The 222,438-nt window shown below is 69.7% G+C and carries 219 protein-coding genes, 5 tRNA genes, 1 pseudogene and 1 riboswitch (2 of these 226 running past the window's edge); of the genes and pseudogenes, 143 read left to right on the top strand and 82 right to left on the bottom strand.

Annotation, left to right across the window (positions count from 1 at the left end):
• Both DJ021_RS14370 and DJ021_RS14375 read left to right on the top strand, forming a co-directional pair.
• Positions 1-222, top strand: the end of a protein-coding gene (locus DJ021_RS14370) for an energy transducer TonB (protein WP_111458203.1). The gene continues 489 nt to the left of window position 1, outside the view; the window shows 222 of its 711 coding nt (coding positions 490-711); its start codon lies beyond the left edge, outside the window; it ends in the stop codon at positions 220-222.
• A 132-nt stretch (positions 223-354) separates the two neighbouring features.
• A tRNA-His gene (locus DJ021_RS14375) sits at positions 355-431 on the top strand.
• Between the two features lie 67 nt (positions 432-498).
• Here the strand turns inward: DJ021_RS14375 and DJ021_RS14380 are convergent.
• Genes DJ021_RS14380 through DJ021_RS14395 form a run of 4 tightly spaced genes read right to left on the bottom strand, consistent with a single transcriptional unit; the run spans position 499 to position 9,893 of the window.
• Positions 499-1,956: an efflux transporter outer membrane subunit gene (locus DJ021_RS14380; RefSeq protein ID WP_243626039.1), complete on the bottom strand. Its 1,458-nt coding sequence runs from the start codon at positions 1,954-1,956 to the stop codon at positions 499-501.
• A complete protein-coding gene (locus DJ021_RS14385) occupies positions 1,953-5,243 on the bottom strand; it encodes an efflux RND transporter permease subunit (protein WP_111458204.1) in 3,291 nt (1,096 codons plus the stop codon). The genes DJ021_RS14380 and DJ021_RS14385 overlap by 4 nt, the downstream gene beginning before the upstream one ends.
• On the bottom strand, positions 5,240-8,314 hold the full coding sequence (locus DJ021_RS14390) for an efflux RND transporter permease subunit (RefSeq protein ID WP_424443937.1): 3,075 nt from the start codon (positions 8,312-8,314) through the stop codon (positions 5,240-5,242). The genes DJ021_RS14385 and DJ021_RS14390 overlap by 4 nt, the downstream gene beginning before the upstream one ends.
• Before the next feature lie 52 nt (positions 8,315-8,366).
• Entirely contained in the window at positions 8,367-9,893 is a 1,527-nt protein-coding gene (locus tag DJ021_RS14395; protein ID WP_243626040.1) for an efflux RND transporter periplasmic adaptor subunit, read from the bottom strand.
• 350 nt (positions 9,894-10,243) lie between these two features.
• On the opposite strand from DJ021_RS14395, the gene DJ021_RS14400 reads away from it, so the two are divergent.
• From DJ021_RS14400 to DJ021_RS14420, 5 genes are all read left to right on the top strand, one after another.
• Positions 10,244-10,945, top strand: a complete 702-nt coding sequence (locus tag DJ021_RS14400) for a TetR/AcrR family transcriptional regulator (RefSeq protein ID WP_424443939.1) — start codon at positions 10,244-10,246, stop codon at positions 10,943-10,945.
• Positions 10,946-11,136: 191 nt separating this feature from the next.
• A complete protein-coding gene (locus DJ021_RS14405; RefSeq protein WP_111458207.1) occupies positions 11,137-13,371 on the top strand; it encodes a TonB-dependent receptor in 2,235 nt (744 codons plus the stop codon).
• Positions 13,372-13,425: 54 nt separating this feature from the next.
• On the top strand, positions 13,426-14,715 hold the full coding sequence (locus DJ021_RS14410; RefSeq protein WP_111458208.1) for a spinster family MFS transporter: 1,290 nt from the start codon (positions 13,426-13,428) through the stop codon (positions 14,713-14,715).
• Between the two features lie 328 nt (positions 14,716-15,043).
• Positions 15,044-19,690, top strand: a complete 4,647-nt coding sequence (gene gltB / locus DJ021_RS14415) for a glutamate synthase large subunit (protein WP_111458209.1) — start codon at positions 15,044-15,046, stop codon at positions 19,688-19,690.
• A 24-nt stretch (positions 19,691-19,714) separates the two neighbouring features.
• The gene (locus tag DJ021_RS14420) at positions 19,715-21,166 is read left to right on the top strand and encodes a glutamate synthase subunit beta (protein ID WP_111458210.1); all 1,452 of its coding nucleotides are present in this window, start codon (positions 19,715-19,717) and stop codon (positions 21,164-21,166) included.
• Here the strand turns inward: DJ021_RS14420 and DJ021_RS14425 are convergent.
• Genes DJ021_RS14425 through DJ021_RS14455 form a run of 7 tightly spaced genes read right to left on the bottom strand, consistent with a single transcriptional unit; the run spans position 21,163 to position 28,038 of the window.
• Positions 21,163-22,335 (bottom strand): glycosyltransferase family protein, encoded by a 1,173-nt coding sequence (locus tag DJ021_RS14425; protein WP_111458211.1) that lies wholly within the window; start codon positions 22,333-22,335, stop codon positions 21,163-21,165. The genes DJ021_RS14420 and DJ021_RS14425 overlap by 4 nt on opposite strands.
• Positions 22,336-22,358: 23 nt before the next feature.
• Positions 22,359-24,092, bottom strand: a complete 1,734-nt coding sequence (locus DJ021_RS14430) for a hypothetical protein (RefSeq protein WP_111458212.1) — start codon at positions 24,090-24,092, stop codon at positions 22,359-22,361.
• Complete coding sequence (locus DJ021_RS14435) at positions 24,092-24,616, bottom strand: protein-tyrosine phosphatase family protein (protein ID WP_111458213.1); 525 nt, start codon at positions 24,614-24,616, stop codon at positions 24,092-24,094. The genes DJ021_RS14430 and DJ021_RS14435 overlap by 1 nt, the downstream gene beginning before the upstream one ends.
• A gap of 2 nt (positions 24,617-24,618) precedes the next feature.
• Entirely contained in the window at positions 24,619-25,542 is a 924-nt protein-coding gene (locus tag DJ021_RS14440) for a beta-xylosidase (protein ID WP_111458214.1), read from the bottom strand.
• Entirely contained in the window at positions 25,539-26,327 is a 789-nt protein-coding gene (locus DJ021_RS14445) for a TIGR04290 family methyltransferase (RefSeq protein ID WP_111458215.1), read from the bottom strand. Before DJ021_RS14445 ends, DJ021_RS14440 begins: the two co-directional genes overlap by 4 nt.
• Positions 26,324-26,920, bottom strand: coding sequence for a histidine phosphatase family protein (locus DJ021_RS14450; RefSeq protein WP_111458216.1), 597 nt, complete (start codon positions 26,918-26,920; stop codon positions 26,324-26,326). The genes DJ021_RS14445 and DJ021_RS14450 overlap by 4 nt, the downstream gene beginning before the upstream one ends.
• Positions 26,917-28,038, bottom strand: a complete 1,122-nt coding sequence (locus DJ021_RS14455) for an inositol-3-phosphate synthase (protein WP_111459119.1) — start codon at positions 28,036-28,038, stop codon at positions 26,917-26,919. The genes DJ021_RS14450 and DJ021_RS14455 overlap by 4 nt, the downstream gene beginning before the upstream one ends.
• 529 nt (positions 28,039-28,567) lie before the next feature.
• Between DJ021_RS14455 and DJ021_RS14460 the strand changes: the two genes are divergently transcribed.
• The 8 genes from DJ021_RS14460 (at position 28,568) to DJ021_RS14495 (ending at position 37,321) form a co-directional block, all read left to right on the top strand.
• On the top strand, positions 28,568-29,680 hold the full coding sequence (locus DJ021_RS14460; RefSeq protein WP_111458217.1) for an NAD-dependent epimerase/dehydratase family protein: 1,113 nt from the start codon (positions 28,568-28,570) through the stop codon (positions 29,678-29,680).
• On the top strand, positions 29,677-30,747 hold the full coding sequence (locus DJ021_RS14465) for an SDR family NAD(P)-dependent oxidoreductase (RefSeq protein ID WP_165837231.1): 1,071 nt from the start codon (positions 29,677-29,679) through the stop codon (positions 30,745-30,747). The genes DJ021_RS14460 and DJ021_RS14465 overlap by 4 nt, the downstream gene beginning before the upstream one ends.
• A 32-nt stretch (positions 30,748-30,779) precedes the next feature.
• Positions 30,780-31,868, top strand: a complete 1,089-nt coding sequence (locus tag DJ021_RS14470; RefSeq protein ID WP_111458219.1) for a glycosyltransferase family 4 protein — start codon at positions 30,780-30,782, stop codon at positions 31,866-31,868.
• Positions 31,865-32,983: a CgeB family protein gene (locus DJ021_RS14475; RefSeq protein ID WP_111458220.1), complete on the top strand. Its 1,119-nt coding sequence runs from the start codon at positions 31,865-31,867 to the stop codon at positions 32,981-32,983. Before DJ021_RS14470 ends, DJ021_RS14475 begins: the two co-directional genes overlap by 4 nt.
• Positions 32,980-34,074 carry a CgeB family protein gene (locus tag DJ021_RS14480; RefSeq protein WP_111458221.1) on the top strand — a complete coding sequence of 365 codons (1,095 nt, stop codon included), beginning with the start codon at positions 32,980-32,982 and terminating at the stop codon, positions 34,072-34,074. The genes DJ021_RS14475 and DJ021_RS14480 overlap by 4 nt, the downstream gene beginning before the upstream one ends.
• Positions 34,071-35,186, top strand: a complete 1,116-nt coding sequence (locus tag DJ021_RS14485; RefSeq protein ID WP_111458222.1) for a CgeB family protein — start codon at positions 34,071-34,073, stop codon at positions 35,184-35,186. Before DJ021_RS14480 ends, DJ021_RS14485 begins: the two co-directional genes overlap by 4 nt.
• A 78-nt stretch (positions 35,187-35,264) precedes the next feature.
• On the top strand, positions 35,265-36,701 hold the full coding sequence (locus DJ021_RS14490) for a phosphomannomutase/phosphoglucomutase (RefSeq protein WP_111458223.1): 1,437 nt from the start codon (positions 35,265-35,267) through the stop codon (positions 36,699-36,701).
• Between the two features lie 110 nt (positions 36,702-36,811).
• Positions 36,812-37,321, top strand: coding sequence for a DUF1003 domain-containing protein (locus DJ021_RS14495; RefSeq protein ID WP_165837287.1), 510 nt, complete (start codon positions 36,812-36,814; stop codon positions 37,319-37,321).
• A 9-nt stretch (positions 37,322-37,330) separates the two neighbouring features.
• On the opposite strand, the gene DJ021_RS14500 is transcribed toward DJ021_RS14495, so the two are convergent.
• The 3 genes from DJ021_RS14500 to DJ021_RS14510 all read right to left on the bottom strand — a co-directional run bounded on the left by DJ021_RS14500 (position 37,331) and on the right by DJ021_RS14510 (position 39,141).
• The gene (locus DJ021_RS14500) at positions 37,331-38,095 is read right to left on the bottom strand and encodes a metallophosphoesterase family protein (RefSeq protein WP_111458225.1); all 765 of its coding nucleotides are present in this window, start codon (positions 38,093-38,095) and stop codon (positions 37,331-37,333) included.
• Entirely contained in the window at positions 38,079-38,858 is a 780-nt protein-coding gene (locus tag DJ021_RS14505) for a nucleotidyltransferase family protein (RefSeq protein ID WP_111458226.1), read from the bottom strand. The genes DJ021_RS14500 and DJ021_RS14505 overlap by 17 nt, the downstream gene beginning before the upstream one ends.
• A 79-nt stretch (positions 38,859-38,937) precedes the next feature.
• Positions 38,938-39,141, bottom strand: coding sequence for a hypothetical protein (locus DJ021_RS14510; protein WP_111458227.1), 204 nt, complete (start codon positions 39,139-39,141; stop codon positions 38,938-38,940).
• 314 nt (positions 39,142-39,455) lie between these two features.
• On the opposite strand from DJ021_RS14510, the gene DJ021_RS14515 reads away from it, so the two are divergent.
• Positions 39,456-45,326, top strand: coding sequence for a HAMP domain-containing protein (locus tag DJ021_RS14515; RefSeq protein WP_207801854.1), 5,871 nt, complete (start codon positions 39,456-39,458; stop codon positions 45,324-45,326).
• A 19-nt stretch (positions 45,327-45,345) separates the two neighbouring features.
• Positions 45,346-47,409: a response regulator gene (locus DJ021_RS14520; protein ID WP_243626041.1), complete on the top strand. Its 2,064-nt coding sequence runs from the start codon at positions 45,346-45,348 to the stop codon at positions 47,407-47,409.
• Between the two features lie 3 nt (positions 47,410-47,412).
• On the opposite strand, the gene DJ021_RS14525 is transcribed toward DJ021_RS14520, so the two are convergent.
• From DJ021_RS14525 to DJ021_RS14540, 4 genes are all read right to left on the bottom strand, one after another.
• Entirely contained in the window at positions 47,413-47,688 is a 276-nt protein-coding gene (locus DJ021_RS14525) for a hypothetical protein (RefSeq protein WP_111458229.1), read from the bottom strand.
• Positions 47,689-47,710: 22 nt separating this feature from the next.
• Positions 47,711-48,799, bottom strand: coding sequence for an aldose 1-epimerase (locus DJ021_RS14530; protein WP_111458230.1), 1,089 nt, complete (start codon positions 48,797-48,799; stop codon positions 47,711-47,713).
• An 8-nt stretch (positions 48,800-48,807) separates the two neighbouring features.
• A complete protein-coding gene (locus tag DJ021_RS14535; RefSeq protein ID WP_111458231.1) occupies positions 48,808-50,094 on the bottom strand; it encodes a family 1 glycosylhydrolase in 1,287 nt (428 codons plus the stop codon).
• A 118-nt stretch (positions 50,095-50,212) separates the two neighbouring features.
• The gene (locus DJ021_RS14540) at positions 50,213-50,446 is read right to left on the bottom strand and encodes a hypothetical protein (RefSeq protein ID WP_133255035.1); all 234 of its coding nucleotides are present in this window, start codon (positions 50,444-50,446) and stop codon (positions 50,213-50,215) included.
• 169 nt (positions 50,447-50,615) lie between these two features.
• On the opposite strand from DJ021_RS14540, the gene DJ021_RS14545 reads away from it, so the two are divergent.
• From DJ021_RS14545 to DJ021_RS14570, 6 genes are all read left to right on the top strand, one after another.
• Positions 50,616-51,464: an SMP-30/gluconolactonase/LRE family protein gene (locus tag DJ021_RS14545; protein WP_243626149.1), complete on the top strand. Its 849-nt coding sequence runs from the start codon at positions 50,616-50,618 to the stop codon at positions 51,462-51,464.
• A 75-nt stretch (positions 51,465-51,539) separates the two neighbouring features.
• Complete coding sequence (locus DJ021_RS14550) at positions 51,540-53,264, top strand: IlvD/Edd family dehydratase (protein WP_111458234.1); 1,725 nt, start codon at positions 51,540-51,542, stop codon at positions 53,262-53,264.
• Complete coding sequence (locus tag DJ021_RS14555) at positions 53,264-54,013, top strand: SDR family NAD(P)-dependent oxidoreductase (protein ID WP_111458235.1); 750 nt, start codon at positions 53,264-53,266, stop codon at positions 54,011-54,013. Before DJ021_RS14550 ends, DJ021_RS14555 begins: the two co-directional genes overlap by 1 nt.
• On the top strand, positions 54,013-54,930 hold the full coding sequence (locus DJ021_RS14560) for a 2-dehydro-3-deoxygalactonokinase (RefSeq protein WP_111458236.1): 918 nt from the start codon (positions 54,013-54,015) through the stop codon (positions 54,928-54,930). Before DJ021_RS14555 ends, DJ021_RS14560 begins: the two co-directional genes overlap by 1 nt.
• Positions 54,927-55,550 (top strand): 2-dehydro-3-deoxy-6-phosphogalactonate aldolase, encoded by a 624-nt coding sequence (locus tag DJ021_RS14565; RefSeq protein ID WP_111458237.1) that lies wholly within the window; start codon positions 54,927-54,929, stop codon positions 55,548-55,550. Before DJ021_RS14560 ends, DJ021_RS14565 begins: the two co-directional genes overlap by 4 nt.
• A gap of 49 nt (positions 55,551-55,599) precedes the next feature.
• Positions 55,600-55,812 (top strand): hypothetical protein, encoded by a 213-nt coding sequence (locus tag DJ021_RS14570; protein ID WP_111458238.1) that lies wholly within the window; start codon positions 55,600-55,602, stop codon positions 55,810-55,812.
• 3 nt (positions 55,813-55,815) lie between these two features.
• Here DJ021_RS14570 and DJ021_RS14575 read toward each other — a convergent pair whose 3' ends face one another.
• Positions 55,816-58,074: a sugar nucleotide-binding protein gene (locus DJ021_RS14575; RefSeq protein ID WP_111458239.1), complete on the bottom strand. Its 2,259-nt coding sequence runs from the start codon at positions 58,072-58,074 to the stop codon at positions 55,816-55,818.
• Between the two features lie 113 nt (positions 58,075-58,187).
• Here DJ021_RS14575 and galE point away from each other — a divergent pair, with 113 nt between their 5' ends.
• The 4 genes from galE (at position 58,188) to DJ021_RS14595 (ending at position 62,596) form a co-directional block, all read left to right on the top strand.
• Positions 58,188-59,240 (top strand): UDP-glucose 4-epimerase GalE, encoded by a 1,053-nt coding sequence (gene galE / locus DJ021_RS14580; RefSeq protein ID WP_111458240.1) that lies wholly within the window; start codon positions 58,188-58,190, stop codon positions 59,238-59,240.
• 309 nt (positions 59,241-59,549) lie between these two features.
• Positions 59,550-61,820, top strand: coding sequence for a UDP-galactopyranose mutase (gene glf / locus DJ021_RS14585; protein WP_111458241.1), 2,271 nt, complete (start codon positions 59,550-59,552; stop codon positions 61,818-61,820).
• Between the two features lie 126 nt (positions 61,821-61,946).
• On the top strand, positions 61,947-62,180 hold the full coding sequence (locus tag DJ021_RS14590) for a hypothetical protein (protein WP_111458242.1): 234 nt from the start codon (positions 61,947-61,949) through the stop codon (positions 62,178-62,180).
• A gap of 26 nt (positions 62,181-62,206) precedes the next feature.
• Positions 62,207-62,596 (top strand): helix-turn-helix domain-containing protein, encoded by a 390-nt coding sequence (locus DJ021_RS14595; RefSeq protein WP_111458243.1) that lies wholly within the window; start codon positions 62,207-62,209, stop codon positions 62,594-62,596.
• 13 nt (positions 62,597-62,609) lie between these two features.
• Here the strand turns inward: DJ021_RS14595 and DJ021_RS14600 are convergent, their stop codons facing one another.
• Together DJ021_RS14600 and DJ021_RS14605 are read right to left on the bottom strand one after the other, a co-directional pair.
• The gene (locus DJ021_RS14600) at positions 62,610-64,244 is read right to left on the bottom strand and encodes an acyl-CoA synthetase (RefSeq protein ID WP_111458244.1); all 1,635 of its coding nucleotides are present in this window, start codon (positions 64,242-64,244) and stop codon (positions 62,610-62,612) included.
• 84 nt (positions 64,245-64,328) lie between these two features.
• Positions 64,329-64,790: an Lrp/AsnC family transcriptional regulator gene (locus DJ021_RS14605; RefSeq protein ID WP_111458245.1), complete on the bottom strand. Its 462-nt coding sequence runs from the start codon at positions 64,788-64,790 to the stop codon at positions 64,329-64,331.
• A 112-nt stretch (positions 64,791-64,902) separates the two neighbouring features.
• Between DJ021_RS14605 and DJ021_RS14610 the strand changes: the two genes are divergently transcribed.
• From DJ021_RS14610 to mepK, 4 genes are all read left to right on the top strand, one after another.
• The gene (locus DJ021_RS14610; protein ID WP_165837232.1) at positions 64,903-65,502 is read left to right on the top strand and encodes a TetR/AcrR family transcriptional regulator; all 600 of its coding nucleotides are present in this window, start codon (positions 64,903-64,905) and stop codon (positions 65,500-65,502) included.
• Positions 65,503-65,580: 78 nt separating this feature from the next.
• Positions 65,581-66,075: a hypothetical protein gene (locus DJ021_RS14615; protein ID WP_111458246.1), complete on the top strand. Its 495-nt coding sequence runs from the start codon at positions 65,581-65,583 to the stop codon at positions 66,073-66,075.
• A gap of 135 nt (positions 66,076-66,210) precedes the next feature.
• Complete coding sequence (locus DJ021_RS14620; protein WP_111458247.1) at positions 66,211-66,471, top strand: SWIB/MDM2 domain-containing protein; 261 nt, start codon at positions 66,211-66,213, stop codon at positions 66,469-66,471.
• 209 nt (positions 66,472-66,680) lie between these two features.
• On the top strand, positions 66,681-67,250 hold the full coding sequence (gene mepK, locus DJ021_RS14625) for a peptidoglycan L,D-endopeptidase MepK (protein WP_243626042.1): 570 nt from the start codon (positions 66,681-66,683) through the stop codon (positions 67,248-67,250).
• Here mepK and DJ021_RS14630 read toward each other — a convergent pair.
• The 3 genes from DJ021_RS14630 to DJ021_RS14640 all read right to left on the bottom strand — a co-directional run bounded on the left by DJ021_RS14630 (position 67,247) and on the right by DJ021_RS14640 (position 69,371).
• Positions 67,247-67,603, bottom strand: a complete 357-nt coding sequence (locus DJ021_RS14630) for a hypothetical protein (protein ID WP_111458248.1) — start codon at positions 67,601-67,603, stop codon at positions 67,247-67,249. The two genes, mepK and DJ021_RS14630, sit on opposite strands and share 4 nt — an antisense overlap.
• A gap of 15 nt (positions 67,604-67,618) precedes the next feature.
• Entirely contained in the window at positions 67,619-69,073 is a 1,455-nt protein-coding gene (locus DJ021_RS14635; RefSeq protein WP_243626043.1) for a L,D-transpeptidase family protein, read from the bottom strand.
• A 222-nt stretch (positions 69,074-69,295) separates the two neighbouring features.
• Positions 69,296-69,371, bottom strand: a tRNA-Lys gene (locus DJ021_RS14640).
• A gap of 137 nt (positions 69,372-69,508) precedes the next feature.
• Here DJ021_RS14640 and DJ021_RS14645 point away from each other — a divergent pair.
• A complete protein-coding gene (locus DJ021_RS14645; protein ID WP_243626044.1) occupies positions 69,509-69,793 on the top strand; it encodes an Hpt domain-containing protein in 285 nt (94 codons plus the stop codon).
• A gap of 7 nt (positions 69,794-69,800) precedes the next feature.
• On the opposite strand, the gene DJ021_RS14650 is transcribed toward DJ021_RS14645, so the two are convergent.
• Together DJ021_RS14650 and gcvA are read right to left on the bottom strand one after the other, a co-directional pair.
• Entirely contained in the window at positions 69,801-70,127 is a 327-nt protein-coding gene (locus DJ021_RS14650) for a chorismate mutase (protein ID WP_111458250.1), read from the bottom strand.
• A gap of 14 nt (positions 70,128-70,141) precedes the next feature.
• Positions 70,142-71,098: a transcriptional regulator GcvA gene (gene gcvA / locus DJ021_RS14655; RefSeq protein WP_111458251.1), complete on the bottom strand. Its 957-nt coding sequence runs from the start codon at positions 71,096-71,098 to the stop codon at positions 70,142-70,144.
• A 172-nt stretch (positions 71,099-71,270) separates the two neighbouring features.
• On the opposite strand from gcvA, the gene cobA reads away from it, so the two are divergent.
• Genes cobA through DJ021_RS14685 form a run of 6 tightly spaced genes read left to right on the top strand, consistent with a single transcriptional unit; the run spans position 71,271 to position 76,197 of the window.
• Positions 71,271-72,101: a uroporphyrinogen-III C-methyltransferase gene (cobA, locus tag DJ021_RS14660; RefSeq protein ID WP_111458252.1), complete on the top strand. Its 831-nt coding sequence runs from the start codon at positions 71,271-71,273 to the stop codon at positions 72,099-72,101.
• The gene (locus DJ021_RS14665; protein ID WP_111458253.1) at positions 72,098-72,463 is read left to right on the top strand and encodes a DUF2849 domain-containing protein; all 366 of its coding nucleotides are present in this window, start codon (positions 72,098-72,100) and stop codon (positions 72,461-72,463) included. The genes cobA and DJ021_RS14665 overlap by 4 nt, the downstream gene beginning before the upstream one ends.
• A 6-nt stretch (positions 72,464-72,469) precedes the next feature.
• Complete coding sequence (locus DJ021_RS14670) at positions 72,470-74,125, top strand: nitrite/sulfite reductase (protein WP_111458254.1); 1,656 nt, start codon at positions 72,470-72,472, stop codon at positions 74,123-74,125.
• Entirely contained in the window at positions 74,109-74,609 is a 501-nt protein-coding gene (locus DJ021_RS14675; protein WP_111458255.1) for a DUF934 domain-containing protein, read from the top strand. Before DJ021_RS14670 ends, DJ021_RS14675 begins: the two co-directional genes overlap by 17 nt.
• Positions 74,610-74,611: 2 nt before the next feature.
• Positions 74,612-75,352, top strand: a complete 741-nt coding sequence (locus DJ021_RS14680; protein WP_111458256.1) for a phosphoadenylyl-sulfate reductase — start codon at positions 74,612-74,614, stop codon at positions 75,350-75,352.
• A gap of 26 nt (positions 75,353-75,378) precedes the next feature.
• A complete protein-coding gene (locus DJ021_RS14685) occupies positions 75,379-76,197 on the top strand; it encodes a ferredoxin--NADP reductase (protein WP_111458257.1) in 819 nt (272 codons plus the stop codon).
• Here the strand turns inward: DJ021_RS14685 and DJ021_RS14690 are convergent.
• Both DJ021_RS14690 and DJ021_RS14695 read right to left on the bottom strand, forming a co-directional pair.
• Positions 76,194-76,736: an AAA family ATPase gene (locus DJ021_RS14690; protein WP_165837233.1), complete on the bottom strand. Its 543-nt coding sequence runs from the start codon at positions 76,734-76,736 to the stop codon at positions 76,194-76,196. The two genes, DJ021_RS14685 and DJ021_RS14690, sit on opposite strands and share 4 nt — an antisense overlap.
• An 86-nt stretch (positions 76,737-76,822) precedes the next feature.
• Positions 76,823-77,302, bottom strand: coding sequence for a 3D domain-containing protein (locus DJ021_RS14695; RefSeq protein WP_243626045.1), 480 nt, complete (start codon positions 77,300-77,302; stop codon positions 76,823-76,825).
• A 189-nt stretch (positions 77,303-77,491) separates the two neighbouring features.
• On the opposite strand from DJ021_RS14695, the gene DJ021_RS14700 reads away from it, so the two are divergent.
• From DJ021_RS14700 to DJ021_RS14710, 3 genes are all read left to right on the top strand, one after another.
• Entirely contained in the window at positions 77,492-78,076 is a 585-nt protein-coding gene (locus DJ021_RS14700; protein WP_111458259.1) for a glutathione S-transferase family protein, read from the top strand.
• Between the two features lie 74 nt (positions 78,077-78,150).
• Positions 78,151-79,158 carry a phospholipase C/P1 nuclease family protein gene (locus DJ021_RS14705; RefSeq protein WP_111458260.1) on the top strand — a complete coding sequence of 336 codons (1,008 nt, stop codon included), beginning with the start codon at positions 78,151-78,153 and terminating at the stop codon, positions 79,156-79,158.
• The gene (locus DJ021_RS14710; RefSeq protein ID WP_111458261.1) at positions 79,158-79,613 is read left to right on the top strand and encodes an NUDIX domain-containing protein; all 456 of its coding nucleotides are present in this window, start codon (positions 79,158-79,160) and stop codon (positions 79,611-79,613) included. The genes DJ021_RS14705 and DJ021_RS14710 overlap by 1 nt, the downstream gene beginning before the upstream one ends.
• Here the strand turns inward: DJ021_RS14710 and DJ021_RS14715 are convergent.
• The gene (locus DJ021_RS14715; protein WP_111459125.1) at positions 79,610-80,077 is read right to left on the bottom strand and encodes a low affinity iron permease family protein; all 468 of its coding nucleotides are present in this window, start codon (positions 80,075-80,077) and stop codon (positions 79,610-79,612) included. The genes DJ021_RS14710 and DJ021_RS14715 overlap by 4 nt on opposite strands.
• Positions 80,078-80,154: 77 nt before the next feature.
• Between DJ021_RS14715 and folD the strand changes: the two genes are divergently transcribed.
• The gene (folD, locus tag DJ021_RS14720) at positions 80,155-81,063 is read left to right on the top strand and encodes a bifunctional methylenetetrahydrofolate dehydrogenase/methenyltetrahydrofolate cyclohydrolase FolD (RefSeq protein ID WP_111458262.1); all 909 of its coding nucleotides are present in this window, start codon (positions 80,155-80,157) and stop codon (positions 81,061-81,063) included.
• On the opposite strand, the gene DJ021_RS14725 is transcribed toward folD, so the two are convergent.
• From DJ021_RS14725 to DJ021_RS14740, 4 genes are read right to left on the bottom strand one after another with little or no spacing between them, the layout of a single operon-like run.
• A complete protein-coding gene (locus DJ021_RS14725; protein WP_111458263.1) occupies positions 81,060-81,704 on the bottom strand; it encodes an ABC-type transport auxiliary lipoprotein family protein in 645 nt (214 codons plus the stop codon). The genes folD and DJ021_RS14725 overlap by 4 nt on opposite strands.
• A complete protein-coding gene (locus DJ021_RS14730; RefSeq protein WP_111458264.1) occupies positions 81,701-82,639 on the bottom strand; it encodes an MlaD family protein in 939 nt (312 codons plus the stop codon). The genes DJ021_RS14725 and DJ021_RS14730 overlap by 4 nt, the downstream gene beginning before the upstream one ends.
• Positions 82,639-83,424 (bottom strand): ABC transporter ATP-binding protein, encoded by a 786-nt coding sequence (locus DJ021_RS14735; RefSeq protein WP_424444204.1) that lies wholly within the window; start codon positions 83,422-83,424, stop codon positions 82,639-82,641. The genes DJ021_RS14730 and DJ021_RS14735 overlap by 1 nt, the downstream gene beginning before the upstream one ends.
• A gap of 38 nt (positions 83,425-83,462) precedes the next feature.
• A complete protein-coding gene (locus tag DJ021_RS14740; RefSeq protein ID WP_111458266.1) occupies positions 83,463-84,590 on the bottom strand; it encodes an ABC transporter permease in 1,128 nt (375 codons plus the stop codon).
• Positions 84,591-84,884: 294 nt separating this feature from the next.
• On the opposite strand from DJ021_RS14740, the gene DJ021_RS14745 reads away from it, so the two are divergent.
• The 3 genes from DJ021_RS14745 to DJ021_RS14755 are packed head-to-tail and all read left to right on the top strand — an operon-like array spanning position 84,885 to position 86,494.
• Positions 84,885-85,208: a hypothetical protein gene (locus tag DJ021_RS14745; protein ID WP_111458267.1), complete on the top strand. Its 324-nt coding sequence runs from the start codon at positions 84,885-84,887 to the stop codon at positions 85,206-85,208.
• A gap of 39 nt (positions 85,209-85,247) precedes the next feature.
• On the top strand, positions 85,248-85,772 hold the full coding sequence (locus DJ021_RS14750; RefSeq protein ID WP_111458268.1) for a YdcF family protein: 525 nt from the start codon (positions 85,248-85,250) through the stop codon (positions 85,770-85,772).
• The gene (locus DJ021_RS14755) at positions 85,769-86,494 is read left to right on the top strand and encodes a DUF72 domain-containing protein (RefSeq protein WP_111458269.1); all 726 of its coding nucleotides are present in this window, start codon (positions 85,769-85,771) and stop codon (positions 86,492-86,494) included. Before DJ021_RS14750 ends, DJ021_RS14755 begins: the two co-directional genes overlap by 4 nt.
• 10 nt (positions 86,495-86,504) lie before the next feature.
• Here the strand turns inward: DJ021_RS14755 and DJ021_RS14760 are convergent, their stop codons facing one another.
• The 4 genes from DJ021_RS14760 to DJ021_RS14775 are packed head-to-tail and all read right to left on the bottom strand — an operon-like array spanning position 86,505 to position 89,079.
• Positions 86,505-87,428, bottom strand: a complete 924-nt coding sequence (locus tag DJ021_RS14760) for a hypothetical protein (RefSeq protein WP_133255036.1) — start codon at positions 87,426-87,428, stop codon at positions 86,505-86,507.
• Positions 87,429-87,459: 31 nt separating this feature from the next.
• Positions 87,460-88,194 carry an MIP/aquaporin family protein gene (locus DJ021_RS14765; RefSeq protein ID WP_111458271.1) on the bottom strand — a complete coding sequence of 245 codons (735 nt, stop codon included), beginning with the start codon at positions 88,192-88,194 and terminating at the stop codon, positions 87,460-87,462.
• A complete protein-coding gene (locus DJ021_RS14770; protein WP_111458272.1) occupies positions 88,191-88,715 on the bottom strand; it encodes an arsenate reductase ArsC in 525 nt (174 codons plus the stop codon). The genes DJ021_RS14765 and DJ021_RS14770 overlap by 4 nt, the downstream gene beginning before the upstream one ends.
• Positions 88,716-88,725: 10 nt before the next feature.
• On the bottom strand, positions 88,726-89,079 hold the full coding sequence (locus DJ021_RS14775; RefSeq protein WP_111458273.1) for an ArsR/SmtB family transcription factor: 354 nt from the start codon (positions 89,077-89,079) through the stop codon (positions 88,726-88,728).
• A 69-nt stretch (positions 89,080-89,148) separates the two neighbouring features.
• Here DJ021_RS14775 and arsH point away from each other — a divergent pair, with 69 nt between their 5' ends.
• Positions 89,149-89,886 (top strand): arsenical resistance protein ArsH, encoded by a 738-nt coding sequence (gene arsH, locus DJ021_RS14780; protein ID WP_111458274.1) that lies wholly within the window; start codon positions 89,149-89,151, stop codon positions 89,884-89,886.
• Here arsH and csgH read toward each other — a convergent pair.
• From csgH to DJ021_RS18975, 9 genes are all read right to left on the bottom strand, one after another.
• Positions 89,883-90,182, bottom strand: a complete 300-nt coding sequence (gene csgH / locus DJ021_RS14785) for a curli-like amyloid fiber formation chaperone CsgH (protein ID WP_111458275.1) — start codon at positions 90,180-90,182, stop codon at positions 89,883-89,885. The two genes, arsH and csgH, sit on opposite strands and share 4 nt — an antisense overlap.
• Before the next feature lie 9 nt (positions 90,183-90,191).
• The gene (locus DJ021_RS14790; protein WP_111458276.1) at positions 90,192-90,869 is read right to left on the bottom strand and encodes a hypothetical protein; all 678 of its coding nucleotides are present in this window, start codon (positions 90,867-90,869) and stop codon (positions 90,192-90,194) included.
• Positions 90,866-91,495: a hypothetical protein gene (locus DJ021_RS14795; RefSeq protein ID WP_111458277.1), complete on the bottom strand. Its 630-nt coding sequence runs from the start codon at positions 91,493-91,495 to the stop codon at positions 90,866-90,868. The genes DJ021_RS14790 and DJ021_RS14795 overlap by 4 nt, the downstream gene beginning before the upstream one ends.
• 70 nt (positions 91,496-91,565) lie before the next feature.
• Positions 91,566-92,588 carry a hypothetical protein gene (locus tag DJ021_RS14800; protein ID WP_111458278.1) on the bottom strand — a complete coding sequence of 341 codons (1,023 nt, stop codon included), beginning with the start codon at positions 92,586-92,588 and terminating at the stop codon, positions 91,566-91,568.
• 178 nt (positions 92,589-92,766) lie between these two features.
• A complete protein-coding gene (locus DJ021_RS14805) occupies positions 92,767-93,789 on the bottom strand; it encodes a CsgG/HfaB family protein (protein WP_111458279.1) in 1,023 nt (340 codons plus the stop codon).
• A complete protein-coding gene (locus tag DJ021_RS14810; RefSeq protein ID WP_111458280.1) occupies positions 93,789-94,223 on the bottom strand; it encodes a curli assembly protein CsgF in 435 nt (144 codons plus the stop codon). The genes DJ021_RS14805 and DJ021_RS14810 overlap by 1 nt, the downstream gene beginning before the upstream one ends.
• A gap of 222 nt (positions 94,224-94,445) precedes the next feature.
• Positions 94,446-95,057, bottom strand: coding sequence for a helix-turn-helix transcriptional regulator (locus tag DJ021_RS14815; protein ID WP_111458281.1), 612 nt, complete (start codon positions 95,055-95,057; stop codon positions 94,446-94,448).
• A gap of 155 nt (positions 95,058-95,212) precedes the next feature.
• Positions 95,213-96,187 carry a S1C family serine protease gene (locus DJ021_RS14820; RefSeq protein ID WP_111458282.1) on the bottom strand — a complete coding sequence of 325 codons (975 nt, stop codon included), beginning with the start codon at positions 96,185-96,187 and terminating at the stop codon, positions 95,213-95,215.
• A gap of 363 nt (positions 96,188-96,550) precedes the next feature.
• Complete coding sequence (locus DJ021_RS18975; protein ID WP_165837234.1) at positions 96,551-96,718, bottom strand: hypothetical protein; 168 nt, start codon at positions 96,716-96,718, stop codon at positions 96,551-96,553.
• Positions 96,719-96,899: 181 nt separating this feature from the next.
• Here DJ021_RS18975 and DJ021_RS14825 point away from each other — a divergent pair, with 181 nt between their 5' ends.
• From DJ021_RS14825 to DJ021_RS14875, 11 genes are all read left to right on the top strand, one after another.
• Positions 96,900-98,816: a methyl-accepting chemotaxis protein gene (locus DJ021_RS14825; protein ID WP_111459126.1), complete on the top strand. Its 1,917-nt coding sequence runs from the start codon at positions 96,900-96,902 to the stop codon at positions 98,814-98,816.
• Complete coding sequence (locus tag DJ021_RS14830) at positions 98,809-100,323, top strand: chemotaxis protein CheW (RefSeq protein WP_111458283.1); 1,515 nt, start codon at positions 98,809-98,811, stop codon at positions 100,321-100,323. The genes DJ021_RS14825 and DJ021_RS14830 overlap by 8 nt, the downstream gene beginning before the upstream one ends.
• Entirely contained in the window at positions 100,320-101,393 is a 1,074-nt protein-coding gene (gene cheB / locus DJ021_RS14835; protein ID WP_111458284.1) for a chemotaxis-specific protein-glutamate methyltransferase CheB, read from the top strand. The genes DJ021_RS14830 and cheB overlap by 4 nt, the downstream gene beginning before the upstream one ends.
• 1 nt (position 101,394) lies before the next feature.
• Positions 101,395-102,012, top strand: a complete 618-nt coding sequence (locus tag DJ021_RS14840) for a HEAT repeat domain-containing protein (protein ID WP_111458285.1) — start codon at positions 101,395-101,397, stop codon at positions 102,010-102,012.
• Positions 102,005-102,856 (top strand): CheR family methyltransferase, encoded by an 852-nt coding sequence (locus tag DJ021_RS14845; RefSeq protein WP_243626047.1) that lies wholly within the window; start codon positions 102,005-102,007, stop codon positions 102,854-102,856. The genes DJ021_RS14840 and DJ021_RS14845 overlap by 8 nt, the downstream gene beginning before the upstream one ends.
• Positions 102,849-103,238, top strand: coding sequence for a response regulator (locus DJ021_RS14850; protein WP_111458286.1), 390 nt, complete (start codon positions 102,849-102,851; stop codon positions 103,236-103,238). Before DJ021_RS14845 ends, DJ021_RS14850 begins: the two co-directional genes overlap by 8 nt.
• Positions 103,235-105,118 carry a chemotaxis protein CheA gene (locus tag DJ021_RS14855; RefSeq protein WP_207801857.1) on the top strand — a complete coding sequence of 628 codons (1,884 nt, stop codon included), beginning with the start codon at positions 103,235-103,237 and terminating at the stop codon, positions 105,116-105,118. Before DJ021_RS14850 ends, DJ021_RS14855 begins: the two co-directional genes overlap by 4 nt.
• A 136-nt stretch (positions 105,119-105,254) precedes the next feature.
• Complete coding sequence (locus DJ021_RS14860) at positions 105,255-105,638, top strand: response regulator transcription factor (RefSeq protein WP_111458288.1); 384 nt, start codon at positions 105,255-105,257, stop codon at positions 105,636-105,638.
• A complete protein-coding gene (locus DJ021_RS14865) occupies positions 105,635-106,294 on the top strand; it encodes a chemotaxis protein CheX (RefSeq protein WP_111458289.1) in 660 nt (219 codons plus the stop codon). The genes DJ021_RS14860 and DJ021_RS14865 overlap by 4 nt, the downstream gene beginning before the upstream one ends.
• Positions 106,281-108,221: a hybrid sensor histidine kinase/response regulator gene (locus DJ021_RS14870; RefSeq protein WP_111458290.1), complete on the top strand. Its 1,941-nt coding sequence runs from the start codon at positions 106,281-106,283 to the stop codon at positions 108,219-108,221. Before DJ021_RS14865 ends, DJ021_RS14870 begins: the two co-directional genes overlap by 14 nt.
• Positions 108,222-108,420: 199 nt before the next feature.
• Positions 108,421-109,041 (top strand): chemotaxis protein CheX, encoded by a 621-nt coding sequence (locus DJ021_RS14875; RefSeq protein WP_111458291.1) that lies wholly within the window; start codon positions 108,421-108,423, stop codon positions 109,039-109,041.
• A gap of 295 nt (positions 109,042-109,336) precedes the next feature.
• Here the strand turns inward: DJ021_RS14875 and DJ021_RS14880 are convergent.
• The 3 genes from DJ021_RS14880 to DJ021_RS14890 form a co-directional block, all read right to left on the bottom strand.
• Positions 109,337-109,411 (bottom strand) — tRNA-Val (locus DJ021_RS14880).
• 58 nt (positions 109,412-109,469) lie between these two features.
• Positions 109,470-110,171 (bottom strand): phosphoglycolate phosphatase, encoded by a 702-nt coding sequence (gene gph, locus DJ021_RS14885; RefSeq protein ID WP_111458292.1) that lies wholly within the window; start codon positions 110,169-110,171, stop codon positions 109,470-109,472.
• On the bottom strand, positions 110,161-112,437 hold the full coding sequence (locus DJ021_RS14890) for a transferrin receptor-like dimerization domain-containing protein (RefSeq protein WP_111458293.1): 2,277 nt from the start codon (positions 112,435-112,437) through the stop codon (positions 110,161-110,163). The genes gph and DJ021_RS14890 overlap by 11 nt, the downstream gene beginning before the upstream one ends.
• Before the next feature lie 110 nt (positions 112,438-112,547).
• Here DJ021_RS14890 and glmU point away from each other — a divergent pair, with 110 nt between their 5' ends.
• From glmU to DJ021_RS14920, 6 genes are all read left to right on the top strand, one after another.
• Complete coding sequence (glmU, locus tag DJ021_RS14895; RefSeq protein WP_111458294.1) at positions 112,548-113,909, top strand: bifunctional UDP-N-acetylglucosamine diphosphorylase/glucosamine-1-phosphate N-acetyltransferase GlmU; 1,362 nt, start codon at positions 112,548-112,550, stop codon at positions 113,907-113,909.
• Positions 113,906-114,592, top strand: coding sequence for a ribose-5-phosphate isomerase RpiA (gene rpiA / locus DJ021_RS14900; RefSeq protein ID WP_279386492.1), 687 nt, complete (start codon positions 113,906-113,908; stop codon positions 114,590-114,592). The genes glmU and rpiA overlap by 4 nt, the downstream gene beginning before the upstream one ends.
• A 13-nt stretch (positions 114,593-114,605) precedes the next feature.
• Complete coding sequence (gene gor / locus DJ021_RS14905) at positions 114,606-115,988, top strand: glutathione-disulfide reductase (RefSeq protein ID WP_111458296.1); 1,383 nt, start codon at positions 114,606-114,608, stop codon at positions 115,986-115,988.
• Positions 115,985-117,199 carry an O-antigen ligase family protein gene (locus tag DJ021_RS14910; RefSeq protein ID WP_111458297.1) on the top strand — a complete coding sequence of 405 codons (1,215 nt, stop codon included), beginning with the start codon at positions 115,985-115,987 and terminating at the stop codon, positions 117,197-117,199. The genes gor and DJ021_RS14910 overlap by 4 nt, the downstream gene beginning before the upstream one ends.
• Before the next feature lie 61 nt (positions 117,200-117,260).
• Positions 117,261-118,643, top strand: a complete 1,383-nt coding sequence (locus DJ021_RS14915) for a class II 3-deoxy-7-phosphoheptulonate synthase (protein WP_111458298.1) — start codon at positions 117,261-117,263, stop codon at positions 118,641-118,643.
• A 146-nt stretch (positions 118,644-118,789) separates the two neighbouring features.
• Positions 118,790-120,166 carry an MATE family efflux transporter gene (locus DJ021_RS14920; RefSeq protein WP_111458299.1) on the top strand — a complete coding sequence of 459 codons (1,377 nt, stop codon included), beginning with the start codon at positions 118,790-118,792 and terminating at the stop codon, positions 120,164-120,166.
• Between the two features lie 4 nt (positions 120,167-120,170).
• On the opposite strand, the gene DJ021_RS14925 is transcribed toward DJ021_RS14920, so the two are convergent.
• Together DJ021_RS14925 and DJ021_RS14930 are read right to left on the bottom strand one after the other, a co-directional pair.
• Positions 120,171-121,073, bottom strand: coding sequence for a cobalamin biosynthesis protein CbiG (locus DJ021_RS14925; protein ID WP_111458300.1), 903 nt, complete (start codon positions 121,071-121,073; stop codon positions 120,171-120,173).
• 97 nt (positions 121,074-121,170) lie between these two features.
• Positions 121,171-122,172 carry an NADP-dependent oxidoreductase gene (locus DJ021_RS14930; RefSeq protein ID WP_111458301.1) on the bottom strand — a complete coding sequence of 334 codons (1,002 nt, stop codon included), beginning with the start codon at positions 122,170-122,172 and terminating at the stop codon, positions 121,171-121,173.
• Positions 122,173-122,286: 114 nt separating this feature from the next.
• On the opposite strand from DJ021_RS14930, the gene DJ021_RS14935 reads away from it, so the two are divergent.
• From DJ021_RS14935 to DJ021_RS14950, 4 genes are all read left to right on the top strand, one after another.
• Complete coding sequence (locus tag DJ021_RS14935) at positions 122,287-123,219, top strand: Gfo/Idh/MocA family protein (RefSeq protein ID WP_111459128.1); 933 nt, start codon at positions 122,287-122,289, stop codon at positions 123,217-123,219.
• A gap of 32 nt (positions 123,220-123,251) precedes the next feature.
• Positions 123,252-123,731 carry a glutathione peroxidase gene (locus tag DJ021_RS14940; RefSeq protein WP_111458302.1) on the top strand — a complete coding sequence of 160 codons (480 nt, stop codon included), beginning with the start codon at positions 123,252-123,254 and terminating at the stop codon, positions 123,729-123,731.
• 112 nt (positions 123,732-123,843) lie between these two features.
• Positions 123,844-125,583 (top strand): dihydroxy-acid dehydratase, encoded by a 1,740-nt coding sequence (gene ilvD / locus DJ021_RS14945; protein WP_111458303.1) that lies wholly within the window; start codon positions 123,844-123,846, stop codon positions 125,581-125,583.
• Positions 125,583-126,272, top strand: a complete 690-nt coding sequence (locus tag DJ021_RS14950) for an aspartate/glutamate racemase family protein (protein WP_111458304.1) — start codon at positions 125,583-125,585, stop codon at positions 126,270-126,272. The genes ilvD and DJ021_RS14950 overlap by 1 nt, the downstream gene beginning before the upstream one ends.
• Here DJ021_RS14950 and DJ021_RS14955 read toward each other — a convergent pair.
• The 3 genes from DJ021_RS14955 to xth are packed head-to-tail and all read right to left on the bottom strand — an operon-like array spanning position 126,269 to position 128,531.
• Complete coding sequence (locus DJ021_RS14955; RefSeq protein ID WP_111458305.1) at positions 126,269-126,958, bottom strand: NnrU family protein; 690 nt, start codon at positions 126,956-126,958, stop codon at positions 126,269-126,271. The genes DJ021_RS14950 and DJ021_RS14955 overlap by 4 nt on opposite strands.
• Positions 126,959-127,007: 49 nt before the next feature.
• On the bottom strand, positions 127,008-127,718 hold the full coding sequence (locus DJ021_RS14960) for a hypothetical protein (RefSeq protein WP_111458306.1): 711 nt from the start codon (positions 127,716-127,718) through the stop codon (positions 127,008-127,010).
• Between the two features lie 33 nt (positions 127,719-127,751).
• Complete coding sequence (gene xth, locus DJ021_RS14965; RefSeq protein ID WP_111458307.1) at positions 127,752-128,531, bottom strand: exodeoxyribonuclease III; 780 nt, start codon at positions 128,529-128,531, stop codon at positions 127,752-127,754.
• Positions 128,532-128,703: 172 nt separating this feature from the next.
• Here xth and DJ021_RS14970 point away from each other — a divergent pair, with 172 nt between their 5' ends.
• Together DJ021_RS14970 and DJ021_RS14975 are read left to right on the top strand one after the other, a co-directional pair.
• Entirely contained in the window at positions 128,704-129,093 is a 390-nt protein-coding gene (locus tag DJ021_RS14970; protein WP_243626048.1) for an ester cyclase, read from the top strand.
• A 1-nt stretch (position 129,094) separates the two neighbouring features.
• Positions 129,095-129,709, top strand: coding sequence for a TetR/AcrR family transcriptional regulator (locus tag DJ021_RS14975; RefSeq protein ID WP_111458309.1), 615 nt, complete (start codon positions 129,095-129,097; stop codon positions 129,707-129,709).
• Positions 129,710-129,728: 19 nt separating this feature from the next.
• Here DJ021_RS14975 and erpA read toward each other — a convergent pair whose 3' ends face one another.
• Positions 129,729-130,061 (bottom strand): iron-sulfur cluster insertion protein ErpA, encoded by a 333-nt coding sequence (gene erpA / locus DJ021_RS14980; protein WP_111458310.1) that lies wholly within the window; start codon positions 130,059-130,061, stop codon positions 129,729-129,731.
• Between the two features lie 81 nt (positions 130,062-130,142).
• On the opposite strand from erpA, the gene DJ021_RS14985 reads away from it, so the two are divergent.
• The 12 genes from DJ021_RS14985 (at position 130,143) to DJ021_RS15040 (ending at position 141,444) form a co-directional block, all read left to right on the top strand.
• Positions 130,143-131,321: a deoxyguanosinetriphosphate triphosphohydrolase gene (locus tag DJ021_RS14985; protein WP_111458311.1), complete on the top strand. Its 1,179-nt coding sequence runs from the start codon at positions 130,143-130,145 to the stop codon at positions 131,319-131,321.
• 147 nt (positions 131,322-131,468) lie between these two features.
• On the top strand, positions 131,469-132,308 hold the full coding sequence (gene ftsN / locus DJ021_RS14990; RefSeq protein ID WP_111458312.1) for a cell division protein FtsN: 840 nt from the start codon (positions 131,469-131,471) through the stop codon (positions 132,306-132,308).
• Positions 132,305-133,330, top strand: coding sequence for a beta-N-acetylhexosaminidase (gene nagZ, locus DJ021_RS14995; protein ID WP_111458313.1), 1,026 nt, complete (start codon positions 132,305-132,307; stop codon positions 133,328-133,330). The genes ftsN and nagZ overlap by 4 nt, the downstream gene beginning before the upstream one ends.
• Positions 133,327-134,130 (top strand): segregation and condensation protein A, encoded by an 804-nt coding sequence (locus DJ021_RS15000; RefSeq protein ID WP_111458314.1) that lies wholly within the window; start codon positions 133,327-133,329, stop codon positions 134,128-134,130. Before nagZ ends, DJ021_RS15000 begins: the two co-directional genes overlap by 4 nt.
• A complete protein-coding gene (gene scpB / locus DJ021_RS15005) occupies positions 134,127-134,777 on the top strand; it encodes an SMC-Scp complex subunit ScpB (protein WP_111458315.1) in 651 nt (216 codons plus the stop codon). The genes DJ021_RS15000 and scpB overlap by 4 nt, the downstream gene beginning before the upstream one ends.
• A gap of 109 nt (positions 134,778-134,886) precedes the next feature.
• Complete coding sequence (locus DJ021_RS15010) at positions 134,887-135,102, top strand: twin-arginine translocase TatA/TatE family subunit (RefSeq protein ID WP_111458316.1); 216 nt, start codon at positions 134,887-134,889, stop codon at positions 135,100-135,102.
• A gap of 65 nt (positions 135,103-135,167) precedes the next feature.
• Positions 135,168-135,695, top strand: a complete 528-nt coding sequence (gene tatB / locus DJ021_RS19310) for a Sec-independent protein translocase protein TatB (protein ID WP_111458317.1) — start codon at positions 135,168-135,170, stop codon at positions 135,693-135,695.
• Positions 135,692-136,618 carry a twin-arginine translocase subunit TatC gene (tatC, locus tag DJ021_RS15020; RefSeq protein WP_111458318.1) on the top strand — a complete coding sequence of 309 codons (927 nt, stop codon included), beginning with the start codon at positions 135,692-135,694 and terminating at the stop codon, positions 136,616-136,618. Before tatB ends, tatC begins: the two co-directional genes overlap by 4 nt.
• A 67-nt stretch (positions 136,619-136,685) precedes the next feature.
• Positions 136,686-138,011, top strand: a complete 1,326-nt coding sequence (gene serS, locus DJ021_RS15025; RefSeq protein ID WP_111458319.1) for a serine--tRNA ligase — start codon at positions 136,686-136,688, stop codon at positions 138,009-138,011.
• The gene (gene surE, locus DJ021_RS15030; RefSeq protein WP_111458320.1) at positions 138,008-138,784 is read left to right on the top strand and encodes a 5'/3'-nucleotidase SurE; all 777 of its coding nucleotides are present in this window, start codon (positions 138,008-138,010) and stop codon (positions 138,782-138,784) included. Before serS ends, surE begins: the two co-directional genes overlap by 4 nt.
• 1 nt (position 138,785) lies before the next feature.
• A complete protein-coding gene (locus DJ021_RS15035; protein WP_111458321.1) occupies positions 138,786-139,445 on the top strand; it encodes a protein-L-isoaspartate(D-aspartate) O-methyltransferase in 660 nt (219 codons plus the stop codon).
• 97 nt (positions 139,446-139,542) lie between these two features.
• Positions 139,543-141,444, top strand: coding sequence for a LysM peptidoglycan-binding domain-containing protein (locus tag DJ021_RS15040; RefSeq protein WP_111458322.1), 1,902 nt, complete (start codon positions 139,543-139,545; stop codon positions 141,442-141,444).
• 4 nt (positions 141,445-141,448) lie between these two features.
• On the opposite strand, the gene DJ021_RS15045 is transcribed toward DJ021_RS15040, so the two are convergent.
• The gene (locus DJ021_RS15045; protein ID WP_111458323.1) at positions 141,449-142,288 is read right to left on the bottom strand and encodes an ATP-binding protein; all 840 of its coding nucleotides are present in this window, start codon (positions 142,286-142,288) and stop codon (positions 141,449-141,451) included.
• A 120-nt stretch (positions 142,289-142,408) separates the two neighbouring features.
• Here DJ021_RS15045 and yajC point away from each other — a divergent pair, with 120 nt between their 5' ends.
• From yajC to DJ021_RS15075, 6 genes are all read left to right on the top strand, one after another.
• Positions 142,409-142,759 carry a preprotein translocase subunit YajC gene (gene yajC, locus DJ021_RS15050; protein ID WP_111458324.1) on the top strand — a complete coding sequence of 117 codons (351 nt, stop codon included), beginning with the start codon at positions 142,409-142,411 and terminating at the stop codon, positions 142,757-142,759.
• A gap of 15 nt (positions 142,760-142,774) precedes the next feature.
• Positions 142,775-144,379 carry a protein translocase subunit SecD gene (gene secD, locus DJ021_RS15055; protein WP_111458325.1) on the top strand — a complete coding sequence of 535 codons (1,605 nt, stop codon included), beginning with the start codon at positions 142,775-142,777 and terminating at the stop codon, positions 144,377-144,379.
• A gap of 11 nt (positions 144,380-144,390) precedes the next feature.
• The gene (secF, locus tag DJ021_RS15060; protein WP_111458326.1) at positions 144,391-145,395 is read left to right on the top strand and encodes a protein translocase subunit SecF; all 1,005 of its coding nucleotides are present in this window, start codon (positions 144,391-144,393) and stop codon (positions 145,393-145,395) included.
• Positions 145,396-145,407: 12 nt separating this feature from the next.
• Positions 145,408-145,767 (top strand): Mth938-like domain-containing protein, encoded by a 360-nt coding sequence (locus DJ021_RS15065; protein ID WP_111458327.1) that lies wholly within the window; start codon positions 145,408-145,410, stop codon positions 145,765-145,767.
• A gap of 89 nt (positions 145,768-145,856) precedes the next feature.
• Complete coding sequence (locus DJ021_RS15070; RefSeq protein WP_111458328.1) at positions 145,857-146,462, top strand: urate hydroxylase PuuD; 606 nt, start codon at positions 145,857-145,859, stop codon at positions 146,460-146,462.
• A 62-nt stretch (positions 146,463-146,524) separates the two neighbouring features.
• A complete protein-coding gene (locus DJ021_RS15075; RefSeq protein ID WP_133255037.1) occupies positions 146,525-147,211 on the top strand; it encodes a squalene/phytoene synthase family protein in 687 nt (228 codons plus the stop codon).
• An 18-nt stretch (positions 147,212-147,229) separates the two neighbouring features.
• Here DJ021_RS15075 and trmFO read toward each other — a convergent pair whose 3' ends face one another.
• A complete protein-coding gene (trmFO, locus tag DJ021_RS15080) occupies positions 147,230-148,633 on the bottom strand; it encodes a methylenetetrahydrofolate--tRNA-(uracil(54)-C(5))-methyltransferase (FADH(2)-oxidizing) TrmFO (protein WP_111458330.1) in 1,404 nt (467 codons plus the stop codon).
• Between the two features lie 129 nt (positions 148,634-148,762).
• Here trmFO and DJ021_RS15085 point away from each other — a divergent pair, with 129 nt between their 5' ends.
• Positions 148,763-149,650, top strand: a complete 888-nt coding sequence (locus DJ021_RS15085) for a hypothetical protein (RefSeq protein WP_133255038.1) — start codon at positions 148,763-148,765, stop codon at positions 149,648-149,650.
• Positions 149,651-149,679: 29 nt separating this feature from the next.
• Positions 149,680-150,516: a hypothetical protein gene (locus tag DJ021_RS15090; RefSeq protein WP_111458332.1), complete on the top strand. Its 837-nt coding sequence runs from the start codon at positions 149,680-149,682 to the stop codon at positions 150,514-150,516.
• Here the strand turns inward: DJ021_RS15090 and DJ021_RS15095 are convergent.
• From DJ021_RS15095 to DJ021_RS15125, 7 genes are all read right to left on the bottom strand, one after another.
• Positions 150,513-151,124, bottom strand: a complete 612-nt coding sequence (locus DJ021_RS15095) for a glutathione S-transferase family protein (protein ID WP_111458333.1) — start codon at positions 151,122-151,124, stop codon at positions 150,513-150,515. The genes DJ021_RS15090 and DJ021_RS15095 overlap by 4 nt on opposite strands.
• A 63-nt stretch (positions 151,125-151,187) precedes the next feature.
• Positions 151,188-154,085 carry an excinuclease ABC subunit UvrA gene (uvrA, locus tag DJ021_RS15100; RefSeq protein ID WP_111458334.1) on the bottom strand — a complete coding sequence of 966 codons (2,898 nt, stop codon included), beginning with the start codon at positions 154,083-154,085 and terminating at the stop codon, positions 151,188-151,190.
• A 161-nt stretch (positions 154,086-154,246) separates the two neighbouring features.
• A complete protein-coding gene (locus tag DJ021_RS15105; protein ID WP_111458335.1) occupies positions 154,247-156,235 on the bottom strand; it encodes an OPT family oligopeptide transporter in 1,989 nt (662 codons plus the stop codon).
• Between the two features lie 96 nt (positions 156,236-156,331).
• Positions 156,332-157,060, bottom strand: coding sequence for a 2OG-Fe(II) oxygenase (locus DJ021_RS15110; RefSeq protein ID WP_111458336.1), 729 nt, complete (start codon positions 157,058-157,060; stop codon positions 156,332-156,334).
• A gap of 107 nt (positions 157,061-157,167) precedes the next feature.
• Positions 157,168-157,617, bottom strand: a complete 450-nt coding sequence (locus DJ021_RS15115; protein ID WP_111458337.1) for a flagellar basal body protein — start codon at positions 157,615-157,617, stop codon at positions 157,168-157,170.
• An 8-nt stretch (positions 157,618-157,625) separates the two neighbouring features.
• The gene (locus DJ021_RS15120) at positions 157,626-157,949 is read right to left on the bottom strand and encodes a rod-binding protein (protein WP_111458338.1); all 324 of its coding nucleotides are present in this window, start codon (positions 157,947-157,949) and stop codon (positions 157,626-157,628) included.
• Positions 157,949-159,058 (bottom strand): flagellar basal body P-ring protein FlgI, encoded by a 1,110-nt coding sequence (locus DJ021_RS15125; RefSeq protein WP_111458339.1) that lies wholly within the window; start codon positions 159,056-159,058, stop codon positions 157,949-157,951. Before DJ021_RS15125 ends, DJ021_RS15120 begins: the two co-directional genes overlap by 1 nt.
• Before the next feature lie 205 nt (positions 159,059-159,263).
• On the opposite strand from DJ021_RS15125, the gene fliX reads away from it, so the two are divergent.
• The 3 genes from fliX (at position 159,264) to DJ021_RS15140 (ending at position 162,438) form a co-directional block, all read left to right on the top strand.
• On the top strand, positions 159,264-159,698 hold the full coding sequence (fliX, locus tag DJ021_RS15130; protein ID WP_111458340.1) for a flagellar assembly regulator FliX: 435 nt from the start codon (positions 159,264-159,266) through the stop codon (positions 159,696-159,698).
• A 93-nt stretch (positions 159,699-159,791) separates the two neighbouring features.
• The gene (gene dksA / locus DJ021_RS15135; RefSeq protein WP_111458341.1) at positions 159,792-160,220 is read left to right on the top strand and encodes an RNA polymerase-binding protein DksA; all 429 of its coding nucleotides are present in this window, start codon (positions 159,792-159,794) and stop codon (positions 160,218-160,220) included.
• Positions 160,221-160,392: 172 nt separating this feature from the next.
• The gene (locus DJ021_RS15140) at positions 160,393-162,438 is read left to right on the top strand and encodes an NAD(+) synthase (protein WP_111458342.1); all 2,046 of its coding nucleotides are present in this window, start codon (positions 160,393-160,395) and stop codon (positions 162,436-162,438) included.
• Positions 162,439-162,459: 21 nt separating this feature from the next.
• Here DJ021_RS15140 and DJ021_RS15145 read toward each other — a convergent pair whose 3' ends face one another.
• Positions 162,460-163,056 (bottom strand): LOG family protein, encoded by a 597-nt coding sequence (locus DJ021_RS15145; RefSeq protein ID WP_111458343.1) that lies wholly within the window; start codon positions 163,054-163,056, stop codon positions 162,460-162,462.
• Positions 163,057-163,147: 91 nt separating this feature from the next.
• On the opposite strand from DJ021_RS15145, the gene DJ021_RS15150 reads away from it, so the two are divergent.
• Together DJ021_RS15150 and DJ021_RS15155 are read left to right on the top strand one after the other, a co-directional pair.
• The gene (locus DJ021_RS15150) at positions 163,148-163,921 is read left to right on the top strand and encodes a hypothetical protein (RefSeq protein ID WP_111458344.1); all 774 of its coding nucleotides are present in this window, start codon (positions 163,148-163,150) and stop codon (positions 163,919-163,921) included.
• A 102-nt stretch (positions 163,922-164,023) separates the two neighbouring features.
• The gene (locus DJ021_RS15155; protein ID WP_165837288.1) at positions 164,024-165,781 is read left to right on the top strand and encodes an ABCB family ABC transporter ATP-binding protein/permease; all 1,758 of its coding nucleotides are present in this window, start codon (positions 164,024-164,026) and stop codon (positions 165,779-165,781) included.
• A gap of 33 nt (positions 165,782-165,814) precedes the next feature.
• Here the strand turns inward: DJ021_RS15155 and DJ021_RS15160 are convergent, their stop codons facing one another.
• A complete protein-coding gene (locus DJ021_RS15160; RefSeq protein WP_111458346.1) occupies positions 165,815-166,267 on the bottom strand; it encodes a PA2169 family four-helix-bundle protein in 453 nt (150 codons plus the stop codon).
• A 268-nt stretch (positions 166,268-166,535) separates the two neighbouring features.
• On the opposite strand from DJ021_RS15160, the gene DJ021_RS18980 reads away from it, so the two are divergent.
• Positions 166,536-166,688 (top strand): hypothetical protein, encoded by a 153-nt coding sequence (locus DJ021_RS18980; protein ID WP_165837235.1) that lies wholly within the window; start codon positions 166,536-166,538, stop codon positions 166,686-166,688.
• Positions 166,689-166,735: 47 nt separating this feature from the next.
• A complete protein-coding gene (locus DJ021_RS15165) occupies positions 166,736-166,924 on the top strand; it encodes a hypothetical protein (protein ID WP_111458347.1) in 189 nt (62 codons plus the stop codon).
• Here the strand turns inward: DJ021_RS15165 and DJ021_RS15170 are convergent.
• Together DJ021_RS15170 and DJ021_RS15175 are read right to left on the bottom strand one after the other, a co-directional pair.
• Positions 166,921-167,181: a hypothetical protein gene (locus DJ021_RS15170; RefSeq protein WP_111458348.1), complete on the bottom strand. Its 261-nt coding sequence runs from the start codon at positions 167,179-167,181 to the stop codon at positions 166,921-166,923. The two genes, DJ021_RS15165 and DJ021_RS15170, sit on opposite strands and share 4 nt — an antisense overlap.
• A 10-nt stretch (positions 167,182-167,191) precedes the next feature.
• Entirely contained in the window at positions 167,192-167,860 is a 669-nt protein-coding gene (locus tag DJ021_RS15175) for an HAD-IB family hydrolase (RefSeq protein WP_111458349.1), read from the bottom strand.
• A 219-nt stretch (positions 167,861-168,079) separates the two neighbouring features.
• Between DJ021_RS15175 and clpX the strand changes: the two genes are divergently transcribed.
• The 6 genes from clpX (at position 168,080) to DJ021_RS15205 (ending at position 175,309) form a co-directional block, all read left to right on the top strand.
• On the top strand, positions 168,080-169,342 hold the full coding sequence (gene clpX / locus DJ021_RS15180; protein WP_111458350.1) for an ATP-dependent Clp protease ATP-binding subunit ClpX: 1,263 nt from the start codon (positions 168,080-168,082) through the stop codon (positions 169,340-169,342).
• A gap of 39 nt (positions 169,343-169,381) precedes the next feature.
• The gene (locus DJ021_RS15185) at positions 169,382-170,809 is read left to right on the top strand and encodes an MFS transporter (protein WP_111458351.1); all 1,428 of its coding nucleotides are present in this window, start codon (positions 169,382-169,384) and stop codon (positions 170,807-170,809) included.
• Between the two features lie 22 nt (positions 170,810-170,831).
• Positions 170,832-171,557 carry an SDR family oxidoreductase gene (locus DJ021_RS15190; protein WP_111458352.1) on the top strand — a complete coding sequence of 242 codons (726 nt, stop codon included), beginning with the start codon at positions 170,832-170,834 and terminating at the stop codon, positions 171,555-171,557.
• A 2-nt stretch (positions 171,558-171,559) separates the two neighbouring features.
• Complete coding sequence (locus DJ021_RS15195) at positions 171,560-172,156, top strand: 2-hydroxychromene-2-carboxylate isomerase (protein ID WP_111458353.1); 597 nt, start codon at positions 171,560-171,562, stop codon at positions 172,154-172,156.
• 322 nt (positions 172,157-172,478) lie between these two features.
• Complete coding sequence (lon, locus tag DJ021_RS15200; RefSeq protein ID WP_111458354.1) at positions 172,479-174,875, top strand: endopeptidase La; 2,397 nt, start codon at positions 172,479-172,481, stop codon at positions 174,873-174,875.
• 158 nt (positions 174,876-175,033) lie between these two features.
• Positions 175,034-175,309: an HU family DNA-binding protein gene (locus DJ021_RS15205; RefSeq protein WP_111459129.1), complete on the top strand. Its 276-nt coding sequence runs from the start codon at positions 175,034-175,036 to the stop codon at positions 175,307-175,309.
• Between the two features lie 54 nt (positions 175,310-175,363).
• Here the strand turns inward: DJ021_RS15205 and DJ021_RS15210 are convergent, their stop codons facing one another.
• Positions 175,364-175,894 (bottom strand): YidB family protein, encoded by a 531-nt coding sequence (locus DJ021_RS15210; protein ID WP_207801858.1) that lies wholly within the window; start codon positions 175,892-175,894, stop codon positions 175,364-175,366.
• A 148-nt stretch (positions 175,895-176,042) separates the two neighbouring features.
• A complete protein-coding gene (locus tag DJ021_RS15215; protein WP_111458356.1) occupies positions 176,043-176,978 on the bottom strand; it encodes an MBL fold metallo-hydrolase in 936 nt (311 codons plus the stop codon).
• Between the two features lie 177 nt (positions 176,979-177,155).
• A riboswitch (yybP-ykoY riboswitch) is annotated at positions 177,156-177,247 on the top strand.
• A 96-nt stretch (positions 177,248-177,343) separates the two neighbouring features.
• Here DJ021_RS15215 and DJ021_RS15220 point away from each other — a divergent pair.
• The 12 genes from DJ021_RS15220 to DJ021_RS15275 all read left to right on the top strand — a co-directional run bounded on the left by DJ021_RS15220 (position 177,344) and on the right by DJ021_RS15275 (position 187,866).
• Positions 177,344-177,919, top strand: a complete 576-nt coding sequence (locus DJ021_RS15220; protein WP_111458357.1) for a TMEM165/GDT1 family protein — start codon at positions 177,344-177,346, stop codon at positions 177,917-177,919.
• A gap of 35 nt (positions 177,920-177,954) precedes the next feature.
• Positions 177,955-178,031: transfer RNA gene (locus DJ021_RS15225), tRNA-Val, on the top strand.
• Between the two features lie 57 nt (positions 178,032-178,088).
• On the top strand, positions 178,089-179,510 hold the full coding sequence (locus DJ021_RS15230) for a peptide MFS transporter (protein ID WP_111458358.1): 1,422 nt from the start codon (positions 178,089-178,091) through the stop codon (positions 179,508-179,510).
• Positions 179,511-179,518: 8 nt separating this feature from the next.
• Positions 179,519-180,439, top strand: coding sequence for an aldo/keto reductase (locus tag DJ021_RS15235; RefSeq protein ID WP_111458359.1), 921 nt, complete (start codon positions 179,519-179,521; stop codon positions 180,437-180,439).
• 76 nt (positions 180,440-180,515) lie between these two features.
• Positions 180,516-182,438, top strand: a complete 1,923-nt coding sequence (locus DJ021_RS15240) for a flavin-containing monooxygenase (RefSeq protein WP_111458360.1) — start codon at positions 180,516-180,518, stop codon at positions 182,436-182,438.
• Between the two features lie 44 nt (positions 182,439-182,482).
• Positions 182,483-183,049 carry an NADPH-dependent FMN reductase gene (locus DJ021_RS15245; RefSeq protein ID WP_111458361.1) on the top strand — a complete coding sequence of 189 codons (567 nt, stop codon included), beginning with the start codon at positions 182,483-182,485 and terminating at the stop codon, positions 183,047-183,049.
• Positions 183,046-183,852, top strand: a complete 807-nt coding sequence (locus DJ021_RS19115) for an MliC family protein (RefSeq protein ID WP_207801859.1) — start codon at positions 183,046-183,048, stop codon at positions 183,850-183,852. Before DJ021_RS15245 ends, DJ021_RS19115 begins: the two co-directional genes overlap by 4 nt.
• 88 nt (positions 183,853-183,940) lie before the next feature.
• The gene (locus DJ021_RS15255; RefSeq protein ID WP_111458362.1) at positions 183,941-184,981 is read left to right on the top strand and encodes an acetamidase/formamidase family protein; all 1,041 of its coding nucleotides are present in this window, start codon (positions 183,941-183,943) and stop codon (positions 184,979-184,981) included.
• A gap of 102 nt (positions 184,982-185,083) precedes the next feature.
• Positions 185,084-185,755 carry a type II toxin-antitoxin system HicB family antitoxin gene (locus tag DJ021_RS15260; RefSeq protein ID WP_111458363.1) on the top strand — a complete coding sequence of 224 codons (672 nt, stop codon included), beginning with the start codon at positions 185,084-185,086 and terminating at the stop codon, positions 185,753-185,755.
• A 7-nt stretch (positions 185,756-185,762) separates the two neighbouring features.
• Positions 185,763-187,037: a DUF445 domain-containing protein gene (locus DJ021_RS15265; RefSeq protein WP_111458364.1), complete on the top strand. Its 1,275-nt coding sequence runs from the start codon at positions 185,763-185,765 to the stop codon at positions 187,035-187,037.
• 145 nt (positions 187,038-187,182) lie between these two features.
• The gene (locus tag DJ021_RS15270; RefSeq protein ID WP_111458365.1) at positions 187,183-187,479 is read left to right on the top strand and encodes a CsbD family protein; all 297 of its coding nucleotides are present in this window, start codon (positions 187,183-187,185) and stop codon (positions 187,477-187,479) included.
• Between the two features lie 84 nt (positions 187,480-187,563).
• Positions 187,564-187,866, top strand: coding sequence for a hypothetical protein (locus DJ021_RS15275; RefSeq protein ID WP_111458366.1), 303 nt, complete (start codon positions 187,564-187,566; stop codon positions 187,864-187,866).
• Positions 187,867-187,927: 61 nt separating this feature from the next.
• Here DJ021_RS15275 and DJ021_RS15280 read toward each other — a convergent pair whose 3' ends face one another.
• Together DJ021_RS15280 and DJ021_RS15285 are read right to left on the bottom strand one after the other, a co-directional pair.
• Positions 187,928-188,779 carry a sterol desaturase family protein gene (locus DJ021_RS15280; RefSeq protein WP_111458367.1) on the bottom strand — a complete coding sequence of 284 codons (852 nt, stop codon included), beginning with the start codon at positions 188,777-188,779 and terminating at the stop codon, positions 187,928-187,930.
• A gap of 206 nt (positions 188,780-188,985) precedes the next feature.
• A tRNA-Asp gene (locus DJ021_RS15285) sits at positions 188,986-189,062 on the bottom strand.
• 281 nt (positions 189,063-189,343) lie between these two features.
• Between DJ021_RS15285 and DJ021_RS15290 the strand changes: the two genes are divergently transcribed.
• From DJ021_RS15290 to DJ021_RS15415, 26 genes are all read left to right on the top strand, one after another.
• Positions 189,344-189,721 (top strand): NADH-quinone oxidoreductase subunit A, encoded by a 378-nt coding sequence (locus tag DJ021_RS15290; protein ID WP_111458368.1) that lies wholly within the window; start codon positions 189,344-189,346, stop codon positions 189,719-189,721.
• A complete protein-coding gene (locus tag DJ021_RS15295) occupies positions 189,691-190,272 on the top strand; it encodes a NuoB/complex I 20 kDa subunit family protein (protein ID WP_111458369.1) in 582 nt (193 codons plus the stop codon). Before DJ021_RS15290 ends, DJ021_RS15295 begins: the two co-directional genes overlap by 31 nt.
• Positions 190,269-190,901 carry an NADH-quinone oxidoreductase subunit C gene (locus DJ021_RS15300; protein WP_111458370.1) on the top strand — a complete coding sequence of 211 codons (633 nt, stop codon included), beginning with the start codon at positions 190,269-190,271 and terminating at the stop codon, positions 190,899-190,901. Before DJ021_RS15295 ends, DJ021_RS15300 begins: the two co-directional genes overlap by 4 nt.
• Positions 190,901-192,130, top strand: a complete 1,230-nt coding sequence (locus DJ021_RS15305; protein ID WP_111458371.1) for an NADH-quinone oxidoreductase subunit D — start codon at positions 190,901-190,903, stop codon at positions 192,128-192,130. The genes DJ021_RS15300 and DJ021_RS15305 overlap by 1 nt, the downstream gene beginning before the upstream one ends.
• A complete protein-coding gene (locus DJ021_RS15310) occupies positions 192,127-192,477 on the top strand; it encodes a nuclear transport factor 2 family protein (protein WP_243626049.1) in 351 nt (116 codons plus the stop codon). Before DJ021_RS15305 ends, DJ021_RS15310 begins: the two co-directional genes overlap by 4 nt.
• A gap of 7 nt (positions 192,478-192,484) precedes the next feature.
• Positions 192,485-193,147: an NADH-quinone oxidoreductase subunit NuoE gene (gene nuoE, locus DJ021_RS15315; RefSeq protein ID WP_111458372.1), complete on the top strand. Its 663-nt coding sequence runs from the start codon at positions 192,485-192,487 to the stop codon at positions 193,145-193,147.
• Entirely contained in the window at positions 193,144-193,356 is a 213-nt protein-coding gene (locus DJ021_RS15320; protein WP_111458373.1) for a hypothetical protein, read from the top strand. Before nuoE ends, DJ021_RS15320 begins: the two co-directional genes overlap by 4 nt.
• A gap of 6 nt (positions 193,357-193,362) precedes the next feature.
• Positions 193,363-194,679 (top strand): NADH-quinone oxidoreductase subunit NuoF, encoded by a 1,317-nt coding sequence (nuoF, locus tag DJ021_RS15325; RefSeq protein WP_111458374.1) that lies wholly within the window; start codon positions 193,363-193,365, stop codon positions 194,677-194,679.
• Between the two features lie 4 nt (positions 194,680-194,683).
• Positions 194,684-196,729, top strand: coding sequence for an NADH-quinone oxidoreductase subunit NuoG (gene nuoG, locus DJ021_RS15330; protein WP_111458375.1), 2,046 nt, complete (start codon positions 194,684-194,686; stop codon positions 196,727-196,729).
• A gap of 3 nt (positions 196,730-196,732) precedes the next feature.
• Positions 196,733-197,821: an NADH-quinone oxidoreductase subunit NuoH gene (gene nuoH, locus DJ021_RS15335; RefSeq protein WP_111458376.1), complete on the top strand. Its 1,089-nt coding sequence runs from the start codon at positions 196,733-196,735 to the stop codon at positions 197,819-197,821.
• Positions 197,818-198,015 (top strand): hypothetical protein, encoded by a 198-nt coding sequence (locus tag DJ021_RS15340; protein WP_111458377.1) that lies wholly within the window; start codon positions 197,818-197,820, stop codon positions 198,013-198,015. The genes nuoH and DJ021_RS15340 overlap by 4 nt, the downstream gene beginning before the upstream one ends.
• Position 198,016: 1 nt before the next feature.
• On the top strand, positions 198,017-198,508 hold the full coding sequence (gene nuoI, locus DJ021_RS15345) for an NADH-quinone oxidoreductase subunit NuoI (protein WP_111458378.1): 492 nt from the start codon (positions 198,017-198,019) through the stop codon (positions 198,506-198,508).
• Between the two features lie 74 nt (positions 198,509-198,582).
• Entirely contained in the window at positions 198,583-199,212 is a 630-nt protein-coding gene (locus DJ021_RS15350; protein ID WP_111458379.1) for an NADH-quinone oxidoreductase subunit J, read from the top strand.
• Complete coding sequence (nuoK, locus tag DJ021_RS15355) at positions 199,209-199,517, top strand: NADH-quinone oxidoreductase subunit NuoK (protein ID WP_111458380.1); 309 nt, start codon at positions 199,209-199,211, stop codon at positions 199,515-199,517. Before DJ021_RS15350 ends, nuoK begins: the two co-directional genes overlap by 4 nt.
• 10 nt (positions 199,518-199,527) lie before the next feature.
• Entirely contained in the window at positions 199,528-201,630 is a 2,103-nt protein-coding gene (gene nuoL, locus DJ021_RS15360; protein WP_111458381.1) for an NADH-quinone oxidoreductase subunit L, read from the top strand.
• Between the two features lie 18 nt (positions 201,631-201,648).
• Positions 201,649-203,136 carry an NADH-quinone oxidoreductase subunit M gene (locus DJ021_RS15365; protein ID WP_111458382.1) on the top strand — a complete coding sequence of 496 codons (1,488 nt, stop codon included), beginning with the start codon at positions 201,649-201,651 and terminating at the stop codon, positions 203,134-203,136.
• Positions 203,137-203,149: 13 nt separating this feature from the next.
• Positions 203,150-204,580 (top strand): NADH-quinone oxidoreductase subunit NuoN, encoded by a 1,431-nt coding sequence (nuoN, locus tag DJ021_RS15370; RefSeq protein ID WP_111458383.1) that lies wholly within the window; start codon positions 203,150-203,152, stop codon positions 204,578-204,580.
• Complete coding sequence (locus DJ021_RS15375) at positions 204,581-205,324, top strand: biotin--[acetyl-CoA-carboxylase] ligase (RefSeq protein ID WP_111458384.1); 744 nt, start codon at positions 204,581-204,583, stop codon at positions 205,322-205,324.
• Positions 205,321-206,097 (top strand): type III pantothenate kinase, encoded by a 777-nt coding sequence (locus DJ021_RS15380; protein WP_111458385.1) that lies wholly within the window; start codon positions 205,321-205,323, stop codon positions 206,095-206,097. Before DJ021_RS15375 ends, DJ021_RS15380 begins: the two co-directional genes overlap by 4 nt.
• Positions 206,097-207,779, top strand: a complete 1,683-nt coding sequence (locus tag DJ021_RS15385) for a ribonuclease J (RefSeq protein ID WP_111458386.1) — start codon at positions 206,097-206,099, stop codon at positions 207,777-207,779. Before DJ021_RS15380 ends, DJ021_RS15385 begins: the two co-directional genes overlap by 1 nt.
• Positions 207,780-207,783: 4 nt before the next feature.
• Positions 207,784-207,963 carry a hypothetical protein gene (locus DJ021_RS15390; RefSeq protein WP_111458387.1) on the top strand — a complete coding sequence of 60 codons (180 nt, stop codon included), beginning with the start codon at positions 207,784-207,786 and terminating at the stop codon, positions 207,961-207,963.
• Between the two features lie 80 nt (positions 207,964-208,043).
• Positions 208,044-208,469 (top strand): methylmalonyl-CoA epimerase, encoded by a 426-nt coding sequence (gene mce / locus DJ021_RS15395; protein WP_111459131.1) that lies wholly within the window; start codon positions 208,044-208,046, stop codon positions 208,467-208,469.
• Positions 208,469-208,732 carry a DUF1467 family protein gene (locus DJ021_RS15400; protein WP_111458388.1) on the top strand — a complete coding sequence of 88 codons (264 nt, stop codon included), beginning with the start codon at positions 208,469-208,471 and terminating at the stop codon, positions 208,730-208,732. The genes mce and DJ021_RS15400 overlap by 1 nt, the downstream gene beginning before the upstream one ends.
• Before the next feature lie 99 nt (positions 208,733-208,831).
• On the top strand, positions 208,832-210,151 hold the full coding sequence (gene proS, locus DJ021_RS15405; protein WP_111458389.1) for a proline--tRNA ligase: 1,320 nt from the start codon (positions 208,832-208,834) through the stop codon (positions 210,149-210,151).
• A 59-nt stretch (positions 210,152-210,210) separates the two neighbouring features.
• Positions 210,211-211,446, top strand: a complete 1,236-nt coding sequence (locus DJ021_RS15410) for a lipoprotein-releasing ABC transporter permease subunit (RefSeq protein ID WP_111459132.1) — start codon at positions 210,211-210,213, stop codon at positions 211,444-211,446.
• Complete coding sequence (locus DJ021_RS15415) at positions 211,439-212,137, top strand: ABC transporter ATP-binding protein (RefSeq protein ID WP_111458390.1); 699 nt, start codon at positions 211,439-211,441, stop codon at positions 212,135-212,137. The genes DJ021_RS15410 and DJ021_RS15415 overlap by 8 nt, the downstream gene beginning before the upstream one ends.
• 13 nt (positions 212,138-212,150) lie before the next feature.
• Here the strand turns inward: DJ021_RS15415 and DJ021_RS15420 are convergent, their stop codons facing one another.
• Both DJ021_RS15420 and DJ021_RS15425 read right to left on the bottom strand, forming a co-directional pair.
• Positions 212,151-212,720: a DUF4337 domain-containing protein gene (locus DJ021_RS15420; RefSeq protein ID WP_111458391.1), complete on the bottom strand. Its 570-nt coding sequence runs from the start codon at positions 212,718-212,720 to the stop codon at positions 212,151-212,153.
• 65 nt (positions 212,721-212,785) lie between these two features.
• The gene (locus DJ021_RS15425) at positions 212,786-213,754 is read right to left on the bottom strand and encodes a lysylphosphatidylglycerol synthase domain-containing protein (protein ID WP_165837236.1); all 969 of its coding nucleotides are present in this window, start codon (positions 213,752-213,754) and stop codon (positions 212,786-212,788) included.
• Between the two features lie 236 nt (positions 213,755-213,990).
• On the opposite strand from DJ021_RS15425, the gene DJ021_RS15430 reads away from it, so the two are divergent.
• Entirely contained in the window at positions 213,991-214,557 is a 567-nt protein-coding gene (locus DJ021_RS15430; RefSeq protein WP_111458393.1) for a BON domain-containing protein, read from the top strand.
• On the opposite strand, the gene DJ021_RS15435 is transcribed toward DJ021_RS15430, so the two are convergent.
• On the bottom strand, positions 214,554-214,961 hold the full coding sequence (locus DJ021_RS15435; protein WP_111458394.1) for a hypothetical protein: 408 nt from the start codon (positions 214,959-214,961) through the stop codon (positions 214,554-214,556). The genes DJ021_RS15430 and DJ021_RS15435 overlap by 4 nt on opposite strands.
• A gap of 60 nt (positions 214,962-215,021) precedes the next feature.
• On the opposite strand from DJ021_RS15435, the gene DJ021_RS15440 reads away from it, so the two are divergent.
• Positions 215,022-215,333: a polyhydroxyalkanoic acid system family protein gene (locus tag DJ021_RS15440; protein ID WP_111458395.1), complete on the top strand. Its 312-nt coding sequence runs from the start codon at positions 215,022-215,024 to the stop codon at positions 215,331-215,333.
• Positions 215,334-215,366: 33 nt separating this feature from the next.
• Here the strand turns inward: DJ021_RS15440 and DJ021_RS15445 are convergent.
• The 3 genes and pseudogenes from DJ021_RS15445 to DJ021_RS15455 form a co-directional block, all read right to left on the bottom strand.
• Positions 215,367-216,401: pseudogene (locus tag DJ021_RS15445) on the bottom strand (DUF2891 domain-containing protein).
• A complete protein-coding gene (locus DJ021_RS15450; protein WP_111458396.1) occupies positions 216,379-217,335 on the bottom strand; it encodes a DUF979 domain-containing protein in 957 nt (318 codons plus the stop codon). Before DJ021_RS15450 ends, DJ021_RS15445 begins: the two are co-directional and overlap by 23 nt.
• Positions 217,332-218,006 (bottom strand): DUF969 domain-containing protein, encoded by a 675-nt coding sequence (locus DJ021_RS15455; protein WP_111458397.1) that lies wholly within the window; start codon positions 218,004-218,006, stop codon positions 217,332-217,334. Before DJ021_RS15455 ends, DJ021_RS15450 begins: the two co-directional genes overlap by 4 nt.
• Before the next feature lie 115 nt (positions 218,007-218,121).
• Between DJ021_RS15455 and DJ021_RS18985 the strand changes: the two genes are divergently transcribed.
• Positions 218,122-218,259 (top strand): hypothetical protein, encoded by a 138-nt coding sequence (locus DJ021_RS18985; protein WP_165837237.1) that lies wholly within the window; start codon positions 218,122-218,124, stop codon positions 218,257-218,259.
• Here the strand turns inward: DJ021_RS18985 and rsmA are convergent.
• The 4 genes in view from rsmA to DJ021_RS15475 are tightly spaced (at most 43 nt apart) and all read right to left on the bottom strand, a layout consistent with a single transcriptional unit that may run on beyond the window.
• Complete coding sequence (rsmA, locus tag DJ021_RS15460) at positions 218,256-219,086, bottom strand: 16S rRNA (adenine(1518)-N(6)/adenine(1519)-N(6))-dimethyltransferase RsmA (RefSeq protein ID WP_111458398.1); 831 nt, start codon at positions 219,084-219,086, stop codon at positions 218,256-218,258. The genes DJ021_RS18985 and rsmA overlap by 4 nt on opposite strands.
• The gene (pdxA, locus tag DJ021_RS15465; protein WP_111458399.1) at positions 219,086-220,093 is read right to left on the bottom strand and encodes a 4-hydroxythreonine-4-phosphate dehydrogenase PdxA; all 1,008 of its coding nucleotides are present in this window, start codon (positions 220,091-220,093) and stop codon (positions 219,086-219,088) included. The genes rsmA and pdxA overlap by 1 nt, the downstream gene beginning before the upstream one ends.
• A complete protein-coding gene (locus DJ021_RS15470) occupies positions 220,090-221,478 on the bottom strand; it encodes a peptidylprolyl isomerase (protein ID WP_111458400.1) in 1,389 nt (462 codons plus the stop codon). Before DJ021_RS15470 ends, pdxA begins: the two co-directional genes overlap by 4 nt.
• A gap of 43 nt (positions 221,479-221,521) precedes the next feature.
• Positions 221,522-222,438: the 3' end of an LPS-assembly protein LptD gene (locus DJ021_RS15475; protein WP_243626051.1), read on the bottom strand. 1,495 nt of this gene lie beyond the right edge of the window; only the last 917 of its 2,412 coding nucleotides appear in the window; its start codon lies off the right edge, out of view; it ends in the stop codon at positions 221,522-221,524.

Genomic DNA, 222,438 nt, shown 5'->3' on the forward strand with positions numbered 1-222,438 from the left:
ATGAACGTCGAAGGTACGGCGACGATCAGCTGCACGGTCAACGCTCGGGGTACGCTGGACAATTGTTCGGTGGTTTCCGAAACGCCGGCCGATCAGGACTTCGGGTCGTCCGCGATGCGGATGAGCAAGCTGTTCAAGATGCGGCCTCAGACCAAGGACGGCGCGCCCGTCGATGGTGGGACGGTGCGGATCCCGATCCGCTTCGCCCTTCCCAAAGGCTGACGCAGACTGACCAACGATCAAGCCCCGGCGGCGCAAGCCTCCGGGGCTTTTTCTTTTTCCGGGAGCCTTGGGCCGCGCTTCAACGGCTTGATCAGACCGGCTCGCCCGATTAGAACCGGGCGCTCGCGATAGGCCGCCTTAGCTCAGTTGGTTAGAGCGCTAGATTGTGGATCTAGAGGTCCTCCGTTCAAGCCGGAGAGGCGGTACCATCGCAGACCCCGAGGGAGCCCCGTTGCGGCGTCCCTCTCATCCCCACGACATTGTCGAAGCGAATAGCTAGGGCGCCGGACGCCAGCCACCGCCCAGCGACTGGATCAGGGCGACGGCGGTGTTCTGTCGCTGGGCCGTCGCCTGGGCCAGGGCCCGCCGCGCCGCGTACGCCGCAGCCTGCGCGGTGACCACGTCCACGAAGCTCACCTGGCCGGCCTGGTAGCGGTTGGTCACCATCTGCTCAGCGGCGTCGGCCGCGGCGGAGGCGTCGCGGCGCAGGTCGTACTGGGCGGCCAGCACCCGCGTCGCCACCAGCTGGTTCTCCACGTCCTGCAGGGCCGTCAGCACCGTCTGACGGTACTGGGCGACGGCCTGGTCATAGGCGGCGCGGGCCTCGGTCACGCGCGCGCGCCGGGCTCCGAAGTCGAGCAATGTTTCGGCCGCGGAGGCGCCCATGCTCCATAGGGCGTTCGGCGCACTGATCAGCGCGCCGAGCTCCGTGCTGGCGAAGCCGTAGGATCCGGTGAGCGACAGGCTCGGGAAATAGGCGGCGACCTGCACGCCCACCTGTGCGTTGGCGGCCGCCATCCGGCGCTCGGCGGCGGCGATGTCGGGGCGCCGCTGGAGCAGGGTCGAGGGGACGCCGGGCGGTGTCTCCGGCACGGTCGACGTCCAGGCGGCGGTGGCCAGGCTGAAGTTCCCCGGGGCCTCGCCGACCAGCATGGCGATGGCGTGCTCATAGGTGGCCCGCGTCTGCTGTGTGCCCGCCAGATCGGCCAGGGCGTTGTCCAGCTGGGTCTGGGCCTGGAGGAGGTTGCTGCGCGGCGCAATGCCGGCGTTGTACTGGTTCTGGGAGATCTGCACCGTGCGCCGGTAGGAGGCGACCGTCGCCTGGTCGAGGGCCATTTCGGCCTCGGCCTCGCGCAGGCTGAAGTAGTTGGCGGCGAGCTCGCCTTGGGCCGCGAGCCGGGCGGCCGCGAGATCGGCGGCGCTGGCCTGGGCGTTGGCGCGGCTCGCCTCGATGGTGCGCCGGATGCGGCCCCAGATATCGGGCGCCCAGCTGGCGCCGAGGGTGACGCGGTAGGTGTTGCGCGCCGTGCCGCCGCTCGATCCGCCGCTGGTCGATCCGTCGGGATTGACGATGATGGCGCTGCCGCCGGCTCCGCTGCCGGACCGGGTGGCGCTGCCGCTGGTGTTGACCGTCGGGAAGAGGGCGGCGCGCTGTTCGCTGACCAGGGCCCTCGCCTGACGATAGGCGGCCTCGGCGGCGATGATGTTCTGGTTCGAGACCTGCACCCGGGCCATCAGCCCGTTCAGGACCGGATCCCCGAACAAGGTCCACCAATCGCCACGCTCGAGGGCGTCCGCCGGGGCGGCGGGCGACCAGCCGGCGGCCTCCTTGAAGGTCGCGGACACCGGCGCGGAGGGACGCGCATAGTTCGGCCCCACTGCACAGCCGGCCACGGCGGCGCAGGTGAGGACGGTCAGGGGGGTTCGGGCGAGGCGCATCACGGCGTCCTTCATGCAGGCTGGACCTCTTCCTCGCCGCCGGCGCGGCTGAGGTAGCGCTCATCACGGTGACGGCGCAGGCGGTCGAGATAGACGTAGACGACAGGGGTGGTGAGAAGGGTGAGCAGCTGGCTGGCGATCAGCCCGCCGATGATGGCCACGCCCAGCGGCCGGCGCAGCTCGGAGCCTTCGCCGAAGCCGATCGCCAGGGGCAGGGCGCCCAGGCCCGCCGCCAGGGTGGTCATCAGGATCGGCCTGAACCGCAGCATGCAGGCCTCGCGGACCGCCTCGGCGGCGCCGATGTCGCGCGAGCGCTGCGCCTCCAGCGCGAAGTCGATGATCAGGATGGCGTTCTTCTTGACGATCCCGATCAGCAGGAAGACCCCGATCAGGGCGATGATCGAGAATTCCATCTTGAAGATCAGCAGGGCCAGCACCGCGCCGACGCCCGCGGAGGGCAGGGTGGAAAGCACGGTGATGGGATGCACCATGCTCTCGTAGAGCACGCCCAGGACGATGTAGATCGCCACCAGGGCCGCGGCGATCAGCGCCGGCTCCTGTTTCAGCTGGTCCTGGAAGCTGCGGGCGGTGCCCTGGAAGCTGCCGCGGACGTTGTTCGGCATGCCGATGTCGGCCTCCGCCTGGGCGATGGTCGCCTGGGCGTCGCTGAGGGAGGCGCCGGGCGCCAGGTTGAAGGAGACCGTTGTCGCAAGTTCGCCGTCCTGGTGGTTCACCGCCGCCGGCGTGGCGCGCTGGCTGAACTTGGCGATGGCGGTGAGCGGCACCATTCGCTGCACGGAGGTGTTGAGGGCGCTGCCGGTGGAGGGATCGCGTAGCGCCGGGTTGGCGACCGGCGCCGGGGTCGTGCTGGTGCTCGTCGTTGTGCTCGTGCTCGTGCCGGTGGCTGCGGCGGCCGTCGTCGTGCGGGTCGTGGCCGGCGCCGTCGTGGCCGCGATGGTCGGCGCAGTCGCGCCCACCGAGCCGCTGGCCGGCACATAGATCTGGCTCAGGGCGTCGGGGCTGCGCGTGAACGCGGGGGCCGCCTCCATGACCACGCTGTACTGGTTCAGGTCCTCGTAGATCGTGGCGGCCTGTCGCTGGCCGAAACTGTCGTAGAGGGCGTTGTCGACGTCACGGGCCGAGACGCCCAGGCGCGCGGCGCTGTCCCGGTTGACGTCGACGTAGGCCTCCACCCCATTGTCCTGCTGGTCGGTGTTGACGTCGGTCATGGTCGGGCGGCCGTCCAGGGAGTCGGCCAGCTTTTGGGCCCACACCTTCAGGTCGGCGGCGTTGTCGCTCTTCAGCGTGTACTGATAGGTGGCGTTGGCCTGCCGGCCGCCCATCCGCACGTCCTGCTGCGGATTGAGGAACAGGCTCACGCCGGTCACGCGGGCGAGTTGGGGCCGCAGGCGGGCGATCACCTGCTGGCCGCCGTCCTTGCGCTGGGAGCGCGGCTTCAGGTCGACCGACAGGAAGCCGCCGCCGGCCCGCCCGCCGCCGGTGAAGCCGACCACCGTCGCCACCGCCGGGTCGCGCCGGATGATGTTCACCAGGGTCCTCATCTTCCGGCCCATCTCCTCGGAGGAGATGCTCTGGTCGGCGCGCAGGCCGCCGTTCAGCCGCCCCGAGTCCTGTTGCGGGAAGAAGCCCTTGGGGATGGCCATGTAGAGGTAGACGTTCAGGCCCACGACGGCGATCAGGATCAGCATCACCAGCGGCTTGGCGGCGAGCGCCCAGTCGAGGCTGTGCCCATACATGCGCAGGATGCGGTCGAAACCGGCCTCGAAGAAGCGCGCGATCCGCCCGGGCTCGCGCTCGTCCGCCTTCGGACGCAGCAGGAGGGCGCACATCATCGGCGTGGTGGTCAGCGAGATCAGCAGCGAGATCAGCACCGCCGCCGACAGCGTCACCGCGAATTCCCGGAACAGCCGCCCGACCTGGCCCCCCATGAACAGCAGGGGAATGAACACCGCGACCAGGGAGATGCTGATCGACAGCACGGTAAAGCCGACTTCGCGGGCGCCCAACAGGGCCGCCTGGAAGCGATCCATGCCGTCCTCGAGATGGCGGCTGGTGTTCTCGAGCACCACGATGGCGTCGTCGACCACGAACCCCGCGCCGACCGTCAGCGCCATTAGGCTGAGGTTGTTGAGGCTGAAGCCGAGCAGGTACATGACCCCGAAGGTGCCCAGCAGGGACACCACCGTGGCGACGGCCGGGATGATCGTCGCCCGCCCGCTGCGCAGGAAGGCGCTCACCACCAGCACCACCAGCACGACCGAGATCAGCAGCGTCACCTCGATCTCGCGCAACGAGGCGCGGATGCTGGTGGTGGCGTCGGAGGCGACCTGCAGCTTGATGTCGGCCGGCAGCTGGGCAGCGAGTTCCGGCACGACGGCGCGGACGCTGTTCACGGTCTGGATGACGTTGGCGCCCGGCTGCTGCGTCACCAGGACGATGATCGACGGCTGGCCATTGAACAGGCCGAGCGTGCGGGTGTCGGCGACGCTGTCGATGACGCTGGCCACGTCCGCCAGGCGGATCGGCGCGCCGTTGCGGAAGGCCACCACCAGGTTGCGGTACTCGGCGGCCGTACGGCCTCCGGTGCTGGTGTAGATCTGGAAGCGCCGGCCGGCGTCCTCGACCGTGCCCTTCGGCCGGTTGGCGTTGGCCGACTGGATGGCGGCGCGGACGTCCTCCAGGCTGACGCCGTAGCGGTTCAGCGCGAAGGGGGCGAGTTCCACACGCACCGCCGGCAACGAGCCGCCGCCGATCTCCACCTCGCCGACGCCGTCCACCTGCGACAGGCGTTGCTGGATGATGTTGGAGACCGCGTCGTAGATCTGGCCGGGCGTCTTGGTGTCGGAGGTCAGCGCCAGGATCACCACCGGCTGATCGGCGGCGTTGCGCTTGCGGTAGGTGGGGTTGCTGTGCAGCGTCGTGGGCAGGTCGATCCGCGCGGCGTTGATCGCCGCCTGAACTTCCCGCGCCGCGCCGTCGATGTTGCGGTTCAGGTCGAACTGCAGGCTGATGCGCGTCGAGCCATTGGAGCTGGACGAGGTGATCTCGTTGAGCCCGGCGATGGTCGCCAGCCGGCGCTCCAGCGGCGTGGCCACACTGGTGGCCATGGTGTCCGGGCTCGCGCCCGGCAGGTTGGCCGACACCGAGATCGCCGGATAGTCGACCTGCGGCAACGGCGCGACCGGCAGGACGAAGAAGCCCCCGATCCCGGCGAGCGCGATGCCCACCGTCAGCAGGACGGTGGCGATCGGCCTGCGGATGAAGGGGGCGGACAGGTTCACGTCGCCGGCTCCGGGTCGGGCTCGCCCTCCGCCGCCCCGGTGCGGAGCTTGCGCGGCGCGAGCCGGTCGAAGGCCAGGTAGACCACCGGCGTGGTGAACATGGTCAGCAGCTGGCTGACGATCAGCCCGCCGAAGATGGCGATGCCGAGGGGCCGCCGGAGCTCCGCGCCCATGCCCATGCCCAGCATCAGCGGGATCGCCGCGAACAGCGCGGCCAGCGTGGTCATCAGGATCGGCCGGAAGCGCAGCAGGGCCGCCTGGTGGATCGCCTCGCGCGGGCTCTTTCCCTGCTCGCGCTCGGCGTCGATGGCGAAGTCGATCATCATGATCGCGTTCTTCTTCACGATCCCGATCAGCAGGATGATGCCGATGATGCCGATGACCCCGAGGTCATTGCCGGTGACCATCAAGGCCAGCAGCGCGCCGACGCCGGCCGAGGGCAGGGTGGAGAGGATCGTCAGCGGGTGGATGTAGCTCTCGTAGAGCACGCCCAGCACGATGTAGACGCAGACCACCGCCGCCAGGATCAGCCACAGCTGGTTGGTGAGCGAGCGCTGATAGGCGCCGGCCGCGCCCAGGAAGGTCATCGAGATCCCGTTCGGCTGGCCTATCTTCTGCGCCGCGGCGCGGACTTCCGTCACCGCCGCGCCCAGCGACACCCCCGGCTGGGTGTCGAAGCCGACGGTGGCGGCGGGGAACTGGGCCACGTGGCTCACCTGCAGCGGCGCGGTCTGCTCGCGGATCGTGGCGACCGCGCTCAGCGGCGTGGAGCCGCCGGTCGCCTGCAGTTGGACCGCGCCCAGCGTCTGCGGCGTGGCGTCTTCCCGCCGCGCCTCGAGGATCACCCGGTACTGGTTGGTCTCCGTGAAGATGGTCGAGACGATACGTTGCCCGAAGGCGCTGTAGAGGGCGTCGTCGATCGTCGACGGTGTGATCGACAGCCGCGCGGCGGTGTCGCGGTCGATGTCGACATAGGCCGCGAGGCCCCGGTCGCTGGCGCCTGAGACGACGTTGCGCACCTTGCGGCTGTTGGCGAGTTGCGCGGCCAGCTTGTCGGCCCAGGCGTTCACCTGGGCGGTGTTGGAGCCCTCGATCGAGACCCGGTACAGGGTGGGGCCGGACTCCGCGTCGACGGTCAGGTCCTGGGTGGGCTGCAGGTAGAGGTCGATGCCGGCCACCTTGGCGACCCGATCGCGCAGCCGCTGCATCAGCTTCTCCTGCGAGCCGTGGTGCGGCTTCAGGTTGATGAGCAGGTCGCCGGTGTGCAGCATCGCGTTGTTGGCGGCGTCGACGCCGACGAAGGAGCTCACGCTGTCGACGTCGGGATCGGCCAGCACGGCGTTGACCGCCGCCTGCTGCAGCTGCGCCATCCGCGCGTAGGAGACGGTCTGCGACGCCTGGGTGCGGCCTTGCAGCTGACCGGTGTCCTGGACCGGAAACAGCCCCTTGGGGATCACCACGTAGAGCAGCACGGTGAAGGCGAAGGTGGCGATCGCCACCAGCAGGGTCGCCGCCTGCCGGTCGAGCACCCAGTTGAGCGCTCGGTCGTAGCGGTCGATCAGCTTGTCGAACATCGCCTTGCTGCGGGCGCCGATGGTCCCGGGCCGCGCCAGATCCTCCCGCTTCAGCCAGCGGGCTGACATCATCGGCGTCAGCGTCAGCGAGACCACGGCGGAGATCAGGATGGTGATCGCCAGGGTGATGGCGAACTCGCGGAACAGCCGGCCCACCACGTCGCCCATGAACAGCAGCGGGATCAGCACCGCGATCAGCGAAACCGTCAGCGATATGATCGTGAAGCCGATCTGCCGGGCGCCCTTCAGCGCCGCCTCGAACGGCGCCTCCCCCTCCTCGATGTGGCGGGAGATGTTCTCGATCATGACGATGGCGTCGTCGACCACGAAGCCGGTGGCGATGGTCAGGGCCATCAGGCTCAGGTTGTTGAGGCTGAAGCCCAGCAGGTAGGTGATGCCGCAGGTGCCGATCAGCGAGATCGGCACGGCCAGGCCGGCGATGACCGTGGCGCGCAGGCTGTGCAGGAAGAAGAAGATCACCAGCACCACCAGGGCGACCGCCACCAGCAGCTCCACCTCCACGTCGCTGACCGAGGCGCGGATGCCGGTGGTGCGGTCGCTGAGCACCGTCACCTTCAGCTGCGGCGGCAGGGAGGCCATCAGGTCCGGCAGCTGCGCCTTGATGGCGTCGACCGTCTTGATGACGTTCGCGCCCGGCTGCCGCTGGACGTTGAGGATGATGGCCGGCGTGCGGTTGGCCCAGGCGCCGAGCTTCACGTTCTCCGCGCCCTGGACCACCGTGGCGATGTCCGACAGCCGGACGGAGCCGCCGTTGCGGCTGGCGACGATGAGGTTGCGGTAGTCGTCGGCGGTCAGCAGCTGGTCGTTGGCGTTGATCGTGTAGCTGCGCGTCGGGCCGTCGAAGCTGCCCTTGGCGGTGTTGGCGTTGGCTGCGCTGATGGCGTTGCGCACCGAGGTCAGGGTGAGGCCGAACGAGGCCAGGGAGCGGGTGTCCACCTGGATGCGCATGGCCGGCCGCTGGCCGCCGCTCAACGTCACCAGGCCGACGCCGGAGACCTGGCTGATCTTCTGGGCCATCCGGGTGTCGACGAGGTTCTGCACGTCGGTCAGCGGCATGGTGTCGGAGGTGATGGCGAGCGTGAGGACCGGGGCGTCGGCCGGATTCACCTTGGCGTAGACCGGCGGCGCCGGCAGGTCCGCAGGCAGCAGGTTGCCGCCGGCGTTGATCGCCGCCTGCACTTCCTGCTCGGCTACGTCGAGACTTTCCCCAAGATTGAACTGTAGCGTGACGATGGAAGCCCCGGCCGAGCTCACCGAGCTCATGCGGTCGAGGCCCGACATCTGTCCGAACTGCCGCTCCAGCGGCGCGGTGACGGTCTGGGCCATCACCTCGGGGCTGGCGCCCGGATAGAGCGTCTGCACCTGGATGGTGGGGTAGTCGACTTCCGGCAGGGCCGAGAGCGGCAGCAGGCGGAAGCCCACCAGGCCGCCCAGGACGATCGCCGCCATCAGGAGGGCGGTCGCCACCGGGCGCATAATGAAGGGACGCGACGGGTTCATGTGCGTGGACCGGCCAGGCCTCGGGGGCTCACGCGCCGGGCCCGGCGCCGCCGCCGCCGCCGCCGGCCGGCCCGCGGCGCGGCATCTTGGCCATGGCGTCCTTGCACGGCGCGCTCAGCTTGTCGGCGTTGGTGCGCAGGCACATGTTCAGCTCGCGCCCCTGCTGGCCGGCGCAGAGCGTCTTCGCGTCCGCCGCGCAGGCTTGCATCATGGCCTGCCGCGCCGCCTGCATCGCCGGGTTCGGAGCGCCGCCGCCCATCCCGCCGCCACCCTGGGCGGCCTGGGGCGCAGCGCCCGGCGCATTGGCTGCAGGCTGATCGCCGCCGCCAGCCGCAACGCCGCCACCGGCTCCGCCCGCGCCGCCGCCCTGGCCTGGCCGGCGGTGGCGGCCACGACCGCGGCCCCCGCCTTGCGGCATCGGCTTGTCGCCCGGCAGCATGACGCGGGCGCCTTCGGTGAGGCGGTCGCCGCCTTCGGTGATGACCCGCTCGCCGACCTGCAGTCCCTGGACGATGCTGACCGTGGTGGGGGTCCCGGGCCCGCGCACCACCTTGCGCATGGTCACCGTCTTGTCGGGGTTCAGTTTCCAGACGAAGTCGCCGTCCGCGCCCGTGCGCACGGCCGTCACCGGCACGACCACCGCGCCGCGCAGGTTCTGAAGGTTGACCCGCACGTTGACGAACTGGTTCGGGAACAGGCGGCCCGCGGCGTTGGGGAACCGCGCCTTGGCCCGGACCGTGCCGGTGGTGGTGTCGACCTGGTTGTCCAAGGTCGAGAAGACGCCCTGGTCGAGATTGATCGTCTTGGTGCGGTCGAAGGCGGTGACCGGCAGGGTCGCCTGGGCGGACTGCGCCTGAAGGCGAGGGACCTCGTCCTGCGGGATCGTGAACTCCACGTCGATGGGATTGATCTGGGTGATCACCACGATGCCGGCGGCGGAACCGGCGCCGATATAGTTGCCGACGTCGATGACCCGCAGGCCGACGCGGCCGCTCACCGGGGCGACGACGCGGCTGAAGCCGAGATTGAGGCGCGCGGTGCCGACCGCGGCGCGATCGGTGGTGACGGTGCCCTCCAGCTGCTTGACCAGGGCCGCCTGGGTATCGACGTCCTGCCGGGCGATGGAGTCCTGCGCCAGCAGGGTCTGGTCGCGCTGCAGGAGAAGGCGGGCATTGGTCAGCTGCGCCTCGTCGCGGGCCTGCTGACCCTGCGCCTGCAGGAGCGCCATCTGCAGCGGCCGCGGGTCGATGATCGCCAGCGCCTGGCCCTTGCGGACCATCTGGCCCTCGCGGAACAGGATCTGGGTGATGGTTCCGGACACCTGCGGGCTCACCGTGACCGTAGCGGCGGGCGTCACCGTCCCGAGGCCGTCGATGGTGACCGGGATGTCCGCCTGGCTCGCGGCGGCGACGCCGACGGTGGTCGCGGGCCGTCCGCCGCGCCCGCCCGGTCCGCCGCGCCCGCCGCCCGGGCCCCCGGCGCTGCTGTTGTGGACGAGGGTCACCGCCAGCCAGATCACGGCGGCGATGGCCACCAGCACCAGGAGGCCGATCACCACGCGGCGTCCCGGACGCCGCGTGCTCTCAACCGAGAGGTTTCGTGCTTTCGCGCGAACGTCCATCATTCCTCCTGGGGTGACCTGCAGGCCGCGGTGACCGTCAGCGCAAGCTTTGCCACAACGGCCCTGTAGCCCCCGCCGTTCCATCGCCGAGTCCCGACACGGCGGCGGAGGCTGTTCTCTTTAGGCGGCGACTAGAACCGAGCGATGTCTTCGTCTTTCGCTATTGCGTCAAGGTCGTCGCATTCTGACATGCGCCGCCACGCGACCACGGCTGGGTGTCGGGCGGGGCATGCCCGCTGGCCTTGCGGCGCGCCGCGGCTCATCCTACGGAGCGGCGGCGGGGGATGATGGCGAAGGCGAACGGCAACCAGGCGGGCACGCCGCGCGGGCGGCGGCCGAAGGGGCAGGGCCCGGACCTGCGCGAGGCGATTCTCAACGCCGCCGAAGGACTGTTCTCCCGTCACGGGTTCTATGGCGTGACAGTGCGCCAGGTGGCGGCCGAGGCCGGCGTCGACACCGCCCTGATCCACTACTACTTCGGCGCCAAGCGCGAACTGTTCGACTCGGTGTTCGCCCGTCGGGCCGAGATCCTGAACGAAGCGCGGCTGGGGGCCATGCGCGCCTATCAGGCCGCCCAGCCCGACAGCATGACGGTCGAGGGCGTGATCGAGGCGTTCATCGGACCCCTGGTCGACCTCTCGATGACCGACGATCCGCACTGGAAGAATTATTTTCGGCTGGTGGCGCTGGTGAACAACACGCCGGACTGGGGCGGGGAGACCATGCACCGGTACTTCGATCCGGTCGTCCACCGGCTGATCGACGCGCTCAAGGCCGCCATGCCGGACGCCGAGATCCGCGACCTCTACTGGTGCTACCAGTTCCTCACCGGCTCGATGATGCTGGCGCTCTCCGAGACCGGCCGGATCGACCAGCTCTCCGATGGCCTGTGCCGCTCCAGCGACATGCAGGCGGTCCGCGCCCGGCTCTTCGCCTACTGCGCCGCAGGCATCCAGGAAGTCGTTCGGCGGCACCCGGAGGCCTGAGTTTCAGCCGTATTTCAAAAGCGGCACTGTGGCGCAAATTCATCACATGAGCAGAAACAACACAGCCGGAGCCTCCCGTGCTGGCGCCGCGCACCCGAATGGCGGCACATAGCCGGTAATTCGCCTGACGGTGAAATGTAGCGCCAGCCCTCGCGCCATGGGGGACGTGGCCGGCGCACGGGGAGGAAACTATGAAGTCTATCCTGAAAGCGGCGCTCCTTGCGGGCGCGGCTTGGTCCGTCGTTCCGACTCTCGCCTTCGCCCAGGCCCCCGCGGCCTCCACCGCCGGCGCGGCGGTGGAAGAACTGGTCGTCACCGCCCGGCGTCGCGAGGAAAACCTCAAGGACGTGCCGGTCGCCGTCACCGCCATCACCGCCGAGCGCCTCGCCCAGACCGGCGCGGTGGACATCACCGCCCTGCAACAGACCACGCCCAACCTGACCTTGCAGGTGGCCCGTGGCTCCAACTCCACCCTCATCTCCTTCATCCGCGGCGTCGGCCAGCAGGATCCGCTGTGGGGCTTTGAGCCCGGCGTCGGCCTCTACCTCGACGACGTCTACATCGCCCGCCCGCAGGCGGCCGTTCTCGACATCTTCGACATCCAGCGGATGGAAGTGCTGCGCGGCCCGCAAGGCACGCTCTACGGCCGCAACACCATCGGCGGCGCCATCAAGTACGTCACCGCCAAGATCGGCGACGAACCGGAATTCCGGATCAAGGGGACCGTCGGCTCGTACAACGAGAAGGACGTCGTCGCCTCGGCCAAGGGCAAGGTCTCCGACACCCTCGGCGTCGGCATCACCTGGGCCCACTTCGGCCACGACGGCTACGGCAAGAACCTGAACACCGGCGCGGAGCAGTACAACAAGGACGTCGACGCCGCGCGCGCCACGCTGGAATGGTCGCCGACGCAGGACCTGTTCTTCCGCCTGTCGGGCGACATCGTCACCGACGACTCCAACCCGCGCCACGGCCACCGCGAAACCCCGGCCCTCGACTTCCTGGGCCGGCCCATCCCGGGCGGCGCGCCGCCCGCGAACGTCTATGACACCAACGCCGGAGCCGGCGACTTCAACCACGTCCAGGCGCGGGGCGTGTCGCTGCTCGGCGAGTGGGACGTAAATGACAAGATCAAGCTGAAGTCGATCTCCGCCTACCGCTCCGGCTACACCGTGGGCTCCATCGACTTCGACGAACTGCCGGCGGCCATCCTCGATATCCCGGCCCGCTACAGCGACCACCAGTTCACCCAGGAACTGCAACTTCTCTACACCGGCGAGCGGCTGCAGGGCGTCGGCGGGCTGTTCTACCTGAACGCAACGGCGGCCGGCGCCTTCGACACGGTGCTGTCCCAGGCCAACCTGACCATCGCCACCGCAGGCCATGTCGACACCGAAAGCTACTCGGCCTTCGCCGACTTCAGCTACGACGTGACCGAGGCCCTGAAGGTCTCGGTAGGCGGCCGTTACACCCACGACGACAAGACCGGCCAAGTCTATCGCCAGAACTTCACTGGCCTGAAGAGTCCGCTGTTCGGCAACAACCTCGCGATCCCGGGCCTGGTTCGCTCGAACTTCACCAGCTCGGCGACCTTCGAGAAGTTCACACCGCGGGTCAGCGTCAGCTACGCCTTCGATCCCGACAGGACCGGCTATCTGTCCTACAGCCAGGGCTTCAAGTCGGGCGGCTTCGACATGCGCGCCGACGCCATCCTCACGCCGTCGTCTGTCAACGGCTATCAGCCGGAGACGGTGGACTCCTACGAGGCCGGCCTGAAGGGCTACTTCCTCGACCGTCGCCTGTCGCTGAACTCGGACGTCTTCTACGCCAAGTATCGCGACCAGCAGGTCACGCTGCAGACCCCGGTGGGCGCGTCGATCGCCAGCCAGGTGCTGAACGTCGGCCAGTCGCACATGTACGGCGTCGAGCTGGAAGGCGTGGCGTCGCTGATGTCGAACCTGACCGCCAACTTCTCGCTGGGCTACATCAAGGCCCAGTTCGACGAGTACAAGGCCCTGGACCTGACGGCTTCGCCGCCGGTGATCCGCGAGTTCGCCTCCAGCCGCGTGTTCCAGAACACTCCCGAATGGACCGGCTCGGTCAGCTTCACCTATACGGCCGACCTCGGAGAGCACGGCCGGGTGACCTTCACGCCGTCCGCGTCCTATCGCGACAAGTTCCACATGTTCGAGGTGCCCTCGTCCCTTGACCAGGCCGCCTACTGGCTGGTGGACGCGAGCCTGATGTGGACCTCGGCCGACGACCACTATCGGATCGGCCTGCACGGCAAGAACCTGACCGACGAGCGCTATCGCGTCGGCGGATACAACTTCGCGCAGTCGTCCGGCGTACTGTTCGGCAACTCGGTGAGCGCCTTCTACGGCCCGCCGAGGGTCGTGATGCTCTCGCTCGAAGCGAAGTTCTAGGACCCTGCGCCCGGCTCTCCTGAAGAGCCGGGCGTTTCCTTTTCCGGGACGCCGATGACCGCCACAGTCTCACCTGCCGCCATCGCGTCCTCGGACGACGCCCGGGCTCGCCGCTACCGTCTCCTGGTGCTGGCGATCTTGGTTCTCGCCTACACCTTCAACTTCCTGGACCGGCAGATCCTCGGGATCCTCGCCGGCTCCATCAAGAAGGACCTGGGCCTCACCGACAGCCAGCTGGGCCTGATGGGCGGGCTGGCGTTCGCGCTGTTCTACACCGCCCTCGGCATCCCGATCGCCTGGCTGGCCGACCGCTCCAGCCGCACCTGGATCATCACCGTTTCGCTGGCGCTGTGGAGCGCCTTCACCGCCGCCTGCGGGCTGGCCGGCGGCTTCTGGCAGCTGTTCCTGTGCCGGATGGGCGTCGGCGTCGGCGAGGCGGGCGGCGTCGCGCCGGCCTATTCCGTGATTTCCGACTACTTCCCGAAGGCGCAGCGGGCGAGGGCGCTCGCCGCCTATTCCTTCGGCATTCCGGTGGGCTCGGCGCTGGGCATCCTGTTCGGCGGCCTGATCGCCCACGCCATCGACTGGCGCGCGGCCTTCATCGCCGTGGGCCTGGCCGGCGTCCTGCTGGCGCCGATCTTCCGCCTGATGGTCAAGGAGCCTGTGCGCGGCGCCCACGACGATGCGCCTGCGGCTGTGACCCCCTCGGCCGGCGGCGTCGGCGTGCTGGTGCGCAAGCCGGCCTTCTGGCTGATCTCCCTGGCCGCCGCCGCCTCGTCGGTGTGCGGCTACGGCGTCGCCTTCTGGCTGCCGTCCTTCTTCGAACGCAGCCTGGGCATGGGGCTGGTCGACCGTTCGCTGTTCCTGGGCGCGATCACCCTGGTCGGCGGCACGGCGGGGGTGTGGGCCGGCGGCTGGCTGGGCGACCGGCTGGGCGCGCGCAACCGCGCCGCCTACCTGCTGGTGCCGGCGGCCGCCTTCATGCTGGCGCTGCCGTGCTTCTTCTTCGCCATCCAATCCACCTCGCTGCCGATGGCCTTCGTGCTGTTCCTGATCCCGCAGGCGCTGAACCTGGTGTGGCTGGGGCCGGTGATCACTGCCGTGCAGCACCTGGTTCCCTCGGCGCAGCGCTCCACCGCGTCGGCCTGCTTCCTGTTCGTCAACAACCTGATCGGGCTCGGCCTCGGCACCTGGTATTTCGGCGCGGTGTCCGACGCGCTGACGCCGCGCTTCGGCGCCGAGTCGCTGCGCTACGCCATCTATTCGGGCCTCGGGTTCTACGTCGTGAGCGCCTTACTTTTCACCATCGGCGCCGCCCGCCTGAAGCGCGAATGGGTCGATTGAGGGCAAATTGTCGCGATCCCGGGCGCGGGTGAGTTGGCGCTTGCCATCACAATGACGTGAGTCACAGTGGTGAAGCCCTTCGGGGCGTTTCCTCCCTATGACTGGCCGCGCTTTCGGGCGCGGCCTTTTTTTGCGCCCGCCGCGGGGGCGGGTATCCCGGCCAGGCCGGCGCATGTTGGAAAAATCTTCCTCAGCTGCAGCTCTGGTCCCATCGACACGGGATGATCTTGCCGGATAAATGCCCTCAGCGGCACTTCACGTCCTCCGGGTTACGATGAACGCCTTCGGGGACGCGTTTTGACGTGCGCCGGCGTGAGCGAGGGACGGGATGGAAACCCCGCAGCGGCAGGGCCTGTACGATCCGGCGAACGAGCACGACTCGTGCGGCGTGGGCTTCGTGGCCAACATCAAGGGCCGCAAGTCCCATGAGGTGATCGAGGCCGGGCTGCAGATCCTGGTCAACCTCGACCACCGCGGCGCGGTCGGCGCCGATCCGCTGGTCGGCGACGGCGCGGGCATACTGATCCAGATCCCCGACGGGCTCTACCGCAACTGGGCCGCCGCGGCCGGCGTGGCGCTGCCGCCGGCCGGCGAGTACGCGGTCGCCATGTGCTTCCTGCCCCGGGACGAGGAGGCGCGCGACGCCGCCGTCGCGCAGTTCGAGCACTTCCTCACCGTCGAGAAGCAGCCGCTGCTCGGCTGGCGCGACGTGCCGATGGACACCATGGGCCTCGGCGAGGCGGTGCTGGCGCAGATGCCGGTGATCCGCCAGGCCTTCATCGGCCGCGGGCCCAACGTCCGCGACCAGGACGCCCACGAGCGCAAGCTGCTGGCGGTGCGCAAGCAGCTGCAGAACCCGCTCGCCGAGCTGGCCGTGAAGCGCAACCTGCCGGGCCTGACCCAGCTCTACATCCCGTCGCTGTCGACGCGGACGGTGGTCTACAAGGGCCTGCTGCTCGCCCACCAGGTGGGGACCTTCTACACCGACCTCCTGGACCCGCTGGCCGAGTCCGCCTTGGCCCTGGTCCACCAGCGGTTCTCCACCAACACCTTCCCGTCGTGGAAGCTGGCGCACCCCTACCGGTTCATCGCCCACAACGGCGAGATCAACACGGTGCGCGGCAACGTGAACTGGATGAACGCGCGTCGCCGCTCGATGGAAAGCGAGCTGCTGGGCCCGGACCTCAACAAGATGTGGCCGCTGATCCCGCACGGGCAGTCGGACACCGCCTGCCTGGACAATGCGTTGGAGCTGCTGGTGGCCGGCGGCTATCCGCTGGCGCACGCGGTGATGATGCTGATCCCGGAGGCCTGGTCGGGCAATCCGCAGATGGATCCCAAGCGCCGCGCCTTCTACGAATACCACGCCGCGCTGATGGAGCCCTGGGATGGGCCGGCGGCGGTGGCCTTCACCGACGGCCGCCAGATCGGCGCGACGCTCGACCGCAACGGCCTGCGCCCGGCGCGCTTCATCATCACCGACCAGGACCATGTGATCATGGCCTCCGAGGTCGGCGTGCTCGACGTCCCCGAGGAACGCATCGTCCGCAAGTGGCGGCTGCAGCCCGGCAAGATGCTGCTCATCGACATGGAAGAAGGGCGGATCATCGAGGACGAGGAGATCAAGCGCGCCCTGGCCGAAGCCGCGCCCTACGAGGACTGGCTGGCGGACACCCAGTTCAAGCTGGAAGAGCTGTCGCTGGCGGCCGAGCCGGAGGCGCCGCTCTCCAACGATCCCGACGCCCTGCTCGATCGCCAGCAGGCCTTCGGCTACACCCAGGAGGATCTGGCCTTCTTCCTGGAGCCCATGGGCCGGGCCGGGGACGATCCCATCGGCTCGATGGGCTCGGACACGCCGATCGCCGTGCTCTCGAAGCGGCCGAAGCTGCTCTACGAGTACTTCAAGCAGAACTTCGCCCAGGTCACCAACCCGCCCATTGACCCGATCCGCGAGGAGCTGGTGATGAGCCTGGTCTCGATGATCGGGCCGCGTCCCAACCTGCTCGGCCGGCAGGCGGGCAACCACAAGCGGCTGGAGGTGGCCCAGCCGATCCTCACCGACGAGGACCTGGCGAAGATCCGGGCGATCAACGAGCTGCTGGACGGCGCCTTCCGCACCGCCACCCTCGACGCTACCTGGCCGGCGGAGGAGGGCGCCGCGGGCCTGGACGGGGCGCTGGACCGGCTGTGCCGAGAGGCGACGGACAACGTCCTCGCCGACATGAACATCCTGATCCTGTCGGACCGCGCCGCCTCGGCCGACCGCATCCCGATCCCGGCGGCGCTCGCCACCGCGGCCGTGCACCACCACCTGATCCGCCAGGGCCTGCGGATGCAGACCGGCCTGGTCATCGAGACCGGCGAGGCGCGCGAGGTGCATCACTTCTGCGTCCTGGCCGGCTACGGGGCGGAGGCGGTGAACCCCTATCTGGCCTTCCAGACCCTGGAGCAGATCCGCGTCCGGAACGGCCTGCCGCAGTCGGCCTATGAGGTCCGCAAGAACTTCATCAAGGCCATCGGCAAGGGCGTGCTGAAGGTGATGTCGAAGATGGGCATCTCCACCTACCAGTCCTACTGCGGGGCGCAGATCTTCGACGCCGTCGGCCTGTCGTCGGCGCTGATCGAGAAGTATTTCACCGGCACCGCCTCGACCATCGAAGGCGTCGGGCTGGCGGAGATCGCCGAGGAGAGCGTGCGCCGCCACCGCGACGCCTACGGCGACAACCCGATCTACAAGACCATGCTCGATGTCGGCGGCCAGTACGCCTGGCGGCTGCGCGGCGAGGCGCACGCCTGGAGCCCGGAATCGGTGTCGGCGCTGCAGCACGCGGTGCGCGGCAACCTGCCGGACGCCTATCGCGAGTTCGCCCGCGCGATCAACGAACAGAGCGAGCGCCTGCTGACCATCCGCGGGCTGATGCGCCTGAAGCCGGCCGACCAGCCGGTCCGGCTGGACGAGGTCGAGCCGGCGACGGAGATCGTCAAGCGCTTCTCCACCGGGGCGATGAGCTTCGGCTCGATCAGCCGCGAGGCCCACACCACCCTGGCCATCGCCATGAACCGGATCGGCGGCCGCTCCAACACCGGCGAGGGCGGCGAGGAGGCGGACCGCTTCACGCCGCTGCCGAACGGCGATTCCATGCGCTCGGCCATCAAGCAGGTGGCCTCGGGCCGGTTCGGCGTCACCGCCGAGTACTTGGTCAACGCCGACGACATCCAGATCAAGATGGCCCAGGGCGCCAAGCCGGGGGAGGGCGGCCAGCTGCCCGGGCACAAGGTCGACAAGAACATCGCCCGCGTCCGCCACTCGACGCCCGGCGTCGGCCTGATCAGCCCGCCGCCGCACCACGACATCTATTCCATCGAGGACCTGGCGCAGCTCATCCACGACCTGAAGAACGTCAACCCGCAGGCCCGCATCTCGGTGAAGCTGGTCTCCGAGGTGGGCGTCGGCACGGTGGCGGCCGGCGTCGCCAAGGCGCGGGCGGACCACGTCACCATCTCCGGCTTCGAGGGCGGCACGGGCGCCTCGCCGCTGACCTCGCTGACCCACGCCGGCTCGCCCTGGGAGATCGGCCTGGCCGAGACCCAGCAGACCCTGCTGCTTAACGGCCTGCGCACCCGCATCGCGGTGCAGGCCGACGGCGGCCTGCGCACCGGCCGCGACGTCGCCATCGCGGCGCTGCTGGGCGCCGACGAGTTCGGCTTCGCCACCGCCCCGCTGATCGCCGCCGGCTGCATCATGATGCGCAAGTGCCACCTGAACACCTGCCCGGTGGGCGTGGCGACCCAGGACCCGGTGCTGCGCGCCCGCTTCACCGGCCAGCCCGAGCACGTGATCAACTACTTCTTCTTCGTGGCCGAGGAGCTGCGCGAACTGATGGCCGAGCTGGGGTTCCGGACGGTCAGCGAGATGATCGGCCGTGTCGACCGCCTCGACGTCAGCCCGGCGCTGGACCACTGGAAGGCGCACGGGATCGACCTGTCGCGCATCCTCTACGCGGCCCCGGCCCAGGGCGCGAAAGGCCTGTGGAACCAGGACCGCCAGGACCACGGCCTGGGTAAGGCGCTGGATAACACCCTGATCGCCGACGCCCAGGCGGCGCTGGAGCGTGGCGAACCGGTGCGCGGGACCTACGAGATCCGCAACGTCAACCGCACGGTGGGCGCCATGCTCTCCGGCGCGGTGGCGCGGGCCTATGGCCATGCCGGCCTGCCCGAGGACACCATCGCGCTGACGTTCCGCGGCAACGCCGGCCAGAGCTTCGGCGCCTTCGCCGCGCGGGGGGTGTCGCTGGAGCTGATCGGCGACGCCAACGACTACGTCGGCAAGGGCCTGTCGGGCGGCCGCGTGGTCGTGCGCCAGCCGCCGGAATCCCGGCGCGAGCCCACCCGCAACATCATCGTCGGCAACACCGTCCTCTACGGCGCCATCGCCGGCGAAGCCTATTTTGAGGGCGTCGCCGGCGAGCGGTTCGCGGTGCGCAACTCCGGCGCCGTGACGGTGGTCGAAGGGCTGGGCGACCACGGCTGCGAGTACATGACCGGCGGCGTGGTGGTGGTGCTGGGCGACACCGGCCGCAACTTCGCCGCCGGCATGAGCGGCGGGGTGGCCTACGTCTACGATCCGGGCGGGCGCTTCGCGGGGCTCTGCAACACCGCCATGGTCGAGCTGGAGGCGGTCGAACCGCCCGCGCCCGCCAACGCCGCCGACGAGCCGTTCCGTCCCAGCCAGCGGGCGATCTCGGTGGAGAACAACGGCATGGGCGACATGCTGCGCTACGACGCCGAACGGCTGCGCGTCCTGATCGAGCGCCACCACCTGCACACCGGCAGCGCCCGGGCCGCGGAGATCCTGGACGACTGGGACCAGGCGCGCGCCGCCTTCGTCAAGGTGATGCCCACCGACTACCGCCGCGCGCTGCTCGAGCTCGCCACCGCCCGCGACACGGCCCCCGCCGTCGCGGCCGAATAGCCTCTGGAACCTGGAGACCGCCCGATGGGCAAGCCCACCGGCTTCCTTGAGATCGAACGCCACGACCGCGTCTACGAGAAGGTGGAGTCGCGGCTGAGAACCTGGAAGGAATTCGTCCTGCCGCTGCCGACCGCGGAGGTCGGCCGGCAGGCGGCGCGCTGCATGGATTGCGGCATCCCGTTCTGCCACCAGGGGTGTCCGGTCAACAACCAGATCCCCGACTTCAACGACCTGGTCTACCGCGACCAGTGGAAGGCGGCGCTGGAGAACCTGCAGTCCACCAACAACTTCCCGGAGTTCACCGGTCGCATCTGCCCCGCGCCCTGCGAGGCCGCCTGCACCCTGAACATCGACGACAGCCCGGTCACCATCAAGACCATCGAGTGCCAGATCGTCGACCGCGGCTGGGACGAGGGCTGGATTGTCCCGCAGATGTCGCCGCGCGGCACCGGCAAGCGGATCGCGGTGGTGGGCTCGGGGCCTGCGGGCCTGGCCTGCGCCCAGCAGCTGGCGCGGGCCGGCCACGCCCCGACGGTGTTCGAGAAGTCCGACCGCATCGGCGGCCTGCTGCGCTACGGCATTCCTGACTTCAAGATGGAGAAGCCGCTCATCGACCGCCGCGTCCGGCAGATGGAAGGCGAGGGCGTGATCTTCCGCACCAGTTTCGAGGTGGGGGTGACAGTGTCGGTCCAGCGCCTGCTGGACGACTACGACGTGCTGGTGATGGCCGGCGGAGCGGAGGAGCCGCGCGACCTGGAGGTCCCCGGCCGCGAACTGGACGGCGTCCATTTCGCCATGGATTTCCTCACCCAGCAGAACAAGCGCAACGCCGGCGATCCGGAGTCCATCGCCGCGCCGAACGGGACCCTGTCGGCGGCCGGCAAGCATGTGGTGGTGATCGGCGGCGGCGACACCGGCTCGGACTGCATAGGCTCCTCCAACCGGCAGGGCGCGGCGTCGGTGACCCAGCTGGAGATCATGCCCAGGCCGCCGGAACGGGAGAACAAGTCACTGTCCTGGCCCGACTGGCCGCTGAAGCTGCGCACCTCCTCCTCGCAGGAAGAGGGCTGCGAGCGCGACTTCGCCGTCGCCACCCGGCGGGTGGTGGGTGACGGCGGCAAGGTCACCGCTCTGGAGTGCGTGCGCCTGGAATGGGTGGTCGGCGACGACGGCCGGATGCGGATGCAGGAGGTCGAGGGTTCGGCCTTCGAGCTGAAGGCCGACCTCGTCCTGCTGGCCATGGGCTTCGTGGGCCCGCGGCGGGCCGGGCTGGTGGAGCAGGGCGGCGTCGACCTCGATCCGCGCGGCAACGTGCTGGCCAACGTGACCGACTACCGGACCTCGGCGGAGAACATCTTCAGCTGCGGCGACATGCGGCGCGGCCAGTCCCTGGTGGTCTGGGCGATCCGCGAGGGCCGCCAGTGCGCTCAGGCGGTGGACGAGTACCTGATGGGCGTCTCCAAGCTGCCGCGCTAGCGGACCTGTTTGACGGCCTTGACCAGCCGGCCGGCGCGCTCGCTCCAGCGGTGCTCGGCCTGGGCCTTGCGGGCGCCGGCGCGGGCGATCCCCGCCAGCCGGGCTTCGTCAGCCACCAGCGCGCCCAGCAGGTCGGGCGCCTCGGCCATCTTCGGCCAGGCGAAGGTCGAGATCTCCCGGCCTTCCTTGAAGGTGTCGGCGTAGTATTTTGTATTGTCGGAGAAAACCGCCGCTCCCGCGCACATGGCGGTGAACACCCGCTCGTGCCCGCCGGCGACGAAGCCGTTGTTGATGTTGAGCACCACGCGGGCGCGCCGCAGGAGGTGCAGGGTCTCCTCGAAACTGCCCACGCCGCCGTACTGGAAGCTCGGATAGCGCTCGACCAGCGGCTCCCAGCCGGCGCCATAGATCTGCAGCGGCACGCCGGCGCGGCCCAGTGTCTGCAACAGGGCGTCGCGGTGGTAGGCCTCGGCGAAGAACTGCGGCGCCTGCAGCAGCGGCAGGAAGTCGGACAGCAGCTGCGGGGTAAGTTCCGAGCCGAGCGCGGTGAGCACCGCCTTCAGCGCCTCGAGGATCGGCAGGCGGGCGTCGGCGGTCATTCGCCCGGCGACCTCCTCGACGATGGTCCTGGCGGGGCTCTCCTCCCACGCGCGCCAGGGGGCCTGCGGCGGGCCGCGATAGCTGCCGGTGAAGAGGATCGGGATGTCACGCCGGGCGAAGGTCTCGTCGGAGAGGTCGACCGGCTCGGCCAGCTCATTGGCGCCCGGCGGCAGGAAGCCCAGGTGCGCGAAGCCGCGCCCCTTCGGCCAGGCGGTCATCAGCTGCACGTGGCTGCGGTCGAGGAAGAAGGCGACGTGCTTGCGGATCGGGGTCGCCAACCGCTGCTGGTGGTGCACGGGATGGTCGACGTAGAGCGAGGCGTAGACGCTGCCCAGCCGGTCGTAGGCCGACACCTGTTCGATCTGCACGTCGGAGCCGACGCCGCTGAATCCGAAGAAGCAGTCCGGCGGATCGGCGAGCGCGCGGCCAAGCTCGGCCTGGGCGTCGGCCGCCATCAGGTCGATGATCTGCGCCTCGTGGCCCAGGCCCGTCAGCGCGGCGGCCAGCTGGTCGACGTGCAGGCGAAGCGACCCGTACTGCGACTGGCCTTTGTAGAGCGCGAACCGCACGAGCCGGGCCTCCGTGGACCTCCTTAGTCGGGCGATTCCACGCTTGCGGCGAGATCGGCCAGGCGACGGGCGTAGCGCGCGGCGTGGGCGGCGATCCGCGGCCGCTCCTCTTCTGCGGCCGCGTCTTCGGCGAACCGCCAGAGACCGGCCTGGAACGCCGGGTAGCAGACCTTCATGATCTCCAGCAGCGCCGGATCCACGCGGCGCCCGGCGGCGGCCTCGATGCGCTCGCACAGGCGTCCGGTCTCCTCGGCGTCGAGGTCGAACTCGGTGACGGCGCCGGCGACGTCCCAGGCGACGTCCTGGCAGCCGACCAGGTCGTGGGCTTCGGAATGATCCACGGCGTCGGTCTTCAGCAACAGGCCGTCGGGCGTGCGCAGCCACTCCCAGGCGTGCAGGCGGCCGTCGATGTGAACGGGGCGGGCCTGGACCTCCGTCAGGTCTTGGGCCGCAAGCCGCGCGGCGATCACCTCGGCCGCGTCGGCGCCGAGCCGTTCCTGGGCGTTCACCCGCGCCATCTCGATCAGGGCCGTGACGTCGGCGCCTTCATCGGCGTCCGCCGGGAAGGACGCGGCGCGGAAGGCGAGATAGCGGGCGAGGTGGTCGACGAAGGCCTCACGCTCGCCGACGGCCCCCGGCGTCCCGGGCTCCCAGCGCTCCAGCAGGAAGCCGCGCCGCAGGGCCAGGGGTTCCGGCGTGAACCCCGCCTTGTGCAGGGCCTGGGCGCGGGCGAGCTTCTGTTCGCCGATGTCGCCGAGCCCGGCGAACTTCGCCAGCCAGACGCCGGAGGCGGTGTGCAGGCGGAACTTCAGCCGCTCCTGTCCGGCATGGGCCGGCGGCCAGGTCTCGCGGGGCAGGGCGGCGCGCCAGGCGGCGCCGGACAGGTCCTCCACCGCGCTGATCGGCCCGGTCAAGTCGGTGAACCAGTCCTCCAGCGGCACGTCGGCGGTCAGGTCAGCGAACGAGGCCGTCGGACGGGCGGCGCGGGCCCAGCGCTCGCGGTGGCGGTCGCTGGCCTGCGGCCCCAGGTCGCCCGCATGGCCGGGCAGGAACACGATGCGCTCGGCGGCGACGCCGAGGTCTTCCAGCAGGTCGGCGACGGCGCCGAACGAGCTGCCGGACAGCCCCGGGCCTTCGTCGACGATGGCGAACGGTCCGTCGTGGGCGGCGAGGGTGTCGCGCAAGCCTTCAGAGGTCCGCAGCTCGCGCCGGAACGGATGGCCGCTGGGCCTCACCGAGATGATGGTCCGGGCGTTGGTGACCGCGCCCACCAGGGCGGCGAGACCGAGGCCGATGCCGCGCAGGCCGATCACCAGCGGCGGCGTCCGCCACGGGTGGCCGGCAGCGGCCTTAAGGTAGGCCTCCGGATAGAGGGCGTAGAAGGCGTAGCCCTCCGGCGTGCGGATCGACACCGTCTCCGGCAGGCCCGTCAGCGCCAGCGCCATCAGCTCCGGCGCGACCGGCGGCCCGGCGGCGGCGAATCCGCTGGCCCAGGACGCCGCCAGCTTGCGGGCCAGCGCCAGCAGCAACGCCATGGCGGTGTCCTGCGCCGGCGACGGCTCGTCGAAGCCCTTCGCCTCGAACTCGGCGTCGGCCAGGCCCTGCGCCAGGCCCGCGGCTTCCACGAAGGCCGAGGTCAGAAGGTCGTGCCGCGCCAGGCCGTGCGGCGCGGCTTCGGCCGCGCGCAGGGAGGCGGTCAGCGCGCGCAGGAGGGTGCGCGGCCGCTGCGTGCGCCGTCGGTCGCCGTAGACCAGCATCAGGCGCGGGCGGACAGCGGGCGGTAGGCGATGGCCCGGAAGGCGTCGAAGGTCGGGATCTTGGTCTCCTGGGATCGCCGGCCCAGCCAGGCCGTCCAGGCTTCATACTGCGCCGGGCTCGGCGAGACGAGGCCGCGCGCGTCCTTCGCCCGCGACAGCGCTTCCAGCGGACCGAGCCCGCGGTCCACCAGCACGCAGAGCGCCAGGGTCGCGGAGCGCCCGATGCCGTGCTCGCAATGGATCAGCAGGCGCAGGTTGTCCCGCCGGGCGGCGGCGGCGAAAGCCACGCCGGCCTCCAGCACTGGCTGGACGAGGGCCTGCTGGTCCGGCGTCGGCAGGTGCAGGAACCTCAGCCCGCAGGCGGCGAGTTCCTCGGCGCTGTCGCAGCTCTCCGAACGCACGTCGATCACCGCGCCGACCCCGTGCTCCGCCGCCAGGGCCACCGCGCGGCCCGCGGGGAAGGCGCCGCCGACCGCGAGGTCCGATGTGATCCAGCTCAGGTTGGGCGTCCAAGGGCCGGCCATCGTCAGCCCGCGGCGAAGGCCTGCGCCCGCGGCGCGCTGGCCGGGGCGTAGCGGCGCACCATCTGGGCGCAGAACTCGGCGAACTCCTCGGCGGCCTGCGGCGGGCTGGTGTGGTGCGGCTCGATCCCGCGGTGCTCCGGCGTGAAGCAGAAGGTGACGGTGACCTCGAACTCGGCCAGCGCCTCCATCTGGCGGTCGAACCAGGCAAGCGCATCGGGACGGAAGCTGTCGGCCCAGGACAGGCCGGTCCGCAGGTGCCTGACGCCCAGCCGCTTCATCCATCCGGCCGCCGCGTCGATCCGGTGGTCCTGGAAGTGGAACCACTGGCACAGGCCCATCTCGGCGGCGTAGTCGGCGTAGACCTCCAGCCCCGGCTTGGGCGCGCCGTCCGCCCGCAGCAGGCCCATGTGGAAGTGCCGGTAGTAGGAGGAGCCCTCCGCCTCCTTGTGGCGGGTGGTGGCTTCCCAGGTCTTCGGCAGGTCGTAGAGGCTGTACCAGTGGATCCGCGGCGCCTGGCCGATCAGCAGCTCGGCGGTCTTCTTCACGCCCCAGGCCTGCACCTCCTCGGAGCCGAAGCTGGAGACGCCGACTTCCGTCACCCAGACCGGCTTGCTCGTGACGGCGCGGATCTCCGCGATCTTCTGGGGCCACTCGTCGATAGCCCAAAGGTTCCAGTCGAGCGGGAAGCCATGCACGGCCAGCACGTCGACGTGGTCCAGGGCGCCCTTGCGGTCCAGCCGTTGTACGAAGGCCGGATCGATCGGCGACAGGCCGCCGAGCACGCGCGTGAGGCCGCCATTCTCCGCGGCGATCGCCTGGCCGGCCAGCCGGGTCATCTGCGCGAACCGGTCCCACTCCGGGTCGAGGTTGGGGTCCCAGTGCGACTTGTTGTTGGGCTCGTTCCAGATCTTGGCCGCCTCGATCACGCCTGGCCCCTCCCGTTGGCCTTGCCGTTGCTCTTCGGCTTGGCCGGGTAGACCGCGCCCATCGGCTTGGGGCGCTCGGTCCGGCGGCAGACGAACACCTCCTGTTCGGGATTCTCGACGATCTCGAAACCGGCGCTGCGCAGCATGGCCGCCGAACAGGCCGCGTTGGGCGCCCACCAGTTGGTCCAGTCGTTGGCGTACTCGTGCTCGATGAAGTGCATCTTCGGATAGCCGGGACTGTCGAAGTGGTCCTGCTCGAAGAAGTCGTAGTCGGCGCGCACCGCGTCGACCTCGGGCGACCCGCGCTGCATCGACTGGAAGATCAGCAGGTCGCGGGCGACGTTGTCGTGGATCAGGTCCAGCGCCAGCAGCGGATGGCGCAGGTGGTAGAGCACGCCCATGAACAGCACGATGTCGAAGGTCTCGCCGAGCCCGCCGACGTCGTAGACCGACAGCTTGCGGAACTCGATGTCCTGGCCTGTCACCTCGGCGGCGAACCGGGCCTGCTCGAGGTAGCGCTCGTCGAAGTCGATCCCCAGCACCCGGTCGGCGCCGCGGCGCTTCATCTCGATGGAATAGAAGCCGGCGTTGCAGCCGATATCGAGCACCGTCATGCCCGCCAGCTCGGTCGGGATCGCGTGCTGGAACAGCCGCCACTTGACGTTCGGATAGTCGTTCAGGAAGTGATTGGGGGCGGTCTGCACCCCGTTGAGGTCGATGTTGTGGAACCAGTCGCCGAGCGCCGTGGCGCGCTCGCGGATCTGGTCGCCGGTCAGGATCGTCATCGGGGCGCCTCGTTGATGCCCAGGACCTTCGCGCCCCAGTCGCCGACGGCGACGGTGCTCACCGAGGCGGGGCTGATCTCCAGCCGCTGATGCTGGTCGAGCGACAGGCCGAGCACCTGGGCGAGGATCGCCTTGATGGCGTCGCCGTGGCTGACCGCGGCGATGAGCTGGCCGGAATGCCGCTCGCAGGCGGCATCGAGCCAGCGGCGCAGCCGCAGCTGCACCTCCAGCATGCTCTCGCCGCCCGGCGCGCGCGCCAGCGTACGGGCCTGGTTCCACAGGCCCCAGGCAGGGTCGCCGTCCAGGTCCTCGAACCGCGCGCCGGTCCAGGCGCCGAAGTCGATCTCCTGCAGGTCGGCGGCGACCTGGACAGGCAGGCCCAGCGCCTCGGCGATCGGCTCCGCCGTCTGGCGGGCGCGTTCCAGCGGGCTCGCGTAGATCGCGACGATCGGCTCGCGCGACAGGCGCTGCGCCAGCCCGCGGGCTTCGGCGCGCCCCTGCTCGCTGAGGATCACGCCCGGCATGCGTCCGCACAGGATACGTCCGAGCCGGTCGTGGGAGCCGTGGCGCACGAAGGACACCGTGGTCGTCACGAGGCCAGCCGCACCTTCGCCCGGGCCTTCTCGGGCGGCGCGTCGCCGGCTTCGATGAATTGCAGGGTGCGTTCGCGCGCCTCGTTGTCGGTGTACTGCTCGGGCGGCGACTTCATGAAATAGCTCGACGGGCCGAGCAGGGGGCCGGCCAGCTTGCGGTCCAGGCCCAGCTTGGCGCAGCGGACGGCGTCGATGACGATACCCGCCGAGTTCGGGCTGTCCCAGACCTCCAGCTTCAGCTCGACGTTCAGCGGCACGCCGCCGAAGGTGGTGCCTTCGACGCGGATGTGGGCCCACTTGCGGTCGGTGAGCCAGGGTACGTAGTCGCTCGGCCCCACGTGGACGTCGTCGGGGTCGAGGGGAACGTCGAACTGGCTGGTGACGGCCTGGGTCTTGGAGATCTTCTTCGAGCTCAGCCGCTCGCGCTCCAGCATGTTCTTGAAGTCGGCGTTGCCGCCGAAGTTCAACTGATAGGTGCGGTCGATCCGCACCCCGCGCTCGCGGAACAGGTTGGCCAGCACCCGGTGGATGATGGTCGCGCCGACCTGGCTCTTGATGTCGTCGCCGATGATCGGCAAGCCGCGCTGCTCGAACCGCCGCGCCCAGGCCGGGTCGGAGGCGATGAACACCGGGATGCAGTTGACGAAGGCGCAGCCAGCCTCCAGCGCCTGCTCGGCGTAGTACTCCGTGGCGCGCTGCGAGCCGACCGGGAGGTAGGAGACCAGGATCTCCGCGCCGGAGCCTCTCAGCGCCTGCGCAACGTCGACCGGCGGCGCGTCCGCCTCGGCGATGTCGTCGGCCATGTACTGGCCGATGCCGTCCAACGTCGGCCCCCGCTGCACCGTCACCCCGGTCCGCGCCGGCTTCGCGAACTGGAAGGTGTTGTTGGGCGGGCAGAGAATCGCCTCGCCGAGCTCGCGGCCGACCTTGCCGGCATGGATGTCGAAGGCGGCGGCGAGCTCGATGTCGCCGACGTGGTAGCCGCCCAGCTCGACGTTCATCAGCCCGGGGGGCGGCGCGTTGCGGCTGGCGTCGGCGTAGTGGGTCAGGCCCTGGACGAAGGACGAGGCGCAGTTGCCCACGCCGACGATCCCCACACGAAGCTTGTTCCGGCTCATCACGCCCCTGCGCTGGCTGTCCGGTGGCGGCCGTGGCAGCTCCCGGGGGTAAGTACCGTAGGCAAGAACAGACTTGGCTTGAGCTTTGTTCCTAGAATAACGAAACGCCGGAACTGAATTGCCATATGACGAGATGGGCGCGCGTCAAAGCTAAAACGCCCCCTAGATAAAGCAACAAATGGCAATGACGTTCCGGCGAACATCTGCAATTGCTGCCATAAGGCTGCGCTTTGCAGATGGAGTGCTGTACAATCTTGCGGAACTTACATGAAGATGAAGGGGTTAGCGCGGCGGGTGTGACTGCGAGGGACCGCCATGATCCAGGCGAAGAGACGACGCGTCGGCGCGAGGTCGCGCCACGCCGCTCACTGCCGCCGCGTAGCCGAGCGAAGAACAGGTCCCCGCGGTCTTCTGGCTGTTGACCTCGAAACACCTCGCCGCGCGCGGCAGGGCGCAGCGGCGCAGGGCGCCCCGAAACGGACCGCGCCCCCCGCCGACCCTTTCATCTCGCTCAGCTCCTGAGCGCGAGATGGCGGACACCGTTCTCATCACCGGCGGCGCCGGGTTCATCGGCCGCCACCTGGCCCAGGCGCTGCTCGATCGCGGCGACCAGGTGCGCGTGCTCGACAGCCTCATCGAGCAGGTCCACCCGACCCGCGAGCGGCCGGCGGAGCTGGCCTCCGACGTCGAGCTGATCACCGGCGACGTCCGCGACGAGGCCGCCGTCCTGCGGGCGCTGAAGGGCGTCGACAAGGTGGTCCACCTCGCGGCCGAGGTCGGCGTCGGCCAGAGCATGTACGCGGTCGCCCGCTACACCTCGGTCAATGACTACGGCGCCGCGGTGCTGTTCCAGCAGCTGATCGACAACCCGGTGGAGCGGGTGGTCGTGGCCTCGTCGATGTCGATCTACGGGGAGGGCCTCTATCGCACCCGGGACGGCGAGCTGCGCGAGGACGTGGTCCGCGGCGGCCGCAATCCCGACGGCTCCTGGGACCCGCTCGACGAGCGGGGCCGCCCGATGCTCCCGGTTCCCACGCCGGAGACCAAGGGCAATGGCCTGAAGTCGGTCTACGCCATCGGCAAGTTCGTGCAGGAGCGGCTGACGCTGACGCTGACCAAGCAGTACGGCATGGCCGGCTCGGCGCTCAGGCTCTGGAACGCCTATGGGCCCGGGCAGGCGCTCTCCAATCCCTACACCGGCGTGCTGGCGATCTTCGCCTCGCGGATCGCCAACGGCCAGGCCCCGATGGTGTTCGAGGACGGCCAGCAGCGCCGCGACTTCGTGCATGTCCGCGACGTGGCCCGGGCCTTCCTGCTGGCGCTGGACGCGGCGGCGGCGGACGGCGAGGTGTTCAACATCGGCTCGGGCGAAGAACGCACGGTCGAGGAGGTGGCTCGCCTGCAGGCGGCGGCCATGGGCCGGCCCGACCTGACGCCGGAGATCGCCGGCAAGGCCCGCGCCGGCGACATCCGCCACTGCATTCCCGACCTGGCCAAGGCGCAGGGGGTTCTGGGCTATCGCGCCCGCGAGGATTTCGCCGACGGGCTCGCGGAGCTGGCCGAATGGGTCGCCCGCCAGGAGGCCGAGGACCGGGGGGTCGAAGCCCGCAAGGAGCTCGAGATGCGCGGGCTGGTGGCATGAGCGCGCGGGGCGGACCGGTCCTGGTCACCGGCGGCGCCGGCTTCATCGGCTGCAACATCGCCGACCGGCTGGCCTGCGACGGCCACGAGGTGATCGTCTTCGACGCCCTGACGCGTGAGGGCGTGGCGCAGAACCTCGCGTGGCTGAAGGCGCGGCACGGGGCGAAGATCGTCCACCTGGGCGCCGACACCCGCGACGGCCGGGCCGTCGACGAGGCGGTGCGCGAGGCGCAGGCGGTATTCCACATGGCCGCGCAGGTGGCGGTGACCACCAGCCTGGCGGACCCGGTCGAGGACTTCCAGATCAACGTCCAGGGCGCGCTGAACGTGCTGGAGGCGGTGCGCCGCAAAGGCGCGCGGACGCCGGTGATCTTCGCCAGCACCAACAAGGTCTATGGCGACCTGAGCGACGTTCCCCTCGAGCTTTCGGGCGACGCCTATCGGCCGGTGGACGCGGCGCTGCGGGTGCGGGGCGTGGGCGAGCACCGCCCGCTCGACTTCCACACCCCCTATGGCTGCTCGAAGGGGGCGGCGGACCAGTACGTCCTCGACTACTCGCGCAGCTTCGGGGTGCCGACCTGCGTGATGCGGATGAGCTGCATCTACGGGCCGCGGCAGATGGGCACCGAGGACCAGGGCTGGGTCGCGCATTTCCTGATCCGCGCGCTGGAAGGCCAGCCGATCAGCATCTACGGCGACGGCCGGCAGGTGCGCGACATCCTCAACGTGGCCGACGCCGTCGAGGCCTACATGGCCGCCTGGCGGCGCATCGATGCGGTGAGCGGCCGCGCCTTCAACCTCGGCGGCGGACCCAACAACGCCGTCAGCCTGATGCAGCTGCTGGGCTACATCGAGGAGCTGACCCACCGAAAGGTCGAGCTGGCCTTCGCCGGCTGGCGGGCCGGCGACCAGCGCTACTACGTCTCCGATCCGTCGCTGGCGCGCCGGGAGCTTGCACTGGCCGAGCCGTTGGAGTGGCGGACCGGCGTCGCGCAGCTCGCGCAATGGCTGACCGCGGAGCGCGGGCCCAAGGGCGTCCGGCGCCAGCGGGCCGAGGCCCTGTCGTGAGGTCGGCGGCGTCCTCGGCGCCCCGGGTCCTGATGACCGCCGACGCCGTGGGCGGCGTCTGGACCTACGCCGTGGACCTCGCGCTCGGCCTGGCGGGGACCGGGATCGAGACCACCCTGGTCGTCCTCGGCCCGCCGCCCACGGTTGACCAGGTGGCGCAGGCCCACGCCGCGCCGCGGCTGAGGCTGCTGGACACCCGGCTGCCGCTCGACTGGATGGCCAGCGAGCCGGCCGAGATCCTGGAGGTCGCCGCCGTCATCCGCGGTCTGGCGCGCGGGACGGGGGCGGACCTGATCCACCTCAACAGCCCGGCGCTGGCGGCCGGCGGCGGTTTTGCCGCGCCGGTGGTCGGCGTCTGCCACTCCTGCCTAGCGACCTGGTGGAGCGCGGTGAAGGACGGCCCCATGCCGCCGGACTTCCGCTGGCGCAGCCGGTCGCTGCGGCGGGGCATGCTGGCCTGTGACGCCTTGATGGCGCCGACCGCGGCCTTCGCGGCGGCCGCCGCCGAGACCTATGCGCTCCCGCGTCCCTTGGTGGTGCGCAACGGCCGCACGCCGCCGGCGCTCCCGACCGGCCGGCGCGAGCGCATGGTGTTCACCTCGGGCCGGCTTTGGGACGAGGGCAAGAATATCGCGGTGCTTGACGCCGCCGCGGCGCTGATGGGCGCGCCGCTGTACGCCGCCGGCCCATCGCAGGGCCCCAGCGGCGAGCCGGCGAGGCTCCGCCATGCCCGGGCGCTCGGCCGGTTGCCGGCCGAGGCGGTCGCCGACTGGCTGACGCGGGCGCCGGTCTACGCCTCGGCGGCGCTGTACGAGCCCTTCGGCCTGGGCGTGCTGGAGGCGGCGCAGGCCGGGTGTGCGCTGGTGCTGTCGGACATCGCGACCTTCCGGGAGCTCTGGGACGAGGCGGCGGTCTTCGTGGACCCCGGCGACGCCAGGGAGTTCGCCGCGGCCTGCGATGGGCTGCTGGCCGATCCCGCGCTGGCCGCGCGGCTGGGGACCCAGGCCCGGGCCCGCGCCGGGCGCTACACCGTCGAGGCGATGACCGCCGGCGTCGTCGACGTCTACGGCCGGGTCCGGCCCGACCTGTTCACGCCGGCGTGCGAGGCGGCGGTGGCATGAGGATCGTCTACTTCACCCACTCGCTGGCCTCCTGCTGGAACCACGGCAACGCCCACTTCCTGCGCGGCGTCCTGCGCGAGCTGATCCTCCGCGGCCACGAGGCGAAGGTGTTCGAGCCCGACGACGCCTGGAGCCTGCGCAACCTGCTGGCCGACCACGGAGAGGCTGGACTGGACGCCTACCGAGACGCCTATCCGGAACTGAGCTCGACGGCCTTCGGACCGCAGTTCGACCCCGCCGCCGCCCTGGACGGCGCGGACCTGGTGATCGTCCACGAGTGGAACGACCCGGCGCTGGTGGCCGCCGTCGGCCGGGCGCGCGCCGCGGGCGGGCGGTTCACCCTGCTGTTCCACGACACCCACCATCGCGCCGTCAGCGACCCCGAGGCCATCCGCGCCGTCGACCTGTCGGGCTACGACGGCGTGCTGGCGTTCGGCGAGGCGCTGGCGGAGGTCTACCGCCGCTGGGGCTGGGGCGAGCGGGTGTTCGTCTGGCACGAGGCCGCCGACGTGGCGCTGTTCCATCCGCCGGTGGAGGCGGGCGCCCGCCAGGGGCTGGTCTGGATCGGCAACTGGGGCGACGGGGAGCGGACGGCGGAACTGGAATCTTTCCTGTTCGCGCCGGCCCAGGCCGTGGGGTTGCCTCTGGACATCTATGGGGTCCGCTACCCCGATCCGGCCCGCTGGATGCTGGCCCGCTATGGCGCGCGCTATCGGGGCTGGGCGCCGAACGCCAGGGCGCCGAAGATCTTCGCGCGCCATCTCGCCACGGTGCACGTGCCGCGCCGCTTCTATGTGGAGGCGCTGCCCGGCATCCCGACGATCCGGGTGTTCGAGGCCCTGGCCTGCGGCATCCCGCTGGCCTCGGCGCCGTGGTCCGACGCCGAGGGCCTGTTCCGGCCCGGCCGGGACTACCTGGTCGCCCGGGACGGCGAGGAGATGAAGCGCCACCTGCGGGCGCTCGCCAGCGACGCCGACCTGCGGGCGGCTCTGGTCCGCTCCGGCCTGGAGAGCATCCTCGCGCGCCATACCTGCGCCCATCGCGCCGAAGAGCTGCTGGCCATCGCTGCGCGCCTCTCGCCGACCTGCCGTCCAGCCCTGGAGACCGTCGGATGAAGATCGCCTTCTACGGCTCCAGCCTGCTGTCCTCCTACTGGAACGGCGCGGCCACCTACTACCGCGGCATGCTGAGCGAGCTCGCCAAGCGCGGCTACGACGTCACCTTCTACGAGCCCGACGCCTTCGACCGGCAGAGCCACCGCGACATCGAGCCGCCCGAGTGGGCCAAGGTGGTGGTCTATCCGGCCACGGAGTCGGCGGTGCGGAAGGTGATGGACTGCGCGGCCGAGGCCGACGTCGTGGTCAAGGCCAGCGGCGTGGGCGTGTTCGACGACGTGCTGCTGGAGGGCGTGATGGCGCTCGCGCGGCCGCATGCGGTGAAGATCTTCTGGGACGTGGACGCCCCGGCGACGCTGGCGGACCTGCGCGCCGACCCGGGCCTGCTGATGCACCGCATACTGCCGCAGCTCGACCTGGTGCTGACCTATGGCGGCGGGCCGCCGGTGATCGCCGCCTACGAGGGCTTCGGCGCGCGGATCTGCCGGCCGATCTACAATGCGCTGGACCCGAGCACCCACCATCCGGCGGCCCCGCAGGCCCGCTTCGAGGGCGACCTGAACTTCCTCGCCAACCGGCTGCCGGATCGGGAGACGCGGGTGGAGCGGTTCTTCCTGGAGCCGGCCGCGCGCCTGCCGGAGCGCCGCTTCCTGATCGGCGGCAGCGGCTGGGACGACAAGGCCATGCCGCCCAACGTGCGGCGCATCGGACATGTCGGCACCGCGGACCACAACGCCTTCAACGCCTCGCCCCTGGCGGTGCTGAACGTCGCCCGCGACTCCATGGCCGATGTCGGCTTCTCGCCGGCGACGCGGGTGTTCGAGGCGGCGGGGGCGGGCGCCTGCCTGATCACCGACGCCTGGGACGGCGTCGAGCTGTTCCTCAACCCCGACGAGGAGGTACTGGTGGCCCGCGACGGCCAGGACGTGGCCGAGCACCTGGCCGGCCTGACGCCGGAGCGGGCACGCGTCATCGGCGAGGCAGCCCGCCAGCGGATCCTCTCGGAGCACACCTACGCCCGCCGCGCCGCCGAGGTGGACGCCCTGCTCAGGCGCGAGTCCGCCGCCGGGCGGGAAAGGAGCCTGGCGTGAAGCTGGTCGTCCTGGGCCTCAGCCTGTCCTCGTCCTGGGGCAACGGGCACGCGACCACCTATCGCGCGCTGCTGGCCGCCTTCGCCGCCCGCGGGCACGACGTGCTGTTCCTGGAGCGCGACGCCCCCTGGTATGCGAGCCATCGCGACCTGGCGCGGCCGTACTTCTGCCGCTTCGCCCTCTACGCGGACCTCGCCGAGCTCAAACGGCGCTGGCGTTCGGAGATCGAGACGGCGGAGGCGGTGGTGGTCGGCTCCTACGTGCCCGACGGCGTCGCGCTGGGCCGCTGGGTCCAGGAGTCCGCGCGCGGGGTGACCGCCTTCTACGACATCGATACGCCGGTCACCCTGGCCAGGCTGGAGGCCGGTGATGCGGACTATATCTCGACCGAGCTGATCCCCGGCTACGACGTCTATCTCTCCTTCACCGGCGGGCCCACGCTGGAGCGCATCATGCGCCGGTACGGCTCGCCGGCGGCGAGGGCGCTCTACTGCTCGGTGGACGCCGACGCCTATCGGCCTTCGGCCCAACCGAAGCGCTGGGACCTGAGCTACCTCGGCACCTACAGCCCTGACCGGCAGCCGACCCTGGACCGCCTGCTGCTGGAGCCCGCCCGCCGGGCCCCGGACCTGAGGTTCTGCGTCGCCGGCCCGCAATATCCGCCGGACATCGACTGGCCCGCCAATGTCGAGCGGCTGGAGCACGTGCCGCCCGCCGACCACCCGGCCTTCTATGCGGCCAGCCGCTTCACCCTGAACGTCACCAGGGCGGACATGATCGCCGCCGGCTACAGCCCGAGCGTACGCCTGTTCGAAGCGGCGGCCTGCGCCACGCCGATCGTCTCCGACCGCTGGGAGGGCCTGGAGACGCTGTTCGAACCGGGCCGCGAGATCGTGCTCGCCGAACACCCCGAGCAGGTGCTTCAGGTTCTGCGTGCGACGCCGGAGCCCGGCCGCCGCGCCATGGCCGAGGCGGCGAGGGGGCGGATCCTCGCGGAACACACCGCGACACATCGCGCGGCGGAGCTGGAGGCGCACCTGCGCGAGGCGATGGAAGCGTCGGCCAAGCCACGCCTGGAACAAGGGAGGCGCGCAACCATTGCTTGGTTTTAGGAGGACGTCCGGCGACGGGGCGTCTCAGGCGAGCGCGGTGACGAGGCCCTGGTCACTGCCGGACGGGAGCTGACGGCCATGACTTTCGAGGCGTTCGGACAGCCGGACGTGGAACACGCTCCCCCGCGTGTCGACCGATCGACCGAGCCGCCCGGGGCTCGCATCCGACCGGAAGCCATCCGCGCCTACGACATCAGAGGGCACGCCGGCCGCGACATCGATCGGGCGGGCGCCTACGCCCTGGGCCTGTCCTACGCCACCGCCGCCCGCAGCGAGGGCCTCCTGCGGGTCGGCGTCGGCCGTGACGGACGGCTGAGCTCGCCGAGCCTTGAGCAGGCGCTGGTCTGGGGCCTGATGGACGGCGGCATGCGCGTGGAGCGTGTCGGGCTCGGTCCCACGCCCATGCTGGGCTTCGCCGTGCGCGAACTGGCGCTGGACGGCGCCATCATGGTCACCGCCTCGCACAACCCGCCGGCCGAGAACGGCTTCAAGATCCTGCTGGGGGACCAGCGGGTGCACGGCGCGGCGCTGCAGCGGCTGGTCGACGGCCCGTGCGCCCGCGACGTCTGCGGCTCCGCGCGGCGCGCCTCCATCATCGACGCCTATGTCGAGGAGCTCGCCCGGTCGGCCAAGGAAATGGCCCCGCTGAAGGTCGCGTGGGACTGCGGGCACGGGGCCACCGGGCCAGTGGTGGAGCGACTGACGGGGCTGCTGCCAGGCGTCCATCAGCTGCTCAACACCGAGGTCGACGGCCGTTTCCCGGTTCACCACCCCGACCCCGCGGCGCCGGAGAACCTGTCGCAGCTGGCTGAGACCGTGGTCGCGCAGGGCTGTGACCTGGGCGTGGCGTTCGACGGCGACGGCGACCGGCTGGGCGTTGTGGACGCCCAGGGCCGCATCCTGTGGGCCGACCAGCTGCTCCTGTTGCTGGCCCGCGACCTGCTGGCGCAGACCCCGGGCGCGGCGGTGGTGGCGGACGTGAAGTGCAGCAAGGTGCTGTTCGACGGGGTCGCCCAGGCCGGCGGCCGCTGCGCCCTGTCGCCGTCGGGCTATGTGCTGGTGCGCGAGGCGATGGAGCAGGAGAACGCCCTGCTGGGCGGCGAACTGTCCGGCCATATCTTCTTCGCCGATGGCTGGGGCGGAGCGGATGACGCCATCTACGCCGCCATCCGCACCTTCCTGGCGATCTCGCGCCTGCCGGGCGGACTGGCGGCCTTCCGCGACAGCCTGCCGCCGAGCTTCGCGACGCCGGAGCTGCGCATCTCCTGCCCTGAAGCGCGCAGGGCTGCGGTGGTGGCCGAGGTCGCCGAGCGGCTGGCGCATGACGGCGCGACCTTCGACGCCAGGTTCGGCCTGCGAGTGGAGAGCCCCGACGGCTGGTGGCTGCTGCGCGCCTCGGGCACCGAGGCGAAGCTGACCGGCCGCTGCGAGTCCCTGCATCCGGATGGCCTGGATCGGCTGCGCGGCGAGCTCAGACGCCATCTCGAACTGAGCGGGCTCCACGGGGAGGTCTAGCCGACGTCGCCGTTGGAACACCCCGCCTCAGCGGGGGTTGGCTGACGATGGACGCTGAGCGTGCAGAACCCCCGCCGACCGCCGGCGGCGAGGCCGGAGCCGATCGGGACATGGCGGCGGTCCTGCGGCGCAATATCGAGGCCATGCGCGCCCAGCGCCACCGGGAGGAAGGCGAAGCCGGGTGGGGCGAGCGGCTGGCCGGGCGGATCACGGCCTTCAGCGGTTCCCTGGCCTTCGTCTGGCTGCATCTGGCGCTCGTGGCCGCCTGGGTCGCGGTGAACCTGGGCCTCGTGCCGCAGGCGCCGCGTTTCGACAGAAGCTTCGTGATCCTGGCGACGGTCGCGTCCGTGGAGGCCATCTTCCTCTCCACCTTCGTGCTGATCAGCCAGAACCGCATCGCCGCCTTGGCGGAAAAGCGCGCCGCCCTCGACCTGCAGATCAACCTGCTGGCGGAGTACGAGATCACCCAGCTGGTGAAGCTGACCACCGCAATCGCCGGCAAGCTGGGCCTGGACGACGCGCGCGACCCGGAGCTGGAGGAGATCGCCCAGGAGGTCGCGCCCGAAACGGTGCTGGAAGAACTCGACGAGGAGATGGCGGCTCGGACCAAGCGCGGCTAGGCCCGCGTCTCACACGTTGAACAGGGCGAACTCCACGCCGACATCGCGGTTCAGGACCGGCCTGGCGACGTTGTAGACGGGGATCCCGCGCGGGGTGTGGCCCTGGTAGGCGCCGCGGTGGGCGTGGCCGTGGACCACGCATTTCACCCCCTCGAAGCGGTCGATGGTCTCGCCCATCCGCGCCGAGCCCAGGAAGGGGAAGATCTCCGGCGGCTCGCCGATCACCGTGTCCTCCACCGGTGAGTAGTGCAGCACTACCACGGTGCGTTCGGTGCGAAGCATCCGCAGCGAGCTCTCCAGTTTCAGGTTCTCGTCGACCGAGGCCTGGACGAAGGCCTTGATCTCCGGCTCGCCGAAGGCGCTCAGCATGTAGCGACCGAAGCCGCCGATGAACCCCTTGGCGCCGGCGAAGCCGACGCCGGCGATCTCGAACGCCTCGCCGTCCAGCAGCTGGAGCCCCGCCTGGTGCAGGATGCGGGCGACCTCCTCGGGCTGGCCGCATTCGAAGTCGTGGTTGCCGAGCACGCCCACGACAGGGATCGAACAGGCCTGCAGGTCCTCGGCCAGGATTTCCGCCTCCGGGGTCTTGCCGAAGTTGGTGAGGTCGCCGCAGAGCGCCAGCACATCGGCCTCCTGGCTGATCCGCGAGAACAGCTCCCGATACGGATGCGGATGGTTCTCGCCCACGTGCAGGTCGCCGATCGCCGCCAGCCTCATGGCGCCGGTCGGCACGGCGGGGCCGGGCGCGGTTTCCGGATCAGGCGATAGGCTCATGCCGCTCCTCCAGCCCCTTGCCGACCACGTCGGCGAAGCCCCATTCGGTGATGTCGGTGACGTAGTCGCGCGGCGAGAACAGTCGTCCGCGGCAGACCTTCACCCGCGCCGGCGGCAGGCCGACCTGCGCCTGCAGGCGGGCGGTGAGCTCGTCCATGATCCAGCGGGGAACGACGTCGCGCTCGGTCGGATAGACGAAACGGAAGTTCAGAAGGTGGGTGAGCAGCACCTCCCAGTAGGGCTCCATGTACCGGAGCAGCCGCTGCCAATCGATGCGGTCGTGGGCCCGGTAGATGACGTGCACCACGTCGGCGCCGTCGTACCGGTAGCGGTCCTGGATGAACATCTTGGAGAGGATCAGCTCGGTCGGCGGGGTGATCTTCGCCTCCGCCCCATAGACATTGATGGTGTCCTCGCCCTCGAACCACTCCTCGGTGATCGGGGCGACGCCGTTCGACATCGCGAAGATCACGTCGAAGAAGTGGTTGTCCTGCCAGACCTTGGCGATCCAGCGCTCGTCCTCGACGTCGGTGCGGTAACCCCGCTCCTGGAAGTAGGCGAGGATCTTGGGGAAGTCCCCGGCCTTGCAGAAGACGTCGAGGTCCTTGGTCGGCCGGACCAGGCCGGTGTAGGCGGTCACGGCATAGGTGCCGGAGAGCATGAAGGGGATGCCCGACTCCGTGAGCAGCCTCAGGCTTTCGGCATAGAAGGCTTCGGCCTCCGGCGGCGGCTCGAAGGCGGAGTCGTCATAGGGTTGCGACATTGCGGAGGAGGCTCTCGGGTTGCGGGCGCAGCAGGCCCTCCCGAAACGGAGCCTCGCCGCCACGGTTCCGGCTCAGGCCTCAGGCCTCGACGTCGCGCGGCGGCTCGCAGGACAGGTCCACGAACCGCGACGCGTAGCCGGCCCGCTTGGTGGCCTCGGCGAGCATCGCCGCTTCTTCGCGCGCCTCGCGCACGTCGGCGTGTTCGGAGAGCAGGTCGGCCTCGACGTTGACGGCCCAGCCATGGCGGGACCGCGCGACGATGAAATGGATAAGCGCACTCATAAAAAGCCCAACCCGCAAACGGGCGAGCCGGTTCACCTTAGCAATTGTTATTCTTGATTTTCTTTATCAGCTCTGGTGAAGTCACGCTGTCGCGCCGGGTGGATTCGGGCTGCGGAATCGAGCCCGATGGGCTAAATTGGCCTAGGCCCAATTCTATAACATTTTTTGCAGCGCAGCTGGAACTTCGGCCCGCGTTCGATCGTTCGTACCAACAGGGCGGGGGTGTGTCTTGTCGCTGATCTGATAGCCGTGGCGCTCAGGTCCGCACAGTCATTGCCCCGGCTATCGCGCCACGCTTGCTCCCCGGGGAAATCATGCCTGAGTCCGTCGCCCAAGCCTCCAAGGCCGCCAAGTCCAAGATTTCCCGGCGCACCAAGGCGCAGCCATCGGAGGCCTCGGTCGAGACGGCAGAACTTCTGGCGGCGTTGCGCGCCTTCCGGCGCGGGGACTTCTCGGTACGGCTTCCGCGCGGCCTGACGGGCGTCAACGGCGAGATCGCCGAGGCCTTCAACGAAGTGGTCGAGCTCAACGACCGCATGACCAAGGAATTCGAGCGGCTGGGCGAGACCGTCGGCCGCCAGGGCAAGATCAACCACCGCGCCAAGCTGCCGACCGCCCAGGGGTCGTGGGCGGCCAGCGTCGACGCCGTCAACACCCTGATCGCCGACATGGTCCACCCGACCGCCGAAATGGCCCGCGTGATCGGCGCCGTGGCCAAGGGCGACCTGTCGCAGACCATGGACCTGGAGAACGAGGAGCGGCCGCTGCGCGGCGAGTTCCTGCGGATCGGCAAGGTCGTGAACACCATGGTGGGCCAGCTGGGCTCCTTCGCCTCCGAAGTGACCCGGGTGGCGCGCGAAGTGGGCACCGAAGGCAAGCTCGGCGGCCAGGCCCAGGTGAAGGGCGTCGCCGGCACCTGGAAGGACCTCACCGACAACGTGAACTTCATGGCCGCCAACCTCACCGGCCAGGTGCGGAACATCGCCGAGGTGACCACCGCCGTGGCCAACGGCGACCTCTCGCGCAAGATCACCGTGGACGTGAAGGGCGAGGTGCTGGAGCTGAAGAACACCATCAATACCATGGTGGACCAGCTGAACGCCTTCGCCTCGGAAGTGACCCGGGTGGCCCGCGAAGTGGGCACCGAAGGCAAGCTCGGCGGCCAGGCCCAGGTGAAGGGCGTCGCCGGCACCTGGAAGGAGCTCACCGACAACGTGAACCTGATGGCCGGCAACCTGACCGGCCAGGTGCGGAACATCGCCGAAGTGACCACCGCCGTGGCCCGCGGCGACCTGTCCAAGAAGATCACCGTGGACGTGAAGGGTGAAATTCTCGAGCTGAAGAACACCATCAACACCATGGTGGACCAGCTGAACGCCTTCTCCTCCGAAGTGACCCGCGTGGCCCGCGAAGTGGGCACCGAAGGCAAGCTCGGCGGTCAGGCCCGAGTGGAAGGCGTGACCGGCGCCTGGAAGGACCTCACCGACAACGTGAACTTCATGGCCGCCAACCTGACCGGCCAGGTGCGGAACATCGCCGAGGTGACCACCGCCGTGGCCAACGGCGACTTGTCCAAGAAGATCACCGTGGACGTGCGCGGGGAGATCCTGGAGCTGAAGAACACCATCAACGTCATGGTGGACCAGCTGAACGCCTTCGCCTCCGAAGTGACCCGGGTGGCGCGCGAAGTGGGTACGGAAGGCAAGCTCGGCGGCCAGGCGAACGTGAAGGGCGTCGGCGGCACCTGGAAGGACCTCACCGACAACGTGAACCTGATGGCCGCCAACCTGACCGGCCAGGTGCGGAACATCGCCGAGGTGACCACCGCGGTGGCCATGGGCGACTTGTCGAAGAAGATCACCGTGGACGTGCGCGGGGAGATCCTGGAGCTGAAGAACACCATCAACACCATGGTGGACCAGCTGAACTCCTTCTCCTCCGAAGTGACCCGCGTGGCCCGCGAAGTGGGCACCGAGGGCAAGCTCGGCGGCCAGGCCCAGGTGAAGGGCGTCGCCGGCACCTGGAAGGAGCTCACCGACAACGTGAACCTGATGGCCGGCAACCTGACCGGCCAGGTCCGCAACATCGCCGAGGTGACCACCGCCGTGGCCAACGGCGACCTGTCCAAGAAGATCACCGTGGACGTGAAGGGTGAAATTCTCGAGCTGAAGAACACCATCAACACCATGGTGGACCAGTTGAACGCCTTCGCCTCCGAAGTGACCCGCGTGGCCCGCGAAGTGGGCACCGAAGGCAAGCTCGGCGGCCAGGCCCAGGTGAAGGGCGTCGCCGGCACCTGGAAGGACCTCACCGACAACGTGAACTTCATGGCGGCCAACCTCACCGGCCAGGTGCGGAACATCGCCGAGGTGACCACCGCGGTGGCCATGGGCGACTTGTCGAAGAAGATCACCGTGGACGTGCGCGGGGAGATTCTGGAGCTGAAGAACACCATCAACACCATGGTGGACCAGCTGAACTCCTTTGCCTCCGAAGTGACCCGGGTGGCGCGCGAAGTGGGCACCGAAGGCAAGCTCGGCGGCCAGGCCCAGGTGAAGGGCGTCGCCGGCACCTGGAAGGACCTCACCGACAACGTGAACCTGATGGCCGCCAACCTGACGGGCCAGGTGCGGAACATCGCCGACGTGACCACCGCCGTGGCCAAGGGCGACCTCTCCAAGAAGATCACCGTGGACGTGCGCGGGGAAATCCTGGAGCTGAAGAACACCATCAACACCATGGTGGACCAGCTGAACTCGTTCGCCTCCGAAGTGACCCGGGTGGCGCGCGAAGTGGGTACTGAAGGCAAGCTCGGCGGCCAGGCGCAGGTGCCCGGCGTCGCCGGCACCTGGAAGGACCTCACCGACAACGTGAACATGATGGCCGCCAACCTGACGGGTCAGGTGCGGAACATCGCCGACGTCGTCACCGCGGTGGCCATGGGCGACCTGAAGCGCAAGCTGACCCTGGACGCCAAGGGCGAAATCGCCGCGCTCGCCGACACCATCAACGGGATGATCGAGACGCTCGCCACCTTCGCCGACCAGGTGACCAACGTGGCCCGCGAAGTGGGCTCCGAAGGCAAGCTCGGCGGCCAGGCCCGGGTGCCCGGCGCCGCCGGCCTGTGGCGCGACCTGACCGACAACGTGAACGAACTGGCCGCCAACCTGACCACCCAGGTCCGCGCCATCGCCGAGGTGTCCACCGCCGTGACCAAGGGCGACCTGACGCGGTCGATCACCGTGGAAGCGTCGGGCGAGGTGGAGGAGCTGAAGAACAACATCAACGAGATGATCCGCAACCTGAAGGATCAGACGTTGAAGAACACCGAGCAGGACTGGCTGAAGACCAACCTGGCGCGGTTCACCCGCATGCTGCAGGGCGAGCGCGACCTCTCGACCGTGTCGAACCTGGTGCTGTCCGAGCTGGCGCCGCTGATCAACGCCCAGCACGCGGTGTTCTACGTCACCGACCGGGACGACGACGGCCAGACGGTGCTCAACCTGGCGGCCTCCTACGCCTTCAACAACCGCAAGCACCTGGCCAGCCAGTTCAAGGTCCGCGAAGGCCTGATCGGACAGTGCGCCTATGAGAAGTCGCGCATCCTGCTGACCAACGTGCCGAAGGACTACGTGCAGATCTCCTCCGGCCTCGGCGAGGCGCCGCCGGCCAACATCATCGTCCTGCCGGCGCTGTTCGAAGGCGAGGTGAAGGCGGTGATCGAACTGGCCACCTTCGGCGAGTTCAACGAGACCCAGCAGCAGTTCCTTGATCAGCTGATGGAATCCATCGGCATCGTGCTCAACACCATCGCCGCCAACATGCGGACCGAGGGCCTGTTGAAGCAGTCCCAGCTGCTGACCTCCGAGCTGCAGGCGCAGCAGGAAGAGCTGAAGAAGACCAACGACCGCCTCGAACAGCAGGCCGCGTCGCTGCGTCAATCCGAAGAGCTGCTCCGCACCAAGCAGGAGGAACTGCAGCAGACCAACGCCGAGCTGCAGGAGAAGGCGCACCTGCTGTCGGTGCAGAACCAGCAGGTGGAAGCCAAGAACCGCGAGGTCGAACAGGCCAAGATCGCCCTCGAGGAGAAGGCGGAACAGCTGGCGCTGACCTCCAAGTACAAGTCCGAATTCCTGGCCAACATGAGCCACGAGCTGCGGACGCCGCTGAACTCGCTGCTGATCCTGTCGAAGCTGCTGGCCGACAACACGCCCGGGAACCTCAGCGAAAAGCAGGTGGAGTTCGCCTCCAACATCCACGACGCCGGCACCGACCTGCTGGGCCTGATCAACGACATCCTCGACCTGTCGAAGATCGAATCCGGCACGGTCACCCTGGACATCAGCGAGATGTCGTTCGCCAGCCTGCGCGACCAGGTCGACCGGACCTTCTCGCAGATCGCCGTCGACAAGAAGCTGGACTTCGTCGTCGAGCTCGACCCGGCCCTGTCGCGCTCGATGTACACCGACGACAAGCGCCTGCAGCAGATCATCAAGAACCTGCTGTCGAACGCCTTCAAGTTCACGGAACGGGGACATGTGAAGCTCAAGGTCGAGCGGGCGCACTCCGGCTGGAGCCTGGCCAACGACCACCTCAACACCGCGGGCCAGGTGCTGGCCTTCTCGGTCGAGGACTCCGGCATCGGCATCCCCGAGGAGAAGCAGCGGATCATCTTCGAGGCCTTCCAGCAGGCCGACGGCACCACCAGCCGCAAGTACGGCGGCACGGGTCTGGGCCTGTCGATCAGCCGCGAAATCACCCGCCTGCTCGGCGGCGAGCTGCGCGTGACCTCGGTCCCGGGCAAGGGCTCCACCTTCACCCTCTACCTGCCGCTGAACTTCAGCCCGGCCCAGGCGCCCTCCAGCAGTCGCGCCACCTCCATGCCGCCGCTGCCGCGCCCGATGCTGATGCCCTCGGCCTTCTCGGAGGATCCCGTGGAAGCCGTGGCCGACGACCGCGACACCATCGGCTCGGGCGACAGCGTGGTGCTGATCGTGGAGGACGACCCGCGGTTCGCCTCCATCCTGCTCAGCCTGGTGCATGAATCCGGCTTCAAGGGCGTGGTGACGGGCGAGGGGGCGGCTGCGCCGTCGCTGGCCCGCCGCTTCGGTCCAGACGCCATCATGCTCGACATCGGCCTGCCGGACATGGACGGCCTGGCCCTGCTCGACCTCCTGAAGCGCACGCCGGAGACGCGGCACATCCCGGTGCACGTGATCTCGGCCGACGATCAGAAGGGCCTCGGCCTGTCGATCGGCGCCTTCGGCTTCACCCACAAGCCGGTGGAGCGCGAGGTGGTGGTCTCCACCCTGCAAGGCGTGAAGACCTTCGTCGACAAGGTCGAGCGGCGCATCGTGCTGGTCGGCGCCGAGGGCGAGGCGGCCGACGTGCTGCGGCAGTGCTTCACCCAGGTCGAGCTTGTCGCCGACCTGGCCTCGGTGCTCGACCGCCCGGCGGCCGATCGCCCGGACGGCCTCATGATCGACGCCTCGGCTGTGCCGGCGCCCGCACTGATCGACCAACTGAAGCAGACCGACGGGCGGGTGGCGCCGGCGGTGGTCTATGTCCCCGAGGACATCGACGCCGAGGACGACCGCCGGCTGCGGCTGGCGGTGTTCGGCGGCCTGGTCAGGCTGGCCCGCACCCCCGACCAGCTGGTGGAGCAGGCGAGCCTCCTGCTGCACGAGCCGATGGAGCGGATGTCCGCCTCCACCAAGGCCAAGCTCAACCAGAACAAGCACGACGATTCCGTGCTGTCGGGCCGTAAAGTCGTCGTCATTGACGACGATATCCGCAACATCTTCTCGCTGGCCTCGGCCCTCGAGGAATACGGTATCGAGCTCTCCTACGCCGAGAGCGGCCGCGCCGGGCTCGAGGTGCTCGACGCCAAGCCGGAGGTGGATGTGGTGCTGGTGGACATCATGATGCCGGACATGGACGGCTACGAAACCATCCGGGAAATCCGCTCGCGGCCGGGCCTGAGCGATCTGCCGATCGTCGCGGTCACCGCCAAGGCGATGAAGGGCGACCGGCAGAAGTGCATCCAGGCGGGCGCCTCCGACTACGTCTCCAAGCCGGTCGACATCGACCACCTGGTCTCGGTGCTCAGGGTGTCCATCCAGCGCGCCGACGCCATGAAACTGGCCAGCGACACGGTCGTATCCCTGCTGCCGCAAGCGAGCTGACGTGACCCGAGCCTCCCCCGTGAGCGGGCGCCAGCGACCCTGGCGCGCGGACCCTCAGGCGCCTCCAGACCTGGAGACGCCGCTTACCGCGCGCATCCTGATCGTCGACGACGACGAGCGGAACGCCTTCGCCGCCGTCCAGGCGCTGGAGGAACTGGGCCACGAGCTGGTGGTGGCGCGCTCGGGCGAGGAAGCCCTGCGGCGGCTGCTGACCGAGGAGTTCGCCCTCATCCTCCTCGACCTGCACATGCCGGGGATGGACGGCTACGAGACCGCCGAACTGGTCCGCTCGCGCAAGCGCACGCGGGACACGCCGATCGTCTTCCTGACGGCGATCTTCCGCGACGAGGCCCATGTCTTCCAGGCCTATTCGGCAGGCGCCGTGGACGTGGTCTTCAAGCCGGTGGACCCGTTCATCCTGAAGTCCAAGGTGACGGTCCTGGTCGACCTCTACCTGAAGACCGAAGAGATCAAGCGGCAGTCGGCTTACCAGCAGTGGCTGCTCGACGAGCATGCGCGGGTGAAGGCCGAGAAGGCGCAGACCGAACGCGCCCTGCGGCGCACCGAAGCGCGGCAGGAAGCCATCCTGCAGTCCCTGCCCATCGTCTTCACCTCGCGCGGAATCGATCCGCCCTATGCGCCGCAGTTCGTCTCGGAATCGGTGCTGTCGATCACCGGCTTCCCGGCCAGCCGGTTCGTGGACGAGGCGGAGTTCGGCTCCAGCCGCATTCACCCTGAGGACGTCGACCGCGTCGTGCAGGCCATGACGGGCGCGGTCAAGACCGGGCGCTATTCCTGCGAGTACCGCTGGCTGTGCGCCGATGGCCAGTACCGCGTCCTCCAGGACCAGGGCGTGATCGCGCCCAGCCTGGACGGAGAGCCGCGGGAGATCTTCGGCGTCCTGCTCGACGCCACCGACCGGCACTCGCTGGAAGAACAACTCACTCAGGCCCGCAAGATGGAGGCGGTCGGCCAGCTGACCGGCGGCGTCGCCCACGACTTCAACAACCTGCTGACGGTGGTGCTCGGCAACGTCGACATCATGGCCCGCAAGGCCGAGGACGAGGCGCGCCGGATCCGCCGCATCGAAGCCATCCGCCAGGCCGCCGAGCGCGGTCGCGACCTGACCCGCCAGCTGCTCGCCTTCTCGCGCCGCCAGCATCTGAGCCCGGTGACCCTCAACGTCGGCACGTTGATCCGCGACTTCGCGCCGCTGATCCGGCAGGCGGTCGGCGAGGCGGTCACGCTCGACCTGGCCTTGTCCGAAGAGACGCTCTGCGCCCACGTCGATCCGACCCAGCTGGAGACGGCGCTCCTGAACCTGGCGGTGAACGCCCGCGACGCCATGCCCGAAGGCGGGGTGCTGTCGATCGAGACGCACCGCGAAAGCGATCCCGAGAGCGTGATGATCACCGTGCGCGACACCGGCGTCGGGATGTCGTCGGACGTGCGCGAGCGGGTCTTCGAACCCTTCTTCACCACCAAGGAGGTCGGCAAGGGTTCCGGCCTGGGCCTAAGCCAGGTCTACGGGTTCGTCCGCCAGTCCGAAGGCGAGGTCCGCCTGGACAGCGCCGTGGGGCAGGGGACGGCCTTCCACCTGCGGCTTCCGATCTCCGAGGCTCCGCTGCAGGAGGTCCGCGCGGAAGCCCCCCAGGCGGAGATCGTGGGCGGGACGGAGCGCATCCTGCTGGTCGAGGACGAGCCCACCGTGCTGGCGCTCACCCTCGATATGCTCACCGGCCTGGGCTACCAGGTGGCCACCGCCACCAACGCCGCCGAGGCGCTGGAGGTGCTGCATTCCGGCGCCGAGGTCGACCTGCTGTTCACCGACGTGGTGATGCCCGGCGGCGTGAGCGGCGTCAGCCTGGCGCGGACGGCGCGCGAGCTGCGGCCGGACCTGCGGGTGCTGCTCACCTCCGGCTACGTGGGCGAGGGCGCGGTGATCGAGAACGCCGAGTTCCCGCTGCTCGACAAGCCCTATGAGTCGACCCTGCTCGCCGCGAAGCTGCGCAAGCTGCTCGACCCGCGTCCGCCCCGGCGCAGGCGCGGCCGGGCGTCCGAGGGCTCGGTGGCGGCCGAGTAGCCCCTAGGCTTCGGAGTTCCGGGCGAGGCGGCGGAGCGCGGCCGCCAGCCGGCGGGCGTGCATGCGCCCGATCTTCGCATCGCGGTCGCCGCTGGACAGGGCCTGGGCCATGGCCTCCAGCTGCTCGGCGCGGCCCTCCGGCGCAAACGCCTGCGCCAGCAGGTTGGCCTCGGCCATCAGATCGGCGCGCATCTGGGTTGGACAGGCGTCGAGAAGCGCCTCGTCGAAATCGACAACCGTATTGTTGGCCAGTTCGTCCGCTTGGGGCGCGTGGTTCATAGGAGCCTCTGGTTGGCTCCCCTCAACCATCAGGTGAGATTCGGGTTCCGACGGCGAAGGCGTCCACCCGGACATCGTAGCTTACCGAGCCGCCGGGCGGCGTCAGCGCCATGCCGGTGTCCGTCCCCGGTGGCCATACCGCGCCGTAGGGATCGGCGAGGTTGAACTGCGGCTCCACCACCACGAAGTCCTTGTCGGGCGGGGCGTAGACCTGGACGGCGCGGACGTCCGGCGACGGCGAGGCGATCCGCAGGCCGAGCCCGCCGGCCGGGTCCAGCACCTCCACCACCGTGCGGCCGTCCTCGCGGCGCAGCCCTGTGAAGCAGTCGTCCAGGTAGAGGTCGCCGAGCGGCGCGCCGGACGGCCCCCCGAAGTCATATGCGCTTCCCGCCACCTCCAGCAGCCGCCCGGTCGGCAGCACCTCGTCGTAGTCGTTCACCTCCACGCGCCGGTCCGCGGCGAGACGCAGGCGCGCCTGCCGGCGATCGCCGCCCGCGAGGCTGAAGTAGGGGTGCCAGCCGAGCCCGATGGGCAGGGGCGCGTCACCGACGTTGCGGGCGGTGACGGAGAGCTCCAGCCCGCCGCCGGCCAGCCGCCATTGGAAGGCGAGTTCGGTCCTCGACGGCCAGCGGCCGCCGAAATCGCCGGCCTCCAGCCGGCCTCGCAGGGTGTCGGGCGCCGGCTGCTCGTAGGGAACCGCCGTGTCGAGGATCAGCCCGTGCATGGCGTACTGCTCGGCGCCCGGCGCCTTGCCGCCCCAGTTGCGGGGCAGGCGGACCGTCTCGCCGGCCACCTCGGCTTCGATCTCCCGGGCGGATGGCGCGGCGCGGCCCCGGATCCGGTTGGCGTAGGGGGCCAGGATGGCGCCGCCGAAGGCGAAAGACCGGTTGCCTGCGAAGTCTTCGGGCCCGCCGGCGAGCTGATCGGCGGCGTCCGGGGGCGTGAACAGCGCGTCCAGCGTCCGCCCCGACGGCAGGCGAAGCCGGGCCTGCAGCAGCATCATGCCGCGCCCGGGCAGGACGACGGCTTCGGTGAAGGCCGGGCGGTCGAGGGGCGGGTCCTGCGCCCGCAGGGTCACCGCCGGCGCGCCGCCGATCTGCGCCGCGTCCATGGCCCGGCTCAGCCGCTCTCGCCGCTGGCCAGCTCGACCTCGCGCAGGGTCCGGGCCTCGGCGCGATGGCGCTCGGCGACCGGCTCCTCGTACTCGGAGGGCATCAGGATCGGCACGCTGAGGCAGACGCTCTGGGTCGGCAGCACCTCGCCCCAGTCGGCGATCAGCTGCTTGTAGGAGCGGCCCACGGGCCGGATCTCACGGTTCAGGTCATAGAGGCCCACCGGGTGCACGCGGCCGTTGTTCTCGCGAAGCCCGGTGTCCCAGTCCATCTGGTCGGTGAGCGAGTACCAGGTGAAGCCCACGGTCGGCACGCCGTCGTTGCGCACGCGCAGGACGTTGGCCCATTCCTTCCAGAGCCAGTTCACCGCCTCGTCGCCGTTCGGACCCTCGGCGATGTTGGTTTCGGTGTGCATCACCGGCAGCCGGTAGCGGTTGTAGTACTGCCGGGTGATCTCGCAGTAGCCGAAGATCTCGCCCGAGGCGCGGCTGCCGCCGTCGGCGGCCACCCGGTGCTCGTTGGTCCAGTAGTAGTCGTTGCCCAGGATGCAGTGGTGGTGCAGCGAGTTGCCGAGGAAGAAGTGGTACTCCTCCCGCGTCATGCCGTTGTCCATCAGGTACTCGTACATCTCCGAGTCGACCCGGTGCCCGTAGTTGAGGTCCAGCGACAGGAAGCGCTTGGCGTTCTCGATCTCGGCCGGTTTGATGGCGGCGGGATTCTCGGCGTGGAAGTACTCCGAGGATTCGCTCTGGATGAAGATGGCGTCGGCGCGGACCTTCAGGATCTCCTGCATGGCCCGGACGTTGGCCTTCACGATGTGCTTCAGGGCGGTGACGAAGGTCAGGTCCGTCGTGCCCTCCTCGTTCCACCAGCCGTACTTGCCGGAGAACTGGGCGCAGATGAACATCTCGTTCACCGGCGTGTAGAGCTGCACCCACGGGAAGCGGCGGGCGAAGGCGGCGGCGTAGCGGGCGAACTGCTCGGGGAAATCCGGGTTCTGGAAGTCGCCCAGCCAGTCGGGCACGCCGAAGTGGCAGAGGTCGACGATCGGCACGATGTCGCGGCGCCGCAGCTCGGCGAAGGTGACGTCGGCGAATTCCCAGTCGTAGTGGTCCGGCCCGAGCAGGCTGGTGTGGATCGGCGGCCCGTAGCGCAGGAAGCGCAGGCCCATCTCCTCGACGAGGTCGAAGTCCTTGCGCCAGTGGCGGTAGTGGCCGCACGACTCCATCTGGTCGACGCGGATGCGCCCACCCTTGATCTTTGGGATGCTGTTCTCGATCCCGGTAGCGAACATGAAAGCGGAGATGGCGCTGCCTCCGGATTGCCGCGCACGCGCTCGTGCCCCTGTCCTCTAGAACACGGGCCGGGCGCCTAGGTTCACATTTTCGTCGGCGCGCCGACGGAGCAAGCGGCTACTCGGCCGCCTGGGCAAAGGCCTGGCCGTTGATCTTCCGGCAGCGGGAGACCAGGGCCAGGTGGTCGGCGCCGTTCTGCACGTTGCGCACCCAGGCCTTGTCGCCGTGGAGGGCGACCACCTCGAAGTGCGGGAACAGGTTTGGACCGGTGCGCACGAGGTCGCCGACGGAGATTTCCTCGTCGTACTCACGCTCGTGGCTGATCGAAAAAACGTCTGAATAACTGGACATCGACATCTCTGGGATCCCCTCCCGACTCTGTCGACTAAGATAGTGGACCCCCGACTCTGAATGGAACCACAACGACGGAGTCAGGATGTCGCAGGCGAGTAAAATATCGTGTTCGTGGAACGGTCCCACGATTCGTCCGAAACCTTGAGCGGAGGGCCCCTTGGCCGACGTGCGTTGCGTAGTTCAAGCCTTTGATCAACTTGGGGAAGGGCCGGTCTGGTCGGCCCGGGAGGGTCGGCTCTACTGGTTCGACATCAAGGGCCGCCGGCTGTCCTGGTACGAGCCGGCGAGCGGGGCCGGCGGGACGTTCGAACTTCCCCTGCGCGCAAGCGCCGCGGCCCCGCGCGAGGCCGGCGGCCTGATCGTCGCCACCGAGAAAGGCCTGGCCATCGTCGATCCTGACGCCGGGACCATCGCCATCGTCCAGCCGCACGACCTCGGCGACGGGTTCCGCACGAACGACGGCAAGATCGACCTCGACGGGCGGTTCTGGTGGAGCACCATGGACGACAACGGCGGCGAGCGGGCCGGCTCGGTGTTCCGCACCGAGCCCGGCGGCCGGACCGACCGGGTGTTGAGCGGCATCCACATCCCCAACACCATCTCCGTCAGCCCCGACGGGTCGCTGCTCTACATGGCGGACTCCAAGCGGCAGACGATCTTCACCCACCGCACCGATGACCTCAGCCAGGTGACGGAGTTCGCGCACACCCGCGGCGAGCCGCACACGCCGGACGGCTCGGCGGTCGACGCCGAGGGCTATCTCTGGAACGCCCAATGGGGAGGCTGGCGGGTGGTCCGCTACGCCCCGGACGGGAGCATCGACCGGATCGTGCCGATGCCGGTGGAGCAGCCGACCAGCCTGGCCTTCGGCGGCCCGGACCTGTCGACGCTCTACGTCACCAGCGCCCGCGACGACCTCTCCCCGGAGGCGCTGGCGCGCCAGCCGCTGGCCGGAAGCCTGTTCGCCTTCGAACCCGGCGTGAAAGGACTGGCGTTGCCGCTCTTCAAGGCGTGAGGTGCGGCGGGCTGAACCGGGGCCGCGGCTCAGGGGTTTAGCCTGTGCATCACCGAACATAAGGGTACCCCGCGCATGGCCGACAAACCGCTGCGCAGTCAAAAGAGCTACGGCAAGCTCGACCGCGACGGCTTCATCCACCGCAGCTGGATCAAGGGCACCGGGCTTCCCGACCACGTGTTCGACGGCCGGCCGATCATCGGCATCTGCAACACCTGGTCGGAGCTGGTCACCTGCCAGGTGCACCTGCGCGAGCTGGCCGGCTTCGTGAAGCGCGGGATCTGGGAGGCCGGCGGGGTGCCGATCGAGTTCCCGGCCATGTCGCTGCCCGAGACCCAGATGCGTCCCACGGCCATGCTGTTCCGCAACCTCCTGGCCATGGAGGTGGAGGAGTCGATCCGCGCCAATCCCATCGACGGCGTCGTGCTGATGGGCGGTTGCGACAAGACCACGCCGGGCCTGCTGATGGGGGCGGCCAGCGTCGACCTGCCGGCGATCTTCGTCTCCTCGGGCTCGATGCTGAACGGCAAGTTCCAGGGCCACGACATCGGCTCGGGCACCGATGTCTGGCGGTTCTCCGAGGCCGTCCGCGCCGGCGAGATGACGCTGGCCGACTTCATGAGCGCCGAGGCCGGCATGAGCCGCAGCGCCGGGGTCTGCAACACCATGGGCACGGCCTCGACCATGGCCAGCCTGACCGAAGCCCTGGGAATATCGCTGCCGAACAACGCCGCCCTGCCGGCGGTGGACTCGCGACGCAAGGTGCTGGCCCACGTGACCGGCAACCGCATCGTCCAGCTGGTGAAGGACGACGTGCGCATATCCCAGGTCATCACCCGCCAGGCGTTCGAGAACGCCATCCTGATGCACGCCGCGGTCGGCGGCTCCACCAACGCTGTGGTGCACCTGCTGGCCCTCGCCGGCCGGCTCGGGGTGCCTCTGGACCTCCACGACTTCGACGAGATCGCCCGCGAGGCTCCGCTGCTCGTCAACCTGATGCCGTCGGGCAAGTACCTGATGGAGGACTTCTGCTACGCGGGCGGCGCGCCGGCGGTGATGAAGGAGCTCGGCTCGCTGATCCACCGCGACGCCGTCACCGTGTCCGGCCTCACGCAGGGCGAGATCGCCGACGCCGCGCAGGTCTGGAACCGCGAGGTGATCGGCACGCGGGAGGCCCCGATCGGGCCGTCGTCGGGGGTCTGGGTGCTGAAGGGCAACCTCTGCCCGGACGGCGCCATTCTCAAGCCCAGCGCCGCGACGCCGGAGCTGCTCACCCACCGCGGCCGCGCCGTGGTGTTCGAGACCATCGAGGACTACCACGCGCGCATCGACGATCCGGACCTGGAGGTCGACGCGACTTCGATCCTGGTGCTGAAGGGCTGCGGGCCGAAGGGCTATCCGGGCATGCCGGAGGTGGGCAACATGGCCCTGCCGCCGAAGCTCCTGCACCAGGGCGTCCGCGACATGGTCCGCATCTCCGACGCGCGGATGAGCGGCACGGCCTATGGCACGGTGATCCTGCACGTGGCGCCCGAGGCCGAGGCGGGCGGTCCGCTGGCGCTGGTGCGCAACGGCGACGAGATCGTCCTCGACGGGCCCAACCGCACCCTCGACCTGCTGGTGGACGAGGCCGAACTGGTCCGCCGTCGCCAGGCCTGGGAGGCTGGGCGCGAGCCGTCGAAATACACCCGCGGCTGGTACAAGCTCTACATCGACACCGTGCTGCAGGCCGACCGCGGCGTCGACCTGGACTTCCTGGTGGGCAAGTCCACCGCCGACGTGACGCGGGAGTCCCACTGATGGCCTTCGCCAGCTATCCGAGCCTGCAGGGCAAGGTGGTGTTCATCACCGGCGGCGCCTCCGGCATCGGGGCGACTTTCGTACAGAGCTTCCACGACCAGGGGGCCAAGGTGGCCTTCGTCGACCTCGACGATGCGGCGGGCCAGGCCCTGGCGCAGAAGCTGGGCGGCGCCTGGTTCCGGCGCTGCGACGTCACCGAAGCCGAGGCCTTGCAGGCCGCGGTGCGCGACGCCGGCGAGGCGCTCGGGCCGGTGACGGTGCTGATCAACAACGTTGCCAACGACACCCGTCACAAGGCGGCGGAGACCTCGCCCGAGGCCTGGCGCAGGGGGCTGGCCGTCAATCTCGACCCCGCCTTCATCGCCTCCACCGCGGCCTATCCAATGATGAAGCAGGCCGGCGGCGGGGTGATCGTCAATGTCTCCTCGATCAACGCCCTGTTGGGCCCGGCGGAGCTGGCCGGCTACGCCGCCGCCAAGGGCGCGATCAATTCGATGTCGAAGTCGCTGGCCCGCGAGTGGGGCCCCGACAACATCCGCGTCAACGCCCTGTCGCCGGGGTGGGTGGTGACCGCGCGCCAGCTGGAGCTCTGGCTCACGCCCGAGGCCGAGGCCGAATGGATGAAGCAGGTGGCGCTGAAGCGGCGGATCCTGCCGGAGGACATCGCCCGCCTGGCGCTGTTCCTGGCCTCCGACGACAGTCAGATGATCACCGGCCAGAACCTGGTCATCGACGGCGGACGCACCTGATGGGCGGAGCGACGCTGCTCGCCTGCGATTGGGGCACCACCAACCTGCGCGCCTGGACGCTGGACGCCGACGGCGCGGTGGTGGCCGGCCGCGAGTTCGAGCTGGGCGTCTCGAAACTGGGTCCGGGGGAAGCCGAGCGCCAATTTCGCGAAGAGGTGCAGCCGGCGCTGGGGGCGCAAGGCCTGCCCGCCATCCTTTGCGGCATGATCGGCTCGAACCTCGGCTGGACAGTCGCGCCCTATGTGGACTGCCCGGCCGGGCTGCCGGAGCTGGCGGCGGCGCTAACGCCGGTGGAGGCCACCGGCGGCTGGGTGCGGATCGCGCCGGGCATGCGCAGCGAAGGCGTCACCGGCGCCACCGACGTCATGCGCGGCGAGGAGACCCAGCTGATGGGCTGGCTGGCGCAGAACCCTGCGCGGGCCCGCGGCCGCCAGATCGTGGTCCACCCGGGCACCCACGCCAAATGGATGCTGGTGGAGGATGGCCGGCTGGTCCGCTTCGTCACCGCCATGACCGGCGAGCTGTTTGCGGTGCTCGGCCGTCACAGCGTGCTGAAGAGCGACGCGCCGGCGACGGACGCGGGGGCTTTCGAGGAAGGGTTGGCGGCGGCCGGCGACGGCAACGCCCTGGCCGCGCGGCTGTTCACCGCCCGGGCGCGGGTGGTGGGGCAGGGCCGCGCCCCCGAGAGCACGCCCAGCTACCTCTCCGGCCTGCTGATCGGCGCCGAGGTGGCGAGCGTGCCGGCGCTGCTCGGCCTGTCCGGGAACGAGCCGGTGGCGCTGCTGGGCGATCCGGCGTTGTGCGCGCTCTACCACCGCGCCCTGGATCGCCGTGGCGTGGCCTACGAATCCTTCGATGGCGAGGCGGCGGCCATCGCCGGCCTCTTCGCCCTCTACCGCCTGGGAGCGGCCTCATGACCCTCGACGAAGCCCTGTCCGAATGCCCCGTGGTGGCGATCGTCCGCGGCATCACGCCTGACGAGATCCTTGATCATGCCGGCGCCCTCCTGCAAGCCGGCGTCCTGGGCGTCGAGGTGCCGCTCAACTCGCCCGATCCCATCGAGAGCGTCCGGCGGCTGGCGGAAGCCTTCGGCGACCGCATGGCGATCGGCGCGGGGACGGTGCTGACAGCCGAGCGGGTGGACGCCGTGGCCGCGGTCGGCGGCCGGATCATCGTCTCGCCCAACACCTCCGGCGAGGTGATCCGCCGCGCGGTGGAGCTGAAGCTGGACCCGGCCCCCGGCTTCGCCACGGCGAGCGAGGCCTTCATGGCGATCGAGGCCGGCGCCCGGCACCTCAAGCTGTTCCCGGCCGTGACCTATGGCCCCGCGCACGTGAAGCAGCTGAAGGCGGTGCTGCCGCCCGAGGCGGTGGTCTGGGCGGTCGGCGGCGTCGGTCCGGCCAGCATGGCCGAATGGTGGAGCGCCGGCGTGCGCGCCTTCGGCCTCGGCGGCGAGCTCTATCGTCCCGGCCAATCGGTAGCCGAGACCGACGAGAAGGCGCAGCGCGTGGTGGCCGCGGCCCGCGCCCTGCGCTGAACCGAATCCGCCCTCCGGCGCTTTAAGATTCCGGAACGGAGGGATCGCCATGAAACAGCTAGCCCGCTTCTCCATCTCGGTGCGCGAAGAGGATTTCGTGCTCCACCTGGAAGACGACGCCGGTGAGACCCTGGAATTCGCGGCGTCCCCGGAACAGCTCGACGCGGTGATCGACGCCCTCGACGAACTCCTCTCGGAGAACGAGGAGGAACTGTTCGAGGTCGAGGACGGGTCGCCCACCTACCAGAAGCCGCTCGGCTAGGGTTCAGCTCACCCGCGCGCCGGGCCGCAGGAACGGGTCGTAGGGCATGCCGCCGTCGGCCAGGGCCTCCGACTCCGTGGAGAACTCCGCCTGCTCGACCATGGCGGCATAGCGCTCGATGGCGTTGTCCAGCGACGGCATGAGCTGGCCGAGTTCCGTGTCCAGGGCGGCGCGCGCCGGTCGGCGGGCCGGCCAGCCGAAGCTCGCCGCCGGCGCCCCGCGCACCAGGTCGGGATCGCGTCCCGCCGCGGCTGCGACCTGGCGGGCGAAGTCGGCCCAGGAGATGGCGCCGGCGTTGGCCAGATGGCGCAGGCCGGTGTCGCCGTCGATCAGCAGGTCGAGGGTGGCGGCCACCAGGTCCGGCACATAGGTCGGCGAGACGATCAGGTCGTCGGCCGCGGCGAACTCGCCGCCGCCGGCCAGGGTGCGCAGCGCGGCGGACGCGAAATTGTGAGGATCGAAGGGCGAGAAGAACGCCGCGGTCCGGACGATCAGCGGCTTGCCGCCGAGCTCGAGGATGCCGCGCTCGGCGCGGGCCTTGCTGGCGCCGTAGACGTTCAGCGGCGCCGGCGCGTCGCTTTCCAGGTAGGGGCGGTCGAAGGCGCCGTCGAACACCAGGTCGCTGGAGAAGGCGACGCAGGGCAGGTCGCGATCACGACAGGCGCGGGCCAGGCGAATGGCGCCCGCGGCGTTGGCGGCCATGCAGGCCTCGGCCTCGGCCTCGGCCTGGTCCACCCGCACCCAGCCCGCGGCGTTGATCACCGCCCAGGGCTGCAGGGCGTCCAGCATCCGCAGGATCGAGTCCTCGTCGTCCAGCGACAGCTCGGCGCGGCCGGTGAGCCGGTAGTCGATCGCCCGCCACTCGCAGGCCCGCGCCAGCGCCTTGCCGAGGGTGCCGGTGGCGCCGACGATCAGCAGCGGCCGGTCGGGGGACTGGGGGGTGCGCAGTTCCGGCCGGGGCTCGGGCGTGTCGACGGTGCGGAACACCGGGCGGAACGCCATGCGAATGTCGCGCCGCCACCAGCCCGGTCCCCGGGTGGCCGGGTGCGCCTGGCCGATCCCGGCGCCCAGCCTGGCCAGCTCGGCCGCCAGGGCGGTGGGGCGCACCTGGGCGGTGCGCACGTCGAAGGCGCCGACCTCGTAGTGGCCGACATGCCGGGTGAGCAGGCTGTTCCAGTCGTGGGTCCCGAGCAGGGCCCAGGCGGTGACGGCGCGGACGTCCACCCCGCGGCCGCGCAGCCGCTCGGCGGAGTCCCAGGCCTCGCGCAGCCAGCGCACCTGTTCCTCGCGGGTGCAGCCGTTGTGGCTCTCGGTCACCGCCAGCGGCAGGCCGTAGCGGGCCCAGGCCTCGTCCAGCGCCCCTTCCAGGCCGCCGGGGCCGGGCAGGGCGACGCGGACCGCCTCCACGTCGGCGAAGGCCATGAACTCGTTGCCGCCGATCCGCTCCGGCGGGTAGTCGCCGGTCCGGTGGTCGAGGAAGCGGTCGCTGGTCAGGTAGTGGTTCACGCCCAGCACGTCGGGCGGGCAGGGATCATCGGCGATCGCCCGCAGCCGGTCGCCGAAGCCAAAGCCGTCCAGCCGCTCCCACATCAGGTGGCCCGGGATCACGCGCCCGCACAGCAGGTCCCAGCTCATCCAGCGCCGGGCGTTGTCGAAGTCCGCCTGGTGCGCCAGCGCCCGCGTCGCATAGGTCCGGCCGAGGTCCTCGGTCTGCACCAGCTGGGCGGCGGAATTGACGGCGCGGATCTCGCGCATCGCCAGCCGCGTGCCGTCGATCTGGTTGAGCAGGGCTGCCCAGAACAGGTGCTCGTCGGCGACGTGAGGATACCAGTGGCCGTAGAGGGCGGAGAACCGCGCCGTGGTCAGCGGCTCGTTGACCGGCGTCCAGGCCTCGACCCAGGGATAGCGCTCGGCCGCGGCGCGGGCGTAGGCGGCGAACGCGGGGGCGAAGTCCTGGTCGACCAGGCTGGTGTAGCGCGGGCCGCTGCCGTGGTGCAGCAGGCCGGCGATGGGCCGCATGCCAAGCTCGCGGATGCGGCCGAGCCGCTCGTCGGTCCAGCGCCAGTCGAAGCTGTCCGGCCGCTCCGGCGCGGCGCGTTCCCAGAGCACCGGATAGCGCAGCGCCTTCAGCCCAAGCGCGGCGAAGCGCTCAAGGTCCTCGATGCGATGCTGATGGCCCGACCGGATGGTCTGATCGTGAAACGCGCCGCCGATGCGGTTCACGGTGCATTCGTGACCGCCCCACAGCTCCAACTCACGCATGAACCCTGGCTTTCCCGTCACATCCCACAACTTAAGGCGGCGGAAAGCCCCTTTGTTCCAAAGTTCAGCTTGTTGGCGCTGGAACTCCGGCGGCGGCCGAGGATTATTGAACCATGGATCGGGGAACAAAACCCGCCGTGCTGGTCACGGGCGGGGCTGGCTACATCGGCGCACATACGGCAAAGGCCCTGCACGAGCTGGGCTTTTTTCCTGTCGTCTACGACAGCCTGAGCTCGGGGTTCCGGGAAGCCGCGCGCTGGGGCGCCTTCGTACATGGCGACATCCGCGACGGCCGGACGCTGGGCGAGGCGCTGGCGGCGCACAACGTCAAGGCGGTGATCCACTTCGCCGGCCTGATCGAGGTGGGGCGCTCGGTGGCGCGTCCGGACCTGTTCTGGGACCACAATGTCAGCGGCACCGTCAGCCTGTTGTCCACCATGCGCGAGCACGGCGTCGGCCGGCTGGTGTTCTCCTCCAGCGCCGCGGTCTACGGCCAGGCGGGACGCAGCGCCCTGGAGACCATTCCCGAGAGCGCCCCGAAGGCGCCGGCCAGTCCCTACGGCGACACCAAGCTGGCCTGCGAATGGCTGATCGAGGCCCAGTGCCGCGCCTACGGGCTGACGGCGGTGGCGCTGCGCTACTTCAACGCCGCCGGCGCCGATCCGTCGGGCCAGATCGGCGAGGCGCACGAGCCGGAAACCCACCTCATCCCGCTGGCGATCGCCGCGGCGCTCGGCGACGGCAAGCCGTTGACCGTATTCGGCGACGACTTCGGCACCCCCGACGGCACCTGCCTGCGGGACTATATCCACGTCACCGACCTGGCGGCGGCCCACGTGGCCGCGCTGAACGTCGACCTGCCGGCCGCCGCGTTCGAACCGGTGAACGTCGGCACCGGCGAGGGGCGTTCGGTGCTGCAGGTGGTGGAGGCCGTCGGCCGCGCCGCCGGCCGGGCCGTCCCGTATAGCGTCGGCGCGCGGCGGGCGGGCGATCCGCCGAGCCTGGTGGCCGACCCCAGCCGCGCCCGCGCCCTGCTTGGCTGGAGCGCGAAACATTCCTCGCTGGACCAGATCGTCAGCGAAGCGCTCCGCTGGGAACGCGATCCGATGTATGGCGCCGGCGTTCGCGGTTCGGCCGGGCGGCGCAAGCCGAAGGTCAGCGCCTGATCAGTCGACTGGCCGACATTACTGAGACCTGAGCCGAAGAGTCTCGGCTTATCTTTTGATTACTACAAACTTTTTCAAAGCCCGAAGAACAGGCGTGGAACCTTTACGCCTGATCGGAGTTGTATCCACGGGCTTCGTGTGTCGATTTTTCAAAAAAGGAATGCGCCCTTGAACACTCAGTGGTTCCCGAGCGCCGAAGGCGCTGCGCCATTGTCTACTCTGTCAGGGCCACGTTCCCGAGGTCGCCAGACCGTCGTGTGTTTCTCTCACCTTCGATGGGACTTCGTCTTCCAGCGCCCCCAGCATCTGATGACCCGTCTGGCCAAGGGCCGGCGGGTGGTGTTCTGGGAAGAGCCGGTCGGCGGACCCGAGGTGACGGCGCCGCGTCTCGACAGCCGCACCTGCCCCGAGAGCGGGGTGATCGTGGTCACGCCGGCCCTGCCGGACGGCCTGGACGGCGAAGCCCGGGAGGCGACGCTCCGCGGCCTGCTCGACGAGATGCTGAGCGCTTACGAGGGCGACCTGCTGCGCTGGTACTACACGCCGATGATGCTGCCGTTCTCGCGGCACCTGAACGCGGTGTGCACGATCTATGACTGCATGGACGAGCTGGCGAACTTCAAGTTCGCGCCGCCCGAACTGACCATCCTCGAACGCGAGTTGATGAGCCTGGCCGACGTAGTCTTCACCGGCGGCTACTCCCTGTGGGAGGCCAAGCGCGACCGGCACCCCAACATCCATCCCTTTCCCTCGAGCGTGGACCGCGCCCACTTCGCCAAGGCCCGCACCCTGCGCGACGAGCCTGCCGACCAGGCGGCGTTGCCCTGGCCGCGGCTGGGCTTCTACGGCGTGGTCGACGAGCGGATGGACCTCAGCCTGATCGCCGCGCTCGCCGACGCGCGGCCGGACTGGAGCGTGGTCATCGTCGGACCGGTGGTGAAGATCGATCCCGCCGACCTGCCGCGCCGGCCGAACCTCCACTACCTGGGCGGCAAGACCTACGACGAGCTGCCGCGCTACCTGGCCGGCTGGGACGTGGCCCTGATGCCGTTCGCCATCAACGAGTCCACGCGCTTCATCAGCCCGACCAAGACGCCGGAATACCTGGCGGCCGGCCGGCCGGTGGTCTCCACGCCGATCGTCGACGTGGTCCGCCACTACGGCGAACTGGAGGCCGTGAAGATCGCCTCGACGCCCGAGGAGTTCGTCGCCGCCTGCGACCAGGCGCTGGCGCTCTCCCGCGTCAGGGGCGACTGGCTGAAGCAGGTCGACGTGGCGCTGGGCGTCCTGTCCTGGGATGAGACGTTCACCCGGATGAACCTGGAGATCTCCCGCGCCGTGGCCCGTCGGGCCCAGGACGCGACCGAGGTGCTGGCCCAGAGCGGCGTCGCCGCGCCGGCGATCCGCCCCGCCGGGCGCAACAAGCCCTTCGACTACATGATCGTCGGCGCGGGTTTTGCGGGCTCGGTGCTGGCGGAGCGGCTGACCACCCAGCTGGGCAAGCGCGTGCTGCTGATCGACAAGCGCCCGCACATCGGCGGCAACGCCTACGACGAGAAGGATGCGGCCGGCGTGCTGATGCACCGCTACGGCCCGCACATCTTCCACACCAACTCCGACGAGGTCTCCGGCTACCTGTCGCAGTTCACCAAGTGGCGGCCCTACGAGCACCGGGTGCTGGCCAGCGTGAAGGGCGGCCTCCTGGTGCCGATGCCTATCAACCGCACGACGCTGAACACCCTCTACGGCGTCGACCTGCGCACCGACGACGACGCCGAGGCCTTCCTCGCCAGCCGCGCCGAGCCGGTGGAGAAGATCCGCACCTCCGAGGACGTGGTGATCTCCAAAGTCGGCCGCGAGCTCTACGAGACCTTCTTCCGCGGCTATACGCGCAAGCAATGGGGCATGGACCCCTCGGAGCTCGACAAGTCGGTGACCGCGCGGGTGCCGACCCGCACCAACGACGACGACCGCTACTTCACCGACAAGTTCCAGGCCATGCCGGCCGAGGGCTACACCCGGATGTTCGAGAGCATGCTCGACCAGCCGGGCCTGACCATCGAGCTCGGGGTCGAATACGAGGACGCCCGCGAGGAGGCGGTCTACGACCGGCTGATCTTCACCGGCCCGGTCGACGAGTACTTCGACCACCGCTACGGCAAGCTGCCCTACCGCAGCCTGGCCTTCCGCCACGAGACCCTGGACCAGGAGTGGTTCCAGCCGGTCGGCACGGTGAACTATCCGGAGGAGGCGACGCCCTACACCCGGATCAGCGAATACAAGCACCTGACCGGCCAGAGCGCGCGACGCACGACCATCACCTACGAATACCCGCGCGCCGACGGCGACCCCTACTATCCGGTGCCGCGGCCGGAGAACCAGGCGCTCTACAAGCGCTACGAGGCGCTGGCGCTGGAGACTGCGAACGTCCACTTCGTCGGACGCCTGGCGACCTACCGCTACTACAACATGGACCAGGTGGTGGGGCAGGCGCTGGCCACCTTCCGCCGGATCGCCGAACGGGAAGGCCGCACGATCGTCGCGGCCCAGGCCGCTGCGCGAGCCATCGCCGCCAACTAGGCGGCGTCGGAACCCGGCTGACGGCCCCGTCTCACGGCGGGGCCGTCGTCAGTTTCAGCTTGGCAATCGTTAATCGTTGAGGATCGTGCTAAGCGGCTCCGTCGGCGGAGCCGGCGGGAAGATGCGATGAGCCGGAACGACACTGACCGGGCGCGTGAACTGGCGCGCAACCTTGTGGAGATCCTGAGTTCCTACGAAGAGGAACTCATGGGACTCGAACAGGGCTCTCCGGCGATCAGCCAGCTTCGGCGGGCGGTCGGCATGACCATCGCTGAGGCCTGCTACTGGATTTCGGACGAGGGCTCCGGGCGCGACGACTGGGCGCCCCCGGCCGACGACGAAGCCCGCCGTGCGCGCTAGATCGAACACGAGACGACGGAGATAACATGGCTCGCAATCCCGACGCGGTCGCAGATCCTGTCGACGTCGCCGTGGGCGCGAGGATCCGCCTGCTGCGCAAGGTGCGGGGCCTGTCCCAGCAGGCGCTGGCCGACGCCGCCGGCGTGACCTTCCAGCAGATCCAGAAGTACGAGCGCGGCGCCAACCGGGTCAGCGCCTCCATGCTGTCGCGGATCGCCACCACGCTCGAGACCCCGGTGTCCGAGATGTTCGGCGAGAGCGGCGGATCGAGCGGCGCCATCGACGAGGTGGCGGGCCTGTTGTCGGAGCCTGGGGCCCTGGAGCTGCTGCGGGCCTATTCTGGCCTGCCGCGGGGCGCGGCGCGCACGGCGCTCGTGGAGTTCGTGCGGGCGCTGCGGGACGCGCCCGAGGCCTGAGGGCCCGCGAGCCTCACGCCGGCACGTTGAGCGCCGCCAGCGCCCGGTCCTTGATCGCCTTGTAGTCGACCTTGCCGTTGGGGGCGCGGCCGATGCTTTCCACCAACACCAGTTCCCGCGGCGCCTTGTAGGCGGCGAGACGCTCGCGCACGTGCTCGGAGAGCTCGGCCAGGCCCGGCTGCAGGTCGGCCTCGGGCTCCACCACCGCGCAGATGCGTTCGCCGAAGCGGGCGTCGGGGACCCCCACCACCACCGCGTCGCGCACCGCATGATGGGTCTTCAGCGCCTCTTCGACCTCCTCGGGGAAGACCTTCTCGCCGCCGGTGTTGATGCAGACAGAGCCGCGCCCCAGCAGCTTCAGCGTCCCGTCGGTGTTCACCTCCGCCCAGTCGCCCGGCACGCTCCACCGCACGCCTTCCATGACCCTGAAGGTCTTGGCGGTCTTCTCGGCGTCCTTGTAGTAGCCCATCGGCAGGAAGCCGGTGACGGCGACCAGGCCGCGCTCGCCGGAGCCCGGGGTGATCCGTTGGCCGTCCTCGCCGAACACCGCGCAGTTGGGACCGATGGTGAAGGCGGCGGTCTGCACCTCCGCGCCCGGCGCCGAGGCCGAGACCCCGAGACCCACCGCCTCGGACGAGCCGAAGCTGTCGAAGATCATGGCGTTGCGGCAGAAGCTCAGCAGGCCGCGCTTGTTCTCCTGGCTCCACATGGAGCCGGAGGAGGTCATCAGCCGCACCGCCGACAGGTCCCAGCGGCCGGGGTGCGCCTCCAGCGCCTCCAGCATCGGGGTCGAGAAGGCGAGGCCCACGATCACCACCGTGTCGGCCTTCAGCCGCTCCGTTTCGTCCCACAGCTCGACGGCGCTGAACTTGCGGGAGGGCAGGGTGGCGACCGCGCCGCCCAGGTTCAGCACGATGAAGGAGGAGAACTGGCCGGTGCCGTGCATCTGCGGGCAGGCGACCAGCGAGATGGGCCGCAGATGGTCCGGCGCCTCCAGCCGGGCCGCGGCCGCCTCGACCGTCTCGATCGGCGCGATCCCCATCACCGCGTGGCCGCCGGCGCCCACCACGTTGAACAGGTCGTCCTGGCGCCACATCACGCCCTTCGGCATGCCGGTGGTGCCGCCGGTGTAGAGCAGCATGAGGTCTTCGGGCGAGCGGCCCCAGGGCGCGGTCACCGGTCGCTGGGCGGGCGTCGCCGCGACGATGGTCTCGTAGTCCTCCGCCCACGACGGAACGGAGAAGCCAGGCTCGGCCACCGCGATCCAGGCTTTCACCTGGGGCAGCCGGTCGCGGATCGCGTCGAGCGTCTCGGCGAAACCCGCATGGAAGACAACGGCTTGCGCGTCGGCGTTGTCAAACAGGTAGAGGAGCTCTTCCGGCCCATAGCGATAGTTGGTGTTGACGGGCGCGAGGCCCGCCTTGAACGCCGCGAAATAGGCCTCGAGGTATTCCGGGCCGTTGTAGAGGTAGGCGGCGACCTTGGCCTGGCGCTCGAGGCCGGCGGCGATCAGGTGCGCGGCGAGCGCGTCGGCGCGGGCGTCGAACTGGCCCCAGGTCACCACCCGCTCGCCCTGGATGTGGGCCGGCCGCTCCGGCTGGGCGCCGGCGATCGCCTCCCATACGTCCGCAAAGGTCCAGGAACTCACCGCCGTCCTCCCATGGCTCTTTTCTCGTTGAGCCGATTGGGCGCCGCCTCGCTCGCGGAAGTCAACGGCGTCGGAGGGGAGCGGTCAAAGCGGCAGGGCGGTGGTGAACTTGATCTGCTCCATGCCGAAGGACGAGCTGACGTCGGAGAGCGGCGCCGCCGCGATCAGTCGCTTGTAGAAGGCGTCGTAGGCGGCGATGTCGCGGACCACGACCTTGAGCAGGTAGTCGGTCTCGCCCGACAGCCGGAAGAACTCGACCACTTCCGGCAGGGCGGAGGCCCCTTTGGCGAAGGCGTCCAGCCACGCCTCGTCGTGGCGGCTGGTGCGGACCGCCACGAACACCACCAGCCCCAGGTCCAGCTTGTTGCGGTTGAGGATCGCGACGCGCTTCTCGATCACCCCGGCCTCGGTCAGCCGCTTCACCCGCTTCCAGCAGGGCGTCTGGGAGAGCCCCGCGCGCTCGGCCAGTTCGGCGATGGGGATGGTGGCGTCGGCCTGCAGCTCGCGCAGGATCCGCCGGTCGATCTGGTCGAGAACGATTTCCATGCCCTGGCCTCCAATAAGGGAACCAGGTTCTAAGGTGACGCCAGGCGACGCGCCATCGCCTTGCCAGCGTCGACCGCCGATATTATCGCCATCATATAATCCGGAGCCGCGCATGCGTTACGCCGAGACCCACAAGGAAGAGACCCGGCGGCGGGTGGTGAAGACTGCGGCCGGCGCGGTGCGGGCCAACGGCCCCGACGGCGTCGGCGTGGCGAAGATCATGGCGCAGGCGGGCCTGACGCACGGCGGCTTCTACGCCCACTTCCCCAACAAGGAGGCGTTGGTCGCCGCCGCGATCGAGGAGGCGTTCGCCCAGAGCCGGCGGCGGTTCGGGCGGATCACCGACGGCATGGCCGCCTCCCGGGCCCTGGAGACCTTCGTCGACTCCTACGTCTCGATGGAGCATCGGACCCACCCGCAGCAGGGTTGTCCGGCCTCATCCCTGGCCAATTACATGCCGCGCCAGGGTGCGGCGGTGCGCGCGGCCTTCGATGGCGGGGTGAGGGGCATGATCGGGCAGATCGCCGCCTGGCTGCCCGGCGAGAACCTGGCCGAGCGCGAAGGCCTGGCGAACTCGCTGCTGGCCGAGATGAGCGGGGCGGTGGCGCTCTCCCGCGCCGTTTCCGATGTGGCCCTGGCCGAGCGGCTGCTGGATGAGTGCCGCACGCGGATCAAGGCCCGGGCCGGCCTCGCCGTCGCGGCGCAGGACTAAGGCGGAACCCCAACCCGCGACCCGCGGTTGGTCGGGCGTACGCGCCCCTACAGGCCGCCGGGACGATCGCGAGGGACCATGACCACCCTGCCTTATGACGAGCACGCCTCGATCCGCCGCGAGTCGCGCGCGGAGGCCTCGCCTAGGACCGATATCGCGCCCATCGGCCCCGGCCTGAGGTTCCTGTTCGTCGCCTGGTTCGTGGCGGCCGCCTTCTGGGTGGCGAGCATGGTCATCGACGTGGGCATCCTGGAAGCGGCGATGAAGCAGGCGCCCGTCGGCGGTGGTGTGGACGCGGGCGGCCTCGGCTTCCTGCTGATGGATGTCATCGGCGTCCTGGTGCTGGGCGTGGCCATCGCCTATGGGCTGGCGCGGTACGCCACCCGGGACCGCCGGGAGGACGCCGTCACCGAGGCCTCGACGGCGGCGCTCTACGATCAGATCGAGCGCGAGGGCGGCGAGGACCTGACCGCCCGCTCGCCCGATGCGCAGACCCCGGAACAGCGCGACGCCTATCGCGCCGCCCAATCCGGTGGCGGGCAGCCTGGCGGCGGGCAGTCTACTCAGGGGTGAATTTCAGCCTGCGGCCTCCCACCACGCTTCTCTAGGTGGCGCAGGACGCGCGGCCCACCTAGGATGCATCAAGCGACTCAGCCTTTGCGTGCAGCGATGGTGGGGCGCCTGACACATTTAGCTGGGGGGACCCCAATGGCCGACACCAAGAAAACCAACGCCCTGCAAAAGCCGCTCACGCCGTCGGCAGAACTCGCCGCCGTCGTCGGCCCGGGCCAACTGTCCCGGGGCGAAGTGGTCTCCAAGATCTGGGATTACATCAAGAAAAACAACCTGCAGAACCCGGCGAACAAGCGCGAGATCGTCGCCGACGACAAGCTGAAGCCGGTGTTCCACGGCAAGGACCGGGTCTCGATGTTCGAGATGAACAAGCACCTCGCGCAACACCTGAAGTAGGGCGCGCAGGCTCGCACGCGGCGCCGCACAGCCCGCGCGCGATACGGCCGACCTTGCAAGGAAACCCCGCGGGCTCAGCGCCTTGCGGGGTTTCTTTTTGCCCTCGGCGGCCGCGGCAGGTGGTCGCATGCGTCTGTGGCTCAGGTTGACCTTAGGGCGCCGCACACCGACTTATCGGGTAGACGAGGCGGTCGAGGGGCCTTTCGCAGATGCAGACCATGCTCGCCCGACGGGGCCTATTGCGGCTCGGCGCCGGCGCAGCCCTCGCGGCGGCTGCGGCGCCCGGCCTCAGCCTCGCCCAGTCCGTCACGCCGCTGGCCGGGGCCGCGGTGCGCCGCGCGACCCTGCACAACCTGCACACCGGCGACACCTTCAACGAGGTCTATTTCGCGAACGGCCGCTATGTGCCCGACGCGCTGGCCGAGGCCATGCGCGTCCTGCGCGACTGGCGTAACGGCGAGGAGCATCCGATGGATCCCCGCCTGTTCGACGCCCTGCACGCCATCAACGCGCGGCTGGACACCAACCAGCCCTTCCAGATCATCTCCGGCTACCGCTCGTCCAAGACCAACGCCATGCTGCACGAGCGCAGCTCCGGGGTGGCCTCCAACAGCCAGCACACGTTCGGCAAGGCGTCGGACGTCCGCGTGCAGGGTGTGGACCTGCGCAACCTGCACAAGGCCGCGCTCAGCGTCTCGGCCGGCGGCGTCGGCTTCTATCCGGTCTCGAACTTCGTGCACGTGGACGTGGCGCGGGTGCGCCAGTGGACCGGCGTCTAGCCGTAGGGCGGGGCGTCTGACCTCGGCTCCGGCGGCGGCGGCTCCACGACCGGCGGCGCGGGCTCTTCCGGCGCGTCCCGGGTGGTCATTCCGACCGCGGCGGCGTCATCGGCCACCTGGTCTTGCGGATTGATTTTCGGGACGGCCTTGGCCGGGGGCGCGTCGGGCACGGTGGGCAGCAGCGTGCTCGGCGTCGGTGGCGGCGCGGGCGGGGCCTGGGTCGAGATCTGCACCCCGGCCGCCGGCGCTTCGGCGACGCTGGGCTCGTGGCGGCTGCGCCCGATCAGCACCCCCACCAGCACCGCGAGCACGATCGCGCCGACAATCAGCAGGACCCGGCCCAGGGAATTCATCGCGGTTCGCTCCGACTAGACCTCGGCGGCAGGCGCCAGGGTCCCGATTCGCTGCAGCAGCAGGCGATCCCAATTATAGGGGTCGGAGCGGAAATTCATCTGTCCATCGGCCCCCGCGAAGGCCGTCCAGTAGAAGATGAACACCGGCACCGGCGCCGGGAGCCGGGCGCGAACGGTGTCGCCCTTGTCCACGGCCGCGGCGATGAGGTCGGCGTTCCACTGCGGGTCGGCGTCGAGCAAGGCCGCCGCCAGGGCGGCGGGCTTCTCCAGCCGGACGCAGCCATGGCTCGCCTGGCGGGCGTAGCGCGAGAAGCCGCCTTGCGACGGCGTGTCGTGCAGGTAGACGCCGTAGGGGTTGTCGAAGTCGAACTTGTAGCGGCCGAGCGCGCTCTGATCGCCGGCCTTCTGCTGCAGGCGGCTGGCGCCGTCGCCGGTGGAGATCACCACAAAGCCGTTGCGGGCCAGGTAGCCGGGGTTCTTCTTCTCCTTCGGCCACAGCTCCTTGGTGGCGATGGAGCTCGGCACGTTCCAGGGCGGGTTCAGCACGACGCTGTGGATCTGCGAGAACAGCATCGGCGTCTCGTCGCCGGGCCGGCCGGCCACCGCCTTCATGGACAGCACCGGCTTGTCGTCCCGGAACAGGGTGACGATGGCCGCGCCCGAGTTCACCTGCACCCGGGTGGGCGGCATGGTCGGCGGCAGCCAGCGCCAGCGCTCCAGGTTGGCGATGATCTGCAGGATCCGCTGGCCGACCGGCTGGTTCAGCGCCTCGAGGGTGGTGGGATCGACGACGCCGTCGGGTTTCAGGCCGAAGCGCCGCTGGGCGCGGGCCACGGCGTCCTGCAGGTCGGAGTCGAAGGCGCCGTCCGCCTTGGGCGCGGACTTGTCCTCTACCGCCAGGCGGGTCCGAAGCGCCGCGACGCGCGCGCCCTTCGCGCCCAGGCCGAACGCCGGGCCGGCGGGAATCGCCTGCCAGCCTCCGGCCGCGGCGATCTCGCGGTAGGCGGCAAGGCCGCGGCGCAGGGCCCGGTAGCCGGAATAGGGCGGCGGCAGACTTTCCAGCCAGGGACCCAGCCGGTCGGTCGCGACGGCGGCGCCGAGGTCCGCGGCCGGATCGTAGGCAGCGGGCCTGACGCCCCACTCCTTGAGGAAATCGGCAGGCGCGAGGCGGCCCACGTGCACGGCCTTGGCGTAGCGGGCCAGGGCGAGGGCGATCGTCTCCGGCGCGTCGTCGGCGGTGAACGCCTGGTGCGGCAGTCCGTGCGTCTCGGCCGCATTCAGCGTGCGAACGGCGTCGGCGAGCTGCTGGGGGCTCAGGGGCGGTACGGGCGCGGCCGGCGGCGGTTCCTGCGCGTAGGCCGCGCCGGCCGCCAGGGCCAGCGGCAATGCGGCCAGCAAGGTCCGGCGGCTGTAGCCGAAGGGGCGAAGGTCAGGCGCGGTCATCGTGCGGGCGAGGATGGGAAGCTTCACCCTCCAGGAACGCGTCAAAAGGCAGTTCGTCCCGAAGGTGACGGCATTCTTTCGCCGAGGGCCCGCTGGGGCAATCGAGTGGGGCGGATAAGCGGCGGCTGCGCACCTTACCCGTGACGGTTCAGCTGACAGCCCGCCCACGAACTGTCGTCAGGCTGGCGCCCATATGGCGCCCCGCGCCTGCCCCGTGTGGAGCATCCCACCATCAAGTCTTTGAAATAATGGTGGGTGCAGTAGGATTCGAACCTACGACCCGCTGATTAAGAGTCAGCTGCTCTACCAACTGAGCTATGCACCCGTCCCGGCTCCGGTTACCCAAGGGGCCGGTGGCGAGGGCGCGGAAAATACGCGAAAACGCGGCGTTGGCAAGGCGCTGCAACAGGGGAATATCTGGTGACGACTGGTGGGCTCCAAGGCGCTGTGGATTTCGCTTACTTGGAAGGCTTTGCGGCCGGCGACATGCGGGTCGTCCTGGAGGTGCTGGCGCTGTTCCGCCGGCAGGCCGAAGGCTGGTCGCGGGCGCTCAGCAGCGAGCCGGCGGACTGGCGGGAGATGATCCACACCATCAAGGGCGCCTCCCGCGGGGTCGGCGCCAACGCCCTGGGCGACATCTGTGCGCGAGCCGAATGGAAGGGCGCGAGCGAACTGCCGGCGGTGAAGGCCGCGCTGGACGCCGCCGTCGTCGAGATCGCGGCCTATCAGGCTGAGAAGGGCGCCTAGCGCCGGGCTAGCGCTGGGAGCGCAGCTGGTCCCAGACGCCGAATTCGTAGGCGATGCAGCGTTCGATCAAGGTGCGCCAGACCGGCTCGGCGATCTCTTCGGACAGGCCGGCGGCGCGGGCGGCGGCCTTGACCTTGGCGACCACGTCCTCGACGCGGGCGTTGTCGCGCACCGCGGCGCGGTCCTGCTTGATGCGGGCGGCGGCGTCCATGTAGCGCTGGCGCTCGGCCAGCAGGAGCACCAGCTGGCGGTCGAGGGCGTCGACGCCCTGGCGGACGTCGGCCATCGTCTCACAGGCGGCCGGGGCGGGCCGCGCGTCGGTGGAAACAGTCATCGTCACTCGTCGTCTTAGATGCCGGCGCCGTTGTCGATGGCCCGCAGCGCCTGCTCGTGCGCCAGGGCCTCGGCTTCGATCCAGCTGATGAAGGCCTTGACCTGAGGCAGCCGGCCCTTGGCCTTGGGATGGACGAGGTAATAGGCGAAGTCGACCGCGGTGGCGATCTGCAAAGGCGCCACCAGCCGGCCCGCATCGAGGTCCGCCTGGGCCAGCGTGCGCTTGGCCAGCGCCACGCCGCGGCCGTTCATCGCCGCCTCGATCACCAGGCTCGACTGGTTGAAGCGGGGACCGCGCATGCCGTCGACGCCGCGCAGGCCGCGGGCCGCCAGCCACATGGTCCAGTCGGGGCAGCTGTCGTCCGGATCGGGCGAGCCGTCGTGCAGCAGGATGTGGTTCTTCAGGTCCTCGGGGGTGTCGAGCGGCTGGTCCTTGATCAGCTCGGGGCTGACCACCGGAATCACCGTTTCGCTCAGCAGCCGCTTCACTTCGAGCCCCGGATAGCGGCCGGCGCCATAGCGAATCGCGATGTCCACCTCGCCGGCGGTGAGGTCGACCAGCTCCAGGCCGGCCGACAGCCAGACGTCCACCTGCGGATGCAGCTGCTCGAAGTGGCCGAGCCTGGGCACCAGCCACTTGGCCGCGAACGAGGGCGCGGCGGTCAGCGTCAGCCGGCGGCCGTCCACCGCGGCGGTCAGCAGGGAGGCGGCCTCCGCCAGCCGGTCGAAGGCCTCGCGCAGGGCCGGCAGGGCGGTTTGCGCCGCGTCGGTCAGCAGCAGGCCCTTGGGGGTGCGCTTGAACAGCGCCGCGCCCACGTAGTCCTCGAGGTTCTGAATCTGCTGGCTGACCGCGCCCGGCGTCACCGACAGCTCGTCGGCGGCGCGGCTGAAATTCAGATGGCGCGCGGCGGCCTCGAAGGCGCGTAGAGCGTTCAGCGGCGGCAGGCGCCTTCGGTCTTGCGGTCTTTCCATAGAATTCCTGACAGCCCCGGCAGAAGTCCTTGGCTTGCGAATTGGGCCTGCCGGCACCTATTTGCAAGCGTCCGCCGATGTATCGGCCCTTTTCATCGGTGGGCGATCGGCGGGGCGGGCGCCAGTCCGTCCCGTCATGATTCAGAGACCGAAGGTTTAGAGAAGCTAATCCATGCCGCAACCGCACGACAGGTCAAAGCGAACAGATCGCCTGGTGGTGCTGGATGGCCGCCGCCAGACGACGGGCGCGGTGTGGCTGGTGGGCGCAGGCCCCGGCGACCCCGAGCTCCTGACCCTCAAGGCGCTGAAGGCGCTGCAGGCCGCGGATGTGATCGTCCACGACGGCCTGGTGTCCGACGAGATCCTGGCGCTGGCGCCGGCCGGCGCGCGGCGGATCTCCGTCGCCAAGCGCAAGTCGCGCCACTCCTACAGCCAGGACGAGATCAACCGCATGCTGGTGGCGTTCGCCCTGGACGGCCTGCGGGTGGTGCGGCTGAAGGGCGGCGATCCGTTCATCTTCGGCCGCGGCGGCGAGGAGCTGGAAGCCTGCCGCGACGCCGACGTCGACTGCCACGTGATTCCCGGCGTCACCGCGGCCCTGGCCGCCAGCGCCGGGGCCGGCGCGCCGCTGACCCATCGGGGCTCGGCCCAGGCGGTGACCTTCGTCACCGGCCACGCGGCCAGCGGTGGCGAACCCGACCTCGACTGGGCGAGCCTGGCGAAAGCCAACCAGACGGTGGTGATCTACATGGGCCTGTCGATGGCCGCGCCGATCGCCGCGCGGCTGATGGCGGCGGGTCGGGCCGGCTCGACGCCGGCGCTGATCGTCGAGAACGCCTCGCGCGCCGACGAGCGCCGGGTGGTGACCACCCTGGCCGGCCTGGCGGAGGGCGCCGCCGCCCTGAGCGGGCCGGCGCTGCTGATCGTCGGCGAGGCCATGGCGCTGGCCCAGGCCGGCGCGACGGTCGAACTCCAATCCACCCTTCTGGAGGCGCGGGCATGAAAGCGCTCACCGCCAATCGGCTGATCGACGGCGAGGTCGTGTTCTGGAAGGACGGCGAGTGGGTCGAGCGCTTCGCCGACGCCCAGCTGTTCGACGAGGCCGCGCAAGAGGCCGCCGAGGCCGCCGAGGCGCACGGCAAGAACCAGCCCACGGTGGTGGTCGAGCCCTATCTCATCGACCTGGTGGACGCCGGCGGCCTTTGGGCGCCGCTGAGCTTCCGCGAGCGCATCCGCGCGCTGGGCCCGCAGAACCATCCCAGCCACGGCAAGCAGGCGGAGGGCGGCGCGGTGGTCGAGGCCCTGCTGCACGCCGACGGCGCGGCCCGCTCGACGGGCCGGGTCAACCTGATCAAGCGAAAGTAGGGCGCCATGTACCAGTACGACGCCATCGACAAGGACATCCTCGCCGACCGCAGCGCGGAGTTCCGCGGGCAGGTCGCGCGACGGCTCGCCGGCGAGCTGAACGAAGACCAGTTCAAGCCGCTGCGCCTGAGGAACGGCCTCTATCTGCAGCTGCACGCCTACATGCTGCGGGTGGCCATCCCCTACGGCTCGCTGAACCCCGCCCAGCTGCGCAAGCTGGCGTGGATCGCGCGCACCTACGACAAGGGCTACGGCCACTTCACCACCCGCACCAACCTGCAGTTCCACTGGATCAAGCTGGCCGACGCGCCGGACATCATGGATCACCTGGCCAGCGTCGACATGCACGCCATCCAGACCAGCGGAAACTGCGTGCGCAACGTCACCGCCGATCCCTACGCCGGGGCCACGGCCGAGGAGATCGACGACCCGCGCGTCTGGGCCGAGGCCATGCGCCAGTGGTCCACCGTGCACCCGGAATTCTCCTGGCTGCCGCGGAAGTTCAAGATCGCGGTCACCGCCGCGCCGAAGGACCGCACGGCGGCCAAGGTCCACGATATCGGCCTGGTTCTGAAGCGCGCCCGCGACGGGTCGCTGGGGTTCGAGGTGATGGTCGGCGGCGGCCTGGGCCGGATGCCCTACATCGCCTCCACCATCCGCGAGTTCCTGCCGGTGAACCGGCTGTTCTCGTACCTGGAGGCGATCCTTCGCGTCTACAATCGCCACGGCCGGCGCGACAACATCCACAAGGCCCGCATCAAGGTGCTGGTGGCCACCCTCGGCGCGGAAGAGTTCGCCCGCCAGGTCGAGGCCGAATGGGAGAAGGTCGGAACCGGGCCGGACCTGCCGGACACCGAGCTCGCCCGCATCCGCGGGGCGTTCGCGCCCAAGACCTTCGGGACCCTGTCGCCGCGCTCGGACGCCTTCGAGACGGCCAGGGCCGGCCAGCCGGCGTTCGCCCGCTTCGCCCGCAACAACCTCAAGCCCCACAAGGTCCCGGGCTACGGCATCGTCGAGGTGTCGCTGAAGGGCATCGGCGAAACCCCCGGGGACGCCTCCGCCGAGCAGATGGAAGTCGTCGCCGACCTCGCCGAACGCTACGGCCAGAACGACATCCGCGTGACCCACGAGCAGAACCTGGTGCTGCCGCACGTGAAGCTGGACGACGTGCCGGCGGTCTGGGCGGCGCTCGACGCCGTCGGCCTCGCCACGCCGAACATGAACCTGGTCAGCGACATCATCGCCTGCCCGGGCCTCGACTACTGCGCGCTGGCCAACGCCCGGGCGATCCCGGTCGCCCAGCACATCGCCGAGAAGTTCCGCGACCCCGAGCGGGCCGAGCGGGTGGGCGAGCTGAAGATCAAGATCAGCGGCTGCATCAACGCCTGCGGCCACCATCACGTCGGCCACATCGGCATCCTGGGCGTCGATAAGAAGGGCGAGGAGTTCTACCAGCTCACGCTCGGCGGCTCCGGCGCGGAGGACGCGGCGGTGGGTCAGGCGCTCGGACCGGCGCTGCCCTACGACCGTGTGGCCGATGCGGTGGACACCCTCGTCGAGGTCTACCTGCGCGAGCGCAAGGACGGCGAGCGCTTCCTCGACACCTTCCGGCGCACCGGCGTCGCCCCCTTCAAGGAGGCTGTCTATGCCGACGCGAATTAAGCTCCACGACGCCCGCTTCGACCTCGCCGAGGACCCGTTCACCGCGGTCGGCGACGAGCGCGAGATCCCGCCCGGCGACGTGATCATCTCGCTGGCGCGCTTCCAGGAGCACGGCGAATGGCTGCTCTCCGACGGCCGCAAGGTCGGGGTGCGCCTGGAGAGCCATGAGGAGGTCGAGGCCCTGGCCTACGACCTGCCGCGCCTGTCGCTGGTGGCCCTGGCCTTCCCGAAATTCGGCGACGGCCGGGCCTACACCTCCGCCCGCCTGCTCCGGGAGCGCTACGGCTTCAAGGGCGAGGTGAGGGCGGTGGGCGACGTGCTGCGCGAGCAGGCGGGCTTCATGGTCCGCTGCGGCTTCGACGCCTTCGAACCGGCGGACGGCTCCACCCCGCAGGACTGGGACAAGGCCGTCCATCGCTTCCGCCACGTCTATCAACGCGCTGTCGACGGCCGTCCCCCGGCCTTCGCTGAGCGGGGGAAGTGAGCATGGCCTACGACACTATGGCGCGTCCTTCGACGCTGGCCGCCCGGCTCGACGCCGAGCTGCGGCACGCCCATCCGCGCACCGTCATTCAGGCGGCGGTGGAGACGCTTGGCGACAAGCTGGCCCTGGTGTCGTCGTTCGGGGCGGAGTCCGCGGTGCTGCTGGACATCGCCGCCAAGGTGAAGCCCGACCTGCCGATCCTGTTCCTCGACACCGGCATGCTGTTCGGCCAGACCCTGGACTATCGCCGCGCCCTGGCGGCCCAGCTGGGCCTCACCGACGTGCGCGACCTGCGTCCGCACTACCAGGATCTGGCCACGGTCGATCCGCAGGCCAAGCTCTGGCAGACCGACACCGACGCTTGCTGCCACGTGCGCAAGGTGCTGCCGCTGGACCGGGCGCTGGCCGAGTTCGACGGCTGGATCACCGGCCGCAAGCGCTTCCACGGCGGGGCGCGGCTGTCGCTGCCGGTGGTCGAGCAGGCCGGCGAGCAGGTGAAGTTCAACCCGCTGGCCAATTGGACCAAGGCCGACCTCGACGCCTACGCCGCCGAGCACGAGCTGCCGGCCCATCCTTTAGTGGAGCAGGGCTTCCCCTCGATCGGCTGCTGGCCGTGCACCAAGCCGGTGGAGCAGGGCGAGGATGTCCGCGCCGGACGCTGGGCGGGTTCGCAAAAGACCGAATGCGGCATACATCTGGCGCGCGCTCCGGGCGCCGTCGCCGACGTGGGCGGCGACATCTGAGCCGCGCGTGAGAGAGCTTTTGACCGATGAATGATGTTTCCGTAGCGCCGCAGCCCGCCCTGAAGGCCAGCGGCGCCTTCTTTCTCGAGACGGTGACCTGGGTCCAGCACTGGACGCCCAGCCTGTTCTCGTTCCGCACCACCCGCGACCCGGGGCTGCGGTTCGCCAGCGGCCAGTTCGTGATGGTCGGGCTGATGACGCCGGAGGGCAAGCCGCTGGTGCGCGCCTACTCGATCGCCTCGCCGGCCTGGCACGAGGAGCTGGAGTTCTATTCGATCAAGGTGGCCGACGGCCCGCTGACCTCGCGCCTGCAGAACATCAAGGTCGGCGACCAGGTGCTGATCGGCCGCAAGCCCACCGGCACCCTGGTGCTGGACGGCCTGAAGCCCGGCAAGCGGCTCTACATGCTGGGCACCGGCACGGGCCTCGCGCCCTGGCTGTCGCTGGTGCGCGATCCGGACGTCTACGAGCGCTTCGACGAAGCAATCGTCACCCACACCGTGCGCGAGGTCGCGGACCTGAACTACCGCGACCTGCTGGAGCACGAGCTGGGGCGCGACCCGGACCTCGGCGAGCTGATCGGGCCGAAGCTGCGCTACTACCCGACCGTCACGCGCGAGCCGTTCAAGACCCAGGGCCGGATCACCGACCTGATCGAGAATGGCAAGCTGTTCGAGGACCTGGGCGTCCCGGCGTTCGATCCGGCCGTCGACCGGGTGATGCTGTGCGGCGGTCCCTCGGTGCTGGCCGACCTGAAGCAGCAGTTGCTCGACCGCGGCTTCGTGGAGGGCTCGATCGCCAAGCCCGGCGACTTCGTGCTCGAGAAGGCCTTCGTCGAAACCTAGGCGGCCAGCCGCTTCGCCGTCTGCAGGACGAAGCGGGCGCGTTCCTCGGGGCCCGCCCGCGGGACGTCCACGCCCTCATAGCCGAACTCGGCGAGCAGCCGCTTGACGTGCCCGTAGGTCCGCTCGGCCTCGGCGAAGTCCTGCTTCCGCTCGCCGTCGGTGCGGTAGATCTCCGCCCAGGGTGGAAACAGGAAGGCGTGGCGGTTGTAGCGGCGGGCGCGGGCGGCGGCGAGCAGGGCCGCGGGGGGATCGAAACCCTGCCCGAAACTGTCCAGGACGCCGCGATCGAAGAACACCCGCCGGGTCTCGCCGGAGAGGCTGTCGAACCGGGCGATGTCACGCTCGGCGGTCAGCGTGCAGTAGGCCGCGTGGTCGGCCCAGGGCAGGGCGCTCCCGCCACGGGCTGCCTGGTCCCGGATCACCGCGCGGTGGGTCTCGGGGATGCAGACCTCACCCATCGCCGCCAAGCGCTCGATGACGGTGGTCTTGCCGACGCCGGGTCCGCCGGTGAGCAGGAAGAAATTCGGCTTGTGGATCAAAGGCTTTCCTCCGGAACATGCGGGATCGCGCCAGCTGGCGCGGCGGCGTGCAGTGCTCGGGGGAAGGTGGTCTCGTCGACCGGCCGTTAGTTCGGCGGGCAGCCCTTGAACTCACCGACCTTGATGGCGGTGAGGGTGGCCAGGTTCAGGGCCCGCAGCGCGCCCATCGAGCCGGAGCCGGCCCCGGTGAACAGGTCGATGCGCTTGCCCTTGATCGCGCCGCCGGTGTCGGAGGCGTACCAGTAGCCGTCGTGGACGGTGCCGTCGGGCATCTTCAGGCCGACGGTTTCCTTGATGAACAGCACGCTGCGCTTGGGGATCAGGGCCTTGTCGACCGCGACGGTGCGCATGGCCACGACCTTGCAGCCCAGCGAGTCGAGCGCGCCAACGCCCTTGGCGCCGGCGTGGTAGAGGGTGGCTTTCACGTTCCAGCCGGGAGCGCCCGGCATCGTCCCGGTGACCACCGACATGATCATGTCGCCGATGGGATCGGAAGTCGCGGCTTGCGCGTTGGACCCAAGCGCGAAGAGCGAGAGGGCGGCCAGGGCGGCGAGGCGGCGTCGCAAGACGGCGTCCTCCTTCGTCGTTGAACTGGTAGCAAGCTGAGTCTTACCGGCTCGGGGCGCCAGGGGCAACCCTGGAGCTTGGCGGCGCGGCGGCCTGTGAGCATTCCTGATAGCCGGTCGCAAGCCTCTTCGCTTGCTTCCACTCGGCGTTTCGGCTCCTCATCCCTCCCGCAAGACGGGGGGCGGCTCATGAAAATCTACGGCGACTCGATCTCGGGAAACTGCCTGAAGGTCAAATGGACGGCCGACTATCTCGGCCTGCCGTACACCTGGATCGAGACGGACATCCTCAAGGGCGAGAGCCGCACGCCCCAGTTCCTGGCGCTGAACGCGGCGGGCCAGGTGCCGGTCGTTGTGCTCGGCGACGGACGTCCGCTGGCCCAGTCCAACGCCATCATCCTGCACCTCGCCGAGGGCTCGGACCTGATCCCCGCCGACGCCTACGAGCGCGCCCGCATGCTCGAATGGCTGTTCTGGGAGCAGTACAGCCATGAGCCCTACGTCGCCGTGGCCCGCTTCCATGTGCGCTACCTCGGCAAGTCCGCCGCCGACCTGGACCCGCGAATCGTCGAACGCGGCGCAGCCGCGCTGGCGCGGCTGGACGAGGCGCTGGCGGATGGACCCTTCCTGGTGGGGACGGCGCCCACGCTCGCGGACCTATCCCTCATCGCCTACACCCGCGTCGCCCACGAGGGCGGCTTCGATCTCGCCCGCTATCCGCGGGTAGAGGCCTGGGTGGGACGGGTGGAGGAGGCGCTGGGGATCGCCTCCTGAGCGCCAAGGTGAAGCTTTCGCGATCCCGGTGAAGCCGGCTTGCCTTGGGCCGGAGAACCTCGCAAACGGGACATATGAAACGTCTTGTGACCTTCGCCCTGATGGCCGCCGTCGCCGCGGCTCCGTCGGCGGCGCTCGCCTGGGGCTCCACCGGCCACCGCATCATCGGCGAGACCGCCGTCCGCGCGCTGCCGGCCGAGGTTCCGGCCTTCCTGCGCACGCCGCAGGCCGCCCGCGACATCGGCGAATTCTCCCGCGAGCCCGACCGCTCCAAGAGCGCCGGCAAGGTCCACGACCGCGACCGTGACGCCGGCCACTTCCTCGACATCGACGACGCCGGCAAGGTGCTGGGCGGCCCGACGCTCGCGGCGCTGCCGCCGACCCGGGCGGACTTCGAGACCGCGCTGCGGGCCGTCGGCCAGGACAGCTGGAAGGCCGGCTACCTCCCGTACTCGATCGTCGACCGCTGGCAGCAGCTGGCCATCGACTTCGCCTACTGGCGGGTGCTGAACGCCGCCGAGGCCAATCCCGCCTGGGCGGCGCACCGCGACTTCTTCGTCGCCGACAAGCGCCGCCGCGAGGCGCAGATCCTCGAGGACGCCGGGGCCCTGTCGCACTTTGTCGGCGACGGCAGCCAGCCGCTGCACCTGACGGTGCACTACAACGGCTGGGGCGACTTCCCCAATCCCGGCGGCTACCCGACCGCCCACCTCCACGGGCCCTTCGAGAGCGATCTCGTGCAGGCGACCGTCCGGCCTGAGGCGGTGGCCGCCCAGGTGGCGCCGCTGAGCATTTGCCAGTGCACGATCGAGGCGCAGACGGCGGCCTATCTCGCCGACACCGCCAAGCTGGTCGAGCCCTTCTATCAGCTGGCGAAGGCCGGCGGCCTCGACCCTGGCGATCCGCGCGGGCCGGCGCTCGCCACCCGGCAGATCGCGGTCGGCGCCTCGGAGCTGCGCGACATGATGGTGGAGGCGTGGCGGGCGAGCGCCACCCAGACCGTCGGCTGGAAGCCGGTCGCGGTGGCCGATGTGGTGGCGGGCCGGATCGATCCCTATCCGGCGCTCTACGGCATCGACTGATGGCGGTCCCCCAGTTCGGCGTCGCAGAGCCCGGGCGCGCCTATCCCGACCGGCCGGCGGCCTTCGTCATCGTGGCGCGCGCGGGGAAGATCGCCGTGGTCCGTGTCGCGCGCCGGAAGGGCGGCTGGCGGCTGGACCTGCCCGGCGGCGGCCTGGAGCCCGGCGAGGCGCCTGCCCAGGCGGCTGTGCGCGAGTGCGGCGAGGAGGCGGGCCTGCGGGTGGCGGTGGCCGAGCCCTTCCTTCACGCGGACCACTTCTTCGTCAACGACGAGGGTCAGTCCCACAACACCCGCGGGAGCTTCTTCTTGGGCCGCCTGCTGTCCGAAGACCCGGCGCTGAAGATCGAGGACGACCACACCCTGGTGTGGATGGAGGCCCACGAGGCGCTCCGGACCCTCGATCGCGACGCCCATGCCTGGGCCGTCGCGGCCTGGCTCAGGCGGGTGAAGCGCTAGCCCGCGGCGCGGGTCCGGGTCTTGGCCCGCCCGGTGGCGCGCTTGCGGGCCTGTCCGATTTCCTGCTTGCGGTTGCGGCTGGCCCGCGCCTCGGCCCGCTGCACGACTTCCGGGCGATGGCTTTCGCACTCCGCCAGGATGTCCTCGAGCTCCTGGTCGGAGAGGTGCTCGATGCCGATGAACTCGTTCTTGGCCTGGGTCACCCGGATCAGCTCGTCCAGCTTGGCCTGCAGGGCGGCGTTGTCGCGGTTCTGGGTGTTCTGGATCAGGAAGACCATCAGGAAGGTCACGATGGTCGTGCCGGTGTTGATGATCAGCTGCCAGGTGTCGGAGTAGTGGAAGACCGGGCCGGTCGCGGCCCAGACGACGACGATCAGGCAGCAGGCGAGGAAGGTGAGGGGGCGGCCGGTCCAGCGGGAAACGCCGCTGGCGATCTGGGCGAACGCCTCGCTGAATTTGCTCATCGGAACGGACATGTCTTTTCGTTGGTTTGCGCGACCCAGCCTGAACGGCTAGTGCGGGAGCCTGTTCCGGAGGGACCATGTCCGAGCTTGCCTCTTCCCCAGCAAAGATCATCGACGGCAAGGTCTACGCCGAGCGGTTACGCGCCGAGGTGGCCCGCGAGGTCGCCCAGTTGAAGGCCGACCATGGCCTCCAGCCCGGCCTCGCCGTGGTGCTGGTGGGCGACGATCCGGCCAGCCAGATCTACGTCCGGTCGAAAGGCGAGCACTCGCTGGCTGTGGGCATGCACTCGGTCACCCACCGGCTGCCCGGGGACACCCAGCAGGCCGAGCTGATGCGGCTGATCGCCGAGCTGAACGCCGACCCGCTGATCCACGGCATCCTGGTGCAGTTGCCGCTGCCGAAGCACCTCGACGAGCGGGCGGTGCTGGCGGCCATCAATCCCGACAAGGACGTCGACGGCCTGCATGTGGTCAACGCCGGACGGCTGGCCAGCGGCATGCCGGCGCTGACGCCCTGCACGCCGCTGGGCTGCATGATCCTGCTGCGCGAGACGGTGGGCGACCTGTCGGGACTGCGCGCCGTGGTCGTCGGCCGCTCGGTGCTGGTCGGCCGCCCGATCGCCCAGTTGCTGCTGCAGGCCGACTGCACGGTGACTATCGCCCATTCCCGCACCCGCGACCTGCCGGCCGTCTGCCGCGAGGCCGACATCCTGGTGGCGGCGGTGGGACGGCCGCGGATGATCCGCGGCGACTGGATCAAGCCGGGCGCGGCGGTGATCGACGTCGGCATCAACCGGGTGCCGTTCGACGACCCGGCGAAGGCCGCCGCGGGCCGCACCAAGGTGGTCGGCGACGTGAACTTCAAGGAGGCCAGCCAGGTCGCCGGCTGGATCACGCCGGTGCCGGGCGGCGTCGGCCTGATGACCGTGGCCGTCCTGCTGCAGAACACCGTCACCGCCGCCCGGCGGCTCCAGGGCCTCGCCTAGGTCAGCGAGCCGTCGGTCCAGGCGACCACCTTGCCCAGCACCTCGGTGAGCGCCTTGTCGTAGGCGCCAACGATGGCGCCGACCCGGTTGTTGTCGGCCGGGACGCGCGCTTCGAAGATCTGCTCGCCGACCACGGCGTTGTTCTGGCTGCGGGTCAGCTGCGCGCGAACACGCACCACCACCGTCGGCGCGGCCTTCTCGCCGGACTCGTAGCGGGTCTCGAAATCCCGCACGTCGAGCCGCAGGGCGTAGTCGCTGTGCGCGGGCTCGCCACGCGAGACCAGCCGCGCGCGGCCGCCGTGGGCGTCGAAGGCGTTCAGCACCGCGGCGTCGAACAGCACGGCCGCCGGCGCCACCCAACGGGCCTGGGCGATATAGGCGGCGTGTTCGCCGGTGATGGTCAGAATGCGGTCGCCGGCGGATTCCTGCTGGAAGACGCCGCTGGCGCGGAACACCCCGATCGGCGCGGCGCCGGCCGCCGCCGGCCCCGTCGCCGGCGGGGCCTGATGCTGGCCGAACCGGTAGAGCTGCGCCGGCTTGCTCTTCGGGAGCAGCGAGATGCAGCCGCTGAGCATCAGGGCGCAGGCGCCGACGGCGGCCAGCCGCAGGAGGGTGGTCGGAAGGCTGTTCGAGCGGATCATGGCTTCACCTTCACTTCTTCGGCGGCCGGCTTGCCGATGGCCCCCGTGGGGTTGGCCTGGATGTCGTTGACGAGGCGCGACAGGGACTCTGCGGCGGTCTGCAGCTGGATCACTGCGGCGGTGATCTGCGGCAGGCCGTTGTTGGCGAAGTCCGTGGTCGGGCCCTGCAGCTTGGCGATCATGCCTCGGGCTTCGCTGGCCGTGGCCTTGGCCTCCTCGGCGGCGTCGGCGACGTTCTTCATGGTCCGGCGCCCGTCGGTGTCGAGGATCTGGTTGCCGGTCTTGGCGAGTTCGGTGACCTGCTGGGTCGCGGTGTCGACGTCCTGCAGCGCCTTCTGGGCGTCGGCGATGATCGCCTTGCGCTCGCGCACCTCGGCAGTGATCGCCTGGGCGTCGGAGACGGTGGCGGAGAAGTTCTTGATGTTCTGGTCGGACAGCACGCGGTTGATCCGGTCGAGCGCCTCGATGGTGCGGGTCAGCACCGTGCCGCCGCCCTCCAGCAGGTCGGACAGGGCGCTGCGCTGGCTGCGGATGACCGGGATCTTGTCCTTCGGCGTGACGTCCTTCAGCAACGGCTTGGAGGGGGTGCCGGCGGTGATCTGGATGTAGTTGACCCCGGTGATCCCCTGCGGCTCCAGGGTGGCGTAGGAATCCACCCGAATCGGCACGTCGGACGTCACGCGGGCCTGCGCAAGCACCCGGCTGGGGTTCGTGCGGTCGAGCGCGATCTTGGTTACCTCGCCGACCTTGATGCCGTTGAAGTGCACCTCGCCGCCCTGGTTCAGGCCGCGCACGGGACCCTGGAAGAGGATCTCGTAGATGTCGTTCTCCTGGGCGAACTGCAGCCGCGCCAGCCAGACGACGAAGATCACCAGGCCCAGGAACAGGATCAGCGATGAGAGGCCCACCAGGGCGTAGTTGGCGTTCTTTTCCATCAGGCCTCCGTCTTCGCCTTGGCCCCGGCGGCGCGACCGCGGGGACCCAGGAAATACTCGCGGATCCAAGGGTGGTCCGACTTTTCGAGTTCGCGCACCGTGCCGACCGCCACGACCTTCCTGTCGGCGATCACCGCCACGCGGTCGGTGATCTCGTAGAGGGTGTCGAGGTCGTGGGTGATCATGAAGACGGTCAGGTCAAGGCTGTCGGACAGGTCCTTGATCAGCTCGTCGAAGGCCGCGGCCGAGATCGGGTCGAGCCCGGCGGTGGGCTCGTCCAGAAACAGCAGCTCCGGGTCGAGGGCCAGGGCCCGGGCCAGGCCCGCCCGCTTGCGCATCCCGCCCGACAGCTCCGAAGGCTTCAGCACCCCGGCGTCCGGCGGCAGGCCCACGAGCGCGATCTTCAGGTCCGAGAGCTCGCCGATCTCCTGACGCGACAGCCGCGTGTGTTCGTACATCGGCGCGGAGACGTTCTCCTTCACCGTCAGGTTGGAGAACAGCGCGCCCTGCTGGAAGAGGACGCCCCACCGCCGCTCGATGGCGGTCCAGGTGCGCCGCGAGGCGTATTGGATGTCCTGCCCGAACACCTTCACGGACCCCGCCCGCGGCCGGCGCAGGCCGATGATGGTGTTGAGCAGCACCGACTTGCCGGCCCCGGATCCGCCGACGACGCCCAGCACTTCGCCGCGCTCCACCGTCAGGTCGAGGCCGTCATGGATGATCCGGTCGCCGAAGGCGCTGACCAGGCCACGCACCTCGATCGCAGGGCCCTCGCTGTCGAGCAGGTCCGCGTCGTCGAATTCGTCGTCGTCGCTCGGAGCGCTCAAATGCCGAGCTCCATGTAGACGAGGGCGAAGGCGGCATCGATCATGATGATCGCGAAGATGGCGTGGACGACGGCGGCGGTCACCCGGCGGCCCAGGGACTCCACGTCGCCGCCGACCTCCAGGCCCTGCCGGCAGCCGATCCCGGCGATCACCGCGGCCATGACCGGCGCCTTGGACAGGCCGATCCAGAAATGGGCCACGCCGACGTTGTCGACGATGCGCTGGAGGAAGAAGGCCGGGCCGAGGTCCAGCACCGTCCAGACGACCATCAGCCCGCCGAACAGGCCGGCGAGGGTTGCGACGAAGGTCAGCAGCGGAATGGTCACCAGCAGCGCGGCGAAGCGCGGGAACACCAGGGCCTCGAACGGATCGACGCCCAGGACGCGCATGGCGTCGATCTCCTGGCTCATCTTCATCGAGCCGATCTCCGCGGCGAACGAGGACGCCGAGCGGCCGGCCAGCAGCACCGCGGTGATGATGATGTTGAACTCGCGCAGGACGGCGATGCCGATCAGCTCGACGGCGAACACCTCGGCGCCGAACTGGCGCAGCATGTTGGCGCCCAGCAGGCCCACAACCGCGCCGATGAAGAAGGAGGTGGTGGCGACGATCGGGATGGCGTCCAGTCCGGCGCGCTCCATCTGGGAGACGATCGCCGCCCAGCGGATGCGCTTGGGATTGATGAACAGGTTGACCGCGGTCCGCGCGATGACCACCAGCAGGTGGCCGAGGAAGACCATGGTGTCGAGGCCCTCGAGGGCCACGTCCATCACACCCTTGCCGATGCGGATGGTGAGATCGTGGAAGTCGCGCGGCGGCTCGCGCACCACCGGCTCGACCTGGCGCGCGTCGGCCACCAGCTGCAGCAGGCGCAGGGTCTCGGGCCGCGCCTTCACCTTGGAGAGGTCGAAGCTGTCGCGCGCGGCGCGGATCACCGCGTAGGCGCCGGCGGTGTCGAGCCGGCGCACCCGGCGCATGTCGAGCACGAAGTCGCTGACGCTGCTCAGCGCCTCGGCAAGGGCGGAGCCGGCCTCGCCGACGCCGTTCGCCGTCCAGTCGCCCGCCAGGACGACTGTGGGACGATCCGCCGCGGTGCGGAGGCTGAAGTCGGCGGGTCTCTCCATTTGGGGTGGTTTCTCGCGGGCTCCGGCTCGGGACATATCGCGGCCACGGCGGCGAGTCGCGCTCCCTTTGCGAGAGTGGACTCTAGCAGAGACGGCGCTTTGACCGAACGCATTACGGCCGCGGTTGTTCCTGATGCAACGGCGGCGCGAGGCGGGTCGAACCCATAGTCACGCTCGCGCAGAGGTGATCGCCATGGTTAAGCTAGGCCTACTTTTGGCCCAACTCGACCCTGAAGCATGGTCCGGCGCCCGCGTCGTCGGGGGCATGCGTTTGTTTGAGGCTGGAGAGTGAGTTTGAGTCGCCAGATCGAGCTGGCCGGGAAATCCGGCGCCCGTTACCGCTATACGCCGCTGGAGGAGGAACGCTTCCTGCCGCCGGCCGGCGCCAACTATGTGATCGCTGAGGTCACCTCCGAGGGGGCGACTGTCGTCTATGCCGGCGAAACCGACAACCTCGCCAGCCAGAGCTGGCGCCCGGCGCTGGAAGCCGCGCGGAAGAAGTACGGCGAGGCCAAGATTCTGACGCGACTGAACGTCACACGGGCGGTCCGCGAGGCCGAGCGCGTCGACCTGATCGAAGAACACCAGCCCCCGATGAACCAGGACCGCAGAGGCTGAGGCTGGCGGCGCGGCGCGGTCCGCGCGATCCTTGGCGGCATGGGAAGGGGCCAAACCCTCATCGTGCTGTTCGGAGCGGCGGTCTGGCCTGACGGGCGGCCGTCGCCGACGCTCTTGCGCCGCATCGACTACGCCGCGCGCGCCGCAGCCGATGCGCCGGACGCGCTGATCCTGTGCTCCGGCGCGGCCGGCCGATTCGGCCCCTCCGAAGCCTCCGTCATGGCCGCCGCGCTGATCGCCCGCGGCGTCGCCCCCGACCGGCTCATGCTCGACGAAGCCAGCCGCGACACGTTGCAGAGCGTGGTGGCGACCGCGCGGACGCTGCGCGGGGGCGGCTACCGCCGCTGCATCGTCTGCAGCGACCGCTATCACCTGCCGCGCATCCGCCTGCTGCTCGCCGCGCTCGGCGTCCGCGCCGAGGCGGGTCCGGCCGCGCCGGGGCATGGCGGGGCAGGCCGCCGCCACTGGACCTACATGCGGCTGCGCGAGGCGCTAGCGATTCCCTACGACCTGGCCATCGTCCTGGCCCGCCGGCGCAGCTTGCTGGCCGCTAGGGCGCCATGACGGACGTGCGAATCGGCACGGCCGGCTGGACGATCCCGCGGGCGGTCGCCGAGGCCTTTCCCGCCGGCGGCAGCGGGCTCCAGCGGTACGCCGCCCGGTTCAGCGCCGCCGAGATCAACACCACCTTCTACCGCTCGCATCGCGCGACCACCTACGAGCGCTGGCGCCAGACGACGCCGGAGGGCTTCCGGTTCGCGGTGAAGACGCCGCGGACCATCACCCACGATCGCAGGCTGGCGGACACCGACGGCATGCTCGACGCCTTCCTGGCGGAGGCCCGCCTGCTGGGGCAGAAGCTTGGCCCCGTGCTCGTGCAGCTGCCCCCGAGCCTGGGGTTCGACGCTGCGGCGGCCGGCCGGTTCTTCGCCGGCCTGCGGACGCGTTTCGACGGGCCGGTGGCCTGTGAGCCCCGCCACCTGAGCTGGTTCGACGCCGCGGCGGACGACCTGATGCGAGGGTTCGAGGTCGCCCGGGTGGCGGCCGATCCGGCGCGCCATCCGGGCGCCGGCTCACCGGGCGGCTGGTCCGGCTTCGCCTACTGGCGCCTGCATGGGTCGCCCAGGATGTACTATTCGGCCTATGACGAGGCTTGGCTTGAAGGGCTTGCCGCGCAACTGAGGGCTCATCCGGCTCGCGAGACCTGGTGCGTCTTCGACAACACCACCTCCGGCGCGGCGGCGGCCAACGCCCTGCGGCTCAGGGACCTGATCGGCGGGGGCTAAGGAACGAGCCTCAGACGCATCGGCGTCCCTCCGCCACCTGGGCCTCCTCCCACCCCAGCACCACGCCTCGCTCGGCCAGCCCGGCCATCAGGCGCTGCACGTTCGCGGCGTTCTCGGCGAACCACAGCCGCAGGCCCTCGCACGACAGGTTGTCCTCCGTCATGGCCAGGCCGCCGGCCACCCGCTGGCAGAGCCCTTGCCCGACGAGGCGGTCGGCGTGGCGGCGCACCGTCTCGAGCGGCAGCTGGAGTCGTTCCGCAATGACCCGCACGGGCGCCACAGCCTCCACGCGCCGCTCGGCGCCCACGACCGCGCCGAGCAGCGCGAGCAGGACCAGCGCCGAAATGACGTCCCCGGCCTGCCGCATCAATCCATCGGAGGCGCGGAGCACATAGTCCGCCAGCAGCCGGGCCGCCGCTCGGATCGGCACGTCCTCCGCGGGCGAAAACGTCGTGGGCGGCGGCAGCGGCTCGATCAGCCCCGCCGCGCCGATTTCGACGTAGAAGGCGCGCAGACGCTCGTGCCCGACCACCACGGACTGCACATAGGCCGGCGAGGCGAGGAAGGTCGCCGGAACGACCACGCCATCCGGCCACGTCGCGCAGGCGCCGTCGGCCTCCAGCCGTCTGACCCGGCGCCGAGCGGTCTCGAACGGGATGCCCAGCGAGTCGGCGATCGAACTCACGCTGATCGGCCGACGCTCCTCGTCCGGCGCGGGCGCGTCGAGTTGGCCGTACCGGATCCGCGCAGCTGAATCCCGTGTCAGCGGCGCGATGTTCGCCTGGTTGATCGCGAGCACCAGCAGCGCGTCCAGCGACTTCAGACGGCCGACGCCGTTGGCGACCACATCGAGCAGAAAGGGAAGCGAAAAGCTCGCGACCCTCCAGTCTCGCGGCGTCAGGCCCTCAACCGGTTCTTCGATGCGCGGACTCACCGCCCAATCAAAGCCGGCCTGGGCGCGCGTTTCAACTGGCGTCGTCGCCCGTCCTGGGGACTCTAGCGGCGCGACCATCCAGCAACCAGCGGCATAGAGCGGCCGCGACCAGGGCGCCGGCGAGCTGCGCGGCGATGAACGCCGGCGCCGATGACGGCGCGATGCCCGCGAAGGTATTGCTGAGGCTGCGTGCGAGGGTCACCGCCGGGTTGGCGAACGACGTCGAGCCGGTGAACCAGTAGGCGGCGGTGATGTAGAGGCCGACAGCCATGGGCGTGGCCTCCGGACGCGCCCGCAGCGCGCCCAGGATGGTGAGGATCAGGCCGAAGGTGGCGACCAGCTCCGACCAGGCCTGGCTGGGACCGTCGCGGAGCCGGGTGGAGATCTGCCACAGGGGCTCGGCGAACATCGCATGCGCCGCCCAGACGCCCAGGACGCCGCCCGCCATCTGGACGAGGGCGTAGGCGAGGGCGAGCCGCGCCGGGAGCTCCCGGCGGAGCGCGAAGACCAGTGTCACGGCGGGATTGAAGTGGGCGCCGGAGATCGGCCCGAAGACGGTGATCAGGACCACGAGGCCGGCGCCGGTGGCGACGGTGTTGCCCAGGAGGGCGATGGCGTCGTTCCCGCCGGATAGGCGCTGGCCCATGATCCCGGACCCGATCACCACCGCCAACAGCAGCGCCGTGCCCAGCCCCTCGGCGACCAGGCGTCGGGCGATGCTGAAGTCCTGGAGCGGCGGCTCCAGGCTCGCGTCCGACCGGCTCATTGCGCCGGGACGTCCTTGGTGTTGCCGATCTCCCGCAGCCGGGTCTGCAGGGACATGCGGTCGATGGCCTCGATGGGCAGGTTCAGGAACAGGTTGATGCGGTTGCCCAGCTGCCGACAGGCCTCGGCGAAAGCCGCGCCGATCTCGGCTTCGGAGCCCTCCACCGCCGCCGGGTCGGGAATGCCCCAGTGGGCGGTCATCGGCTTGCCCGGCCAGATCGGGCAGACTTCGCCGGCGGCGTCGTCACAGACGGTGAAGACGAAATCGATCGGCGGGGCGCCCGGCGCAGCGAACTCGTCCCAGGACTTGGAGCGGAAGTCCTCGTCGCGGAATCCCAGGCTGCGCACCAAGGGCAGGGCGTGAGGATTGACCTCGCCCTTCGGGAACGAGCCCGCCGAGAAGGCGCGGACGCGGCCTTCGCCCAGCTTGTTCATCAGCGCCTCCGCCAGGATCGAGCGCGCCGAGTTGCCGGTGCAGAGGAACAGGACGTTGTAGGTATTGTCGGGCGGGGAATCCGTCACGGGCGTCTCCTTAGGCGCAGCTGCCTTCAGCCGCGCAGCATTGGCTGGCGAGGGCCATGAGCGGCGCGCAAATCTCCGGGGCGCCGCCGCAGCAGTCCTCCATCAGGAAGGCGAGCAGGCTGCGCATCCCGTCGTAGTCGGCCGTGTAGATGATCGAGCGCCCGTCGCGGCGCGAGTTGATCAGCCCCGCCTGGCTGAGCAGGTTGAGGCTGGCGGACAGGGTGTTCGGCAGCACGCCCACGCGTCGGGCGACCTCGCCGGCGGCCAGGCCTTGCGGCCCGGCCTGCACCAGCAGCCGGAAGACGGAGAGGCGCCCTTCGTGGGCGAGGGCGCCCAGGCTCGTGACCGCGGACTTGATTTCCATACTTCGACGATACAGGAAGTCTACGACAGTTAGAAGACGCGGCTCCGCCGCTCGAAGGACCCTTCGCCGATGATCGAGCTTCCGGCCCTGCAGCCGCAGTTCCTCGACACGCCGTCGCCCGGAAAGCTGGAGCCCGCGGTGTCGACCCATTCGCCTCGGATCCTGCTGCTCTATGGCTCGCTCCGGCAGCGGTCCTACAGCCGCCTGCTGACCGAAGAGGCGGCCCGCATCCTGCAGCGGCTGGGGGCGGAGACCCGCACCTTCGACCCCCGAGACCTGCCCCTGCCGGATGCGGTGTCGCCCGACCATCCGAAGGTCCAGGAGCTGCGGGGGCTCTCGCAATGGTCGGAGGGTCAGGTCTGGTGCAGCCCCGAGCGGCACGGCGCGATCAGCGCAATCATCAAGGCGCAGATCGACTGGATTCCCCTGGAGATCGGCAGCGTGCGCCCGACCCAGGGGCGGACGCTCGCGGTGATGCAGGTGAGCGGCGGGTCCCAGTCGTTCAACGCGGTCAACACCCTGCGCCTGCTGGGCCGCTGGATGCGGATGATCACCATCCCCAACCAGTCGTCGGTGGCCAAGGCCTACCAGGAGTTCGACGAAGCGGGACGGATGAAACCCTCGGCCTACTACGACCGGGTCGTCGACGTCATGGAGGAGCTGGTGAAGTTCACGCTGCTGACCCGCGATCGCGCCGGCTACCTCGTGGACCGCTATAGCGAGCGCAAGGCGGAGGGCCGGGAAACCGTCGAAACCCAGCTTGGGGCCCGGGCGATGGAGCACGAGCGCGCGGCCGCTGCGGACTAGGGCTGAGGCGAGCCTCCGGCGCCGAACCGTCGGTGGGTCTGGGCCACCAGCCGGCCGTCCTGATAGACCTCCAGCGCAGCCTCGCCTGGATTATTGACGCCCACGGTGGCCAGCGGCCCGCGGTCGGCGCCATCCGTCTCGCCACGTTGGGTGATCTGGCTCCGACCGCCGCGGGCGCCGGTCACGACCATCAGGCGCCAGGTCAGCCGGGTCGGCGCCGCCGCCTTGACGTGCGCCTCCAGCACCGCTTGCGGAGGTGCGGCGATCACCTCGATGGTCGGCGTGACGGGCAGCACGATCACCTCCTAATGCGGTGGCGGCGGACGGAACATCCCGCCGCCGCGGGCGATCGCGTCCAGCAGGTCTCCCCAGTCCGGAGCGAGGAGTGGCGGGGTCCTGTCGCGCGACGGGCCCTGGTCGGCGTCAGGCAGGGTCTGTGCGGCGATTGCCTGGGCCGCGCCGGACTGATCCACCGCGCCGCGCCCCAGCACCCGCGCCGCCGCGCTCGCATTCGCGCCGGGCTCATTGAGCTGGGCGCTATAGGCCAGCAGCCGTTCCTCCGCCGAGGGTTGCCGCACCACAGGATGGGCGAACTCCTCCGCGCGGCGCTCCAGCGTGTGCTCGCACGCCGCGCGGCGGCTCTGCGGCGCGTCACGCAACCGCTCCGGATCGCAGGCGTCGGAGCCCTCGACCCTCGGCTGCCGGACATCACGGCCCTCGGCGCGGTGCGACAGGGGCGGGGAGGGCTCGGCGGTGCGGCCGGCGGCGGTCACCTGCGCCTGCGAAGGCGGGGCGTGCGGCTCGCTCAGCTGGCGCAGCGGCTCCGGGCGGGCGGCGTCCTGGCTCGCCGCGTCGATCTGCTGGGTCGCAGACGCCATGCCGCGTAGGCTGATCTGAGCGGGATTGGTCACCGATCCGGCCGGGTCGTCGGCGAGCGCCGGGCTTGCGACCAGCAATCCTACCAAGGCGGCGACCAACTTCATTTGGGAGCGCCCGTAACCACCTCGATCGGAGCCCCGCCTTGGGCGACGCCCCAGCTTTGCGAGACCGTCAGATGGCCGCCGTTCGATTGGCTGATGCCGAGATCCGAAAGGCCCGAGCCATCCTGCCGCCAGGCGACGCCGTTGCCCACTCCGTATTGGCTGAGGGACATCGCGTTGCGATCACCATTTTGCGCCAGGTCGGCGCTGTTGCCCTGGCCGGCCTGGGTCAGGGAGATGGAATTGCCCTGGCCGTTCTGGGCCAGCGTCGCGGCATTGCCCTGGCCGGCGGCGAACTGGGAGATCTCGACGCTGTTGCCCGCGCCGCCCTGGGCGACGCTGGCGGCGTTGGAGCCGAAGCCGGACTGGGACAGCGTGAGCCTCTGGCTCGTCCCGACCTGGCTGATGTCGGCCTGGCCGCCGACCTGCGCCTGTTGGACCACGGCCTGGTTGGCCCGACCCTCCTGCCGGACGTGGGCCGACGCGCCGCGCGCCGCGGTCTGGTCGATCGTCGCCGATTGGGCGGCGCCGATCTGCTCGATGTAGGCGGACGAGCCGCCCGCCTGGGCTGCGCCCGCGGCGCAAAGCACCACGGCTGCGGCTATCGCGATCTGAACGGGCCTGGGCATGTCGCCTCCGGTTTGAACCTTGTTGACGAGGAGAAGCCGGAGACGCGCAGAACGCGTCTCCGGTCCGCTGCTACTGGCTGATCACCGCGGTGTTGGAGAAACCGCTCTGGGTCAGGTCGGCGATGTTGTTGTTGGTGAGCTGATTGATCGTCCCGATGTTGTCGCAGCCCGTTTGGTTGATGGTGGCGGTGTTGCCGTAGACGTCGGCGCCGTTCAGGCCCTGGTTGATGAAGGCCGAATTGCTGCCGCTCGCCTGGTAGATGTAGGCGTTGTTGTTGTGGCCGTAGGTGCTGATCGTGCCCTGCGAGCCCGCCGCGCCGGGTTGCTGCCACACCCGGGCGAAGTTGGCGTAGCCGCTTTGCAGGACATGGGCGGTTTCATTGTCGCCCAGCTGGGAGACTTCCGCCGTGTTGTCGCCGATCTGAGTGACGTCGGCGCGATCACCGTCGCCGAGTTGCTGGATCGTCGCGTAGTTGAAGTAGGCATTGGCGTCGGAGCTGCAGCAGTCGTCGGTGCTGCCCGGCGCCCGCCGAACGGAGCTGTTCTGCGAGATGCTGGCCGTGTCGTGGTTGCCGGCCTGAACGACGCCGCCAAAGTTGTAGTTGCCGTACTGGTAGATGCCCGGATCCCCGTTGAGGCCGGAAACGCCGGTCGCCGATGCGCTGGTGTCCACCCGCCCGACCACGTCGTGGTAGCCGCTCTGGGTGACCGTCGCGTAGCTGCCCTTGGCCCGGGCATTCGCGGGACCGTCCTGATAGACGGTCGCCTGGTTGTGGCCGCCCGCGGTCTGGTCGATGACCGAGGCGCCGGAGCCGTTCTGGAAGGTGAAGGCCGCCGGGCCGCCCGATGCGCCCTGGAGGATGGTGCTCGTCGCGCCCGTGCCGCCCGCCCCGTCGCTCTGGTAGATCTTCGCGAAATCGTTGTGGGTGGTCTGGGTGATGTTGGCCGTGCCGTTGGTGGCGCCGACCTGATCGACGTAGGCCACGTCGGAGCTCGAAGACTGGTTGACCGTGGAGACGCTCCCGGAGGCCAATGCCGAACCGGCGGCCAGGAGCGCCACCGCGGATGCGGAGGCGAAAACTGACAGTTTCATGATATTTTGTCCGTTGCTTGGCGTGGGCCTGGCCCTGCGATGAGCATCGGGTCCACGTCGGGTGACAGTGGGTACGCGTACTGAACGGCATCCCGCCTAGCGGAGGGACGCCGAGACGGACGCGGACGTCCGCCACTGGGAGCCGGCGGTCGAGGCGCCAACCTCGACCGCCGGCCTTCTAGCCGGGCGCGCGCGGGACCGGTGGGACCCCGTTTGCGGACGACGAGAAGCTGGTTGGCGAACCGGGCAGGGGCGACTTCGGCCCCGGCTCGGCCTTGGACATTTTGCGGGCGGCCTTGTTCCCGGCGGCCTTGCCTTTGCCGTCGGTGGCGGCCTGGACCTCTTTGGCGCTGTAGACGCCGTCCCGCTCCTGGCGATAGCGCCAGAGGTAGGGCCAGCCCGCCTGCTGGTCGGCGAAGCTCCAGAGCTTCTGGTCCACGCCCTCGAGCACCAGGGCGTAGACGGCCTTGTCGATCGCCTGCTGGAGGGCGAGTTGATTGGGCTCGTTGGTGGTGAACCCGGCCTCGGCCTCCAGGAGCTTCTTGAAGTCGACGTAGCGGAAGGCGTTCGCGCCGATCTGGAACGAAGCGATCGTCTTGGACGCCGTGACGGTCGACAGCACCTCGCCGGTCTTCACCGACACGGCGCGCAGGTACACGGTGACGGTGTCCTGCCGGTACTGGGTGTTGGCGCTGATCCCCAGGAAGCCTGCGCCGGCGCCGCCCGTGAGCGTGTTGGTGTCGTAGCCGATCACGCCGCCCTCGAGCAGCACGCCCGCGAACAGCAGGGCCGGCAGCGCCCGGGGATTGGCCCCTGTCTCGCCGAGGTAGCGCTCGCGCATCTCGGTGATGATCTGGCGTTCCTGCAGGAGGTTCTTCAACTGCTCCCGCTCGATGACCGTGAACCAGCCGCGCCCGCCGGCGTCCTGCAGCGACTTCACCAGCATGGATCCGGCGCCCTGGGTCACGGCGCGGGAAAAGGTCTGGTTGGTGTCGGTGGGCTTGAACTGGCCGGTCTGGTCGGTGAACCCGTAGACGGCGACCGCCACCGGCGCGGCGGGCGGCGGCAGGGCGGCCAGTTCCCGCTGCACGCCGGTCTTTTGCGGCAGCTGGGGAAGCTTGGACGTCTGCAGCCCGCCGGTCGAGACGCACGAGCACAGGCCCAGCGCCGAGGCCGCGATGAGAATGGTTTTGAGCGCCATCACCCAGCTCCCTGCAAGGTGGGAACGGTGACGGTGGTGACCTCACCGGTTCCCGCGTCGGTGATCGTCAGCAGCACGTTCTGCAGCGTGCGCGTGAACTCGATCGTCTGGGTCCCGAAGGTGACGACGCCGTGCTGCTGCGGATTGGCGCCGAAGATCGCATCCGAGACCTGCTGCGCCAGGCGCGACAGCAGGATCGACTGGAGCTGCTGGGCGAAGATCTGACCCTGGGTCGGAGGCGGCGCAGTCGTCGTCGCCGTCGTCGGATCCTTGTAGTTGTTCTGGGCTCCGGCCACGCCGAGAAGGTGAGCCGAGTTGAACGGGTTTCCGCCGAAGGTCGGATTGATCGGTGTGTAGACGAACTGTTGCGCCGCCGCTGACGACGCCAGACCGCCAAGAACACACGCTATGGGAATTGCTAGTCTCGTGCGCATTGAGTGGATCTCCAGTTGTCCTGGGTCATCGTCACATCAGGTGGCCGAAAGTTAGCGCAGTGGCTGATGCGGCCGAATAACCAAGGTTGGCTATTTTTTCAAAAAGCAATCAAACCGAAAGACGTATGCGAAGCGACGCGGCGCGAGTTACGATAGAATAGCGCGCATGCAGATGGGATATGGTTGCAACGGTGGAAGTGTATGTTCGCTTAGATGAAGACGTTACGCCGCGAGAACGTAGGGCAATACGCGGGCGAACAGTTGTTCCTTGGTCGTAACCTCGAGCTTTTCGTGCAGGTGCCTCACATGGGTGCGGACCGTGAGCGCGGACCGGTTGAGGCGCGTGGCGATTTCGTGAACGCTCAGGCCGCCCACCATCAGCAGCAGGGTCTGCTGCTCGGCGTGGGTGACGCCAAACGAGGTCTGCAGGTCCGCCAGTTCAATGCCGGCGGCGCGACGGCTCAGGTCGCGGATCGACAGGGCCAGGTGACCCTCGGTCGTCAGGCGCTGCGCATAGACCAATAGCGGCGGCAGGCCCAACGGGCGGCGGGCCGCGGTCCTCAGATGCGACTGGAGCGCGGCGCGGTGCGCCTCGGGCACGGCGAGCAGATCGCCCTCCAGCCGCCAGCCGGCGACCTTCCGCTCCAGCAGCGCGTCGGCCGCGTCATTGGAACGGACGACTTTCATGTCCGGCCCCACGATGAGCCGGGGCGTCGGATCGCTGCTCAGCCAAAGCTCTCCCCAGTCGATGTCTGGGGGACCGGACGGCAGGCCCGACGCTGTCGCAGGCGCCGGGGCTTCGGGCGCAACGGGCGCGGCTGAATACGAGATCATTTGTGTTAAGCTCCACCGGACTAGTCACGATGGCGCATGCAATCAGGCCTTTGAGATTTTCGTTCCCAACGGGCGTGCAATAAGCGCGGCCGTAAAGCGTCGGTGGGCGACGCGTAAAGGCGCGGTCACCATCTTGTGCGTCGGATGCCCCGCGCTCAGTTGAACCGCGGCTTCCTCAACAGCGCGGCTCGGTCGGCCGAGCGGATCTCCACGTCGAACGCGTCGGCATCGCGCTGGACGCGCAGCCGAATGGTCGCGCCGGCGGGACCTTGCGCCCACAGCCGGGTGTAGAAGTCCGCGAGGTCCGACACCGCGACGCCGCCCACGGCCAGGATGAGGTCGCCGGCCCGAAGCTCCGCACGGGCCGCGGGGCCTTTCGGACTCACGCCGACGACGACCACGTGGCGGCCGAAATCCTGCGCCAGCACTCCGAGCCACGGGCGGGGCGGATGGGCAGGCTTGCCGCGCGCCAGGTCGTCCAGGATCGGCGGCAGCAACTCCGTCGGCACGAACATGTTCAGCGGCGTCACCCCGCCCGGCGATTGCCGTTGCAGGCTCAGGGACCCGACGCCCATCAACTCGCCCGTCGCGCCGATCAGGGCCGCGCCGCTCCAGTGCGGATGAGCCGGCTCGGTCATGATCGCGTCGTTCAGGAGATACTCCCAATAGCCCGCGAAGGGCATGCGCGCGAGGACATGGCCGGCCGCGGCGTGCGTCCGCCCGCCGGCGCCGGCGATGACCACGGGACTTTCGGCCTTGAGGCTGCGGGAGGCGCCCAGCGGCAGCGCCGGGACGCCCAGCGGCTCGAGCGCCTGGACCAGGCCCAGGCCGGTCACCGAATCGGCGCCCAGGACATGCGCCGCGACGCGCCGGCCGTCGTTCAGGGTGAGCACCACCTCCTCGGCTTCGGTGATCAGGTACCCGATGGTCAGCACGAGGCCGTTCGGGCCGATGACGGCGCCGTTGCCGAGGCGCTCGGCGCCCAGGGTCGCCGCGGTGAACGCATCGGCGGGAATCCGCGCCTCGAGGGCGACGACCGCGGAGAGGGCGCGGTCCAGGTCGAACGAATAGCCCTTCGCGACAGGGCGCATCCGGGCCTCGACTTCATAGCCCTCGAATGGTGACGCCACGCCGGTCTCCTCCGCAGATCTATGAATCTGGGGCCGCCTGGAGATGGCGCAAGGGGTGGGCCGGGCGTTCGGCTCCGCCCGGGTCGGTACCAAGTTCGTGAAGAAGGAATGGTGGATGCGACAGGGATTGAACCTGTGACCCCCTCGGTGTGAATTCGCACAACGACGTTTTCGCCCGGCTTCACCGCGTAGCGCGCATCAGCCCATGCGGCCGCCGTTGCGAGGCATGGCGGCGACCGCCACCCGACGGCTGCCGCCCTGGCAGCTCGACGAGGTGTCACCGCCGCCGAGGCCTATTGTTCGCCGGCCGCGACGTCCATCGTCCAACCGAGGTGATGGCGCCAGTTGCATTGCCAGTGACGATCACGTTGACGCCTTCCGCGCGACCTCGGCCGCCGAAAGGCCATCCTCAAAGTCGAGACTGAGGGCGGCGAACACCTCGTTGGGTCCGAAGGGCATGGCCTTGGCCTGATTGAGCCAGACGACGCCGGCCGGCGCGGGCGATGCGGTTGAACCCGACGCAGGTTTCATGGCTGGCGGCCTCGCCCGTGCGCGCAGGCTCTGGCTCGCCGACGCCATCGCCGGGAGAACCGCCTTGGTTGGGCCGGCAAGGCTTGAACCGGCCGGCGATAGTGCTTCCCCGCGCCCTCCTGTCCGCTAAGAGTAGCGGCTTCTGCCCGCCATCCGGATGGGCGCGGCACGCGGGACATTCATGGCGCTGGTCAAGACGGACAAGATCACCAGCGGGGACGCGCCCGCAGCGCGAGTTCCTGCGCGCGCCCCGACGGCGCCCAAGCCGGTTGCGAGCCGCGGAAGCGCTGCGCCCCAGGAGAAGCTCTCGGAGCGGATCGCGGCCGCCACGGAGGAGCTCGCCGCGGGCCTCACGGAAGCCGCCGCCGCTGCCGAGGAGCTGCGACGCGCGATGGAGCAGATCGCCAGCGGCGCGGAGGAAGCCGCCGGCGGCGCCCAGGAGCAGCTCGCGGCGATCAGCGGCGTGCTGGCAAGCCTGGCTGCGGCGCGAGATCAGGCCGAGGTCTCCCGCACGCGCACGGAGAGTCTCCAGCTTGTGCTGGCGGAGACCGCCGGTCAGCTCACGGCGTCGGTGCGCGGGATCGAACGGAACGCCCAGCGGCAGGAAGCCTCGGTCGCGCAGATCGGGGAGCTGGAGCGGCGCGCCGAGGAAATCGGCGAGATCACCCGGACCGTGGCGCGTATCGCCGACCAGACGAACCTTCTCGCGCTCAATGCCGCTATCGAGGCGGCGCGCGCCGGGGACAACGGTCGAGGGTTCGCGGTGGTCGCCGAGGAGGTGCGGGCGCTGGCCGAGACCTCGGAGAAGAGCGCCAGCCAGGTCCAGGCGCTGGCGGAAACCATCCAGGGCGACGTGCGTGGCGTCGCTGAGCGCATCAAGGCGTCGGCTGCAACCGCGGCGGAGCAGGTGCAGGCCGGCGACACGGTCGTGACGGCGCTCGGCGCGATGCGCGAAGACATGGGGCGCCTGGCCGGAGCCAGCCAGGACACCCTGACCTCCGCCCTCGAGGCGGCGCGGGCCGCGGCGGAGGCGCAGCGGGGCGCCGAACAGGTCGCCAGCGCGGCCGAGGAACAGGCGGCCGGCGCCAACGAAGCGCAGGCGGCGATCCAGCAGCAGGCGGCATCCCTGGATCAGGGCCAGGCCGCCGCGCAGTCGCTCTCCGTCCTGGCCGAGGACCTTCGGTCTGGCCGTTCGGACGCGGCGGCGGCCGAGCAGATCGCCTCGGCCGCGGAGGAGCTGTCGGCGGCGATCCAGGAATTGTCCGGCGCGTCGACGCAGATCATGGCGGCCGTTGAGGAGATTGGCGCAAGCGCCACAGAGCAGGCCACCGCGACCCAGCAGGCGGCCGCGGCCCTCGTCCAAATCGAAAAGAGCGCCCAACTGGCCCAGGCCAACGCTTCTACGGCCAGCGCGCGCGTGGCGGCCGCGGACGCCGGTCTGCAGCAGAGCCGGCAGGCGATCGAAGGCCTGGTAAGCGGCGTGGAGGCGGCCCTCGCCGAAACCCGAGGAAGCCTCGCCACCATCACCCGGTTGGAGACCGTCGGCCGCAAGATCCAGGGAATTGTCGACGAGATCACCTTGGTGGCGGTGCAGACCAGCATGCTCGCCGTCAGCGGCTCGGTGGAGGCCGCAAGGGCGGGTTCGGCCGGACGCGGCTTCGCGGTCGTTTCCAGCGACGTGCGCACCCTGGCGCGGGAAGCGTCGGAAAGCGTCGGCCGCATCAAGGAGACCGTCACCGGCATCCTCGACCAGATCGGCGCCCTGCGCCGTGACCTCGAACAGATGATTGGCGCGGCGGAGCTCGAGATGGAGGCCAACCTGGCGATCGGCGTAGCGCTGGCCCGCCTCGAAGAGGACCTGACTCTCCTGAAGGCCGCCAACGGTTCGATCTCACAAGGCGCTGACGGCATTCTCAACGCCGCGACCCAGACGGCTGCCGGCGCCCGCCAGGTCGCCGCCGCGGCGGAACAGGCTGGGGCCGCGTCCCGCCAGGCCGCCACCGCCGCGACGCAGCAGTCCCAGGGTGCGGAGGACCTGGCTGCGGCGATCGAAGAGATCGCCTCCCTGGCGGAGGAACTGAAGGCGCAGCATGGCTGACCCGCGGGCGGCCGCCGCAGCGGAAGGGGACACACAGACGTTCCTGACCTTCCGCAGCGCCGGCGATCTCTACGCGCTGCGCGCGGACCAGGTGTCCGAGGTGATCCGCGTGCCTGCGGTGGCGCGGTTGCCGCACGGCCCGCGCAGCCTGTTGGGGCTCGCCAACCTGCGCGGCCAAGTGCTCCCGGTCGCCAGCCTCAACACCCTGCTTGGTCGGCCGGAGACCGTCGCGGCTGCGCTCCCGCGGGCCATCGTGCTCGACGGGGCCGCTCCGGTCGCCGTGGCCGTGGACGAGATCCGCGGCCTCGTGGCGGTCGATCCCAGCAAGATAGCAACGGACCAGGCCGCATCGGCGGCTGAGGCGGGGGAGGTTCTGACTGGAGCCTTCGACACACGCGGCGAAGGCGTGGCCAAGATCCTGGACCTACGGAGCCTGTTGGCGGCCGGTTTCGTCCCCAGGGCGCGGCCGGAGCGGGCCGTGTCATTGGTCGCCGATGGCCGCCGCGCGGCGGATGGCGCTGCGGATGACCGGCAGAAGCTCGTCACCTTCGAAGTGGCCGGCCAGGAGTACGCCCTGGCCCTGGGCAGCATCCGGGAAATCATCAACGCTCCCGCCAGCGTCGTCGCGATGCCGCGGAGTGAGGCGCTGGTGATGGGCGTCGTGCCTTACCGGGACTCCCTCCTTCCGGTCCTCTCGCTCCGCGGACTGCTCGGCCTGACCCAGCGCCCGGCCGCGACGTCGGACAAGGTGGTCGTGACGATCGTGGGCGGCGCCCTGGTGGGGCTGGTCGTCGACGATATCCGTGCGTTGATCTCGGCGGACTCGAGCCTTGTCGAGCCGACCCCTCCGCTGCTGGCGGCGCGCACTGGCGGGGAATCAAAGGTCAAGGCGATCTACCGCGGCGATTCCGGCCGGCGGCTGGTGTCGATCCTCGATGCAGGTCAGCTGTTCCGGGAGGACGTCATGGAACGACTTGGCAGAGGCGCACAGCCCGTGAAGACCGAGCAGGCCGGCGCCGTGGACGCCGCGACGATCCAGTTCCTGGTCTTCCGCCTGGGCGGCGACGAGTTCGGGCTCCCGATCGAGGTGATCGACGAGGTCGCCCGGGCGCCTGCGAAGGTGACGCGGGTCCCCAGGACCCCGAAGTTCCTCGAAGGCGTCATCAACCTTCGCGGCGAAGTGCTTCCGGTCATCGACCAGCGGCGACGCTTCGACATGCCGCCGGCGGCGGATCTGTCCGCCCGACGGCTGGTGGTCCTGCGCACGGATCGGCGTCGGGCGGGGGTGATCGTCGACGGCGTTTCGGAAGTGCTCAGCTGTGCGGCGACGTCGATCGAGGAGGCGCCCGACCTTGCCGGCGAGGCCACGCGGCTGGTTCACGGGGTTCTGAACCTCGAAGCCCAGAACCGCATGATCCTGCTGCTCGATCCGGTAGAGTTGCTCACCCGCGCTGAACGGGGCTTGCTTGACGCCTTCACGCCGGAGACCAGGCAGTCGGGCGCTTGATCCGGATCCTGTCAGTCGACGACTCGGCGCTGGTTCGCCGGCTGCTCGGCCAGGTGTTTGGAGCCGAGCCTGACTTCGAGGTGGCGTTCGCGCGGAACGGGCTGGAGGGAATAGAAAAGCTGCAGAGCTTCCAGCCGGACGTCGTGACCCTCGACATTCACATGCCGCAGATGGACGGCCTCGCCACGCTCGATCGGATCATGTTGGAGCGTCCCTGTCCCGTGATCATGGTGTCTTCGCTGACCGAAGAGGGGGCCGAGATCACGCTCGAGGCCCTGCGCCTGGGGGCCGTGGATTTCGTCGCCAAGCCGGGGGGGGCGGTCTCGTTGAAGCTCGACCGGTTCGGGCCGGAACTGGTGAGCAAGGTACGCGCCGCGGCCGGCGCTCGGATCCCGACCAGTCTCAGACTGGCCGACCGCGTGCGACACCGTCTGGGCGCACGGCTCGCGCCGACGCGCCGGTCCACCCCGTCCACCCCCAAGCTTGCGGCTGCGACCGGGCAGGGGCTGGTGGTCGTCGGGGTCTCCACAGGGGGTCCGCCGGCCCTCGAAGCGCTGTTGCGGCCGCTGACCGCCGACTTTCCGTGGCCGATCCTCATCGCCCAGCACATGCCCGCCACCTTCACCAGCTCGCTGGCGCGGCGGCTCGATGGCCTGTGCGCCCTGAAGGTTACGGAAATCAGCGAGCCGACAGCGCTGAAGGCCGGTACGGCCTACATTGGCCGTGGCGACGCCGACGTGGTGGTCGCGCGTCGGGGCGCCGTGCTCACTGCGGAGCCAGTGGCTTCCGATCAGGCGTACCCTTGGCACCCGAGCACGGACCGCCTGGTGCGCTCGGCCATGGAACACGTCGCGGCGCGGCAGCTCATCGGCGTGCTCATGACCGGCATGGGCGACGACGGAGCCCAGGCCATGGCCGCTCTCAGGGCGGCTGGCGGCCGCACAGTCGCCGAGTCGGAGGAGACGGCGATCGTCTGGGGCATGCCAGGCGAACTCGTGAAAGCAGGAGGTGCGGACTTCATCCTGCCGGTGCACAAGATCGCCGCTCGCCTCGAGAGCCTGACACCCTGACATGCCGCTGATCCGTAGGACCTCGCAATCACCCGAACCGGGCCAGGACGGCGCATCACCGTCGGACCTCTGCTCGGCGTCCGCGGAAGCGAGATGGGCCGCCGCCCGTCGTCTCGCCGCGCCGGAATGGGTTCCGGCGCTGGGCGAGGCGCTGGCCATCGAGCAAGACCCCCGGGCGCGCGAGGCGATCCTCACCAGCCTCGCCCGCGTGGCGAGCCCGGAGGCCGCCCGCCTGGTGGCCGGCTGCATCCGTTCCGACGACGCGACGATCCGCACGGGCGCGCTGGATGCGCTGCGAGCGATGCCGGAGGCCGCCGCAGCTGTGCTGCCCGCGCTGCTGGCGGACACCGACCCGGACGTTCGCCTTCTGGCTTGCGAGGTCGTGCGCGAGCAGCCTGCTGCAGAGGCCGCCCAACTGCTCACCGCGCTGCTCGCGCAGGAGGTGGAACCCAACGTCTGCGCCGCCGCCCTCGACGTCCTCGTGCAGGTCGGCGGACCGGAGATCCTGCCGGCGCTGGACGACTGCGCCCGCCGGTTCGCCGGTGAGCCGTTCCTGGCCTTCGCCATCAAAGTCGCCCGCGAACGCCTCGGCGAGAAGCCGGGCGGCTCGGTTGCCTGATCCCGCGCCCCTGAGCGAAGACGAGTTCGCTCGCCTGTCTGACTTCCTCTACCGGCGCACTGGCATGATCTTCGGGGAAGCCAAGCGCTACTATGTCCAGCGCCGGGTCAGCGAGCGCATCCAGGCCACCGGCGCCACCTCCTTTGCAAGCTATCTTGCCCGCTTGCGGAGCGACCTGAACGGCGAGATCGAGCAGTTCATCAACGCGTTCACGGTGAACGAGACCTATTTCTATCGGGAGGACCACCAGCTCCGCTGCCTGTCGTCCGACATGCTCGGCGAGCGCGTCGAAGGCCGCCCGCGCGGCGGCGCGATCCGCATCTGGTCGATCCCCTGCTCGACCGGGGAGGAGCCTTATTCGATCGCGCTTTGGCTGCTTGAGAACTGGCCCCAGGTCGACGCTTTCGACATCGAGATCGTCGGTTCGGACATCGACACCCGGGTGCTCCAGGCGGCCGAGGCGGGCGTGTTCGGGCGGCGCGCCCTGCAACGCCTCTCGCCGGAGCTGGTCTCCAGGTACTTCATCGCGTTGGGCGAGGACCGCTGGAGGATCATCGATGACCTGCGCGGTTCGGTGCGATTCACCCCCATCAACCTCGTGGATCCGGACGAGATGCGGCGGCACGGCCGCTTCGACGTCATCTTCTGCCGCAACGTCCTGATCTATTTCGATGACGCCTCGCGCCGCCTGGCGGCGGAAAATATCTTCGACAGCCTTGAGCCCGGCGGGTTCATCTGCCTGGGTCACACCGAGTCGATGAGCCGGATCTCGCCGCTGTTCGACGTGCGCCGCTTCGACGATGCAATCGTCTATCAAAGACCGAGGGAGGCCGCCCGTGCCTGACGCCCACAAGGTCCGCGTGCTGGTGATCGACGACGCCACCCTGGTGCGCCTGTACTACCGGGATGCCCTCGAACGAGCCGGCTACGAGGTCGACGAAGCCCTGAACGGCCTGGAGGCGCTCGAAAAGCTTTTGGTGGCTCCCGCTGATCTGCTGATCGTCGACGTGAACATGCCGCAGATGGACGGCCTCGCCTTCCTGAAGGTGCTCCGGCGGCAGGATCTGCCGGTGTCAGCGATCCCGGCCCTGATCAGCAGCACTGAAGCCGGTCCGCAGGACAAGGCCGCGGCGCGCGCGGCGGGGGCCAATTTCTACCTCGTAAAGCCACAGACTCCTGAAATCCTGGTCGAATACGTCGACTTGATGTGCGGGCGTCGTACGTGAACGAGTTCATCGAGCAGTTCCTGATTGAATGCCACGAGCTGGTCGAACAGGCGACCCACGACCTCCTGGCTTTGGAGGAGCGACCCGACGACCGCGAGCGCCTGGATGGGGCGTTCCGCGCTTTCCACACCCTCAAGGGCGCCGCCGGTATCGTCGAATTCGAGGCGATGGAGACCGCCTTGCACGCTGCAGAGGAAGTCCTCTCCAGCGCCCGCAGCGGCAAGGTCGCCGCGACGCCTGTTTTGATCAGCGACTGCCTCACATGCCTCGACCAGGTCGTCCAGTGGCTCGACGCCATGGAGATCACCGGCGAGCCCCCGGCGGACGCTGGACCGGTCGCAGAGGCCATCGCGAAGCGTTTCGGGCAGACCGATCCGACGCTTCGGGATCAGGAGCTCCCGGCGGAAGCCGAGATCGGGGCTCACGGGGACGACCTGCGTCCCGCTGCGTTCCAGATCCTGCGGGAGCAGATCGCCCTGCTCGAGGGCGCTGAGGTCGATGCACCCGCCGGGCGGACCGTGTCGGCCTTACGCGTCGCCGCGAACGTCCTGCGCAGCATCGGGCGTGGGGACGAGGCCGGCCAGCTCGACCATCTCGCTCTGCGTGAGGGAGTTCCAGATCCGGGCCTCGCCGTGGCGGCGATCCGCCCCCTGCTGGAGGGGCGGCTTGCGATCGCCGGGACCGAGGCCGCCGGCGGCCCGCGCGAACCCACGGAGCCCGCGGGCCGCGGCGTGCGGGTCGACGTCGAGCGGATCGACGCTTTGGTGTATCTCGCCGGCGAGCTGGGCGTCGCCAAGAATGCTCTCGCCCACGCCGCAAGCCAGGCGCGCGACGGCGCGGATGTGGCGGGATTGCTCAAGGACCAGTACGCCGTCCTCGACCGCCTCGTGGCGGAGTTGCAGCTGGCGGTCCTGCAGATACGCGTCCTTCCTCTGCGCCAGGTATTCCAGCGCTTCCCGCGACTTGTCAGGGAGATGGTTCTGTCCCTCGGCAAGCCGGCCCACCTCGTTACCGAAGGCGAGGGAACGGAGGCCGACAAGGCGATCGTCGACAACCTGTTCGAGCCTCTCCTGCACGTCATCCGCAACGCGATGGACCACGGCATCGAACGTCCAGAGGATCGGCTTGCGGCGGGCAAGCCGCCGAGCGCCACGATCCGCCTCACCGCCAAGCGCGACGGCGAACACGTTAGCGTGGCGGTCTCGGACGACGGCGGCGGCATCGATATCGAGAGCGTCCGCCGGGTCGCCCTGCACCGCGGCCTCGTGGATATCGAATCCCTGGCGGCCCTGTCGGACGCCGAGGTGACTGAGCTGATCTTTGCGCCGGGCTTCTCCACTGCGGGGACGGTGACGAACCTGTCGGGTCGTGGCGTCGGCATGGACGCCGTGCGCACGGCCATCGAGCGGCTCGGAGGACGCGTGGCCCTCGACAGTCGCGCCGGTCAAGGAACCACGGTCAGCTTCCTGCTGCCGTTCACCCTGCTGATCAGTCGCGTGATGACCGTCGAGGCCGGCGGCCAGGTTTTCGGCATACCCCTGGAGGCGATCGTCGAAACGGTGCGCGTGCCCCGAAAGGCGTTCTCGCGGATCGGCGCCGCCCAGGCGTTTGTCCTCCGTGACCGCACGGTGCCGCTCGTCGATCTCGCTCTTGCCCTGGGCGAGGCCCGGGGGCCTCGGCAGGGTGACGCCAACATCGTCGTCGCCTCCGCAGGCGGCCACCTTGCGGGCCTGGAGGTGGATCGGCTGGGTGAACGGCTCGACGTCATGCTGAAGCCGATGGAAGGCCTGCTGTCGGGGACGCCCGGCGTGGCCGGCACGACCCTTTTGGGAGACGGCCGCGTATTGATCGTCTTGGATCTTGCCGAACTGTTGCAGTGATCGGCGCGCGGGTGCGCGAGCGTTCGACGCGAGACCAGGCGGCAGGACCGCTCTAGATGCTGGAGACAAGCGCCCCGGCGCTATACGGTCGCCCGGCCGACGCCAGTTCAATGGGTCGGAGAGTATTTGAGGACCCATGACGTACAAGATTCTCATCGTCGACGATAGCAAGCTGGCGAGAATGGCCGTCGCCAGAGCACTCAACAACCTTCGCCCGGACTGGGTGCGGGTTGAAGCCGGCGACGCTGCAGAAGCCCTCGCCCTCATCCGTCAGGGGGGGCTGGACTTGGTCCTGCTCGACTTCAACATGCCCGGTGTGGACGGGCTCAGCCTGGCCGCCGACCTGCAGCAGACCCGGCCTGGGATGCCCGTTGCGCTGATATCCGCCAACGTCCAGCGCGAAGTCATGGCGCGCGCCGCCGAGGCTGGAGCGCATTTTCTTTCCAAGCCCCTGTCCGAAACCGCCCTCGACGCGTTCCTCATGGACGCCGAGGGGCGGTTGACGGCGGGCATGACATGACGAACCCATCTATCGAGCTTTCCGAGCTCGAGCTGGATGCGCTGACCGAGTTGGTCAACCTTGGCGTGGGCCGGGCGGCGAACAGCCTGCGTGATATGGTCGGCGAGCAGGTCCTGCTCTCGGTGCCGACGGTGCGTCTCGTTCCGCGGTCGGAAGCCGTAGCGATCCTGCGCGAGCGAGAGGACAGCCGCCTGGTTGCGGTCCACCAGGTGTTCGAGGGGGACATCACTGGCCGGGCGCTGCTCATCTTCCCTGAAACCAAGAGCCTCGAACTGGTCCGCGCCGTGACGGGTGGGGAGCTGCCCCTCGAAGACATCATCGAGCTCGAGCAGGAGGCGCTGGCCGAAACAGGCAACATCATCCTCAACGGTTGCCTGGCCACTATCGCAAACATGCTGCAGCGCAGCTTGAAGATGTCGCTCCCGGAAATCCTCCGCGGCGACGGCGCTGCGCTGTTCAACATTGCCCCGCCCCCCGAAGCCGGCGACGTGGTCATGTTCCTGTACATCGACTTCGCCGTCCGAGAGCGCGACATCCGAGGCTACGTGGCCATGTTGATGGATATGCCGTCCCTGGTCGCGCTCCAGTCGCTGCTGCAAGAATTCATCGCTCGGACCACCGGCGAACCTCCGCCGCTCGCCGATGCCCGCGCTTGAGTCCGCCAGCGGCGGCCCGCTGCTCGATGCGCTCGATACGGGCGTCGTCGTCCTAAACGGGGCCGGCCGGGTCATTGTCTGGAACGAATGGATAGCGGCTGCGAGCGGTTGCCCAACAGGCGATGCGTTGGGGCGTCTCCTCGCGGACATCTTCCCATCCGCTTCCCTGACCCGGCTACATTCGGCCGTCGCCGAGGCCCTCGACTCAGGGGCTTCGAGCTTGCTCACACAGGCGCTTCATCCGCGGCTCTTTCCTCTCAGCACCCGCAGCGGCGGAGAGCTGGTCCATAACGTCGCCGTCCGCCCGGTAGGAGACAAGCCGTACGCGTCGTGCCTGGTCCAGGTTTTCGATGTGACGGTCTCGGCCGCGCGCGAGCGGGTTCTGCGCGAGCGGCAGAACGCGCGTTATGACGCCGTGGTCGACAGCGCGCCTGATCCGATCCTCACGATCGACGCGGCGGGCCTGATCCAGCTCGCAAATCCCGCTGCGGCGCGGGAGTTGGGGTATGAGCCCTCCTGGCTAATCGGCAAGCCTCTACAGGATCTTCTTGAGACGCCGCACGCCTGGGACACGGCCTGGCGAAGGGTGCTCGCTGGAGACGCCGTTCTGTGGCCGATTGAGCTCACCGCCCGCCGCAGGGACGGGTCCCGAAGCTTTCTCGACGCTTCCGCCTCGCGTTGGCAAAGCGGTTCGGGCCTCTTCGTGACGACGATCCTCAGGGACGTGAACGCACGCCGAGCCGCGGAATCGAGGCTTCGCGCCCTCAACGAGACCCTGGAACAGCGCGTCCACGAACGTACTTCCGAGCTTGAGCGCGCCCATGAACAGCTGCGGCAGGCGCAGAAGGTCGAAGCGATCGGCCAGCTTACCGGGGGCATTGCGCACGACTTCAACAACCTCCTGACCCCCATTGTCGGCGGACTGGACATCCTGCAACGACGCGGCGTCGGCGACGCGCGAAGCCAGAGACTGATCGATGGGGCCTTGCAGTCCGCTGAACGCGCGCGACTGCTGGTGCACAGGTTGCTCGCGTTCGCGCGCCAGCAGCCGTTGCAGACAACCTCGGTCGATGTGCGAGCACTCGTCCAGGAGATGCTGGATCTGCTGGGCAGCACGCTCGGACCCCGGGTGAAAATCGTCTCCGACCTGAACCAGGACGTGCCGGCCGCGATGGCCGACGCCAACCAGCTTGAGATGGCGCTTCTCAATCTCGCCGTGAACGGACGCGACGCAATGCCGGACGGGGGGACCCTGACCGTGGGCGTCCGCTCAGCGGCGGCTGGGCCAGGCGACAAGTTGGAGCCTGGGCAGTACCTGGTGCTGACGGTCACCGACACCGGGGTCGGGATGGACGCCATGACCTTGAGCCGGGCGGTGGAGCCCTTCTTTTCTACGAAGGGAATCGGGAAGGGGACCGGACTAGGCCTGTCGATGATCCACGGCCTCGCCGCTCAGCTGGGAGGCGGCCTGGAGATTGCGAGCGCTCCGGGGGTCGGAACATCCGTCGAGATGTGGCTACCCGCGGCCAACAGCGCCTCCCGGGAAGCGGACACGACGACTTCACCGTCGGTGGATCAGGCGAAGAGCGGTGCGGTGCTGCTGATCGACGACGAGGATCTCGTCCGCTCTTCAACAGCCGAGATGCTCAGCGACTTTGGGTACACCGTCATCGAGGCGCCGTCAGCCGCAGCCGCTCGAACGCACCTTTCGGACCCGAGCCTCGTGCTGGTCGTCACCGACCACCTCATGCCCGGCATGACGGGAACGGCGTTCGCACGCGAAGTGAAGTTGACTCGACCGAGCCTACCCGTCTTGATCATCTCCGGGTATGCGGATCTCGACGATGTGGCGCCTGACCTGCCGCGCCTGGCAAAGCCCTTCCGAGAAGCTGAGCTCTCAGCGGCCCTGGCCGCCGTCGGCGTTTGACCCCCTGCTGCCCACCGGATCGTGGCTCCCATCGATTGGCCGCAACCCGCTCGGGTATCGGGATAGACTTGCGATCCTCGCTGGATACGAGGCCCGATTTCAAGATCTCATTCGCGGCAAAGGCCAAGCAATTCCAGGATGATGTCGTGGCGCGCAAACCCGTGAACAAGCCCGGACCAGTCGTTGAAAGACGCGATCGATGAGCAAGTCGACGGCGTTAGGCCTGGAAGGCCTCGAGCTCGATGCGCTCACCGAGGTGGTGAATATTGGCGTTAGCCGCGCCGCCGTCAGCCTTCGGGAGATGGTCGGCGAGGAAGTCGTACTCACCGTGCCCGCGATATCGACTGTGTCCCCATCGCAGGCTGCGGAAATGATTGGCGGCGCCCGCGTCGGTCAGCTGTTTGCTGTCGAGCAGCATTTCGCCGGAGACGTCTCCGGCCGCGCGCTGCTGATTTTCCCGGAAGCCAACAGCCTGGAACTCGTGCGCGCAGTCGCCGGCGACTCCGTGCCTGCCGCGGAAATACCCGATCTGGCGCCCGAGGCTCTTCGTGAAACGGGCAATGTCGTCCTTCAGGCTTGCATCGGCACCATGGCCAACCTGCTGAACCGGACTCTTGCGCTGGCTGTGCCGCAACTCCTCCGAGGCCGGGCCCAGGATCTATTTCCACGGACGACCGCCGGCACGGTTCTCTTCGTCTACATCAACTTCTCGGTGAGGGGCCGTCGCATCCGGGGCTATATCGCCCTCTTGATGGACCTTCCTTCCATGAGGGCGCTGAAGGACCTGATCGCAGAACTCATCGGACGAGAGGGCGGGTGAGCCTGGCGCCGGGCTGTACCTCTAGGAGAAGGGAGAGGGGCGACGTGCACGCTCGGACGCTGGGGTTGATCGGCGACCCGCCGCGACCTGAACCGCCGAGACAATCTGGGATTGTGTTATTTTTCTACACCATCTCGCCCGGAGTTGAAGATAGGGGGAGACGCCGCCCAACGATTCGAATGCTGGAGCGCTCTTCGGTCCGGGCTGCGATTGCCCCCAATATGCCCCCCTTCCGCGCGCTCGACGCAGGTGAACCAGGGGTCGGTCGATAAGTATTTGAAAACGCGGGGAAAAATGGTGGATGCGACAGGGATTGAACCTGTGACCCCCTCGGTGTGAACGAGGTGCTCTCCCGCTGAGCTACGCATCCGCCGGGCCGCGGCGATCGATATGCCGTCGGCGAAGGGATGGGCGTATAGCGTTTGGGATTACGCCCTGCAAGCGTCCAGCAGCCTCGCGCAGGCGTCCGGCAATTCGTCGAAGTGATGGATCAGGATATCCGGGGCGAGGTCCTGCGCCGGGATTTCCGTATAGCCGAAGCTGACCAGGATCAGGCCCGCGCCTGCCGCCCTCGCGGCGCCGGCGTCGGTGGCGGCGTCGCCCACCAGGATCGCCCGGTCCATGGAGCCGCCGGCCGCGGCCACGGCCGCCGCCAGGTGGCGCGGATCGGGCTTGATCGCCGGGGTGGCGTCCGCGCCCACCACCGCGTCGAACAGCCGGGTGAGGTCCAGCGCGTCCATCAGCGCCAGCGACAGGTCCGTGCGCTTGTTGGTGCAGACGCTGAGCCGCGCCCCGGCGTTGCGCAGGGTGGCCAGCGCCGCCTCGGCGCCGGGGAAGGGGCGGCTGTGGTCGGCGATGTGCGCCAGGTAGTAGGCGATGAACCGGTCGAACAGCAGCGGCACGGTCTCGGCGTCGAGCGGCGCGCCGGCCGCCTGGAAGCCGCGCTCGATCATCCAGCGGGCGCCGCGGCCGATGAACGGCCGCGCCTCGGCCAGCGGCAGGGGCGCGATGCCTTCCTCCGCCAGGAGGACGTTCAGCGTGCCGATCAGGTCCGGCGCGGTGTCGACCAGGGTGCCGTCCAGGTCGAAGGCGATGGTGGCGCCGTCCAGCGCCGCGAGCTCACCCGCCATTGACGAGCGCGGTCGCCTGCTCCAGCCGCGCCGCGTAGTCCTGCACGGCCTGGCCGGTGAGGACGGCATAGCGGTCGGCGGCGGCGAACCGGCGTTCCTCGATGGCCTCGCGCACGCCGGGCAAGGTCTTGGCGCCGTAGCCGGTGAAGCGGCCGGGCGCATAGAGCATGTGCTTGTACCAGGGCCGGCCCGGCAGGCCTTCGTCGCGCAGCAGGGCCTGGTCGAGCGGCCGCAGCAGCACGTCGAGCCTTGTGCGCTGAGCCGGGGTGAGCGACGCGCCCTTGGCGGCCAAGGCCGAGTCGAAGGCCGCCGCGGCGGTCTTCAGGTGCGCGATGGCGGTCGTCAGCGGCGCGAGATCGAGGTTGGGCGAGGCCGGCAGCGGCGCCGGCGGCGCGTGCGGCTGGGTCGGGTCGGCGGCCAGGTTGTAGGCGTTGGCGGCGAGCAGCCGAGCCTGAGCCTGGGCCTCGTCGCGCCGGGCGTCGGCGAGCTTCGTCAGTTCGTCCGCATAGCCCCCCAGGGTCTCCGCGAGGTCGCCATAGCGCTGCACCGGCAGGTCGGCGTCGGCGATCCGCATCACCAGGCGCCCGCCGGTCTTCGCCAGCACGCCGCCGTAGACCTGGCCCGGGTCGACGAACCGCGTGTGGTGCTCGTAGGTGTCGTAGGCGGAGTGGTAGATCCCGGCCTCCTCGCCCTCGCCGCCGTAGCCGATGTTCAGGGCCGGCAGGCCCAGGTGCTGCAGGAAGGTGGAGTAGTCCGAGCCGGAGCCCAGGGCCTCGATCGGCAGGTCCCGGGCCGGGTCGGCGGCGAACTTGCCCAGCGCTTTGGCGCGCTCGGAGGCGCCGGGCTCCGCGGCGTTCACGCCCAGCCTGGCGCGCAGGCGGTCGCGCACCGAGACGCCGGTCTGGGGATCGGTCACGTCGGCGGCGACCTGGTTGACCAGGTGCTGGTACTCGTGGCTGCCGCCGACGCCCAGGAAGCCGCGGCCGTTGCCGTCGGAGTTGATGTAGATGACGCCCTTCTTCTTCAGCTCCTCGGCGTGGGTTTCGGCCCATTCGGTGGAGCCCAGCAGCATCGGCTCCTCGGCGTCCCAGCTGGCGTAGACGATGGTCCGCTTCGGCCGCCAGCCGGCCTTGGCCAGCGCGCCCAGGGCCTTGGCCTCGCCCATCATCGCCACGTGGCCGGACAGCGGATCGGAGGCGCCGAACACCCAGCCGTCATGGTGGTTGCCGCGGATCACCCATTCGTCGGGCCGCTCGCGCCCCTTCATCATGGCGATGACGTCGTAGATGGTCTTCTGCGACCAGTCCGACGTCACCGCCAGGCGCACCTGACCGCCGCCGCCGCCCACGTGGTAGGTGATGGGCAGCGCGCCGCGCCAGGCCTCCGGCGCCACCGGCCCGTCCATCGACGCCATCAGCACCTGGGCGTCGCCATAGGAGATCGGCAGGGTGGGGATCTTCAGGATGGTCTGCGCCTGGCTGCGGTCCAGCCGCTTGGCGGTCTTGGTGGAGCCGACGCCCGGGGTCAGCGGGTCGCCCGGATAGAGGGTCATGTCCGCCACCGAGCCGCGCTGGAAGCCCTGCGGCGGCCGCGACGCGCCCTTCGGATAGACGTCGTCGGTCGAATAGCCGTCGTCGCGCGGGTCGGAATAGATGATGCAGCCGACCGCGCCGTGGTCCTGCGCGAGCTTGGGCTTCAGGCCGCGCCAGCCCTGGCCGTAGCGGGCGATGGCGATCTTGCCCTTCACCGAGACGCCCATCTTCGCCAGGGCGTCGTAGTCGGCCGGCATGCCGTAGTTGACGTAGACCAGCGGCGCGGTGACGTCGCCGTCGCCCTGGAAGGCCACATAGGCCGGCAGCTGGTCCTTGGTGCGGCTGGAGCTCTCGTCGCCGGGGATCGGCCGCTCGGTCAGCGTGGCCTTGAAGCCCGCGCCCGGACCGGACACCAGCTCCAGCGCCTCGGAGATCGGGGTGGGGTAGAGCACCGAGAAGGTCTCGATGTGAGCGTCCCAGCCCCAGGACTTGAACTGGGCCAGCACCAGCTCGGCGTTGGCCTTGTCGTGGGCCGAACCGACCTGGTTCGGCTCGGCGGCCATGGTCTTCATCCAGGCGTCCATCTGCGCCGGGTCGATCTGGGCGTCGAACCGCGCCTCCAGGTCCTTGGCGCCGCTCCCGGCGCGGGGGGCGGGCGTCTGGGCCGAGGCCGCGCCGAGGCTGGAAACCGCGCAGGCGGCCAGAAGGACGGACAAATGGGCGCGACGCTTCATGAAATGTTTCCCCGGACGATGGGCGACGCTAGCCGCTTCTCGCCCCCGGCGACAAGGCTTGGTAAGGCTCGCGACGATCAGCCGATGACTCGCCACGGAGACGTGCACAGATGACCGCCCGCGCCGCCGTAATCCTCGCCGCCGGCCAGGGAACGCGGATGAAGTCGCCGATCCCCAAGGTGCTGCACAAGGTGGGCGGGCGCAGCCTGCTCGACCGGGTGATCGACACCGTCCAGGCGAGCGGCTGCGAACGCATCGTGGTGGTGGTGGGGACCCACAACCCGGCCGTCCGCGAGCTGGTCGAGACGCGGCTGGGCCCGCAGGCCGTGGCGGTGCAGGATCCGCCGCTGGGCACCGGCCACGCGGTGCTGGCCGCCAAGGACGCCCTGGCGGACTTCGACGGCGACGTCCTGGTCACCAACGGCGACTGCCCTCTGCTGCGCACCGACGATCTGGAGCCGCTGTTCGCCCTGCGCGCCGAGGGCGCGCCCCTGGCGATCATGGGTTTTGAGCCGGTCGACGGCCTGCTCTATGGCCGGTTGATCCGCGGCGCCGACGGCCACGTGATCCGCGTGGCCGAGCCGAAGGACGCCACCCGCGAAGAGCTGGCCGTGAAGGCCTGCAACGCCGGCATGTACGTGGCCGGCGCCGCCGACCTGTTCCGCTGGCTGGGCAAGGTCACCAACCAGAACGCCAAGGGCGAATACTACATCACCGACATCATCGGCCTGGCCACCGCCGAGAAGGCGGTGGTGCGGACCCACATCGCGCCGGAGAGTTCGGTGATGGGCTGCGACACCCCCATGCAGCTCTCGCAGGCGGAAGCCATCTTCCAGCAGCGGAGCCGCGCGCATTTCCTGGCCGAGGGCGTGGCCATGCTCGCCCCCGAGACCGTCCACTTCAGCTGGGACACCGAGATCGCGCCGGGGGTATCGATCGAGCAGTTCGTGGTCTTCGCGCCGGGCGTGAAGGTGGAGACCGGCGCGGTGATCCGCGCCTTCAGTCACCTCGAGGGCGCGGTGGTGCGCTCCGGCGCCCTAATTGGCCCCTATGCACGGCTGCGGCCGGGGGCGGACATCGGCGAGGATGCCCACATCGGCAACTTCGTCGAGGTGAAGAAGGTCGCGGTCGGCAAGGGCGCCAAGGCCAACCACCTCAGCTATCTGGGCGACGGCACGGTGGGAGCGGGCGCGAACCTCGGCGCCGGCACCATCTTCTGCAACTACGACGGCTTCGACAAATGGGAGACACATGTGGGTGAGGGCGCTTTCATCGGATCGAACACCGCGCTGGTCGCGCCGGTGACCGTGGGAGCGGGGGCCTACACCGGCTCCGGCTCGGTGATCACCCAGGATGTGGCGCCCGACGCCCTGGCGCTGGAACGCAATGCGCAGGCGGAGAAGCCGGGATGGGCGGCGCGGTTCCGGGAACGGAAGCTGGCCCAGCGCGCGGCCCGGAAGGCCAAGGCGTGAGCGACGCCGAAGCCCAGAAGCGCGCCGCGGGCGAAGCGGCCGCAGCCCTGGTGGAGAACGGCATGGTGGTCGGTCTGGGGACCGGCTCCACGGCCGTCTGGTTCGTCAAGTCGCTGGCCGCGCGCCGGCTGGACATCACCTGCGTCGCCACCTCGCAGCGGACGGCGGACCTCGGCGCGGAGCTCGGCCTGAAGATCGCCGAGCTGGGCCAGACCGCCGAGATCGACCTCACCGTGGACGGCGCCGACGAGGTCGGGCCGGGCCTGTCGCTGATCAAGGGCGGCGGCGGCGCGCTGTTGCGCGAGAAGCTGGTCTGGGAGGCTTCGCGCCGCTGCGTCGTCATAGCTGACGCCGACAAGCGCGTGCAAACGCTGGGGAAATTCCCCTTGCCGATCGAGGTCGTGGCGTTCGGGCACAAGACCACCATGCTGCGGATCTGCGACGCCCTGGGCGAATGCGACATCGGCGTTGCGCCGCGGCTGCGCCAGAAAGACGGCCAGCCGATGCGAACCGACGGGGGAAACCTCATCTATGACGCAGCTTGCGGTCGGATCGAGGAGCCGGCGGCGCTGGCGTTCGCCCTGAAGAGCGTCACCGGCGTCGTGGACCACGGCCTGTTCCTCGACCTGGCCGACCAGGCGCTGATCGGCACGCCCGACGGCGTGACGATCCTGGAACCTTGATAAGGAGCGCCCGGTGGCGAAATACGACTACGACCTCTTCGTGATCGGCGCGGGCTCGGGTGGCGTGCGCGCCGCGCGTCTGGCGGCGATGTCCGGCGCCCGGGTGGCGGTGGCCGAGGAGCACCGGGTCGGCGGCACCTGCGTGATCCGCGGCTGTGTGCCCAAGAAGTTCATGGTGTACGCTTCGGAATTCGCTCACCATTTCAAGATCGCCAAGGGCTACGGCTGGACCGTGGGCGAGAGCAGCTTCGACTGGCCCGCCTTCATCGCCGAGAAGGACAAGGAGATCTCCCGGCTTTCCGGAGTCTACGTCCGCAACCTGCAGAACGCCGGCGCTGAGCTGCTGCATGGCCGCTCGCGCCTGGTCGACGCCCACACGGTCGAGACGGCGGGCGCCGGGACGATCACGGCCGAAAAGATCCTGATCGCCACCGGCGGACGTCCCTGGATGCCGAAGCATCTTCCGGGCGTGGAGCACGCCATCACCTCCAACGAGGCCTTCCACCTGAAGGAGCTGCCGAAGCGGATCGTGATCGCCGGCGGCGGCTATATCGCCATCGAGTTCGCCGGGATCTTCAACGGCCTCGGCGTCGAGACCACGCTGGTGCACCGGGGCCCGAACGTGCTGCGCGGTTTCGACGACGACATCCGCGCCCACATCGCCGAGGAGATGGAGAAGCGTGGGATCACCGTGGTGCTGGGGACCCACCACACCGCCATCGAGAAGACCGCCACCGGCCTCGTCAGCCGCTTCAGCGACGGCCACCACCGCGAGAGCGACGTGGTGATGTTCGCCCTCGGCCGCGAACCCTATACCGAGGACCTCGGCCTGGAGGCGGCGGGCGTCAAGCTGACCGAGACCGGCGCTGTGGCGGTGGACGCCCATTCGCGCACCAACGTCGAGAACATCTGGGCCGTGGGCGACGTCACCGACCGCATCAACCTGACACCGGTGGCGATCCGCGAGGGCCAGGCCTTCGCGGAGACCGAGTTCTACGGCAAGCCCACCAGCTTCGACCACGAGATGGTCGCCCTGGCGGTGTTCTCGCAACCGCCGATCGGCTCGGTCGGCCTCTCCGAGGCCGAGGCCCGCCACAAGCACGGCAAGGTGGACATCTATCTCTCCCGCTTCCGGCCGATGAAATACGCCTTCATGGGCAACGACGAACGCTGCCTGGTGAAGCTGGTGGTGGACGGCGCCACCGAGCGGGTGCTGGGCTGCCACGTGGTCGGCCCGGACGCGCCGGAGATGATCCAGATGGCGGCCATCGCCATGAAGATGGGCGTCACCAAGAGCCAGTGGGATTCCACCTGCGCGGTGCATCCGACCCTGGCCGAAGAGCTGGTCACCCTGCGTGAGAAGCACGTGCCCCAGGGCCTCGGCGCCGTGGCATGACCGCGGCCGCGGCAGATGAGGTGAGGGCGGAGCGCGATATCGTGGGCGTCTGGTGCGGCTGCGTGCTGCTGGCCGCCGTCGTGCTGATCCCGGTCCTGGGATGGCTGGCGCCGCTCGGATTTGCGGGGCTGCTCGCGCTGATGGGGCTCTTGAGCCTGCCGGCGATCCGTATGACCGACGAGGACAGGCCGGTGCTGATCGTCCTGCTCGCCGCCCTGGTCTGGGCGGCGGTCTCGACCACGTGGAGCCCCTATCACCCGAAGAACGCCTCCACGAGCACGGTGCTGAAGCTCGCCTTCATGCTGCCGCTCGGCTGGAGCGCGGTGTGCGGCGCGCGGCGCGCCGACCCCCGGCTCCGCAACTGGGCGCTGCGTATCCTGACCTGGGGCCTTGGCGTGTTCGGCGCGGTGCTGCTGGTCGAGGGCTTCACCGGCGGCGAACTCTACCGGCGCCTGCACGTCGCCTTCTACGAGCCGATCCGGCCGGACCTGGCGCAGGCCAACGTGGCCCACGCGACCTTCGTGCTGGCGCTGCTCTGGCCGGCGGCCCTGCTGGGCGGACTGAGGACGCGATGGGAGGCCTGGCTGCTCGTGCCCATCGTGGCGGCCGGGACGCTGCTGGCCGCCCATGAGTTCAAGGGCGACGCCCCGGTGATCGCTGTGCCGCTCGCCGCGCTCGTCGCCCTGGCGGTCTGGCGGTGGCCGCGCGCCGCACCCAAGGCGCTGGCGGCGATGGCGGCCGTGCTCTTTCTGACCATGCCGGGGATCGTGTGGGCGGTGCGGGCCACCGGCGACTACGGTGTGATCGAGAGCGACATCCCGCTCTCCTGGTCGATGCGCATGGGTTACTGGAGCCACGCCATCGACTGGATCCGCGACCGGCCGCTGCGCGGCTGGGGCCTGGACGCCAGCCGCATGATGGGACCCGGCATCCAGCTGCATCCCCACAACGGCGAGCTTCAGGCCTGGCTGGAGCTGGGCGCGGTCGGCGCCGTCGCCGCGGCGGCCTTCTGGTGGCTGAGCCTCAGCCGGCTGTCGCGGCCGGCCAGCGATCGCACCGCCGCCGGCGTCGCCGCCTCGGCCACCATCTTCCTGCTGTTCGGCACCCTGAATTTCGGCATCTGGCAGGAGTGGTGGCTAGGGCTGGGCGGGCTGCTCGTGGTGATCGCCGCGATGCAGGCGCCGCGTCCGCCCGCTCGGACATCGACCTGAGCCCCTATATCGGAGTAGAAGGCCCGCTTTCGCCGCCCTGGCCTTGGCGGCGCGGAGTTTGATGATGGAACACTGGACGCCCGCTTCCTGGAGATCGAAGCCCGCCAAGCACCTGCCGACGGACTATGCCGATCAGGCGGCGCTGGCGAAGGTGGAGCAGACGTTGCGCGGCATGCCGCCGCTGGTGTTCGCCGGCGAGGCGCGCCGGCTGAAGAGCCTGCTGGGCGACGTGGCCGACGGCCGCGCCTTCCTGTTGCAGGGCGGCGACTGCGCCGAGAGCTTCAAGGAGTTCCACGCCGACAACATCCGCGACACCTTCCGCCTGATCCTGCAGATGGCGGTAGTGCTGACCTTCGCCGGCGGCAAGCCGGTCGTGAAGGTGGGCCGGATGGCCGGCCAGTTCGCCAAGCCGCGCTCGGCGCCGATCGAGACCCAGGGCGACGTGACCCTGCCGTCCTACCGCGGCGACATCATCAACGGCATGGAGTTCACCGCCGAGGCGAGGACGCCCGACCCGCAGCGGCTGCTGCAGGCCTACGGCCAGTCGGCGGCGACCCTCAACCTGCTGCGCGCCTTCGCCGGCGGCGGCTATGCCGACCTGCACAATATCCACCGGTGGAATCTCGGCTTCGTGGCCGGCAGCCCGCAGGGCGCGCGCTACGAGGAGCTGTCCGACAAGATCAGCGAATCCCTGGCCTTCATGGAGGCCATCGGGGTCACGCCGGAGAGCCACCCGAGCCTGCACCAGGTGGACTTCTTCACGAGCCACGAAGGCCTGCTGCTGGGCGTCGAAGAGGCGATGACCCGCGTCGATTCCACCTCCGGCGAATGGTACGACACCTCGGCCCACCTGCTGTGGATCGGCGAGCGGACCCGTGAGCTGGACGGCGCGCACGTGGAGTTCTTCCGCGGCATCCGCAATCCGATCGGCGTGAAGTGCGGTCCCTCGATGGAGGGCGACGACGTCCTGCGTCTGATGGACGCGCTCAACCCGAAGAACGAGTCCGGCCGCCTGACGCTCTACGGCCGCTTCGGCTACGACAAGATCGAGGATCGCCTGCCGCGGCTGCTCAGGGCCACCAAGGCCTCCGGCCGCAGCGTCGTCTGGGCGATCGACCCGATGCACGGCAACACGCTGACCGCCGCCAACGGCTACAAGACCCGGCCGTTCGACCGCATCCTCGCCGAGGTGAAGAGCTTCGTGGAGATCTGCAAGGCCGAGGGCGTGCATCCGGGCGGCGTGCATCTGGAGATGACCGGCCAGAACGTGACCGAATGCCTGGGCGGCGCGCGGGCGCTGGCGGAAGGCGACCTCGCCGACCGCTACCACACCCACTGCGACCCGCGGCTGAACGGGGAGCAGGCGCTGGAACTGGCCTTCCTGGTGGCCGAGAAGCTGAAGGAAGACCGCACGCCGGTCCGCCGGCAGGCCGCCTCGACCTGATCGTCGGAACAGGCGGGCCCGCCGGCTCGCCTGTGCCTCCGAAGCCACGGCGCGCGGATCAGCGTTAACGGACGCGAAGCTTCGCTTGCCAGTTTTGGGCGTGGGCGCCAATTTCCGCGTCCTCTTTGAAAACCCGAGCCCCCGCCATGGACCGCCCAGCGGCCCAGGCGTCCTCCCTTGCCGGGGAGCGCCGCCATCCCGTCCGCGTCGAACTGGCCCAGCTGCTGAAGCTGTCGGGCCCGGTGGTGATCGCGCGCCTGGGGATCATGGCCATGGGCCTGTCCGACGCCATCGTGGTCGGCCGCTATTCGGCGATCCAGCTTGGCTACCATGCCCTGGCCTGGGCCCCGACCAGCGTGGTGGTGACCATGGCCATCGGCCTGCTCATCGGCGTGCAGGTGATGACCGCCCGCGCCGTCGGCGAGGGCCGCCGCCACGAGACCGGCGCGGTGCTGCGGCGGGGGCTGTCCTACAGCCTGTGGATCGGGGTGCTGTCGGCGATCTTCATCGCGGTCGCCGGGCCGGCCTTCCTGCACGGCATCGGCCTCGAGAAGGACCTGGCGGACGGGGCGACCAAGGCGCTGCTGGTCTTCTCCCTGTCGCTGCCCGGGTACGCCGTCAGCGTGGCCGCCAGCTTCTGGTTGGAGGGCCTGGCGCGGCCGGGGCCCGGGGCGTGGGCCATGTGGATCGCCAATGCGGTGAACCTGGGCCTGGACCTGCTGCTGGTGCCCGGGACCTTCGGCCTGCCGGCGCTGGGCGCGGTGGGCGGCGCGTGGGCCACCACCGGCGCGCGGACCTTCCTGGCCGTCGCCATGCTGGTCTACATCGCCCGCATGCCCGAGGCGCGTGAGCTCGGCGTGTTCGACAAGCCGGAGCGCAACCGCGCGGCCGAAGCCGAGCAGCGGCGGATCGGCTTCGGGGCGGGCGCCTCAAACTTCTTCGAGGTGGCGTCCTTCTCCAGCATGAACATCATCGCGGGCTGGCTGGGCGGACTGGCCGTCGCCGCCTGGGCGATCGTGCTGAACGTCGCGGCCATCGTCTTCATGGCGCCGCTCGGCCTGTCGACCGGCGCTGCGGTGCGGGTCGGGACGGCCTATGGCGCGCGCGACCCGGCGGGCGTCAACCGCGCGGGCGGCGTGGCCTTTGCGGTGACGGCGGTGTTCGGCGTACTGGTCTCGCTGGCGATCTGGCCGAACGCCGAGCTGATCTCGCATGCCTACACCAGCAACCCCGCGACCATCGCCATGGCCGCGCCGGCCCTGGCGCTCGCCTGCCTGATGTTCCTGCCGGACTCCCTGCAGGTGGTGGCGGCCCAGGCGCTGAGGGCCCGCGGCGACGTCTGGCTGCCCACCGGCGCCCACCTGACGAGCTACATCCTGGTGATGATGCCGCTCGCCTACTGGCTGGCGATCCCCCGGCACATGCACATCATCGGCATTGTCTGGGCCGTGATTCTGGCGAGCTGCGTCTCCGGCGCGCTGCTGCTCGCCCGGTTCTGGATGCTCAGCCGGCGCGACCGCTAGGCGCTCAGGCCTCGGCGCCCAGGATCCAGCCTTCTTCGCGCTCGGCGTCGAGCACCACGTCGGGCGCCGCGGTCTTGCCGGGCCCGAACAGGGCGCCCAGCTTGTTGGCCTCGTCGAGGCGCGCGAAATGCTCGGCGGTGGAGCGCACCTGGGTCAGGTCCTTGACCTCGCCCGGCGCGCCCTGCGCCTTGATCAGCGAGGGGTAGACCTCGGCCAGCACCACGTCGACGCCGGCGAGGTCCGCCTCGGTCAGCGTCTTGAAGCCGGTTTCGAACGGCCAGGCCTTCACGCCGTCGCCGCGGGTCTGCTTCAGCCGGCGCACGGCGGGGATGCCGAGGATCGCCTGGCCGCCGACGGAGCCGTTGTAATAGAGCTTCCAGATCGACGCCGCGCCCTTGGCCGCGAGGTCTGCATGGCGGAACTCCGGCAGATCGTCGGGCCCGTGCGCGCGGGTGCGCTTGGGCTGCAGGGTGGTCAGGGCGTCCTTGGGCGGGCAGCCCCAGAACGGGAACGGCCCGCCGGTGATCCGCCGGTTGATCTCCGAGGCGACGCCGAACCGGTTGTTGGTGTTGTCGACCTTGTCCTTGACCATCTTGTCGACCTGGTCCCAGGCCGCGCGCCAAGGCTGCTCGCCCGGCAGCTTCAGGGCCTCGGCGAACCCGCGCGGGAAGCCCAGCGGGAAGTCGAAGCCGACCAGCGCCCGCTCGGAGCGCTTCTTCAGGTCGTCGAGGATCGCCGCCAGCCGCTTCTCCGCCTCACCGCGGGTGGGCGGGTTGAAGCTCTCGAACGCCATGCGGAATCGCACGTCACGCTTCAGCACGCCGATCCAGACGGAGTCAGCGCCGGTGGTCGGCTTGGAGGCGGCGCTCCAGTCGACGATGACATAGGCGCTGAAAAGGCGCGGCACGGGCGGCTCCTGGGGGCAGGGAAGTCGAGGGCTTGTAGCCCCTCAGTCGGGACGGGCCAATGGCGCGGGCGTTCACGATCCGCCCGCGCCGCTGCGCCTAGGCGAGCTTGACCAGCATCTTGCCGAGGTTCTCGCCTTTGAAGAGGCCCATGAAGGCGTCCGGGGCCTTCTCGAGGCCTTCGAACACCGTCTCCTTCCAGGTCACCTTGCCCTCTGCCACCCACTTGGAGAGGTCGGCGATGTACTGCGGCATCAGGTCGAAGTGATGGGAGACGATGAAGCCTTCCATGCGGATGTTCTTGCCGATGAGCAGGGCGAGGTTGCGCGGCCCCGGCTGCGGCTCGGTGGCGTTGTAGATCGAGATCATCCCGCAGATCGCGAACCGCGCGAACAGCCGCGCCCCATTCAGCGCCGCCTCCAGGTGCGGGCCGCCGACGTTGTCGAAATAGACGTCGACGCCGTCGGGCGCGGCGGCCAGCAGCGCCGCCGTCAGGTCCTTCTCGGCCTTGTAGTCGATGACGTGGTCGACCCCGATCTCCTTGAGGAAGGCGACCTTCTCCGCCCCGCCGGCCGAGCCGACCACCGTGTGGCCCTTGGCCTTGGCGATCTGGCAGACCATCGAGCCCACCGCTCCGGCGGCGCCGGAGACGAACACCACGTCGCCGTCCTTCAGGGCGGCGATCCGCAGCAGGCCGGCATAGGCGGTGAGGCCGGGCATGCCGGCGGCGCCCAGGAAGGCCTGGGGCGGCAGGCCGCGGGTGTCCAGCTTCTGCAGGCTGGAGGCCGGCGCCGTGAAGCCTTCGCGCCAGCCGAGGCCGGACTGCACCAGGTCGCCGGCCTTGAATTTCGGGTCGTTGGAGGCGGTCACCTCGCCCACCGCGCCGCCGTCCAGCGCCTTGCCCAGCTGGAAGGGCGGGCTGTAGCTCTTCACGTCGTTCATCCGGCCGCGCATGTAGGGGTCGACGGTCATCCACAGGTTGCGGACCTGCACCTCGCCGGGGCCCGGATCGGGCAGGTCGACGGTGGCCATCTCGAAGTTGTCGGCGGTCGGCAGGCCCACCGGGCGGCTCTTGAGGCGGATTTCGCGTGCGGTCGCCATGGTGCTGTTTCCTCTGTGACGGTTTGTCCCGTTCAAACGACTGTTTAGCTCCTCCGCATGGGTGGCGTCGAGGGCGGCAAGCTGGTACGCGCTCCGGCCAATCCGGAGCTTTTGATGGTTGAGTCTCTGCGCGGGGGCGTGATCGGCGCGGGCGTGTTCGGCGGCTATCATGCGCGCCAGTACGCCCGTCTGGACGGGGTGGTGCTGTCGGCGGTGCTGGACTCCCATCCCGACCGCGCCGCCAAGGTCGCCGTGCCGCTGGGCGGGCGCGCCTTCCACGACCTGGAGGACTTCCTGGACGCCGTGGACGTGGTGACCATCGCCTCGCCGGCGACCTTCCACGCCGAGCACGCGCTGGCGGTGCTGGCGGCCGGCAAGCCGGTCTATATCGAGAAGCCCATCGCCATCAGCGTCGCCGACGGCGAGAAGATCCGCGCCGCCGGTCGGGCCAACAACCTGGTCGTCGCCTGCGGCCATCAGGAGCGGGTGGTGTTCCGGGCCATGGGCCTGCTGGACGTGCCCGAGCAGCCGCTGCTGCTGGAGGCCCTGCGCCACGGCCCGCCGTCCGACCGCAGCCAGGACGTCTCCGCCATCCTCGACCTGATGGTCCATGACATCGACCTGGCGCTGTCGCTCTCCGCCGCCGAGCCGGTGACGGCGGAAGGCGAGGGGCGGCTGGGTTCCAGCGGCAGCTGGGACAAGGCCCGCGCCGAGGTCAGCTTCGACGACGGCTTCACCGCCCTGTTCGACGTCTCGCGCATGGCCCCGGAGCGCAAGCGCACCATGCGGGTGGTCTACCCCTCCGGCGAGGTGGAGATCGACTTCCTGACCCGTGCGTTCCGCAACACCACGCCGTTCGCGCTCAATCCCGAGTTCGCCGACACCCCGGCCGCCACCGACCCGCTGGGCGCCAGCGTCGAGGGCTTCCTGCAGGCGGTGCGGGGCCTGGCGCCGCGGCCGATCGTGACCGCCGAGGAGGCGATCCGCGCCCTCGATCTGGCGCTCGCTGTCGAACAGGCGCTGGAGGAACCCGTCGGCGCGCGCTAGCCTTCCCGCGCTTCAAGGATCGGGAGACGTCCATGACCTCCAGCGCGCACGAATATTCGTTCCAGACGATCGACGGCCAGCCGCTGCCGCTGACCAGCTTCCGCGACAAGGTGGTGCTGGTGGTCAACACCGCCTCGCAGTGCGGACTGACGCCGCAATACGACGGGCTGGAGCAGCTCTATTCCGACTACAAGGACCGTGGGCTGGTGGTGCTGGGCGTGCCCTGCAACCAGTTCGCCGGCCAGGAGCCGGGGACGGAAGCCGAGATCAAGGACTTCTGCGAGACCCGCTTCAACATCGACTTCCCGCTCACCGCCAAGGTCGACGTGAAGGGCGACGCCGCCCACCCGTTCTACAAGTGGGCCAAGGACCAGCTGGGCGAACCGGCCGAGCCGGTCTGGAACTTCCACAAAATCCTGATCGGCAAGAGCGGGGAGGCCTTGCAGGCGTTCGGTCCGCGGACCGATCCGCTCGACACCGAGGTCACCGACGCCATCGAGAAGGCGCTCTGAGGGCCGGAGTTGGCCGACGGCCGGCGAACCGCGCTGGGGGGAATGAGGGCCAAGCTCTTCCAATGGCAAGGTCCGCCGCCTAAGGAAGGCGCCTCGCAGTCGGAGTCGTAGGATGCATCGCAAACCGGACGGCTCCTGGGACAAGGCCAAGCTGCCCAGCCGGCACGTGACGGAGGGCCCGTCGCGGGCGCCGCACCGCTCGTACTATTACGCCATGGGCCTTGGCAGCCGGGAGATCGCCCAGCCCTTCGTCGGCGTCGCCTCCTGCTGGAACGAGGCCGCGCCCTGCAACACCGCCCTGATGCGCCAGGCCCACGCCGCCGCCGAGGGCGTGAAGCGGGCCGGCGGCACGCCGCGCGAGTTCTGCACCATCACCGTCACCGACGGCATCGCCATGGGCCACGAGGGCATGCGCTCCTCGCTGGTCAGCCGCGAGGTGATCGCCGACTCGGTCGAACTGACGATGCGCGGCCACTCCTATGACGCCTTGGTCGGCGTCGCCGGCTGCGACAAGTCCCTGCCCGGGATGATGATGGCCATGCTGCGCCTGAACGTGCCCAGCGCCTTCATCTACGGCGGCTCGATCCTGCCGGGCCGCTGGCACGGCCGCGACGTGACGGTGCAGGACGTGTTCGAGGGCGTCGGCAAATATTCGGCCGGCCAGATGAGCCTGGAGGACCTCTGCGACCTGGAGCAGCACGCCTGTCCGGGCGACGGCGCCTGCGGCGGCCAGTACACCGCCAACACCATGGCCTGCGTGTCGGAGGCGATCGGCCTGGCCCTGCCGCTGTCCTCGGCGCTGCCGGCTCCCTACCTCGACCGCGACCAGTACGCGGTCGCGACCGGCGAAGCGGTGATGGCGCTCCTGGAACGCAACATCCGCCCGCGCGACATCTGCACCCGCGAGGCGTTCGAGAACGCCGCCGTCGTGGTGGCCGCCACCGGCGGCTCGACCAACGGCGGCCTGCACCTGCCGGCCATGGCCCACGAGTGCGGCATCGAGTTCACCCTGCGCGACGTGGCCGAGATCATGAGGCGCACGCCCTACCTGGCCGACCTGATGCCGGGCGGGCGCTATCCGGCCAAGAAGATGGGCGAGGCAGGCGGCGTGCCGATGCTGCTGCGGACCCTGCTGGACGCCGGGCTGATCCACGGCGACTGCATGACCGTCACCGGCAAGACCATCGCCGAGAACCTGGAAGGCGTCCTCTGGGACGACCAGCAGGACGTCATCCGCCCGGTCTCCAGCCCGTTGTCGGCGACCGGCGGCGTGGTCGGCCTGTGGGGCTCGCTCGCCCCCGAGGGCGCCATCGTCAAGGTGGCCGGCCTCAAGCACACCAAGCATCGCGGCCCGGCCCGGGTGTTCGACGGCGAGGAGGCCTGCTTCGCCGCCGTCGAGGCGCGCGACTACGACGAAGGCGACGTCCTGGTCATCCGCTACGAGGGTCCGAAGGGCGGTCCCGGCATGCGCGAGATGCTGTCGACCACCGCGGCCATCTACGGTCAGGGCGTGGAGAACATCGCGCTGATCACCGACGGTCGGTTCTCGGGCGCGACCCGCGGCCTCTGCATCGGCCACGTGGGCCCGGAAGCCGCGGCCGGCGGCCCCATCGCGCTGGTGAAGGACGGCGACATCATCGCCATCGACGCCGACGAGGGCACGATCGAGCTGGAAGTCGATCCAATCGAGCTGGAGCACCGCGCCTACGAACTGGCCAAGGAGCCGGCGCGGGTGTCGAACTACGCCTCGGGCGCTCTGTGGAAGTTCGCCCAAGGGGTCGGGCCGGCCTATCTGGGCGCTGTCACCCATCCGGGCGCGGCCGCCGAGCGGCACGTCTACGCCGACATCTGATGAAGACCCTGGGCCTGATCGGCGGGATCAGCTCCGAGAGCACGACGGTCTACTACCAGCTGCTCAACCGGCTGGTCCGCGAGCGGCTGGGCGGCCTGCACTCCGCCCAGCTGATCCTCTGGTCGGTGGACTTCGCGCCGATCGCCGAGCTGCAGGCCAAGGGCGACTGGGAGGCTACCGGCGTCCAGCTGGCCGAGGCGGCCCGGCGCCTGGAAGCCGCCGGCGCCGAGGCGATCCTGATCTGCGCCAACACCATGCACATCAACGCCGACCAGGTTCAGGCGGCGGTGGGCGCGCCGTTGATCCACATCGCCGACGCCACGGCGGCGGCGCTGAAGGCGAGGGGCGTCAGCCGCCCGCTGCTGCTGGCCACGCGCTTCACCATGGAAAAGGCCTTCTACCGCGAGCGGCTCGAAGCGGCGGGGCTGGCGGTCAGCGTGCCCGACGCCGCCGACCGCGAGCGGCTGCACGCCATCATCTTCGACGAGCTCTGCCAGGGGGTGATCTCGCCTGCGTCCAAGGCCGAGGCGCTGGCGATGATCGCCCGCGGCAAGGCGGCCGGCGCCGACGGGGTGATCTTCGGCTGCACGGAGATAGGCCTGCTGCTCGATCCGGCGGAGCTCGGCCTGCCGGCGGTGGACACCGCCGTCGTCCACGCCGAGGCGGCGGTGGCGTTCGCGCTCGGCTAGAGCGCCTTCACGCCGAACAGGTAGGGGTGGGCCCAGGCGAGCGCCGCCCAGACCGCGACCGCCAGGAGGATCCGCCACCAGCCGATCTCGCGCAGGCTAAGCCGCTGCCGACCCTGCGCGATGGCCAGGAAGGGCGCGTTGGAGGTCTGGGCGGCGAAGGCGTCCCACTTGGCCCCCAGCGCCCGCTTGCGCTTGGCGTCGATGCTGGCCGTGCCGAACAGGGCCAGCACCAGCATGGAGCCGAACAGCACGAGGCTGGCGGCGTCGCCGTTCACCAGCAGGTGGCCGATGGCCCAGATCGCCACGCCCCACAGGAAGGGATGGCGGGTGATGCGCAGCATGCCGCGAACCACCTCCGGGCGGTCGAGGGCGCCTTCCTGCCGGACGCTGGTGGGGTTGGGGGTGGTCAGTCCCGGCACGATGAGCAGCATCGCCACGAGCTGCAGCGCCAGTTGCAGGCCGTGGGTGGCCGGCGTCATGCCCCAGAGCACGTCGTTGTCCGCCGAGCCGCGGGAACTGCCGAAGGCGAAGCCCAGCCACACCAGGCCCCCCACCGAGGCCAGGGCGAACAGCCCCATGTAAGGACCCTGGCCGATCCGCCCGGTCAGGGCGTCGCGCACCCGGGTGCCGGAGACGAGAAGATGGATGAGGACGAAGAAGGCCGCCGCGGCGATCAGGCTGGTCATGGACGCATCCCTTTAGCTGGCGGCAGTGTGCGCGGATAGATTTACAGCGTCAAGTTTCCGCCTTGTGATCCTCGAACTGGTCTTCGTCCTGATGCTGGTCTTCGTCGTCGCCGAACGGCAGGGCGTCGAGGCGGGGCTCCGGCTCCGGCCGGCGCTGTGGGACCGGAGGGGCCACGGGCTCGGGCGCAGGCTCAGGAGCGGGCCGGGCGGCCACCGCCACGGCCTCCCGGCGCGGGACCGGGCGGCGGAACAGCGCCTCGGTGCGCGCCAGCCAGCGATTGGCTTCCTGCACCGCCTCGGGCGCGGAGAGCGCCTTGCGGCGGGCCTCGTCCTGCGGCAGCCACAGGTCGAGGTCGAAGTCCGGGCGGTAGGGATCGTCGAACACCAGCCGCAGGCGCACCAGCTTGTCCGCGCCGGTGAGCATGTCCAGTGGGCGACGCGGCTCGCCGCGGTAGGACCGCCCGACCACCTGGCCATCGACCACGAGCTCGGCCCCCACCAGCTCCTCGATGCGGTAGAGCAGGCACCAGGCGCCGGCGTCCCAGGTCACCGCCAGGATGTTGCTGGTGAAGTTGAAGCCCACGCCGCGTCCGCGTCCGCGCGCGACCAGCAGTGCATGCGGTTCGGCCCTCAGGACCTTGCGCAGGCCGCGCCGGATGCGCCGGGCCTCATCCGAATACCAGATCGCAGCCCCGCCCAGCAGGGTCAGCGTCACGCCCGCCAACGCGAGCAGCAGCAGGAGCCGCGCGACATCGTCCATACGCGGAGGCTACGCCGGTTTCGTGAGTCCCGCCTAGAGGTCCAGCTCAACCATGAAGGGCACATGGTCGGAGGGCTTTTCCCAGCTGCGGACGTCGCGGTGGATGCTGACGCCGCGCAGCAGGTCGGCGGCCTGGGGGGAGAGCAGGGCGTGGTCGATGCGGATGCCGTTGTTCCGCTGCCAGGCGCCGGCCTGGTAGTCCCAGAAGGTGTAGGCGCCCGGCGCGCCGTCGGCCTGCAGGTAGGCGTCGGTCAGCCCCAGCCACTTCAGCGCCCGGAAGGCCTCGCGGCTCTCCGGCTGGAAGAGGGCGTCGTCCACCCAGTTCTTGGGGAACTCGGCGTCGCGCGGCTCGGGGATGACGTTGAAGTCGCCGGTGAGCACCAGCGGCTCCTCCAGCGCCAGCAGCGCCTGGGCGTGGCGGTTCAGCCGGTCCATCCAGGCGAGCTTGTAGGCGAACTTCTCGGTGGGGATGGGATTGCCGTTGGGCAGGTAGATCGAGGCCACCCGCACCGGCTGGCGCCCGGAGACCACCGCCTCGATGTAGCGGGCGTGGTCGTCGCCTTCGCCCTCGGGCAGGCCGCGCCGGATGTCCTCCAGCGGGGTCTTGGAGAGCAGGGCCACGCCGTTGTAGCTCTTCTGGCCATGGACGGCGACATTATAGCCAAGCCGTTCAAAGGCTTCGGTCGGAAACTTCTCGTCGACGCACTTGATCTCCTGCAGGCAGGCGACGTCCGGCTGGGCCGACTCGAACCAGCGCAGCACCGTCTCCAGGCGGGCGTTGACGGAATTGACGTTCCAGGTGGCGATCTTCATGCGGGCTCCGGCGGTGCGCCGCGAAGCTAGAGGGCCGAGGGGGAAGGCTCAATGGGCCGGCCACAAGAATGAGAAGGGCGTCTTGACGTGAGATGGTCGTCTCATTAATATCGTCGTTCGACGAACGGAGGATGACATCATGTGTGTGACCTCTGCGGACATGGACCGCAAAATGGACGAGCATTTCGGCTTTGAGGCGCGTGACGACGTGGCGGGCGTGCTCTCCACGCTCACCGACGACGTCGAGCATGACATCGTGGGCTGGCCCACCGGACCGACGCGGGGACGGGACGGCGCGCGGCCGTTCTACGAGGCGCTCTTCGCCGACCTGGCCGACGGAAAGGTCGAGTGCCTGCGCCGGCTCTACGGCGACGGGTTCATGGTCGACGACTCGCGTTGGCGCGGCACGGCGCCCGGCCGGCCGTTCGGGCTGGACGGCAAGGGACGGCCGCTGGAATTCCGGCTGCTGCACGTGGTCGAGTTCACCGACGACGGGGAAATCCGGCGCGAGAACGTCTGGATCGACCTGGCCTCGATCCTCCAGCAGCTGCCGCAGGACTGACGTGTCGGAGGTCGTGCAGGCCGGGCGTCCGAATCAGAAGCGGCGCACCCGCAAGGCGCTGCTGGAGGCGGCCGCGCGCCTCAGGAGCGTTGGACGCAACCCGACGCTGGAGGAGGTCGCCGAGGAGGCGCTGGTCTCCCGCGCGACGGCCTACCGCTACTTCGCGAGCGTCGACGGGCTGCTCCTGGAATCGGCGCTCGACGTGGCCATGCCCCGCGCCGAGGACCTGTTTCCGCCCGGCGCGCCCACAGACCCGGTCGCGCGGTTGGAGCGGGTGGACCAGGCGGTGCACGACATGATGGTCGCCAACGAGGCCCCGCTGCGCATGATGCTGGCGCAAAGCCTGGAGCGGAGCGTCAGGGGCGATGCCGAGGATGGCGTCCCGGCCCGCCAGAACCGTCGCAGCCCGCTGATCGATGCGGCGCTGGAGCCGGCGCGCCACCTCCTGGACCCGGACGCCATCAAGCCGCTGAGCGCGGCGCTGGCCCTGCTCGTCGGCACCGAGGCGCTGGTGGTGCTGAAGGACGTGCTGCAGCTCGAAGACGCCGAAGCGCGGGAGGTTAAGCGCTGGGCCATCCGGGCGCTGGTGGAGGCGGCGCGCAAGGACGCCAATTAGCGGTCAGGCCAGCTGAACTTCAGATCGAGAAGCTGACGCCGCAGCCGCAGCTGGACTTGGCGTTGGGGTTGCGGACCCGGAACTCGGCGCCGGCCAGCTCGTCGACGAAATCGATCTCCGAGCCCTTCAGCAGGGCCAGGGAAACCACGTCCACCAGGGCCGCGGCGCCGTCGCGTTCGATCTTCAGGTCATCGGGCTCGGAGGCGTCCACCAGGTCGAACTGGTACTGGAACCCGGAGCAGCCGCCGCCTTCCACCGCCACGCGCAGCATCACGTCGCGGCCCTCGGCCTGGCCGATGGCGCGGATCCGCCGGGCGGCGGCGGGCGACAGTGAGACGTCTGGGGTGGTCATGTCTGTTAAACCAAATGATGGCTTAGCCTATATGAGGTCCGCAGCGGCTTCGACCAAGAGGCCTTCCGATAGAATGGTTTGATGGCCGCCACGATCCCGCCCAGAGCCGCTTACGCCGAAGACCCGTCCAAGTCCCGGGGCCGCAAGGTCGCCGAGGCGGAGAGTCTCACCCGCACGCCGTTCGCGCGCGACCGTGACCGGATCATCCACGCGACGGCGTTCCGGAGGCTGAAGGAGAAGACCCAGGTCTTCGTGGCGCACGAGGGCGACCACTTCCGCACCCGGCTGACGCACTCGCTGGAGGTGGCGCAGATCGCCCGCTCGCTGGCCACCGCGCTCGGGCTGGACGCCGACCTGGCCGAGACCATCGCCCTGGCCCACGACCTCGGCCATCCGCCGTTCGGTCACGCCGGCGAGGACGAGCTGCAGATCCAGATGCAGGGCTACGGCGGCTTCGACCACAACGTGCAGACCTTCCGGGTCGTGACCAAGCTGGAGCGCCGCTACCCGCGCTTCGACGGGCTGAACCTCACCTGGGAGACGCTGGAGGGGATCATCAAGCACAACGGCCCGGTGACCGATAAGCTCGACCGGCCGTCGTGGAGCGCCATCACCGAGTTCGACGCCGAGTACGACCTGCGGCTGGGCGGCTGGGCCTCGGCCGAGGCCCAGGTGGCGGCGCTGGCCGACGACATCGCCTACAACAACCACGACGTCGACGACGGGGTGAACGCCGGGCTGTTCTACCTGAAGGAGCTGCTCGACGTGCCGCTGATCGGCCCGCACGTGGCCAGCGCCTTCGCCGACTATCCCGACTGCGACCACGGCATCATCCGGCTGGAGGCCGTGCGGCGGATGATCGGGGCCATGGTCGAAGACGTGCTGGCCGAGACCCGCCGCCGCGCCGAGGCCGCGCGCCTGGCGAGCCCGGAGGATGTCCGCACCCAGGACCACGCCGTCGTCGCCTTCTCCCGCGACATGGTCGAGGACCTTTCGGCGCTGCGCACCTTCCTGATGGAGCGGATGTACCGGCACTGGCGCGTCAACCGGACGCGTAGCCAGGCGCGGCGGATCCTGGCCGAGATGTTCCAGCTGTTCATGGCCGAACCCGACGTCCTGCCGACCGAGTGGTTCGTCCGCGCGCAGCAGCGCGACGAGGCCGGGCGCGCACGGCTGGTGTGCGACTACATCGCCGGCATGACCGACCGCTTCGCGATCGAAGAGCACCGCAAGCTGTTCCATCTCGACGTCTGGAACTGACCTCCGGCGCCCCGGGCTGCCCCTGGGGCGGTCCGCCCACAGGAAACCGACGAGGGCCGGTTCGGGGAGCGGCGCGCTTCGCTAGACTGGCGCCTCGAAGCGCCCGATTCGCGAGCTGCGGCGGGCTGGTCCTGGGGAATTCCTGCGATGTCCGACCATGAGCGCGGCGCCTACACGCCTCCCACCGACGCGCCGCTGTCGTTCGACGCGCGGCAGCCGGTGCGGGGCGCCCGCCCGATCCCCTTCACCCTGATCATCGGCCTGGTGGTGCTGGCCGGGCTGGCGGCGGCGATCTTCGTCTTCTACCGCTCCGGCGTGCGCCAGGCCGGCCAGCCGCCGCAGACCGTCGGCGCGCCGATCGGCGAGATGAAGAGCGCCGCGCCGGCCGACGCCCAGCCGCAGGATCCCGCCGCGGGCCTGCAGATCTACCGCTCCGAAGCCGGCCAGCCGGTTGCGGCGGCCCCCGCACAGCCGCAGTTCACCGCGCCGCCGGAGCAGCCGCAGGCCCGTCCTCAGGCCGCCGCCCCGGTGGTCATCACCCCGCCCGCCGCCGCGCCGACCGCGCCGGTGAGCGCCGGCCCGGCGCTGCGACCCGCCCTGCCACCCGCCGCGGCTCCGGCCGCCGCGCCGCCCGCGCCGCAGCCCAAGGCCGTCGCGCCCGTCGCCGCGGCCCCGAAACCCGCAGCGGTCCCGCCCGCGCCGCCCAAGCCCGCGCCCGTCGCCGCCGCTCCGGCTCCGAAGGCCGGCGGCGCGGCCGGCGTGCAGATCGGCGCCTTCTCGTCCCAGGCGCTGGCCGATAAGGGCTGGAACGACGCGGTCGCCGTCGCGCCGGGTCCGGCCGCGGGCAAGGGCAAGAGCGTCGAACGCGTGGAGAAGGACGGCCACACCCTGTTCCGCACCACCGTCACCGGCTTCGCCAGCCGCACCGAGGCCGCGGCCTTCTGCGGCAAGCTGAAGGCGGCCGGGAAGGCCTGTTTCGTCAAGTGAGCACCGCCGCCGCCATCCTGGGCTGCGCGGGCCCGACGCTCTCCCGCGAAGAGGTCGCCTTCTTCCGCGACGTGAAGCCCTGGGGCTTCATCCTCTTCGCCCGGAACATCGAGACCCCCGACCAGGTGCGGGCGCTGGTGGAGAGCCTGCGGGCGACCGTGGGCCGGGCCGACGCCCCGGTGCTGATCGACCAGGAGGGTGGGCGCGTGCAGCGGCTGGGCCCACCGCACTGGCGGCGCTATCCGCCTGGCCGCGCCTATGGCGAGCTGGCCGGCAATGACCCGCTGCTGCGCCGCGAGATCACCCGGCTGGGCGCGCGGCTGATGGCTCACGACCTGGCGCAGCTGGGCGTCAACGTCGACTGCGTGCCGGTGCTCGACGTGCCCGATCCGCAGGGCCACGAGATCATCGGCGACCGCGCCTACGGCCAGACGCCGGAGGCGGTGGCCTACCTGGGCCGCGCCGCCGCCGAGGGGCTGATCGCCGGCGGCGTGCTGCCGGTGATCAAGCACATCCCCGGCCATGGCCGCGCCATGGCCGACAGCCACCTGGAGCTGCCGGTGGTGGACGCCAGCTGGGACGAGCTGGACGGCCGCGACTTTGCGCCGTTCCGCGTGCTCTCCGACATGCCGATGGCGATGACCGCCCACGTGATCTATTCCGCGATCGACCGGAAGCGGCCGGCGACCACCTCGAAAAAGGTCATGCGCAAGGTGATCCGCGAGGCCATCGGCTTCGACGGCCTGGTGATGAGCGACGACCTCTCGATGAAGGCGCTGTCCGGGGATTTCACCGAACGGGCGCGCGCCTCGCTCTCGGCCGGCTGCGACGTGGTCCTGCACTGCAACGGCGTGATGGCCGAGATGAAGGCCGTGGTGGAGGGCGTGCGCGCGCTGAAGGGCAGGGCCGCCCGCCGCGCCGACGCCGCCCTGGCGCGGATCGCCCGCGCGCCGGAGCCGTTCGACGTCGAGGAGGGCCGCGCCCGCTTCGACGCCGCCTTCGAGGGACGCTTCGCCGGATGAGCTCGACCTTCCAGCCCAACCTCGACTTCGCCGCCGCGGCCACCGCGGCGGAGGACGGGGAGGCGCTGATCGTCGACATCGACGGCTACGAAGGCCCACTGCACGTCCTGCTGGCCCTGGCGCGCAGCCAGAAGGTCGACCTCCTGAAGCTGTCGGTGCTGAAGCTCGCCGAGCAGTACCTTGTGTTCGTGCACCAGGCGCGGCGAATGCGGTTCTCGCTGGCGGCCGACTACCTGGTGATGGCGGCGTGGCTGGCCTACCTGAAGTCGCGCCTGCTGCTGCCGAAGCCCGACCGTCCGAAGGCCGAGGACGCGCCGGCCGAGGAGATCGCCGCCCGGCTGGCCTTCCGGCTGGCCAAGCTCGACGCCATGCGCACCGCAGGCGAGGCGCTGAAGGCCCAGCCGACGCTCGGTCGCGACGTCTTCGTCCGCGGCGACCCGGAGGCCATCAAGGTGATTCCCTCCGGCCGGATCGAGGGCGACCTCTACGGCCTGATGAGCGCCTACATCGGCCAGCGCAAACGCGAGACCAGCCGCCACTACACTCCGCGCGCCCCGGTGGCCTATCCGCTGGAGGACGCCCGCGACCGGCTGCGCCAACTGCTGCCGGACCTGGCCCGCTGGACGCCGCTCACCGGCGTCGCGCCGCTGGGCGCGGAGGGGCAGGGGCCGTCGCGCGCCTCCTATGTGGCCTCGACCCTGTCCGCCAGCCTGGAGCTGGTGAAGGAAGGCGCCATGGAGGCCCGCCAGCTGGAGGCCTTCGCCGACATCTATATCCGCGCCAGGGGACGGGCGGCGTGAGCGAATCTGCCGACACCGAGCGCGAGATCGAGGCGCTGTTGTTCGCCGCCGCTGGCCCGCTCAGCCTGGAGGAGCTCGCCCGTCGGCTGCCGGAGGGCGTCGACGTGGCCGCCGCCCTGGCGGCGCTGCAGGGCCGCTATGCCGGTCGTGGCGTGGAGCTCGCCTGCGTCGCCGGGCGTTGGCGGTTCCAGACCGCCCAGGACCTCGCCTGGCTGATGACCGAGGAGCGCGAGGAGCCGCGCCGGCTGTCGAAGGCGGCGCAGGAGACCCTGGCCATCATCGCCTACCACCAGCCGGTGACCCGGGCCGAGATCGAGGCGGTGCGCGGCGTACAGGCCAGCCGCGGCACCCTCGACGTGCTGCTGGAGCTGGGTCTGGTGCGGATGCGTGGCCGTCGCCGCACGCCGGGCCGGCCGGTGACCTATGGCACCACCGACGCCTTCCTCGAGCACTATGGCCTGCCCAGCCTCGCCGACCTGCCGGGGGTGGCGGAGATGAAGGCCGCGGGCCTGCTGTCGCTGGACCTGCCGCCCGACTTCGCCGTCCCCGATCCCAGCCTGCTGGCGGCCGACGAGGATCCGCTGGAGGATGGCGATGCGCCGGAGTTCCACACCGACTTCATCGGCGAACAGGAGCCGGGGCGTTAGGACGCTGTCGGCGCAGATGGCGCACCGCACGAGGAAAGTTTATATAGCCGGCTGACCAAGTCGCGGGGGCGGGGTCGCCACGGCCGCGAACTGAGGAGTTTTTGTCGTTATGGGCTCTCTTTCGATCTGGCACTGGCTGATCGTCCTGGTGATCGTCGCCCTGGTGTTCGGCGGGCGCGGCAAGCTGTCGGGTCTTATGGGCGACGCGGCCAAGGGCATCCGCGCCTTCCGCGAAGGCCTCAAGGGCGAGGAAGAAGCGCACGAGGAGCCGCCGGCGCCGCAGCCTCTGCCGAAGACCCGGGCGAAGCCCAAGGCCAACGGCTGACCGCCTCGGTCGCCCAAGCGGGCGTATCGTTTCCCTTCGCTTGAAAGCGCGCTAAGCCCACGGCCATGTTTCCCGAAGGACGCGCTCTCGAGTTCCTGCTCGCCGCTGTCGTGGCGTTGATCGTGGTGGGTCCCAAGGACCTGCCGGTGCTTCTGCGCAAGCTCGGCCAGTTCATGGCCAAGTTGCGCTCGATGGCCGCCGAGTTCCGCGCCAGCTTCGACGAGATGGCCCGCCAGTCGGAGCTCGACGATCTGCGCAAGGAGGTCGAGGCCATGCGCCGCGGCCAGCTCACCGACCTCGCCCAGTCCACCCGCACCGAACTCGACAAGACCTTCGGCGACATCCACCAGGAACTCACCGACGTGGGCGTCCAGCTGCACCCGCCGATGAGCTACCAGTACGCCGAGCCGGCCGCCGAATCGGAGCCGGCGGTCGCTCCGAAGCCCAAGCGCCGGGCCGCAACCAAGGGGGCCGCGAAGTCTCCGGCGAAGGCCGGGGCGGCGAAATCCCCCGCCGCCCGGAAGACATCGACCACGGCCGCGGCGAAGCCTGCTCCCAAGCCCCGCGCCCGCAAGGCGGAGCCGAAGGCGTGAGCGACTACCCGCCCGAAGACTCCGAGATCGAAGCCTCCCGCGCGCCACTGCTCGAACACCTGGTCGAGCTTCGCCGGCGGCTGGTGGTCTGCGTGATCGCGCTCGGCGTGGCGTTCGCGATCTGCTTCGCCTTCGCCACCCAGATCTACACCTTGCTGCTGCACCCCTTCGCGATCGCCGCCCAGCTGCTGGCGATCCGCGAGGCCGAGCACGTGCATCCCACCGGCTTCAACCTCCTGGGCGTGGTCACCGAGGCGAAGAACATGTTCCTGGCGCTGGTCGGCGCGAAGGAGCTGCCGCCGGTGGCCGGCCAGGTGACCAAGCTGGTGTTCACCGCGCCGCTGGAATTCTTTTTCACCAAGGTGAAGCTGGCGGGCTTGGGCGCGGTGATGCTGAGCTTCCCGGTGCTCGCCTGGCAGGTCTACGCCTTCGTGGCCCCCGGCCTCTACAAGCGCGAGCGCCGCGCCTTCCTGCCGTTCCTGCTGGCGGCGCCGATGCTGTTCCTGCTGGGCGCGGCGCTGGTCTACTTCATGATCCTGCCGTTCGTGCTGTGGTTCTCGCTGTCGCAGCAGATCGTCGGCGCCGGCTCGATCTCGGTGGAGCTGCTGCCCAAGGTCTCCGACTACTTCAGCCTGGTGACGACGCTCTTGCTGGCCTTCGGCCTCTGCTTCCAGCTGCCGGTGGTCCTGACCCTGCTCGGCATGGCGGGCCTGGTGACCTCGAAGATGCTGATGAACGGCTGGCGCTATGCGGTGGTCGGCGTGTTCGTGGTCGCCGCCGTGGTCACCCCGCCTGACCCGATCAGCCAGACCCTGCTCGCCCTGCCGATCATCATCCTCTACTTCGTCTCGGTGCTCTGCGTGAAGCTGATCGAGATCCGCCGCGGCAAGGCCGAGGCCGGGCGCGACGTGGTGTCGGTCTGAGCCGACCACGCCTTGGCGCCTTAGCCGACGCGCTCTAGACAGTCCGCTCACTCCAAGCGGCCGACCCATGCACGACATCCGAGCCATTCGCGAAACCCCCGAGCTTTACCAGAAGCACTGGGCGGCCAAGGGCTCGTCGGGCGCGGTCGAGCAGATCCTGGCCCTCGACGCCAAGCTGCGGGACATCCAGACCCAGGCCCAGACCACCCAGGCGCTGAAGAACGAGCTCGCCAAGCTGATCGGCCAGGCCAAGGCGAAGAAGGACGAGGCCGAGGCCCAGCGGCTGCTGGCGCAGCGCGCCGAGATGGCCGAGGCCTCGGACGAGGCCGAGCGGGCCGTCGCCGACGAGCTGCGAAACCTCCTGGCCTCGCTGCCGAACCTGCCGGCGGCGGACGTACCGCCCGGCGCGGACGAGAACGACAACGTCGAGGTGCGCCGCTGGGGCGAGCCGTTCGCGATCCAGAACCCGAAGGACCACGCGGACCTGGGCGAGGCGCTGGGCCTGCTGGACTTCGAGGCCGCCGCGCGGATGAGCGGCGCGCGCTTTGCGGTGCTGAAGGGCCAGCTCGCCCGGCTGGAGCGGGCGCTCGGCCAGTTCATGCTCGACATCCAGACCCGCGAGCACGGCTACCTGGAGATCTCCCCGCCGCTGATGGTGCGCAGCGAGGCGATGTTCGGCACCGGCCAGCTGCCGAAGTTTTCCGACGACCAGTTCGTGGCCTTTCCCGGCCTGGAGACCGCGCGGCCGCTGTCCGCGAGCGATCTGGCCGCCGCCCCGGACATCCGCTGGCTGATCCCGACCGCCGAGGTGTCGCTGACCAACCTGGTGCGCGAACAGATCACGCCGGGCGAGGAACTGCCGCTGCGCCTGACCGCGCTCACCCCGAGCTTCCGCGCCGAGGCCGGCGCCTCGGGCCGCGACACCCGCGGGATGATCCGCCAGCACCAGTTCTACAAGGTCGAGCTGGTCTCCATCGTCCCCCCGGAAGAGTCCGAGGCCGAGCACGAGCGGATGGTGGGCTGCGCCGAGGCGGTGCTGAAGCGGCTGGAGCTGCCGTTCCGGACCATGCTGCTCTGCGCCGGCGACATGGGCTTCTCGGCGCGCAAGACCTACGACCTGGAGGTCTGGCTGCCGTCCGAAGGCCGCTACCGCGAGATCAGCTCCTGCTCCAACTGCGGGGACTTCCAGGCCCGGCGCATGGACGCCCGGACCAAGGCCGCGGGCGAGAAGGGGACGAGGTTCGTCCACACCCTGAACGGCTCGGGCCTGGCCGTGGGCCGGACGCTGGTGGCGATCATGGAAAACTATCAGGACGAGAACGGCCGCATCGCCATTCCGCAGGCGTTGCATCCCTACCTGCCGGGCCTGACCCACATCGGCGGTGACGCTTGAGGATCCTGCTCACCAACGACGACGGCATCCATGCGCCGGGCCTGACGGCGCTGGAGCGGATCGCCACCGCGCTGTCGGACGACGTCTGGATCTGCGCGCCGGAGTACGAGCAGTCGGGGGCCAGCCGGGCGCTGACCCTGGCCGACCCGATCCGCGTGCGCCGAGTGGGCGAGCGGCGGTTCTCCACCACCGGCACGCCCACCGACTGCGTGATGCTGGGCATCCACGACCTGGTGGAGGGCGCGAAGCCCGACCTGGTGCTCTCCGGCGTCAACCGCGGCGCGAACCTCGCCGAGGACGTCACCATGTCCGGCACGGTGGCCGGCGCCATCGAGGCGATGGCGCTGGGCGTGCCCGGGATCGCGCTCTCCCAGATGGGTGGCTACGAACACGGCGACACCTATTTCCAGGCCGCCGAGACCTTCGCGCCGGGGATCATCAAGCGGCTGGTGGAGGTGGGCTGGCCGAACGACGTGGTGATCAACATCAACTTCCCGAACCTGCCCATCGCCGAGATCGAGACGGTGGAGGTCACCCGCCAGGGCTTCCGTGACGTCCATGTCCGCCACGCCGAGAAGCGCACCGACCTGCGCGGCCGCGACTACTACTGGATCGGCTTCCGCCACGAGCGCTCCAAGCCCGCCGAGGGCACCGACCTGCGCGCGCTCTACGAAGGGCGGATTTCGGTCACCCCGTTGCACATCGACCTGACGCACAATGCGTCGGTGAATGCTCTTAAAGGGGTGCTGGGCGGCCCCCCGCCGAAGGTTTGAAATGGCCAAGCCGGAAGACGACACCGCGGAAACCCGGCTCGCGCGCCTGATCCTGGCGCTGCGCTCGCAGGGCGTGAGCGACGCCAAGGTGCTGAACGCCATCGAGACCACCCCGCGCGAGGCGTTCACCCCGGACCTGTTCAAGGAGCGGGCGTTCGAGGATTCGGCCCTGCCGATCGCCTGCGGCCAGACCATCAGCCAGCCGTTCATCGTCGGCCTGATGACCCAGGCGCTGAAGGTGGACAAGCGCGACCGGGTGCTGGAGATCGGCACCGGCAGCGGCTACCAGACGACGATCCTCTCGAAGCTGGCGCGGCTGGTCTACACGATCGAGCGCTACCGGACGCTGATGAAGGAGGCCGAGGGCCGCTTCAAGCAGCTCGGCCTGACCAACGTGATCACCCGGTTCGGCGACGGCGGGGAGGGCTGGGCCAAGCAGGCGCCCTTCGACCGCATCATGGTCACCGCCGCGGCGCCGGGGGAGCCCAAGGCCTTGCTGGAGCAACTCAAGCCCTCGGGGATCCTCGTCGCGCCGATCGGCAAGGGACCGGTCCAGAGCCTTCGCCGCTACACCGGCGACGGCAAGGGCGGCTTCACCGTCGAGGAGCTGATCGACGTGCGTTTCGTGCCGTTGCTCGACGGTGTGGCCAAGGAACTCTGAGCCTGCGGCGCTTTGCGGGTTGGCTCTCGGGCGGGCCTTCACCCATGATCCCCCGACGCCCCGACTGATTCCCATTGATGCCCTTTCCGGAGCGGCGATGACCCATTTCCTGCAACGGACGACCCTGATTGCGCTGGCGACCGGCGCGCTCGGCGCCTGTTCGACCGCCAGCCCTGACGATGGCCTGCGGCCCAACTTCCCGATCCGTACGCCGCAAGCCCAGGCCGCGCCTGCGCCGGCGCCCGCGACCGCGCCGCCGCCCGCGCCCCGTGACGAGCCGATGGTCCAGACCCGGCCCGCCGCGCCGGTGGAGTCGCGCCCGCTCGCGCCGCTGGCGCAGCCCCGTCCCGCGCCGCCGCCCGCGCCCAGCTTCAAGACCGTCACCACCCGCAGCGTCACCGGCAAGGTGGTCGAGGTCGAGGGCAAGGCGGTCAGCTACGAGGTGAAGAAGGGCGACAATCTCGAGAAGATCGCCCGCAAGCTCGACACCACGGTCGAGCAGCTGAAGGACGACAACGGCCTCAAGAAGGGCGTCATCCATCCCGGGCAGACCCTGGAAGGGCCGCGCTCCACGGCCAAGGCCTATGTGGCGGGCGCCGGCGACACCCTGTTCGCCATCGGCCGCCGGTTCGGCGTCTCCGCCGAGGCCCTGCGCGACGAGAACGACCTGTCGCGCAACGCCTCGATCCGCGCGGGCCAGAAGATCCGCCTGCCGGACGGCTACCACGACAAGGGCGCGATCACCTCCACCAGCCGGGTGCAGGTTGCGGGCACGGCGGACAGCGAGCCGGCCGCCATACCGATGCGCGACGTCGTCGACCCGCCGCGGGCCTCCGGCCGCTCCGCAGCGCCGCAGGCCGCCTCGGCGCCGACCTTCAAGACCGTCACCACCCGCAGCGTCACCGGCAAGGTGGTCGAGGTGGAGGGACCGGCGGTCAGCTACGAGGTGAAGAAGGGCGACAATCTCGAGAAGATCGCCCGCAAGCTCGACACCACGGTCGACGCCCTGAAGGACGACAACAAGCTCAAGAAGAGCGCCATCCAGCCGGGGCAGACGCTGAAGGGCCCGCGGACCACGGCCAAGGCCTATGTGGCCGGCTCCGGCGACACCCTGGCGGCGATCGGCAAGCGGTTCGGAGTTTCGGTCGAGGACCTCCGCAGCGAGAACGACCTCGGGCGCAACGCCTCCGTCCGTCCGGGCCAGAAGATCCGGCTGCCGGACGGCTACCGCGACAAGGGCCCGATCACCAGCAGCACCCGCGTGGCCATCGCTGCGCCGGTCGAGACGGCCCCCGAGCCACGTCCGACCGAGCCACGCCGCCCCGAGTCACGCCGCCCCGAGCCGCGGCCCTATGTTCCGCTGCCCGTAAACCAGCCCGCGACGCCCGCGCCGGCCATGCCGGCGCCCTCAACCGCCGCCCCGTCGACGCCCACGCCGCGCCCCTATACGCCGCCGGTCACCAGCGCGCCGCGGCCGTACTCGCCGCCGACCACGACCACGACCGCACCGCGGCCCTACACGCCGGGCGTGCCGAGCGGGACCCCGGCCGCTGCGCCCACCAGCGCGCCGCCGCCCAGCGACGCCCAGATCTCGGAGCTCGGCCGCGGCCGGTTCATCTGGCCGCTGCAGGGCCAGATGATTTCCGACTTCGGACCCAAGGGCGCGGGTCAGCGCAACGACGGGATCAATGTGAGCGCCAAGGCTGGCGACCCGGTGCGGGCGGCTGCGGCCGGCGACGTGGTCTATGCCGGCGACCAGGTGCCGGGCTTCGGCAACCTGGTGCTGATCAAGCATCCCGACGGCTGGGTGACCGCCTACGGCCACCTTTCCCACGTCGACGTGAAGATGCAGCAGAAGGTCGCCCAGGGTCAGCAGATCGGCCAGGCGGGCGCCACCGGCGGCGTCTCCGAGCCGCAGCTGCACTTCGAGGTGCGATTCGCCCCGTCGCCGCTGGAGCGCGCGCGGCCGATCGACCCGAAGCTGGTGCTGCCGAAGTAGGAGCCTAGAGCGGCAGCGGCTTGCCCAGTTCGCCGGCCAGGTCGCGGATGAACTGCCAGGCCACGCGGCCGGACCGCGAGCCGCGCAGCTGCGACCACTGCAGGGCGCGACGATCGAGGTCGGGCGCCTGCAGGCCGAACTGCGCCGCATAGCCCCGCACGGCCGCCAGGTAGGTGGGCTGGTCCATCGGCGGGAAGCCGACCCACAGGCCGAATCGGTCGGAGACGCTGACCTCCTCCTCGGCATCCTCGGCGGTGGCGATCAGGCCACGGTCTTCCGTATGGCCCCGGGGCATCAGGTGCCGGCGGTTGGAGGTGGCCACGAACAGCACATTGGCCGGCGGCCCGGAGACGCCGCCCTCCAGCGCGGACTTCAACGCCTTGGCCGCGGCGGCGCCTTCCTCGAAGGACAGGTCGTCGCAGAGCACCACGAACCGCTCGGGCCGGGTGCGCAGCAGGTCGAACAGGTCGGGCAGGGCGGTCACCTGGTCGCGGTCCACCTCCACCAGCTTCAACTCCGCCGAGGCGCCGGCCGCGGTCATGAAGGCGGCCTTGGCCAGCGAGCTCTTGCCGGTGCCGCGCACGCCCCAGAGCAGGGCGTGGTTGTAGGGCAGGGCGCGGGCGAACCGCTCCAGGTTCTCCAGGAAGCGCGCCTTCTGCCGATCGACGCCGATCAGGCTGTCCAGCGACAGGGGATAGTCCGGCGCGGCATGGAAGGCGCCGGAGCCCGGATCGTGCCGGAACAGCCGGGCGGCGGAGAAATCGGCGACCGCCGGCGGGGGCGGCGCAAGCCGCTCCAGGGCTTCGGCGATGCGGTCGAGCACGGGTTTCAGGTCGGTGTCCATCGGGGCGACGCTTAGACGTCTCGCGGTTCCATTGCAAAAGGGAGGCGCAGCGCATAGCTTCCGCCGACTTTGAGCGGGGGCCCGGAAAACGCGGCCCTCGTCACGATTATTGGAGAGGCCATGTTCGCCACCCCCGCCTTCGCCCAGGCCGCCGGCGCACCCGCCACCGGCGGACCGCAGGACATGCTGATGCAGTTCCTGCCCCTGATCGGCCTCGTCGTGCTGTTCTACTTCCTGATGATCCGGCCGCAGCAGCGGCGGGCGAAGCAGCACCAGGCCATGCTGGCGGCCCTGAAGCGCGGCGACACCGTCGTCCTGTCGTCCGGCGTACTCGGCAAGATCGTGCGCGTCGAGGACAAGGAAGTGGGCGTCGAGATCGCGACCGGCGTCACCGTGAAGGTGCGCAAGGGCATGATCGCCGAGGTCACCACCCGTGGCGAACCTGCGCCCGCCAACGACTCCAAGAGCTAGGTCCAAGCTCCTCCCATGATGAACCTTTCGCGCTGGAAGGTCGTCCTCGTCGCCTTGGCGGTGGTGTTCGGCGTGCTCTTCACGCTGCCGAACCTGCTGCCGGCGAAGGTGCGCGACCACCTCCCGCCCTTCATGCCGAAGAAGACGCTGAACCTCGGGCTCGACCTGCAGGGCGGTTCCTACCTGCTCTATTCGGTGGACACCGCGGCGCTCCGCACCGAACGGCTGAACAACCTCACCGAGGACGTCCGCAAGGCGCTGGTGGACGAGAAGATCCAGTTCACCGACCTCGGCCAGGTCGCCGGCGAGCTGTCGGTGCGCATCACCGATCCCGGCCAGGTCTCCCAGGCGCAGAACGTCTTGCGCAACACGATCGGCGCGCCGCTGGCCGGCGCCCAGGGCGGCCGCGACGTCAGCGTCTCCTCGGCGCCCGACCAACGCATCCGGGTGGCCTTCGCGGCGCAGGCGCTGGAAGCCGACGCGGGCCGCGCGGTCGACCAGTCCATCGAGATCATCCGCCGCCGCATCGACCAGATGGGGACGAAGGAGCCGGACATCACCCGCCAGGGCAAGGACCGGATCGTCATCCAGGCGGCCGGTGAGAGCGACCCCGAGCGGCTGAAGAACGTCGTCGGCCAGACCGCCAAGCTGACCTTCCAGATGGTCGACGAGACGGTGCCGCCGCAGGACGCGGCCGCCGGCCGCGTGCCGCCGGGCGACGAGGTGCTGCAGAGCACCGACGGCTATTCGCCGGCCTATGTGGTGAAGAAGCGCGCCGAAGTGACCGGCGAGATGCTGGTGGACGCCCAGGCCCGCTTCGACCAGCAGACCGGCCGCCCGATCGTCTCCTTCCGCTTCAATGGCCAGGGCGCGCGCCGCTTCGGCGTGATCACCAGCGAGAACGTCAACAAGCGTTTCGCCATCGTCCTCGACAAGAAGGTCATCTCCGCCCCGACGATCATCAACCCGATCACCGGCGGCAACGGCCAGATCACCGGCAACTTCACAGAGCAGAGCGCCAACGACCTGGCGGTGCTGCTGCGGGCCGGCGCCCTGCCGGCGCCGCTGAAGGTGGAGGAGCAGCGCACGGTGGGCGCCGAGCTGGGCGCCGACGCCGTGCACGCCGGGACCACCTCGGCCCTGGTGGGGCTGGCGGCCACGGTCGTGTTCATGATCGCCATCTACGGCTTCCTGTTCGGCGGCATCTCGCTGGTGGCCCTGGTGATCAATGCCCTGATGATCATCGGCATCATGAGCTTCACCCAGGCGACGCTGACCTTGCCCGGCATCGCCGGCCTGATCCTGACGCTCGCCGTCGCGGTCGACGCCAACGTGTTGATCTATGAGCGGATGCGCGACGAACTCCGCGCCGGCCGCAGCCTGATCTCCTCGATGGACGCCGGCTTCTCGCGGGCGATGGGCACTATCCTCGACGCCAACATGACCCACATCCTGTCGGCGATGATCATGTTTCAGTTCGGCTCGGGCGCGGTCCGCGGCTTCGCCTGGACGCTCTCCATCGGCGTGCTGACCACGGTCTTCTCCGCTATCCTTGTCACCCAGGTGCTTCTGGCCTGGTGGTTCCGCGCCACCCGCCCCAAGACCCTGCCGATCGCCTAGGGAGCCTCACGGTGAAATACTGGCCCCTGATCAAGGTTCTGCCCGTCCGGACCCACTTCCGGTTCGTGCGGCTCGCGCGCCTCGCCGCCGTGATCTCCATCCTCGCGGTGATCGGCTCGCTGGCGCTGACCCTCTTTCCGTTCAAGCCGCCCTGCGGCGGCCTGGCCTGCGGCATCGACTTCAAGGGCGGCACGGTGATGGAGATCTCCACCGCCCCGAACGCCGTGGACCTCGGCCGCATCCGCGGCGCCCTGTCGTCGATGAAACTCGGCGACGTGCAGGTTCAAGGCTTCGGCGCTCCGTCGTCCGCCATGCTGCTCTTCCAGACCCCCAGCGGGGCCGACGGCAGCGCCACTGTCAAGGCGGTGCAGGCCAAGATCTCCGAGACGGTCGGGACCGTGCGGTTCGTGCGGACCGACCTCGTCGGACCCAAGGTCTCCAGCGAACTGCTCACCTCCGGGGTGATGGCGCTGGGCCTCGCGATCCTGCTGATGATGGTCTACATCTGGTTCCGGTTCGAATTGCAGTTCGGGCTCGGGGCCGTGGCGGCCCTGTTCCACGACGTCTTCCTGACGTTCGGCCTGATCGCGCTCTCCGGCAAACTGGCCGAGGTCACGGGCGGTCTCATCCGACCGATCGAGTTCGACCTGCCGGCTGTGGCCGCCATTCTCACCATCATCGGCTATTCGATGAACGACACCGTCGTGGTCTTCGACCGCTTCCGCGAGAACCTGCGCAAGTACAAGCGCCTGCCGCTGAACGAGATCATCGACATGTCGATCAACGAGATGCTGACCCGGACCATCATCACCAGCATGACCGCCGTCCTGGCGCTGGTCGCCCTGGCGGTGTTCGGCGGGCCCTCGCTCTACGGCCTGTCGGTGATCATGCTGTTCGGCATCGTCATCGGCACCTATTCCTCGATCTACATCGCCGCCCCGGTGATCCTGCTGTGGGGCGTCAAGCGGGGCGAGGAAGAGGCCGAGCCGCTGAAGCCCGCGCGCGTGCGGCCCTAGTCCGAGGCGCGCATGGCCCGCAACGCGCCATCCATCGACGCCTACGGGGAGGGCGGTTTCCGGCTGGATGGCGCGCGGTGGGAAGGCTCGCTGCTGATCGTGGCCGACGCGGCGCGACCGTGGCCGGTGACCTCGCTCGCCGAGCTGACGCCCGAGAGCCTGGAGCCAGTCTTCGGCGCCGGTCGCGCGGATGTGGAATTCCTGCTGCTGGGCCTGGGTCCGCGCAACGCCCTGCCGCCGCGGGCGATCCGCGAGGCGCTGCAGCGCGCCGGCATCGGCCTGGAGTTCATGGACACGCCGGCCGCCGCGCGCATCTACAACGTGCTGACCGCCGAGGGTCGACGGCTGGCGGCGGCGCTGATCGCCGTCTGATCCCGCCCTCACGGCCGGGTGTATGCTTTCCGCCTGCGACGAAACGACCTATACCTGAGCCTCAGGGTAGGGAATCGTGAGGGCTTCTGATGGCTGGACTTCTTTCCAATCTCCGCAACACGCTGATCGTCAGCTTCATCTTGGCGCTGGTGATCATCGCCGGCTACCGGATGCACTACGGGTCGTTCGACGCGATCTTCTGGCAGGCAGTGTTCCGCTGGCTGCACGTGCTGGCCGGCATCCTCTGGATCGGCCTGCTGTACTACTTCAACTTCGTCCAGATCCGGAAAATGCCGGAGATCCCGGCCGAGCTGAAGCCGGCGGTATCGAAGTACATCGCGCCTGAAGCGCTGTTCTGGTTCCGCTGGGCCGCGCTGGTCACCTGGGTGATGGGCGTGATCCTGGCCCTGGACCGCGGCTACCTGGTGCAGGCGATCACCCTGGGCTTCGCCGAGACGCCGCATTCGCCCGGCCACGCCTTCATCGGCATGGGCATGTGGCTGGCGACGATCATGTTCATCAACGTCTGGGCCTTCATCTGGCCGGCGCAGAAGATCGCGCTCGGCATCGTCGAGGGCGACGCCGCGGCCAAGGCGGCCGCCGGCCGCAAGGCCATGCTGTTCTCGCGCATCAACACCCTGCTGTCGGTGCCGATGCTGGCCACCATGACCATGAACCAGACCATCTTCGGCTGACCGTCGAAGCAGACTAGGATCGGAAGGCCCGCCGCACCGGCGGGCCTTTTGCTTTGGCGGTGATGAGCGACGCTCCTTCAGACCTCGACGCCCTGGTGCGCAGGGTCGATCCCGACCGCTGGCTCTCCAGCCGGTTCATCGGCGATGCGCAGGCGCGCGCCGACGTGGTCGTGCTCTACGCCTACGATCACGAGCTCGCCCGGGCGCCGAAGGTGGCGTCGAACGCCCTGCTGGGCGAGATCCGGCTGACCTGGTGGGCTGAGGTGCTGGCCGAGATCTTCGAACACCGCCCGGTGCGCCACCATCCCACCGCCCAGGCGCTGGCCGAACTGGTCGCGCGGCGGAGCCTTCCGCGGCCGCCGCTGGAGGCGATGATCGACGCCCGTTACCGGGAGCTGGACCCGGCCCCGATGAACGAGGCCGAAGGGCTGGACTGGGCGCGCGACACCGGCGGGCGGACGGCCGAACTGGCCGCCACCGTCCTCGATCCCGCCGCCGACGCCCAGCTGGCGCTGGCCGGCGGCTCGGCCTGGGCGCTGGCGCGGCGGCTGCCCGACGCCCCGGACCTGCAGCCGGCCTTCGAACGCGTGTTGGAGGCCGCCCGCAGCGCCTCGCGCTCGCTGAGCGTCGCGGCCTTCCCGGCGGTGGCGCACGCCACCTTCGCCGCCGACCGCGCCCGCGGCGTGCAGCGCCCGGAGCTGACCAGCCGTCTGCGTTTGATCGCGGCGGTGGCCAGGGGCCGGATCTAGAGGGCCGGATCTGAGCGGCTACTCGGCGGCCGCCAGCGCCATGGCGCCGGCCAGCCAGGCGTCGAGGTCGCGCAGGGCGCGTTCGCCCATCAGCCGCTTCTTGGCCCGGCCGCGCTCCTTGTGCGGCAGCCGCTTGCCGTCCTCGCCGTGCTTGGGCGGCTCCAACGGCGGCAGCAGGCCGTAGTTGATGTTCATCGGCTGGAACGAGCCCTTGCCGGCCTCGATATGGCCGCCGGTGATGTGCCCGACCAGTGCGCCCAGCGCCGTGGTGGGCGGCGGCGCGACGGCGGGGCGGCCCAGGCGCTCGGCGGCGGCGAAACGGCCGGCCAGCAGGCCCACGGCGGCGCTCTCCACATAGCCTTCCACGCCCGTCACCTGGCCGGCGAACCGCAGGCGCGGATCGACCTTCAGCCGCAGCGAGCCGTCCAGCAGTCGCGGGCTGTTCAGGAAGGTGTTGCGGTGCAGGCCGCCGAGGCGCGCGAACACCGCCTTCTCCAGGCCTGGGATGGTGCGGAAGATGTCGGCCTGAGCCGCGTGCTTCAGCTTGGTCTGGAAACCGACCATGTTCCACAGGGTGCCCAGCGCATTGTCCTGGCGCAGCTGGACGACGGCCCAGGCCTTTTCCTGCGGATTGTGCTCGTTGGTCAGGCCGACCGGCTTCATCGGCCCGTGCCGCAGCGTCTCGCGCCCGCGTTCGGCCATCACCTCGATGGGCAGGCAGCCGTCGAAGTAGGGGACGTGCTCCCAGTCCTTGAACTCGGACTTCGGGCCGGCCAGCAGAGCGTCGATGAAGGCGTCGTACTGCGCCTTGTCCATCGGGCAGTTGATGTAGGCGGCGGCGTCGCCCCCGGGGCCTTCCTTGTCGTAGCGCGACTGGCGCCACGCCACGTCCATGTCGATCGACTCCAGGTGCACGATCGGCGCGATGGCGTCGAAGAACGAGAGTTCGCCTTCGCCGGTCAGGCCGAGGATGGCGTCGGAAAGCGCCGGCGAGGTGAGGGGGCCGGTGGCGACCACCACGCTGTCCCAGTCGGCGGGCGGCAGGCCGGCGACCTCCTCGCGGGCGATGGTGACCAGGGGGTGGGCCTCGAGCCGCGCGGTGACGGCGCCGGCGAAGCCGTCACGGTCGACCGCCAGCGCGCCCCCGGCCGGCACCTGGTGGGCGTCTCCGCAGGCCAGGATGATCGAGCCCAGCCGACGCATCTCCGCGTGCAGCAGGCCCACGGCATTGCCGGTCCAGTCGTCGGCGCGGAAGGAGTTGGAGCAGACCAGTTCGGCGAGCCGGTCGGTCTGGTGGGCGTCGGTGCCGCGCACTGGCCGCATCTCGTGCAGCACCACGGGCACGCCGGCCTCGGCGATCTGCCAGGCGGCCTCAGACCCGGCGAGTCCGCCGCCGATTACATGCACAGGAAGTGTCGTCATCCGTTGCTAACTAGCAACGATCGAACAGGATCGCGAGCGGGGCCTTGCACCACCCTCGGCGGGCGATCACGTTGCAGCCAAAGGGGTGGCCGACTCGTTCCGATGGACGTGTCGATCCTAGGGACGAGAATGAACCAGTTTTCGGCGAGTGAAGCCGCCTTGGAAGGCTTCCGCCTGACCCGGGAACGACCCGGCACGATTTTGGCCTGGGGTGGGGTCTATTTCCTCGGCATCATGATCATGGCCGCGGTGATGGCGGTGGGCCTCGGCCCGCAGTTCATCGACTTCGTGAAGAAGGGCGGGCTGGAATCCGGCGACGCCGAGGCCTTCGGGTCGCTGCTCGCCCAGTCGTGGCCGGCGTTCCTGGTGGTGCTGCTGGTGGCCGTGGTGCTGCTGTCGATCCTGACGTCAGGCATCTACCGCCTGGTGCTGCGACCGCAGGAGGTGGGATTCGCGCACCTGCGGCTCGGACGCGACGAGGTGCGGCTGGCGGCGGTGAACCTGCTGCTGTTCGGCATCGGCATGGTCTGCCTGTTCGTGGTCGAGCTGGTGACCGCCGCGGCAGCCCAGCACGGTGGCCCGGGCGTCGCGGCCATTGCGGCCCTCGCGGTGGCCGCCCCGACCATCTGGATCGGCGTGCGGCTGTCCATGGTCACGCCGATGAGCTTCGCGGCGCACAGGATCACCATCGGCCCGGCGTGGCAGCTGACCCGCGGCCGCTTCTGGCCGCTGTTCGGCATGATCGTCCTGGCGGTGATCTTCTACATCATGATCTGGATGCTGATCACGGTGATCGGCTACGTCATCGTGACCCTGGCCGGCGGCCAGCAGGCGATCGCCGACATGAGCCATCCGGCGCCCGGCGCGGTGATCGCCTTCATCGCCAGCCTGATCATCCAGCTGCTCCTGCCGATCCTGCAGGTGGTGATGATCTACGCGCCGTTCGCCGTCGCCTACCAGCAGCTGCACGGCGACCAGCCGGCGAATCCGTTGAGGGCGCACGCGCAGAGCAGCTAAGCTCGGCCCGGGTCTGTTCGGGGTTTCCCATGAGTGAGTTTTCCGCCAGCGATGCGGCGCTGGAAGGCTTCAACGTCATCCGGCGGCACTGGCGCGTGGTCGCCGGCTGGGCGGCGTTCAACCTGCTGGCGCTGGTGGCCATGGTGGTGATCACCGTGGTGATCGTGCTGATGCTGGTGGCTTCGACCGGATCCGGCCAGGGGCAGGCGCCGGGCGACCTGAGCGCGGTGGTCGGCGGCGTGGTGGCGGTGCTCGGCGCGGCGCTGACCGAAGTGGTGATCGCGGCGGGCCTGTTCCGGCTGATGCTGCGCCCCGACGAGCCGGCCTTCCTGTTCCTGCGGCTGGGCCGCGACGAGATTCGGTTGCTGGCCGTATGGGCGCTCGGTATCGCCGCGCTCGGCCTGCTGGTCGCCCTGTCGGTGGCGCTTGGGGAGGCCGCCGATCGGCTGTTTCCGGCCGCGCGCATCCTACCCGGCCTGGCGGTCGCCGTGGTGGCGATCTGGCTGGGGCTGCGGTTCTGCCTGGCGGTGCCGATCAGCTTCGCCGAGCGCCGGATCGACTTCGCGCGGTCGTGGCGGCTGACCCGCGGCCACGCCTGGGGGCTGCTGGGCATGAGCCTGCTGGCGGCCTGCCTGCTGGCGCTGGTCAGCATCGTCTGGTGGCTGGCCGTCTTCATGCTGACCGGCGCGCTGACCGGATTCCACGACTTCGCCAGCCTCGCGGGCGCGGACGCGCTGGAGACCCACCCCGGCCGCTACCTGCTGCAGCTGGCGGCGCAGATGCTGTTCGCGCCCGTGCTGTGGGTGCTCAGCCAGGCCCCGCTGGCCGCCGCCTACCAGGCGCTGTCCGCCCCCGCCGACACCTAGGCGGTCGCGCTGGGGCGGGCCGACACCCGGGCGTGCCAGGCCTTCAGGTTGTCGAACCCATCCTCCAGCGGCAGGCCGATCCAGTCGGCGAAGTCGATCGTGGAGAGCAGGCAGATATCGGCCATGCTGTAGGCCTCGCCGGCTAGGAACGGCCGGTCGGCCAGCTCGCGGTCCAGCCACTTCTGGGCGCCCTGATAGGTGGCCTTGTTGGACTCCCCGAAGTCCTTGAACTGGGTCAGCAGGGCGGCGGTGCGCGGGTGCGCATGGCGCCAGAAGTTGCCCACCGGCATCATCACCGTGAACTCCACCCGGCGCACCCACATGTCGACGGTGGCCTTCTCCACCGGCGTTTTGCCGAATAGCGCGGGCTCCGGATGGATCTCCTCGAAGTAACGGCAGATGGCCACGGTTTCGGAGATGCAGGTCCCGTCGTCGAGCTCCAGCGTGGGGATTTGGCCCATGGAATTCTTGGCGCGGAATTCCGGCGACTTATGCTCGCGCTTCATCATGTCGATCTTCGTCTCCCGAAGATCGACGCCCTTCTCGGCCAGGAAGATCCGCACCCGCCGCGGGTTCGGGGCAGGGTTGGGCGCGCCGTAGAGAATCATCGCCTGGCTCCAATCGCTTCAAAGAATGAAGCCAGGCTATTTCAAACGGCCGTTTGAGGGAAGTCAGGCGCGCGCGAGCTTCTTGCGCGCGCCGCGGCGCTGGCCGTGCCGCTCCAGCAGTTCGGCGAGGTAGCGGCCGGTCCAGCTCTTGGAGTTGGCGGCCACCTGCTCGGGACTGCCGAAGGCCACGATCTCGCCGCCGCCATCGCCGCCCTCGGGGCCGAAGTCGAGCAGCCAGTCGGCGGTCTTCACCACGTCGAGGTTGTGCTCGATGACCACCACGGTGTTGCCCTGGTCGACCAGCTCGTGCAGCACCTCGAGCAGCTTCTTGACGTCCTCGAAGTGCAGGCCGGTGGTCGGCTCGTCGAGGATGTAGAGGGTCTTGCCGGTGGCGCGGCGCGACAGCTCCTTGGACAGCTTCACCCGCTGGGCCTCGCCGCCGGACAGGGTGGTGGCCTGCTGCCCGACCTTCACATAGCCCAGGCCGACGCGCTTCAGGGTCTCCATCTTCTCGCGGATCGGCGGTACGGCCTTAAAGAAGTCGGCCGCCTCTTCCACCGTCATATCAAGCACATCGGCGATGTTCTTACCTTTGAACATGACCTCCAGCGTCTCGCGGTTGTAGCGATGGCCGTGGCAGACGTCGCAGGTGACGTAGACGTCCGGCAGGAAGTGCATCTCGATCTTGATCAGCCCGTCGCCCTGGCAGGCCTCGCAGCGGCCGCCCTTGACGTTGAAGCTGAACCGGCCGGGGCCGTAGCCGCGGGACTTGGATTCCGGCAGGCCCGCGAACCAGTCGCGGATCGGTTGGAAGGCGCCGGTGTAGGTGGCCGGATTCGACCGCGGCGTGCGGCCGATCGGCGACTGGTCGATGTCGATGACCTTGTCGAACAGCTCCAGCCCCTCGATCCGCTCGTGCGGGGCGGGCGCGTCGGAGGCGTTGTGCAGCCGCCGCGCGGCGGCCTTGTAGAGGGTCTCGATGGTGAAGGTCGACTTGCCGCCGCCCGACACCCCGGTGATGCAGGTGAAGGTCCCCATCGGGATCTCGCCGGTGACGTTCTTCAGGTTGTTGCCGGTGGCGCCGATCACCCGCAGCATCTTCTTCTTCGAGAACGGCCGGCGGTCTTCCGGCACCTCAATCTCGCGGGCGCCGGAGAGGTACTGGCCGGTCAGGCTCCTGGGCTCGGCCATGATGTCGGCCGGCGTGCCCTGGGCGATGATCTCGCCGCCGTGGACGCCCGCCGCCGGACCCATGTCGATGACATGGTCGGCGGTCATGATCGCCTCCTCGTCGTGCTCGACGACGAGGACCGAGTTGCCGAGGTCGCGCAGGCCCTTGAGGCTGGTCAGCAGGCGGGTGTTGTCGCGCTGGTGCAGGCCGATGGACGGCTCGTCGAGCACATAGAGCACCCCGGTCAGGCCCGAGCCGATCTGGCTGGCCAGGCGGATGCGCTGGCTCTCGCCGCCCGACAGGGTGCCGGAGCCGCGCGACAGGTTCAGGTAGTCGAGGCCGACGTTGACCAGGAACCGCAGCCGGTCGGTGATCTCCTTCAGGATCCGCCGGGCGATCTCCATCTGCTTGGCGGTCAGCTGGCCGTCCAGCGCCTCGAACCATTCGCGGGCGTGGCGGATGGAGAGGTTGGAGACCTCGCCCACATGCTTGCCGGCGATCTTCACCGCCAGGGCCTCAGGCTTCAGGCGGTAGCCGTCGCAGGCCTCGCACGGCGTCTCCGACTGGTAGCGGCCGAGCTCCTCGCGCACCCAGGAGGAGTCCGTCTCGCGCCACCGGCGCTCGAGGTTCGGCAGCACGCCTTCGAAGGTCTTGTTGACCTCGTACTTGCGGGCGTTGTCGTCGTAGATGAAGCGGATCTTCTCGGTCCCGGAGCCGTGCAGGATCACCTGCCTGGCCTGGTCGTCGAGCTTCCAGAACGGCACGTCCATCGAGAAGCCGTAGTGCCGCGCCAGCGCCTGCAGGGTCTGGGTGTAGAGCGGCGACGGCCCCTTGGCCCACGGCGCGATGGCGCCCTTGTGCAGGCTGCGGTCCTTGTCCGGCACGACGCGGTCGGCGTCGAACTTCAGCTTCGCGCCCAGGCCGTCGCAGACCGGGCAGGCGCCGTAGGGGTTGTTGAACGAGAACAGCCGCGGCTCGATCTCGCTGATGGTGAAGCCGGAGACCGGGCAGGCGAACTTCTCGGAGAACAGCAGGCGCTTGGGCTCTTCCTCGCCCGGCTCCTTGTCGGCCCACTCGGCCACGGCGATGCCGTCGGCGAGCTTGAGCGCGGTCTCCAGGCTGTCGGCGTAGCGGCTCTCGAGGCCGGCCTTGGTCACCAGCCGGTCCACCACCACGTCGATGTCGTGCTTGAACTTCTTGTCGAGGACCGGGGCGTCCTCGATCGGATAGAACTCGCCGTCGATCTTCAGCCGCTGGAAGCCGGCCTTCTGCCACTCGGCGATCTCCTTGCGGTACTCGCCCTTGCGGCCGCGCACCACGGGGGCCAGCAGGTAGAGCCGCTCGCCCTCGGCGATGGCGGAGAGCTTGTCGACCATCTGGCTGACGGTCTGGCTCTCGATCGGCAGCCCGGTGGCCGGCGAATAGGGCACCCCGACGCGCGCCCACAGAAGGCGCATGTAGTCGTGGATCTCGGTCACCGTGCCGACGGTGGAGCGCGGATTGCGACTGGTGGTCTTCTGCTCGATGGAGATGGCCGGCGACAGGCCCTCGATGAGGTCCACGTCGGGCTTGCTCATCAGCTCCAGGAACTGGCGCGCATAGGCCGACAGGCTCTCGACGTAGCGGCGCTGGCCCTCGGCGTAGATGGTGTCGAAGGCGAGCGAGCTCTTGCCCGAGCCCGACAGCCCGGTGAGCACCACCAGCTCGCCGCGCGGGATGTCCACGTTGACGTCCTTGAGGTTGTGCTCACGTGCGCCGCGCACGCGGATCTGGTTGTGCTGGTCGGCCATCTTGTCCCGGAAACGACTCTCGCCCGCGGAAGGTCCAGCGGGTCGCGGCTAATGTAGTTCTCCGAGTCACGGATAACACGGGAACGCAACAGGAACAAACCGGCCGCGACGGCGCGTCGCGGCGCTGCTGACACAACGGTGGCAGCAGCCGCCGGGGGAACTCAGGCCTTGGCGGCCTGCCGGGCGGTCCAGAGATAGAGCGAAACCGCCACCAGGCCGTAGACCGTGATGGCCAGGAGCTTGGCCGGGCCGAAGTCCTCCGGGACCAGGGCCAGCGGCGCGCTCTTGCCGGAGGCCACGATGAGGCCGGCGTGGGCGACGTTGAGCAGGCTGTCGCCGACGATGTAGCCGGAGACCAGCAGCACGCCGAGCCGCTTGGCGGCCTCGCCGTTGGGCCGTTTGGCGACCGACCGGTCGTAGAACCAGCCCGCGAAGGCGCCGATGATCACCGGCACGGTGACGCTGGACGGCAGGTAGATGGCCAGCGCAGCGCCCAGCGGCGGCAGGCTGCGGCGGCCGGTGCGGCGCAGCAGCTCGTCGACCACCACCAGGGCTGCGCCGAGCAGGGCGCCGATGCCGATCAATCCCCAGGGCAGGTTTCCGCCGACCACGCCGGCGGCGATGGTCGAGATCAGCGTCGCCTGCGGCGCGGCGAGCGGGGTCGCGGAGATGGCGTGGGCGTTGGCCCCGGCGAAGCCGTAGGCCTTGTTCAGCAGGTTGAGCACCACCGGGATCACCGCCGAGCCGGCGATCACCCCGATCACCAGGGCGACCTGCTGGCGCCAGGGCGTGGCGTCGACCAGCTGGCCGGTCTTGAGGTCCTGCAGGTTGTCGTTGGCGCTGACCGCCACAGCGATCAGCACGCTGGTGACCAGGAGGGCGAAGGCGATCAGCGGCTTGACGTCGCCGCCGTGCAGGATCGGCATGCCGATGGCGGCGATCAGTAGGGCCGCGCCGAGCACCGACAGGATCGCCATGCCGGACACCGGGCTGTTCGACGAGCCGATCAGCCCGGCCATGTAGCCGCACACCGCCGCCACCGCGAAGCCCGCGACCACGATGTAGGCCAGCGCCGCGATGGTCAGCGGCAGGGCCAAGGGCGCCAGGGGGCCACCGGAGACGAAGTTGGCCAGCAGGACGGCGATCGGGACCAGGCAGATCAGGGAGATCACCGCCATCACGCCGATCGGGATGTCCTGTTCGGTGCGGCCGAGCTCGGCGCCTTCGCCGGCCGTGCGGCGGCGCTGGGCGGCGATGGCGCTGGCGATGCCGGTCCACAGCGGGACGGCGAGCTTGGCGAGCGTCCAGATGGCCGCCACGCCGATGGCGCCGGCCCCGATGAAGCGCACCTGGTGGCTCCAGACGCCCTGCGCCACGTCGGCCGCGGCGCCGGCGGCGGGCGCCATGGCGGTGAGCACCGGCACGGCGACGCCCCAGGTGACCGCCAGGCCCACCAGCATAGCCGCGCCGACCGCGACCCCCATCAGGTGCCCCGCGCCGAACAGCGCCATCGACATCTGCGCGCCCAGCCCTGTTGCGCCGCCGTTGGAGGTGCGGAAATAGCCGCCGACCTCGCCCGCGAAGACCCGCGACGCGGCGATGGCGGCATAGGCGGCGGAGGCGATCGCGCCGACGGAGATGGTGAGCAAACCGAGCCGGCTGTCGGTCTCCGACTCGGCGGTGTCGCCGCGGGCGCCGGAGCCCACCGTGAGCACCTGGGCGGCGGCGACGCCTTCCGGATAGGGCAGGTTCGACTGGGTGACCAGGGCCCGGCGCAGCGGGATGGTGTACATCACCCCGAGGATGCCGCCGGCGGCGCAGATGCCGAAGGTGGTCCAGAACGGAAAGCCGCTCCAGGCGCCGATCATCACCAGGCCGGGCAGCACGAAGACCACCGAGGCCATGGCGCCGGCCGCCGAGGCGACGGTCTGGACGATGTTGTTCTCGACGATGGTCGAATTGCGGAAGGCCCGCAGCAGGGCCATCGAGATCACCGCGGCGGGGATCGAGGTGGCGAAGGTCAGCGCCACCTTCAGACCCAGGTAGACGTTGGCGGCGGTGAAGGCGAAGGTGATCAGCACCCCCAGCACCACGCCGCGGACCGTGAGCTCAACCCGTGACGCTTCGCGCCCTACCGCAATCGTCGTCATGCGAACATCCGCCTCCACGCCCGCCTCTCGGGCGGTTCGCTCCTGTTAGAGCCGGATGCGGGCGCGGGCTCAAGTGAAGCCGCGCGATGGAGCGGCTCAGGCCGCGTCGTGGAAGATGACGCCCAGCGTGTGGCGCAGGCCCGCGCGGAGCCGACTGACGCCATGGCGAAGGTTGACGCGGTAGACGCCGCGGGCGCCGGCGATGGGCCGGTGACTGACCGGGAAGATCACCGCATCGCCTTGCCGCAGCGGCGCGACCTCGACCCGGGACTGCATGCGCGGCCGCTGCTCGGTCAGCACGAACTCGCCGCCTTCGAAGTCGCGGCCGGGCTCGGAGAGCAGGATCGCCACCTGCAGCGGGAAGACGTGCTCGCCGTAGAGATCCTGGTGCAGGCAGTTGTAGTCGCCCACGCCGTACCGCAGCAGCAGGGGCGTCGGCCGGGCCTGGCCGGCGGCGTGGCAGCGGGCGAGGAAGTCGCCGTGCGTCTCGGGATAGCGGACCGGCAATCCCAGCTCGCCGTTCCAGCGGTTGGCGATCTGCGCCAGCGGCGGATAGAGCGCGGTCCGCAGTTCGGCCACCGGGTCGGGCAGGGGATAGGCGAAATAGCGGTACTCGCCGCGCCCGAAGCCATGGCGGCCCATGACTACGGTGCTGCGGAACCGCGCGGGCTCGTCGTACCAGTTCGCGACGGCGCCGCAGGCCGCCTCCGGCAGCAACTGCGGAAGGATCGCGCAGCCGTGCGCGTCCAGCTCCCGGGCGATGTCGGCCCAGGAGAGGCCGGCGATCCGGTCGGACAGGTCGGGCGAGAGCAGGGCGGCGTCCATGCGCCTTCAGATCGGCCAGACCGCCGCGGCCTTCAATCCGGCATCCGCAACACAGGTCCGGAAGCCGCCACCGCCCCCCGTCGTCTGCGCGACAGGGGCGGCGCGATCTACGCCCGGCGGTTCAGGGTGATGGCGGTGGCGGCCGTGGCGGAGGAGACCGGGGGCATGGCGGTCGGGCCGTAGCCGGACTTCCGCTCGCGCTGGGAGGCGACCTCCTCGGCGATGGCGCGGACCAGGCCCTCGGTGACCGTCTTGGCGGCCATCAGGGCGCGACCCTGGCGGGCGAGGACGGCGTCGAAGGCCTCGGTGGCCCGGACCAGCCGCTGGCGCTGCGCGGGCGGCGCGGCGGAGACCAGGGTGGTGTTGTTGCGGATCCGCACGGATTCGTGGCGGTAGACGTTGGCGAGGCGCGACGTCTCCTCGATGTAGACCGCCGCGTCCTGCGGGCGGCGCTGCTCGAACGCCTGCGCCTCGAGCGCGATCAGCTCGGTCAGGCGCTCGGTCAGCAGGATCATCTGGTCGACGCGATCGGTGGCGTCGTTGGCGGCGATGGCCATGGCGTTACCTACTTCAGTCCCTGGAGCTTGAGCATTTCTTGCTGGACGGTGTGGGCGATGCCGATGCCGCCGGCCTTGGTCATCTGGGTGGCCATGGCGTCGGTCATCAGCGACCTGAACATCTCCTCGCCCGGGCCGCCGCCGAACGGCGCGGAGGTGTTCACGCCTTCGAACATCTGCTGCATCATGGTCGACAGGAACGAGGCCTCGAACTTCTGGGCCGTCGCCTTGATCTCACGGCGCTTGGAGAGCTCGGCGGCGCTGGCCGTGGCGGGCTGGCCGCCGAGCAGGGCGGGCGTGAGGCTGACGGGGGCGATCGACAGGCCGGCCATCACATCACCTCGATGTCGGCCTGCAGGGCGCCGGCGGCCTTGATGGTCTGCAGGATGGAGATCATGTCCCGCGGCGTGAGGCCCAGGGCGTTCAGCCCGGCCACCAGGGTCGAGAGCGAGGCGCCGTTCTTCAGCGTGATGAACTGCTTCCCCTTCTCCTCGTCGACGGTGACGTTGCTCTGCGGGACGGTGGTGGTGGTCCCGGTCCGCGAGAAGGGCGCCGGCTGGCTGACCGCGGGGGTCTCCTGGACGGTGATCGTCAGGTTGCCCTGCTGGATGGCCACGGTGGAGACCCGCACGTTCTCGCCCATGACGATCACGCCGGCGACCTCGTCGATCACCACCTTGGCCGGGGCGTCGGGCTCGACCGACAGGTTCTCCACCTGGGAGACGAAGCTCATCATGTCCTGGCCGTTGAGCGGGTGGATGGCGACGATGGTGGGGTTCTCGGCCACCGCGGCCCCTGGGAAGCGGGTGTTGATCACCTCGGCGATCCGGCCGGCGGTGGTGAAGTCCGGATTGCGCAGGGTGAGCCGCAGCTGGGTCATGCTGGCCAGCTGGAAACCGATCTCGCGCTCGACGATGGCGCCGGCGGCGATGCGGCCGGCGGTGGGGACGCCCTTGGAGACCGAGGAGCCGGAGGCGCCCGTGGCGCTGATGGAGCCGGTCTGCACGGTGCCCTGCGACACCGCATAGGCCTGGCCGTCCGCGCCCAGCAGCGGGGTCACCAGCAGGGTGCCGCCCAGCAGGCTCTTGGCGTCGCCGAGCGCCGAGACGGTGGCGTCGATCTGCGAACCGGCGGCGGCGAAGGCCGGGAGCTTGGCGGTGACCATCACCGCGGCGACGTTCTTGGTGTTCAGCGTGGCGTCGCGGGTGTTGACCCCCAGCCGCTCCAGCATCGCCTCCAGGCTCTGCTTGGTCATCGGGGCGTTGCGCAGGGCGTCGCCGGTGCCGTTCAGGCCGACCACGATGCCGTAGCCCACCAGCATGTTGTCGCGCACGCCTTCGAACTCGACGATGTCCTTGATGCGCGATTTGGCCAGCGCCGGGGCCGCGGTGAGCGCGGTGGCCAGGAGGACGGCGGAGAAGAGGCGGAGGGTCTGACGCATGGTTAACCGCGAAGCTGCTTCGGCGGCACCTATGCGACGCCCGTGCCAGTTTGCGGGCGGTTGAAAAGACTGGGAGATTCAGACTGTAACGGCGTCGCTGCGGACGGCGCCTTTGGGTCCCGGCAGAAATTGCCCGGCATTAACCATACCGCAAGCATGCGCCCCAAGACTGGCGTCTCAGTCGCAGGGGTGTGGAATCGCGTCCATGAAGGTCATCGGAACGGGCGGAACCTCATCGGTAGGCGGGCCGCGCCAGGCGCGTCCGGGGGCGGCGGCGGGCGGCTTCCGCCTGCCGGGCCCCGAAGCGGCCATCGGTCCCAGCCAGACGAGCTCGACCAGCTCGGTGGGCGGGGTGATGGGGGTGGACGCCCTGCTGGCCCTGCAGGACGTGGGCGGCCCGCTGGAGCGCAAGCGCCGCGCCGTCGGCCGGGCAGGGCGGATCCTCGACGTGCTGGACGAGGTCAAGGTGGCGCTGCTGGGCGGCGAGCTTTCGGCCCAGGACCTGGATCGGTTGCAACGCGCGGTCCGCGACGAGCGGTCCCGCACGGACGACCCCAGGTTGGAAGCCGTACTCGACGAGGTAGAGCTACGAGCGGCGGTCGAGATCGCCAAGCTGGAGCAGGCTCGCCATGCGGCGTAAACGCGTCGAACCTGACGCCCGCATTGAAACCGGTGTTCGATTTGCTATACACCCCCCGCGTGTCTCCGGGTGTGCAAGGGGCGTGAGGTTTTCATGAAGACAGCCACGGTTATGGCTGAGAAGCCTGATTATCGTCCTTCTGAGGACGAGGAGTTTATGAATGAGCGCCAAATCGAATATTTCAAACAAAAGCTGCTGAACTGGAAAGAGGACATTCTTCGCGAATCTCGCGAAACCCTCACCCATCTTCAAAGCGAAACTGAAAATCACCCTGACCTGGCCGATCGGGCCTCCTCGGAAACCGACCGTGCTCTTGAATTGCGGACGCGGGACCGGCAACGCAAGCTGATCTCCAAGATCGACGACGCGTTGCGGCGGATCGAGGATGGGAGCTACGGCTACTGCGAAGAAACCGGCGAACCCATCGGGGTCGCCCGGCTGGAGGCCCGGCCGATCGCCACCCTGAGCCTCGAAGCTCAGGAGCGGCACGAGCGCCGGGAACGGGTCCACCGCGACGACTGACCTTGAGCGGCCCCGCGAGGGGCCGTTTTCTTTTCCGCACCTACCTAGGCGGGCGACTTTTGCGCCCCGCCGGCTTCTACCCTATATATGCTCAAAGTGAGCATTTCCCCGGCCAATGGTCATGTCTCCTGCGGCGCGCTAGTCGGGGTTCGGGTTTGGGCGGAGTCGAGCCGTGACGAAGTCGTTCTACGCGATCCACAGCCAGGGCTTCGTGCGGGTCGCCGCCTGTACGCCGAAGGTTGCGGTGGGCGATCCGGGCCTCAACGCGGCGGAGACGCTCAGCCTGGCCAGGCAGGGCCATGACCGCGGCGTCGACCTGATGCTGTTTCCCGAGCTGGGAATCTCCGCCTACGCCATCGACGACCTGTTCCTGCAGGACACCCTGCTGCGGCGTGTTGAGACCGAACTGGCCGGCCTGGCCGCCGCCAGCGCCGAGCTGGCGCCGGTGCTGGTGGTCGGCGCGCCTGTGCAGCACAACGGCCGGCTCTACAACTGCGCCGTCGTCATCGCCCGCGGCCGCATCCTCGGCGTCGTGCCGAAGAGCTTCCTGCCCAACTACCGCGAGTACTACGAGAACCGCTGGTTCGCGCCGGGAGCCGGCGTCGTCGGCCTGCAGATGCAACTGGCCGGGCAGGCGGTCCCGTTCGGGACGGACCTGGTGTTCGCCGCCGCCGACCTGCCGGACTTCGTGTTCGCGGCGGAGATCTGCGAGGACTTCTGGTCCGCCACGCCGCCGTCCACCCAGGCCGCGCTCGCCGGGGCCCTGATCCTCTGCAACCTGTCAGCCTCCAACATCGTGGTCGGCAAGGCCGACGAGCGGGCGCTGCTCTGCGCCTCCCAGTCGATGCGCTGCCAAGCCGCCTACCTCTATTCCGCGGCCGGTCCGGGCGAGAGCACCACCGACCTCGCCTGGGACGGGCAGGCCACCATCCACGAGCTCGGCCGGCTGCTGGCGCAGACCGACCGGTTCCCGGCCACGTCGCAGATGGCGATCGCCGACGTCGACGTGGAGCGCCTGCGCCTGGAGCGGCTGCGCACGCCCACCTTCAACAGCGCCGCGGTCGCCGCGGGCCATCCCGAGCGGGCGTTCCGGCGGGTCGCCTTCGAGCACCAGCCGGCGTTTGCCGACGTCGGACTGCTGCGCCCGTTGGACCGCTTCCCGTTCGTGCCCGACGATCCCGCCCGCCTCGACAAGGATTGCTACGAGGCCTTCAACATCCAGGTCCAGGGCCTGACCCGGCGGCTGCAGGCCACCGGGAGCCAGCACATCGTCATCGGCGTCTCCGGCGGCCTGGATTCCACCCATGCCCTGATCGTCGCCGCCAAGGCGTTCGACGCCCTGGGAAAACCGCGCTCCGACATCCTGGGCTTCACCATGCCGGGCTTCGCCACCAGCGAGGAGACCAAGGCCAACGCCTGGGCGCTGATGAAGGCGCTGGGCGTCACCGGCGAGGAGCTCGACATCAAGCCGGCCGCCCGCCAGCTGCTCAAGGACCTCGGCCACCCGTTCGCGAACGGCGAGCCGGTCTACGACGTGACCTTCGAGAATGTGCAGGCGGGGCTGCGCACCGACTACCTGTTCCGGCTGGCCAACCAGCGGCAGGGCCTCGTGCTCGGCACCGGCGACCTATCGGAGCTGGCGCTGGGCTGGTGCACCTATGGCGTCGGCGACCAGATGAGCCACTACAACGTCAACGGCTCGGTGGCGAAGACCCTGATCCAGCACCTGATCCGCTGGGTGGCGAGCTCCGGCCAGTTCGACGAGGCCGCCGCCCAGACCCTGCTGTCGGTGCTCGGCACCGAGATCTCGCCCGAGCTGGTGCCGGCCGACGCCAAGGGCGTGATCCAGAGCACCCAGGCCAAGATCGGCCCCTACGAGCTGCAGGATTTCAACCTCTACTACATCACCCGCTTTGGCCTGCGGCCGTCGAAGGTGGCGTTCCTGGCCTGGCACGCCTGGCGCGACGCCGCCAAGGGCGACTGGCCGCCGCACTTCCCGCAGGACACCCGCAACGCCTACGACCTGGCGGACATCAAGCGCTGGCTGGGCCTGTTCCTGTTCCGCTTCTTCGAGATCAGCCAGTTCAAGCGCTCGGCCATGCCGAACGGGCCGAAGGTGGTCTCCGGCGGCAACCTCTCGCCGCGCGGCGACTGGCGCGCGCCGTCCGACGGCACGGCCAGGATCTGGCTGGACGAGCTGGAGGCCAACGTCCCCTGAGGGCGGCGGCCGGCTCGCCGCTCAGGTGAGATTGGCGAGCGCGGGCGAGGTTTCGACGAAAGGTCCCTGGACGAGCAGGGTCGGCACGATGTCCTCGGGGCGTTCGACGGTGACCCAGGACTCCATGAATTCCGGCGGCGTCAGCCTGGCGTCGACGGTGTGCTGGAAGAGGTCGAACAGCGGCTTCCAGAAGTCGTCCGGATTGTAGAACACCACCGGCTTGGCGTGCAGGTCGAGGCGGCGCCAGGACAGCAGTTCGACGATCTCCTCCAGGGTGCCGATGCCGCCGGGCAGGACCACGAAGGCGTCGGAGCGCTCGAAGAACATCATCTTCCGTTCGTGCATGGAGGTGACGACGATGGTCTCCACCTTGTCGAGCGCGCGCTCGCGGCCGACCAGGAAGTCGGGGATGATGCCGAGCACCCGACCGCCGGCGTCATGCGCTGCGCGCGCCGTGGCGCCCATCAGGCCGACGCCGCCGCCGCCGTAGACCAGGCGCAGGCCGGCCGCCGCGAGGGCCCGGCCCAGCGCGCCGGCCGCGGCCAGGAACGCAGGATCGGCCGCGTCCGAAGAGCCGCAGAAGACGCAGACCGAATCCAGGGTGGCGGGGCGCCGCATCGACGATTACTCCAGGGGGAGCCACACGCTTGCAGGCGCGCGGCGAAAGCCCGATTAGCTACGGTCGGGGTTAAGGAGTTTCAATCAAACGGTGTTCCGGACGAAGGCGCAATTCCTCACATTCGCCGGACTCGCCGCGCTCGCCGGCTGCGGCGGCCATCCGTCGGCGCCACCGGCGCCCAATCCCCAGGCCGTGCCGGCCGAGGACCTCTATCTGGCCCCGCCGAGCGTCTCCCGCGCGGTTCGGCAGGGCGAGGCGGTGGTCCTGAGCGGGCAGGCGTCCCCGGCGGCGAAGCTCAGGCTCGCGACGCCTGGCGGCGAGGTGCTGGCCGCCTCCGCCGATCGCCAGGGCCGCTGGACCATCGCCCTGCCGGCCAGCGCGCAGGCGCGGATCTTCGGCCTGTCGATGGCGGTCGGCGCCCGGCAGGTACAGGCGCAGGGCTATGTGCTGGTGGCCCCCGGCGGCCAGTCCGCCCTGCTCAGGGCCGGCGCCGGCGCCCTGCGGCTCGATCCCAGGCCGGCTGGCCGGATCGGCGCCTTCGACTTCGACCGGGAGGGCGGCGCGGTGGTGTCCGGCGCGGCGCCGGCCGGAGCCGCGCTCTCGGTGCAGCTCGATGGCCGACAGGCGGCGGACGCGCGCGCCGACGCGCAGGGCCGCTACAGCGTGGCCCTGCCGCGGCTGGCCCCCGGTCCGCACCGGCTCGAGGTGAAGGGCGACGGCTTCTACGACGCAGTGGCGGTCGAGGCCTCGCCGCCCGCGCCACTTGCCGACGGGCCCCTGCGTAGCCAGTTCAGCCCCGGCGGCTTGCGCGCCGACTGGATGACGCCCGGGGGCGGCGTTCAGTCGACCTTCCTGGCGGGCTGAACGGAGCACCGATTGTCCTACGTCCACGCCGGCGCGAGTCGCCGGTTCGCAACGCCCGGCGCGATCGCCCCATCGGAAGTCAGGTTCGACTTCTGGTCATCGATGGCCGACCTCTGGCGGCTGGTGATGCGTTCGGGCGCGCCGCAGCTGCGGCTGCGGATCGCCGCCGTCCTGGCTCTGGTGCTGATCGGCAAGCTGGCCGGCGTCCTCAATCCGGTGATGCTCGGCGACGCGATCAACACCCTCAGCCCGAGCGCCTCGGGCCATGTGACGCTGGGCGCGACGTTTATCGGCCTGGCGCTGGCCTTCGCAGCGCTGCGGCTGGTGGCCGCCTGCGCGCCGTTCGCCCGCGACGCGGTGTTCACGCGGGTCTCCCAGGCGACCATGGCCAAGGCGGCCGTGGAGACCTTCGCCCACGCGCTCGGCCTGTCGCTCGACTTCCACCAGACCAAGCAGACCGGAACGCTGTCGCGGATCATCGACCGCGGCTCGCGCTCCACCGACTTCCTGATCCGCAGCCTGATCTTCAACCTCGGCCCCACGCTGATCGAGCTGGTGCTGGCCATGGTGGTGATGACGGTGCGGCTGGACTGGCGGTTCGCGCTCACCGCGCTCGCCACCCTGGTCATCTATGCGGTGGTGACCTTCAGGATCACCGACTGGCGCCTCGGCCATCGGCGCGAGCTCAACGCCGCCGACAGCCGCGCCGCGGGGCTCTCGGTGGACGCGCTGATCAACTACGAGACGCTGAAGGCCTTCGGCGCCGAGGGGCGGCTGGTGGGCGCCTACGAGGGCGCGATGGCCGACTATGTGGACGCTAGCTCCAAGGCCACCACCTCGCTCAACCTGCTCAACGCCAGCCAGTCGCTGATCCTGACCCTGGGGCTGGCGGCGATGACCATCATGGCGGGGATGCAGGTGGCGGGCGGATCCCTGCGGATCGGCGACATCACCATGGCCATCTTCCTGCTCAGCGGCCTCTACGCGCCGCTGGGCATGCTGGGTTTCCAGTACCGGGAGATCCGCCAGGCCTTCATCGACATGGAGCAGATGGTGGAACTGACCGCCATCGCCCCGGACATCGTCGACGCGCCGGACGCCCGCGACCTGCCGCCGGCCAGCGGGCGAGGGGCCGCCGTCGCCTTCGAGAACGTCAGCTTCCAGCATGACGCCCGCTCGGTCGGATTGCGGGAGGTGAGCTTCGAGGCGGCTCCGGGCGCCACCGTGGCCCTGGTGGGCCCGTCGGGGGCGGGGAAGACCACCGCCGTTCGCCTGGCCATGCGGCTGATCGATCCGAAGGAGGGCCGCGTCACCATCGACGGCCTCGACATGCGGCAGGTGCGGCGGGCGTCCCTGCGCCGCGCCGTGGCGCTGGTGCCGCAGGACGTGGCGCTGTTCAACGACAGCCTCTACGCCAACATCGCCTTCGCGCGGCCCGAGGCCGGAACGGATGAGGTCCGCGCCGCCGCCGAGGCCGCCGAACTCGGCCCCTTCATCGACAGCCTGCCGCAGGGCATGTCGACCAGGGTCGGCGAGCGGGGGCTGAAGCTCTCCGGCGGCGAGCGCCAGCGGGTGGGGATCGCCCGCGCCCTGCTGGCCGATCCGCGGGTGCTGATCCTCGACGAGGCGACCAGCGCCCTCGACGGCCCGACCGAGGCCGCCATCCAGGAGACGCTGCGCAAGGTGAGGGCCGGGCGCACGACCCTGGTGATCGCGCACCGGCTGTCGACCATCGCCGACGCCGACCAGATCCTGGTGCTCCGACGCGGCAAGATCGTCGAGCGCGGGACCCACGCCGACCTGCTCGCCCGCGGCGGCGAATACGCCGCGCTCTGGCGACGGCAGACGCGGGAAACCTGAGCGGGGCCGGCGACGCGCCGGCCCCGGCCTTGGTCAGTGCATCGAGTGCTTCAGGGCGCTGATCGCGTTGTGGTCGGCGCGGATGGTCTCGTAGGCCCGGCTGACCACCTGGCGGACCCGGGGCGGCAGGTCGCTATCGCTCATGGCCTTCTCGAACTTCGCCTTGATGACGTCTTCGCCGCGCTCGACCTCGTCGACCACCGCCTTCGGGTTGTGCCCGGTGAGGGCGGCCTTCAGGTCCACGAACTTGTTGTGGGCCTTGCCCAGCACCGACTGGTCGGCCTTCGGCTCCTCGCCAAAGGTGCGCACCTCCTGCTGGAGTTCGCGGGTCAGTTCCATTCGCTCCCGCGAGCGCTCCGAGAACATGGTCTTGAGCTTGTCGTCGCCGGCGTTCTGGGCGGCATCCTCGTAACCGTGAGCGCTGTCCAGCGTGGTTTCGATGAGGCTGTTCAGCACTTTCACCGCGTGGTCTTGGCTGACGTCCATGGTCGGGTCTCCTGGGGTTGGTGGGGGATCGCGGGCATAACCCGACGCGACGACGGCCGTTCCAGCTTAGCCACGGACGGCCGCCACCTGAGCCAGGTTCAGCCGCCGTTCAGGTACGCCCGTCCAGGGTCGCGCCGCACCTCCGATGGCCTATGTCTGGTCGCGTAGCCGGAGAGGCGGCGCGCCCGGTCCCCTCGTGCGGATCGGGCGCGTATGCCGGGAACCTTGGCCGTGGCCTGGCTGTTCCTGTCGGGCGAAGGAGATCGCCGTGGCAGACGAGACGGACCGCAACCTCCACACCGTTCCCGCCGGCATCCTCGACCGGCTGCTGGGCAATCGCGGCCCCAACGGCGAGCTGCTGGAGAACGGCAAGCCGGCGCAGGTGGCCGACCTTCCGGACGACGACGAGGACGACGACTAGGCGCGCTTGCGGTTGTCGCCGGCCGCCGGCTGGCGCACATTGTGCGCATGGCCGTCCCTGAGGAGAATCCGCGTCCCTCCGTGGTCGACGCCGAGTACAAGATCATCCACGGGCCATGGCCGCGATGGGTGCTGCATCTCAGCCTGTTCAAGCTCGCCGCCACAGCCGCCGCCGTGGTCGCGGTGTGCGTGGTGCTGACGCTGGCGGTGCTGGTCGGACTGGGCGTGTTCCGCTAGGCGGACAGCCGGCGCCGAACCGCCTCCAGCAGTTGCGCGCGGCCGGGCGGCGAGGTCACGTCGAAGCGGTCGAAATCCGCGCCGGCGGCGTCGCGCAGGTCGCCGAACAGTCCCGCCGGGTCCTCATGGAAATGCAGGAAGGCTCGCGACTTCAAATAGAAGACGCCGCGCGACCGCTCCGTCAGGCCCGGCATCAGCCGGATCTCCCGCAGTAGCGGCTCCAGGTCATCCAGCGCGGCGGGTCCGGCGTGTTTCACGTTCCGCCTCCTAGGGCTTGGCCGTGAACACCCGGTAGCCGGGGATCTCCGCCATCGCCAGCATCTCGCGATCGCCGCTGGTGTCGCCGTAGGCGGCCTTGACCGTCAGGTCGGGCCCGAAGCGGTCCTTCAGCCGCACCACCTTCTCCGGTCCGCGGCAGTTGGGGGTGGCGAAGGCGCCGGCCACCCGGCCCTGGGCGTCGTAGGCGATCTGGGTGCCCAGCAGGACATCGGCGCCCAGGCCCCGTGCGAACGGCGCGACGAGGACATCCGGCGAGGCGGTGACGATGACCAGCCGCACCCGCTGGGTCCGCCAGCGCTTCCAGGCGGCCACCGCGTCGGGCCGCAGCAGCTGGCGGGAATGTGATTGCGCGAAGGCGGCGGCGTCGGCCTCCAGCCGTTCGCGCGGCACGCCCTTGAGGAACTCGCCGACCGCCTGCGCCTTTATCCGGCCGCGGTCCCGGTGAAACAGATAGGCGAGGGCGGCCGGCAACAGCCTCGCCACCCCCAGCGCGTAGCGGATCCTGCCCGCGCGCCACTTCAGAAAGGCCGTGAAGCTGTCGCGCACCGTCAGTGTCCCGTCGAAATCGAAGGCGACGATGGGGGCGTCGTCATTCCCCTCAGAGGCGAATGCGGCTGTCTCGTCGTGGGACGTCGGATCAGAGCGGTCTTGTGCCATTTCGGCCCGTATCCCATTTAGAGGAAGGCGCCCAGATCCGGGGCGTCGCGTCGCCAATTGTCGCTGCCGCTAGCGAAGGCTTGTGATCCGGGCCCGGATCGGGGAATGTCAAGACTTGGACAACCCGCGGCGCGTAATCTGCATTGATAGGGCGCAGACGCCTGACGGGGCGGCGAGAGCCGGGTCTCGGCTCAGTCGCCTAGAGAGTGAGAAACGACCATGACCAAGGCCGCAAGCGGGGATTCGAAGAGCACCCTCTACTGCTCTTTCTGCGGCAAGAGCCAGCACGAGGTCCGCAAGCTTATCGCGGGCCCCACCGTGTTCATCTGTGATGAATGCGTCGAGCTGTGCATGGATATCATCCGCGAAGAGCACAAGATCTCCTTCGTGAAGTCCAAGGACGGCGTTCCGACGCCGAAGGAAATCCGTGAGGTCCTGGACGATTACGTGATCGGGCAGGATCACGCCAAGAAAGTGCTCTCGGTCGCGGTGCACAATCACTACAAGCGCCTCAACCACGCGACGAAGAATAACGACGTCGAGCTGGGCAAGGCCAACATCCTGCTGATCGGGCCGACCGGCACCGGCAAGACCCTGCTGGCCCAGACGCTGGCCCGAATCATCGACGTTCCGTTCACCGTCGCCGACGCCACGACGCTCACCGAAGCCGGCTACGTCGGCGAGGACGTCGAAAATATCATCCTGAAACTGCTGCAGGCCGCCGACTACAACGTCGAGCGTGCGCAGCGCGGCATCGTCTACATCGACGAGGTCGATAAGATCAGCCGCAAGTCCGACAACCCCTCGATCACCCGCGACGTGTCGGGCGAGGGCGTCCAGCAGGCGCTGCTGAAGATCATGGAAGGCACCGTCGCCTCCGTGCCGCCGCAGGGCGGGCGCAAGCATCCGCAGCAGGAGTTCCTGCAGGTCGACACCACCAACATCCTGTTCATCTGCGGGGGGGCCTTCGCCGGCCTCGAGAAGATCATCTCGGCGCGCGGCCAGGGCACCTCGATCGGCTTCGGCGCCAAGGTCACCGACCCGGACGACCGTCGCACCGGCGAGATCTTCCGCCAGGTGGAGCCGGACGACCTGCTGCGCTTCGGCCTGATCCCGGAATTTGTCGGCCGCCTGCCGGTGATCGCCACCCTGGACGACCTCGACGAGAAGGCCCTGGTGAAGATCCTCACCGAGCCGAAGAACGCCTTCGTGAAGCAGTACGTGCGGCTGTTCGACATGGAGAACGTCGGCCTGACCTTCACCGACGACGCCCTCAACGCGGTCGCCCGCAAGGCCATCGCCCGCAAGACCGGCGCGCGCGGCCTGCGTTCGATCCTCGAGGCCATCCTGCTCGACACCATGTACGAACTGCCGACCTACGACGGCGTCGAAGAGGTGGTGGTCAACGCCGAGGTCGTGGAAGGCCGCGCCCAGCCGCTGATCATCTACGCCGAGCGCCGCGACAAGGGCGGCGCGGCCTAAGGCATTCCGCCATGCGCCTCCTGAACTAGAGGCAGGCGCTTGAGCCATCTGACAGAACCCTGCGCCCGCGGCTCCGCAAGAGCCGCGGGCGCAGTCGTTTCGCAGACCCCTAAGCGGGCGCAGCGCCGGGTGCTGGCCGGCACGGTGCTGGGCTCCAGCCTGGCCTTCATCGACTCTTCGGCCGTGAACCTCACCCTGCCGGTGATCCAGCAGCGGCTGGGTGGCGACCTCGCCTCGGCCCAGTGGATCATGAACGCCTACTCGTTGATGCTCAGCGCGCTGGTGCTGTCAGGAGGCGCGGCCGCCGACCGCTACGGCCGCAAGCGGGTATTCATCGTCGGCGTTGCGGTGTTCACCGCCGCCTCCCTGGCCTGCGCCCTGGCGCCCAGCCTGCCGGTGCTGATCGCCGCCCGCGCCGTGCAGGGGATCGGGGCTGCGCTGATGACCCCGGCCAGCCTCGCCCTGCTGGGCGCGACCTTCGAGGAGAAGGGGCGCGGCCAGGCGGTGGGGATCTGGGCCGGCGCCGGCGGCCTGATGAGCGCATTGGGCCCGGTGCTGGGCGGCTGGCTCACCGACACGGTGTCCTGGCGCGCGGTGTTCGTCATCAACCTGCCGATCGCCGCGGTGGCGGTGTGGCTGGTGGCGGCCGGCGCGCGGGAGAGCCGCGGGACGCGTTCGGGACCGGTGGACTGGGCCGGCGCCGCCGCGGTGACGGCAGGCCTGGCGCTGATCACCTGGGGCCTGACCGACGCGCCGCGGAAGGGCTTCGCCGATCCCCTGGTGATCGCGGCGCTGGTCCTCGGCCTGGCGGGGCTCGCCGCCTTCGTGCTGATCGAGCGGCGGGCGGAAAACCCGATGACCCCGCTGAAGCTGTTCCGCTCCGTCAGCTTTTCCGGCCTCAACGGCCTGACGCTGCTGCTGTACGCGGCGTTCGGCGGCGCGCTGTTCCTGCTGCCGTTCCAGCTGATCCGCGCGCACCACTATCCGCCCGCCGCGGCGGGCGCGGCGCTGCTGCCGCTGTCCGTAGGCCTGGCGGTGCTGTCGCCGCTGGCGGGACGGCTGGCGAGCCGGTTTGGAGCCCGCGCGCTGCTCACGGCCGGACCGACGCTGGTGGGCGTAGGATTCGCGCTGCTCGCCTGGCGGGCCGGGGACGGCGGCTACTGGAGCGGGGTCTTCCCCGGCCTGGCCGTGCTGGCGCTGGGCATGGGCGTGGCCGTGGCGCCGCTCACCGACGCGGTGCTGGGCGCCGTGCCCGGCGAGTTCGAGGGCGCGGCCTCCGGAATCAACAACGCCACCGCGCGGGTGGCCGGCCTGCTGGCCGTCGCGCTGGTCGGCTTCGTCCTCGGCGCGGCGGATCCGCCTGCGGTGGCGGCGGGCTACCGTGTGGCGATGATCGTGGCCGCGGTGGGCTCCGTCGCGGCCGGCCTTGTCGGCTGGCTGACCGTCCGGCCGCTTGCCAAGGGATGATGATCGTCATCTAATAATTCCCATGGCGGACAAGGCGGTCATCGTGGTCGGGGCGGGGGACGCGCTGGGCGGGGCGATCGCCCGGCGGTTCGCGCGCGAGGGCTATGCGGCGGTCGTCGTGCGCCGCAACGCCGACCAGCTGGAGCCCCTGGCCCAGGCGATCCGCGAGGCCGGCGGCGAGGCCCACCCGTTCGGCGTCGACGCCCGGAAGGAAGACCAGGTGGTCGACCTGTTCCAACGGGTCGAGGCGGAGATCGCCCCGGTCGAGGCCTGCGTCTTCAACATCGGCGCGAACGTCCGCTTCCCGATCGCGGAGACCACGGCGCGGGTCTATTTCAAGGTCTGGGAGATGGCCGCCTTCGCGGGCTTCCTCACCGGCCGCGAGGCCGCCCGGCGGATGACGGCGCGCGGGCAGGGCACGATCCTGTTCACCGGGGCCACCGCCAGCCTGCGCGGCAGCGACGGCTTCGCCGCCTTCGCGGGCGCCAAGCACGCCCTGCGCGCGCTCGCCCAGAGCATGGCCCGCGAGCTGGGACCCAAGGGCGTGCACGTGGCCCACACCATCATCGACGGCGCCATCGACACCGCCTGGATCGCGGAGAACTTTCCGGAGCGCTATGCGGCGAAGGCGCAGGACGGCATTCTCAATCCCGAACACATCGCCGACGCCTACTGGATGCTGCACGCCCAGCCGCGCGACGCCTGGACCCACGAGCTGGATCTTCGGCCCTGGATGGAGGCCTGGTGACCATGACCCGCCATGTCGAGTTCCTGTTCGACGTCGGCAGCCCCACGTCGTACCTGGCGCACAAGCGTCTGCCGGCCGTCCTGCGGCGCACGGGCGCCGAGGCTGCCTATCTCCCGATCCTGCTGGGCGGGGTGTTCAAGGCCACCGGCAATGCCTCGCCGGCGAGCATTCCCGCCAAGGGGCGGTGGATGGACGCGGACCTGGCGCGGTTCGCCGCCCGGGAGGGGATCGGGTTCGTGCGCAATCCCTACTTCCCGATCAACACCCTGCACCTGATGCGCGGCGCGACGGGCCTGATCGGGGACCCGCGGTTCATGACCTATGTGGACGCGGTGTTCGACGCCATGTGGCGCCAGCCCAGGAATCTCGGCGACCCTGCGGAGGTCGCCTCGGTGCTCGCGCCGCTCGGCATCGGGGCCGACGAGTTCCGGGCCCTGGTCGAGCGCGACGCGGTCAAGGCGCGGCTGAAGGCGGCCACGGAGGCCGCGGTGGCGCGCGGCGTGTTCGGCGCGCCAACATTTTTCGTCGGTGGGGAAATGTTCTTCGGCCAGGACCGTCTCGACTTCGTGGAAGCGGCTCTGGCGGCCGTTCCGGCCTGACGCCGAAATGCCTATTCGATGGCAGGGAATTCCAACTTGCTGATCGTATGGCGAATTCCCACATTGGGTGCGTGGCCGGGGCATAGCCTTGCGCGCACGGCCCTGCTTCTCCCGGTCAAGCTAGCCGATGGATAGCGCTGAGACGCAGTGTCGCGCACGGTCGTTGCTCCGCTTGAACCCAGGCGGAAACCGTCCACATAAAACATCGAGCAAGCCGCCGAGTACGGCGGACGGGTCGTCCGACTCAAGCGCATCGTTTGAGTGACCGCGATCCGGGAGCCGAGTCCGTGACCTAAACGGGCCGGCCAGGAGTTTGAGCATCATGTCCGAGATTAAGATCCTGCCTATCCTGCCGCTGCGGGACATCGTGGTCTTTCCGCACCAGCCGGTGCCTCTGTTCGTGGGCCGCGAAAAGTCCGTGCGCGCGCTTGAGGAAGCGATGCGCCACGACGGCAAGGAGATTCTGCTCGCCACCCAGAAGGACAAGGACGACGACGATCCCTCTCCCGAGGCGATCTACGACGTCGGCGTCGTGGCGACGGTCCTGCAACTGCTGAAGCTGCCCGACGGCACCGTGAAGGTGCTGGTGGAAGGCCGCGCGCGCGCCGGTATCGCCAAGTTCACCGAGCAGGCCGACTTCTATGAAGCCGAAATCGCCTACGTGGCCGAGGACGGCGCGGGCTCCGCGGAGGCCGAGGCGCTGTCGCGCGCGGTCGTCGAGCAGTTCGAAAACTATGTGAAGCTGAACAAGAAGGTGCCGCCCGAGGCGCTGGCTGCGATCCCGCAGATCGACAACCCGGGCGAGCTGGCCGACCGCATCGCCAGCCACCTGTCGGTGAAGATTTCCGAGAAGCAGCAGCTGCTGGAAGTCTTCAACGTCGTGAAGCGTCTGGAGAAGGTCTACGCCCTGATGGAGGGCGAGATCAGCGTCATGCAGACGGAGAAGAAGATCCGTAACCGCGTGAAGCGCCAGATGGAGAAGACGCAGCGCGAGTACTATCTGAACGAGCAGATGAAGGCGATCCAGCGCGAGCTGGGCGAGCAGGACGACCAGCGCGACGAACTGCTGGAGCTCGAAAAGCGCATCAAGAAGACCAAGCTGTCCAAGGAAGCGCGCGCCAAGGCCGACTCCGAGCTGAAGAAGCTGCGGAACATGAGCCCGATGTCGGCGGAATCGACCGTGGTCCGGAACTACCTGGACTGGCTGCTGTCGATCCCATGGGGCAAGGGCAAGCAGAAGCCCATCGACATGCAGAAGGCCGAGGACATCCTCAACGAGGATCACTACGGCCTCGACAAGGTCAAGGAACGGATCCTGGAGTACCTGGCGGTGCAGAGCCGCGTGGGTTCGCTGAAGGGCCCGATCCTGTGCCTGGTCGGCCCTCCCGGCGTCGGCAAGACCTCGCTCGGCCGCTCGATCGCCAAGGCCACGGGACGTGAGTTCGTCCGGGTGTCCCTGGGCGGCGTGCGGGACGAGGCCGAGATTCGCGGCCACCGCCGGACCTACATCGGCTCGATGCCCGGCAAGGTCATCCAGTCGATGAAGAAGGCCAAGTCGACCAACGCCTTCTTCCTGTTGGACGAGATCGACAAGATGGGCTCCGACTATCGCGGCGACCCGTCCTCGGCCCTGCTGGAAGTGCTGGACCCGGCGCAGAACTCCACCTTCGCCGACCACTACCTGGAGGTGGACTACGACCTGTCGCCGGTGATGTTCGTCACCACGGCCAACAGCCTGAACATGCCCCAGCCGCTGCTGGACCGCATGGAGATCATCCGCATCCCCGGCTACACCGAGGACGAGAAGGTGGAGATCGCCAAGCGTCACGTCCTGCCGAAGCTGACCAAGGACCATGGGCTGAAGCCGGAGGAGTTCATCGTTCCGGAGCAGGCGATCCATGACCTGATCCGCTACTACACGCGGGAATCCGGCGTCCGCTCGCTCGAGCGGGAGCTGGGCAACCTGGCGCGCAAGACGGTTCGGGACATGGCGCGCGAGAACCTGCTGTCGATCACCATCGACGACGAGCGGCTGGCCAAGTACGCGGGCGTCCGCAAGTTCAAGTACGGCGAGATGGACACCGAAGATCAGGTCGGGATCATCACCGGCCTGGCCTACACCGACTTCGGCGGCGACATCCTGACCATCGAAGCGGTCAAGATGCCCGGCAAGGGTCGGATGTCCATCACGGGCAACCTGAAGGACGTGATGAAGGAATCGATCTCGGCGGCGAACTCCTACGTTCGCAGCCGCGCCACGAAGTTCGGCATCGAACCGCCGAGCTTCGAGCGGACCGACGTCCACATCCACGTGCCGGACGGCGCCACTCCGAAGGACGGCCCCTCGGCCGGCGCCGCAATGGCCACGGCCATCGTCTCGGTGCTGACCGGCATCCCGATCCGCAAGGACATCGCCATGACCGGCGAGGTCACCCTGCGCGGCCGGGTGACGGCGATCGGCGGCCTGAAGGAGAAGCTGCTCGCGGCCCTGCGTTCCGGCGTCAAGGTCGTGCTGATCCCCTCGGAAAACGAGAAGGACCTGGCGGACATCCCGGACAACGTGAAGCAGGGGATGGAGATCATCCCGGTGTCCACGATGGACGAGGTGCTGGCGCGGGCCCTGACCCGGGCTCCGGTGCCCATCGAGTGGTCGGAGAAGGACCAGCCGGTGGCGGTGGCCACGGAAGGCGACGACGTCGAAACAGTCGTCACCCACTAGACGCGATCAAAACGTGTGACTGTGGAGCGGCGCGGGAGCAATCCCGCGCCGCTCTTATTTGACGGACGTCTCAGCCTGGACATAATTCGGTAAGGCGATGGGGCGGCTCACGACCCCGGCTGCTGCAACGAAAAAAGATGGGCTGGGAGAAATGCAACATGACAAAGGCCGAACTCGTCGCCGCCATGGCCGACAAGGCGGGGCTGAACAGGGCGCAGGCCAAGGTCGCGCTCGACGCCTTCATCGCGTCGGTCTCCACCTCCCTGAAGGCCGGAGATGAGGTTCGCCTGGTGGGTTTCGGCAGCTTCGTGCCGGTCAAGCGCGCGGCCGGGACGGCGCGCAATCCGCGGACGGGCGAGACGGTGAAGCGGGCCGCCTCGCAGACCTGCCGGTTCCGGGTGGGCGACGCGCTGAAGAACACGCTGAACGCCTGACCCCGGGCGAACGATAGGCGGCCCCCGAAGTGAGGCCGCCTTTTTCGTGCCGAGTCAGTGGCCGGCGGCGGCCTGCCCGGCGATCTGTTGCAACTCGTCGTCGGTCGGGACACGGCTGGCCGGGGTCAGCTCGTGCACCGCCTCGGGCAGGGTGCGCGAAAGGTCCGACAGCAGCGCTTGGCGGGGCATGCCGGTCTGTTGCTCCAGTTGCCGCACGGTGTCGTCGCCGAGGGCGTCCTCCAGCTGGTTCGGGGCGATGGGCTGGTTCTGGCCGGAGCCGACCCAGGAGTTCACCTGCTGTCCGTAGCCCTTCTGCTGGAACTGGCTGATCAGGGCGCCGAGCGCGCCGGCGCCGCCCAGGCCGCCGAGGATGTTCCCAAGGCCACCGCCGCCGAGCAGCCCGCCCAGAGCGCCGCCCAGGCCGGCGCCGCCCATACCTCCCAGGCCGCCGCCGGTCTGAGCCGGCTGCGCAGGCTGTCGTTGCGGATCGAAGCTGCGCCCTTCGCCGGCGCCCTGGCCGGGCTGCGGCGCATAGTGGCGCGCGGCCTTCACCGCCAGCGCCAGCAACAGGCCGGCGACGATCACCGAGCCTGGTCCCTGGCTTCGCCCCTGGGGGCGACCGCCGCCAGTGACGCTTCCCAACACTGAATCGAGCAATCCCATGGCCTCACCCTTCTCGTGAGCCGGGACAACGTCGAATGGGTGGATAGGTTCGCGGCGTTCGTCGCCCCGCCTATTTGGAGAGTTCGTCGTAGAGGCCGTCGAGCCGCGCGGGCCGGGTCCACTCGGTGTGCTGGCCCTTGATGTTCCAGCCCGGCCCCAGGTCGTCGACCTTGACCGCGGCCAGTAGTTCGCTCTTCGGCACGCCCGCCTTGATCGCCGCGCGGAGCCGTTCGATCAGCAGGTCCAGCTTCTTGCGGTCCGCCTCGAACTCCGCCCGGCTGATGGGAGCGTCGCCGTGGCCGGGGATCAGGGTGTCGAAGTCCAGCTTCTCCACTTCGGCCCAGTTCTGTTGCAGGCCCAGCAGCCTGCCGCCGTTGGGCCAGTCGACCGTGGGCGCGCCGGAGAACATGTTGTCGCCCATGGCCACCACCTTCTCGTCGGGGAAATAGACGATCGAATCCGAGGCGGTATGCGCCGGATGGAGGGCGTAGGCCGTGGCCGTGGCCCCCTTCAACTTGACGGTGTAGGTCTTTGCGAAACTGATGGTCGGCGCCGGGGAGCGCAGCTGGCCGGGACGCACCGTGTAGGTCGCCACCAGCGCCTTATAGTCGTCCGACGCGATGACCGGGATGCCGGCCGCCTCGAATTGCGGGGTGTTGCCCGAGTGGTCGTTATGCACGTGGGTGACGAACACGTACCTGATCGGCTTGGGGCTGACGCTGTGGATCGCCCGCAGCAACTCCTGGTAGTAGTTGTCGCCCGTCAGCTTGGTGTCGACCAGGATCAACCCGTCGTCCGCGACCCGCAGGACGGAGTTGGCGGTGTTGCCGATCAGCATAAAGAGGCCCGGCTTGACCTGGCGGACGACGAGAGGCGCGAAGTTCGTCGTGGGGGGAGGGGCGGCCGGGTCATAGATGGGCCGGGGCGCGGCGTCCTGGGCGAAGGCCATGGTCGCCGCGGCGCTGACGGCGGCGAGCGCACCGGCGCCGATCACGAACCTGAGCATCACGAAGTTCCCCCTTGCGGCCGGATTGAACTCCAGAATCGCCTAAGGCGAAGTTCTAGTTAAACGGGTGGTGACTGTCTACTTCTGGTGGGGCTCGCCGTCCTGGCGCGCGCCCGCACGGCGGCCGGGGCCGTTTCCCGTCAGACCTTGTGCGCACCGGCCAACCTGGGGTAGGGACGCACCTTCTTCGGGGAGTAGCCGTTCGCTCCAGCGAAGTCCGCGTCAACACACTCGGCTTTCGGGCCGTGGCGCGGACGGCGGGCCTGACCAGGTCCGGATTGGCGAGACCGACGACGCAGACCTCCGGCACAGGGCCGGCGGAGGTCGCCGCGTCGTCGTGTCCATACCGCGCCCCGGAGTTCTCGATGATCCTCGAACCGATGCTGGTGTCCGCAGGCGTGGTCGCCGTGGCGGAGATCGGCGACAAGACCCAGCTGCTGGCGATTGTGCTGGCGGCGAAGTTCCGCAAGCCCGTCCCGATCATCCTCGGCATCCTGGCGGCCACCGTGCTCAACCACGCCGCCGCCGCCACGCTCGGCTACTTCATCTCCCGCTGGCTGACCGGCCAGGTCTTCCAGACCGTGGTCGGCGTGGCCTTCATCGCCATGGCCGCCTGGGCGCTGGTGCCCGACAAGGAGGACGAGGGCGCGGCCGACAAGAGCCACGGCGGGGTGTTCCTGACCACCCTGGTGTCGTTCTTCTTCGTGGAGATCGGCGACAAGACCCAGATCGCCACCTCGCTGCTGGCGGCCCGCTTTCACGACATCGCCCTGGTCACGCTGGGCACCACGCTGGGGATGATGGCCGCCAACGTGCCGGCGGTCCTGCTGGGCGAGGCGGCGACCAAGATCGTGCCGCTGAACGTGGTGCGGATGATCGCCGCCGGCGTCTTCGCCCTGATCGGCGCATGGGTGCTGCTGAGCGCCTTCCACCTCGTCTAGGCGACGGCGCGGGAGTTCATTAGAACCGCACGGGCGGGCGGCTAGCTCAGCTGGTCAGAGCATCTCGTTTACACCGAGAGGGTCGGGGGTTCGAACCCCTCGCCGCCCACCAGCCCTTCCTCAGGGCTGAGCTTTCGTGCCTAACTCGCCGGCCAAGCGGAGGAATCGAATGGCTGCGACCGCAACGACGGCAAATCGGGACGATACCTGGTTCGTGGGCCACCCGAAGGGGCTGGCCTTCCTGGCGTTCACCGAGGCCTGGGAGCGGTTCTCCTACTACGGCATGCAGACGCTGCTGGTGCTCTACATGGTGCACCAGCTCCTGCTGCCCGGGCACATCGAGCACGTCGCCGGCTTCGGCCTGCTGCGGGCGCTGCTCGAGCGCGGCCATGTGATGAGCAACCAGGCGCTCGCCTCGGCGGTGTTCGGCCTCTACACCGGCCTCGTCTACCTGACCCCGATCCTCGGGGGTCTGATCGCCGATCGGGTGCTAGGGCGGACCCGCACGATCATCGTCGGCGGCAGCCTGATGGCGCTTGGCCACTTCCTGATGGCCTTCGACGTCTCCTTCCTGCTGGCGCTGGTCTGCCTGATGTTCGGCGCCGGCTGCTTCAAGGGCAACATCGCCACCCAGGTCGGCGCTCTCTATCGCCCGGAGGACAACCGCCGGGCCGACGCCTTTCAGATCTTCTACCTCGGCATCAACGCCGGCGTGATCGTCTCGCCGTTCATCACCGGCACGCTGGGCGAGAAGGTCGCCTGGCACTACGGCTTCGGCGCGGCCGGCATCGGCATGCTGATCTCGCTGGTCATCTATCTGTCCGGGCGCAAGCACCTGCCGCCCGACCCGCCGCTGCGGGCCAAGGCCAAGGCCGACCGGCCGACGATGGATCGCCGGGAATGGATCGTGGTGGCGCTGCTGGTGGCCATGCTGCCGGTGCTGTCCGCCTCCGTCGTCGCCAACCAGGAGATCTTCAACGCCTATCTGATCTGGGCGGAGCGGAGCGCCGACCTCCACCTGTTCGGGATACCGATCCTCACCACCTGGCTGGTGTCGGTGGATTCCATCGTCTCGGTGACCTGCCTCATCGGCATGGTGGTGTTCTGGCGGCTCTGGGCGAAGCGTTTCCCGGAGCCGGACGAGCTTGGGAAGATCGCCATCGGCTGCCTGTTCAGCGGGGCGGGCGCGGCGTGCCTGGCGATCGGCTCGGCGTTGGCGTCGGGCCCCGGCGAGAAGGTGGGCTTCGGCTGGCTGCTGGCCTTCCACCTGCTGAACGACATCGGGTTCGCCAACGTCCTGCCGGTAGGCCTGGCGCTCTATGCGCGCTCGGCGCCGCGGGCCATCGCGGCCACCATCGTCGGCCTCTATTACCTGCACCTCTTCGCCGGCAACCTGCTGGTCGGCTGGCTGGGCGGCCTGCTCGAGAAGATCCCGGCGGTGCAGTTCTGGCTGATCCATGCCGCCCTCGTGATCGGCGCGGGCGTGGTGTTCTTCTTCATCCGGTTGGCGTTCGGCCGGCTGCTGATCGCCGCGCCTCCGGCGCCTGACGAGGCGAACCTCGTCGCGGCCGATGCGGTGAAGGCGCCCTGACGCCGGCCATGCTCTATCGCCCGCTCGGCCGCACCGGGCTGACCGTCTCCGAGATCGGCCTTGGCTGCGCGAGCTGGTGGGGCAAGCCGGCCTTCCCGGAGGCGCAGGCGGTCGGGCTGGTGCACGCCGCCCTCGACCTCGGCGTCACCCTGTTCGACACCGGCGCCAGCTATTCGGCCGGGGAGGCGGAGCCCCGGCTCGGCCGGGCGCTGAAGGGGCGCGACGTCTCGCAGCTGGTGGTGGCGACCAAGGCCGGCAGTTTCCACGCCGGCGGCGGGCGGATCGGCCGAGACTTCTCGCCCGCCGCCATCGTCGCCAGCGCCGAGCGCAGCCTGCGCAACCTCGGCCTCGAGGCCCTGCCGCTGCTCCAGCTGCACGGGCCCGCCATCGAGGAGCTCGACGACGAGCTGCTGGCGGCGCTGGGGGACCTGAAGGCCCGCGGCCTGGTCCGGGCGCTCGGCGTCAACAGCTTCGACCCGGCGGTGATCGAGCACGTCATCGGCCTGCCCGGGTTCGATGCGGTGATGGTCGACTACAATGTGCTCCGTCCCGAGCGCGAGCCGCTGATCGCCCGCGCGGCGGGGGCGGGGAAGGGCGTGCTGGCTGGCATGGCGCTGGCCATGGGCCACACCGGCCTGCAGGTGGCCCGCCTGAAGGGGCCGCAGGACCTCTGGTACGCCGCCCGCGGCCTGATGCGGCATCGCCAGGAGGTGGTGCGCGGCGCGCGGTTCTCGTTCCTGCACCGCCAGCCGGAGATCACCGGCTCGCAGGCGGCGCTCGCCTATGTGCTGGCCAACCGCGACGTCTCCGCCGCGGTGATCGGCACCACCCGCCTGGGGCACCTGCGCGAGAACCTCGCCGCCTCCGACCGCGCCCTGCCGGACCTGCTGATGGAGCGGATCAAGGCCGCCCAGGCCGCGGCGCGCTGACGCCACGAGGCGCCTTCCGCTCCGGCGAGGGCGGAGTCATGGTGCTGATCAACGATAATATTGGGCAGGAACGACGATGGCGGACGATCTCGTGACCCTGGACGAGGCGCTGGCGGCCGCGCACCTCCCCGCGCTGGTGGCGGCCATGGTGCATATGACCGGCGATGCGGGCTGGCTGCGGCCGGAGTGGACGCCGACCTACACGCCGCTGGCGCGCAACGATCCGGGCATCTCCGAATCCGAGCAGGCGAAGATCCGCGAGGCGGCCAAGGCCGCGATCACAGCCTACCTGGCCGGCGAGCCGATGAAGCTCGCCACCCCCGACCAGCCGCTGCTGCGGCGGATGATGGACTATGTGGGCGGCGCCCCAATTCCGGAGCGCTACGCCGACTTCCTGATCGACGAGCTGGCGCTGTCGGGCAGCAGCAAGGACCCGCATTTCGAGCAGCCGCGGCTGAAGGAGGCGGCGCGCAAGCTGAAGGTGCTGGTGATCGGCGCCGGCATGTCCGGCCTGCTCACCGGCATCCGCCTGTCGCAGGCGGGGATTCCGTTCGAGATCGTTGAGTCCAATCCCGACGTCGGCGGCACCTGGCTGGTGAACACCTATCCGGGCTGCCGGGTGGACAACGCCAACCACATGTACAGCTATTCCTTCGAGCCGAACCACGCCTGGCCGCAGCATTTCTCGCCGCAGCCGGAGCTGCTGAAGTACTTCCGCGGCGTCGCCGACAAGCACGATCTCAAGAAGCACATCCGCTTCGAGACCACCGTCGAGAGCCTCACCTGGGACGAGGACCGCGCGGTCTGGCGCGCCCAGCTGATCGGCAAGGACGGCGGGCGCGAGACCGTCGAGGCCAACGCCGTGGTCACCGCGGTCGGCCAGCTCAACCGGCCGCGGCTGCCGGACATCGAGGGCCGTGACAGCTTCCAGGGCCCGGCCTTCCACTCGGCGCAGTGGCGCCACGACGTGGACCTGACCGGCAAGCGGGTGGCGGTGATCGGCACCGGCGCCTCGGCCTTCCAGTTCGTGCCGGAGATCGCGCCGAAGGTCGCCCAGCTGAAGGTCTTTCAGCGCACGCCGCCCTGGGGCCTGCCCGTGCCGCACTACCACGAGGACGTGCCGGAGGGCATGAAGTGGCTGCTGGAGCACGTGCCCTACTACGACAAGTGGTACCGCTTCTGGCTGTTCTGGATGACCACCGAGGGCTTCCTGCCGATGGTGAAGTCCGATCCCGACTGGACTGGCCCGACGACGGCGGTCGGCGAGGCCAACGCTGCATTGCGCGAGATGGCGGCCTCCGCCCTGGCCGCCCAGGTGCAGGACCGGCCCGACCTCCTGCCGCACGTGGTTCCCACCTATCCGGTGGGCGGCAAGCGCGCGGTGCTGGACAACGGCGTCTGGCTCGGCGCGCTGAAGCGGCCGAACGTCGAGCTGGTCACCGAGCGGATCACCCGGATCACCCCGACCGGCGTGGTCACCGCCGACGGCGTCGAGCACGAGGTGGACGTGATCCTCTACGGCACCGGCTTCCAGGCCAGCCGGTTCCTCTCCGGCCTGTCCGTCAAGGGCCGCGGCGGCCGCGACCTGCACGAGGCCTGGGCGGGCGATGCGCGCGCCTACCTCGGCATGACGACGCCGGGCTTCCCGAACTTCTTCATCATCTATGGTCCGAACACCAACATCGTCGTCAACGGCTCGATCATCTTCTTCTCGGAGTGCGCGGTCCGCTACATCGTCGGCGCCCTGAAGCTGATGGCGGAGACCGGCGCGCGGGCCATGGAGGTGAAGCGGGACGTCCACGACGCCTTCAACATCCGGGTGGACGAAGCCAACAAGGGCTGGGCCTGGGGCTCGCCGAACGTCACCAGCTGGTACAAGAACGAGTTCGGCCGGGTGAGCCAGAACTGGCCGTTCGGCCTGATCGACTACTGGCGGGCGACGCTGGCGCCCAATCCGGACGACTTCGTGCTGGAGAAGCAAGCCGAACCGGTGGCCTGATCGGCCAGACCGTGCGTTGTGGCGGTTGAGTCCGGAGAGCCGCCATGCCCCTGAAGCTGCACGTCATCGCCCTTTCGACCCGCCCTGGGCGGGTGGGGATCTCCGTCGCCCGCTGGTTCCACGAATTCGCCGCGGCGCACGGCGGCTTCGAGGCCGAGCTGGTGGACCTCGCCGACTTCAACCTGCCGATCTACGACGAGCCGAGGCACCCGAGGTTCCAGCAGTACGAGCACGAGCACACCAAGGCCTGGGCCGCCAGCGTCGCGGTGGCGGACGCCTTTGCGTTCGTCACGCCGGAGTACAACTACAGTCCGCCGCCCAGCTTCGTGAACGCGGTGGACTATGTGCTGCTCGAGTGGGGCTACAAGCCCGCCGGCCTGGTCAGCTACGGCGGGGTGTCGGGCGGCCTGCGCGCCGCCCAGGCGGAGAAGCTGTTGCTCACCGCCGTGAAGGTGATGCCGATCCCGGAGGGGGTGATGATCCCCATGGCGGCCAAACAGCTCGACGAGGAGAAGCGGTTCAAATCCAACGAGCTGATCGACATCTCGGCGAAGGCCATGCTGGACGAGCTGGTCCGCTGGGCCGAGGCGCTGAAGGTGATGCGGACGTGAAGCCGTCGCGCATCCTGGCGTGGGCGGTGCTTCCGGCGCTGGTCGCCTGCAGCCGGCCCGCGGCGCCCCAGGCTGCGCCGGCGCTTCCGGTTGCGGCTGCGAGCGCCGGCCAGGCCGTCAACCCGCCGGCGAACGTCGCCCTCTACCACTGCGCCGACGGTCAAGCGATCGAGGCGGGTTATCCCGACCGCGACACCGCCGTCGTCACCTACAACGGCCACGCCTACCCCCTGAAGAGCGCGGCCGCCGCCAGCGGCGTGCGCTATGTCGGCTACGGCCTGCAGTGGTGGACCAAGGGCATGACCCAGGCGACGCTGAGCACGCTGAAGCCGGGCGAGACCGTCGCTAGCGACGCAGGGGTGACCTGCTCGACCCAGGCCGCCGAGCCGGTGAGCCCGCCGGCCCCCGGAACGCCCGGCGGCCTGCCGAGCGACCGGACTCCGGTCTCCGAAGCGCCGTTCAGCCCCACCAGCGCCCAGGGCGCCGCGAACGTGGTGCAGACCTATTACGCCCTGGTCGAAGCGGGGAAGTACGCCGAGGCCGCCAAGCTGCGGTCCGACGGCCGGGCCGAAGACTTCAGCGCCTATGCCAGCCACCACGCCCAGGTTGGCGCGCCGGGGGAAGCCGAGGGCGCGGCCGGTTCGATCTACGTGGAGGTCCCCGTGGTGATCTACGGACGGCTGAAGACCGGGGCCGAGGTCCATCGGTCGGGCAAGGCGGTCCTGCGCCGGGTCAACGACGTGCCTGGTTCTACGGCGGAACAGCGCCGCTGGCGGATCGAGCGCGTCGATCTTAGGCCCTGACCGCGCCGCCGCGCTTGCCGGCCTTGTGCCGGCCGGCCATTCGCCAATAGTCGGGGGCGAGGCCAAGGGGCCAAACGGGGAGGATCGGATGGTCGCACGCAAGGGATTCGGGCTGGGCGCAGCGCTGGGCGCGATCCTGCTGGCTGCGAGTTCGGCGGCGCCGGCGCAGCCCGCTGGGCACACCTTCGTCCTTGAGGCCACGCCCACCACCGTAGCCTGGGGCAACTACGACGCCGCGGCCAGGCCGGTGCTGACCATCCACTCCGGCGACACGGTGGTCTTCCACACCCTGCTCACCTCGAGCCCGACGGCGCTGGAGAAGGCTGGTGTGCCCAGCGGCCAGGTGGAGGCGTCCCTGCGCGACGTCTTCGCCCACGTCACCGACCGAGGGCCCGGCGGGCACATCCTGACGGGACCGGTCTATATCGAGGGCGCGGAGCCCGGCGACACCCTGGAGATCCGGATCCTGAAGATCGATCTGGCCATCCCCTACGCCTACAACGGCTTTCGTTACGGCGCGGGGATCCTCACCGACGACTTTCCCTACGCGCGGATGAAGATCATCCCCCTCGATCGTACGCGCATGGTCGCGAACTTCGCCCCCGGCGTGACCATTCCCCTGCGTCCCTTCTTCGGCAGCATGGGCGTCGCGCCGCCGGCCTCCTTCGGGCGCTACGATTCAACCCCGCCGACCATCAGCGGCGGCAACATGGACAACAAGGAATTGGTGGCCGGCACGACCCTCTATCTGCCGGTCTACAACAAGGGGGCGCTGTTCGAGATCGGCGACGGCCACGCCGGGCAGGGCAATGGCGAGGTGGACGTCACCGCCATGGAGACCTCCCTGGTGGGCACGGTGCAGTTCATCGTCCGCAAGGACCTGAAGGCGGGCTATCCGCGCGCCGAGACGCCCACCCACTACATCGCCATGGGCTTCGATGACGACCTGGCGGTCGCCGCGAGGAAGGCGGTGCGCGAGATGGTGGACTTCATGGCGCGGGAGAAGGGCCTGAGCCGCGACGACGCCTACATGCTGGTGAGCGTCGCCGGCGACACCGACATCACCGAGGTGGTGGACCGCAACAAGGGCGTCCACGTGATGATGCCCAAGGCGATCTTCGCCAAATAGGCAGGCTAGACCGGACGATCTTCAGGCGCCGCTTGTTGTTGCGCAAAACTACACACACATTGGAGGTGCGCTCGGGGGCGCTTGGCCGAAGGAAAACCACCGATGAGCACCGTCCTTTATGTCGCTGTCGCCTCCGGCGATCAGACGCTTGGCTACCAGGCCGTCGTTCCGGACCTGCCGGGGTGCTCGGCCGCCGGCGCGGACCTCGGCGAACTGCTCGGGAACGCGCGGCAGACGGTCGGCGCGCACCTGCAAAGCCTGGCCGACGCCGGCCAGGAGTGGCCGCGGCCCACGCCCATCGAGCAGATCCAGGTTCCACCCTCAGCGGTCGCCGTGCTGGTTGACGTCGAGGTCGAGGACACCCCGGTGCGGGTCAACATCTCCATCGGCGAGCAGCTGCTCAAGCGGCTGGACGCGGCGGCTGAGCTGCGCGGCGCCAGCCGCTCCGGCTTCATCGCCCAGGCGGTGCGCATCAGCCTCGGCGACAAGGGCCGCGGCGCCGGCGCGGAATTCGAGAGCGCCACCCGCCGGCTCCAGGAGGAGCTCTCGGCGGTGGGGCGCAAGATCAACGAGAGCCTGGGTCCGGACTCACCGTTCAGCCGCAGCATGGCTGATCTCGACGAGCGGGTGACCGACACCGTCCGCAAGGCCGCCGACAGCGTCTCCGCGGCCATGGCGCGCCGGAAGGAAGCCGACGCCCGCGCCGCCAAGGCGGAACACGCGGGAGCGCCGGAGCGGGCCGAATCCCCTGAGCGTGAAGGGGCGGACCTCTAGTCGCCAGATGACCGAGCTCGCCGCCGCGTCGGACATCTCGCCGGCCGACGCGGTCCGGGCGCTGGGGCTCGCCCGGATGCGGGCGATCGCGACGGGCCTGTTGGGGCTGATGGCCCTGGTGTTCGTGGCCGCCAGCCTGTTGCAGCGGCATTGGCCGGCGTTCGCCTACGTCCGCGCCTTCGGGGAAGCCGGCATGGTCGGCGCCTGCGCGGACTGGTTCGCGGTGACGGCGCTGTTCCGCCGGCCGTTCGGCCTGCCCATCCCGCACACCGGCATCATCCCCCGGAACAAGGCCCGCATCGGCGAGGCCCTGGGCGGCTTCATCGCCGACAACTTCCTGACCGAGCGCGTGCTGGAAGAGAAGCTGCGCCAGCTGGAAGTGGCGCGCTGGGGCGGCGACTGGCTGCGCCGGCCCAAAAACGCGCGGCGGCTGGCCGAACGGCTGGCGGGGGCGGCGCCGAAGCTGCTGAGTTCGCTTCCGCCCGGCGCGGTCGGCGATCTCCTGGGCTCGGCGGCGTTGGCGGTGGCGCGGGCGACGCCGGCCGGCCCGGCCGCCTCCAAGGTGCTCGCGGCCCTGTGGAGCGAGGGCCGGGCCCAGCCGCTGTTCGAGCGTGCGCTCGACTGGCTCGGCGACTATCTCGCGAGCCACGAGGAGGCGATCCGCACCCAGGTCTCCGAGCACTCCTATAGCTGGCTGCCGAAATGGGTGGATCGCATCCTGGCCGACAAGCTGATCCACGGACTCGTGCAGACGCTGGGCGAGATGCGCGACCCGCAGCATCCCTGGCGGCGCGAGCTGGCCGCCCGGGTCGAGGACTATATCGCACGCCTGGGAGCCGACCCCGACCTCCAGGCCCGCGCCGAGGCCTACAAGCTGCGCCTGCTGGCCGACGCCAGCCTGCGCGGGCAGGTCGCGGAGGTCTGGTCCGGGCTGGAAACCCGGGTCGGAACCGAGCTGACCGAGAACCCGGCGGATCTCGCCGGCCCGCTCGAGCGCGCGATCCTGGCGTTGGGAAACTGGCTGGCCGGGGACGCGCAGGCGCAGGCGCAGCTCAACGCCCGGGCCCGGCAGCTGGTGAGCGGGGTGATCGCGCCGCGACGGCGCCAGATCGGTGTGTTCGTGGCTCAGGTGGTGGCGAGCTGGGACGCCCGCAGCGTCGTCGACAAGCTGGAGCTGCAGGTCGGACGGGACCTCCAGTACATCCGGATCAACGGCACTTTGGTCGGCGGCCTGGTGGGCGTGATCATCTTCGCCGCCGCCAGAGCCCTCGGCCTCGACTGATAGACGCCGTCCCGCACAGGTCCGGCGCATCCTATCCGGCGGCCGGACGTTGAAGCGGGTGAGGGGCGCCGGCCGGCGGGATGCGAAGTCGCGCCGGCCAGTCCAGCTTCCGCCGATTCAACGACAGCCGAACGGAGACTTCCCGATGTCCAACGACCGGATCGAAGGCGCGGCCACCAACGCCAAGGGCCATATTCAGGACGGCTTCGGCGGTCTGGTGGGAGACCAGCAGACGCAGGCCAAGGGCAAGCTGAACGAGGCGGCCGGAGCGCTTCAGGCGAACTACGGCAAGGCCGTGGAGCAGGCCCAGGCGGCGATTAGCCAGGCTAAGGACAAGACCGAAACCTATGTCCGCGAAAAGCCGATGGTGGCGCTCGGCATCGTGGGCGGCGCGAGCCTGTTGCTGGGCATGCTGCTCCGGGGCGGGCGCCGGAAGGCCTGAAGCCCGCCAGCGCGTCAGCTTTGATCCTGTTGGACCTGAGCGCTGCGGTGCGCGAGGGTAGGGCTTCACCATAGGGAGAATCTGATGCGCCTTTCCATGATCGTCACCGTGGCCGCCGCGAGCCTCGCGCTCGTCGCCTGTTCCAAGAAGACCGAAGACCACGCCGCCGCCACGGCCAATGAGGCCGCCGCGACGACGACCTCGGCGGCCAGCGACGCTGCGGCCAACACCTCGGCGGCCGCCGCCAACACGGGCGCAGCGGTGGACAACGCCGCCGCCAAGACCGGCGCAGCGGTCGATAACGCCGCGGCCAACACCGCCGCCGCGGCCGGCACGGCCGAGCGCAAGGCCGACGCCGCCGCCGACGCGGCCGCCAAGCAGAAGTAAGAACGGCTGTGAGGTCGCCGGAGCGGGCGGCCTCACAGACCCTCCAAGGCCGAGCCGGCCGCTACGCCGGCTTGATGGGCGCCGGGCGCCACGGATCCGCCACCCCCACGGCGTCGCCGGCGATGGCGGGAGGGCGCCGCCCCCTCGGATCAAAACGAAACGGCAGGTCGAGGAACGCGCGCAGGGTGCGCGGCTCGGCCACCTCGGCCAATCCGGTCTGCGGCCACTCGTCTTTCGCCGGGAAGTACGCGGTGCCGAAAACCCGATCCCAGATCGTTGTGATCGTCCCGTAGTTCTTGCCGAAGTGCCGCGGCTCCGCCGAGTGGTGGATGCGGTGATAGTTGTTGTCCACGAACACGTGCCGAAGCGGGCCGAAGTTCACCCGGACGGGGGAGTGGATGAACTTCAGCTGCAGGGCCAGGAGCAGCTGCAGGGCCCCGGTCTGATCGCCGGGCCCGAAAGGAATCAGGCTCAGCGGAACCGCCACCAGAACAAAGCCGAAGACGATGTCGGCCGGGTGGTCGTAGGAGCCGACCGCGTGCATCTCCTCGATGGCGTGGTGGACCGCGTGAAAGCGCCAGAGCCCGCGATGCTGGATGCGGTGGAACCAGTAGCCGACGAGGTCGATGACGAGGATGACCGCCAGGGCCGCCAGCACGCCCTTGAGCGCGCCGGCCCAGCCAAACCATTGCGTGAACGCCAACGTCACCAGCGGCTTTACGCCCACCCCGGTCCAGAGATCGACGAGGACGCGAAGGACGATGGCGCTGATCGGAATGTAGACCGCCCAGAAGAGGGCGCCCCGCAGCCTCGACCTGAGGGAATACCTCTGCCGGGGCAGCGCGATTTCGAGCAGCACCAGCGCGCCCAGAATCACCGAGGTGACGGCCATGGCCACGGCGGCGGTCTTCAAGGACGCAGCCCAGTATTCCACGTCACCAGCCCTTGCGATCAGAACACCCGGCCCGACGCGATCGAGAGCGTGGGGGCTGCTCCTATAACTCCACGGGTCGTGAAGCGGTTCGAGCGCGCGGCGTTGAAGTCGGGGAGGGGGCCCGAATTGCCAAGGCAGGCGGAAGCGCCACCCGCCAGGATCGCTGCAATTATCGGGGGGAGAAGTGGCGCGAATGACGGGACTTGAACCCGCGACCTCCGGCGTGACAGGCCGGCGCTCTAACCAACTGAGCTACATCCGCACTTGGACTCGCTGAACGCGAGGCGCGTCTGATAGGTGCGGACCGGAATCGTGTCAACGGCAGAGTGCATGCGCCGGTCGGTCGGCCCGCAGGCAGTCGCGAGGGTGTGATCGCGGATCGGTGCGCACAGGGCGCCGTTCGACGAACGCGCGGCGGTCCGGGCGACCGACTCCTGTGCGTTTCAGGCCGAGTTCCCGCGACGTCACCGCGCCGCACAAACCCTAGTTTGAAACCGCGGGGGCACTGGTCTAGAAGGGCGCGCGACTCCCTTCGAGGACTGCATGAACGCGTTCCTACTTCAGTACCTGCCCATCGTGATCTTCCTGGGGATCGCGGCGGCTCTGGGCATCGGTTTCCTGCTGGCTGCCGCCATCCTGGCGCCCAAGGCGCCGGACCCGGAGAAGCTGTCGTCGTACGAGTGCGGCTTCAACGCCTTCGACGACGCGCGGATGAAGTTCGACGTCCGATTCTACCTGGTCTCAATCCTGTTCATCATCTTCGACCTGGAAGTGGCCTTTCTGTTCCCGTGGGCGGTGGCGCTGATGAAGCTGCCCGTCGCCGCCAGCCATTTCGCCTTCTGGTCGATGATGACCTTCCTGGGCGTGCTCACCGTCGGCTTCATCTACGAATGGAAGAAGGGAGCCCTGGAATGGGAGTGATCGTTCCTGCGGGCGCCGGCGCCCGGTCCACGGTCGAGGGCTACGACCCCAAGGCTCACGATCCCTATTTCGACGGCGTCTCCCAGCAGCTCGCCGACAAGGGCTTCATCACCGCGGCGGCCGACGACCTGATCACCTGGGCGCGCACCGGCTCGCTGATGTGGATGACCTTCGGTCTGGCCTGCTGCGCGGTCGAGATGATGCAGGCCTCGATGCCGCGCTATGACCTGGAGCGCTACGGCTTCGCGCCGCGCGCCAGCCCGCGCCAGTCGGACGTGATGATCGTCGCCGGCACCCTGGTGAACAAGATGGCTCCGGCCCTGCGCAAGGTCTACGACCAGATGCCGGAGCCCCGCTACGTCATCTCCATGGGCTCGTGCGCCAACGGCGGCGGCTACTACTACTTCAGCTATTCGACCGTCCGCGGCTGCGACCGGATCGTGCCGGTGGACATCTACGTACCCGGCTGCCCGCCGACGGCCGAGGCGCTGGTCTACGGCGTCCTGCAGCTGCAGAAGAAGATCCGCCGCACCGGGACCATCGTGCGATGAGCTGGCCGATGTCCAACGAGGCGCTCGAGGCGCTGGGCCAGGAGCTGGTGGCCAACGGCGCCGGCGCGATCACCGGCTATCACGTGGCGTTCGGCGACCTGAACCTCACCGGCCAGATGCCGCGGATTCCCGAGGCGCTGGCCTTCCTGCGCGACGCCTACGGCTTCCACCAGCTGATCGACATCGCCGGCGCCGACTATCCGGAGCGCGAGCGGCGCTTCGACGTGGTCTACCACCTGCTGTCGATGACCACGAACCGCCGGGTGCGGATCAAGATCGAGACCGACGAGGACACCGCCGTCCCCTCGGTCACCACCGTCTTCCCCTGCGCCGACTGGTACGAGCGCGAGGCGTTCGACATGTACGGCGTCTTCTTCGAGGGCCACCCGGACCTGCGCCGGATCCTCACCGACTACGGCTTCCACGGCCATCCGCTGCGGAAGGACTTCCCGATGACCGGCTATGTCGAGGTCCGCTACGACGACGAGCTGAAGCGGGTGGTCTATGAGCCGGTGAAGTCGGTGGAATGGCGCAACTGGGACTTCCTCTCGCCCTGGGAAGGCATCGAGAAGGGCTACGCCCCGCTGCCGGGCGACGAGAAGGCCCCGGCGCCCACGGAGACCAAGTGATGACCGGCGACGCAGTTCCCGCCGAAACCACGGACATCGTCGCCGAGGGCGAGACCAAGGTCCGCAAGTTCAACATCAACTTCGGCCCGCAGCACCCGGCCGCGCACGGCGTGCTGCGCCTGGTGCTGGAGCTCGACGGCGAGATCGTCGAGCGGGTCGATCCGCACATCGGCCTGCTGCACCGCGGCACCGAGAAGCTGATCGAGGCCAGGCCCTACGCCCAGACGATCCCCTACTTCGACCGCCTGGACTACGTGGCGCCGATGAACCAGGAGCACGCCTACGTGCTGGCCCTGGAGAAGCTGATGGACGTGGCGGTCCCGATCCGGGGCCAGCTGATCCGCGTGCTCTATTCGGAAATCGGCCGCATCCTGAACCACCTGCTCAACGTCACCACCCAGGCGATGGACGTGGGCGCGCTCACCCCGCCGCTGTGGGGCTTCGAAGAGCGCGAGAAGCTGATGGTGTTCTACGAGCGCGCGTCCGGCGCGCGGATGCACGCCAACTACTTCCGGGTCGGCGGCGTGCGCCAGGACCTGCCGCCGGAGCTGGTGCAGGACATCTCCGACTGGTGCGACCACTTCCCCAAGGTGCTCGACGACATCGAGGGCCTGATCACCGACAACCGCATCTTCAAGCAGCGCAACGTCGACATCGGCGTGGTGACCAAGGAAGAGGCCATCGCCTGGGGCTTCTCCGGCGTGATGGTCCGCGGCTCCGGCATCTCCTGGGACCTGCGCCGCACCCAGCCTTACGAGTGCTATTCGGACATCGAGTTCGACATCCCGCTGGGCGTCAACGGCGACTGCTACGACCGCTACCTCTGCCGCATGGAAGAGATGCGCCAGTCGACCAAGATCATGAAGGACTGCTGCCTGCGGCTGATGAAGACGCCGGGGCTGGTGCTGGCCGACGACCACAAGATCTCGCCGCCGCGCCGCGGGGAGATGAAGCGCTCGATGGAAGCGCTCATCCACCACTTCAAGCTCTACACCGAGGGCTACCGGACCCCGCCGGGCGAGATCTACGCCTGCGTCGAGGCGCCCAAGGGCGAGTTCGGCGTCTATCTGGTCAGCGACGGCACCAACAAGCCCTACCGCTGCAAGATCCGCGCGCCGGGCTATCCGCACCTGCAGGCGATGGACTGGATGAACCGCGGCCACATGCTGGCCGACGTTTCCGCCATCCTCGGGTCGCTGGACATCGTGTTCGGGGAGATCGACCGGTGACCGTGGCGACGCTGCTGAAACCCACGCACGCCGTGGAAGGCCAGTTCGCGGCCTACAACGCCCAGGACCTGGCGGCCTTCTGCTCGTTCTACGGCGACGACGCCGTGCTCGGCGGCTTCAACGACGAGCCGCACACGCGGGGCCTCGCCGCCATCCGCGCGCGCCACGAGGCCCTGTTCGCGGAATTCCCGCAGAACAAGGCCGTGCTGCTGCACCGCCTGGTGGTGGGGAACACCGTCATCGATCACGAGCGGGTCTTTCGCTCGCCGGACGCCGAGCCCTTCGAGGTCGCGGCCATCTACACCCTCGCCGGCGGCAAGATCGCCCGCGTCGATTTCGTGAAGTGAGGCCCGCGTGAGCGTTCGCAGGTTAGCCCTCGTCCAGCCGGACAGCTTCGCCTTCAAGCCGGAGACGCTGAAGGACGCCAGGCGCTGGATGGCCAACTATCCGGCCGGCAAGCAGCAGTCGGCGGTGATCCCCATCCTGTGGCTGGTGCAGAAGCAGGAAGGCTGGGTCTGCGAGCCTGCCATCCGCGCCGTCGCCGAACTGCTCGGCATGCCGGTGATCCGGGTGCTGGAGGTGGCGACCTTCTACACCATGTTCATGCTGGAGCCGGTGGGCACCCACGCCCTGGTGCAGGTCTGCGGCACCACGCCGTGCATGCTGCGCGGCTCGGGCGAACTGATGAAGGTCTGCAAGAGCCGCATCGGCCCGCACGATCACCGCTCCGCCGACGGCAAGTTCTACTGGCAGGAAGTGGAATGCCTGGGGGCCTGCGCCAACGCTCCGATGGCGGCCATCAACGACTACTATTACGAAGACCTGACGGCGGAGAGCTTCGGGGCGCTGCTCGACGAGTTCGCCGCCGGCCGCACGCCGGCGCCCGGCTCGGCGATCGGCCGGCAGGGCTCGGCGCCTGAGGGCGGGCCGCTGACGCTCACCGACGCGACGCTCTATGACGGCTCGCTGGCCCAGCCGATGACGGTTCCGAACCTCCCGTCGAAGGAGCCGGCGTGAGCCTCGACGTCGCGGTCCAGAAGAAGCGGCTCGTGACCATGGGCGCGATCAACGCGCTGAGCGTGGTCGTGGCGCTGGCCGCCATCGTGGGATTTTTCAAGGCGGGGCTCGACTGGGCGCTGCTGGTGTTCGCCGCCGCCCTCGTCGTGGGCTTCGGCGCGCAGATCTGGTTCATCGCGGGCCTTCGGCGCGCGAAAGAGGGAGTGTAGGAACTCGTGGTCGGGATCCTCCAAGACAAGGACCGCATCTTCCTGAACATCTACGGGGTCCACGACTGGGGCCTCGAAGGTGCGAAGAAGCGTGGCGCGTGGAACGGCACCGCCGACATCCTGGCTCAGACGCCGGAGTGGATCTGCGACCAGATCAAGGCCTCGGGCCTGCGCGGGCGGGGCGGGGCGGGTTTCCCCACCGGCCTGAAGTGGACCTTCATGCCCAAGCAGGAGAGCGAGCGGCCGCACTATCTGGTGGTCAACGCCGACGAGTCCGAGCCGGGCGCGTGCAAGGACCGCGACATCCTGCGCAACGACCCGCACCTGTTGATTGAGGGCTGCCTGATCGCCTGCCGGGCGATCCGCGCGCACACCGCCTACATCTATGTCCGCGGCGAGTACGTGCATGAGCGCGAGCGGCTGCTGGCGGCCATCAAGCAGGCCTATGACGCCAAGCTAATCGGGCCCGGCAACATCCACGGCTGGGACTGCGACGTGCGCGTGACGCACGGCGGCGGCGCCTACATCTGCGGCGACGAGACCGCGCTGATGGAGAGCCTGGAAGGCAAGAAGGGCCAGCCCCGGCTGAAGCCGCCGTTCCCGGCCGGCGCCGGCATCTACGGCGCGCCGACCACCATCAACAACGTCGAGTCGATCGCCGTCGTCGGCACCATCCTGCGCCGCGGCGCGACCTGGTTCGCCGGCTTCGGCACCGAGAAGTCCACCGGCACCAAGCTGTTCGCCGCCTCCGGCCACATCAACAAGCCGGCCGTGGTCGAAGAGGCCGTCGGCATCCCGATCCGGCAGCTGATCGAAGAGCACTTCGGCGGCGTGCGCGGCGGCTGGAAGAACCTCAAGGCGGTGATCCCCGGCGGCATCTCGGTCCGCATGATCCCGGCGGCCGAGTGCGACGAAGCGGTCATGACCTACGAGGACCTGCAGGCGCGCGGCTCGGGCCTCGGGACCGGCACCATGATCGTCATGGACAAGGACGCCGACCTGGTGAAGGCGATCGCCCGGGCGGCCTACTTCTACAAACACGAGAGCTGCGGCCAGTGCACCCCGTGCCGCGAAGGCACCGGCTGGATGTGGCGGGTGATGGAGCGGATGGTCACCGGCGAAGCCGAGATGAGCGAGATCGACCTGCTGCTCGACGTGGCCAGCCAGGTGGAAGGCCACACCATCTGCGGCCTCGGCGACGCGGCGGCCTGGCCTATCCAGGGCCTGTTCCGCCACTTCCGCCACGAGGTCGAGGACCGGATCAACCTTTACCGCGCCGGCAAGCCCCACGTGCAGGGCGCCACGCTGCAGGCGGCGGAGTAAGACTATGCCCAAAGCCAAGGTCGACGGCGTCGAAGTCGAATTCGAAGCCGGCATGAACGTGCTGCAGGTCGCGGAGCTCGCCGGGAAGGAGATCCCGCGCTTCTGCTACCACGAGCGGCTGAGCATCGCGGGCAACTGCCGCATGTGCCTCGTCGAGGTGAAGCCCGGTCCGCCGAAGCCGCAGGCGTCCTGCGCCCTGCCGGCGGCGGAAGGTCAGGAGATCTTCACCGACACGCCGATGGTCAAGAAGGCGCGCCACGGGGTGATGGAGTTCCTGCTCATCAACCACCCGCTGGACTGCCCGATCTGCGACCAGGGCGGCGAGTGCGACCTGCAGGACCAGGCCATGGGCTATGGCCGCGACGACAGCCGCTACGCGGAGAACAAGCGGGCCGTCGAAGAGAAGTTCATGGGCCCGCTCATCAAGACGGTGATGACGCGCTGCATCCAGTGCACCCGCTGCGTCCGGTTCATCACCGAAGTCGCCGGCGTGCCGGAGATCGGTCTCATCTCCCGCGGCGAAGACGTTGAAATCACGACCTATCTCGACCGCGCGGTGACGTCCGAGCTGTCCGCCAACGTGATCGACCTGTGCCCGGTCGGCGCGCTCACCTCCAAGCCCTACGCCTTCAACGCCCGCCCCTGGGAGCTGAAGAAGACCGAGAGCGTCGACGTCATGGACGCCCTGGGCTCGGCGATCCGCGTGGACTCCCGCGGCTCCGCCGTGCTGCGCGTGCTGCCGCGGGTCAACGAGGAGATCAACGAGGAGTGGATCTCCGACAAAACCCGCTACGCGGTGGATGGGCTGTCCCGTCAACGCCTCGACCAGCCCTACATCCGTGAGAACGGCCGGCTGCGGCCCGCCACCTGGACCGAGGCGCTGGATACCGTCGCGAGCCGGCTGAAGGCCGCCAAGCCCGACAAGGTCGGGGTGATCGCCGGCGACCTGCAGGACGCGGAGTCCATGAAGGCGGCGCTCGACCTGTTCCGCGGCATGGGCGTGGCCTCCACCGACTGCCGCCAGGACGGCATGGTGTTGGGCGACGGCCCGCGTGAGAGCTGGCTGTTCAATTCCTCGCTGATCGGCATCGAAGACGCCGACGTGGTGCTGCTGGTCGGGACCAATCCGCGCCTCGAGGCGCCGGTGCTCAACGCCCGGCTGCGCAAGCGCTGGATTCAGGGCGCGCTGAAGATCGGCGTGATCGGCGAACAGGCGGACCTGACCTACAGCTACGACTACCTGGGCGCCGGCGCGCAATCGCTCGCCGGCCTGTCGCGCCAGCGCAACGACTTCATGAAGGCCCTCAAGGACGCCAAGGCGCCGGCCATCATCGTCGGGGCAGGGGCGCTGAACCGGCCGGACTCGGCCGCAGTGCTCAAGGCGGCCGCCGGCCTCGCCAAGAGCTTCGGCATGAGCTGGAACGTGCTGCACACCGCGGCCAGCCGCGTCGGCGGCCTGGACCTCGGATTCGTGCCGGCGGCCGGCGGCAAGACCGCAGCCGAGATGGTGGCCAAGGGCGGCGCGGACGTGCTGTTCCTGATGGGCGCCGACGAGATCGACCTGTCGGCCACCAAGGCTTTCGTCGTCTACATGGGCACCCACGGCGACGCCGGCGCGCACCGCGCCGACGTGATCCTGCCGGGGGCCGCCTACACCGAGAAGAACGGCTTCTACGTCAACACCGAGGGCCGGGTTCAGCAGGGCGTGCGCGCCGTGTTCCCGAAGGGCGACGCCAAGGAGGACTGGGCGATCCTGCGGGCGCTGTCCGAGCGCATGGGGGCCAAGCTGCCCTACGACAGCCTCGACCAGTTGCGCTCCAGGCTGTTCGCCGACCACCCGACCTTCGGGCGGATCGACTATGTGGCCGGACCGGCTGCGGCCGCCTCGCTCGACCTCGGCCGCCTCGGCGCGGCCGGCGACGTCGCGGAGACCGCCTTCGCCAGCCCCGTCCGGAGCTTCCATCTGACCAACGCCATCGCCCGCGCCAGCGTGACGATGGCCGAGTGCGCCGCCCTGGTTTCGGGCGCCGCCAAGATCGCGGCGGAGTAGGGGATGCAGCCTGCTGTGAGCACTTCGTTCTGGGCCACGCCGGGTGGCTGGACCCTGATCACCGTCGGCCAGATCGCCGCCGTGATGGTCTGGATCCTGCTGTCGCTGGCCTTCCTGCTGCTGGCGGACCGGAAGATCTGGGCCGGCGTGCAGATGCGCAAAGGCCCCAATGTCGTGGGCCCGTTCGGCCTGCTGCAGTCCTTCGCCGACTTCGGCAAGTTCGTGCTGAAGGAGATCGTCATCCCGTCGGGGGCCGACAAGACGGTCTTCCTGCTGGCGCCGCTGGTGGCCTTCACCCTCGGCTTCGGGGCCTGGGCGGTGATCCCGCTGGCGCCCGGCTGGGTGGTCTCGAACATCAACGTCGGCGTGCTGTACCTGTTCGCCATCTCCTCGCTCGGCGTCTACGGCATCATCATGGGCGGCTGGGCGTCCAACTCGAAGTACCCCTTCCTGGGCAGCCTCCGCTCGGCGGCGCAGATGGTCTCCTACGAGGTCTCCATCGGCTTCGTGATCGTCACCGTGATCGTCCTGGCCGGCACGCTGAACCTGCAGCAGATCGTGGGCGCCCAGGCCGGCGGCTTCTGGAACTGGTACGTGTTCGGCGGCCCGGGTCCGCTGGTCGGCAAGCTGCTGACCGTGATCATGCTGCCGATGTCGGTGATCTTCTTCATCTCCGGCCTCGCCGAAACCAACCGTCCGCCCTTCGACCTGCCGGAGGCCGAGTCCGAACTGGTGGCCGGCTATGCGGTGGAATACTCGTCGACGCCCTACCTGCTGTTCCAGATCGGCGAGTACGCCAACATCGTGCTGATCTGCGCGATGACCACGATCCTGTTCTTCGGCGGCTGGCAGGCCCCGTTCCCGACCCCGTTCACCGCCAGCTGGGCGCCCACGGCGGTGAGCTTCTTCGGGTTCATGTGGTTCTTCCTGAAGGTGATCTTCTTCTTCTTCCTGGTGTCGATGGCCAAGGCCATCGTGCCCCGCTACCGCTACGACCAGCTGATGCGCCTGGGGTGGAAGGTGTTCCTGCCGACCTCCCTGGTGGCCGTGGTGCTGGTCGCCGCCTGGCGCGTGTTCGGGGCGGCGGCATGATCAGGGCGGCCCTGATCCTGGCCCTGGCGCTCGGCGCGTCCGCCTGTGCGTCGGGCGGCCGGGACGGCGGCTATGCGAGCTATGACGCTCTTCGCGCCGCGCAGCAGGCCTGCGCCGCCAAGGGCATGACGATGAGATTGAAGACCGAAGGCAACGCCCAGTCGATCGACGGCTACGCCTGCGAGAGGAAGTAAGATGTTCCAACGTATCGGACAGGCGGTGAAGGGCGCGGCCCTCATGGACTTCGCCGGCGCCTTCGGGCTGGCCATGAAGTACATGGTGCGCCCCAAGCACACCGTGCAGTACCCACACGAGCGCAACCCGCAGAGCCCCCGGTTCCGCGGCGAGCACGCGCTGCGCCGCTATCCCAACGGCGAAGAGCGCTGCATCGCGTGCAAGCTGTGCGAGGCGATCTGCCCGGCGCAGGCGATCACCATCGAGGCGGAGCCCCGCGCCGACGGCAGCCGGCGCACGACCCGCTACGACATCGACATGGTGAAGTGCATCTACTGCGGCCTCTGCCAGGAGGCCTGCCCGGTGGACGCCATCGTGGAAGGCCCGAACCTGGAGTTCGCCGTCGAGACCCGCGAGGAGCTCTATTACGACAAGGAGCGCCTGCTGGATAACGGTGACCGCTGGGAGCGGGAAATCGCGAAGAATCTGGAACTGGATGCGCCCTATCGCTAAGAGACGGGCGCGATTCCGCGGCCGGCCTCGATAGGCGCTGAACTCAGTAATTGTAGGGGAGCTAGAACCCGCCGATGGCCCTCCAGGCGATCGCATTTTACTTGCTGGCTGCGGTGACCATCGCCGCGGGATTCGCCGTCGTCTCGGCGCGTAATCCCGTGCACTCGGTGCTGTTCCTGATCTCGGCCTTCTTCTCGGCCGCGGGCCTCTTCGTCCTCCTGGGCGCGGAGTTCCTCGCGATGCTGCTGATCGTCGTCTACGTGGGCGCGGTCGCCGTGCTGTTCCTGTTCGTGGTCATGATGCTGGACGTCGACTTCGCCGCCCTGCGGCAAGGCTTCGCCCGCTACATGCCGCTGGGCGGCCTGATCGCCGGCGGCCTCGCGCTCGAGATGGTGGTGGTGGCCACCACGGTGGCGACCCGCGGCGCGGCCAAGCTCAATGACACGCCGATGGCGTCCGGGGCCGGCGCCGTCGCCAGCGTGACCAACGCCGAGGCCATCGGGCGGGTGCTCTACACCGACTACGTCTACTTCTTCCAGGCGGCCGGCATGGTGCTGCTGGTGGCGATGATCGGAGCCATCGTGCTCACCCTTCGCCACAAGCCCGGCGTCCGCCGCCAGGTGATCGCCGACCAGGTCCTGCGCTCGCCGAAGACCGGCATGCGCATGGTCACCCTCAAGCCCGGCGAAGGGATGGACCAATGACCATCGGTCTCGCGCACTACCTCGCGGTCGCCGCGATCCTGTTCACCATCGGGGTCTTCGGCATCTTCGTGAACCGCAAGAACATCATCGTCATCCTGATGTCCGTGGAGCTGATCCTGCTCGCGGTGAACATCAACCTGGTGGCCTTCTCGGTCTACCTGCACAACGTCGTCGGGCAGATCTTCGCGATGTTCGTGCTGACCGTGGCCGCGGCCGAAGCCGCCGTCGGACTGGCGATCCTGGTCACCTTCTTCCGCAACCGCGGCGACATCTCCGTCGACGACGCCTCGATGATGAAGGGCTGAGCGAAGCCGCATGGATCCCCGCACCCTCGTCACCGTCATCCTGTTCGCGCCGCTGCTGGGCGCGGTCGTGGCCGGCCTGTTCGGCCGCCGGCTCGGCGACACCGTCTCCATGGCGGTCACCACGGGCCTGCTGATCCTGGCGGCCCTGCTGTCCTGGACGGTCTTCGCCCAGTGGACCTGGGGCCACCTGGAGCCGTTCACGATCACCTATGCGCCCTTCATCCACGTGGGCCGCTTCCTGTCCGACTGGTCCTTCCGCCTGGATGGGCTGTCGGCGGTGATGCTGGTGGTGGTGACGACGGTCTCGTCGCTCGTCCACCTCTACAGCTGGGGCTACATGGCGGAGGACGACTCCAAGCCGCGGTTCTTCGCCTACCTGTCGCTGTTCACCTTCGCCATGCTGTCGCTGATCAGCGCCGCCGACTTCATGCAGCTGTTCTTCGGCTGGGAAGGCGTGGGCCTGGCGAGCTACCTGCTCATCGGCTTCTGGTTCAAGAAGCCCACCGCCAACGCCGCGGCGATCAAGGCCTTCGTGGTCAACCGGGTCGGCGACTTCGGCTTCGCGCTTGGCATCATGACGGTGTTCTGGTCGTTCGGGACCATCCGCTTCGCCGAGATCTTCCCGCAGGTGGCGACGCTGGCCAACCACACCTGGCTGTTCGCCGGCCAGAACTGGCGGCTGATGGACCTGGCCTGCTCGCTGCTGTTCGTCGGCGCCATGGGCAAGTCGGCGCAGTTCTTCCTGCACACCTGGCTGCCGGACGCCATGGAAGGCCCGACGCCGGTCTCCGCCCTGATCCACGCGGCGACCATGGTGACCGCCGGCGTCTACATGGTCTGCCTGCTGTCGCCGATGTTCGAGTACGCGCCGGTGGCCAAGCACATCGTCACCGTGATCGGCGCGATCACCGCCCTGTTCGCGGCGACCGTGGGCCTGGTGCAGAACGACATCAAGCGGGTGATCGCCTATTCGACCTGCTCGCAGCTCGGCTACATGTTCATGGCCGCCGGCGTCGGCGCCTACCAGTCGGGGATGTTCCACCTCTTCACCCACGCCTTCTTCAAGGCGCTGCTGTTCCTGGGCGCGGGCTCGGTGATCCACGCCATGGCCCACGAGCAGGACATGCGCCGCTACGGCGGCCTGGCGAAGTACCTGCCGGTCACCTTCGCGGTGATGACCATCGGCACCATCGCCATCACCGGCCTCGGCATCCCGGGCGTGGAGCTGGGCTTCGCCGGCTTCTATTCCAAGGACTCGATCATCCACGCCGCCTACGCCGCCGGTTCGGCGGGCGATCCGATGGGCTACTTCGCCTTCGTGATCGGCGTGTTCGTGGCCGGCCTGACCGCCTTCTACTCCTGGCGCCTGGCCTTCTTCACCTTCAACGGCCACGCCCGCTGGACCTCCGAGGACCTCGAGCACCACTGGCACAACCGCGATCACGCGGACGACCACGCCAGCGGCGCCCAGATCGAGACCCACGACGAGCCGCTGGAACACCACGACGCCCATGCCCACGGCCACGACCACGGCCACCATGGCCCGGCGCTGCCGCACGAGAGCCCCTGGACCATGCGCCTGCCGCTGGTCCTGCTGTCGATCGGCGCGATCGCCGCCGGCTACGTCTTCGAGGAGAAGTTCGTCGGCGCCGAGCAGCACGAGTTCTGGCGCGGCGCGATCTTCACCGCCGCCAACAACCACGTCCTCGGCCCGAGCCATGCGCCGGAGTGGACGGTGCTCGCGCCGCTGGTGGTGTCGGTGATCGGCCTGTTGGGCGCGGCCTACGTCTATATCGCCCGCGAGGGCCTGGGGGCGCGGCTCGCGGCCCGCGGCGGCCCGCTCTACGTCTTCTTCTACAACAAGTGGTTCTTCGACGAGCTCTACGAGGCAACCTTCGTCCGCGGGGCGAAGTTGCTGGGCGACCTGTTCTGGAAGGGCGGCGACCAGAAGATCATCGACGGGCTGGGCCCGGACGGGGTCTCGGCGGTCTCCTATGCGCTCGGCCGCCGGACCGGCCGGCTGCAGACCGGCTACCTCTATCACTACGCCTTCGTGATGCTCCTGGGCGTCGCCGGGCTTCTCTCCTACGCCCTCTGGGCCTGGAACGCGTAAGGGCGAGGAGGCAGACACATGACCGGCATCCTTTCCCTCATTACCTACGCCCCGCTGGTCGGGGTCGCGGCCATCCTGCTGCTGCGCCTCCTGCGCGGCCCGGAGGACGTGCGCGCCGCCAATGCGGCCAAGTGGATCGCCCTGGTGGCGACGCTGGCCACCCTGGCGCTCTCCGTCCTGCTGGTGGTGCAGTTCAATCCCAACGACGCGGGCTTCCAGTTCGTCGAGGACGCGCCCTGGTTCGCAAGCCTCCACTACCGCATGGGCGTGGACGGCATCTCCGTGCTGTTCGTGCTGCTGACGGCGTTCCTGATGCCGCTCTGCATCGCCGCCTCCTGGCAGTCGATCGAGAAGCGCATCCCGGAATACATGATCGCCTTCCTGCTGCTGGAGACGCTGGTGACCGGCGTGTTCTGTGCGCTGGACCTGGTGCTGTTCTACGTCTTCTTCGAGTTCGGCCTGGTGCCGATGTTCCTGATCATCGGCATCTGGGGCGGCCAGCGGCGGGTCTACGCGGCGTTCAAGTTCTTCCTCTACACCCTGCTCGGCTCGGTGCTGATGCTGGCGGCGATCCTGGCGATGATCGGGATCTCCGGCACCAGCTCGATCCCCGAGCTGATGACCTACCACTTCGCGCCGCAGGTCCAGACCTGGCTGTGGCTGGCCTTCTTCGCCTCGTTCGCGGTGAAGATGCCGATGTGGCCGGTGCACACCTGGCTGCCCGACGCCCACGTGGAAGCGCCCACCGCGGGCTCGGTGATCCTGGCCGGCATCCTCCTGAAGATGGGCGGCTACGGCTTCATGCGCTTCAGCCTGCCGATGTTCCCGGCGGCCTCGCACCAGTTCACGCCGCTGATCTTCGCGTTGAGCGTGATCGCCATCGTCTACACCTCGCTGGTGGCGTTCCGGCAGACCGACATCAAGAAGCTGATCGCCTATTCGTCCGTCGCCCACATGGGCTTCGTGACCATGGGCATCTTCTCCGGCAACGTGCAGGGCGAGCAGGGGGCGCTCTACCAGATGCTCAGCCACGGGGTGATCTCCGGGGCGCTCTTCCTCTGCGTCGGCGTGGTCTACGACCGCATGCACACCCGCGAGATCGCCTTCTACGGCGGGCTGGTGAGCCGCATGCCCTGGTACGCGGCGGTGTTCATGCTGTTCACCATGGGCAACGTCGGCCTGCCGGGCACCTCGGGCTTCGTGGGCGAGATCCTGACCATGGCCGGGGCCTACGGCGCCTCGACCTGGACGGCGATCATCGCCGCCACCGGGGTCATCCTCTCGGCGGTCTACGCGCTCAGCCTCTACCGCCGCGTGGTGTTCGGCGAGCTGGTCAATCCGAAGCTCGCCGCGATCACCGATCTCGACTGGCGTGAGGTGGCGATCTTCGCGCCGCTGATCGCCTCGACGCTGGTGCTCGGCGTCTATCCGAATTTCGTGTTCAACCTGACCCAGACCTCGGTCGACCACCTGGTGGCGGTCTACCGCGCGGCGGCCGGCGGGTGAGGGGCCTTCATCGATGAACTTCTCCGGCGACCTTAGCCTCGCCTTTCCCCAGCTGATCCTGGCCGGCGCAGCCCTGCTGCTGCTGGTCTGGGGGGCGTTCGCGCCCAAGGCGACGACGGCGCTCGGCGCCGCGGCGGTCGTGGCGCTGCTGGGCGCAGCGGCGGCGGCGGCCACCGGTCCGTTCGGTCGCGGCTTCGCCGGCGGCCTGATCTCCGACGCCGCCTCGGTGTTCGCCCAGGTGGCGATCTACGTGGCCAGCGCCGTCTGCATCCCGCTCGGCCAGCGCTGGTTCGAGCGGCGCGGCGTCCACAACTTCGAGTTTCCGATCCTGATCCTGATCGCCGCGCTCGGCATGGGGATGATGGCCTCGGCCGGCGACCTGATCTCGCTGTACGTCGGCGTCGAGCTGCACTCGCTGGCGCTCTATGTGCTCGCCGCCATGCACCGCGACAACGCCAAGGCCTCCGAGGCCGGGCTGAAGTACTTCGTGCTGGGCGCGCTGTCGTCGGGCCTGCTGCTCTATGGCGCGAGCCTGATCTACGGCTTCGCCGGCTCGACCCTGTTCGCCGACATCTCCGCCACCGTGCACGGCGGGGCGAGCACCGGGGTGCTGTTCGGCCTAGTGTTCCTGATCTGCGGCCTGGCGTTCAAGGTCTCCGCCGCGCCGTTCCACATGTGGACGCCGGACGTCTACGAGGGCGCCCCGACCCCGGTCGTGGCCTTCTTCGCCGCGGCGCCCAAGCTCGCCGCCATGGTGCTGTTCGCCCGCGCGCTGGCCGAGGGCTTCGGCGGCGCCATCGTCCAGTGGCAGCAGGTGTTGGTGGCGCTCGGCCTGATCTCCGTGGCCGTCGGCGCCTTCGCCGGCCTGGCGCAGAAGAACCTCAAGCGCCTGTGGGCCTATTCCTCGATCGCCAACGTCGGCTACGCCATTCTCGGCCTCGCGGCCGGCGACGCCCAGGGCATCCAGGCCATGCTGGTATTCATGGTCCTCTACATGGTCGACGTGACGGGCTTCTTCGCCTGCCTCGCGGCGCTGTCGCGCCAGGGCCGGCCGATGGAGACGATCGACGACATGGCCGGGCTGATCAAGGAACAGCCGGGCATCGCGCTCGCCATGACCGCCTTCTCGCTGTCGGCGCTGGGCCTGCCGCCGTTCTCCGGCTTCTGGGCCAAGGTCTATGTGTTCAAGGCCGCGATCCATGGCGGCCTGGGCGTGGCGGCCGTGCTCGGCCTGGTCGGCTCCGTGGTGGCCGCCTTCTACTACCTGCGCCTGATCAAGGTGATGTGGTTCGACGGCAGCCAGGGGGCGACCGACCGGCCGCCGCTGGAGGCGCGGTTCATCGCCATCGCCCTGGCGCTGTTCACCTTCCCCGTGGTGATGGGGGCGCTGGTGTGGCTCGATCCGCTGGCCCACGCCGCCGCCGCCGCGTTCGGCCTCGCCTAGTTGGCCGATCACCCGCCGATCGAAAGCTACGACGAGCTCGACTCCACCAACGCCGAAGCGCGCCGCCGGGCCGAGGCCGGGACGGCGGGCCCGGTCTGGATCACCGCGGCGCTGCAGACCGCCGGCCGCGGCCGGCGCGGCCGGGCCTGGAGCACGGCGGGCGGCAACCTCGCCGCCACCCTGCTGATGACCACCGACGCGCCCCCGGCGGAGGCGGCGCAGGTCTCCTTCGTCGCCGCGCTCGCAGCCGCCGATCTCGCCGACACCTGCCTCGGCGTAGGCGCGGCGAAGCTGAAGTGGCCCAACGACGTCCTGGTGTACGGCAAGAAGGCCGTCGGCATCCTGGTGGAGTCCGGCGCCCGCGCGGATGGCCGCCTGTGGCTGGCGGTGGGGATCGGCGTCAACCTGGCCCACGCGCCCACCGACGCAGAACGGCCCGCCACCGCGCTGGCCGAACACATGGCCGCACCGCCGCCCGCGCCGCTGGAGGCCCTGAAGGTGCTGGCCGGCCGCTTCGAGGCCTGGCGGAGCCTGTGGGCGACGCAGGGCTTCGCGCCCATCGCCCGGGCCTGGACCGAGCGCGCCCACGGCCTGGGTGACCGCTGCGAGGCCCGGCTGCCGCAGCGGACGCTCGCCGGCGTGGCGGAGGGTCTCGATCTCGATGGCGCGCTAAGGCTACGGCTGGACGACGGATCGCTTGAGCGCATAACGGCGGGCGACGTCTTCTTCGGGGGAGGGGCCTGATGCTGCTGGCGATCGAACAGGGCAACACCAACACGCTGTTCGCGGTGCACGACGGCCAGGCGTGGATCGCCCAGTGGCGGGCCGCCACCCACGCCAGCCGAACGGCGGACGAGTACGCCGTCTGGCTCTCGCAGCTGCTCTCCATGGCCGGCCTGGCGCTGGGGGCCTTCGACGGCTGCATCATCTCCAGCGTCGTGCCGCAGTCGGTGTTCAACCTGCGCAACCTCGCCCGGCGCTACCTGCACGTGGAGCCGCTGGTGATCGGCGAGAACGCCGAGCTCGGTATCGCCGTCCGCATCGACAAGCCGTCGGAGGCCGGCGCCGACCGGCTGGTGAACGCCATCGGCGCCCATGTGATCTATCCCGGCGACCTGATCGTCATCGACAGCGGCACCGCCACCACCTTCGACGTGATCGGCGCGGACGGCGCATTCGAAGGCGGAGTGATCGCGCCGGGGATCAACCTGTCGATGGAAGCGTTACACGCTGCGGCGGCCAAGCTTCCGCGGATCGCCATTCAGAAGCCTCAGCGGGTCGTGGGGAAAGACACCGTAGGGGCGATGCAGTCGGGCATCTTCTGGGGCTACATCGCCCTGATCGAGGGCCTGATCTCGCGGATCAAGGCCGAACGCGACGAACCGATGACCGTGGTCGCCACCGGCGGCGTCGCCTCCCTGTTTCATGGGGCGACCCTGGCGATCGACCACTTCGACCCCGATCTGACCATTCGCGGCATGCTGGAAATCTGGCGCCGCAACTCGGCAAAGGCCTAATGGCGAAATCTCAAGCGCAAGACGAACTCGTTTTCCTGCCGCTCGGCGGCTCGAACGAGATCGGGATGAACTTCAACCTGTACGGCTACGGCCCGCCCCACGACCGCAAGTGGGTGGTGGTGGACCTGGGCGTGACCTTCGGCGACCAGACCACGCCGGGCGTCGAGGTGATCCTGCCCGATCCCACCTTCATGGAGGAGAACGCCGACCGCCTGCTGGGCATCGTGCTGACCCACGCCCATGAGGACCACATCGGCGCGGTCGCCTGGCTATGGCCGCGGTTCAAGGCGCCGATCTTCGCCACTCCGTTTACGGCCTTCATCCTGCGCGAGAAGCTGCGCGAGGCGGGCCTGCTGGAAGAGGCGCGGATCACCGAGGTGCCGCTCGGCGGCACCATCGAGCTCGGCCCGTTCAAGTTCGAGCTGATCACGCTGACCCACTCGATCCCCGAGCCCAACGGCCTGGCGATCAAGACGCCGCTCGGCACCATCCTGCACACCGGCGACTGGAAGATCGACCCGGACCCCTTGCTGGGCGCGCCCACCGACCAGGACGCCATCCGCCGGCTGGGCGACGAAGGCGTGCTGGCCATGGTCTGCGATTCCACCAACGTCTTCGTGGACGGGGTCGCCGGGTCCGAGGCGGACGTGCGCAAGGCGATGATCCCGCTGATCGGCCAGTTCAAGGCCAAGGTCGCGGTGGCCTGCTTCGCCTCCAACGTGGCGCGGATGGACAGCGTGATCCGCGCCGCCGAGGCCAACGGACGCCGGGTGTGCCTGGTCGGCCGCTCGATGCACCGGATGGCGGCGGCGGCCAAGTCGGTGGGCCTGATGACCGACATCCAGCCGTTCGTCAGCGACGCCGAGGCCGGCCACTTCCCGGCCAGCGGCATCCTCTATCTGTGCACGGGCAGCCAGGGCGAATCGCGCGCGGCGCTGTCGCGGATCGCCGACGGCACCCATCCGCACGTCAGCCTGGGGGCGGGGGACGCCTGCGTCTTCTCCTCGCGGGTGATCCCGGGCAACGAGATCCCGATCCGTAACCTGCAGAACAAGCTCACCGAGCGCGGCGTGCGCCTCTACACCGAGCGCGACCACCCTGGCATCCACGTCTCCGGCCACCCGTGCCGCGACGAACTGGCGGAGATGTACCGCTGGGCGCGGCCGGAGATCGCCGTGCCGACCCACGGCGAGCGCCGCCACCTGATGGAGCACGCCGCCTTCGCCCGCGACCTGCAGGTGCCGCAGCAGATCACGCCGCGCAACGGCGACATGGTCCGCCTGGCCCCCGGCCGCGCGGAGATCATCGACGAGGTGCCGGCGGGCCGGCTCTACGTGGACGGCGGGGTGCTGACGCCGGAGAACGGCGAAGCCCTGCGCGAACGCCGCCACGCCGCCTCGAACGGCATGGTCGCGGTCTCCGTGGTGCTGGACGGCAAGAACAAGATCGTCTCGGGGCCGGAGGTGAGGGCGCTGGGCCTGCCCACCGACCAGGACTATCCGCTCGACGACGTGCTGGACGATCTCGCCGACGAGGCGGCGCACGCCCTGGACCGGCTGAAGGGCGAGCAGCGCGACGACGACGACGCGGTGGAAACCGCTATGTCGCGCGCCGTGAAGAAGGCCAGCCAGCGCATCTGGGGCCGCCGCCCGGTCGTCGAGACCACGGTGCTGAGGATCTGAGCCGATGGACAACCCTCCAGACGACACTGCGCCGGCCGATGAGACCCCGATCCAGCGCGCCCTGCGGCTGAAGAAGGCGGCCATCGACGCGCGCCCGAAGCCGCCGCGTGGCGGCCGCTTCCAGCGCGAGCAGTCCGCCGCCGCCCGCTCCTCGGCGAAATCCAAGCCCTGGATGTCGCGCTAGGAGACCGGCGAGCGGCGCGCCGGGCGACTGATTTGTCGGCCGATCTCGCGCGGGCGCGTGCGGAGCGCTATACCGAGCCCATGATCGGGAAGCTCAATCACGTGGGGGTCGCCACGCCGTCCATCGAGGACTCGGTGCGGCTCTATCGCGACGTGCTGGGCGCGACCTCCATCGGCGAGAAGTTCGCGCTGCCGGAACAGGGCGTGTGGGTCTGCTTCGTCAACCTTCCGAACAGCCAGATCGAGTTGATCGAGCCTTACGGCGACGCCTCGCCGCTGAAGGGTTTCCTTGAAAAAAACCCAAAGGGCGGCCAACACCACGTCTGCTTCGAGGTGGCGGACATCCTGGTCGCGCGTGACGACATGCGGGCCAAGGGCGCGGCCATCCTGGGGACGGGAGAGCCGCGGATCGGGGCGCACGGCGTGCCGGTGATCTTCGTGCACCCGAAGGACATGGGCGGCGTGCTCGTCGAACTGATGGAAACGCCGAAAGAGGGCCACCACTGATGAACTGGGTCACCGGCGTCGCGATCTACCTGACCATCTGGTGGACGGTGCTGTTCGCCGTCCTGCCGCTGGGCGTCACCAGCCATGCGGAAGCCGGCATCGACAAGGGCGACGGCGGCGACCCCGGCGCGCCGGTCGATCCCAAGCTGAAGAAGAAGTTCATCACCACGACCTGGATCTCGGCGATCCTGTTCATCGCCCTGTGGGTGACGATCCGCTTCCACCTGGTCACCCTGCCGGACCTGCCCCAGCACGCCTACTGACCCCGCCGACCGGGCGGCCCGGCCCGCTCGCGCGTTGCCAAGCTCTTGGCGGCAGGGCTATCAGAGCCGCTCGCCGTCATTTCGAGGACCCCACAACCGATGCGCCTTTCGCGTTACTTTATGCCGACGTTGCGCGAGGCGCCGTCCGACGCCCAGATCGTGTCGCACCAGCTGATGCTCCGGGCCGGCATGATCCGGCAGGAGGCGGCGGGCATCTACGCCTGGCTGCCGCTCGGCCTGAAGGTGCTGCGCAAGATCGAGCAGGTGGTGCGCGAGGAGATGGACCGGGCCGGCGCCGTCGAGGTGCTGATGCCGACCCTGCAACTGGCCGACCTTTGGCGCGAGAGCGGGCGCTACGACGATTACGGCGACGAGATGCTGCGCATCAAGGACCGCCACGAGCGGGACCTGCTGTACGGCCCCACGGCGGAGGAGGTCATCACCGACATCTTCCGGTCGTACATCAAGTCCTACAAGGACTTGCCGAAGAATCTTTACAACATCCAGTGGAAGTTCCGCGACGAGCGCCGCCCCCGTTTCGGGGTGATGCGCGGCCGTGAATTCCTGATGAAGGACGCCTATTCCTTCGACATCGACGAGGCTGCGGCGCGGCGGTCCTACAACCGGATGTTCCTGGCCTATCTGAACGTCTATGCACGCCTGGGGCTGAAGGCGATCCCGGTGCGCGCCGACACCGGCCCGATCGGCGGCGACCTCAGCCACGAGTTCATCATCCTGGCCGACACCGGCGAGAGCGAGGTCTTCGCCCACCGCGACCTGGTGGAGATGGGCGCGCCGGGCCCCGACATCGACTGGGACGGCGACCTGCAGGACCTGGTGGAGCAGCGCACGCGGCTCTACGCCGCCTCCGACGAGATGCACGATGCGGCGCGCTTCGAGGCCGAGGCGCCCGAGGACAAGCGGATGACCGCCCGCGGCATCGAGGTCGGCCACATCTTCTACTTCGGCGAGAAGTACTCCAAGCCGATGAAGGCCGTGGTCGCCGGACCCGACGGCCAGGAGCGGCCGGTGCAGATGGGCTCCTACGGCGTCGGCGTCTCGCGGCTGGTGGCGGCGATCATCGAGGCCAGCCACGACGACGCCGGGATCATCTGGCCCGACAGCGTCGCGCCGTTCCGGGTGGCGGTCGTCAACCTGCGGGCTGGCGACGCCGCAGTCGACGCGGTGGCCGAGCAGGCCTACCAGGCGCTGGTCGCCGCGGGCCTGGACCCGCTGCTCGACGACCGCGACGAGCGGCCGGGCGCCAAGTTCGCCTCCCTCGACCTGGTCGGCCTGCCCTGGCAGCTGATCGTCGGCCCCAAGGGGGTCGCCGAGGGCGTGGTGGAGGTCAAGCGCCGGGCCACCGGCGAGCGCCAGACGCTGCCGCTCGAGGCGGCGCTGAAGGTGATCGCCGGGTGAGCCGCGCCGACGCCGTCCCCAACGGCGGACGCGCGCCGCCCTTCGGGCTGTGGGAGCGCATGCTCGCCGGCCGCTACCTGCGGGCCAAGCGCAGCCAGGGCGGCGTGGCCCTGATCTCGCTGATCTCCTTCATCGGCATCATGCTGGCGGTGGCGGTGCTGATCATCGTCATGTCGGTGATGAACGGCTTCCGCGCCGAACTGCTCGGCCGCATCCTCGGCTTCAACGGCCACCTGTTCGTCTCCGGCGGCGTGCTCGACCGGCCCGACCTCGACCAGGTGGTGAAGCAGATCGCCCGCGTGCCCGGCGTGGTGCAGGCCAGCCCCATCGTCGAGGCCCAGGCCATCGCCATGGGCCCGGGCCAGATCTCCGGCGCCATCGTCCGCGGCATCTCGCCGGCCGACCTAGCAGCGACCAGGATCGTCTCCGGCAACATCACCAAGGGCTCGCTGAAAGGCTTTGGCCAGGGCGAGTACGGCGGCGACGAAATCGTGGTCGGCGCGCGGCTGGCGGATTCGCTCGGCGTCCGGCCCGGCGACACCCTGACCCTGATCTCGCCCTCGGGCGGAGCGACGGCCTTCGGCGGAACGCCGCTGCAGAAGCCCTACACGGTGGCCGCCACCTTCACGGTCGGGATGAGCCAGTACGACCAGGCCTACATCTACATGCCGCTCAAGCAGGCGCAGCTGTTCTTCGGCCGCGAGAACAGCGTCGACGTCGTCGAGGTGAAGCTGAAGAATCCGGACCAGGCGGCGTCCCTGAAGGGTGCGGTGACCCGGGCCGCGGGTCCGGCGTCGCTGGTCACCGACTGGACCCAGCGGGATTCGTCCTTCTGGGGCGCGCTGAAGGTGGAGCGCAACGTCATGCGCCTGATCCTGATGCTGCTGGTGGCCATCGCCGCCATGAACATCATCTCCGGCCTGGTTATGCTGGTGAAGAACAAGGGCCGCGACATCGCCATCCTGCGGACCATGGGCGCGGGGCAGGGCTCGATCCTGCGCATCTTCTTCATGTCCGGCGCCATGGTCGGGGTGCTGGGCACGGCGGCCGGCCTTTTGGTCGGCGTGCTGGTCTCGGTCTACATCGGTCCGATCCAGTCGTTCGTGGAGTGGGCGACGGGGCAGGCGGTGTTCTCGTCCGACGTCTATTTCCTGTCGCGCCTGCCGGCCAAGGTGGACTGGGCCGAGGTGGGCCTGATCACCTTCTGGGCGCTGGCCATGTCGTTCGTGGCGACGCTGCCGCCAGCCTGGCGGGCCTCGCGCCTCGATCCGGTGGAGGCCCTTCGCTATGAATGAGCCGGTGCTCTCCATCCGCGGCCTGGAGCGGTCCTATGTGACCGGCGCCGGCGCGCTGACCGTGCTGCGCGGCGCGGACCTCGACATCATGCCCGGCGAGATCGTCGGCCTGATCGGGCCGTCGGGCTCCGGCAAGTCGTCCCTGCTGCACGCCGCCGGCCTGCTGGAGCGGCCGAACGCCGGGCGGATCACCGTGCTGGGCCGCGACTGCTCGGACCTGCCGGACCGGGCGCGGACGCGGGTGCGGCTGGCGACCATCGGCTTCGTCTACCAGTTCCACCACCTGCTGCCGGAGTTCTCGGCGCTCGACAACGTGGCCCTGCCGTTGATGATCGCCGGCAAGTCGCGGCGCGCGGCGCAGGACCGGGCGGCGATCCTGCTCTCCGAACTCGGCCTCGCCGACCGCGTGCAGCACCAGCCCGCGCAGATGTCCGGTGGCGAGCAGCAGCGCGTGGCGGTCGCCCGCGCGCTCGCCAACTCGCCGCGGCTGCTGCTGGCCGACGAGCCCACCGGCAACCTCGACCCGCACACCTCGGGCGCCGTGTTCGAGAACCTCTACGCGCTGGCCCGCAGCCAGGGCGTCGCGGCCCTGGTGGCGACCCACAACCTCGAGCTCGCCCGCCACATGGACCGGGTGTTCGCCCTGCGGGACGGCCACCTGGAAGAGCAGGCGCCGGGGGCGGCCCGCTAGCTCAGCAGGCCCTCTAGCTGAGCAGACTGGCCAGCGGCGACTTCAGGCCCAGGCCCAGGAAGCCGGCCAGGCCCATCACCAGGCCGCCGGCCCCGAACAGCCAGGCGGCGATCAGCGCCGGGAAGCTTTCCGCCAGGGCCGCGACGGCGGCGATCGCCACGGCGGTGGAGATCAGGGCGTCGGAGGCGTCGAACTGGTCGTCGTGGACGTTCAGGGCGTCGTACTGGGCCTGATCGTCCTGCGCCTGCTTGCGGAGCTGCGGGATCTCCTTGTCGTACTTGGCCATCTCGCCTTTCAGGCGGGCCTGTTCGACGGCCGTGGCGGCGGCGACACGCTCGCCGCCGATGGCGGCGAGGAAGCGGGACTGCGCCAGCGCCGTCTCGTCGATGTGCAGCTTGGTCTTGGTGGCCTGGTATTCGCCCCAGTGGTCGACGGCGGCGGACTGCGCCTGCTGCATGTTCTGGACGATGTTGCCGTCCTTGACCTGGCTCAGGCCCATGAAGACCGAGAGCACGACCACGGTCATCGCCACCATCCTGTTGAGGCGTTTGTCCTTGGCCTCGGCGTCCAGTTCGATTTCCACGCGATTCCTCGTTTGATGCGGCCTGCGCAAGCTACGCAGGAAGATGGCGCCGTCGTGACGGGCGTCTAGCGCTGTCGCGCCTGGCGCAGCGTGTCGCCGGCCAGCGCGGCGCAGGCGATCACCAGCGGCAGCAGGTAATAGGACAGCCGGTAGCCCAGGAAGGCCGCCGCCAGCGGGGCGACGTCGGCGTGCGGCAGCAGGGTGGAGATCGAGCCCTCGAACACGCCCGCGCCCGCCGGCACCGTGGAGATCAGGCCCGCCACGGCCGCGGCGGCGTAGGCCCCCACGAAGGTCGAGTAGTGCACCGCGCCCGGCGGCAGCAGGATCCAGATGATCGCCGCGGCGACCCCGTTGTCGACCACCCCGATGACCATCTGCGCCATCGCGTCGCCGGCGCTGGGCAGGGTCAGGCTGTGGCCGAAGGCGCGCAGGGGCCCGCGCAGCACCGCGCACAGGACGATATAGCCGATGGCGGCGGCCACCAGGGCCGCGCCCACGGCCCGCGCCAGGGCCAGTGGGATCGCCGTGGCCGCGATCTGCTCGGGCGCTGAAAGCAGCAGGCCGGCGCCGCCCAACGCCGCCAGGCCCACCGCGAAGGACACCCCGCCGAACAGGGTGGTGGCGGCGACCTGGGTCAGGCTGACGCCGTAGCGGTCGTAGAGCCGCGCCCTCACGGCGCCGGAAACCAGCAGGTTGGCGCCGATGCTGTGGGCGATGGCGTTGGCCAGGAACGAGCCGGCCAGCGCCGGTCCCCAGGGCAGCTTCGCGCCGGCCCAGCGCAGCCCTAGCCATTCCACCACCCCCATCAGCACGAAGCTGAAGGCCGACAACACCAGGGCGGCTAGGATCCGCCCGTGGCCCCAGGCGTCGATGGACGCAAGGACGGCGCTGAGGCTCAGATGGTGGAACTCGCGCCACAGCACCACGCCGGCGGCGACCAGCAGCACAACGGGGACCACCCGCAGCGCCCAGCGGCGCAGCAAGCCGCCGAGCCCGACGCGGCGATCCGGCAGGGCGCGCGCCAGCTCCGCCACCACAGGCTCGGCGGGCGGTTCGTCATCAGCGGGCGTTGGCGTCGGCACGGCTACGGTGTCTCGCGAGTCGCGTGCGGGGTCACGGTCTACCCGCGGCCTGGCCTTGGGTTCCAACAGCCTTCACCGCAAAGGCGGCGAATTTGAAGCGGAGCCGACCGCGGGGCCGCCGGGCGTTCGGAACCGAAGACCCACGGCAAAGGTTCTTGGGATGACCCACACCCAGAAGGAGCATCGTCATGCCGCGGGAAGATTGGACGCGTGGAGAGCCGCCGCGCACGGACGACTTCGGACAGGCCGACTATTCGACCGACTATGGCTACGACCCGCGCCGGCGGGTCGGCTATCGCGCCGAGGACGACGTGGCGCGCGACGACGCCTATGACGCCGAGCGCGGACGGGCCTATCGCCCCCTCTCGGAAGACGACCCCGAATACGCCCGCCGGATGAATTCCGGCGAATACCGCGGCGGCGAGCCGGCCCGCGACGGCGGCCGTTCGTGGATGAACCGGGCGGGAGACTTCTTCGCGGGCCGTACCGATCGCGACGAGGACCGCCCGCCGCCGCGCCGCCGCGGACCGTCTGACCGGGTGCTGTGGGCGGTGATCGTCGAACGCCTGGAGGACGAGCGCCGCCTCGACCTGCGCGACGTCGACGTGATCGTCGACAACGCCGAAGTGACCCTGAACGGCACCGTCCGGCGCAAGGAGGACAAGCGCCGGATCGAGGACATCGCCGATATCGACGGCGTGCGCCACGTGCAGAACAACCTGCGCGTCCGCGACCGCGGCTGGACCTTCATCTAGCTGCGGCGCGGGAACCGCCGGCGGAAGCGCTCGACCACCACGGGCGCGGCCGCGGCCGCGAGCCCGCCGAGGTCGGCCACCCAGTTGTTGATCAGCGGGCCGATGTGGGCGCCGGCGATCAGGTGCGACGCCTCCAGCACGGTGGCGAAGATCACATAAGCTAGGCCGATCCGCCGCAGCCGGGTGCGCGGCATGGCGGCGATCCCGGCCAGCGCGGCCACGTAGAAGGCCGCAAAATGCTCCAGGTAATGAGAGCGCACGAACTGCGGCACCATCGAGGGCGGCAGGAAGACCGCGATCACGATCGCCAACCCCGCGCCCAGGAACGCCAGCCGGGCGAGCACCGCCACCGGGCCGGTGTCGGGGTAGCGGCCATCGCCGAACAGGGTGCGGTCTTCGGTCATGCTTCCTGAATAGCCGAAGGTATGTGGAACCCCCAAGCCCGGCAGGATCGTTTAACGGGCATGACCCGGGCGATCACAGTCACCATCCCCCACCAGCTCGGCCGGGCGGAAGCCCGCCGCCGCATCGACGAGGGCTTCGGCAGCTTCACCCAGCACATGGGCGGCGCCGCCGGCATGCTCTCCAAGACCTGGGAGGGCGATCGCCTGAGCTTCGCGCTCAACGCCATGGGGCAGGGGATTTCCGGCTACGCCGACGTCGACGACACGACGGTGAAGCTCGACCTGCTGCTGCCGAACCTGCTGGGGATGATCGCCGACAAGCTGAAGGGCCGCCTGAAGAAGGAAGGCCAGCTGCTGCTCGAGAAGAAATGATCGGGCCGCGACGCGGTCCCCGGCCAGGAGGCGTCAGCGCTCGCCGGCCGTGAGGGCCAGGAGGGCGAAGGAGGCCAGCCAGTGCTCGCCCATGTAGTCGCCGGCGACGTGCGGCAGGCTGACGGCGAGGTGCAGGGTGGCGGCGTCCTGCGCCGCGGCCGCTACCGGGGAGCCGGGCGGCAGGCAGGCGGCGATCTCACGCCAGCACCAGGCCCGCGACAGGTTGAGGCCGTCGAGGTGGACGATCTTGCCGTCCGTCCGGTCGGTGACCGTGGCCGGCGTGAACAGGCTGTCGGGCCGGCCGTGCGCCGCGTCGGGCAGGAAGTCGGCCAGCCAGGCCCGGAAGTCGTCCGCCGGCAGCAGGCGGCGCAGGCATTCGGCCTCCACCAGGGTGGGTGACAGGAAGTCGTCGCCGGACGGCTCCCAGGCCGGAGCGTTCTGGTCCTCGATGAACCAGCTGCGGGCCTTGGCCTGGAACAGCTCCAGCAGGCGCTCGTCGCCCGCGACGCGGGCGTAGTCGGCGCCGAGCGCCATGGCGAAGGCGGTGTTGGAATGCACGCCGGCCCGGACCGGATAGGCGGCGCGCGGCAGGTAATCCACGAAGCGGTCGGCGAACGCCTCGGCCAGCGGACGCAGGGCGGCCGCCCAGCGATGGTCGTCGTGCGCCATCAGCTCGGCCTGCAGCTTCAGCAGCCAGCCCCAGCCTTACGGCCGCTCGAATCCCCGCGCCAAGGGCCGCCGCAGGTAGGCGACCTCGCCCTCCACCTTCTGGACGGTGAAGGCGTCGTCGAAGAGGGCGCGGATGGCCGGGCCCTCCGGGAGCGAGGGCTCCTGTCGCAGCAGGCTCGCCAGCAGCCAGTAGCCGTGCACGCAGGAGTGCCAGTCGAAGCTGCCGAAGAAGATCGGGTGCAGGTCGCGCGGGCCGCGGGCGTCGCCCGGGCCGTCCAGCACGTGATCCATCTTGTTGGGGTACTCGCGCGCCACGTGGCCCAGCGCGATGCGGGCGAAGCAGGAGGCGAGGTCCGGCGTCAGGCGATCGGGCGGGCTAGCGGTGGAAAGCGAGGACATACATCAGCACCAGGTTGACGAGGAGCAGGGGCGCGGCGGTGGGGATCTGCGCCTTGATGACGGCGTAGCGGTCCGGAAGCTCGAGCAGGGCCGGCGGCACCAGGTTGAAGTTGGCGGCCAGCGGGGTCGCCAGGGTGCCGCAGAAGCCGCAGAGCATGCCGATCGAACAGACCACGGCGGGATCGCCGCCGAACCTGTGGATCAGCACCGGCAGGCCGACGCCGGCGGTCATCACCGGAAAGGCGGCGAAGGCGTTGCCCATGATCATGGTGAAGCCCGCCATGCCGAGGCCATAGACGCAGACCGCCGCGAAGCGGCTGTCCATGGGCAGGTACCCGGTGACCAGGTCGCCGATCACCTTGCCGACCCCGGCCAGGGCGAAGACGGCGCCCAGCGCGGCCAGCATCTGCGGCAGCAGCGCCGCCCAGCCGATGGTGTCGATCAGCCGGCGGCCTTCCTGCAACGGGCTGATCAGCGGCTGGCGCAGCAGGACAAGGGCGACGGCGAGCGCGATGATCGCGGCCAGGGCCAGGGAAATCAGGGTCGCCTGTTTCGGATCCATCAGCGGCTGGCCGTCGAAGCTGAGGGGCTTGAGCACAAGCACCCCCAGGATGACCACCAGCGGCAGGGTGAGGGCGGGTGCGAACAGCTTCTCGCCGAACCCGACGGCCAGCGCCCGGCGCGCCTCCGGCGAGGTGGTGGCGGGCTTGCCGCGGCCCAGCAGGCCGAAGCCGGCGATGGCGGCGAGGCCCAGCACCAGCACGCCGTTGCCGAGGTCTCCGATCCGGTCTCCCGCCAGGAAGCTCAGCGCCACCAGGCCCCAGAAGGCGGCGTTGCCGAACCGCTTGCGATTGCCGCGATCCAGCGCGCTCAGCACGGCGTAGGCGGCGAACACCAGGCCTACGAGGACAAAGACCGCCCCCAGCTTGATCACGCGCGGGGCTCCGCCCGGCGACGCATCCGGCGGTCGAACAGGACCAGCCGCGTGGCGTGGATGGCGAAGGCGGCCAGCGCCGACGGGATCGCCCACATGGACAGGTGGAGCGGCTCGACGGCGATGCCGCTGGAGGCGAGGATCCCCACCATCAGCAGGATCGAGCCGATGGCGATGAAGATGTCCTCGCCGAAGAAGACGGCGATGTTGTCGGTGGCCGCCGCCTGCGCGCGGATGGCGTAGCGGGTCTCGGGGTCGAGCTCCCCGGTCCGCGCCTCCACCGCCCCCTCGGCCATCGGGGCGAGCACCGGGCGGACGGTCTGGGGGTGGCCGGCGATGGAGACCAGGCCGATGGCGGCGGTGAGCTGGCGAAACGCCATGTAGCCGATCAGCAGGTGGCCCACGGAGACGCCCCGGAAGCGGGTGATCAGCATCCGGGCGCGCTCCTGCAATCCGGCGCGCTCCATCACCCCGATCACCGGCAGGACCAGCAGGGCGACGCTGACCAGCCGGTTGTCGTTGAAGGCCTTGCCGAGCGCCGCCAGGACGGCCAGCGGGGCGAGGTGGGCGAACAGGCCGGTGACGAAGGCGGCGATCACCACCACCAGCAGCGGATTGAGACGGACGGCAAAGCCCACGACGACGACGGCGACGCCCAACAGGGTCAGCATCCGCTCTCCTTCAGACGATGCGAAGCGCTCATAGGAGCGTCTGGAGCGGGCCGGCGCAACGTCGTAGGCTCATGGACCGAAGGTTGGGGCCGAAGGTTGGGGCTGGAGGCTGGCCATGAGCGAACCGCAAGACAACGACGACGACGCCCCGGTCGATCCCGTGGAAGAAGCCGGCGAAGAGTCCTTTCCGGCCAGCGATCCGCCGGCCTGGTCGCCCCCTGGCGGGCGGCACCCTGCGGCTGGCGAGCGCTAGCGGGCCGCCCGCCAGGCGTCGGCCAGGGCCAGGAAGCCGTCCACGCCGACGGTCTCGGCGCGCGCCTGCGGATCGAGCCCGGCGGCGGCGATCAGCGGCTCGCCCCCCAGGGTCTTGAGGCTGGAACGGAGCATCTTGCGGCGTTGGCCGAAGGCGGCCGCGGTGAGCCGCTGCAGGGCGTCCAGGCGCTCCGGCGCGGGGCGATCGGCGCGCGGCGTCAGGCGCACCACGGCGGACTCCACCTTGGGCGGCGGCGTGAAGGCGCGGGCCGGCACGTCCATGACCCCCTGCGCCTCGGCGGTCGCCTGCACGATCACCGCCAGCCGGCCGTAGGCGGGATCGTTCGCCCGCGCGGTGATCCGCTCGGCGACCTCCTTCTGGAACATCAGCGTCAGCGAGGCGGGCGTCCAGGGGCCGGTCAGCCATTTGATCAGCAGGGGCGTGCCGACATTGTAGGGCAGGTTGGAGACCACGTGCGCCGGCTCGCCGGCCGCAAGCGCGCCCTCGTCGACGTCGAGCGCGTCGCCGAACACCAGGGTCAGCCGGTCGGTGGCCCGGGCGAGGTCCTCCAGAAGCGGCCGGAAACGCTCGTCCTTCTCGACCGCGGTCACCCGCGCGCCGGTTTCCAGGAGGGCCCGGGTCAGGCCGCCGGGGCCTGGGCCCACCTCGATCACCCGGTCGCCGGCCGCGAGCTGCGCCAGGCGCGCGATCTTGCGGGTGATGTTGAGGTCGAGCAGGAAATGCTGGCCGAACGACTTCTTGGCCATCAGCCCGTGCTCGGCGAGCGTCTCGCGAAGCGGCGGCAGGTCGGCCAGGGCGTCGGCCATCAGGCGGCCCGGCGCTGCGCGATCTGGTCGGCCATCCGTAGCGCGGCGACCAGGCTGTCCGCCCGGGCCAGGCCCCTGCCGGCGATGTCGAAGGCGGTGCCGTGGTCGGGCGAGGTGCGGACGATCGGCAGGCCGAGGGTGACGTTCACCCCGCCCCAGAAGTCCAGCATCTTGACCGGGATCAGCGCCTGGTCGTGGTAGAGGCAGACCACCGCGTCGTAGCGGCTGCGCATCTCCGCCGGGAACAGGGTGTCGGCCGGGTAGGGGCCGGTCGCCTCGACGCCGAGGTTGCGCAGCGCCCGCACGGCCGGCTCCACGATCTCGATCTCCTCGCGGCCGATGCCGCCGCTCTCGCCGGCATGCGGGTTGAGGCCGGCGACCGCCACGCGCGGCGCGAACACGCCGAAGTCGCGGCGCAGCGCCTGGGCGGTGACCAGGCCGGCGTTGACGATCTTCTCGACGCTGACCTGGGACGCCACCTTGGCCAGCGGCGTGTGGACGGTCACCAGCGTAACCCGCAGGTCCTGCGCCGTCAGCATCATGATCGGGCCGCGCGCGCCGTCATAGTTCGCCGCCGCGGTGAGCTCGCCGAGGAATTCGGTGTGGCCGGGAAACCTGAAGCCGGCCTCGTAGAGCGGGGCCTTGGCGATCGGCGCCGTGACCACGCCGGACACCGCGCCCCTAAGCGCCAGGCCGACGGCGGTCTCGATCCACTGGATGATCGCCGGCGCGGCGGCGGAGGAGGGCTGCCCGGCGACCACCGGCGCGCGCAGGGGCAAGTCCAGGACCGGAATGGCCTCGGGGAAGATGCGGGCGGCCTCGTCAGGCGCGGTCACCCGGCGCAGGATCGAGGCGCCGGCCGCCGAGGCTGAGGCCAGAGACTGGAAATCACCCACTGCGACGAAGGCGGGGCCGCTCTGGCGCAGGTCGTTCCAGGCCTTGACGATGATCTCCGGGCCGACGCCGGCAGGATCGCCAAGGGTCAGGGCAAGTGGTCCAGTCTTCACCTGGTCTCGATCGTGGCGGAGTTGCGGAGGTCCCGCATATAACGCCTGGAGATCATGCTGAGCTGCTGGCCGTAGAGGCGGTTCTCGATCTGGTCGTGATCCGCCTGGGCGGAGCCGGACGCGTGCTTGCCGCAGACCGCCACCACGTGCAGTCCGACCTTGGTGCGGATCGGGGCCGAAAACTGGCCGACGTTGAGGGTTTGGGCCGCGGTCCGGAATTCCGGCGCAAGGTCGGCGATTTCCGCCTCGCCGAGGTCGCCGGCGACGATGCCGGGGATCTTGGCGGCCGCGGGTTCGAGGTCGTCGCAGCCCTTCACCGCCAGCCGCAGGGATTCCAGCTTCACCCGGGCGGCTTCGATGTCGCCGGCCGTGGCCGTGGCCGGCAGCGCGACCGCCGCCTGCTTGAGATTGACCAGGGTGGCGCCGGCGCCCGCCCGCTTGTCGCGCAGATAGACGATATAGACGCCGTCCTTCACCGGGATCGGCGCGGAGAGCTGGCCGGGGCGGAGCTGCTCGAGCGCCGCCTCGACCTCCGGCGGCATCTCGCCCTGGCTCACCCAGCCGGCGTCGCCGCCCGCCGCGGCGGTGGGGGCGGCGGAGAACTGGCGGGCCACGGCCGCAAAGGGCGCGCCCTGCTGCATCTGGGTGACCAGCTGCTGGGCGCCCTGCTTGGCGGCGTCCATGCCGCCCACGCGGCTGGCGTCGATCAGGACCTCGCTGATCTGGTACTGCGGCTTGGAGGCCGCGGACGTCATGCGGGTCTGGGTGGCCTTGATCTGGTCTTCGCCAATCCGCAGGCGCGAGCCGTAGCGGCCGCGGATCCAGCGCTGCCAGCTCATCTGGGCGCGGATCTGCTGGTAGAGGGTTTCGGGGCTGATGCCCTGCGAGCGCAGGCTGCCGAGGAAGGCGTCCGGCTTGAGGTTGTTCTGCTGCGCCATGCCGGCGAGCTCTTCCTTCACCTCGGCGTCGTCGGCGACGATGCTGATCTTCTGCTCCTTCTCCACGCGGCGGAGCTCCTGCAGCTGCAGGCGCTCGTCGACCAGGGAGACCAGCGCTTCGCGCTGGAACTGGGGCAGGGTTTCTTCGGTGGGCTGTACGCCGGAGGTCGCGATCAGCAGGCGCATGCGCTGCGCCAGGTCGTAGGTGGAGATGATCTCGTCGTTGACGATCGCCGCCACCGATTCGGAGATCGGCCGCGGCCCGGCGGGAGGCGCGGGCGCTGCGGGCGCAGGCGCCGGCGTCGCGGCGAGCGGGGTCGGCTGCGCCTTGAGCGATCCGCGGAGCGTCTGCGCCTGTACGCCCAGGGGCAGGCTGGCCGCGAAGAGGGCCGCGGCGATGGCCGCGCCCCGCGCCGCCTGGCCCGTGACGTTACGCGGTAGCATCATGAGTGGAGTCATTCCTTCGAGCGGCCCAGGTCGGCCGGCAATTCTATCTGCCATAAAGTGGTCCGCCCAATGTGGCGAGCGTTAGGCGCACTTGGACCGACTCGCTTGGGCCCAGCCGCCCGACGACGGTGTCTTCCTTGCGATAGATCACGTCGACCCGCAGGCAATCGTCCGTGTAGAACACCCCGACGTCGCGGATCACCCAGGCCTGCTGGACGAGGTCGCGGTTGCCGTAGGCGGTGAGACCCCAGTTCTTGGCGAGGCGCAGTTCGCCGCCGACGTCGAAGTTCTCGGTCTTGGTGATCACCGGAGTGACGACGCCCGTGGCGCTCGTGGTCGTGCTCGTGCTCGACTCGTCGGTCAGGTAGCGGACGTAGCCGGACCCCCACTTGGAGGAGACGTTGGCGCCGGCCTCGAGCCGATGGATGGCGAAGCTGTCGGCGTCCAGGCGCGCCCGGGCGAAGACCGAGAGTCCCTTCACCGGCTGGGCGTCGCCCGCCACGATCCAGTCGGAAGCCCGTTCGCGCAGGCCGGAGGTGGTCGTGAAGATGTCGTTGGGCGTGTCGCGGAAGCTGCGGCCCACCAGCAGGCTGGCGCGACGCCCATCGTCCCACAGCACAGAGCCGCGACCGGCGACGTTCAGCCGCGCGCCGTCCTCGTAGAGGTCGTAGCCCGGCATCTTGTTGGCCTGGAACAGGTTGGTCTCGTCGAACTCCAGGGCGACGCTGTCTTCGTTCAGGTAGATCGGGGCGCCGGTGGAGTCGTGGCCGACCACGATCTGGTGCGCCCGCGGCGAGACGGCGATCTGCGCCAGGGGCTCCAGCACCACCGTGGCGTCGCGCCAGCGCCGGTACAGCGGATAGGAGATGTCCGCGCCCGCGACGCCCAGCGCCCTGGATGTCGTCAGCGAGGTGGTCTGCGACCCGACGCCGGTCAGGATGTCGCTGACGCTGTAGGCGT

It is taken from the genome of Phenylobacterium hankyongense (genome assembly GCF_003254505.1).
GTDB classification, from domain to species: Bacteria; Pseudomonadota; Alphaproteobacteria; order Caulobacterales; family Caulobacteraceae; genus Phenylobacterium; species Phenylobacterium hankyongense.

What these genes read in the sequence shown, in the direction of transcription:
- DJ021_RS14380 (WP_243626039.1), bottom strand. Translation starts at nt 1,956, where the DNA reads ATGAAGGACGCCGTGATGCGCCTCGCCCGAACCCCCCTGACCGTCCTC.
- DJ021_RS14390 (WP_424443937.1), bottom strand. Translation starts at nt 8,314, where the DNA reads ATGCGCCCGGTGGCGACCGCCCTCCTGATGGCGGCGATCGTCCTGGGC.
- DJ021_RS14400 (WP_424443939.1), top strand. Translation starts at nt 10,244, where the DNA reads ATGATGGCGAAGGCGAACGGCAACCAGGCGGGCACGCCGCGCGGGCGG.
- DJ021_RS14405 (WP_111458207.1), top strand. Translation starts at nt 11,137, where the DNA reads ATGAAGTCTATCCTGAAAGCGGCGCTCCTTGCGGGCGCGGCTTGGTCC.
- DJ021_RS14410 (WP_111458208.1), top strand. Translation starts at nt 13,426, where the DNA reads ATGACCGCCACAGTCTCACCTGCCGCCATCGCGTCCTCGGACGACGCC.
- gltB (WP_111458209.1), top strand. Translation starts at nt 15,044, where the DNA reads ATGGAAACCCCGCAGCGGCAGGGCCTGTACGATCCGGCGAACGAGCAC.
- DJ021_RS14420 (WP_111458210.1), top strand. Translation starts at nt 19,715, where the DNA reads ATGGGCAAGCCCACCGGCTTCCTTGAGATCGAACGCCACGACCGCGTC.
- DJ021_RS14430 (WP_111458212.1), bottom strand. Translation starts at nt 24,092, where the DNA reads ATGCTGGTCTACGGCGACCGACGGCGCACGCAGCGGCCGCGCACCCTC.
- DJ021_RS14435 (WP_111458213.1), bottom strand. Translation starts at nt 24,616, where the DNA reads ATGGCCGGCCCTTGGACGCCCAACCTGAGCTGGATCACATCGGACCTC.
- DJ021_RS14445 (WP_111458215.1), bottom strand. Translation starts at nt 26,327, where the DNA reads ATGACGATCCTGACCGGCGACCAGATCCGCGAGCGCGCCACGGCGCTC.
- DJ021_RS14455 (WP_111459119.1), bottom strand. Translation starts at nt 28,038, where the DNA reads ATGAGCCGGAACAAGCTTCGTGTGGGGATCGTCGGCGTGGGCAACTGC.
- DJ021_RS14460 (WP_111458217.1), top strand. Translation starts at nt 28,568, where the DNA reads ATGGCGGACACCGTTCTCATCACCGGCGGCGCCGGGTTCATCGGCCGC.
- DJ021_RS14465 (WP_165837231.1), top strand. Translation starts at nt 29,677, where the DNA reads ATGAGCGCGCGGGGCGGACCGGTCCTGGTCACCGGCGGCGCCGGCTTC.
- DJ021_RS14470 (WP_111458219.1), top strand. Translation starts at nt 30,780, where the DNA reads ATGACCGCCGACGCCGTGGGCGGCGTCTGGACCTACGCCGTGGACCTC.
- DJ021_RS14475 (WP_111458220.1), top strand. Translation starts at nt 31,865, where the DNA reads ATGAGGATCGTCTACTTCACCCACTCGCTGGCCTCCTGCTGGAACCAC.
- DJ021_RS14480 (WP_111458221.1), top strand. Translation starts at nt 32,980, where the DNA reads ATGAAGATCGCCTTCTACGGCTCCAGCCTGCTGTCCTCCTACTGGAAC.
- DJ021_RS14490 (WP_111458223.1), top strand. Translation starts at nt 35,265, where the DNA reads ATGACTTTCGAGGCGTTCGGACAGCCGGACGTGGAACACGCTCCCCCG.
- DJ021_RS14495 (WP_165837287.1), top strand. Translation starts at nt 36,812, where the DNA reads ATGGCGGCGGTCCTGCGGCGCAATATCGAGGCCATGCGCGCCCAGCGC.
- DJ021_RS14500 (WP_111458225.1), bottom strand. Translation starts at nt 38,095, where the DNA reads ATGAGCCTATCGCCTGATCCGGAAACCGCGCCCGGCCCCGCCGTGCCG.
- DJ021_RS14505 (WP_111458226.1), bottom strand. Translation starts at nt 38,858, where the DNA reads ATGTCGCAACCCTATGACGACTCCGCCTTCGAGCCGCCGCCGGAGGCC.
- DJ021_RS14510 (WP_111458227.1), bottom strand. Translation starts at nt 39,141, where the DNA reads ATGAGTGCGCTTATCCATTTCATCGTCGCGCGGTCCCGCCATGGCTGG.
- DJ021_RS14515 (WP_207801854.1), top strand. Translation starts at nt 39,456, where the DNA reads ATGCCTGAGTCCGTCGCCCAAGCCTCCAAGGCCGCCAAGTCCAAGATT.
- DJ021_RS14525 (WP_111458229.1), bottom strand. Translation starts at nt 47,688, where the DNA reads ATGAACCACGCGCCCCAAGCGGACGAACTGGCCAACAATACGGTTGTC.
- DJ021_RS14530 (WP_111458230.1), bottom strand. Translation starts at nt 48,799, where the DNA reads ATGGACGCGGCGCAGATCGGCGGCGCGCCGGCGGTGACCCTGCGGGCG.
- DJ021_RS14535 (WP_111458231.1), bottom strand. Translation starts at nt 50,094, where the DNA reads ATGTTCGCTACCGGGATCGAGAACAGCATCCCAAAGATCAAGGGTGGG.
- DJ021_RS14540 (WP_133255035.1), bottom strand. Translation starts at nt 50,446, where the DNA reads ATGTCCAGTTATTCAGACGTTTTTTCGATCAGCCACGAGCGTGAGTAC.
- DJ021_RS14550 (WP_111458234.1), top strand. Translation starts at nt 51,540, where the DNA reads ATGGCCGACAAACCGCTGCGCAGTCAAAAGAGCTACGGCAAGCTCGAC.
- DJ021_RS14555 (WP_111458235.1), top strand. Translation starts at nt 53,264, where the DNA reads ATGGCCTTCGCCAGCTATCCGAGCCTGCAGGGCAAGGTGGTGTTCATC.
- DJ021_RS14560 (WP_111458236.1), top strand. Translation starts at nt 54,013, where the DNA reads ATGGGCGGAGCGACGCTGCTCGCCTGCGATTGGGGCACCACCAACCTG.
- DJ021_RS14565 (WP_111458237.1), top strand. Translation starts at nt 54,927, where the DNA reads ATGACCCTCGACGAAGCCCTGTCCGAATGCCCCGTGGTGGCGATCGTC.
- DJ021_RS14570 (WP_111458238.1), top strand. Translation starts at nt 55,600, where the DNA reads ATGAAACAGCTAGCCCGCTTCTCCATCTCGGTGCGCGAAGAGGATTTC.
- DJ021_RS14575 (WP_111458239.1), bottom strand. Translation starts at nt 58,074, where the DNA reads ATGCGTGAGTTGGAGCTGTGGGGCGGTCACGAATGCACCGTGAACCGC.
- galE (WP_111458240.1), top strand. Translation starts at nt 58,188, where the DNA reads ATGGATCGGGGAACAAAACCCGCCGTGCTGGTCACGGGCGGGGCTGGC.
- glf (WP_111458241.1), top strand. Translation starts at nt 59,550, where the DNA reads ATGACCCGTCTGGCCAAGGGCCGGCGGGTGGTGTTCTGGGAAGAGCCG.
- DJ021_RS14590 (WP_111458242.1), top strand. Translation starts at nt 61,947, where the DNA reads ATGAGCCGGAACGACACTGACCGGGCGCGTGAACTGGCGCGCAACCTT.
- DJ021_RS14595 (WP_111458243.1), top strand. Translation starts at nt 62,207, where the DNA reads ATGGCTCGCAATCCCGACGCGGTCGCAGATCCTGTCGACGTCGCCGTG.
- DJ021_RS14605 (WP_111458245.1), bottom strand. Translation starts at nt 64,790, where the DNA reads ATGGAAATCGTTCTCGACCAGATCGACCGGCGGATCCTGCGCGAGCTG.
- DJ021_RS14610 (WP_165837232.1), top strand. Translation starts at nt 64,903, where the DNA reads ATGCGTTACGCCGAGACCCACAAGGAAGAGACCCGGCGGCGGGTGGTG.
- DJ021_RS14615 (WP_111458246.1), top strand. Translation starts at nt 65,581, where the DNA reads ATGACCACCCTGCCTTATGACGAGCACGCCTCGATCCGCCGCGAGTCG.
- DJ021_RS14620 (WP_111458247.1), top strand. Translation starts at nt 66,211, where the DNA reads ATGGCCGACACCAAGAAAACCAACGCCCTGCAAAAGCCGCTCACGCCG.
- mepK (WP_243626042.1), top strand. Translation starts at nt 66,681, where the DNA reads ATGCAGACCATGCTCGCCCGACGGGGCCTATTGCGGCTCGGCGCCGGC.
- DJ021_RS14630 (WP_111458248.1), bottom strand. Translation starts at nt 67,603, where the DNA reads ATGAATTCCCTGGGCCGGGTCCTGCTGATTGTCGGCGCGATCGTGCTC.
- DJ021_RS14650 (WP_111458250.1), bottom strand. Translation starts at nt 70,127, where the DNA reads ATGACTGTTTCCACCGACGCGCGGCCCGCCCCGGCCGCCTGTGAGACG.
- gcvA (WP_111458251.1), bottom strand. Translation starts at nt 71,098, where the DNA reads ATGGAAAGACCGCAAGACCGAAGGCGCCTGCCGCCGCTGAACGCTCTA.
- cobA (WP_111458252.1), top strand. Translation starts at nt 71,271, where the DNA reads ATGCCGCAACCGCACGACAGGTCAAAGCGAACAGATCGCCTGGTGGTG.
- DJ021_RS14665 (WP_111458253.1), top strand. Translation starts at nt 72,098, where the DNA reads ATGAAAGCGCTCACCGCCAATCGGCTGATCGACGGCGAGGTCGTGTTC.
- DJ021_RS14670 (WP_111458254.1), top strand. Translation starts at nt 72,470, where the DNA reads ATGTACCAGTACGACGCCATCGACAAGGACATCCTCGCCGACCGCAGC.
- DJ021_RS14675 (WP_111458255.1), top strand. Translation starts at nt 74,109, where the DNA reads ATGCCGACGCGAATTAAGCTCCACGACGCCCGCTTCGACCTCGCCGAG.
- DJ021_RS14680 (WP_111458256.1), top strand. Translation starts at nt 74,612, where the DNA reads ATGGCCTACGACACTATGGCGCGTCCTTCGACGCTGGCCGCCCGGCTC.
- DJ021_RS14685 (WP_111458257.1), top strand. Translation starts at nt 75,379, where the DNA reads ATGAATGATGTTTCCGTAGCGCCGCAGCCCGCCCTGAAGGCCAGCGGC.
- DJ021_RS14700 (WP_111458259.1), top strand. Translation starts at nt 77,492, where the DNA reads ATGAAAATCTACGGCGACTCGATCTCGGGAAACTGCCTGAAGGTCAAA.
- DJ021_RS14705 (WP_111458260.1), top strand. Translation starts at nt 78,151, where the DNA reads ATGAAACGTCTTGTGACCTTCGCCCTGATGGCCGCCGTCGCCGCGGCT.
- DJ021_RS14710 (WP_111458261.1), top strand. Translation starts at nt 79,158, where the DNA reads ATGGCGGTCCCCCAGTTCGGCGTCGCAGAGCCCGGGCGCGCCTATCCC.
- DJ021_RS14715 (WP_111459125.1), bottom strand. Translation starts at nt 80,077, where the DNA reads ATGAGCAAATTCAGCGAGGCGTTCGCCCAGATCGCCAGCGGCGTTTCC.
- folD (WP_111458262.1), top strand. Translation starts at nt 80,155, where the DNA reads ATGTCCGAGCTTGCCTCTTCCCCAGCAAAGATCATCGACGGCAAGGTC.
- DJ021_RS14725 (WP_111458263.1), bottom strand. Translation starts at nt 81,704, where the DNA reads ATGATCCGCTCGAACAGCCTTCCGACCACCCTCCTGCGGCTGGCCGCC.
- DJ021_RS14730 (WP_111458264.1), bottom strand. Translation starts at nt 82,639, where the DNA reads ATGGAAAAGAACGCCAACTACGCCCTGGTGGGCCTCTCATCGCTGATC.
- DJ021_RS14740 (WP_111458266.1), bottom strand. Translation starts at nt 84,590, where the DNA reads ATGGAGAGACCCGCCGACTTCAGCCTCCGCACCGCGGCGGATCGTCCC.
- DJ021_RS14750 (WP_111458268.1), top strand. Translation starts at nt 85,248, where the DNA reads ATGGGAAGGGGCCAAACCCTCATCGTGCTGTTCGGAGCGGCGGTCTGG.
- DJ021_RS14755 (WP_111458269.1), top strand. Translation starts at nt 85,769, where the DNA reads ATGACGGACGTGCGAATCGGCACGGCCGGCTGGACGATCCCGCGGGCG.
- DJ021_RS14765 (WP_111458271.1), bottom strand. Translation starts at nt 88,194, where the DNA reads ATGAGCCGGTCGGACGCGAGCCTGGAGCCGCCGCTCCAGGACTTCAGC.
- DJ021_RS14775 (WP_111458273.1), bottom strand. Translation starts at nt 89,079, where the DNA reads ATGGAAATCAAGTCCGCGGTCACGAGCCTGGGCGCCCTCGCCCACGAA.
- arsH (WP_111458274.1), top strand. Translation starts at nt 89,149, where the DNA reads ATGATCGAGCTTCCGGCCCTGCAGCCGCAGTTCCTCGACACGCCGTCG.
- DJ021_RS14790 (WP_111458276.1), bottom strand. Translation starts at nt 90,869, where the DNA reads ATGAAGTTGGTCGCCGCCTTGGTAGGATTGCTGGTCGCAAGCCCGGCG.
- DJ021_RS14795 (WP_111458277.1), bottom strand. Translation starts at nt 91,495, where the DNA reads ATGCCCAGGCCCGTTCAGATCGCGATAGCCGCAGCCGTGGTGCTTTGC.
- DJ021_RS14800 (WP_111458278.1), bottom strand. Translation starts at nt 92,588, where the DNA reads ATGAAACTGTCAGTTTTCGCCTCCGCATCCGCGGTGGCGCTCCTGGCC.
- DJ021_RS14805 (WP_111458279.1), bottom strand. Translation starts at nt 93,789, where the DNA reads ATGGCGCTCAAAACCATTCTCATCGCGGCCTCGGCGCTGGGCCTGTGC.
- DJ021_RS14810 (WP_111458280.1), bottom strand. Translation starts at nt 94,223, where the DNA reads ATGCGCACGAGACTAGCAATTCCCATAGCGTGTGTTCTTGGCGGTCTG.
- DJ021_RS14815 (WP_111458281.1), bottom strand. Translation starts at nt 95,057, where the DNA reads ATGATCTCGTATTCAGCCGCGCCCGTTGCGCCCGAAGCCCCGGCGCCT.
- DJ021_RS18975 (WP_165837234.1), bottom strand. Translation starts at nt 96,718, where the DNA reads ATGAAACCTGCGTCGGGTTCAACCGCATCGCCCGCGCCGGCCGGCGTC.
- DJ021_RS14825 (WP_111459126.1), top strand. Translation starts at nt 96,900, where the DNA reads ATGGCGCTGGTCAAGACGGACAAGATCACCAGCGGGGACGCGCCCGCA.
- DJ021_RS14830 (WP_111458283.1), top strand. Translation starts at nt 98,809, where the DNA reads ATGGCTGACCCGCGGGCGGCCGCCGCAGCGGAAGGGGACACACAGACG.
- DJ021_RS14840 (WP_111458285.1), top strand. Translation starts at nt 101,395, where the DNA reads ATGCCGCTGATCCGTAGGACCTCGCAATCACCCGAACCGGGCCAGGAC.
- DJ021_RS14860 (WP_111458288.1), top strand. Translation starts at nt 105,255, where the DNA reads ATGACGTACAAGATTCTCATCGTCGACGATAGCAAGCTGGCGAGAATG.
- DJ021_RS14865 (WP_111458289.1), top strand. Translation starts at nt 105,635, where the DNA reads ATGACGAACCCATCTATCGAGCTTTCCGAGCTCGAGCTGGATGCGCTG.
- DJ021_RS14870 (WP_111458290.1), top strand. Translation starts at nt 106,281, where the DNA reads ATGCCCGCGCTTGAGTCCGCCAGCGGCGGCCCGCTGCTCGATGCGCTC.
- DJ021_RS14875 (WP_111458291.1), top strand. Translation starts at nt 108,421, where the DNA reads ATGAGCAAGTCGACGGCGTTAGGCCTGGAAGGCCTCGAGCTCGATGCG.
- gph (WP_111458292.1), bottom strand. Translation starts at nt 110,171, where the DNA reads ATGGCGGGTGAGCTCGCGGCGCTGGACGGCGCCACCATCGCCTTCGAC.
- DJ021_RS14890 (WP_111458293.1), bottom strand. Translation starts at nt 112,437, where the DNA reads ATGAAGCGTCGCGCCCATTTGTCCGTCCTTCTGGCCGCCTGCGCGGTT.
- glmU (WP_111458294.1), top strand. Translation starts at nt 112,548, where the DNA reads ATGACCGCCCGCGCCGCCGTAATCCTCGCCGCCGGCCAGGGAACGCGG.
- DJ021_RS14910 (WP_111458297.1), top strand. Translation starts at nt 115,985, where the DNA reads ATGACCGCGGCCGCGGCAGATGAGGTGAGGGCGGAGCGCGATATCGTG.
- DJ021_RS14915 (WP_111458298.1), top strand. Translation starts at nt 117,261, where the DNA reads ATGATGGAACACTGGACGCCCGCTTCCTGGAGATCGAAGCCCGCCAAG.
- DJ021_RS14920 (WP_111458299.1), top strand. Translation starts at nt 118,790, where the DNA reads ATGGACCGCCCAGCGGCCCAGGCGTCCTCCCTTGCCGGGGAGCGCCGC.
- DJ021_RS14930 (WP_111458301.1), bottom strand. Translation starts at nt 122,172, where the DNA reads ATGGCGACCGCACGCGAAATCCGCCTCAAGAGCCGCCCGGTGGGCCTG.
- DJ021_RS14935 (WP_111459128.1), top strand. Translation starts at nt 122,287, where the DNA reads ATGGTTGAGTCTCTGCGCGGGGGCGTGATCGGCGCGGGCGTGTTCGGC.
- DJ021_RS14940 (WP_111458302.1), top strand. Translation starts at nt 123,252, where the DNA reads ATGACCTCCAGCGCGCACGAATATTCGTTCCAGACGATCGACGGCCAG.
- ilvD (WP_111458303.1), top strand. Translation starts at nt 123,844, where the DNA reads ATGCATCGCAAACCGGACGGCTCCTGGGACAAGGCCAAGCTGCCCAGC.
- DJ021_RS14950 (WP_111458304.1), top strand. Translation starts at nt 125,583, where the DNA reads ATGAAGACCCTGGGCCTGATCGGCGGGATCAGCTCCGAGAGCACGACG.
- DJ021_RS14955 (WP_111458305.1), bottom strand. Translation starts at nt 126,958, where the DNA reads ATGACCAGCCTGATCGCCGCGGCGGCCTTCTTCGTCCTCATCCATCTT.
- DJ021_RS14960 (WP_111458306.1), bottom strand. Translation starts at nt 127,718, where the DNA reads ATGGACGATGTCGCGCGGCTCCTGCTGCTGCTCGCGTTGGCGGGCGTG.
- xth (WP_111458307.1), bottom strand. Translation starts at nt 128,531, where the DNA reads ATGAAGATCGCCACCTGGAACGTCAATTCCGTCAACGCCCGCCTGGAG.
- DJ021_RS14970 (WP_243626048.1), top strand. Translation starts at nt 128,704, where the DNA reads ATGGACGAGCATTTCGGCTTTGAGGCGCGTGACGACGTGGCGGGCGTG.
- erpA (WP_111458310.1), bottom strand. Translation starts at nt 130,061, where the DNA reads ATGACCACCCCAGACGTCTCACTGTCGCCCGCCGCCGCCCGGCGGATC.
- DJ021_RS14985 (WP_111458311.1), top strand. Translation starts at nt 130,143, where the DNA reads ATGGCCGCCACGATCCCGCCCAGAGCCGCTTACGCCGAAGACCCGTCC.
- ftsN (WP_111458312.1), top strand. Translation starts at nt 131,469, where the DNA reads ATGTCCGACCATGAGCGCGGCGCCTACACGCCTCCCACCGACGCGCCG.
- DJ021_RS15000 (WP_111458314.1), top strand. Translation starts at nt 133,327, where the DNA reads ATGAGCTCGACCTTCCAGCCCAACCTCGACTTCGCCGCCGCGGCCACC.
- DJ021_RS15010 (WP_111458316.1), top strand. Translation starts at nt 134,887, where the DNA reads ATGGGCTCTCTTTCGATCTGGCACTGGCTGATCGTCCTGGTGATCGTC.
- tatB (WP_111458317.1), top strand. Translation starts at nt 135,168, where the DNA reads ATGTTTCCCGAAGGACGCGCTCTCGAGTTCCTGCTCGCCGCTGTCGTG.
- serS (WP_111458319.1), top strand. Translation starts at nt 136,686, where the DNA reads ATGCACGACATCCGAGCCATTCGCGAAACCCCCGAGCTTTACCAGAAG.
- DJ021_RS15035 (WP_111458321.1), top strand. Translation starts at nt 138,786, where the DNA reads ATGGCCAAGCCGGAAGACGACACCGCGGAAACCCGGCTCGCGCGCCTG.
- DJ021_RS15040 (WP_111458322.1), top strand. Translation starts at nt 139,543, where the DNA reads ATGACCCATTTCCTGCAACGGACGACCCTGATTGCGCTGGCGACCGGC.
- DJ021_RS15045 (WP_111458323.1), bottom strand. Translation starts at nt 142,288, where the DNA reads ATGGACACCGACCTGAAACCCGTGCTCGACCGCATCGCCGAAGCCCTG.
- yajC (WP_111458324.1), top strand. Translation starts at nt 142,409, where the DNA reads ATGTTCGCCACCCCCGCCTTCGCCCAGGCCGCCGGCGCACCCGCCACC.
- secD (WP_111458325.1), top strand. Translation starts at nt 142,775, where the DNA reads ATGATGAACCTTTCGCGCTGGAAGGTCGTCCTCGTCGCCTTGGCGGTG.
- DJ021_RS15065 (WP_111458327.1), top strand. Translation starts at nt 145,408, where the DNA reads ATGGCCCGCAACGCGCCATCCATCGACGCCTACGGGGAGGGCGGTTTC.
- DJ021_RS15070 (WP_111458328.1), top strand. Translation starts at nt 145,857, where the DNA reads ATGGCTGGACTTCTTTCCAATCTCCGCAACACGCTGATCGTCAGCTTC.
- DJ021_RS15075 (WP_133255037.1), top strand. Translation starts at nt 146,525, where the DNA reads ATGAGCGACGCTCCTTCAGACCTCGACGCCCTGGTGCGCAGGGTCGAT.
- trmFO (WP_111458330.1), bottom strand. Translation starts at nt 148,633, where the DNA reads ATGACGACACTTCCTGTGCATGTAATCGGCGGCGGACTCGCCGGGTCT.
- DJ021_RS15085 (WP_133255038.1), top strand. Translation starts at nt 148,763, where the DNA reads ATGAACCAGTTTTCGGCGAGTGAAGCCGCCTTGGAAGGCTTCCGCCTG.
- DJ021_RS15090 (WP_111458332.1), top strand. Translation starts at nt 149,680, where the DNA reads ATGAGTGAGTTTTCCGCCAGCGATGCGGCGCTGGAAGGCTTCAACGTC.
- DJ021_RS15095 (WP_111458333.1), bottom strand. Translation starts at nt 151,124, where the DNA reads ATGATTCTCTACGGCGCGCCCAACCCTGCCCCGAACCCGCGGCGGGTG.
- uvrA (WP_111458334.1), bottom strand. Translation starts at nt 154,085, where the DNA reads ATGGCCGACCAGCACAACCAGATCCGCGTGCGCGGCGCACGTGAGCAC.
- DJ021_RS15105 (WP_111458335.1), bottom strand. Translation starts at nt 156,235, where the DNA reads ATGACGACGATTGCGGTAGGGCGCGAAGCGTCACGGGTTGAGCTCACG.
- DJ021_RS15110 (WP_111458336.1), bottom strand. Translation starts at nt 157,060, where the DNA reads ATGGACGCCGCCCTGCTCTCGCCCGACCTGTCCGACCGGATCGCCGGC.
- DJ021_RS15115 (WP_111458337.1), bottom strand. Translation starts at nt 157,617, where the DNA reads ATGGCCATCGCCGCCAACGACGCCACCGATCGCGTCGACCAGATGATC.
- DJ021_RS15120 (WP_111458338.1), bottom strand. Translation starts at nt 157,949, where the DNA reads ATGGCCGGCCTGTCGATCGCCCCCGTCAGCCTCACGCCCGCCCTGCTC.
- DJ021_RS15125 (WP_111458339.1), bottom strand. Translation starts at nt 159,058, where the DNA reads ATGCGTCAGACCCTCCGCCTCTTCTCCGCCGTCCTCCTGGCCACCGCG.
- fliX (WP_111458340.1), top strand. Translation starts at nt 159,264, where the DNA reads ATGAAGGTCATCGGAACGGGCGGAACCTCATCGGTAGGCGGGCCGCGC.
- dksA (WP_111458341.1), top strand. Translation starts at nt 159,792, where the DNA reads ATGAAGACAGCCACGGTTATGGCTGAGAAGCCTGATTATCGTCCTTCT.
- DJ021_RS15145 (WP_111458343.1), bottom strand. Translation starts at nt 163,056, where the DNA reads ATGCGGCGCCCCGCCACCCTGGATTCGGTCTGCGTCTTCTGCGGCTCT.
- DJ021_RS15155 (WP_165837288.1), top strand. Translation starts at nt 164,024, where the DNA reads ATGGCCGACCTCTGGCGGCTGGTGATGCGTTCGGGCGCGCCGCAGCTG.
- DJ021_RS15160 (WP_111458346.1), bottom strand. Translation starts at nt 166,267, where the DNA reads ATGGACGTCAGCCAAGACCACGCGGTGAAAGTGCTGAACAGCCTCATC.
- DJ021_RS15165 (WP_111458347.1), top strand. Translation starts at nt 166,736, where the DNA reads ATGGCCGTCCCTGAGGAGAATCCGCGTCCCTCCGTGGTCGACGCCGAG.
- DJ021_RS15175 (WP_111458349.1), bottom strand. Translation starts at nt 167,860, where the DNA reads ATGGCACAAGACCGCTCTGATCCGACGTCCCACGACGAGACAGCCGCA.
- clpX (WP_111458350.1), top strand. Translation starts at nt 168,080, where the DNA reads ATGACCAAGGCCGCAAGCGGGGATTCGAAGAGCACCCTCTACTGCTCT.
- DJ021_RS15190 (WP_111458352.1), top strand. Translation starts at nt 170,832, where the DNA reads ATGGCGGACAAGGCGGTCATCGTGGTCGGGGCGGGGGACGCGCTGGGC.
- DJ021_RS15195 (WP_111458353.1), top strand. Translation starts at nt 171,560, where the DNA reads ATGACCCGCCATGTCGAGTTCCTGTTCGACGTCGGCAGCCCCACGTCG.
- lon (WP_111458354.1), top strand. Translation starts at nt 172,479, where the DNA reads ATGTCCGAGATTAAGATCCTGCCTATCCTGCCGCTGCGGGACATCGTG.
- DJ021_RS15205 (WP_111459129.1), top strand. Translation starts at nt 175,034, where the DNA reads ATGACAAAGGCCGAACTCGTCGCCGCCATGGCCGACAAGGCGGGGCTG.
- DJ021_RS15215 (WP_111458356.1), bottom strand. Translation starts at nt 176,978, where the DNA reads ATGCTCAGGTTCGTGATCGGCGCCGGTGCGCTCGCCGCCGTCAGCGCC.
- DJ021_RS15220 (WP_111458357.1), top strand. Translation starts at nt 177,344, where the DNA reads ATGATCCTCGAACCGATGCTGGTGTCCGCAGGCGTGGTCGCCGTGGCG.
- DJ021_RS15230 (WP_111458358.1), top strand. Translation starts at nt 178,089, where the DNA reads ATGGCTGCGACCGCAACGACGGCAAATCGGGACGATACCTGGTTCGTG.
- DJ021_RS15235 (WP_111458359.1), top strand. Translation starts at nt 179,519, where the DNA reads ATGCTCTATCGCCCGCTCGGCCGCACCGGGCTGACCGTCTCCGAGATC.
- DJ021_RS15240 (WP_111458360.1), top strand. Translation starts at nt 180,516, where the DNA reads ATGGCGGACGATCTCGTGACCCTGGACGAGGCGCTGGCGGCCGCGCAC.
- DJ021_RS15245 (WP_111458361.1), top strand. Translation starts at nt 182,483, where the DNA reads ATGCCCCTGAAGCTGCACGTCATCGCCCTTTCGACCCGCCCTGGGCGG.
- DJ021_RS15255 (WP_111458362.1), top strand. Translation starts at nt 183,941, where the DNA reads ATGGTCGCACGCAAGGGATTCGGGCTGGGCGCAGCGCTGGGCGCGATC.
- DJ021_RS15260 (WP_111458363.1), top strand. Translation starts at nt 185,084, where the DNA reads ATGAGCACCGTCCTTTATGTCGCTGTCGCCTCCGGCGATCAGACGCTT.
- DJ021_RS15265 (WP_111458364.1), top strand. Translation starts at nt 185,763, where the DNA reads ATGACCGAGCTCGCCGCCGCGTCGGACATCTCGCCGGCCGACGCGGTC.
- DJ021_RS15270 (WP_111458365.1), top strand. Translation starts at nt 187,183, where the DNA reads ATGTCCAACGACCGGATCGAAGGCGCGGCCACCAACGCCAAGGGCCAT.
- DJ021_RS15275 (WP_111458366.1), top strand. Translation starts at nt 187,564, where the DNA reads ATGCGCCTTTCCATGATCGTCACCGTGGCCGCCGCGAGCCTCGCGCTC.
- DJ021_RS15290 (WP_111458368.1), top strand. Translation starts at nt 189,344, where the DNA reads ATGAACGCGTTCCTACTTCAGTACCTGCCCATCGTGATCTTCCTGGGG.
- DJ021_RS15295 (WP_111458369.1), top strand. Translation starts at nt 189,691, where the DNA reads ATGGAAGAAGGGAGCCCTGGAATGGGAGTGATCGTTCCTGCGGGCGCC.
- DJ021_RS15300 (WP_111458370.1), top strand. Translation starts at nt 190,269, where the DNA reads ATGAGCTGGCCGATGTCCAACGAGGCGCTCGAGGCGCTGGGCCAGGAG.
- DJ021_RS15305 (WP_111458371.1), top strand. Translation starts at nt 190,901, where the DNA reads ATGACCGGCGACGCAGTTCCCGCCGAAACCACGGACATCGTCGCCGAG.
- nuoG (WP_111458375.1), top strand. Translation starts at nt 194,684, where the DNA reads ATGCCCAAAGCCAAGGTCGACGGCGTCGAAGTCGAATTCGAAGCCGGC.
- nuoH (WP_111458376.1), top strand. Translation starts at nt 196,733, where the DNA reads ATGCAGCCTGCTGTGAGCACTTCGTTCTGGGCCACGCCGGGTGGCTGG.
- DJ021_RS15340 (WP_111458377.1), top strand. Translation starts at nt 197,818, where the DNA reads ATGATCAGGGCGGCCCTGATCCTGGCCCTGGCGCTCGGCGCGTCCGCC.
- nuoI (WP_111458378.1), top strand. Translation starts at nt 198,017, where the DNA reads ATGTTCCAACGTATCGGACAGGCGGTGAAGGGCGCGGCCCTCATGGAC.
- DJ021_RS15350 (WP_111458379.1), top strand. Translation starts at nt 198,583, where the DNA reads ATGGCCCTCCAGGCGATCGCATTTTACTTGCTGGCTGCGGTGACCATC.
- nuoK (WP_111458380.1), top strand. Translation starts at nt 199,209, where the DNA reads ATGACCATCGGTCTCGCGCACTACCTCGCGGTCGCCGCGATCCTGTTC.
- nuoL (WP_111458381.1), top strand. Translation starts at nt 199,528, where the DNA reads ATGGATCCCCGCACCCTCGTCACCGTCATCCTGTTCGCGCCGCTGCTG.
- DJ021_RS15365 (WP_111458382.1), top strand. Translation starts at nt 201,649, where the DNA reads ATGACCGGCATCCTTTCCCTCATTACCTACGCCCCGCTGGTCGGGGTC.
- nuoN (WP_111458383.1), top strand. Translation starts at nt 203,150, where the DNA reads ATGAACTTCTCCGGCGACCTTAGCCTCGCCTTTCCCCAGCTGATCCTG.
- DJ021_RS15385 (WP_111458386.1), top strand. Translation starts at nt 206,097, where the DNA reads ATGGCGAAATCTCAAGCGCAAGACGAACTCGTTTTCCTGCCGCTCGGC.
- DJ021_RS15390 (WP_111458387.1), top strand. Translation starts at nt 207,784, where the DNA reads ATGGACAACCCTCCAGACGACACTGCGCCGGCCGATGAGACCCCGATC.
- mce (WP_111459131.1), top strand. Translation starts at nt 208,044, where the DNA reads ATGATCGGGAAGCTCAATCACGTGGGGGTCGCCACGCCGTCCATCGAG.
- DJ021_RS15400 (WP_111458388.1), top strand. Translation starts at nt 208,469, where the DNA reads ATGAACTGGGTCACCGGCGTCGCGATCTACCTGACCATCTGGTGGACG.
- proS (WP_111458389.1), top strand. Translation starts at nt 208,832, where the DNA reads ATGCGCCTTTCGCGTTACTTTATGCCGACGTTGCGCGAGGCGCCGTCC.
- DJ021_RS15410 (WP_111459132.1), top strand. Translation starts at nt 210,211, where the DNA reads ATGCTCGCCGGCCGCTACCTGCGGGCCAAGCGCAGCCAGGGCGGCGTG.
- DJ021_RS15415 (WP_111458390.1), top strand. Translation starts at nt 211,439, where the DNA reads ATGAATGAGCCGGTGCTCTCCATCCGCGGCCTGGAGCGGTCCTATGTG.
- DJ021_RS15430 (WP_111458393.1), top strand. Translation starts at nt 213,991, where the DNA reads ATGCCGCGGGAAGATTGGACGCGTGGAGAGCCGCCGCGCACGGACGAC.
- DJ021_RS15435 (WP_111458394.1), bottom strand. Translation starts at nt 214,961, where the DNA reads ATGACCGAAGACCGCACCCTGTTCGGCGATGGCCGCTACCCCGACACC.
- DJ021_RS15440 (WP_111458395.1), top strand. Translation starts at nt 215,022, where the DNA reads ATGACCCGGGCGATCACAGTCACCATCCCCCACCAGCTCGGCCGGGCG.
- DJ021_RS15455 (WP_111458397.1), bottom strand. Translation starts at nt 218,006, where the DNA reads ATGCTGACCCTGTTGGGCGTCGCCGTCGTCGTCGTGGGCTTTGCCGTC.
- DJ021_RS18985 (WP_165837237.1), top strand. Translation starts at nt 218,122, where the DNA reads ATGAGCGAACCGCAAGACAACGACGACGACGCCCCGGTCGATCCCGTG.
- rsmA (WP_111458398.1), bottom strand. Translation starts at nt 219,086, where the DNA reads ATGGCCGACGCCCTGGCCGACCTGCCGCCGCTTCGCGAGACGCTCGCC.
- DJ021_RS15470 (WP_111458400.1), bottom strand. Translation starts at nt 221,478, where the DNA reads ATGATGCTACCGCGTAACGTCACGGGCCAGGCGGCGCGGGGCGCGGCC.